Origin of the sequence: Polaromonas glacialis (genome assembly GCF_000709345.1) — a bacterium.
In the GTDB taxonomy this organism is placed as follows: domain Bacteria; phylum Pseudomonadota; class Gammaproteobacteria; order Burkholderiales; family Burkholderiaceae_C; genus Polaromonas; species Polaromonas glacialis.
Genome location: NZ_KL448325.1, coordinates 56,199 through 257,364 on the forward strand (window position 1 = coordinate 56,199; position 201,166 = coordinate 257,364).

The window sequence follows — 201,166 nt, forward strand, 5'->3', positions numbered from 1 at the left end:
CGGCGATGACTTCCGTGGCGACGCCTTTTTCCTTCAGCCGCATCGCCTCTTCGACGGCGATCTCATCAAACGGGTTCATGCTCATCTTGACATTGGCGATCTCCACGCCCGTGCCATCGGATTTGACGCGGACTTTGACGTTGTAATCGACAACACGCTTGATGGGAACGAGAACTTTCATATCAATGATCCCCCTGAGATCAGTAGGAACGGGGAAGTTCAAGCACGTGCTCGGCCACATGGCTCAGGATCATGTTGGTTGAGATGGGCGCGACCTGATATAGGCGTGTCTCGCGGAACTTGCGCTCTATGTCGTATTCGCAGGCAAACCCAAAACCGCCGTGCGTTTGCAGGCAGGCATTCGCGGCCTCCCAGCTCGCCTTGGCCGCCAGGTATTTGGCCATGTTGGCTTCCACGCCGGCGTTCTGTCGCGCATCGATCTTCTCGCAGGCGCGCCAGCGCATCAGATTGGCGGCTTCTAGCTCGATGAAAGATTCAGCCAGCGGAAACTGGATGCCCTGGTTCTGCCCAATCGATCGCCCGAACACTTTGCGCTCATTGGCGTAGTTGCAGGCCTTTTCCAAAAACCAGTAGCCGTCGCCAATGCACTCCGCAGCAATCAACGTACGCTCGGCGTTCAGTCCCTCAAAGATGACCTTCAAACCCTTGCCCTCCTGGCCCAGCAGCGCGTCTTCGGGCAGTTCCAGGTTATCGAAGAACAGCTCGTTGGTCTCGTGGTTAACCATGTTCGGGATGGGCCGCACTGTCAGGCCTTTGCCGATCGCCTTGTCCAACTCGACGATGAAGCACGAGAGACCGTCGCTCTTCTTTTGCACTTGATCCAGGGGAGTGGTGCGCGCCAGCAGGATGAGCAGGTCGCTGTGCTGCACGCGAGATATCCAGACCTTCTGGCCGTTGATGACCCAGCGGCCGTCTTTTTTGACGGCGGTGGTCTTGAGTTTGGTGGTGTCGCTGCCGGTGGTGGGCTCTGTTACACCCATGGACTGCACGCGCAGCTCACCCGACGCGATGCGAGGCAGGTAAAACTCCTTCTGAGCCGGGGTTCCACTAAAGACAATCGTGTTCATCACATACATCTGCCCATGGCAGGCGCCCGAATTGCCGCCCGAACGGTTGATCTCTTCCATGATCACTGAGGCCTCGGCCATGGAAAGGCCCGGTCCGCCGAACTCCTGCGGAATCAATGCGGCCAGCCAGCCCGCCTTGGTGAGGGCGTTGACAAACGCCTCAGGGTATTCGCGCTTTTCATCGATCTGACGGTGATATTCGGCAGGAAACTGGCTGCACAGGCCGCGTACCGCGTCACGAAGTTCCTGGTACTGGTCAGGCGCGGAGAAGATGGATGCGGTCATGTTTGCGTAAAAAGTTAATGAAGTTGTTCGATAGTAATATCTGATCAATTTTTAAAACAATAGAAATTTCTGATCAACCTATCAACTTTCGGTATTGAGAAAAAGATGGATTTCAAACAACTGCGCGCTTTTATCACCGTGGCCGAAACGGGCAATGTCACGCGTGCTTCCAATTTGTTGAACCTGGTGCAACCCGCGGTGTCGCGCCAGTTGCGCATGCTCGAAGAAGACCTCGGCACCGAGCTGTTTGAACGCCGCCATGGCATGCAACTCACGCCCTCGGGCAAAACCATGCTGGAATACGCGCGCCGCATCCTCAACGAAGTGGCGCGCGCCAAGGCCGAAATTCAACCTACCGACAGCCCGGTCTCGGGCATTGTGAGCATCGGGTTGCTGGCAAGCACATCGGACCTGCTTGCGACGAAACTGGCCGCCGAGGTCGTGCAACGCTATCCCCACATTCGCCTGAGGCTGTTGATCGGCTACGCCGGGCATCTGCAGGACTGGCTCGAGAATGGGGAAATCGATGCCGCCCTTCTGTACGGGCGCAAGGAAACGCCCGCACTGCACGTGAAAGAACTGCTTGAGGAGAGCCTCTGGATCGTGGCACCGCCATCGGCCAAGCTATCCCGAAAGCGGCCACTGCAGTTGGCACGCGTGGCACGCGAGCCCTTCATCCTGCCCGCTGCACCGCAAGGCCTGCGGGCGGCCATCGAACATGCGGCATTGGAGGCAGGCGTGACGCTGCAAGTGTTCGCCGAAACCAATTCATTGAGTGTTCAGAAAGCCCTGGTCGCAGAAGGCTACGGCTGGACCATTCTTCCTGTGGTGGGCGTCGCACAGGAAGTCGAACGCGGCCTCCTGAGTGCTGCCCCCCTCGCGGCGCCCGGTCTTCGGCGCACCATCGTGCTGGTCATGCCAAGCAGCCGGCAGGCTACTGCACCGGTGCGATGTGTGGTCAGCATTTTGACGGAGTGCGTCAAGACGACCTTCGACGAGGGCCACTGGCTGGACTCGCGCTGGCTAGGCCAGTAGTGGCATCCCCGAGCCAGCACGCCCCGAGCCAATCACCGCATTCCACTGTACCCCTCATGCATTTCACGCGTGCCGCGATTACGCAGCGCGCCTGGTATTACGGCGAGATGCTGGTTGGCGATCCGCCCCCCGGCGGCGCTGCGGCGTGCGACTCATCTGGGCGATGAGGACTCCTCGATGAATGAAAGAGGTGTCACTGTGATGGCCGACTCAGGCAGCAACAAGAATGTGCCGGATTGACCGCTTAGGTCGCTGCTGGCGGGCTCCACCGCAGCCGATCAGCGTCAAGCGCTGAAGTCATTATCCGCAAGCTCAGGCAGTGCGATCTCTTCCGTTTTGGATCAAGTCCTCGTTCAATAAAGCGTATTCATTTATTGATCGATCTCAAGTATCGTTCGATCGGAATTTGACAGATGCACGACGGTAAGAGTGTCGAGGTGAGCCCAGGCAACGAAATGTCGCTTGTGTCCGATTCAGCCTTTTTCCGCATGTAAAACAAAGAAGCATGAGGCCAAAGCCAGGTGTTTCACACGACAGGAGCAATACCAATGGATATGACTATAAATATGGATATCAAATCGACTGCCATGAATGGAGCCAGAAAAGGCGTGCGCAACGGGGCCGATTACATCGCATCGCTCCAAGACGGCCGCTCCGTCTGGATTGATGGAGAACGCATCAAGGATGTGACGGTTGACCGGCGCTTTCGTGGCGCGATTCAATCCATCGCAGATCTTTATGACATCCAATGCGATCCCGCTTTGTCGGACAAGATGACCTTCACCTCGCCGACCTCCGGCGCGCGCGTGGGCATGTCCTTCATCCAGCCACGCTCTGCCGAAGATCTGCGACGCCGGCGTGACATGATGAAGACCTGGATGGATGCCGTGGGCGGCATGATGGGTCGCACGCCTGATTTCCTCAACGTGATGGTCAGCGCCCACGCCTCGGCACACGAAGTGTTTGCGGTGGGCGGCGAACGGTTTGCCCAGAACATTGTCAATTACCATGAATACATTCGGGAAAACGACCTGGCGCTGACACACTCGCTGGTGTCGCCGGACATCGATAAGCGCAAGCAGATGTTCGAGCAGCCCGGTGAGATGGTGATGCGGGTCGTGCGCGAATCCGATGCCGGCATCTACGTTTCGGGCGCCCGTTCGGTGGCCACCCTCGGCCCACTGGCCAACGAGGTGCTCATCATGCCGGCGGCCGCGAAATTCCCGCTGGTGGCGGACGCCGAAGCCTATGCGGTCGGGTTTGCCGTCAGCATCGACACGCCCGGCATGAAGATGATCTGCCGCCCCTCCTACCCCACGACGGGAAAGTTCGCCAACGACCCCCTTTCGGGGCGCATGGACGAGATGGACGCGGTGCTCTGGTTTGAAGACTGCTTTGTGCCGTGGGAGCGCGTGTTCATGTACCGCAACATCAAGGCCGTGGAAGCCGCGATGAAGTCGCCCTCCGGCCCGCATGGTTCACACCAGTCGGCCACGCGCTCTTTGGCGAAGATGGAATTCCTGCTGGGCATTGCTTATAACCTGGTGGAAGTGAGCCACAGCCACTTCCCCAACGTGATGGTTCAACTGGCGGAATTGGTAGCCTTTGTAGAGACCTTGCGAGCCTTGGTCCGCGTGGCAGAAATTGATTGCATTCCTGGGCCCAATGGCACGGTCGTTCCCTATGAGCAGCCGCTCAATGTGGTGCGCGCTCAGTATCCGGCGATGCATGCCCGCGCGCTGGAGATCCTGCAATTCCTGGGCGCTGGCAACCTGGTCGTGGCGCCCTCCGTTGAGGACCTGCACAGCGAAAGCGGCCCGGCCATCGAACGCTATTGCGCCGGGGCCGACATTCCGGCCGAACGCAGGATGCAGCTGACGCGGCTTGCCTGGGATGCGTCTTGCTCGTCCTTTGCCGGGCGGCAGAATCTGTACGAAAAATTCTTCTCGGGCGATCCCTGGCGCAATGCCGCCATGCGCGGCGAGCGGTATCCGGGCGCCCGCGAGGCACAAGACCGTGTCTGGGCGTTCCTCGATCGCAATGGTGAGTGGGAGCAGCGGATCAACGGCGCCTAGGAGAGCAGCATGGCCCGTATCCCCCTTCCCACGCCAGCCGACGAACCCGAGGCATTTGCGCTTCTCCAGGCCAAGCGCAGTCACGCGCCGAATGCGGAAATCTACCGGACGCTTGCCATTTGCCCGGAAATCCTGGAGGCTTTCCTACCCATGGCCGATGCGGTTCGCAAGGGCTATGGCATCGATCCCAAATTGCGGGAGATGGCCATTGTCATGACGTGCCAGACCATGGGCACAAGTTACGAACACAACCCGCATTGGAATCGGGCCATCAAGGAGGGCGTTTCGAAGGAGAAAATGCTGGCGCTTTGGGATTTCGAACAGAGCGCCCTCTTCTCAGAGCTTGAAAAAGCCGTGCTTCGTCTGGCACGGGATGCGACCCGTGCGCCAGCGCAGGTGAGCCCCGAAGTCTGGAACGCCGTGCACCGCGAACTGGGCAGTCAGCAGAGTCTGGCGCTTTTGTTCAGCATCGGTTGGTACAACATGACTGGTCGCTTGACGGGTCCCCTCGACCTCAGCGACGAGGCCGCGTTCGCTCGCATTTAAATATACAACAGGAGACACACCATGCCACTTCCCAAACCCGTTTTCTATCCACCCTTTAACATCACCCGGGCGAGCCACGCCGTCATCACCTCGCGCGATCTCGAGGCTAGCCGGGACTTTTATGAACAGGTCGTGGGACTTGTCTTGACCGACCGCGACGCTGACACCCTTTACTTCCGTGGATTGGAAGAGGTGTGCCACCACAGCCTGGTCATCAAGCGCAGCGGCAGCAAGGGGCATGAATGTGAAGCCATCGGCATGCGGGTGCTGACGGATGAAGAGCTGGACAAGGCCGAGCATTTCTTCAAGGCCAAGGGTCTGCCGGCGCGTTGGATCGAGGTGCCCCACCAGGGCCGCACGCTCCTGGTGAACGACCCGGCCGGAACGCCGCTGCAGCTGTGCGCCACCATGTCGGTGATGCCCCGTCTATACACGCAATTCCAGGACTTCAAGGGCGGCGCTGCCATGCGCTTCGACCACTACCAAGTGCCCGTGACAGACGTGCAGACTCAGACCGATTTTTATGCCGAAATGGGGTTTCGCATTTCAGAGTACATGGCGCTGGATGACAAACTGATTGTGACCTTCATGTTTCGCAAGCACAGCACCCAGGACATCGTCTTTTTGGAGAACCCGGGCCCGCGCCTGCATCACTTTGCCTACACCGTTTCCGATTCGCACAGCATCCTGCGCGCCTGCGATGTTGCCGGCAATCTGGGCTTTGGCGATTCGGTGGAGCGAGGGCCAGGACGGCATGGCCCGGCGGGTGTGTTTTTCGTTTACTTCAGGGACCCCGATGGCCATCGGGTGGAATTGTTCTGCGATCACTATGCACTGATCGATAGCGAGGTTGAACCCGTGCTGTGGGACATGAGCAAGCCCGGCCTGTCATTGCGCTGGGGCTTGCCACCCCAGGAGTGCTGGTTCACCGAAGCCACCCATTTCAGCGACGTTCCGGTCGTGGAACTCGATGGCAAGCGGGGTCCCATGGCGACGCTTGAGAACTACCTGGCAGACAAAGCGCGCGCCAGGGCCGCTCAATAGTTCTGCACGGGGCCGCTTCGGTGGCCCCCGCCTTGGCGGGACAACATCGACCCAAAAAATCGGAGACATTCAAAATGACGACACAGATGGCCACCACGATTGAAGCGCGTAGCAGCGCTGTCACAACTAGCTTTGACAAACGCAGCTTGCGGGACGCATTTGGCTCGTTCGCCACGGGCGTGACGATTGTCACCACGGCCGGGCCAACCGGGGCCGATATCGGTTTGACAGCGAACAGCTTTTCCTCCGTGTCGCTGGACCCGCCCATGGTGCTCTGGAGCCTGGCCCGCACCTCCGCAAACATCGATGCTTTTCGCAACAGCGGGCATTTCGCCGTGCACATCCTGTCTGCCGATCAGGAAGCGCTGTCGGGGCGGTTTGCAAGCAAGGTCGCAGACCGCTTCGAAGGACTTGCACTCGACCGCGGGCCGGACGGCATTCCGATGTTGCCAGACTGCATGGCCCGCTTTGCCTGCAAGCTTGCTTACCAGTACGAGGGCGGCGACCACGTGATCTTCGTCGGCGAGATTGTCGATTTCGGCCATTCCGCGCGCAAGCCACTGGTCTTTCACGGCGGACGCTATGGTATGTTGCTGCCCAAGCAATCGGCCCCGGCGGCGGATTCGGCGGATGCGCTCAGCAATCTGTCGTCGGATGATTTGCTGTACCAGGTCTCGAACGCCTACTTCCGGACACGGCAGGCCGTGGTTGATGAGCTGGAGCACCATGGCTGGACGGCAGAAGAGTATGCCGTACTCAGCATCATTGGTCGGGAAGATGGGTTGTGCATGCCTGAGATCGTGGCGCGTAGCGAAAAATTCCGGGGCCAGACGATTTCCGCCGAGATCGTTCAAAAGCTCGTCGCACGTGGCCTGCTTCACGAAGGCGATTCCACGGATGGACAGACAAAGGTCAGGTTGACCTCCGAAGGCCGCCTTTCGGTCATGGAACTAATCGCGATACGCAAGTCTAGCGAGGCCGATGTCCAGGGCAGTCTGGACCCGAGCGAAGTGCAACTGCTGAAACACCTTTTGGGTCGGCTTGAACATTCCGCCCACGTGGTGGCATCGACTTAAGCACCCAAACCCGCAACGTTAATTGACCGATGTAAGTCTGATCAGATTGAAGCGGTGAGCGGCACGAAGCTTGTCTGTCCGGAACTCTCCGTCCCTTGAAGGGCCTCTGATTCTGGCCGGGCGAATATGACGCGCACAAAAAAAACCATGAAATTGAGGAGACAAAAATGAAACGACGAACACTTGCCTTTGTGGCCATAGGCCTTGGTTTAGCTTTACCGGTGAGCTGGGCGCAGTCCTTCCCTATGAAGCCGGTGCGCATCATTTCCCCATTTTCCGCAGGTAGTGGGCCCGATGCCCTGACCCGAATCGTTGCGGACAAGCTGTCGGCCATATGGAAAGTGGCCGTGGTGGTCGATCCCCGGCCAGGCGCCAGTGGTTTTCTGGCTGCTGGAGCCGCAAAACAGGCAGCGCCCACGGGCCACGACCTTTTCCTGGCTGATGTCGGTCATCTGGCTATCAACCCATCCCTGTTCAAAAAGCTGCCCTATGATCCGAAGGAGGACTTTGTGCCGGTGGGCGGCATGTTTCGCACCTCGTTTTTTATCATGGTGGGGGCCAATAGCCCGCTTCGCACTGTGAAGGATCTGATTGCCGCAGCCGCCACGCCTGGCAAAGTCACCTATGGTTCCACCGCGATCGGCAGCCCGCCTCACCTGGGCGCGGCGCAGCTCGCAGCGGCCAGCGGAACCAGGATGACGCATGTGCCTTACAAAGAGGTTTCGCAGCTCAACATTGCCGTATCCAACGGCGAGATTGACTGGACCATGAGCACCTTGGCCACCGCCGGACCGCTGCTCAAGGCCGGCAAGGTGCGGTTCATTGCCGTTGCGGATGGGATCCGCTCAGTAAGCTTGCCCAATGTCCCAACGGTGGAAGAGTCGGGTGGCCCCGCTGGCGTACAGGCGCGCAGCTGGGTTGCGTTGATGGCACCCAAGGGCACGCCTGCTGCCGTGGTAAGCACCCTGAACCAGAGCCTGAACGATGTGCTCAGGCAGTCTGAAGTTGCGGAAAGATTCGAAACCGTAGGCTTTGTGGCAGATCCAATGACGCCTGCCGCGCTCGCCAGCCTGATCGACAGCGACACAGTGGCCTATGCGGCCATGGTCAAACGCACCGGCGCCACCGTCGATTAAACCGTGAGGCACGCCATGAAAATAACCGCCGTTGATAAAATTTACAGTGGGCCAGCCGGACTGATGCTGGAAGTTTTAACATTTGTCCTTCAGCGCGACTACATCAGCGATGCAACATCCTGCATCGGCTACTTTTTGGAGGAACCCGACGCATGAAGATCGCTCGCTACCTATCTTCCGCTGGTTCAGAGCGGCTTGGCATCGTCACCTCCTTGTTAGGCTGTGAGTTGTTGGTCGATGTCGCAAAAGCTGCCGCCATCCGTAGTGGCCCGTCTACGCCGTCGTCGGTAATGGGCCTGATCGAGGGCGAGGCACCGGCAATGGACGCCACGCGCGAATTGCTCTTGTGGGCCTCGCATCGTCAGGATCCCGCCTGGATGGATGATCCGGACTGCGTGCAGTGGCTCACCCCGGTGCCGCCCAAATCCATGATCTGCGCCGGCCGCAATTTCGGGCGCCACAAGATGGAGTCGATGAAGGGCAACTTGGTCAGTGGCAGCAAGCTGCACAGCGATTTTCCAACAGGCTTCGTTAAGCTGGGTCGCACATTGGTTCCGCACAAAAGCCAGGTAAAGCGTCCCAAGGACGTTCTTGACTTCGATTACGAAGTCGAGATCGTGCTCGTGCTGGGCAAGGCCATTGATGTGGACAGCGACATCGAGCCGTCCAGCGCCATCTTCGGCTACACCATCTTCAACGACCTGTCGGCACGCGAATGGCAGCTGCGCGAAATGCACAACGGCATGATCATGTTGGGCAAGAACTTCCCCGGCTTCGGGCCCCTTGGGCCCTACATCCTCACCGCGGACGAAGTCCCCGACCCCAACGGCCTGGTCCTGTGGCTGAAGGTTAATGGCGAATTGCGCCAGCACTCCGACTGCCGCGACCTGATCTTCGACTTCGAGCGCATGGTGGCGTTCTGGTCTCGTTTCGGGCTGGTTCCCGGCGACCTGATCAGCACAGGTACGCCCGAAGGCGTGGCCTTGCACCACAAGCCAGACCCGAGCGCGTGGTACCTCAAGCCCGGCGACCGGGTAGAAGCAGGGGTGGACGGCATCGGTGTCCTGGAAACCTTCATCGTTTAGACGAAGTGAACGCAGGTGTTTGCGCGGACTGCGGAGTCAGCCAGTCGATGCAACGCCCTCATACCGACTCTGTCGCAAGTCGCTGCTCCCCATCCCCCATCACATACGGAATGTTGTATGAAACTTTACTTTTTGCCCGGTGCATGCTCGATCGGAATACACGCTTTGCTCGCCGAGATCGGCCAGCCGTTCGAGATCGAAAAGGCGGCTCGTCCGGGAACGCCCGAGTTCGAGGCCTACAAGCAGGTCAATCCCAAGGGAAAAGTCCCAGCCCTGATTCGTCATGACGGATCGCTTCTCACCGAGTTTCCAGTAGTAGCGCTTTATCTCGCCCGCATGAATCCTGAAAAAGAATTGATCCCGACGGATATGGAAGGCGAGATTCGCGTGCTGGAAATGACCGAATATCTTGTGTCTACCGTGCACATGCAAGGCTATACGCGTGTTCGCCGGCCCGAAAAATTTGCGCCAAGCGAATCGGACCACGCGACAGTCAAGTCGTTCGGCCTCGGGGTATTCCAAGCCGGACTCGATCGAGCAGAACGGCAGATCAACGGCAAGGACTGGCTGTTCGAGAAAATGAGCATTGCGGATTTTGCGCTGTTCTATCTCGAGCACTGGTGTGTGGTCAATGGAATTGGGTCTTTAGGTGATAATTGTCGGTCGCACCACGACCGCCTGTGGACGAACATCGAAATTCGTCGCGCTATTGAGTCTGAAACCATAACTTCATCTTGACCGCTTCTTCCTATGGATATGTTACTCAAGCTAAAGGCTTTCATCGCGACAGCCGACGCTGGTAACTTCTCCGCAGCCGCGCGCAACTCGTATGCCTCACCATCGGTCATGATGAAGAGGGTCGACGCGCTCGAGTGGGATTTCAAAACGACGCTATTCGACCGATCAACCCGGCGATTGACGTTGACAAACACGGGGCAAAGCTATCTTATCCATGCACGCCAACTGATCCGGTCCTACAACGACATGGTCAGCGGTGCGATTCTGAGCCCCGGCAGCATCGAAGGACCGATCAGGATCAAGGCTCCAGCCGTTTTGATCCGGCAGGGGCTTAGTGACCTATTTGCCGTCTACCGCGCCCAAAATCCGCTCGTCCATTTTGAGATCATTGCCTCTGACCGGGGTGGCAATCCAGCGACGGAGGGATTCGATATTGCGGTCGGGATGGATCAAATGGCCTACCCGGACGTCATCGAGCAGGTCATCCGGCCCTTTCCCCGGCTTCTTTGCGCGGCCCCTGCCTATCTCGCCCAGTGCGATGCGCCACTGCATCCCCGCGACCTGATTCATCACCCTTGCCTCGCATTTTCCCTAGCTGGACCGATTTGGGGGTTCAACTCGCCGGATGGGCGCATAGAAGTGGACGTGCGACCTGTTCTCAAAACAAATGATGCCGGATATTTGTGCGCCGCCGCCTGCGATGGCCAGGGGATTGTCCAGCTTGCACTACCGATTGTTGCGGATGCGCTGCTGGCCGGGCAACTCGTTCCTGTATTGGAGCAATTCCCGTTGGTAGAACGCTGGGTGAAAATCATGGTGCCGACTGCTCGACTGGAGCTGATGCGGGTCAAACTCCTGTTCGACAGGATGGTGCAGCATCTGGCATCCGCCAGTGGTGCGAGGATGGATTGCTATTAACCGGATCGCCGCGGGTTGAGCTACCTGTCCCTGCCGGAGAAACGGTTCAACCAGGTTGGTTTGTTTTTGATGGATTTGACCAACTCCTCGCGGCACGAGACCGCTCCATCAACTGCTTGCGTCCACCACCTTTTTTCAAACCCGGCCTTGCGCGGGAGCGCCTTGCAGTGCCAACTTCCGTGAGCCCGCGGCGAACCGTCTTGGCATCCACGCCCAACAGGCTTGAGATAGTGCCGCTGCCGAACTTGGCCGCCTTTATGGCCGCATATCGCTGCCGGTCATTTTACGACAGCGTCGCGAACGGCCGCTTCATCTTGACCTCAACGTCTTGTCCGTAACCCGTCTGTGTGGTCATTCATGGATTTTACGTAGCGGCTTCGCCTCGGCAAGTCACCCGTTGGGTAGCACCTGAATTTTGATCAGATAGAGAGTAGTTATTTCTGGCCACATCCTTAAGATTCGGGCTGTCCTGCATCGCCTGGGCCACCAAGCGATTGAACGTTTCGCCGCCAAAGTCGAGCCATCATTCGGCGATGACCGGCACTGGCACAGTGACTGCGCTCAAGCTCAGTGACGTTACATCGCGCAGGCTGCCCTGAGATTGAATGCCGGTCATGTCAGCGCAGCCAGTGATACCGGTGGCGATTAGTGCGAAAGCCACCAGCGCCATGCGCAGCGAGGCACGTGAAGCCGGCATGTCCAGCTGCCCATTCGCCTGCTTGGGATCACTTCAGAAAAGGGAAAAAATCGTACTGTAAGGTGTGACGATGCTTGAAAAATAGCGTCAGGATTGAGTTGTTTTTATCTTTTCCTGACGAATTTTAATTGGCGTCTAAGATTTCAAGCTGACGAGCCAATCCTTGCCATACGATTTTTTCTGAATTTTGCGAGGACCCTGCTTCAATACAATTAAAATCTGTGCTGTGTCTTCGCGAAATGGTGCGTTGGTTTTATTTGTCATTTTTTTCCACCTGTGCCTGCAGGGTTTGCGCCGTATCGAGCATGCGGCGCACATAGATCTTGAGGGTTTGCCATTCTTCGGCCGAGAAACCGGTTAGCAGCGCGTTTTGCATGCTGCAAAGAATGCCCGGAATCTCCTTGGCAGCCGCGCGGCCAGCATCGGTTAGTTCTAGGTTGACCACGCGCCGGTCATCCGACGAGCGCACCCGGTTGCACAGCTGCTTGGCCTGCAGCCGGTCCAGCAGCCGCGTCATCGAGCCAGCGTCGAGTTCGCACTGGCGCGCCAGTTCGGTCGCCGTCGAAGCGCAGCCCATGTAGAGCTTGAGCATGGGCACCCACTGCGCATTGGTCAGACCCGAGGGTTCGAGTTCGCGCTCGACGCCTTGCGCAACCAACGAAATGATGCGGCGCATCATGTAGCCGACGCTGTCATCGGGCGAATAACTTTCTGCCCGGTAAAAATCGGCCGAAGGGTTTGACGGTGCGTCACTGCAGGAAGTAGAGTTTTGCTTTGAATCCATGGCTCAAATAATACTTGCCTAAGCAATTATTGGCAAGCCTGCGTTTGCAATGACAATCTGAATACCAAGAAACTTCCCACTTACTGGTAACGCAATTGTTGTCGCAGATCAATGGGATGGACGCCCCTACCCAAGCTGACCCGCAATGTGACGAAGTTGAGGCGTCTATCAACCCACTTGAACAAGCAGGAGCGTACGCCATGACCGGCTCTAGTGTCGCGTCATCAGAAAACTGTCGGTACGCCTTACTCTGAAGAGAGCAGGCTTTATACGCTTGACGCGACACTAGTCCTACAGTGTCATAAATGCCGATCCCAATTCTGGATGAACTAATTTAGAGGTGCGGGAGTGGATGAATTTCACTCTCGTGCGCTTCATGCGAGCCTACCTGCTGTAGTTGGCGCATGTTCAGTCATTGCTGTTGCGGATCTTTCATAGATCCTCGGAGACGACTTGCGGCCTGAGCATCATGGCCGTCAGCGGTTTATCACTGGCCAGTGTCGGAAAAACGTTTTCGGTACGGTCGATCAAAACATCGACAAACACCAGGTTGTCTGAATCATGGACGGCATCGGCAAGCACCTGCGGCAAATCAAGGCTGCTTTTTACGCGTAGGCCACGATGGCCATAGGCTTCAGCCATCCCGACAAAGTCAGGAATCGATTCCATGTAAGACTGCGAGCGCCGGTTTTCATGGAATAGCTCTTGCTGCTGGCGCACCATGCCCAGAAAATTGTTGTTGAGGCAGATGACCTTGATCGGAAGACGGTATTGCAGGCAGGTGGACAACTCTTTGGTGGACATCTGGATACTGCCGTCGCCGGTGATGCAGATCACCGTCGCGCCCGGATTGGCCATGGCCGCGCCGATGGCAGCTGGCAGGCCGAAGCCCATGGTGCCCAGTCCGCCCGAGTTGATCCACTTGCGCGGCTTCCTGAACTTGAAATACTGCGCCGTCCACATCTGGTGCTGGCCGACATCGGAGGTCACGATGAAGTCCTCGGCACCCGGCATTTGGGAAAGCAGTTCGATCACATGCTGCGGCTTGATCCGGTCAGATTTCTGATAGTCCAGGCAGCGCAGCGCGCGCCACGCCTCAATTTGCGCCAGCCAAGGGGCAAAGCGGCCAGCGTCTAGCGGATGGGGTTCGAGGTGCTCCAGAAGAAGATCGATGGCCTGGGCGCATTCGCCCACAATCGGGATATGCACCGCGACGCGCTTGGAGATTGAGGTCGGATCCACGTCGATGTGAATGATCTTGCGCTGGGGCCGCATGAAGTCCTTGGGGTCGCCAATGACGCGGTCATCGAACCGGGCGCCGATGGCGATCAACACGTCGCAATGCTGCATCGCCAGGTTCGCTTCATACAGGCCGTGCATGCCCAGCATCCCCAGGTACATCGGGTCAGTGGCAGAAAACGCACCCAAGCCCATCAAGGTACTGGTCACCGGCGCCCCAGTGGCGCGCGCGAGCTTTTGCAGACTCAGCGAAGCGTTGCCCAGCACGACGCCTCCGCCGTAATAGATCAGCGGCCGTTTAGCCTCGGCGATGGCCAGTGCAGCCGCTGCCAGCTGCCGCTGGGGAATGCTGCCGCCATGCCTGTACGCGCGGATGTTGACCTCGGCGGGGTAGTCGAACGAGCGTTTCATGGGCGCCGAGCTGATGTCGCGCGGCAGGTCGATCAGGACCGGGCCGGGCCGACCGGTGCGGGCTAGAAAGAAGGCTTTCTTGACCGTTTGCTCGATCTTCTCGGGATCCGTCAGCAGGAAGCTGTGCTTGACGCAGGAACGGGTGATGCCCATCGTGTCCACTTCCTGGAAAGCATCCTGCCCCAGCATCTGGCTGGGTGCCTGTCCGGTCAACACCACCATCGGGATCGAGTCCATGAAGGCCGTCGCAATGCCGGTTAGCGCGTTGGTGACGCCCGGCCCCGAGGAGACCAGGCACACGCCAACGCGGCCGCTGGAACGCGCATAACCGTCGGCCGCATGGGCCGCGCTTTGTTCATGGCGAACCAGAACATGCTCAATCGCGCCGCTGCGGTCAAGCGCATCATAGATGGGCAGCGCGGCTCCGCCCGGGTAGCCGAAGACATGGGTGACGCCTTCGGCTTGCAGTGCCTGGATCAGATGGTCGGCAGCAGTGGTGATAGTCGGTGGGTTTTTCATTGTGATAGGTCAAGAAGGTGGTTGCGCTCAACGTTTTGCCGGCGGCAAGTCCGTGCAACTGCCATGCGCCACTTCGGCCGCCATGGCGATGCTTTCTCCCAGCGTCGGATGCGGGTGAATCGTCTTGCCGATGTCCACCGCGTCGGCGCCCATTTCAATCGCCAATGCAATCTCGCCAATCATGTCGCCGGCATGCGTGCCGACCATGCCGCCGCCCAGAATCTTGCCGTGGCCGTGTGCCTCCGGTGAATCGTCGAACAGCAGCTTGGTGAAACCCTCGTCGCGGCCGTTGGCAATCGCGCGGCCTGAAGCCGTCCACGGGAACAGTCCCTTTTTCACCTTGATGCCCTGCGCCTTGGCCTGGTCTTCGGTCAGGCCAACCCAGGCCACCTCGGGGTCGGTGTAGGCGACGCTTGGAATCACCCGGGCGTTGAAGGCCGCTGCCGCCAGTTCCTTGTTGCCCTGCAGTTCGCCGGCGATCACTTCGGCGGCGACATGCGCTTCGTGCACCGCCTTGTGCGCCAGCATCGACTGGCCGACGATGTCGCCGATGGCGAAGATGTGCTTGACGTTGGTGCGCATCTGGATATCCACCGGGATAAAGCCCCGGTCGGTCACGCTGACGCCGGCCTTGTCGGCGGCGATCTTCTTGCCGTTGGGGCTGCGGCCGACGGCCTGGAGCACCAGGTCGTAGGTTTGCAGCGCGGGCGCGGTGCCGCCCGGCTCGGCGCTTTCGAACGTCACCTCGATCCCTTCGGGCGTGGCCCTGGCGCCCACCGTTTTGGTCTTGAGCATGATGTTGTCAAAACGCGGCGCGTTCATCTTCTGCCAGACCTTGACCAGGTCGCGGTCGGCGCCCTGCATCAGGCCGTCCATCATTTCCACCACGTCCAGGCGGGCGCCCAGCGTGCTGTACACCGTGCCCATTTCCAGGCCGATGATGCCGCCGCCCAGAATCAGCATGCGCTTGGGCACTTGCTTCAGTCCCAGTGCGCCGGTGGAATCGACCACGCGCGGATCGTCAGGCATGAACGGCAGGCGCATGGCTTGTGAGCCGGCGGCGATGATGCAGGTCTTGAAGCCGATGGTCTGCTTCTTGCCGGTCTTTTCCTGCGACGTGCCGCTGGTTTCCTCGACTTCGAGGTGGTTGGCGCCGGCAAAAGCGCCGTAGCCGCGCACCACGGTGACCTTGCGCATCTTGGCCATGGCGGCCAGCCCGCCGGTCAGCTTGCTCACCACCTTGTCCTTGTGGCCGCGCAGCATGTCGATGTTGAGGGTGGGCGCGCCGAAGTCAACGCCGAGCGCGGCCATGTGGCTGACCTCGTCCATCACGGCGGCCACATGCAGCAGCGCCTTGGAGGGAATGCAGCCTACGTTCAGGCAAACGCCGCCCAGCGCGGCGTAGCGCTCGACCAGCACCACCTTGAGGCCCAAATCAGCCGCGCGGAAGGCGGCCGAGTAGCCGCCGGGGCCGGCCCCCAGCACCAGAAGGTCGCAGTCCAGGTCGGCCGTACCGCCAAAGCTGGCGGCGGCCGGAGCCGGCGTTGTCGATGGCGCTGCAGCAGCGGGCGCTACTTTTCCAGCCGCTGCTGGTGCAGGCGCGGCCTGCGCAGGCGCCGGTTTTGGGGATTCAGCCGGAGCAGCGGCCGCGTTTCCAGCGCCAGCGACTTCCAGCGTCAGCACGACCGAGCCCTGCTTGACCATGTCGCCGAGCTTGACCAGGATGTCCTTGACCACGCCGCCGTGCGACGATGGGATTTCCATCGACGCCTTGTCGCTTTCCACGGTGATCAGGCTTTGTTCGGCCTTGATAGTGTCGCCGGGCTTGACCAGCACTTCAATGACGGACACTTCGTCAAAGTCGCCAATGTCGGGCACTTGAATATTGATGAATGCCATTTTCTCTTTCGTACAGGCAGTTGAGGCCACCGCCGGGCCTCGGAACAGGCAGCGGTCAACCTTGGAGCGTTTTGGTTTTTAAAGCAGGATGCGGCGAAAATCCGCCAGCACCTGGCCAAAGTACGCATTGAAACGCGCCGCCGCCGCGCCATCAATCACACGGTGATCCCAGCTCAGGCTCATCGGCTGCATCAGGCGCGGCTGGAAAGCCTTGCCGTCCCAGACGGGTTCGATGCGGCTCTTGCACACGCCCATGATCGCCACCTCGGGTGCATTGATGATGGGCGTGAAGTAGCGCCCGCCAATGCCGCCCAGCGACGAGATCGTGAAGCACGCCCCCTGCATGTCCGCCGGACCGAGCTTACCGTCGCGCGCTTTCTTGGCCAGCTCGCCCATTTCCTGCGAAATCTGGATGATGCCTTTCTTGTCGGCGTCCTTGATCACTGGAACCACCAAGCCGTTGGGCGTGTCGGCGGCAAAGGCAATATTGAAATACTGCTTGAGCACCAGCTGGTCGCCGTCGAGCGAAGCATTGAACTGCGGGAACTTCTTGAGCGCAGCCACCGAGGCCTTGATCAGGAAGGCCAGCATCGTGATCTTCACGCCGGATTTCTCGTTTTCCTTGTTCATCTGCACGCGGAAGGCTTCGAGCTCGGTGATGTCAGCGTCGTCGTGGTTGCAGACGTGCGGAATCATCACCCAGTTGCGGTGCAGGTTGGCGCCGCTGATCTTCTTGATGCGCGACAAGGGCTGGCGCTCGACCGGGCCGAATTTGGTGAAATCGACCTTGGGCCACGGCAGCAGGTCCAGCCCTGCGCCCGTGCCGCCGCTGGCTGCAGCGGCAGGCGTCGGGGCTTTGGCCACCTGCGCCTGGGTGCGGGTGTCGCCGGCCATCACGGCTTTGGTGAAACCCTGGACATCGTCCTGCGTGATGCGGCCCTTGGGGCCGGAGCCCTTGAGTTCGGCCAGCGGCACGCCCAGTTCACGGGCAAACTTGCGCACCGACGGCGAGGCATGCGGCAAGCCGCCCTGCGGCGCGGCCGTGGGTTCGTGTGCGGGCTGGGCCTGGGGCGCTGCGGCTGGCGCAGGCGCTGCAGCCGCCGGTGTGGTTGCGGCTGGAGCAGCCGGGGCTGCGGCCGGTGCCGGTGCAGGCGCACTTGCCGCCGCAGCGGCCGAGCCTTCCAGAATCGCCAGCAGGTCGCCGATATTGACGGTGTCGCCCAGCTTGACCTTGAGCTCCTTGATCACGCCGGCGGTGGAAGACGGAATCTCCATCGAGGCCTTGTCGGACTCGACCGTGATCAGCGATTGCTCGACCTTGACGGTGTCGCCCGTCTTGACCAGCACCTCGATCACGACCACATCCTTGAAGTCGCCAATGTCGGGAACGCGCACTTCGACCGGGCCTGCGGCCGCTGCCTGGGCAGGAGCCGAAGCAGGCGCTACCGGCGCAGCAGCTGGCGCTTCTGTTTTGATAGCTGCCGGCGCATTCTCAGCTTGCGCAGGAGCCTGTTTTGGCTCGGATTGTGCGGCGCCCGCCACTTCCAGTGTCAGCACGACCGAACCCTGCTTGACCTTGTCGTCGAGCTTGACCTTGATGTCCTTGACCACGCCGGCGTGGCTGGAGGGAATCTCCATCGAGGCCTTGTCGGACTCGACCGTGATGAGCGACTGCTCGGCCGTCACGGTATCGCCCGGCTTGACCAGCAGTTCGATGACCGTCACTTCGTCAAAGTCCCCGATGTCAGGGACTTGAATATCAATAAGAGACATGCGTTTCCTTGTTCTTGTTGTTCAGGTGCAGAGCAGATGGGCCGGGTCAGTCCTGGGCCAGCAGCGTGAGGGCGGCCTGGACGATGCTGGCGGCATCGACGCCAAAGAAGGCGCGCAGTGCCGCGCGCGTGTCACTCCGGCCAAAACCGTCCGTGCCCAGGGTAAGGTAGTCACGCCCGTCGGGCACGAAGGCGCGCACGCTTTCCGGCACGGCACGGACATAGTCGGTCGCGGCAATGATGGGGCCACGGCTTTTGCGCAGCATGCCGGCAATGAACGGAACCGACTCGCTCTTCTTGCCCGCTGGCGTGTGCTGGGTGCTGGCTTGGCCTTCGCGTGCGAGTTCGCTCCAGCTGGTCACGCTGAACACGGTCACCGAGATGCCCTGCCCGGCCAGCTGCTGCGCAGCCTTGATCACCTCCAGAAGGATGGCACCGGACCCCATCAAGGTCACTTCTTTGGGCGCTTCATCGCCCTGCGCTTGACCATCGCCGCCCAAGTAGCTATTGAATTTATAGCACCCTCGAATCACGTCGGCCGCCGCGCCGTCGGGCAGGCTGGGCTGGGCGTAGTTCTCGTTCATCATGGTGATGTAGTAGAAAACGTCCTTTTGCTCCACCATCATCTCGCGCATGCCGTGGTCGATGATGACGGCCAACTCGCCGGCAAATGCCGGGTCGTAGGCCTTGCAATTGGGAATGGTCGCCGCAACGAGGTGACTGGTGCCGTCCTGGTGTTGCAGCCCTTCGCCGCCCAGCGTGGTGCGGCCCGACGTGGCGCCGAGCAAAAAGCCGCGCGCCCGCTGATCGGCTGCGGCCCAGATCTGGTCGCCCACGCGCTGAAAGCCGAACATGGAGTAATAGATGTAGAACGGCAGCATGGCCAGGCCATGCACGCTGTAGCTGGTGGACGCCGCGGTCCAGCTGGCCAGTGCGCCCGCCTCGGAAATGCCTTCTTCCAGGATCTGGCCGTCCATGGCTTCGCGGTAGCTCAGCACCGAGCCGATGTCTTCCGGCGCGTAGCGCTGGCCCACGCTGGAATAGATGCCGACCTGCTTGAACAGGTTTGCCATGCCGAAGGTCCGGGCCTCGTCGGCCACGATCGGCACGATGCGTTGGCCCAAGGCCGGGTCCTTGAGCAAGCCGCCCAGCATGCGCACAAACGCCATGGTGGTGCTCATCTCCTTGCCGTCGGCCTTGAGGGCGAACTGGGCGTAGCTGGCAATCTCGGGCACGGCGACCTGCTCGCACGCGGTGTAGCGCTTGGGCAGGTAGCCGCCCAGTTTCTGGCGCTGCGCATGCAAATATTGCATCTCGGGGCTGTCCGCCGGAGGCTGGTAAAAGTTCAGGGACGTGACCTGCTCGTCCGTCAAGGGCAGCTGGAAGCGATTGCGAAACGCAATCAGGTCGGTCTCGTCAAACTTCTTCTGGCTGTGCGTGGTCATCTTGCCTTGGCCCGCGCTGCCCATGCCGTAGCCTTTCTTGGTATGCGCCAGGATCACCGTGGGCTGGCCCTGGTGCTGCGCGGCAGCCGCATAAGCGGCGTAGATCTTCACCATGTCGTGGCCGCCGCGCTTGAGCCGGTCAATCTGTTCGTCGGTCATGCCTTGAGCCAGCGCGGCCAGGGCCTCGTTCTGGTCAAAGAAGTGTTCCCGGTTGTAGCGCCCGTCCTTGGCGGCAAACGTCTGCATTTGGCCGTCCACCGTGTTCGCAAAGACCTTGGCGAGCGCACCGGTCACATCGCGTGCAAAGAGGCCGTCCCAGTCGCTGCCCCACACCAGCTTGATGACGTTCCAGCCGGCACCTAGAAACAGCTGCTCGAGCTCGTCGATGATGCGGCCATTGCCGCGCACCGGGCCGTCGAGCCGCTGCAAGTTGCAGTTGACCACCCAGACCAGGTTGTCCAGCTTTTCACGTGCGGCCAGCGTGAGCGCACTCATCGATTCGGGCTCATCCATCTCGCCGTCGCCAAACACGCCCCAGACCTTTCTGGCCGAGCAGTCGAGCAGCTGGCGATGCGTGAGGTAGCGCATGAAGCGCGCGTGGTAGATCGAGCTGATCGGGCCGATGCCCATCGAGCCAGTGGGGAACTGCCAGAAATCGGGCATGAGGTAGGGATGAGGATAGCTGCACAAGCCGCGCGGTCCTGTTCCGGTCACGGCTGCGGGCGCCGTCAATTCCTGGCGGTAGTAGCTCAAATCCTCGACGTTCAGCCGCCCTTCTAGATAGGCCCGGGCATACACCCCTGGCGAGCTGTGCGGCTGGAAGAACACCAGGTCGCCCAGGTGCTGACGCCCGGGTTCGTCGCAGCGCGCTTGGAAGAAATGGTTGTAGCCGGTCTCGAACAGATCGGCCGCACTTGCATAGCTGGCGATGTGGCCGCCGAGTTCGCCATAGGCCTGGTTGGCCCGCACCACCATGGCCAGCGCATTCCAGCGCACGAGCGAGGCCAAACGTTCTTCCATGGCCAGGTCGCCCGGAAAGACGGGCTGGTTGTCCACGTGGATCGTATTCACATAAGGCGTTCCGCGTGCCGGCTGCCAGGCGATCTTCGGATCTCGGCTCATCGCATCGAGCATGTCCAGAATTTGCCGCGTGCGCTCCGGACCGGACGCGTCAAGCAGGGACAGCAGCGCAGCGCGCCATTCGGCGCTTTCCCTAGGATCAGGATCGATGGACTCAACAGAAGAAAAGGAAACAGGGAGGTGTTGCATGGAAAGTCTCATTTAATAAGGTCTGAACAGTTGCTCTACTGTAAAAAGAGAACAGCAAAATTTGTAGCTTAAATAGCTAAACTATGAGGCATTCACCGGCAGATCGTGCCGTAAATCCAAGGTTTTAAAGCATTATGGAAATTGACAGCACTGATCTGAAGATACTCAACGAATTGCAGGCCGATGCCAGCCTGTCGAATGTGGAGCTTGCCCGGCGTGTTTACCTCTCCCCCTCGCCCTGCTTGACGCGCGTTCGCGCGCTGGAGGCGCAGGGCTTGATCCGGCAATACGTGGCCTTGCTGGACGCCAAACAACTGGGCCTGCACCTCAATGTGTTCATCTCCATCAGCCTCAAACAGCAAAGTCGCAAGGCGCTGCAGGCGTTTGAAGAACGCATTTGCGTGCGCGACGAGGTCATGGAGTGCTACCTGATGACTGGGGACGCGGACTACCTGCTGCGCGTGGCCATTGCCGACATGCCGGCGCTGGAGAGGTTCATTCTGGAGCAGTTGGCGCCGATCGCACAGGTCGAAAAGATCCGCTCCAGCTTCGCGCTCAAGCAGGTCCGCTACAAGACAGCCTTGCCATTGAGTCTTTAATTTCACAAAGTCGTGACGCTACTGTGTCAAGGAGGGGGAAAAGCGTCATGAACGAGATGCCTCACGGTAGTACGCAGCCGGGGGCCAGGTTCACTGCGCTGGATGAAAGGGCGTGCCTGCTGCCCGCTGCAAAAGAAGAGAAAAATGTTCCGCAGCCGGGGTCAGGGGAAACCGGACAGGATGCATTTGCACAATCTCCGGGGCTGCCAGTTGTTCCTCAATGGCAATGCTGACAAGAATTCCGGCAAACAGCGGGCTCGACGACCAGACCCTCGGCAAAATAGCCAGCGCGTCAGTGGTGCCGAGCAGCGCGACAAGGACCAGCATCGATTCAGCCCGCGTCCGCACGGCCGGGCTTGGCAAGCCGTATTGGGAAAAAACTTCCTCAAACTCCTCTTCGACGCGATCACGCAATCCGGCAATCAGCCACTCGGCATCGACCAGCGCTGCCAGGCTTTTTGAACCCGCCAGCGGATGCCCTTTGCGCGCCATGATCACGCGCTCGTTATCGGCGATGCGCTCGATGCAGTAGCCTATACCCCTCTCTTTTTCAGGACGTGGCCCGATATAAAAATCGAGTTCTCCGTCGCGAAGTCTGTGTTCGATCAGGGGGAACTGCCCCTCCACGAATCGAACACTGATGGCGGGCCAAACTTTGCGGAACTGGGGATAGGCATGGGGCAAGAGCCCCAGAACGGCCGCGCTGGACAGGGAAACGGACACCGTGCCGCGCAGGTCACCCTGGAACTGGCGCGCCTCCTCAAAACCGCGTCGTATGGATTGCGTGGCAATCTGCGCGCGAATGAGGAATTTTTCACCCGCCGGCGTGAGGACAACCCCCCGCGCATGCCGCTCGAAAAGCGGCACGCCCAGTTCTTCCTCCAGCTCCTGCAAACTGCGTGAAATCGCCGGTTGCGTCAGACCCAAAGACACTGCAGCACTTCGCAGGCTGCGAGAGTTGGCGATGGCCATGAAATCACGCAGATGGCGGCTTTTGAGCATAAGCATGGCAGTCTAAGTCTTGCCCAACCAACAGCGTGTCAAAAAATCGAGGCGCTTTGCGCAACCACCCGGTTTTCGATCATGCCGATGCGGTCGATCTCGACGCGAACGACGTCGCCAGCCTGCAGCCACCGGGCGGGTTTGAAGCCGATGCCGACACCGCCCGGGGTTCCTGTGAGGATGAGGTCACCGGGTTCGAGCGTCATGGCCTGGCTCAGATGGGCCACTTGCTCGAAGCAGTTGTAGATGAGCTCCTTGGTGTTTGAGCTCTGCCGGATCTCACCGTTGACGAAACAGCGAATATCGAGTGCATGCGGATCGCCAAGCTCATCAGACGTGACGATCCAGGGCCCGTAAGGGCAATGCGTGTCGAACGACTTGCCCAGCACGAACTGGGAAGTCTTGAGTTGCCAGTCCCGAACGCTGACATCATTGGCCGCGCAGTAGCCGAAGATCACTTCGTGCGCTCGCTCGACAGGCACATTCCTGCACCGCGTGCCGATGACAAAGGCCAGTTCGGCCTCGTAGTCCAGTTGTGTCGATGCGAGCGGCAGTTCGATCGATGCGAACGGCGCATTGGTCGAGGTGACGGCCTTGGCAAACCAGACCTGATCGGCAGGCCGGCCCATTCCCGATTCCGCGATGTGGTCGGCGTAGTTCAGACCTATGCCGAATATCTTTCCCGGGCGCGGGACCGGCGCCAGCAGCGTGACGTCGGCCAGCACAAGTTCGTCTGCCCCGCCCGCCTTGCCCGCCAGCGCTTCGAAACGCGGCCGCTGCGCCGTCCACTGATTTATCAGGCCGATCATGTCGCTTGGCACATCGGCCAAGTGGGCGGCCACGTCGATGATTCTGTCATTGACGACGATGCCGATGCGGGCTTCCTGCGCGCCCTGCGCGTATTTCGAGAATGAAACCAGTTTCATGCGGTGTCCTTGACTTTTGGAAGGTTAAAGGGAAATTGAAGCGCTTGACGTCTCAAGGCTGGAAGACGACAGTCGTTCTGCGGTGCTTGAACTTCCAGCCGGCAGCCGTCAACACATAGTCGTCGGCGTACTCGGCCACCAGCGGCGATGAAACCGGAAGCGGCGCATTTTTTGCGGCCGTTGCTTGATACATCAAGGCCAGGCAGGTTCCCGTTGCCGTCCCGGGCCCAGTCATGTCGATGCGCACATTGGTGCAAAAATGCCGCGTGACCCGGTCCGCCGGACGTGCATCGAGGAATTTTCGGATCGCTTCATGGCCGCGGCTTTGCAGCCCGGCGCGTTCGAATACGCCATCGTCGGCAAACAGCGCGACGAAGCCGTCGTAGTCGAGCGTGTCGACGCTCCAGGCGAAGTCGTAGCACAGGCGGGTACAGTCGTGCTCGCAGCGGAGCTGGTCTTCAGTATTCATGATGAGAAGGCGCCTAGGGCTAGCGAAGCGCCGTCAGCGTATCCAGGCCGCGAGCGCCGCCGTCCGGGCGCTGCTTGATCGAGGCTTCATCCTCGCCGGAATGAAATCGCCGCGCCAGTTCTTCGGGCTCAAAGTCCACGCCGATCGGATTTTTTGCGAAAGCCGGGCTGTAGAAGAATTCACCGGCTTTTTCGACCGTGTCGTAGTTGTCCACCTGCAGCTCGACCTGGTTGCCGTCCGGGTCGGCGTAGTACATCGACGTCGTCGGACCATGGTTGATGCAGGTCACCGGTCGGATGCCGACCTTATCCAGTCGTTCATAGGTCGCCACCAGGTCGCTCAGCGCGGCATAGGTAAACGCCATGTGATGCACGCCCGCCACGCCCGGCACCTGCGGTTGCAGGCCGGGAATGTTGAGAACGGCGATGCGGTGGTGCTCTTCGTCGTAGGACAAGAAAGCCAGGTGGCCGTCGGAAAAAGCGGTCTTCGCGCCCAGCACGGTTTTGTACCAGTCGACCAGCGCATCGAACTGCGAACTGCGCAGCACGACATGCGCAAGCCGCGCCGGTGAAATGGCGGCCGGCACGGCACTTTGCGGGCGGGATTCAAGCGTTTGATTCATGAAGGGTCTCCTTGTCTTGATTAGCGTGAGAAACAGTCGCGGGTTGTTGCCCGGTCGCCATCGAAAGCACATCGAAATTCTCGCGGTCCGGCCATGCGTCGCCCGTCCATGCGATGTGCTGGTCCGGCCGGATCAAGGTCAGGCGGCGCGCATAGAGAGCCGCCAGCGCAGGGTTGTCTGGCTGCAATATCGTCAGGGGAACGCCTAGCCGGGCCGCATCGCACGCTGCAGCTTGAACAGCGGCGGCGCTTGAGGTGCTGGCCGAGCTATCCGGCAGGGCCAGCAGCGTGAAGCCCGCACCAAAGTGGTCAAAGAGCGAGCTGCCATCGTGCAGCCAGGCATGCGGAGCGCGCCCGCCCGGCAGTGAGCTTGGAACGTAGTTCAGGAAATCGCGCGGCACGGCAGGCGCTGCGGTCAGCTGCTGGACGATGGGCGAATCGGTGTAGCGGTCGCCCAGGATCGTGCCCAGTGTGTAGAACTCGGAGAGTTTTTCAGCGTTGATGCGCTTGCCGACGCGCTCGCGCGCCGCCTGACCGGCCGGTGTGTCATCTTCCAGTCCCTCTTCGCAAAGGGCATTGCTGATCTTCGAGTGGTTTGCGCTGGATTCCTGCAGCACATGCATGTGCACCGGGCGGCGCTCAAGCTCGTAGCTTTCCAGCAGGGCCTGGCCACCCCAGCCCTGAAGCGTTGCCGCAAGCTTCCAGCCCAGGTCGACCGAATCGCTCACGCCCATGTTCATGCCGAATCCTCCATAGGGCGGATGCAGGTGGCACGCATCGCCGACCAGAAAAACCCGCCGGTCGCGGTAGTGGTCGGCAATAGCCCGGTGCGCCTTCCACTCATCGATGCTGAGTACCTCGAACGGCAAATCGATCCCGGTGGCGCGGCGAATCAAATCGGCGGCCGTCTCCAGTGTGACCTGCACGTCGGGCGCAAGCCCGGTCGGCATGAAGAACCAGAGGTCCCCCGAGTCCATCGGACCGATCATGCTGGGCACTTCGCCGTTGATCTGCCAGTACATGATGGCACGGCCATGCGGATGGGCTTGTGCCAAGCCCGGCGCACGAAAGACGATGTTGTAGTTCCTCGACAGGCCAAACGTGCCTTGCAGGCGTGCCCCGATCGCGTCACGCACAAAACTGTTCCCGCCATCACAACCTGCGAGAAATCGGGCCTGGACCTGGCTCTGCTCACCGCTGACCACATCACGCAGCGTCGCGACAACAGACTCGCCATCCTGCTCAAAGCCCATCAGCTCGCAGTTGAGCCTGACCTGAACGCTGGGGAGCGTGTCGAGGTGGCGGCGCATCACGCGCTCCACCGTGTACTGGGGAATCCATTGCGCGTTCTCGGAATACAGCGGGTTGCGCCCCGGCGCGCAGTACAGGGCATTGTCAAAGCGCGTCAGCAAGTGGCCCGACATCCGCGTGGTGAATGCGATGTTGGACGGATAGTCCACACCCAGGGGCGAGGCATCGCGCAGGGCGTCAGCAATGCCCCAGCGCCGGAAATGCTCGCGCGTCCTGACGTTGGTGTTCTTGGCACGCGGCGCCACGCCGATGCGCGGGTTCTTTTCGATGACCAGGCAGTTAATGCCGCGCTGGCCCAGTTCGATGGCTAGCCCTTGGCCCGCCGGCCCGGCGCCGACGATGAGGACTTGTGTTTTAGTGTTCATTGCGCTGAATCCTTTGTCTGGGTTTGCCGATTTCATACCTGGGCGATGGCGCTAGTCGACACTTGCGCCCGTGCGCTTGACCATGTCGGCGTAAAACACGGTCTCGCTGTCGATCAGGCTTGACACGGCGCTTGGCGCCAACGGATAGGGAACAAAGCCAAAAGTAGAGAATTTTTCAGCGATTTCGGGCTGTTTGAGAACATCGTTGAGGCTGTTGTTCAGGGTGGCGACAAGGGCTGGTGGTGTTTCCTTTGGGGCCATCAAGGCTACCCAGCTGCGAACGATCACGCCCTTGGGTCCGCCGGACTCTTCAAATGTCGGCACATTGGGCATCGCGGTGGAGCGGGCAGTGTCGGCAACGGCAATCAGCCGGACCTTGCCGGCCCGCAGCAGCGGCCCTGCGCTTGCCAGGCTGCCCATGGCCCAATCGATTTCTCCGGTGGACACCGCCAGGTAAAGCTGGGAGATTTCCTTGTAGGGAACATGCACCATCTTGGTTCCCGAGACGGCCTCCACCTGCGCGGCGCCCAGGTGCAGCGGCCCGCCGATCGAGTTGGAACCATAAGTGACTTTGTCAGGACTTTTTGCTGCCGCTGCGATCAAGTCTTTTACAGAATGAAACGGGCTGTTGGCGCCAACAACAACAAAAAAAGAGGTTCGGTAAATTCCGCCAACCGGAACAAAATCTGTTTTGGGTGTGTAGGGAAGCTTTTTGAACAACGAAGGGCTGATCGCCAGATGGCCCACATCAGCAAGTAGCAGGTCGTAACCGGTGGGAGCCGCCTGCTTGACCGCACTGGCTGCCAAAAATCCACTGGCACCGGGGCGACTATCGATCACCACAGGCTGCTTCCAGCTTGCCCCAAGGCGTTCTCCAACAATGCGCGCAATGACGTCGGGCCCGCTGCCTGCGGGAAATGGGGAAATAAAGCGCACTGTCTGATTAGGAAACGACTGCGCCCAGCCGTTTCCACCAAGCAGTCCAAAACCCAGGGCTGCGGCTAGAAATAGAGTGTTTCGCTTTTTCATTTTGTCTCCAGTTTTTATGTGTGTCGAACATGATGATTGTTAGAGACTGCTGAAAAAACAACCAGCCTACCAATTAGAAGTTACGATGCCTTTTTGGCATCGCTCAGACTAAGGGTGAAAATCATGCGGCCGATTAACCGCCGCGGAGATTGATCAGGAATGGCCCTTTGCGCAACAAAGCCGTGCACGACAGCGAAGCGTTGGCACTGGCATTACGTTTTAAAACCGCGCATAGACCGCGCAACTTGCCGGGCTGGTCGATGTCAAGTGTCCTGACTGCCGCTTCGGTCATCGTGCTGGATAACCTGAACTCGCACAAGGTGGCCGGCGTCAAGGTAGCTATTGAGGGCGCGGGCGCTGCGCTGCGGTACTTGCCGTCGTACAGCCCAGATTTCAACCCGATCGAGCAAAGCTTGGCCAAGCTCAAGGGCTTGCTGCGCAAAACCCGGGCCCGCACGCTCGAGGCGCTCTGTAGCGCCATTGGTTCATTGATGGACCAGTTCAGCAACAGCGAATGCGAGCACTACATTCGCCATTGCGGCTATTGCCAGTTAGGGTAATTCCGCTCTAGCCGCTGCAGGGCCGACTGCGTTCAGTCCTTGTGGGCGGGGTCGAGTGCAGACTCCAGCGTCTTGACCGACTGTTTTTCATACTCGGCGGCCACATCCTTCTTCTGCTTTTCCAGCGCATCCTTCGAAAAATATTTGCCCTTCAGGAACACGCCGGCGATCTTGCCGAGGTTGGCCACATCGACGACCGGGTTGGCATCGAGCAGCACCAGGTCGGCATTTTTTCCCTCGTCAACGGTTCCCATCGTTGCTTCACGCTTGAGGAACTGCGCGCCGTTCAGCGTGGTCATCTGCAACACCTCGAGCGGCGACAAGCCGGAGGCGGCCAGTTCACGGAACTCCTGGTGAAGACCAAAGCCCGGGATTACCCAGATGCCGCCCAGGTCGGAGCCGGCGAGCATTTTCACGCCATTTTGCTTCATCAGCTTCGTGACTTGTTTCTCCAGTCCATAAAATTGCTGCAGCGTGGCGACCGCAGCGGGCGGCAGCGTCGTCACAAAATCCTGCCCCAGCTTTTCCCACAGCGCCCGGGTGGTCTTGTCAACATAGACAAGGTTCGGATCGGTGCGGTACAGCGGATCGCCGCCGAAGCTCTGCGTGCGCAGGCGAATCAAGGTGGGCACCTGCCAGGTTTCGTTTTTCACGAAGGCTTGCGACAGGCTCTGACACTTGGCATCGCTGTACGTGTCAAAGATGCGCTGGTATAGCGGGGCGTTCTGCGCGCCGTCATAAATCCGTGGATTGAGTACGAAGGTGGCCGGAAAGGGCGGCCTGGCGGCTTGGCCGCTCAACACGGCCTGTCGAATGCTTGTCTCGTCATTGGCGCAATCGAGCATCAGCCCCCAGCCGGAGCCCAGGTGTTCGATGGCGCGCCAGCCTGCGTTGCTTGACTCCAGCGCACTGAGGCTAGGCACCAGGTGGCCCGCGACAGTCAGTCCCTGATTTTTGGCTTCCCCCAGAATCGCCAGGACGGGGTCGCGTGCGCCGGCGGAAATTTTGATGAAGTCCGCGCCATTGGCCTTTTGCTGCTGGACAAACTGAACCGCAAGGGGCGCCGTAGGGGCTTGACCGCCGAATATGTCGCCCGGGATCATCAAAATTTCGGGGGCGTCAACGCGGCCTGCCGCCCTGTCGGCATTGAGCTGGCGGGCGCGCTGGATCAAGGCGGCCGAGCCCGACATCTCGCGGATGCCGGTGATGCCGTTGGCGATGAGCAGCGGCCAATAAGTGGGCTGCTGGTCGGCGGCGCTCATGGCGTGGGTGTGCATGTCCAGGTAGCCCGGCACCAGGTACTTGCCCGAGGCATCGATGGCCTGCGCGCTCCCGCTGAGGCGAATGGCTGTGCCGGCCATGATTTTCTGAATTTTTCCCTCGTCAATGATCACCGACATTCCGGAAGCGAGCGAGCCGTCCCGGGTATTGACCACTGTTGCATTCTGAATGACCGTGCCTTTCGTGACTTCGAACGCGTCACCACCGCCGCATGCAGAAAGGATCGCGCCGATAGTGACGGTGGCGACGCCTGCGATAAAAAGTTTTTTCATAGTCCCGGTTTCTTATAAATGTAGGAAAAATTCGGATGCGGATCATTCCGGCGCCGGAACCTGCTGCATCCAAAAGGGCTGCTTCAAATTATCGAGTGAGGCGGAAAACCGGCAGGCTTTGCTTTGAGATATTTGAGCGACCTGTTAGGGGTTGGCGGCAGCTTCTCTAACTTTCATTTCGCTCTCCATCATGCCCGCCACCAGTCGGCGGGCATGAACCAGTCCGGCGTCCGATGCAATCATGACGAGCGGAGCCCCCTCCAGCCTGTCGATTGATTCTTGCTGCGCCTCGACCACCACCTTGTCCTCGGCAAACGTGATCGGCAGGCTGGTCAGCAGCTTGGCGCGCATATCGGATTGGCCTTCTTCGTAGTTATGCGCACCCGACCAGAAGTAGTGGGTCGTCTTTTCGGTTTCTGGGGTCTGCAGGTTCAGGCCCATAAACGCCAGGCCGCCCTCGCGGTGTCCTTCCCGCGCGCCGGTGCCTGCATCTGTGGCGCCGGTGTGGATACGCACGACGACAGGCGCAAAGAAATCAATCTCCATCCAGCGGTCCACCGTCGGCGTGTTGAACTTGTGCGCGGCAAGGTAGGAAGGCGGCGGCACCGAGTTCATCATCCAGCGCGTTACCTTGACGCCGGTTTCAGAGCGCGTGGTCTGGGTGTCGGCATCCGAATGCGCCTGCGGCGTGCCGCCGATGGTGCGCTGGTGGACATACCCGACATGTGTCAGGTCCATAAGGTTGTCGGTCACCAACTGGTAGTTGGCCTTGATGGAATACCTGTCCTTGATCCACACCCAGGCCGGGTCGTCATGCCATGGGTGGCGCACGATCAGCGCCGGATTCGCCAGTGCAGGCTCGCCCATCCATATCCAGAGCATCTGGTCCTGCTCCACCACCGGGTAGCTCCTGACCCGAGCCTGCACAGGAATGCGTTCTTGGCCCGGCACCTTGACGCAAAGGCCGTTGCGGTCATAGACTAGCCCGTGGTAACCGCACTGAAGCTGATCGCCGACAACACAGCCGTGCGACAGCGGCAACGCACGATGGCAGCACCTGTCTTCCAGCGCGAGCGCCATTCCATTTTCCGTGCGGTAAAAAACCACCGGCAGGTTGAGCAGGACACGGCCCAACAAGCCCTTTGGCTTCACTTCATCGGCCCAAGCGGCCATGTACCAGGCGTTGTATACGAACATGCTGTGTTTCCTTCCCGTTCGGGGTTGCGGTTATTGCAGTTATTACGGCTTGGCCCCCACGTCGCGCAGCGCTTTTTCCCAGCGGTTGCGCTCGTTGGCGAGGTAGTCGGTGAATTCCGGCACGGTCATGTTGCGCGGGAAGATAGCCATGCCAGCCATCTTTTCAACGACGTCCGGCATGGAGGTGACTTTTGCAACATCTGCGTTGACCTTTTGCACCACCTTCGGATTGAGGCCTGTCATGGCCAGCACACCGAACCAGCCGTTGACCACCAGGCCCGGAAAAGTCTCCGATACCGCCACCCAGTCCGGATGCGCGGGCATCCTTTTTGCGGAGAAAGTGGCCAGCGCCTTGAGCCGTCCACCCTGGATCAGCCCGTCGAGTGCAGGCAGCCCATCGATGACCACCTGTACGTCTTCGCCCACCACGGCCGAGGCGCCCTGGCTGCTGCCGGGATACGGCACGGACCGCAGGGATGCCCCCGCAGCTTTTGACAGCAACTCGTTCGTCAAATGCGGCAATGAAAATTGCAGCGGTACTGCCGTCACCAGCGTGTCGGGTTGCCTGCGCATGGCCGCCAGCAGCTCTGCAAAGCTTGAAATAGGGGAACCTGCCTTGACCGCCAGGATCATCGGGCTCTCGCCAATAAAGGCCACCGGCGTGAGGTCGCGTGCAATATCGACCTGCGTGCTTTTGTACATGTAAGGCGACAGCGCGACGCTACTGGCGGGCGCGAAGGTAAAGACGTGGTCGTCTTTTTCAGTCATTTTCATGTTGGAAAATGCCACCATGCCACCGGCGCCGGGACGGTTATCGACAATCACCGGCTGGCCCCACATGCGCGACAGCTTGTCGCCAATGAGGCGTGCCATGATGTCAGGCGCCGTACCCGCTGGAGACGGCACCACCAACCGTACGGGCTTGCTTGGCCAAGCTGGAGACTGAGAATTTGCAGGGCCTGCCGCAGCTGTTGCAAGCAGCACACCTGCCAGCATTAATTGGCGCCGAAATTTATTCATTGGATGTTTCATTTTCTTTTGTACTGCGTTTGTCAAAAATAGCGACCAGGCCACGCCAGCGGTTTGCGCTGGACGGTGCCAGAAGTAATACGATTTGTTAATTAGGAAAGACAAATTACAAAAAGACTAAAGTTAAAATGCATGACGTATACCTAGCGCCACTCCGGTTTGGCCTTGACCAGGCGATGACATCACCGTCGCAAATGCCACCCCAAAGTTGCTGTTCTTGCCATTCAGCACGCGCGCGGCAGAGGTATAAACAAGCGTTCGTTTGGAAAGACTGTAGGTTCCAAGAACACCGGCGAGTCTTGTTTTATCGCCAAGATCAAAATTATATTGTCCCGCATGCGCTACCACACGCAATGCTGGAGAAAATTTATACCCGATACTTCCTATATAAACATCTCCGGCAGGTGAAATGTTCAAGTTGCCACTCACTTTTACATAATCAGCAAACAACTCGAACGGACCTGTGTCATACCGTGCGGCGACGCTTAAACGTTTATCCGACAAAGAAGACAGATTGGTCGCCGCCACTGTTCCATTAGAAGTTTCATAAGTGACACGCGTGCGGAACTTGTTGTTAACATACTCCAGACCGGCACCCTTGTACCGACCGGCGCTGCTATTGCCAGGCAACTCTTGGCCAAACGAATACATGACCGTTCCTGAGATGCCAGCGAAGCTTGGCGATACATACTTGATTGCGTTATTTAATTTATAAAGCTGGATAGGCACTGCATTTAGGGAACCAATCCCGTATGTCGTTCCATAAGTCGGGTCATATGTGCCAAGCACCGTATAGTCATACTGCACGCCCCCCAAACGACCAGCCGAAACAGTGCCCCAATTGTTACTCAGGCCAACGTAAGCAAAGCGGTTAAAAAATGCTACCGGAGTTGCCTGAGCGCCCGTGTCAACGTTGAAGCTATTTTCAAGTTTAAAAAATGCTTTGGCGCCGTCACTCAAGTCCTCGGCACCTGTAATTCCCCAGTTTGAAGGTAAAAAACTTCCGGAATTAAGTGCTGTCAAAGAAGTACCAGCAGCATTTTTATTGGTTGTGTAATTCAAGCTGGCATCCACGGATCCATAAAGTGTCACAACACTTTGGGCGAACGATGAGGTTTGTGCAAGAAGGCCTGCAAATGCTAGGGCGGTAAAATGAGTTTTATTGTTCATACTTTTGTCTCCAGTTTAATTTTTAAAATTTGTACGTCTTCATAAGACGTACGGTCACATAGCACAATTATTCCGGCGCAACGATTGCCGGTTTATTAATTGCAAGTTAATTCCATTAACCTGACGAAAAATCCACTCCAGAAACTGGACGATATTTATTTGGCGCCAACCAATACCCCGGCCTTAACTTGGTGATCGCTGGTCGTCAATGCCGCAGGCATGTTCAACCCCTCCCTTCCCTTCAAGCCCAGCATCGCGCGCGCCTCGGAAGGCGTGGCAATTTCCATCCCCAGGGCTTCGAGCACCCCGCGAATCAGCTGCACCTGCTGGGCATTGCTGGTCGCCATTTCATTGGGTTTGAGGTAGAGCGAATCCTCCAGCCCGACGCGCACATTGCCGCCCATTAACGCCGCCTGCGTGACCAGTCCCATCTGCCGGCGGCCAGCGCCCAGCACTGACCAGTCGTAGTCGGCGCCGAACAGTTTGTCGGCGATGTGCTTCATGTGCGTGAGGTTCTCTGGATCGGCGCCGATACCGCCCAGCACGCCCAGTACGAACTGGATGAATGGCCGCTTGACAAAGCCGCGCTGCACGAAATGGTGCAGCGTGTACAGGTGGCCCACGTCGTAGCACTCGAATTCAAACCGGGTGCCGTGCGGCTTGGCCAGACGCTCGAACAACTGCTCGATGTCGCCGAAGGTGTTGCGGAAAATCCCGTTGCGCGAACCCTCCAGGAACTCCGGCTCCCACGCATGCTGCCACGTCTTGATTTTTTCCAGTATCGGGAAAAAGCCAAAATTCATTGAGCCCATATTGCAAGAAGCCATCTCCGGCAAGACGTCGAGCGCGCCGGCCAAACGCTGGTCCAAGGTCATGGTATGGGAGCCGCCCGTGGTGATGTTGAGCACCGCGTCGGTCTGCGCATGGATAGGTTCGAGGAACTGGCGGTAGATGGCCGGGTCGAAGGCGGGCCGGCCGTCGAGCGGGTTGCGCGCATGCAGATGCAGCACCGCCGCGCCGGCCTGGGCGGCGGCAATGGCCTGCTCGGCAATTTGCGCCGGCGTGATGGGCAGGTGCGGCGACATGCTCGGCGTGTGGATGGAGCCGGTGATGGCGCAGGTAATGATGACTTTGCGTGCCATGGTGTAGTTTCCTTTCAGATGTTTTCGGGCTCAGCCACGACACGGTTCTCGATCTGGCCGATACCGTCAATTTCCGCACGCATCACGTCACCCACTTTCAGAAAACGCGCAGGCTGCATGGCAATGCCGACGCCTGACGGCGTTCCTGTGGCAATCAGGTCGCCAGGCTCCAGCGTGAAGGCAGCCGACAGGTGCTCGATCTGCTGATAGATGTTGTAGACCATGCCTGCCGTGCTTTCCTGCTGACGCAACTCGTCGTTGATATACATGCGCATGTTCAGCGCGTGCGGATCAAGCACCTCGTCATCGGTCACGATCCACGGTCCGGTTGGCCCTGAGGTGTCGAACGATTTGCCTATCGTCATGGTGGGCGAGCGCAATTGCCAGTCGCGCACCGTGACGTCGTTGCAGACCATGTAGCCGGCGATGACCTGGCGCGCGTTGGCTGCGCTCACATGGCGGCAGCGCTGGCCAATCACCACGCACAGCTCCACCTCATAGTCGAGCTGGTCCGACACGCGCGGCATGTGCACGTCGCCTGTCGGGCCGTTGACGCAGGTGACTTGTTTGTTGAACCAGATCTGTACCTCAGGCACTTTCATGCCAGCGCGAAGGGCTTCTTCAACATGCTTGCGGTAGTTCATGCCAATGGCCAAAAACTTGCGCGGGTTGGGCACCGGTGCCAAAAGCCGCACCTCAGCGAGCGGGTAAGCAATGCCCTGCCCGGGGGAAATGGCCTGAGCGCGTTTCAATGCTTCGCTGCCTGCGGCGAGCAGCTCCATCATGGTGGACGGCAAACCAGCGTCGGATGCGGGCAGGTCCAGGACCTGGTCGCCCACTACTTTTCCAATAGAGGTGCGCTCGCCACGGCGGTAGGTTACAAGTTTCATGGTGTCTCCAAAAAGGTATCGTTATTCGAAAAATTCAGGGGTCAGCGGCGGTGCCCATTGCGACAGGCCTTCGAGTTGGAGAGGGCCGTGGCTGGGCTGGTGCTGGTCGTTCACCAAATCGCCATCGGTCCAGTGCTCCACCTTGTGGCCAAACGGGTCGCGCCAGTAGTCAAACAGCTGGCTGCCCAGCACATGACGCCCGACACCCCAGCTGTGGCGCCAGCCACCCGCCTTGAGGTGGGCATGGCCCGCCTGCAGGTCTTCCAGGTCCAGCACCTCGTAAGCCACGTGATCGAAGCGGGCGCTTTCAATCCCGCCCGGCGGCGTGCCCAGGGCAAGCGTGTGGTGGTCGGTGTAGCGCGCGCCCAGACCGCAGTGCAAAAACGCGAAGGTGGTCTTTTCCGGATCCTGCATATGCAATGAGTCGGAAATCCTAAGGCCCAGCACCTGGTGATAGAAGTCGAACACCGGCTCGAAATCCGGGACAAATAAAACCGCATGGCCCAGACGCATCACCTGCGAAGGCCCGCCGGCCGTGCGAACTGCCCCTTGGGGGCGCCGGCGGACATCGGCCGCATTGAGTTGATGCGACGGCCGCACCGCCAGCGGCTCGGCAAGGGTTTGTCCGCACAGCACCTCGACGCGAAAACCGGCCGGATCGGTGCAGCGCACCACCTGTCCGCCTGCCGGCTCAGGGCTGTCTTCGACCCCGGTGCCCAGGTGGTCTGCCAGGCGCTGCAGGTCCGCGCTGCTTTGCGCGCGCAACCCCAAGCCGATTCCCCTGGCCGTTGGCCCCTGGTGGGTGATATGCACATAGGGAGCGGAGCCCTTGCCACGCATGTACAGCGTGTCGGCAGTGCGGGCCGCCCGCACCAGACCGAAGTCGATGAGAAAACGCTCCATCAGCTCAAGATCAGGCGCTTCAAAGCGCACATAGGCAATGTCTTCAACGGCAATAACAGGCATGGCTTAACTCCTAGGAAAAAGACCGGTGACAAGGCGCAGCACAGGCAAGGGGCCCGAGCTGGCCGGGCCGCGCCACGCGATGTGGTGGTCAGGACGGATCAGCACCAGTTCGGCGCCATACAAATCACGCACAGCCGCATCGGTGCGTATCACCTTCTCAAGCGGAACGCCCAATGCGGCCGCAGCACTCGACCAATCAGTCTGTGCTGCAGGTGCCAGCTCCACCGTGCTCAACAGGGTAAAGCCAGTGCCGAACAGGTCCAGCAACGAGCTGCCTTGCGGCATATCCGCTTGTTGATCAGGCAAGTGGGGAGCGCGCGCGCCGGGGTAGCCACTGGCTACGTAGGTATTCGGGCTGTCAAGGGGCGGTTCGCCAGCTTCATGGGCGACGATGGCACTTGCATACCGCACACCCAGCTGAAGGCCCGGAATGTTGAATTCATCTGCCACATGCTTAAGCAGTGTTTGCCCCAGCGTCTTGCGCGCCTGCTCGCCTTCGGGCGTGCCGGCTTCGAGCTCGGGCGGCATGACCAGCTGGCCGATGCTGTCAGCCATGCGGTGCGCAAACCGGGTATTGCGCTCGGCCATCGGGTGGCGTTCGGCGTGGTAGCTGTCGAGCAATGCGTCCGGCGCCCAGCCCTGGGTGACGGCGGCCAGTTTCCAGCCCAGGTTCACCGCGTCATCGACACTGGTGTTGTAGCCCATGCCGCCGGTGGGGGTGAACAAGTGGGCCGCATCCCCCGCAATGAAGAGGCGGCCACGCCGAAAGGCCTCGGCCACCAGCATGTAGCCGGCGGTCCAGGTTCCGCTGTGAAGCATCTCGTATTGAAAAACCGGCCCCCCGGACAGCGTGCGAAACACCTCGTCCGGATTGATGCTGTCGGCCGACTGGCCTGGCTTGAGTTGAATGCCAATGGCGAACTCGTCCACGCCATTGATGGTCACCAAAATGCCGCGCATCTCGCAGTTGACGATCCAGGACTGCCAGGCCGGGCGCTGCAAAGGTCCCTGTGCCAGGCGTTGGTACAGGTCTGCCGACCGGAAGTGAAACGTCATCATCTGGCCGCCGAAGAATTCGCGCTGCGCCTGGCTGGCGCCTTGGTAGCCGACCTGCATGGCCTCGCGCACCAGACTGCGGGGCCCGTCGCATCCCACAGCATAGTCAGCATTTATTGTTAATGTGCTTTTGCCCGCCACTTCACAAGCGGTGACAACCGTACCCTCTGCCGTATCAGCCACTGACATGACCTGCCAGCCATAGCGCGTTACCACGCTGGGGTAGCGAGACACCTCTTCGCGCAGGATGCGCTCGATGTACATCTGCTGGGCGCGGTGCGGCAACTCTGGCGTAGGCCAGGCGGCTTCTCCGTAATCGCCAAAGTCGCTGCGCTCGGTAGCCTGCGCACGCGAAGGAATCCGGAAACGCGCGATTTCATGACCCGTCAGCCGGGTGCAGTACAGCACGTCCTGAGGATGGTCTTTCGTCATACCCACCTGACGCACACGGCCTGCAAAACCCCTGCGGCGGTAATGCTCCATGGTGCGCGAGGAAGTTGCGTTGGCTTTCGGTACTGAAGGCGCTTCGCTCTGTGCCTCAATCAGCACGCAGGGCACGCCCCGGCAACCCAGTTCGATGGCGAGCATCAGCCCGCTAGGGCCGCCCCCCACGATGGCAACAGCTTGTCTCAATAAGGTTTGATTTGTCACGATGCGCCTATCTCCTGCGTTTTATAGAACCAGCGATGCCGCATCTTAAAAATCATTCAATGAAAACAAAAGATAGCAAAAAAATTCCAGAGCTATATTTTTGTTATCACCTTATCATTGAGAAATTACCGTATGACAGCTAACCTTAAACTTCATCACCTGCGTCATTTCGTTGCCATTGCCCAGCATCAAAGCGTGCGGTCTGCCGCGCGCGCACTAGGGCTCGCCCAGCCGGCTGTGACGCGCAGCCTGCGCGAGCTGGAGAAGGAGCTCAACGCCTCTTTGGTTGAAAGGCACGCGCGCGGCGTGGTGCTGACCGAAGTCGGCAAACGCTTTCTGGTGCGTGCGCAAAGCGCCGTGTCCGAGGTGCAGCGCGCCTCTGAGGAAGTGGGGCAACTCGGTGGATCCGGCGAGGGCACGGTCGTGGCGGCACTCTCAGCTGCAGCCATGCTGGCCCTTGCGGCACCGGCAATCAGTGCGTTTCGCCTTGGTTATCCCAGGGTGCATTTGCGGCTGATTGAAGCGGTATTTCCCACCGTGGAATCACGACTGCTCGACGGCCAGTTGGACTTTTATGTTGGCGCCAAGCCGGTGCACATGCCGCGTGAACTGCGCTCGGAGTTTTTCTTTCACAACGAACGTGTGGTGGTCGCGCGCCAGGGCCACCCGCTGAGCAGTGCGCGCAGCCTGAAGCAACTCATCCAGGCCGATTGGATCATGACCGGTTTGCGCGAAAAAGAAGAGGCGGAGTTCGAAGAGCTTTTCTCGGCGTTTGACCTGGCTGCCCCGCACTCGCGCACCCGGATCGAATCCATGGTCGGTCTTTTGATGGTGATGAGCAGTACCGATGCGCTGGTACTGCTGCCGAGGCAGTGGACAAATCTACCCCTGTTCAAGGGGGTGCTGGCGCCAATACTTATTGAAGAAAAATTGCGTGCGCCTGACATTGTCTTGATTGCCAGAAGCTCTGTGCCGCTGACGCCCGTTGCAGAGCGCTTTGCGGTGCTGTTGCAACGCGCAGCGGGAAAGCCTTTTGTGTAAAACTACCAATTGGTCCACCGCCGATCAAGTCACCGAGGCAAACCGTTCGAACCCAAGGTAACGGTTGCTGCGCGAAGTTTCCAACTTCTGAGGATTGCAAGCTGTTATTGCTGACACGATGCCAGCGCATTGCTTACCAAAGCTTAGACGATAAAGTGATGCATCCATAAATTCATGTCCTCTTTTGGGACATGAAGAAAGATAAAGCATGGAGCCAGATCTCGCTGGCTTTTTCTCGCCTCTTCAACTAACGATAAAAACCGTTTTTGGCGCAAGAAGTGATGCTGGTCGCTTGGCACCAATGCCTAGCCAGCAGCTCAACTCTCACAAGTTCTGAGCCATAGCACTGACCAATTGATGACCTTCATACGGCTTCCCGGAGGCCCGTTCAAACAAGGTCGCCAGCTTTTCGGCCAGTGGTGTCAAGGGCAGGGCGTTGCGCCGGATCAGCACAATGTCGGGACCGGCCAGCGCTTCGGCCACCGGGATTTCCTGCAGGGAGGTTTTGAAGATGGCGCTGCTCACCCACTGCTGCGGCAAGAATGCCAGTGCGTCGGTCGATGTCAGCAAGGCCACTACCGGCAGCGTGGTCAGTGTTTGCGTGACCGACCGGGGCGCTGGCAGACCATGCAACGCGAACTGCTCTTCGAATTCGATCTCCACCGGCTGGCGCAGGCCCGTCATGATCCACTCGGCATCGATCAGCCCGCGCAAGCTGCGCACACCGGCCAGCGGATGGCCACGGCGGCCCACCACCACCCGCTTGTTGCGAAACAGCAGCTGCACGGCATAGGAATGGTCCAGCTCGCCCAGGGGCTGCGGCCCAATGTAAAAGTCGAGGCTGCCATTTCTGAGCTGGGGCTCCAGCGCCGGGAAAAGCCCTTCCGTCAGGCTCACCTGCGCATCCGGAAAATTCTTGCGAAAAGCCGGATACACCTGCGGCACCAGCGACAAAAACACTGCGCTCGACAGCCCGGCGCTGACCTTGCCGGCGACACCGCCCTTGAGCTGCTCGATTTCCTGCCGCCCGCGCTCGACATCGTTCAGGATGGAGCGGGCGCGCATGACGAAGGCCTGGCCATAGACGCTGAGCGACACGCCCTTGCCGTGCCGCTCCAGCAGGGGAACGCCGAGTTCTTTTTCCAGATCGCGCAGGCCCCGCGTGATGGCCGGCTGCGCCAAGCCTTGCGCGCGCGCCGCAGCCCGGATGCTGCTGGCGTCGGCCACGGCGACCAGATTGCGCAGTTGGTGTAATTTCATAAGTGATGCCTATCAGGTATCAAAAGTACCATTTTGCATGCTTATTGTTTTGTTGATCGACATCAATAATCGCCACATTGCTAAGTGGTAGTCAATTACTGGAGACAAAATGAAACGTCGATCATTCACTTTTCTGGCCGCCGGCATGGGCCTGAGCCTGCTGGCCAACCCGGGCTGGGCGCAGTCCTTTCCCGCCCAGCCGGTGCGCATCATTTCCCCGTTTCCGGCGGGCAGCGGCCCCGATGTGGTGGCTCGCATCGTCGGGGAAAAGCTGACCGCCGGCTGGAAGCAGGGCGTCGTGGTCGATGCCCGGCCGGGCGCCAACGGTTTTCTGGCCATCGGCGCGGTCAAACAGGCGGCGCCCACCGGCCACGACCTGCTGATCGCCGACGTGGGCCATCTGTCCATCAGCCCCTCGCTGTTCAAGAAACTCCCCTATGACCCGAAGGCCGATTTCGTTCCGGTGGGTGGGGTGTACCGCACCTCGTTCTTCGTCGTGGTGGCAGCCAACAGTCCGATCCGCACGGTCAAGGACCTGATTGCTGCCGCCGCCACCCCGGGCAAGGTCACCTACGGTTCGAACTCGATCGGCGGTCCGCTGCACCTGGGCGCCGCGCAGTTAGAGGCTGCCAGCGGCACCAAGATGACGCATGTGCCCTACAAGGAAATCTCGCAGCTCTACATTGCCGTGTCCACCGGCGAGATCGACTGGGCCATGGGCAGCATGGCCAGCGCCGGCCCGCTGCTCAAGGCGGGCAAGGTGCGCTTCATCGCCGTGGCCGACGACGCCCGTTCCCCCAGCCTGCCCAACGTGCCGACGCTGGAAGAGTCGGGCGGCCCGAAGGGTGTCAAGGCGCGCACCTGGGTGGCCTTGATGGCACCCAAGGGAACGCCTGCAGCCGTTATCACCACACTGAACCAGAGCCTAAACGATGCGCTCAGGCAGCCTGACGTGGCTGAAAAATTCGCGAACTTCGGCTTCGTGCCGGACCCGACCACGCCCGCAGCGCTCGCCAGCCTGATCGACAGCGATGCCATGGTCTATGCGGCCATGGTCAAGCGCACCGCCGCCAGCGTTGACTGACAACAGGAGCCAGGCCATGAAACAAACAACTGATGTCGCCATCATCGGCGGCGGGCCAGCCGGCCTGATGCTGGCCATTGAACTGGGTTGCCGGGGCGTGGACTGCGTGCTGCTCGAGGAAGACATTGCCGCGCCGGATTTCCCCAAGGCCAATGCCACCTCGTCACGCACCATGGAGCATTACCGCCGCCGCGGCTTTGCCCAGCAGATTCGCTCGCTGGGCCTGGCCGCTGACCACCCCCAGGACGTGGTGTACTGCACCACACTGGCGGGCAGGGAACTGACGCGATTTTCAATTCCTTCGCGCACTGAGGCCCTGAACCGGACATCCTTTGGCGACTACGGCGAGGAATCCTGGCCCACGCCTGAGCTGCCGCACCGGGGCCAGCAGATGTTCATCGAGCCCGTGCTGCGCGCGCAGGCTGGGCAATATGACAGCGTCAAGCTGATGCTCGGCTGGCAGGCCGAGTCGATGGCAATGGATGACCAACAGGTCAGCATTGTGTCCCGGCATGCCGAAAGCGGCGAAGCGCTGACCTTGAGCGCGCGCTACGTCGTGGGCTGCGACGGCCCGCGCAGCTTGGTGCGCAAGACCTGCGGCATTCGCTACAGCGGCCAGAGCGACGAAGCGCGCGAGTTTTTCGGCGGGCAGATGCTGTCGGTGTATTTCACCTCCAGCACGCTCTACCAGGTGCTGGGCAAGGAGAAAGCCTGGCAATACTGGGCCGTCAACGCGGTGCAGCGCGGCCTGCTGATCGCCATTGACGGCGTGGACCAGTTTTTGTTCTGCCTGCAGCTCAGCGCCGGGCAAACGCCCGAATCGGTGGACTTCCGGGCCGCGATGTTCGCGGCCATCGGCCGTGAATTCGCGTTCGAGCTGATCGCCGTCGGCCCCTGGCATGCCGGGTTCACGCTGGTGGCGGACCAGTTCTCCAAAGGCCGCGCCTTCATCGCCGGTGATGCCGCGCACCTGTTCACGCCCACCGGCGGCATGGGTTACAACACCAGCGTGGACGATGCGGTCAACCTGGGCTGGAAGCTGGCGGCCGTGGTCAAGGGCTGGGCCGGCGAGGAACTGCTCGACTCGTACGAGGCCGAGCGCAAGCCCATCGCGCAGCGCAACACCACGTTCGCCCGCGCCATGGCCGACAGCATCGGCGGCATCAAGGTGCCGCCCAATGTCGATGCCGAGGGCCTTGATGCCGAACGCGTGCGCCAGCAGCTCGGTGATGCCCTGCACCGGCATGTGCGCAACGAATTCAACATTCCTGGCCTGCAGCTGGGCCTGCGCTACGAGGGCAGCCCCATTGTGGCGAGCGAAGCGGGCGCGCCAACGCTTGATGAGCCCAATCACTACCTTCCTTCGGCGCGCCCTGGCGCGCGCGCACCGCATATCTGGCTGGACGGCGCCTCCATCTTCGACCTGTTTGGGCGCGATTACACCCTGCTGTGTTTTACCGCCAGTGACCACAATGCCCCGCCCGCCGATGCCCTTGCCTGGCAGGCTGCTGCCGCCGCCATGAATGTGCCGCTGGCACTGGTGTACTGCGCCAGCCTGGACGCTAGAGACCTGTACGGCGCCGACCGGGTGCTGGTCCGGCCCGACCACCATGTGGCGTGGCGCGGAGATGCCAGCGCCGATGCCCATGCCTTGCTGGCGATGGCCTGCGCCCGGGAAAGCCTTCCGGCCCTGCAGCCCATCGCCGCGTAAATCTTTTTAACGACCCAACACTGAAAGCATCGACATGCGTTTTTTAAATTTCAAACAGGGTAGCCAGCCAGGCATGGCCGTGGCCGACGGCGCGCAATTCAGGGGCCTTTTCAGCTCCGACGCGGGCTTTCCGGGCGACCTGCAGTCCTTGCTGGCCCAGGGGCCGCAAGCGCTTCAAGAGGCCGCCGAGGCGCTGCGCCAGGGGCCGGTGATTGACCTGGACACAATCACCTACTTGCCGCCACTGGAAAACCCGGGCCGCATTTTCTGCATCGGCCTGAACTATGTGGACCATTCGGTCGAAAGCGGGTTTGCCGTGCCGACCTACCCGGCGATTTTTTCGCGCTTTGCCGCCAGCATGACCGGCCACGGCGAGCCTATCGTGCGCCCCAAAGTCTCGACGCAGCTGGACTACGAAGGTGAACTCGTCGCCGTCATCGGCAAGGCCGGGCGCTACATCACCAAGGAGCAGGCGCTCGACCACGTGGCGGGTTATTCGATCTGCAATGACGCATCGATCCGCGACTACCAGTTCAAGTCCGCGCAGTGGACGATCGGCAAGAACTTTGACGACACTGGCCCGTTTGGCCCGCACTTTGTCACCAGCGACGAGCTGCCGCCCGGCGCGGCGGGTCTGAAGATCCAGACCCGGCTCAACGGCGTCGTCGTGCAGGACGCCTCGACGTCGTCATTGATCTTTGACGTGGCCACGCTGGTCAGCCTGCTCAGCGAAGCGGTCTGCCTGCAGCCTGGCGACGTGATCGTCACCGGCACCCCGTCGGGCGTCGGCCTGGCGCGCAAGCCGCCGCTGTTCATGAAGCACGGCGATGTCTGTGAAGTCGAAATCGAAGGCCTCGGCATCCTGCGCAACCCGGTGGTGGACGAGCAATAAATCAGGCGCGTTGCCGCCATCCGGCCACCGTTCGCTGATTCCCCGATAGAAAAATAACGAGAGACAAACAATGAAACCAGTGGCAAAAAAATGGGCACCCGCAGCAGCCCTGGCACTAAGCATTCTAGGCATGGCCGGCTGCGGAGGCGGGTCAGACCCGGTCGACGCGGCCCAGTCGCTCACCAGCACGGTAGGGGTGGCCAATGGCACCCTGGTCGGCAATGAGCGCGATGCGGCAGGCATCCTGAATTTCAAGGGTATTCCGTATGCGGCAGCGCCTGTCGGCGACCTTCGGTGGCGCGCGCCCCAGCCGGCGCCAAACTGGACAGGAACGCGAGACGCTCGTCAATACGGCAGCAAGTGCTGGGCCAACGGCACGCCTGCGCCTGTGGTCGCCGATCCCACAGTCAGCGAAGACTGCCTTTTCCTGAACGTGTGGAGCGGTGCCCGGACATCGGGCGAGCGGCGTCCAGTCATGGTCTGGCTGCATGGTGGCGGGTTTCAGTTCGGCACCTCGGGCGATCCCCGCTGGGAAGGCCATAATTTGGCCAAAAAAGGCGTGGTCGTGGTCTCGCTCAATTACCGGCTGGGTGTTTTCGGTCACTTGGCACGCCCTGACCTGGCCGCTGAATCGGGCGGTAAATCTTCGGGCATGTATGGCCTGCAGGACCACCTGGCCGCGCTGCAATGGGTCAAGAGCAACATTGCGTCTTTCGGCGGCGATCCAGCCAACATCACGCTGTTCGGCGAATCCGCGGGCGCCCACGCGGTCGGCATGCTGTCGGCATCGCCGCTGGCGGCAGGCACGTTTCACAAAGCAATCGGCCAGAGCGGCGCGTTTTGGGAAAGCGAGTTCGGGCCGCTGCCGTCACGCGTCACCGCGGAACAAAAAGGCCTGGCGCTGGGCACGACCCTGGGCGCTGCCAGCCTGGCCGCGCTTCGCGCCGTGCCAGCGCTGCAGCTGGCCAGCGCGACCAATGCTGCAGCGCCGCCGTTCGCGCCGCCTTTCGGCCCCAGCCTGGATGGTTACGTGCTGCCTGAAGAACCCGCAGCCCGATTTTTTGCCGGCCGGCAAAACGATGTGCCGCTGCTGGTCGGGCAAAACGTCGCTGAGGGCAACATTTTCGCTGTTCCCGGCCGCGCCCTGCCCAATACCCCAACCGGGTTTACCGCCGCCGTGACCAAGGTGTTTGGCGCGTCCAACGTCAGCAGCCTGCTCGGGTTTTACCCAGCGGGAACCGACGCGCAGGCAGCGCAGTCATCGGTGCAGCTGCTGGGCGACCTGATCATCGGACTGCAGACCTGGACCTGGGGCGTCGTCCAGAAGGCCACCGGAAAGTCGCCGGTGTACAGCTACTACTTCAAGCAGGCCTCGCCCTACACCCCGCTGGCCGTCCACGTCTCGGAAGTCCCCTACGTGTTCCAAAATCTGGTACCCAAGGGAACGGCAGCAGCACCGGTGCTGCCCGGCGCGCAGGACCAGGCGCTGGCCGACACGATGTCCTCCTACTGGACCAGCTTTGCCAAAAGCGGCAATCCCAACCAGCCGGGTCTGCCGGTCTGGCCCGAGTATTCAGGCGCCGGCGGCAATGTCATGGGCCTGGGTGCCACCGTCGCGCTAGAGCCCGAACCTTTCACGGCGCGCTACCAATTTTTGAACAAATTCAGAGACAGCACTGGCAGCCTGACGGTAAAGTTCTGACTGACGTCAAAGTTGAAATAGAAGGTGGCCTGTACCAGCTTGCCGCCTGAACCCTTTGGAGAATGAAAATGCAAGTGCGTCAAGACCGGTTGCCTGTCGCCCGTCGCGCCGGCACCTTCGCCGTCCATTCCGTCGAGCGAGTCGTGTTCACTGTGCCCGACATCGCACCAGCCGAGGCGTTCTACACGGCTTTCGGGCTGGATGTGAAGCGTGCCGGCCCGCGAATCGATCTGTATACCCACGGGCACAGCCACTGCTGGATGACGGTGGTCGCCAACGGCCAGCCCAAGGCCCTGCAGTACGTCAGTATGGGGATTTTTGCCGAAGACAGGCCTGCCTTCGAGGCAAAGATCCAGGCGCTGGGCATCGGCTGCGGGCCGCATCCGATGGCCATGGATGACTCCGGCCTATGGCTGCGCAGCCCTGACGGCATGCCGATGCAACTGCTGGTCTGCGACAAGGTGTCTCCCAGTTGCAAGACCCCGGCCCATCCTGTGCGCATACCAGCGCGGCAGACGGCTGCTGCACACGCGCGCAGCCAGTGCGCCCGGGTTTTTCCGCGCTGGCTGTCGCACGTCCTGCTGTTCACGCCCGATGTCGCGCGCATGCTGGGGTTTTGCGACGAGGTGCTGGGCCTGCGGCTGTCGGATCGCTCGGGTGACCTGGTGGCCTTCATGCACTCGCCGCATGGCAGCGACCACCATTTGCTGGCCTTCGTCAAGTCCGGCGGTCCGGGCCTGCACCACACCAGTTGGGACGTCGGCAGCCTGGACGAAGTGGGCGAGGGCAGCGAGCAAATGCGAACCGCCGGTTTCACCGAGGGCTGGGGTGTGGGGCGCCATGTGCTGGGATCGAACTATTTTTACTACGCGCGCGATCCGTGGGGCAGCTTTGCTGAATATTCCTTTGACATTGACTTTGTCTCGCCAGCCAGCGACTGGACTGCCGGCGACTACGCGCCGGAAGACTCTTTTTACCTCTGGGGCCCTGCCGTGCCCGAATGGTTCGTGGCCAATGCGGAGTTACCGGCACCATCCGCCTTTGAGGCCAGCCAAGCAGGATAAAAAGTGCATCAGGCGTTTACACCGCAATGATTTGCAATCATTGATTTCAGAAATTGATGGTCAATTGATCGCATGGATCACGAATGTTTTGCGCTGGGCGTGCTGGCTTTCAGCCTTGAAAAAATAGGCCCTTCCACCGCTCCCGGCATTTCAAGCGGCATGAAGGCGATGGCTTCGGCTTCCGTGGGCGTTAACCCCAGACCGATGAGCACGCTGCGCACCAGTTGCTCGGCGTGGTTGCTCCGGGTCGGCTCCGTCAACATCGTTTCGATGCCATAAAAAATGGCGCCCAGCACAAGGTCGCGGCCTACGCGAACGCTGTCCACCGACAGCCGCCCGCTCTTGTGCGCAAGCTCCAGGTCGCGCGTCAGGAAGAGATCGATCAATTGACCCCGCGTTGCGATGCGTGTGCCCACTTGCGTAATAAAGCTGCCCCACAGGGGATACCGCAAGGCCATCTGCATATAAAGGCGCGATCCTGCCGCAAAGCGCTGAATCGGATCGTCGTAGTGCAGCACCAAGGGGTCAACGATCTGCAGCACCTCGTCACTCATGGCCGTGGCAAGGGCAAACAAGAGCTCGCTGGTGGTCTTGAAGTGGTTGTAGAACGTGCCGCGCGACACACCGGCAGCAGCAATGAAGTCATCGATCACAGCAACGTCCGGTCCCTTTTCGTTGAAGACGGTCAGTGCGGTCTCCAGAAGGCGAAGCCGTGTCTTTTCCCGACGTTGCGCCCCTACCCGCACGCGATGGTCTGCAACGGGTTCTTCGCTGTCTTCATTTGCGATTGTTGTAGAGCGTGCCAGTGCACCCTGCGGAGCAGGCAACTTCCGGGTACTAAGGGAAACCCCTACCATTTTATACCTTTTGTCATGTTGACGAAATCGTCATATCGGTTAAAAATTCATTTTATACAAACAGTTTAATTCAACCAAAGGAGTCTATTAAATGAAGCTGCTACGTCACGGTCCCGTAGGCCAGGAAAAACCCGGCGCACTCGACGCCAATGGACAGATTCGCGACCTGTCACTCTTGATTTCTGACTTCACGCCCGAGTGGATGTCGCCAGCCAAGCTGCAGGCCTTGGGAGCGATCGACTTGTCGCGCATGCCGCAGGTAGCGCAAGGCACGCGCCTGGGCGCGCCGGTGGCCGGCACGCGCCAGTTCGTCGCCATTGGCCTGAACTACCGCAAGCATGCCGAAGAATCTGGCTTGGAAATTCCCAAGGAACCCGTTGTCTTCACGAAGGCGATTACCTGCATCGCAGGCCCTAACGACGATGTCGAGCTGCCCGAAGGCTCAGTAGCCGGCGACTGGGAAATCGAACTGGGTTTTGTCATCGGTACGCTGGCCCGCAAAGTGTCTGTCGCGCAAGCTCTCTCGCATGTGGCCGGCTACTGCCTGGCCAATGACGTGTCCGAGCGTGATTGGCAGATCAAGCGCAATGGCCAGTGGGGCAAGGGAAAGAGTTTTGACGGTTTTGGACCCATCGGCCCTTGGTTGGTGACCAGCGACGAATTGCCCGATCCGCAGAGCATCCCGCTGGAGCTCGCCGTCAACGGCGAGACGCGGCAGCAGAGCAACACGGCCGACATGATCTTCCCGGTGGCCGAGATCGTCTCGTATCTCAGCCAGTTCATGACGCTGCTGCCCGGCGATCTCGTCATCACCGGTACACCACAAGGTGTGGGCCTGGGTATGAAGCCAAGCCCGGTGTTCCTGCGTCGTGGTGATGTGATGACGCTGAGCGCCGGCCCGCTGGGCACGCAGCGTCAGCAGGTCATCTAACCCGCAAGCCAACCTGAAACAGCAACCAAAAAACGCCGCGATTGTCGCGGTGCGGGCGGAGCCTTGCCCGGATCACCAGGAGACAACGATGACTCAAGCTACCGGCCAGCACGCGCCCCCCGACTTTCTTGCGGTGCATTCTGTCGACGAATTTGTCTTTAGCGTGCCAGATTTGGAGCAAGCCCGGCACTTCTACACCAGCTTTGGCCTGGATGTGCGCGACGAAAACGGTGCGCTGGCTTTGTACACCCATGGCCATGCACATCGATGGGCACGCATTTTCCCAGGCGTCACCAAACGCCTTTTGTGGCTCAGCCTGGGCATTCATGGGGCTGATGAAGCGCGATTTGTGCAACGCCTTGCCCAGCAGGGAATCGCTCGGGCGGTACCACCGTCACAGGCCGACCAAGCCGGCCTATGGATCGAAGGGCCGGACGGGCTGGCCCTGCAGTTACGTGTCGCAGAAAAATCATCGCCTTCGGAGCCGGCACCGCGGGAGCTCCCGCTGCAAAGCCGCAACCAGGGCCGCTCGCCCAGCCGCAGCAAGGCCCAGGCGGTGCGACCACTGTACCTCTCGCACATCCTGCTGTTCAGCGCCGATGTCGATCAGGCGGTGCGGTTTTACGAGGACATCCTGGGCTTGCGGCTTTCTGACAAGTCCGGCTCGGTAATTGCCTTTTTGCACAGCCCGCACGGCAGTGACCATCACCTGATCGCGTTTGCCAAGTCCGGTGGCCTGGGGCTGCACCACAGCAGCTGGTGCGTTCCTTCCATCGACGCTGTCGGGATCGGTACGCAGCAGATGGTGCAGGCTGGCTACGAGCAGGGCTGGGGCGTTGGCCGGCACGTGCTGGGCTCGAACTATTTCCGCTACGTACGCGATCCGTGGGGCAGTTATGCCGAGTATTCCTACGACATCGACTTCGTCCACGCTGGCGACCAGTGGCCCTCGGCAGACCACCCCGGCGAAGACTCTCTCTACGTCTGGGGCCCCGCGCTGCCTAACGACTTCATCATCAACCACGAACTGCCAGCCTCGGCAACGGGCGGCCAAGGACAACCATCATGAGCCAAGACAACATTCCTTTTTACGATGTCGTGCAGATCGGGTATGGCCCGGTCAGCGAAATCATGGCCCTTGCACTGGCGCGCCAGGGTCGCAGCGTGGCCGTTTTCGAGCGCTGGCGCGTGCGGTTTGCCCTGCCGCGTGCGGTGTGCATCGACCACGAGCTTTACCGCGTGCTGTCAGCGCTGGGCATGGGCAAGGAGCTTCCCGCAGTCAGCCATTCCGGACCCATGTACCGCTGGTTCAACGCTGACTGGAAAGAGTTGCTGGCCATTGACTGGGAGTCCGAATCGATTTCAGGCGGGCCGGAGGTCAACTTCGTGCACCAGCCGACGTTGGAAAAGCTGTTCGAAGACGTCGTCGAGGCTTGTCCCAATGTTGAGCTCAACCTGGGTTGGGAAGCCGTGGAGGCAACCCAGACGGCTGACTACGCGCAGCTGGTGGTTCGCGACTTCGAGACGGGTGAAACCCGAACGGTACGGTGCAAATACCTCATTGGCGCTGACGGGGCGAACAGCTTGGTGCGTCGCGCCATCGGCTCGACTCAGGAAGACAAGGGCTTTGAGGCCGACTGGCTGGTGATCGACGTGTTGCCTCACGAAGGCGTCACGCTCGACGTCCCACCGGCCGCGCAATACTGCAACCCACTGCGGCCCACCACGATCGTGCCCGCCGGTGTCAAGGACGGCCGGTACTTTCGTCGCTGGGAGTTCATGCGCCTGCCGCACGAGACCGCCGCAGAGATCGAGAACGAAGACTTTGCGTGGGAACTTCTTGCGCCGTGGGTGACGCGCGACCAAGCGACCATCGTGCGCCACAAGGTCTACACGTTCCGCTCCCTGCTGGCCAACACCTGGCGCAAGGGCCGGATGCTGATCGCCGGCGACGCCGCGCATGTGATGCCGCCGTTCATGGGCCAGGGCATGTGCGCCGGTCTGCGGGACGATTGGAACCTGGCGTGGAAGCTCAACCTCGTGCTGGACGGCCAGGCGAGTGACGACTTGCTCGACACCTACCAGCCCGAACGCCGGCCCCATGTCAGCGACGTGATTGACTTGTCAATGTATCTTGGCAAAGTGATTTGCATCGCCGATCCCGCAAAAGCGGCGCAGCGCGACGAAGCCTTTTTCAGCGGCAAGGCGCCACCGCCGCCCGCCTTCCCCAGCTTGAGCGACGGTATTTTGCGCCGCGGGCCTGATGGCGCGGTGCAGGCACCGGCCGGATTGCTCAGCCCGCACGGGACCGTTCGCTCAGGCGATCGGCAAGGGCGCTTCGATGAGGTCGTCGGCCTGGGCTTCGTGCTGGTATCGAGGAGCGCTGCGGTCGAGGCCGAGCTTGGCGAGAAGCAGCGCGCTTTCCTCGATGCGCTGGATGCTAAACGCATTGTCATTGGCGCAGCGGGCACCGAAGCGGGTCCGGGCGCCTGGGAGGACCTGGACGGCAAGTTCATACCGTACATGGCGCAGCACGGCATCGAAGCCATGCTGGTGCGGCCGGACTTCTACCTGTATGGCGCGGCGTCGAAAGCGAGCGACATCAATCAACTGGTGGATGACCTGGCCAAGGATTTGAGACGCCATGGCGTCACCCTCGGCACTCAGCCTGAGCAGGAAGCCGCAAGCGCTTAAGGCAAGCGTAGACAAGAAACCCAAATGAAGGCGCCCGCCGGAGGACATGGGTCACCGGTCAGTGCGGCGCGAGCCTGCTCGGATCCAAAAGAGTCAAGCGTCACGACAGTGCATTTTTTCAATTTTTTCAACTCTGGGGAGACATTCATGACCACTAAATTACTTACCTGCGTGCCTGCGCTTCTGGCTGGACTGCTGGCCACTTTGAGCATGACAGGCCATGCGACGGAGGGAGGCGGCAGCTTGTATCCCAACGGGGCAGACAATTTCAGCGCAGGCGCCATGCCGCCTCCGGGGTTTTATGGAATGCTGTTCGCGAACCACTACAGCGCGGACCGCGTGAACGATGCCAACGGCAACAATTTGAACGTTCCCGGGTTCAAGGTCACGGCCAACGCGGTGGTGCCCCGCTTCATCTGGGTGACGGGCGCCAAATTTCTGGGCGGCGACCTCTCGCTCCACGCCCTGCTTCCGGTGGTTGATCTGAAGGTTTCAGCCGCAGGCAACTCACAAAGGAAGTCCGGCATTGGAGACCTCACCACTGGCCCGGGACTGGGCTACCACCACAGTCCCAACCTGCACAGCCTGCTCGGCCTCGACTTCTACCTGCCCACGGGCGGCTACAACAAAGGTGATCTGGCCAATATCGGACGCAATTACTACGCTGTCGAGCCTTTGTACATCCTGAGCTACATCGATCCCCAGGGGTTCAATGGCGACATCAAGATGGGCTACCTCTTCAACCAGCGCAACAAGGACACCGATTACCGGTCAGGGCAGGAATTTCACTTTGATTATGCCGCCGGCTGGGGATTGGGCAATGGCTTGACCGCCGGTGTCGGCGGCTACTACTACCAGCAAACCACCACCGACAGGCAAGCCGGCGTCGATCTGGCCAACAGCAAGGCAAAGGCGTTTGCCATCGGGCCCTCCTTGAAATACGACAGCGGCAAGGGCTGGTTTGCGACCGTCAAGTGGCAAAAGGAAATGAAGTCGGAAAACCGCGTGCAGGGCAACGCGCTGTGGGTCAAGGCGGTGTTTCCTCTTTGACACCCACGCTGGGCGCGATCGGACTTGCATTTCACGCTCACGCAGCAGCACGCCTATTGGATGAAAGCCTCGCGCTGTCCTCTAAAAGAGGGCTGCGTTTTCCAACAAACCACCTGAACAACTAATCACCATGAACACGCATGTCAACATCAATCCGAGCATCGGCACGACGTCCCGCTGGGACGTGAGCTACGAATGGAAAGCCGTCACCCTCCTGTGCCTGGCCTTTGGCTTGGTCGGCATGGACCGGTTCATGCTGCTGCCGCTTTTTCCTGTGATTGCGCCTGATCTCAAGCTCAATTACCAGGATTTGGGCCACATCACCGGCATTTTGGCAGTCGCCTGGGGCGTCTCTGCATTGTTCATGGGCAACCTGTCGGACCGGCTCGGGCATCGCAAGGTCATCATCCCGGCCATCATCGTCTTCTCGTTACTGGCCGGCTTCAGCGGCCTGGCAACCAGTGTCGTCAGCCTGATGGCCATTCGCGCGCTGATCGGCTTTGCCGAAGGCGCCTACACGCCCCCCAGCATTGTTGCAACGCTCGATGCGTCCAAGCCGTCGCGGCAAGGCTTAAATATCGGGATTCAACAGGCGGCGCTGCCGTTGTTCGGCCTGGGCATTGCGCCCATCCTCGTCACGCAGTTGCTCAAGGTGGTCGAGTGGCACTGGATTTTCGCGATGGTCTCGATTCCAGGCCTGATCGTGGCGTACCTGCTGTACCGCGTGCTACGCAACACGACGCCAACGGTCGCGGCACTGCACACGTCGACCCATGATGCGTCTGAGCACAAGTGGAGCGATGTGTTCAAGTACCGCAACATTCCGTTGAACATGCTGGGGATGCTGTGCTGGCTCACCTGCCTGGTGGTGCTCAGCGCCTTGCTGCCGAACTACCTGATCGACTACCTGCACCTGTCGCTCGAACAGATGGGCCTAGTGCTCTCGGCGATTGGTTTTGGCGGCACGATGGGCACCTTGGTCATGCCAGCACTGTCCGATCGCCTTGGACGCAAGCCGGTCATGATTATTTCTGTCATCGGCGCAGCGATCGGTCTGTATTTCCTCATGCATACCGGGGCCGAGCCGTATCGCTTGTTTGCCAGCCTGTTCGTCACGCTCTTTTTTGTTTTCAGCATGATCTGCCTGACGGTGGGGCCGATCAGTGCCGAGTCGGTGCCTGCCAAGCTGATGTCAACGGCCTCGGGCATCGTGGTCGGCACCGGCGAGATTTTCGGCGGCGGCATCGCACCCGTCATTGCCGGGTATGTCGCGCAAAACTACGGCATTCAATACATCATGTACCTGGCCGCGGTCGCACTGGCAGTTGGGTTCGTGGTGACGCTTTGCTTGAGAGAAACCGCGCCGTCCAAGCAGCGCTGAACATCTCCTATAGACAGGCCAAGAAATCACAGGCCAGCACTCAGAAAAATCGCAACAGTCAATACTTTTTACCCATGGAGCCTGAAGCATGAAAAACAATGACCTCACCACCCTTTTTTCCCACATCAAACCTTCGGATACACCCTTCGTTTCCGGTGGCCTGCGCGATTTTTTCACCTATCGTGATTTGGGTATTGAACAAGCTACCAACGGACGGGTTGTGGCACAACTCGTGAGAGCGAACCAGGCGCCCGAGCGCGGCACCGGGTGGCATGTGCATGAGGCTCAGTTTCACATTGTGTACATGCTCAAGGGCTGGGCACGCTTCATGTACGAGGATCGGGAGACACTGGTCGAAGCTGGTGACTGCGTGCATCAGGCGCCGGGAATTCGCCATTATTTGTTCGATTACTCGCCGGACATGGAATACCTGGAGGTCGTTGGTCCGGCCGCCTTCACCAGTATCGAAGCAAAAGGCCCGTGCGCGGTGCCCGAACCAATGCCCTGGGCATGAGCGCTCGACAGTAACGCGGTTCAAGAGTCATTCCAGCAATTCCTAATCGGCCCTTGCCAAATTTGCAGCCATGGCTTTGACGGCCGCCGTTTTCAAACTTCTCGACCATTGATTAAACCGATTTAGTAGCATAGACGAGCAGGTGGCTTACCAGCCAATGCGAAGCAATCCTCTCACGTCTGCCGCGCGGACACATAATGGACGCTGGCACGTCGGAACATGTCGCACAAATAATCTGCTGCCGGCGTCAGCGGGAATCCGGTGCGCCGGATCACGACGATATCCGGAGCCGGCAGTGGCTCCTCTATGTCGATCACCTGCAATGCACTGCGGGTCAGTTCGAACTCATCGTATTGCCGCAGTGTCACTGCTAACGCATCCGATGACATCAGCGTGATCAACGCGCTGAGCATGGATTCGGCTCTGATGACCAGGCGCGGCGGTGGCAACTTGTGGTGTACAAACAGTGCTCGGAACTCTGCCTCAGCGTCGCTGGTCGTGCCCGTCGTGATCCAACTGGCCCCAACCAAGTCTCGCAATGAACGCGCCTGTGCCAGTGGGTGACCGCGACGGGCAAAAACCCGCCGTGTATTGTTGAACAATTTCTCGACCGAATATTCGCGTGAGGGTGCGGGTTTTGGCGCTGGGCCCAGGTAAAAATCCATGCTGCCATCGCGCAGCCGGGTCTCCACGGCCGGGAACGAGCCTTCGACGATCTGCAAATGCACGTTGGCGAACCGCTGCTGAAACAAGGGCAAGGCCACAGGCAGCAAGGTGAAATGGGTCACGATGGACAGGCAGACCGCCACGTGGCCTTTGTCGCCCCCGAGGTACTGCTGCACATCTTCTAGCACATGGCGCGATTCGTTGGTAATGGTGCGAGCCCGCCTTAAAACCAGTTCGCCCACCGGCGTTGTTGTCATGCCGCGTGAACGTCGTTCAAACAGGGGCGCACCGAGCTCCCGCTCAAGTTCGCCGATGTTGTGGGTAAGCGCGGGTTGCGACATGCCCAACGCACGCGCTGCGCCACGAAGGCTGCCCTGCTCTGCCACCGCCAAGGCCGCACGTAATTGATGCAATTTCATGATTGATAAATAAAAACTGTCGCTGGAACACTTTTGACATCTTACGTTGTTCTCTGTTCGTTCCTAGACTAGCTACCAGAGCCGAAAAGGCCACGGCCTGGCTGGTCAAAAAATTCAAACCACTGGAGACATATCCGATGCGTATTCGCAATGCACTTCTTTCCGCCATCATCCTGGCGACACCTTTTTTATCGGTGACAGCACAGACAGCACCGGTGTTTCCAAGCCGGATGTTGACCATCGTCGTTCCCGTCGGGCCTGGAGGCAGTTACGACTACCTTGGGCGGTTGTTGGGCGACGGATTGTCAAAGGAACTGGGGCAGCCGGTACTAGTGGACAACAAGCCCGGCGCGGGGACTGTCGTCGGAACGACTTTCGCAGTCAAAAGTCCACCCGATGGCTACACCATGGTGGTGGGGGGGGTCGGCAGCATTGCTCAGGCACCGGCGCTGACACGTAATTTGCCTTATAACCCCACCAAAGACCTGCAGCCGTTGCAGCTGGTTTCGACCAATGGCTACACGCTGATTGCGCGTCCCGACCTGCCGCAAAAGACATTGCCTGAATTGATTGCTTATGCGCGGGCCAACCCCGGCAAACTCACGATCGGCACGCCCGGTCAGGGGAGTGGACAAGCGGTCGGGGCTGCACTTTTAAAAAGCCTGGCGGGCATCGACATCCTGGAAGTTCAGTTCAAGGGCACTTCACCCGTCTACACCGAACTCATAGCTGGTCGCATCGACCTTTTCTTTGACGGTACCGGGACTGCGCAGCCCTTCGTCAAAAGCGGCAAGGTGCAGGCCCTCGTAACTTCTGGCGAAACCCGCGAGCTGCCTGATATCCCAACAGCGCGGGAAAGCGGCTTACCCGATTTGGTGCTGTCCAGTTGGACGGGGCTTTTCGTGCCTGCTGCCACACCCCGGCCCATCGTACTTCGCTTACGTCAGGCTATCGAGAAGGTGGTGTCAACGCCGGCTTTCAAGGAACACCTGAATTCGCGCAGCTTCAGCCCATTTACGACGCCGGATGTCGAAACTTTCGTGCGTGCTGAGAACCAGCGCTGGCCCGCCTTGCTGGCAAAGGCCGGCATTCAACCTCAGTGACGACCCACTATCGACCCAAGGAAATGACATGACAAGTACAAAAGAAAGTGCAAACGCAATAGCGTCCGGAATCCGGTCTCATCAACAGCTGATTGACGGGGAATGGGTAGCGGCTGCAAGCGGCCAAACCTTCGATGACATCAATCCGTACACCGGGGAGGTCTTCGCCCGGATACCCGCCTCCGGCGCTGCCGATGCGAAACGCGCCATCGATGCAGCGGAAAAAGCTTTTCCGGCCTGGGCCAAACTGGGAGCCCGCGCCCGTCAAGCACTGTTTCTCAAGGCGGCGGACATTGTGGAGCGCCGCGCCGATGAGTTGGTCAGCATCATGGCTCTGGAGACGGGTGCGTCGAACGCTTACTCCCGCTTTCAGATCCAGTGGTCTGCGGGGCTCCTGCGGCAGGCAGCCGGTTACCCCTATCTGTCAGGCGGAGAGATAGTTCCATCGGATACCCCTGGCGTCTTTGCCATGGCAATCCGCAAGCCGCTGGGCGTGGTGGCGGGCATATCACCGTGGAACGGGGCCCTGGCACTGGGGCTGCGCACGGTGGTAAGTCCACTGGCATGCGGAAACACGGTGGTGCTTAAACCCTCGGAGGAAGCGCCGATCTGTGCTGGCCTGGTCATCGGGGAGATTCTTCACGAGGCGGGATTCCCAGCAGGCGTGATCAACGTCATCACGCATGCACCTTCACAAATCGGACCTATTGCCGACGAGCTGTTCGAAAGCCGCGCTGTACGCGCCTACAACTTCACAGGCTCGTCAGCAACGGGCTCCATGCTGGCCGCACGCGCTGGCAAACACCTCAAACGCATTGCGCTGGAACTCGGTGGCTACAACCCGATGCTGGTGCTGCACGATGCCGACCTGGCGTACTCCGTCGATACCGCCATCTTCGCGTCGTTCTTTCACCAAGGACAGATCTGCATGAACACGCGCAAGATACTGGTCGCCAGGCCGCTGTTTGACGACTTCCTGGAGCGGTTTGTTGAGCGTGCCAAGGCCCTCAAGCCCGGCGACCCGACAAATCCGGCAACCAAAATAGGGCCGCTGATCAACGACCAGGCCGTTGCAAAGGTGCGTGACGGAATTGCCAGTGCCGTGGCGCTGGGCGCTCGCGTCGTCGCTGGCGGAAACCACAACGGCCGATGCTTCGAGCCAACCGTCCTTGTCAACGTGCCAACGAACGCCCCCATCTATTGCGAAGAAGTGTTCGGCCCTGTCGTATTGATTGAACCGTTCGACGACGAACAAGAGGCTGTGCAAAAAGCAAATGGCAGCGACTACGGATTGTCCGCCTCGATCATGTCGCGCGATGCGTGGCGCGCCATCACACTGGCCGGGCAGATCGAGGCCGGCATGGTCAATGTGAACGGACCAACCATGGGCGGCGAACCGCAGATTCCATTTGGCGGTGTCAAAGACAGTGGATGGGCCCGATTTGGCCGCTGGGCAATCGACATCTTCTCCGACCTGCATTTGGTGACCGTGAGTGAGCAGAAACGGCACTACCCTTTTTGAACGCCCCAATTGCAAGGACCATTATGAAAAAGCTCGACATCTACAACCATGTACTGCCGCCGGCGTACTTTGAACTGGTCAAGGCACATTCCAGGGATGCAGGCCTCCTCAAACGCATGGCGAGCATACGCATGCTATGGGACGTGGAGGCCCGCGCAGAGATGCTGGTCCAGAAGTTTCCCGACCTAGCGCAGGTGCTCACGTTGAGCGCGCCATCGCCCGAGATGCTGGGTGGGCCGCTTGAATCTCCCGAGTTCGCCCGCGTGGCCAACGACGGCATGGCCGAAATTTGCAGGCGATGGCCAGACCAGTTTCCGGTCTTTGTCGCGTCGCTGCCCATGAACAACCTGTCCGAGGCGCTCAAGGAGATGGACCGTGCCATCAATACGCTGGGTGCGCGCGGCGTGCAGTTGCTCACCAGCGTCAATGGCCGCCCGCTTGACGACCCGGAGTTTTTTACGATCTTCGAGCGCATGGCCAACCATCACAAGCTGCCAGTCTGGATGCATCCGTTTCGGCCCGGCACCCGATCCGACTATCCGGAAGAAGAACGCTCACGCTATGAGATCTGGCAAGTGCTGGGCTGGCCGTTCGAGACGTCGGTGGCCATGTCACGGATGGTGTTCTCGGGCCTGCTGGAAAAACTGCCCGATCTGCGCATCATCACGCACCACTGCGGCGGGATGTTGCCTTACTTCGCCGGGCGCGCCGAATCCTTGTGGGCACAACTGGGCAGCCGTAGCGCAGACGGCAGCGAGGCAGACGTGCTCAAGCGCCTGTCCAAGCCGCCTATCGAATACTTCAAGATGTTCTACGGCGACACGGTGCTGGGCGGCTCCCGTGCGGCGCTGCGCTGCGGACTCGACTTTTTTGGTGTCGATAACGTGGTCTTTGCATCCGACTGTCCGTTCGATCCCGAAGGCGGGCCGATGTTCATCCGCGAGGGCATACGCTCCATCGAGGAGCTGGGACTGAGCGACGAGGACCAGGACAAACTCTATCTTGGCAATGCGCTGCGCCTGATGCGTATGACCAAAGGGAGCAAGCCATGAACCCAGGCAACCAACCGCCTTCCACACTGAACTTGCCGCGCGTCTTGTTCGCGGCTGGGGCATTGTCCGCGCTTGCCAGCGAACTAGACGCACTCGGCATCCATCGGCCGCTGCTGGTGACGGATCAGGGGCTGGTTGCGGCTGGACTGGCCACGAAGGCGATTGCCGCTTGTGGGAAGGCCGCACCGGCAGTTTTCGACTGCGTAACGGAGAACCCGCTGTTCATCGATGTCGACAGCGGCGCCGCATGGTATGCCCAGCAGGGCTGCGATGGTGTGCTTGCATTGGGTGGTGGATCGGTGATCGATACCGCAAAAATGATTGCACTGCTGGCTACCAACCCCGGCTCAGTCGCCAACTATGCCGGTGTACGAAATGCGGTCCATGGACCCAGCGCTCCGCTGATCGTCATTCCGACGACTGCTGGCACAGGCAGCGAAGCCTCGCCGTCCGCAGGCATCCACCCTGACGCAGTCACCGCCTCAGTCGGCATGAACTCTCGCCACCTTGTTCCGAAGCTTGCCATCCTTGACCCGGATCTGACGCGCAGCCTGCCGGCGCGCCTGACGGCAGCCACCGGCGTGGATGCGTTGTCTCATTGCATCGAAGGCTTCTTGTCAAAAAAAGACATTCCGCTTGGCAAATCGATCGCGCTGGACGGAATCGCCCGCGTAGCCCGTTACCTGCGTCGTGCCGTTACGAACCGCGATGACGTTCAAGCCCGTGGGGAAATGATGCTCGCGGCTTTCGCGGGCGGGGCGGCAATCGGCATGGGTCTCGGACCCGCGCACGCCATCGCCATCGTCTGCAGTGATCAAGGCTTTCACCACGGACTGTTGAGCGGAATCGGACTGGTCGCCACGCTGGATGCGACCAGTGCGCACGTGCCAGAGCTGGCTGCTGAAGTTGCGTTGGCCCTTGGTCTGGGGCGTACGGAATCGTTGGGGCAAGCGGTTGCTCGCCTCATGCGTGAATTGGGTCTGCCGGCGACTTTGGCAGAGCTGAACTACGTGCCGCGTGATCTGCAGACACTTGCCGATGCCGCGCACCAGAGCCATTTCAACCTGTTCGCGCCGTTTCATCCAACGGCATCGGACTACGCAGTCATGTTTGCCAGTTCACTGAGGAAAAATTCATGAGTACAACACGATGGCAACTCCGTCGCGTTGTACACGCTGCTCGACCGCGCTGCCATCACACAGGTAGTGTAGGACAGGGGCCTGAGGCGGACGCTCACTTTTCCAGGTTGTAGCGGCTCGCGGGGCGGCGCATCATGTCGCAGAGATATTCAGCTGCCGGCGTTGGAGGAATCGCATTGCGTTGTATCAAGACAATCGCCGGTGCCGCAATCAGTTCCTGCACTTTAATCTGAGAAATCACACCTTTGATGAGCGGAGAATCCAGCCATTGCACGGGTGACATGGTCAGCATGTCAGTGGATGCCACAGCAGTGATCCAGGTCAGCGCAGATTCGGCCTGGATGGACAGCCGCGGTGCGGGCAAGCCGAAACTGGCGAACACGCTGCTGAACTCAGCCTCGGCATGATCGGTAATTGACGTGGTGACCCAGCTGGCATCTATCAGCTCAGCCAGGGAGCGAGCCTTCGATAGAGGATGTCCGATCCGGCACAAAACAACCCGGGTATTGTCAAAAAGTTTAACCATTTGAAGGTCGGGTGCAGGCCCACCTTGGGGCGCCGCTCCGATATAGAAGTCAACTGATCCGCTCTTGAGCTTTGCTTCAACCACCGGATAAACGCCTTCGATAATGCGCAATTTGACATTGGGATAGGCGTGATAAAACGGTGACAGGGCTTCCGACAGCAATGCAATGTGCGCGACGCTCGACACGCAAGCAACGACGGTACCATGCACAGATCCCTGAAGTTGCTGGACTTCTTCGCGCGCGCGCCTGAGTTCATTGACGGCAGACGTTGCACGGCGTGCGAACAGGATGCCCATGGGCGTCAGCACGGTGCCTGTTGGCTGGCGCTCCAGCAAGGGAACGCCGATTTCGCGCTCCAGTTCGCGCACGCTCCTGCTGAGCGCTGGTTGCGCCATGCCAAGGTGCTTCGCCGCTGAATTGATGCTTCCCTTTTCCGCAATCGCTAGCAAATCACGCAGGTGATGCAGCTTCATATTTTTGCCTCCTGGGCGTGTACCTAAGCCGTAAATGGATTCCTGCATGGATTCCTGCGCCAAGGCCTATGCGTAACAAGTATAGGGTGGACTAATTTGTAGTCTGGCGTTGCCGCTGCCCCAGGATGAAACTAGCGCTACTTTATTTACTTTAGTTCTGGATCGAACATCAATGCAAAACAAAGAACTCGACGGTTTGGTGGAGCGAGCAAAGATTTCAGCGTTATTGACGGGCTGGGGTTACTGGCGTGACACCTGCAATTGGGCGCGTCTGGCAGATTGCTACACAGCCGATGCGCATATGTTGACCACGTGGTTTGACGGGACAGCTTGCGCTTTCTTGGAAGCATCGCAGCGCATGGCAGCGAAGGGCTCCAACCTGCAGCATTACATCGGAACACCCATCATCGACATCCATCAGGATCGCGCAACTGCCGCAACACGCATCCAGTTGCTGGTGCGGGGGGAGATTGAAGGCGTAGCGGTCGATGCGACCTGTTATGGCCGTTTTCATGATCGGCTTGTCAAGCAAAACGGCACCTGGCGTATTCAAAGGCGGGTACCGGTTTATGAAAAAGACACTCTTTGCGTCGTACATCCCGAGGACGAGTTGACGCTCGATGTCGAACGGCTGCAGACGTTTCCGGCTCATTACCGGTTTCTCGCCTATTTGCAGTCCCTGGGGGGGGCCACCATTTCCCCGGATCTGCCGGCGCCCAACAGCCCTGCTGAGCACCAGTTGTTCAAGGAAGACGACGCATGGCTGTCGTCCTCTCAATCCCCCACTAAGGCTGACAAATCATGAAACTCAAACCCCTCATCGCCCTGGCGGCCGTGTGCGCCACCCTCCTTTCTCCATCAGCCCGCGCCGCCGACGCCTACCCCGGCAAGCCGGTCGTCATCGTCGCCCCGTCAGGCGCGGGCGGCGGCTTTGACTTTGTCGGGCGCATGATGGGGCAGACCTTGACCGAGCAGCTCAAGGGCAGCTTCATCGTGGACAACCGCACCGGCTCGGGCACCGTCGTGGGCACCAAAAGCGTGGCCATCGCGCCACCCGACGGCTACACGCTGCTGGTCGGCGGGCTGAGCAACATGGTCTTCAACGCGGCGCTGTACGACAAGCAGGCCTACAGCCCGCAAAACGACTTCATCCCTGTCAAGCTGGTCGCCCGCTACCCCTACGTGCTGGCGGCCCGCGCCGACCTCAAGCTCGACACAGCCAGCCAGATCATGGCCGCGGCCAAACTGCAGCCCGAGACCTTCACCATTGCCACCGCCGGCGCGGGCAGCGGCCAGCAGGTGCTGGCCGCCGCGTTTGAAAAGAGCGCCAAGGCTAAGTTCCTCATCGTTCCGTACAAGAGCGCGCAGGCCGCCTACCAGGACCTGATCGCCGGGCGGGTGGACCTGTTTTTCGATACCTTGCCCTCGGTGCGGCCGCACCTGCAGTCCAAGCGCGTCAAGGCCATCTTCATCACCAGCCCGGTGCGCAACCCGGCCGTTCCCGCGTTGCCGACGGCCAGGGAAATCGGCCTGCCAGAGCTGGAAATGGGCTCGTGGTTCGGCCTGTTCGCGCCGCGCAAGACGCCGCCGAACGTGGTCACAGAGCTGCGCCGGGCGCTGGACGCGGGCATGAAAGAGCCCGCCATGCTGACGCGGCTCGACGCCGCCGGCATCGAGCCCCTGGCGCTCACCCCGGAGCAGACCGACGCTTTCATCAAGGCTGAGTACACCAAATGGACAGGCGTCATCAAGCAGGCCGGCATCACGGCTGACTGAGCTGTTCATGGATTGATTGATGGCTTGAGGCTGCGCAACCCCTTTTACTTTTTTTTGCATCCACCATGACCGACTCCAACGACTTCCTCGACACCGTTTTTAACCATGCGCGAACGGCCAATGCCTTTACCGACACGCTGGTGGCGCCCGAGCTTTTGCGCCAGGCCTATGACATCGCGAAAATGGGCCCCACATCCATGAACACGCAGCCGGCGCGTTATGTGTTCTTGACCACAAAGGACGCCAGGGCGCGTCTGATTCCAGCATTGAGTCCGGGCAACGTGGACAAAGCCATGCAGGCACCCGTCATCGCCATCGTGGCGACCGACACCCGTTTCTACGAGTTCATGCCCCTGGTGTTTCCCCATAACGCGAACGCCACCGCCCTGTTCGAAGGCAACGCAGCGCTGGCCAGCGGGACGGCCGCGCGCAACGGCACGCTGGGCAGCGCCTACTTCATCGTGGCAGCGCGCGCGCTCGGCCTGGATTGCGGGCCGATGAGTGGCTTTGACATGGCCAAGGTCAACGCGGAATTTTTCCCCGATGGCCGCTGGCAGGCGAATTACCTGATCAACCTGGGCTACGCAGACAAATCGAAATTGTTCGGTCGAAGCCCTCGTTTGACGTTCGAACAAGCGGCAGTAGTGCTCTGACAAGCCAAGGCCGAAATTTAACAATTACCCGCAAGGGAGTTGCTCCGAGGGCTTGGTAGCCGCTGAAGCGAAATGCGCAAGCGGTGGCTCAACCGTTGCCCATGTTTTACATAAAGAGAGACGCAATATGAAAAAAAATCTTATCGTTTTAGCTGCCATCGGCACCTTCGCCGGCATGGCGCAAGCGCAGTCCACCGTGACGATTTACGGTTTGCTCGACGCAAATATCGGCATCTTCAAAACCAACGTAGTCGTCGGAAACACTGTTCAGAATCTGAGCCAGCGTGCAGTTCAAACGGATGGCCTGAGTGGAAGCCGGTGGGGCTTTCGAGTAAGCGAAGATCTAGGCAATGGCCTTGCGGCTGTCGCCAACCTCGAAAGCGGTATGGCCATGGATACTGGAGCTTCTGCGCAGGGTGGTGTGTTGTTCGGTCGTCGTGCCAACGTGGGCCTGGCCGGAGGATTTGGGACGGTGACCATCGGGCGCAATACCAGCTCGTACGAAGACGTGTCTTCTGAGGGTTCTGCCATGGGTCACTCTGTGATTTTTGACCCGTCCCAGACCAATAACGGTCCATCCACAGCCGTAGCTGGTTCAGCTTTGACTGCTGGCAGTGCGGCAACTCTGTTGTCCCACGGCAGCAAGACCTGGATCGGGTACCAGACGCGTTTCAATAACAGCATCAAGTACATCAGTCCAAATATCGCCGGCTTCACTGGCTCGCTGACGTATGCCGTCGGAGAAGACAAATCAAACCCGGTTGTCTCCGCCAATGCCAGCAAAAGCATCTCGGTTTTCCTAAAGTATGTCAACGGGCCACTGCTGGTATCCGGTGGTCACCAATCGGAAGCGCCAGGTGGTACGCTGGCAGTCGCTGGTGCCGGCGTGACGAATGCAGCGAACGGCAGTGCGCGGCCGGCACTGCAAAACACGCTCATCAACGTCGCCTATGACTTCGGTATGTTGAAAATCGCCGGTGGCCTGAATCGCGCCAAATTCAAGGACGTGTCCGCACCGGCGCAACTCAATGGGGGCAGTGTCGGGGGCGCTTTTGCTGCACAAAAAGAAGTCACCCTGAGTGTTGCCGTGCCGGTGGGCGCTGCAATGCTGAGCGCAGGCTATGCACAGTCAAAAGGTGACACGCTCGGCAAGAGCGCTGGCGTTGGCGTGCAGGCCCTGTACGCATTGAGCAAGCGAACGACCTTGTATGCGGGCGGTCTTAATGTCAAAGCGTATGACAAGCTGGCTGCTGCGGTTGTTGTGGGATTGCCCGGCAGCAGCATTGGCCGCACCACCACGTACGCCGCTGGCATTCGCCACACTTTCTGATTCAAAACGGACCTTAACCCGATTTTCAGGGAATCGGCAGGTCGTTCACGAATATCCGTAGCGGCCTGCATTTCTGAAAACCTGTTCAGACAAATCATTTAACTCACTGATAAAGAAACCGATATATGAAACTGCTGCGTCACGGTCCCGTAGGCCAGGAAAAACCCGGCGCACTCGACGCCAATGGACAGATTCGCGACCTGTCGCTCTTGATTTCTGACTTCACGCCCGAGTGGATGTCTCCAGCCAAGCTGCAGGCCTTGGGAGCGATCGATTTGTCGCGCATGCCACTGGTGCCTGAAGGCACGCGCCTGGGCGCGCCGGTTGCCGGCACGCGCCAGTTCGTCGCCATTGGCCTGAACTACCGCCAGCATGCCGAAGAATCCGGCTTGGAAATTCCCAAGGAGCCCGTTGTCTTCACGAAGGCGATTACCTGCATCGCCGGCCCCAACGACGATGTCGAGCTGCCCGAAGGCTCAGTGGCCGGCGACTGGGAAATCGAACTGGGTTTTGTGATCGGTACGCTGGCCCGAAAGGTGTCTGTCGCGCAAGCTCTCTCTCATGTGGCCGGTTACTGCCTGGCCAATGACGTGTCCGAGCGCGACTGGCAGATCAAGCGCAATGGCCAGTGGGGCAAAGGCAAGAGCTTCGACGGTTTTGGACCCATCGGCCCTTGGTTGGTGACCAGCGACGAATTGCCCGATCCGCAGAGCATCCCGCTGGAGCTCGCCGTCAACGGCGAGACGCGTCAGCAGAGCAACACGGCCGACATGATCTTCCCGGTGGCTCAGATCGTCTCGTATCTCAGCCAGTTCATGACGCTGCTGCCCGGTGACCTTGTCATCACCGGTACGCCACAAGGTGTGGGCCTGGGCATGAAGCCAAGCCCGGTGTTCCTGCGCCGAGGTGATGTGATGACGCTGAGCGCCGGCCCGCTGGGCACGCAGCGTCAGCAGGTCATCTGACCCCACAAGCCCACCTGAAATAGCCACCAAAAAACGCCGCGATTGTCGCGGTGCGGGCGGAGCCTAGCCCGGATCCACAGGAGACAAAAATGAAAGCAGTAAAGGCCATCATCCTTGCCGTGGCTGCGACTTGCAGCTTCTGGGCAGCTGCGCAATCATCAACGCGCGCAGTCAGCATCATCGTGCCGCAGCCGCCCGGCAATCCGACCGACGGCGTGGCGCGCAAGCTCCAAACGCTGCTGCAGACCGAACTGAAGCAGACAGTGATTGTCGAGAATGCGGCGGGCGCCGGCGGTTCGATCGGCACGGCCAAGGTTCTCGCATCCAAGGCCGACGGCAATACGATCCTCATCGCATCGCAGACCGAGCCAATCCTCACGCCCTTCACGCTTTCTCACGTCAAATACAAGGCTGAAGACCTTCGGATGGTCGCGCTGGTCTGCCGCACATCCTACGTTTTGGTGGGTCGGCCCGATCTGCCGGCCAAAACTTTGGCGGAGTTGACCGATCAGGCCAAAAAACCAGGGGCTAAGCCGCTTAACTTCGGACACATCGGCCCGGGATCGATGATTCATTTGCTGGGTGAGCAATGGTCCAAACAGAGCGGCGTTCCCGTGATGCATGTGCCTTACAAGGGCGTGCCTCCGCTGTCGCAGGATGTGATGGCCAGCCAGATCGACATCAGCTTTTTGCCCTTGGGCGGAACCTTGCCGTCATTGATTGAAAGCGGCAAAGTGCAGCCGTTCAGCACAACTGCGGCCACGGTGCACCCCCGTTTCATCAAGGTGCCGACGATGACTTCACAAAGCCCTGCACTCAAAGACTTCATCTATGGGACGTGGGTCGCGTTGCTGGTGCCCAGGAGCACGCCCGCAGACGTGGTGGGCCGGCTGCACCAGGCGCTCGCAGTGGCGATGAAAGACAGCGAATTGCAAGCCTACGTGGACTCGACGGGCATGGAGATGGCGCAGCCGATGTCACAGGCCGATCTCGACAAGTTTTATCGGCAAGAGACAGGGACCTATCAAACGCTTGCACGCAATGTCGGTGTTGACAGCAAATAACTGGGAGGAAATGAAAATGACGTCTACCAACACGATAGCCGAACCCGTGCGCCCAGGACCGGACGCAACACTTCTGGCCGTGCACTCTGTCGACGAATTCGTCTTCAGCGTGCCTAACCTTGAGGAGGCCAGGCATTTCTACACCAGCTTCGGGCTGGACGTGCGCAACGAGGATGGCGCACTGGCCCTTTACACATTTGGGCACCCGCATCGCTGGGCAAGAATCCTTCCGGGCGCCACCAAGCGATTGCTCTGGCTGAGCCTGGGCATCCATGCCACCGATGAACAGCGCTTTGAGCAGCACCTTGAGGAGCAGGGAATTTCCCGCATCGCGCCGCCACATGGCGCAGGCACCGGCGGCCTCTGGATTGAAGGACCGGACGGTCTGCCCATTGAACTGCGCGTTGCGGACAAATCGTCTCCCTCTCAGCCTGCGCCGCGCGAGTACCCGCCGCAACACGGCAACTTCGGCCGCTCACCGAGCCGGAGCAAGGCGCAAGCCACGCGTCCGCTGTACCTCTCGCACATCTTGCTGTTCAGCGCCGATGTCGATCAGGCGGTCCGTTTCTACGAGGACATCCTGGGCTTGCGGCTTTCTGACAAGTCCGGCTCAGTGATTGCCTTCTTGCACAGCCCGCACGGCAGCGACCATCACCTGATCGCGTTTGCCAAGTCGGCCGGCCTGGGACTGCACCACAGCAGCTGGTGCGTGCCTTCCATCGACGCCGTTGGCATTGGCACGCAGCAGATGGCGCAGGCGGGCTACGGGCAAGGCTGGGGCGTTGGCCGGCACGTGCTGGGCTCCAACTACTTTCGTTACGTGCGCGATCCGTGGGGCAGTTATGCCGAGTATTCCTACGACATCGACTTCGTCAACGCTGGCGATCAGTGGCCCTCGGCAGACCACCCCGGCGAAGACTCTCTTTACGTCTGGGGGCCCGCGCTTCCTGACGACTTCATCACCAACCATGAACTGCCGGTCCGAACATGAGCCTACTGGCGACTGCGCTTTTGGTGAAGGAAACCGCGCCAGCCTAGCTGGCCCACCTCAACGCCGAGAGGCTTTTGAAACTCTAAACACGCCCACTGGAGACAACATCATGAAAAAATCGATGCTCAAGCTGGCTGCAGCCACACTCGCGGGCGCCCTGTTGTCCGCCACCGCTGCGGCCCAAAGCCCTGCCGCGTTTCCGTCTAGGACCGTAACGCTGGTCGTGCCCTTCACCCCGAGCAGCGGCAGTGACATCATCGCCCGCATCATTGCGCCTAAGCTGGCAGCACGCTGGGGCCAAGCCGTGATTGTTGACAACAAGCCCGGTGCCAGCGGCAACCTGGGCACCCAGGCGGTGGCCAAGGCAACGCCAGACGGGCACACTCTGCTGATGGCGATCAATACGTTCACCATGGCGCCGGCGATCTACAAGAACGTCAACTACGACCCCGTGGCAGATTTCGCCCCGGTTACCCAGCTGGCCGAGACCGGCTTTGCGTTTGTGGTGAACCCCTCCGTGCCCGCCAAGGACATGAAATCGCTCATGGAGCTGGTGAAGAAAAGCGGTGGGAAAATCAACTACGCCTCGCCCGGCAACGGCACGCCGCACCACCTGGCCATGGAGCTATTCAAGTCGCGCCGCCAGCTCGCTATGTTGCACGTGCCCTACAAGGGCATACAAGGCGCTCTGACCGACCTCATGGGCGGCCAGGTACAGATGATGTTCGCCACTGTGCACTCGACGCGCCCGCTTGAGCAGGCTGGTAAGTTGCGCTTCATTGCCGTGACAGGTGAGGGCCGCAACCCTATCGCGCCAGAAGTGCCGACCTTCAAGGAGCAAGGCATCAACGAACTGGAAGGGATCGATGCTTGGTACGCCGTGCTGGCGCCTGGCCGCACGCCGCCCAACACCATCGCCCGCCTCAACCGCGACATCGCCAAGGTGATGAACAGCGCCGACATCAAAGCTGACCTCGCAGCCAAAGGGCTGGTCGTGAAGACCTCCACACCGGCCCAACTCGCCAGCGTCATCAGGGGCGACCTGGTGCGCTGGGAAAAGGTCGTCGTTGACGCCCACATCACCGCCGATTGAGCGACCGCCAGAATAGACTTTAGCCCTTGCTTGAAAGCATTCGGCGCATGCACATGTCAAACTGTATAACCCGTCGGCCAAAAACGACGCCAATCAGGGCTTAGGTCATCATGAAGCTTCATCAACTGCGGAATTTCTTTGCCATCGTCGAAAAGGTAAGCATCAGCGCAGCGGCCAAATACCTCGACATCGCGCAGCCATCGCTGAGCCGCAGCATTCGTAAACTCGAAAAAGAGCTGGGCATTCCCTTGTCTAAACGGCATGTGCGAGGCCCGGTACTAACACCCTTGGGCACCAAGTTTTCCAAAAGCGCCCGACTTTCCATGATAGAGCTTGAAAAGGGGTCACTTCAAGAAACGGATCACAGCGTACTACAAGGGCGTTTTCCGAAGTCAAGCAACACTTTCCCCTGACGACCTGCATGCATGGGTCGCCACATTTCCGGGAACCAGCGGATGGAAGCTGCACCTCTTTTGGACGACAGTGATGAGGAAGAAACACAAGGCGCGGACTGGCTGAACTACAAACGGACATGATTGCTGCGGCTGTTGGCAGCGGTCCCTGATGAAAGACGCACGCGGGGGCCTCGTTCGTTAATCGAGGTGGCCAAAGGCCACATCCGTACGTTTTCCAGGCATTCCCCGTGCAGGTCCAACCTTGCTTCATCACTGAAAGCCGTCAAGCGGCGGTAGTCATCAATTCTTTCGTGTCTCGGGATTAGACTGGGAGGGTCGCGCTATGTGAGATCTGCCTGGTGCAATGTCTTCTCGGCCAGCCGGATCACAGGCAGATCGACCATGCGACCATCCAGACTGAATGCTTCACCCGAATGCACTTGAGCGGCTTGGATCACCCGGCGGGCCCATTCGATCTCGTTCAGGGTCGGCGCAAACGTCTCGTTGACCGGGGCTACCTGTGCCGGATGGATGCACAACTTGCCACCGAAGCCGAACGCCCGTGCGCGCCGCACGTCCGCGAGGAGCCGCTCGCGGTTGCCCGTGTCTGTCGTGACCCCGTCGATCGGCGGCGGCAATTGCGCACGCCGTGAGGCGGCTACCAGAGCAAAGCGTGCGCAGGTAAGTTCAGCCTCTTCTGCTGCGCAACGCATGCCGAGATCGAGCTGAAAATCCAGGTGACCGAAGGCCAGACGAACGACCTGCTCCATTGATGCCAATTCGTCCACCGCATCCAGACCGGCAAGCGACTCGACCAGCGCCACAATTGCGGCTTTCGGTCCCAGCGCCGCAGCCGCAGCGCGCAAAACTTCCGTGGTTTCTGCCTTGGGAACCACCACACCGGCGATGCCTTTGGCAGTCCAGTCCCTGAGTAAACGCAGATCATCGTCATGCCAAGGCGTGCCGGCAGCGTTGATGCGGACGACTATGCGTGCCAGTTGCGCAGGGCTCATGTCCACCAGCCGCTCAGAGAGTTGATCGCGCGCGCTCTTTTTGTGGTCTGGCGCCACCGCGTCTTCAAGGTCAAGAATCACGCAACCCGCACCGGACTCCAGTGCCTTTGGGAAACGGTCAGGCCGTGAAGCCGGAACAAACAGTAGGCTGCGCGCCCGTGCCACTAAAAATGTCATGTCAGATAACTCCATTGGTGCGCGGCGCGACGACTGTGACGCCGTTTAAGGGCAAGTTGTTATTCACCTGGTCAAATCCTCAGCAAAGACAGTCACGCCAACTGGGCCGTGGCCATCATGGCCAACTGGCCCTGCGAACCCCGCGCCCAAAGCGTAGCAATTCGACCCTCAACCTTTCCAGCCACCGTGAACGGGGCGGTATCAAAGAGCGGGCTCACCGCCTTGAATTCAAACAATTCAACCTCCGCATTGGGAAGCGACTGCTTCAGATGGTCGAGCAACAGCGTGGCGATGAACGGTCCATGAACGACCAGCCCAGGATACCCCTCCTGCTCGATCGCATAGGGCCGGTCGTAGTGGATGCGGTGCCCATTGAACGTCAGCGCCGAGTAGCGCATGAGCATCACCGGATCGGGCACCACCTGGCGCGAGAACTGTTCGTCCGTCGGTGCCTGCTTAACCGGCGCGGCGGGTGCATTGGCAGCCGGCTCACCGCGGTACACAATATCCTGCTCTTCTCGAATGGCCACGCCTTGTCCATCCGAGATGTCGTGTTGAACCTTGACGAACACAAGACGACCGCTTCGGCCGTCCTTGCTCTGGATCCCCGTGATGCGGGAGAGGCGTCGGACTTCACTGCCCATGTGCAACGGCCTGAGAAACTGCAGCCGCCCACCGGCCCACATGCGTCGTGGCAGTGTCACCGGTGGTAAAAATCCACCCCGCAGCGGATGGCCATCCAAACCGATGTTCGATTGTCGTTCGCCCGGCAGGAAATACAGCCAATGCCACAAGGCAGGTAGTACCCTAACGGCTGCTGCATCCGCAGCACGGTCCAGCGTTGCCAACATGAGCCGCACGGGCGTCTCGGTCAGGACATCGCCGCTCTCGGCCGACGTTCCCACCCAATCATTCCACTCAACTTGAACCATGGGTGCTCCTTAAAGCGCTTGAGTCAGTTCCGGCACCGCCGTGAATAGGTCGGCTTCCAGCCCGTAGTCGGCCACGCCAAAGATCGGCGCCTCGGCGTCCTTGTTGATGGCGACGATGACCTTGGAGTCCTTCATGCCGGCCAGGTGCTGGATCGCGCCCGAGATGCCGATGGCCACGTACAGCTGGGGCGCGACAATCTTGCCGGTCTGCCCGACCTGCCAGTCGTTCGGGGCGTAACCGGCATCGACCGCCGCGCGGCTCGCACCCAGCGCCGCGCCGAGCTTGTCGGCCAGCGGCTCGAGCACTTGATGGAACTTCTCGCTCGAACCGAGCGCACGGCCACCGGAGACGATGATCTTGGCCGCCGTCAGCTCAGGGCGGTCGCTCCTGGCGATTTCGCTGCCCAGGAAAGACGACTTGCCGCTGTCGGCCACGCCGCCCGGCGTTTCAATGCTTGCCGCGCCGCCGGTGCTCGCGGCCGCATCAAAGCCGGTGGTGCGCACCGTGATGACTTTCACCGCGTCCAGGCTCTGCACGATGGCAATGGCGTTGCCCGCGTAGATCGGGCGCTCGAAGGTATCAAGCGCATCGACCTTCGTGATGTCCGAGATCTGCCCCACATCGAGCAAGGCGGCCACGCGCGGGGCAATGTTCTTGCCCGAAGCCGTGGCCGGGAACAGGATATGGCTGTAGCTGCTGGCTAGCGCCACGACCTGCGCGGCCATGTTCTCTGCCAGGCCGTGGGCGAAATGCGCGCCTTCGACGTGGATGACTTTGGCGACGCCAGCGATTTGCGAGGCGGCTTGAGCCGCTGAGGCGGCATTCAGCCCGGCGACCAGCACATGCACGTCGCCGCCGCACTGACTGGCTGCGGTCACGGTGTTCAGGGTGGCCGGGCGGATGCTGGCGTTGTCGTGTTCTGCAATGACTAAGGAGGTCATGGTGGGGTACTTCCGTGTTTTCTCAGGGTTGTTCTTAGATGACTTTGGCTTCGTTGCGCAGCTTGTCCACCAGCGCGGCCACGTCCGCGACCTTGATGCCGGCGCTGCGCTTGGGCGGCTCGCTCACTTTGAGCGTCTTGATGCGCGGGGCGACATCGACGCCCAGATCGGCTGGCAAGACGCGCTCCAGCGGCTTTTTCTTGGCCTTCATGATGTTGGGCAGCGTCACGTAGCGCGGCTCGTTCAGGCGCAAATCCGTCGTGATGATCGCCGGCAGCGCCAGCGAGAGCGTTTCGAGCCCGCCATCGACCTCGCGCGTGACCTTGGCCACGCCGCCCTCCACTTCGACCTTGGAGGCAAACGTCGCTTGGCCCCAGCCCAGCAGGGCAGCTAACATCTGGCCGGTCTGGTTGCAGTCGTCGTCGATGGCTTGCTTGCCCAGAATGACGAGCTGGGGGGCTTCTTTGTCGACCAGGGCTTTCAAAAGCTTGGCGACGGCCAGCGGCTGCAGCTCTTCGCTGGTCTCGACCAGGATGGCGCGGTCCGCACCGATGGCCATGGCCGTGCGCAGCGTTTCCTGGCACTGCAGCGGGCCGCACGAGACGGCGATGACTTCCGTCGCCACGCCCTTTTCCTTCAGGCGCACGGCTTCCTCGATGGCGATCTCGTCAAACGGATTCATGCTCATCTTGACGTTGGCGATATCGACACCGCTGCCGTCGGACTTGACACGGACTTTGACGTTGTAATCGACGACGCGCTTGACGGGGACTAGGATCTTCATAAAGAGTCTTTCAATTTTGGTTGCTTAATTGCGATGCAGTTGTCCAGAATCACTGACTCCAGAGCAACGTGTGTGTTCCAGGGTGAAGCGTCAAACCACGCCGTTCGCCTTTAACTGCAAAAGCTTTTCTTCGGTCAGGCCGAGGAGTGACTGAAGCACCTCCCGGGTCCCTTCGCCCAATTGGGGAGGCGCGCTGCGCACCGGCAGGCGCTCACCATCGAAGCGGTAGGGCGGCGCCAGCACGTTCACGCTGCCAACCACCGGGTGTGGCTGCGTCGTCACCAGACCCGCATCAGTCGCACGCTTCGAGGTCAGCGCCTCGTGCAGGCCAAGCACTTCGCCGCACGGAATGCCGGAACGCGCCAATTGCTCGAGCAGATCCTTGCGCTTGCGGCGGCCGAGCTCCCGGTTGATCTCGGGCATCAGGGCGTTGCGATTCGCCGAGCGAAGGATGTTGGTCTGGAAGCGCTCGTCGGTCGACAGGTCGGGGCGTTCGATCACCTCGGTGCAAAAGCGCGCGAACTGGCTGTTGTTGCCGACCGTGATCACCAGCGACCCGTCCTCTGCATCGAAGACGCCATAGGGCACGATGGACGGGTGCGCGTTGCCATACCGCGGTGGGTCTTCGCCTATCAGCAGCGCTTCAAGGCCGCAGTAGGCCGTGATCATCAGGCCGCAGTCGAACAATGCCATCTCGATATGGCGGCCTGTGCCGGTTTTTTCGCGTTCGAACAGGGCGGCCAGGATGGCCTGCGCCGAGTACATGCCGGTGAACAGGTCGACCGCAGCCACGCCGAACTTCAGCGGCGGCTGATGGGCTTCGCCGTTGAGCGCCATCAGGCCGGTTTCGCCCTGCACCACGAGATCGTAGCCGGGTCGCGCCGCTTCCGGTCCGGTGCGGTCGTAGCCGGAAATCGAGCAGTAGATCAGCCCCGGCTGCCCTTCGCGCAGCCGGGCGTGGCCAAGACCGAGTTTTTCCACGCCGCCAAACTTGAAGTTCTGGATCACGACGTCACTCTTTTTGACCAGCTCGCGTGCGATTTCCTGGCCCTCAGCGGTCTGCAGGTCGAGCGTGACCGAGCGTTTGTTGCGGTTGACGCTGTTGAAGTAAGCGGTCTCGGTGGCACCTACGCGCAAGCCCCAGTCGCGGGTGTCATCGCCGCGGCCCGGGTGTTCGACCTTGATCACCTCGGCGCCCAGGTCGGCCAGCACCATGCCGCACCAGGGACCGGCGAGGATACGGGACAGGTCAAGGACGCGCACACCGGCCAGCGGCAGGGCAGAGTTCAATGCTGACATGGCTGCTCCAGGCGTACGGAAGTCTGTTTCGGGCCTGCAGCCGTCTGCCTACCGAGCGCGATGAAACGCTGCATGTGATGGTCTTCGTCGCCCAGCTGGTGGTCGATCATCACCAGGCGCTTGGCGTAGTGGGCCAGCGGCAGCTCCCAGCTCATGCCGATGCCGCCGTGCATCTGGATGCTTTCCTCGGCCACCAGGGTGCCGATGCGCCCGATGCTGACCTTGGCGGCCGACAGCGCGCGCTCGCGCGTCAGCCGGTCGGCACCCAACGCGGCAGCGGCATTGATGACGGCCGAGCGGGCCTGTTCGATCTCCAGCAGCAGGTCCGCCATGCGGTGCTGCAGCGCCTGGAAGCTGCCGATGAGCAGGCCGAACTGCTTGCGCGTTCGCAGATAGTCGAGCGTGGCGGCCTTGGCCGCCTCCATCGCGCCCAGGCTTTCGGCGCACAGCGCCAGCACGCCGCGGCCAATGGCCCGTTCCAGCGTGGCGTAACCCTGGTCTTCGGCGCCCAGCAGCGCATCGGCGCCCAGCACCACGCCATTGAGCGTCAGCTCGGCGGCGCGGCCCCCGTCGATCAGGGGATAGCCGCGCACGCTCAAGCCGGGCGCGCTCGCGGGCACCAGGAACAGCGAAATGCCGGACTCGTCGTCCACGGCACCTGCGCTGCGTGCGGAAACCACGAACAGATCGGCTTGCTCGCCCTGCAGCACGACGGCCTTGGCGCCGTCCAGCACCCAGCCGTCGCCGCTGCGCTGAGCGCGGGTTTGAACGTGCGTGAGTTCGTAGTGCGTCTCGGGCTCGTCATGGGCGAAGGCGGCGATGGTGCTGCCGCTGATGATCGCAGCCAGCACGGCTTTCTGCCCGTCGTTGCCATCTGCAGCAATCGCTTCGCCGGCCATCACGGCGCCTAGCAGCGGCTCGACCACCAGGCCGTGACCCAGCGCCTCGAAGACCACGGCCACGTCAAAGCCCACGCCGCCAAAGCCGCCGTCGGCTTCGCTGAACAGCGCGCCGATCACGCCCAATTCGGCGAACTGCTGCCAGATCTTGGGGCTGAAGCCGTGCGCCGACTTGGCGATGCGGTCGCGCGTCTCGAACGCGTACTGCTCGGCGATGAAACGGTTCAGGCTGTCGGCGAGCATGCGCCGGTCATCGGTGTGTTCGAAGTTCATGAGGTGCTCTCTCCTTACAGGCCGAGGATCATCTTGGAAATGATGTTCTTCTGGATTTCATTGGAACCGCCGAAGATCGACAGCTTGCGGTTGTTGAAGTATTTGGCTGCCGCAGACGCGGCCCAGGCCGGGCCGACCGGCGCGCCGGCGTAGCCTTCTTGCAGCGCCTCGGCAACGAAGGGCCGCGCGTAGGGACCCATCGCGCGCCGCGCCAGCGACGAAATCTCTTGGCGGATCTCGGTGTCGCGGATCTTGAGCATCGAGCTTTCAGCGCCCGGTACGCCGCCGCCGGCCACGGCCGCGATCACGCGCAGATTGGTGGTCTTCATGTTTTCCAAGTCGATCTCGACGCGGGCCATGCGCGCGGCGAAGGCCGGGTCTTCGGCCAGCGGCCGGCCGTTCTTCGTCTGCTTTGCGGCGATGGCCTTGAGCTGCTCCAGCGCGGCCACCGAGAAGCCGACACCGGCGATGTTGGTGCGCTCGTAGGTCAGCAGGTACTTGGCGCAGGTCCAGCCCTTGTTCTCTTCGCCCACCAGGTTCTCGGCCGGCACGCGCACGTCGGAGAAGAACACTTCGTTGACTTCATGCTCACCGTCCAGAGTGATGATCGGTCGCACCTCGACGCCGGGCGCCTTCATGTCGACCAGCAAGAAACTAATGCCTTCCTGCTTCTTGGCCTCGCGGTTGGTCCGTACCAGGCAAAAGATCATGTCGGCGTGCTGGCCGAGCGTGGTCCAGGTCTTCTGGCCGTTGACGATGAAGTGCTCGCCTCCGGCGTCCATGGCGCGCACGGCCGATGTCTTGACCGAGGCCAGGTCGGAACCCGCGCCAGGCTCCGAATACCCCCTGGCACCACCAGTCCGAGCCGTCGAGGATGCGCGGCAGCCAGTGGCGCTTTTGCGCTTCACTGCCGTACTTAATTAAGACGGGTCCCAGCATGTTGACGCCGAAGGGCACAATGCGCGGCGCATGGGCCAGCGCGCATTCATTCTCGAAGATGAACTTCTCGATCGCGCTCCAGCCGGGGCCGCCGTACGCTTCGGGCCAGTGGTTGGCGAGCCAGCCGCGCTCATTGAGGAGGGCGTGCCATTCCTGCATGTCGGCCTTGCCGAGGTGCATGCCGCTGGCGACCTTGCCGGACAGGCGGGCCGGCAGCCGGGTGGCCAGAAAGTCGCGCACTTCATTGCGCAAGGCTTCTTCTTGGAGGGTGAAGTTCAGGTCCATGTCGTGTCTTCAGTGGGTTGAGGACAGAGCGAAAAATGCCGTGCAATTTCGCGGTCTGCCCCGCTAAAGTTTCAGTAAATCTCGAATAGGCCCGATCGCCACAAGTCCCTGGTGGCGCGAACGTTCATTGACTTGATTGAGGAAAAGCCTGGCATGACCCGCGCGAGCAGTGCACTCGCTCGATGAAGGAGCGCACGATTTACGGCTTGACTGGCCAGCAACGTAGACAAGACGCACTGCCCATGTGCTGATTGAGTCATTCACACCACCAAAAATTAAGTCATTCGGTTTATGTCATTCGGTACCAGACGACGCCATCGGCATCGACGTCCTTTGCCACTTTGTTGCGGTGAAGCAGGTAGTTCAAGTGGGCCACGCTCTCGCCCGTGGCCATGCTCAGCAAGTTGGGCTCGGAGCCTATCGGTTGACTGAACAACTCGCCAAATACATCGACCGCTCGCCTGGGTTCGGCAAGTGCCAAACACAATCGATCCAGTGCCTGGTGTTGACTGCGCGCCAGGTAGTCAAGCCGCGCGTGCAGTCCGTGAAACGGTTCGTTGTGGGAGGGCAGAACAAGGACATCGTCCGGCACCTCCCGCCGCAGCTTGTCCAGCGAAGCCAGCCAGTCACTCATGGGGTCGGCATCGGGCTCGGTCGGAAATACAGAAACATTCGATGAAATCCGGGGCAATACCTGGTCGCCGGAAATCAGCAGCTTGAGCGCTGCGCTGTAAAAACAGGCATGCTCCGGCGAATGCCCATTGCCCACAATGACTTGCCATTCATGGTCACCTATTTTCAGCAACTCGCCATCATGCAGGCGACGATAGCTGTCGGGCAGCGTATGCACAAATTTGCCAAAGCTTCCAAAACGGGCACGGTAGTTCTCAAGCTTCTTATCGTCCCAACCAGCCCGTCTATAGAAGTTGATCCCATCGCGCGGTGCTTCCCGTCCCGTGTCGGCCGCCAGCACCCGGCACGTCAAGTATTCGAGCCGCGTCATCCACAGGCGGCAGTCAAACCTGCGCGTCAGCCAACCCGCCATACCTACGTGGTCGGGATGCATGTGCGTGACCAGCAAACGCGTCAAGCCACCGTTTTCCATCGCGCCATCATGTCCAAAGAGGGTATGCCAGGCTGCGGCAGTTTCATCCGTCTGCAGGCCACTGTCGAAAGCGGCCCAGCCGTCGCCATCACGCACTGCCCAAAGATTGATGTGATTGAGCGCTAACGGCAGCGGCATGCGCAGCCACAGGACGCCTGGTGCAACCTCGCGCGCCAATCCCACTCGCGGCGCCTTGCCGCACGGGTAGTCGAGAACGGGCTTGACGCTGGAGTGATTAATGAAAGTTTCTTCGATCATTTGCAGGTGCTGTCTGTTAGACAGCATTTATTTGGTCCTAGGCTAGGCAGGATTTTCAAGGAGCACGTCGAATGCTTTCTGCCGGTGCGATAAGCCAGTGGTGCAGTCGCTGGCGCAGATTGGATCGATCAATATCTTGGCTTAAAGAAACGGCACCTTCAAAGGCTTGTAAAGATCTCCACACCTACGTGTCACTTTGCAATGCCAACCGGCGTTGCTATATGAACCAGCGCTTCGTAGACTTCGTCCGCCACCTCAATACGGTCTTCCAGTCGACGCTTTTCCCGATCTGCCGCAGAACGTTCGAAAGGCACGCGGACAGGCCGGGCCGGGTCGAGTGGCCTCGTGGTGCGCATGCTATCGGCAAATTCCTTCACCCTTTTCTTATAGTCTTCTGCCGACGACAGTAACTCCGGGTTGATGACCAGCATGAAAAAACCGCAGTCGTGTGTCTTGCGAGGCGCGCCAGAAGCGCCGCCCATCATCCCAAGCAGTTGCACCACCATGGCCAAGCCCGATCCTTTATGACCGCCCCAAACGCCAAAGGCACCTTCAAGTGCTGCAGATGGGTCGCGCGTCGGGTTGCCCTGGGGGTCGAATGCAACGCCTTCCGGGAGGAGTTGACCGAGTCGCTGAGCAAGCACGACTTCTCCAAGCATCACTGCCGATGTTCCAATGTCCCAAATTACGGGGGTTGAAGTCGATGGAAATCCAAAAGCGATTGGATTTGTGGAGAAACGGCCTTCAGTACCCCCGTGCGGCGCAACACGGCGTCCGCCGCTGCCCGCAATCATGCCGGCGAAACCGGCTTTCGTGATCTCTTCCAAATAGTAGGAAAACATGCCTGTGTACCAGGTCTGATTAGCGCTCACTACCGCTAGACCCGTCTTGCGGGCTTTGTCTATCGCCATGTCGGTGGCCATGCGCCCGATCAGGTAGCCGACCTGGTCGCCTCCATCAAGGGCGACCGAGACAGGCGTTTCCTTGATCACTTGGATAGCATGGCGCGGCGTTGTCGTGGCCTGGATCCGTTCAATCACCGACAACGCACGTGGTAAGCCACCAAATGACAAGCCCCGCAGTTCGCAATCGATCAAGTGATCTCCAATGATCTCAGCCTCCTTCTGGGTGTGCCCAACGGCCACCATGGATGCTTCGACCAGTTCGCGAGCTTGTACGATAGTAAGAATCATGAATGTCTCCTATTGAAAAATTAGTGGACTAACAAAATCGGGCATACAAACCCTGCTTGTGAAAACTTCGCACACACACCACGTATGGTGTAGCAGCTCATTCAGGTTTGATATTTGCAGCTTTGATAACTCCGGACCACTTCAGCGTTTCCGACTTGATGAGCGCACCGAACTTGTCACGGCCGCCCGTGCCTGGCACTAATCCGCGTTGCTCAAACTGGGCCTTGGTTTGAGGATCTTTAAGGTAGTCCGTCAATTCCGCACTCAGCTTGTCAAGAATGGGCTTTGGCGTGCCGGCAGGTGCCACTACGCCATACCAGTCGCCAAACTCAACGCCAGTAATTCCGGCTTCGGCCAATGTTGGCACATCAGGAAACTGAACATTGCGATGGGTTTCAGTGACGGCCAAAGCTAGCAGCTTTCCGGCTTTGACTAACGGCAGTGCCAGGGCGGGCGAGGTGAAGGTGAAGGAGACTTCACCCGCAAGAACTGCAGCTAACGCGGGTGCAGCGCCCTTATAAGGAATATGCGTTATTTTTACATGGGATGCGGCGTTGATCATCTCCGACGTGATGTGCGCTGAAGTGCCTGCGCCTGAAGTGCTGTAATTAATTTGCCCAGGCATTGCCTTTGCCCGGGAAATCAATTTGGACATTGAACTTATACCGGTGCTTGGCGCAGTTACTGCAACCAAAGGTGCGGAAAAAACAAGTCCCACCGGGTCAAAGTTTTTTTGTATGTCGTAGGGTACTTTTTCATACAGTGACGAATTCATGGCGAGCGTACCCACATGCCCAATCAAGAGGGTGTACCCATCGGGTGCGGACTTGGCTGCAAAATCAGACCCGATGATTCCCGAAGCCCCGGGCTTGTTCTCTACCACTACTGGTTGGCCAAGACGCTGACTCAGACCATTTGCAATAAAGCGACCCGCAATATCGGAGCCGCCACCTGGTGAAAACGGAACGATTAACCGTATCGGTTTGTTGGGCCAGTTCTGTGTTTGGCTGAATGCGACACCTTGAACAGTGAGCGTCAGCAACAGCGCTATGCAAGCAGTCCGGCGAGAAGCGACAGCAAAGATCGCATTGTTCTGGTTTTTCATGAAGTCTCCATTTTTGAATCGTTGCGCGACATCAGTATCGATTCACGCGTTCAGAGAAATGGTAGTCGCAGTCCCGGCTTTTACAAGACAGAAGTGAGGCATACTTCCTATAACAAAAGCGTTTGAAATCCCACTCAAACAAAGACTTCAAGTTGACTCTAATTGTGCCAAGAGTGCTTGGCAGCTCGGCTTTTTTGTGTTGTGCTCGCAAGCCAAGGCAAACGCATTAAATTACCAACGAACGTAACCCAAGCACCGTTGCAAGGGCAATGTTCATGAAGTCCTGCATACTTGCGTTTCATTGGTTGATTTTGCCGCAACAGGTTCATGGTGATTTTTATAACCATATTGAATTTTTTGGCCGCGTGACCGGTGCGTGATCGAATGGCGTCTTCCTTGTACATGACACCAAAACCCCAGTGCAGTTTGTTCTCGGTGCCCCAATGGGCACGTATCGCATCGCCAGTCACAGCATTTCGTCACAGAATCATCGACTGCAATTGGCAAGGCCCGACACGCAACCACAACTGAAAGTAACGGACCATAAGTCCCTGGCTGGAATAGGCGAATTCTCGGTACCCCGCCATCTGCAGGCTGTGCGAGCGCTCAAGTTAGCGGCTTCAGCGCTTGAACTTACACTGATCAAAACGACTCTTTTTTGATCAATTGTCTCGACCTTTCGGCGTCATCGCATGAGTATGCGCAAGAATGCCACTATGGTCTTTCTTCACTTCGAGTAATTAACTTCTTGAAGAATTACAGTCTCACAGCGTGAACAAGGCACTACTTAAATCATCACAGATCAGTCGTTGCCATTGCCCGCTGAAGCAACGCAAATAGCTCGGAAGTGTCAGGCTGATCCCATAAAGTAGAAACCAGCACTACTAGCCTGTTTAAATCTAGGCTACTCAGAGAAGGAGCCACTTCAGTTTCAAATCGAAGGCGGACGTCTTTGGGATTGAGCCAGGGTACATCGTGAAGTTCATATACGAGGTCTTCTCCCATTGACATAACCAATTCGACACGGGCTGGCTGGGCAGGAAATTCCCTAAGCTCGAACTTCTCATCAATACGGATCTCGGTAGCACCGATGAGACGAAGTAACTCACTATCGAGCGGAGCGGAATAACTTTCGCCATCTAGTCGGCCATATCGAAGCGCAGTGCAAATTGCAAATTGAAAGCTCATCTTTCGTTGTTCGAGATAGTCGAAAGGACCAATGTTGTCACAACCCGGATACGCGCGAGCGGCGGAAAAGGTCGATACCACGATTCTTCGAATATTCCCGGTGCCGGAAACACCAAGGCTTTTGCGCAATTGCAGGGCAGCGGCTGCGGCCGTTTGGACATAATTACATCCGGCCACGGGCTTATGTGTCACTTCCATCAAACAGTTAGGTGCGGAAAGCTTGGCTCGAAATATGGTTGAGGCTTCTGAATCGCTGCCTATTGCCATGAACAGCCCGTCTTTGCCTTCTAGAATGTCAGGCGATGCTCGTAAACCAGCACGACCAAGATCTAGGGCGACTAACGCATTGCGCGCGGCCATTCCAGCCTGCACGTAAATTTCTTGACCGCCCGACCAGGGCCACTGGTTAAGTCCGCTTATAAAGTTTGCTGCAAAAGCCAGCGCATTGACAGCGGTTTCTTCATCGGCACCGGTTGCAGCCAAAGCTCCCGCAGTTGCGCCGAAAGGACCAGAAATTCCTAAAGGCCGGAAATGTCGATTGGTAAGGCCTGAACGGACTGCAATTCCTAGCGCACCCATTACATGGTATCCAGCCGCGATGCCACGCACCAACGCCTTGCCAGACAATTTTTCACGCCGTGCCAGCGCCAGCATTGCTGGCAGAATGACAACGCCGGGATGTGTACCGCTAGGCACATGCATATCTTCGCGAATCAGGGCATGACCCAACATGCCACTGACCAATGCTTCCGTTTCCGCCCCCGAGCTCTGGTGAAAGGCATAATCCCCCTGCTTGAGCCCAGGCTCAGCGAGTGCAATACGTTTATAGGCGAGCATCTTGCGTCCCGCTTCGCTTCGTGACGCCTCCATGCAACAGCCAAGGAAATCAAGCAGCACAAGTGATACTTTCTCGCGAATCGACTGCTCAATGTCTTCATGACCCAGGGCGAGTGCGATTTGAGCAGTCTCTCGAGTAAGACTCGGTGCGTATTCTGTTGTCGATCGATACATATTTTTCACTCATTTGTTGGCGTATCAACTACCTTTGGCACTTTATGTCTGTGACGTCATGACCTGCGTCTAGGCAGTTCAATCGAATCGAGGAAGCTTCGACTTACGTTTAAATTGCATGAACAGTGGATAGAGGCCTTGTTCTCATTCACCGAATTGAAACTAGGCACGCGTCACTTTGCCATACCGGGAACAGTAGCAAGAAGCTTCTTCCAGTCAGCAGTGTCTTTTGTAATCAAGGCGGAGAATTCCGCTGGCTTATTAACCATGACTGTATAGTGTTGCTCGCGAAACCGCTTCAACACGTCCGGTGAGTTCATAGCCTTGGCAAAGGCTGTATAAAGGCGATCCACGACTGCAGGAGGTGTTCCTGCCGGAGCCAATACACCCATCCAGGACGAATATCGAATGTCCTTGTAACCTAGCTCTTCCATCGTCGGCACATCAGGAAATTCCGAATTGCGCTGGTCAGATAAAACGGCCAGCGGCCGGACTTTTCCATCCTTGATAAAGGCTACACTGTTGTAAGGATCAAGCGTCATGTCGATTTCTCCGCCAAGAAGCGCAGAAAGGACTGGACCTTTGTAAGAAACAATGACTACGTCTCCAATTCCTGTGGCGCGCTTGAGTCTCTCTGATGTCAGATATATTCCGCTAGTGCTGGACCCAATACTGCTCTTGCTGGAATTGCTTTTTGCATAAGCGACATATTCCTGAAATGTCTTTGCTGGAAAATCACTTCTTACTATTACTATATAACCCAATTTCCCGACCGTTGCAATCGGCTCAAAAGCGCGTACTGGATCAGGCGCGCTCTTGTTAAGAAGCGGCGTTAGCGTGTGAGCGCTACTAACTGTGATGAGCAGTGTCAGTCCATCAGGTTTTGCTGAAGCTACTGCCTGCCCTCCAATGGAGCCATCACCGCCGGGCCGGTTGTCGATGAAGACGCTGACTCCCAGTTCGGAGGCCAGCTTATCAGAAAGTAAGCGCGCCACTATATCCACAGCTCCACCGGGCGCATAGGGTACAACTAGTCGGATTGGCTTGTTGGGATAGTTTGTAGCTTGGGCAAATGCGGTAATTGGCAAAACAGCTGTCAGCAGCATTGCGGCACAGGCAGACCTGCGGGAAGCAATTGAAGCAATTGAAGCTATTGAAGCAATCGCATTTATCTGGTTATTCATGAAGTCTCCATTTTTCAAGTTGTTGCGTAAGACATGTACAGTGGCTCTCGCGGAATATTAATCAGACCTGATGCGGTTTCAGAGTGCCAAGGAAATGGTAACGACCACCCCGAGATTTTCAAGACACACACAGGGCATACTTCCTATAACAAAAGTGTTTGAAAGTCGTACTCGTAAAAGGACATCAAATCCACTTTACTTGCGCCAGGAATATGCAGCTGTACGGCTTTGGCGTGTAGTGCCTGTAAGCACTTCAGCAAGTTCATTACGCTTGCAAGGCACGCTGTTAGCCAGCCGCGCTTACACATAGCGCAAACCGTTGGATAGAGGGGCGGCATCGACCACATCAAAATCGAATTCGTCCCTCAACCCGGCGACAACTGCCTTCACGACTTCGTCAGCGCAAGCCATGAGTAGCGCTCGGCGACCCACACTTACAGCCAGACGGCTATTCTTTTCCAGATCGTTAACCATGATGGCGTAAAAGCCGTCATGATTTTTTAGTTCTAGAGATGGGCAACCACCAGTTCACTGGTAGTCGCCTTTGTGCTGTCTAGTTTAGAAATAGGGCCGTCGCAATTCGGGCAATAGATGTTCGCATTGACAACCATCTTTTGCACAGAGGCTTGCACCAGCAGCGAGTGGTACTTGCTAAAAAGTACGGCGATAAACACGACACCACTGGATCTCGCCGCATCCTTGCGTGAAGCCGGATTTGAATTTAATGGCAGCAACTGCATTGCCAAAAGAGTCTGGTCTCGTGAGTTGCTGACCATCACTTCGTGGCTGTTCCTGACGCCGTGAAGGACGATCAGGCAACCAATTAAACCCAAGCCGATTACTCCGATTTAAATTTTCCCTGCTAAAAAATGATTTAGTCTTCAAGCCATAGGTTAGGCGGCAACATCTCGGCGATCCCAGTGCCCTGCCTGCAGCGCGGTATCGACGATGCGGAATTTTTCTACCTTGCCTGAAAGCGTCTTGGGCAGGATTGCACGAAACTCGATGTACCGCGGAAGCATGAACTTGGGCAACATGCTGTCAATGCGCGCTGCAAGTGCGGCTTCATCGAGTGTCGAATTCTCTTTCATGACGGCTACCAGCCGCACGTCGTCTTCGCCATCTCCGGCGGGATAGGCGACCACGGCACACTCGACCACATCGGGCTGCTGCATGACGATGGCTTCCACTTCATAGGCGGAAATATTCTCGCCACGGGAACGGATGCGCTCCTTTTTTCTGCCATCAAAATAGTAGAAACCATCGGAATCGGCGCGCAAATAATCGCCCGTGTGAAACCAGAGGTTTTTCAACGAAACAGCGGTTTCCGCAGGCTTGTTGAGGTAGCCCTTCATCATGATGGAGGGCTGTTTTGGCCTGACGACCAGTTCTCCCACCTCGCCCACCGGCAGCGGCCTGTCCATCTCGTCAACAACCTGTGCTTCCCAGTCCTGCCCGATGCGCCCTGACGAGCCTTCCCGGCGTTCAGGCCACTTGCTGTGCAGTACGATGCCGGTTTCGGTCATGGCGAAAGCTTCAACCAGTTGCACGCCGAATCTTTCCTCGAACACCGGATCATGGTGTCCATTGAACATGACCCGGAGCTTGTGCGCACGGTCAAGCGCCGAAGGAGGCCGCGCCTTGAGTGTGGGCGGAATCGTGAAAATCGTCACGCCCACTGTCGCTTTCACGTCGGTCACGTCCTGCCAGAAGCTTGTTCCGCTGAACCGAGGAACAAGGTGGACATGCGCGCCAAGAATAAGGGCGGGCAAAGCCCCCATGCTGCGCGACATGCCATGGAACAGCGGCAGCGGCGCATAAATAATATCGTCGCTGCGCATGCCTACGGATTCAATGCACGTCAGCGATGTCTGGAAGGTCTGGGCGTAGGGAACCAGCACACCCTTGGACGGCCCGGTTGTTCCGGAGGTGTAGGGAATCAGGTGAATATCATCAAATTTCGCCGGCGCACAGATCGTTTCACCGACTGAACCCATGTGGCTGACTTCCTCATACGACAGGCACTTTTTAACGGGAAGCGGCTGCTTCGTATTTTTGTTTTCCCCGACGACCACCAGGACATCAATGGATGCCAGCAATTCCTTCTGGACCATTGCAAGATTGCCCAGCAATGCGGCGTCGGCAAAAACAGCGCGCGCGCCCACGTCCTGAAGGACGTAGGCAAGAGTATCTCCCTTGAGCGAGGTGTTGACGGGTACCACAATCGCATTAAGGAAAGAAAGCGCCCAATACGCGATCATGAACTCGGGGCTGTTGTGCATCAGCACAATCACTGGCTGCTGGCTGCCAACTCCCAGCGCATTCAAGCCCCTTGCGAGGTTCTGCGAGTCCCTGAAAAACTCCGAAAACGTCCATTTCTGATCCGCAAAGCTCAAATAATTCCGGTCGGCATGTTTGGCAACCTGGTTGATGATGAACTGGCCAAATACGCGTTCCTCAAGCGGGACGGTGGGGGCGAACATGTCTTGCTTTCTCATGGGCTTCCTGTGCGGTTTTTGTGTGATCGGTGCTGGCTGGGTACGAGACGCTGGCAAACAGCCATCAGTCCAGCTTGAGGTTGATACGCTTGGCGACCTGGCCCCATTTTTGTTGTTCGTTCTTGATGAATTTCCCGAACTCCTCGGAGGTGCCTTGAACGGGTAGAAAACCTTGTCCGCGCATTTGCTGAACCACATCAGGCAGCGCCAGCACGGCAGAGATTTCACGCTGCAACTTGAGCACCGTCGCCGCAGGTGTACCGGCGGGGGCTAACAGGCCAGCCCAGTCGTAGTAATCAAATCCCTTGAGCGTCTCGCCCACCGTAGGCAAGTCGGGATATTCAGGCAGCCGGGCATCCCCGCTGATGGCAAGGACACGCAGCTTTTTGCTTTTCACAAGGGGCCAGGCCGCCGATTGGTTGATGAAATTCAGGGTCGAATCGCCGCTCACAACCGAGACCATGGCGTCGGACGAAGTCTTGAAGGGAATGTGCAGAAAGGATGCACCACTCAACACGCCAAGATACTCGCCAGACAGATGCGCGCCGGTGCCATTCCCCCCGGAAGAAAACGTGAGTTTTCCGGGGCTTGCCTTCGCGGCTGCGATCAGGTCTGGGAGTGTTTTGTAGGGAGAGCTTTCGGATACGACCAAAAGCAGCGGCGATTTGTAAATCTGCGCGATAGGCACGAAGTCCTTGGCAACGTCATATGGCAGCTTGGTGTAAACATTCGGGTTGATGGCCAGTCCTGCAACATGCCCCACGATGATGGCGTAGCCATCAGGCTCAGCCTTGGCGCCGACCCCCATACCAATGGAGCCGCCTGCGCCAATCTTGGTATCGATCACAAACGGCTGCCCCAAACGCTCGGCCAAGTGCCGTGTGACGAGGCGTGTCATCACGTCGGGATTGGAGCCCGGGCTGTAGGGAACGATGACGCGAACCGCTTTGTTTGGGTAGTTCTGCGCATAAGAAGGCATCCCGGTCATGCAGGCACCCGCAAGCGCGCAAATGAATGCAAAATATTTTCCAAAGTATCTGTAGATATTCACAACTGTCTCCGTCTGTATATGCAAGCGGGCATAAGTGCAACCTTCTTGGCGGCACCATCCTGGACCCGACTCTTTGTTTGAATTTCATTGTTTTTTTGCGTGGCGCCGTGATCGCCTTCAGGTGATTTCAATGATACGAACAGGCCCTGTCCACAGCAATACGCATGCGGGTCATAGTCGATATAACAAAATTTATTTCGAGGCGTGGGGGTGAGGCGCGAAGCTGCGGTCCCGGGCGCGCACCTCTGCAGCACAACGCCTTTTGAAGCAGGCTACAGGCAGCGTCTATTCAGGTATGTCGCTCGACAGCAACTTGCCTTGCCAAGTGCGTCCACGCACCCCGCTGACAATGGCCGAAGAAATTTCTTCAGCCATCGCGCGCATGGGCAGCGTTTCGGGCTTGAGGCGATGGGTTGCGAGAAACAGCCTCCATTGCATTGACGGTTCGACAATGGGCAGGAAGCGCACGCCGTCTTCAAGCTGCACTTCGGAATGGACCGCGTTGTAGGCCAGGATAGTGAATCCCAGGCCGGCATTGACAAGTGCCTTGGCCAGCGAAATCCCATCGACCTCTATGACGATGTTGGGAGTCATGTTGATGGTGGAAAACGCGTCATCGACCATCCTGCGCAGATCTTGTCCCTTACCAGCGGTGATCAAGGGAAGTTTGGACACAGTCTCCAGCGTCACCGAGTTACTTTTTACGAGTTGATCTGCTTCCTTTGACAGTTTGGCGGGCGGGAGTACAAGCCCCATCTCCAGGTCCATCAGTCCTTTGAGCTCCAGCTCGGCCATGCGCGGGTTGCCATAAAGAAGCGCCATGTCCAGCGAACCACCGATGAGCAGGTTGGTCAGGGCGGACGGATAACTTTGCACGATGTGCACAGCGACGTCCGGGTACTTGGACCGGTAACTGCGCATGACGCTCGGCATCAGGTATTGCGAGATTGCAGTGGATACGCCAATGGTGAGGCGGCCTCTTGGCAACCGCGCCGCAGCTCCGAGTGTTTCGTAAAGGGAATCGACCTCGCCGACAATTTTCTGGGCTTTTTCGTGAAGCGCAATCCCGGTTTCCGTCAACGCAAATCCCTTGCTCACTTTGCGGAGCAGCCTTGTCTTGAGCGTGCGCTCCAGCAAAAGAACTTGGCGGCTGACGGCCGGCTGCGAAATCCTCAAATGCAGGGCAGCTTGCGAGTAGCTGCCAAACTGGGCCACGGCGCAAAAATAGCGAAGCGCACGAACGTCAATATCAGTCATGGTCAGGTATACGGTTGTCAATCACCACCAGGCGGGTATCGGCCTCATGGTAACGCGGCTCGTCCAAGCTACATCGCCATGACACTCACAGCCTTGGTCACAAGATAGGACTCCAGCGCTTCGGGGCCGCCTTCCGAGCCGTAACCCGAATCCTTCACGCCGCCAAACGGCATCTCGGGCGAAGGCGTTGCGGGCTGGTTGACCCACAGCATGCCAAGTTCCAGCCGATACGACAGCGCATGCAGCGTGCTGATCGACCGCGTGAACGCATAACCGGCCAGTCCATAAGGCAGGCGGTTGGCCTCCAGGATGGCCTCGTCCAGCGTATCGAAGCCACGGATCGCGGCCACCGGGCCAAAAGGCTCGTTGTTAAAAACATCGGCGTCGAGCGGCACGTCGTTGAGGACCGTCGGCATGTAGAAGTTGCCCACGCTGCCAAAGCACTCGCCGCCGGTTTCGACTTTTGCGCCCCTGGCGAGCGCATCTTCGGTGACCTTCGCCATCGCGCTCAGGCGGCGCGGGTTTGCAAGCGGACCGAGCGTCGTGCCCGTTGCCATGCCATCGCCAATCGTCAAGCCTTGTGCATGGGCAACCAAGGCTTTAGCAAACGCGCTGCGGATGCTGTTGTGCACCAGAAAACGTGTTGGAGCGATGCAGACCTGCCCAGCGTTGCGAAATTTGGCCGAAGCAGAAGCCTTGACCGCCACATCGATGTCCGCATCTTCACAAACGATCACGGGCGCATGGCCGCCAAGCTCCATGGTGACGCGTTTCATGTGCAGGCCAGCCAGGGCAGCCAGTTGTTTGCCTACCTGTGTTGAGCCGGTAAACGTTACCTTGCGAATAATGGGGTGCGGTATCAGGTAGGCGGATATTTCCGCCGGGTCGCCATACACTAGGTTGACAGTGCCTGCGGGCACGCCAGCGTCAACAAATGCCTGCAGCAGCGCAGCCGGTGAAGCGGGCGTTTCCTCGGGTGCCTTGACGAGGATGGAGCAACCCGTGGCCAGTGCCGCCGCTATTTTGCGAACGGCCTGGTTGATGGGGAAGTTCCAGGGTGTGAAGGCGGCGACAGGGCCGACCGGCTCCTTAAGCACCAGTTGCTGCGCCCCGAGGTTGCGCGACGGTACGATGCGGCCATAAATGCGGCGGCCTTCATCGGCAAACCATTCGATGATGTCGGCGGCGGCCAATACTTCCACCCGGGCTTCGGCCAATGGTTTGCCTTGCTCCTGTGTCAGGAGCGATGCAATGTCAGGGGCGCGTTCGCGCATCAGCGCTGCCGCCTTGCGCATGATCCCGGCCCGCTCGTTGGCGGGCACCAGGCGCCAGGCCTCAAAGCCGCGCTGCGCGGACGCCAGCGCACGGTCAAGATCGGCAATGCCGGCATGCGCCACTTTTCCGATGACTTTGCCGGTGGCGGGATTGGCGACATCGATGGTTTTGCCGCTGGCGGCATCAGCCCATTGGCCGTTAATCAGCAGCCGGGTGTCGGTGTACGTTGTCATGAAAAATCTTTCTTTGAATAACCATTATTTTTTGCTGCGGTTTAGCTTGAATGCGCCTCTCGTTCAAGCATCTCCCGCTGCGACGGATGCGCGAGGTCCAGCATGCGGCGCTTCCTTTGTGCAATCGAAAGTCCCCGCAGGTCAGCCACGCCATGCTCGGTCACGATCACGCCCGCGTCGCAGCGGGGCGTGGTCACCGGCCCCGACAAGCTCGCCACGATGCGCGAACGCTTGCCTGCCAGCGACGGCAACGCGACGATAGGGATGCCGCCACGGCTGAAATGCGCGGCACGCAGGAAGTCGGGCGCACCGCCCACAGCGCCCAGGTATTCGCCATTGGCGACCTCGGAGTTGACCTGTCCCGTCAGGTCAACCTCAATGGCGGAGTTGATGGCGACAAACTGGTTGAGCGAGCGAAGCACCTCGGGTCCGTGCGTGTAGTCGGTGCCCCGCATGCCGAGCGCCGCATTGCGGTCGGCAAAGTCATACAGGCGGCGCGAGCCTATCAACAGCCCCGTGATGCTGATACCGGCATCCCTGCCCTTCCTTGCATTGGTCAGCGCGCCCGACTCCGCCAGCCCGACGATGCCGTCTCCGGCAATCCCGGAATGAACACCGAGATCCTTGCGGTCATGCAGCAGTGAAAGCGTCGCATCGGCAACGCCCCCCAGACCAAACTGCAAGGTGGCCCCATCCTCGATCAGGCCAGCCACCTGCCTGGCAATGAGGGCATCTACCGGTGAAACCACCCCCGACAAAGTTTCTATCGGCGGGAACAGCGCGGGAACCACCATGTTGATGTCTGCGGCTGCCAGCGTGCGTGCGCCAAAAGTTCGCGGCACCAGGGGATTGACTTCCGCAATCACCACCCTTGCGTTCTGGATGGCTGCGATCAACAGATCGTTTGCAAGGCCCAGGCTGAAATTGCCGTGCGCATCCGCAGGGGAAACCTGTACCAGCACAACGTCAACAAAGGGGCGGCGCCGGCTCAAGACTTCAGGGAAAGTTGAATAGGCACAGGGAAAAATATCGAGCACGCCGGCACGCGCCAAATCACGGTTGCTGCCCGCGCCGCAGTAGCTCATGAAATGAAAACTGTCTGCATACGCTGCGCTCAGGGTAGTGCTCAGCCCAATACCCAGGAACAGTTTCAGTCGCCCGAACAGCTGCCTTTGGGCGATCAGTGCGCGCGTGAGGGTCAGTGGTTCTGCTGCGGCCTGACCCCACATCACCGTGTCGCCATCGCGAATGTAAGGCGTCAGATCGGGAAGATTCGATTCGTCCGTCAAGATTCCAGCGCCGACCCCATCCTGGGCCGGATTATGTTGAGGGTTTTTCAACATCAGGCCTTAACCGTCGTCTTCTGCGTGGAAGGAGCGCCAATGAGTCCTTTGTCAAACAAGCGGCCCAGTTCGGCGGTGCTCAAACCGAGTAAACATGTCAGCACTTCTTCGGTGTGCTCGCCCAGTTGCGGTGCTGCCCTGGCAGGCGCCCGAGGAATCCCTGAAAAATTAAGGGGTAGGCCGGGAACCAGCCAGTTGCCGACACCGGACTGTTCAACGTCGGTAAACAGGGGGTTGGATGTCGAACAGGCTGGATCGGAGCCCACGAGCTGCTGAACGGTCTGGTATTTGCTCCAGCAAACGCCGCTTTTTTCAAACACCTCGGCTATTTGTACAAGGCTTCGCGAACTAACCCAGGGCTTGAGCAGTGCAGCGATGTCTTCCCGGGCCTTGAAGCGGTTGCCTTCCTCATTAAGGTTCAGGTTCAGTTGCACTTCAAGCTCGGCGATGGATGCGCTTAATTCTGTCGCCTTGCACAGAGCTTTCCACTGCTTCAGGGTTAACCCGACAATCATTATCCGCTCGCCGTCTCCGGTCAGGAAATCACGGCCGAAGGCGCCGAACAAATCGTTGTTGACTCGCTCACGGCGCGTTCCCAACTGTGCTTCGGCAATCAAACCGAGGTGGCCCATGACGGCCAACGCAGCATCTTCGAGGGCCAGCTTGATGTGCTGCCCTTCGCCTGTTTGCCTGCGGATACGCTCTGCTGCAAGAATTCCAATTACAGCCATGTTGCCTGTCACCAGATCCCAGGCTGGAAGCACATGGTTCCACACTTCCTGTGCATCGCCGCCACCGGTCAGAAAAGGTATTCCCAGACGCGGGTTGATGGTGTAGTCAACGGCAGAGCCGCCATGCCTGTCGCCGGAGATCGTCAGCTGGATCAGGTCGGGCCGGCGTTTTTTGAGGGTTTCATGATCAAGGAATCCGCGCGGCGGGAAATTAGTCAAAAGAATCCCGGCGTCCGGGCCTGGCGCGGTGATCAGGGCTGTCGCCAGTTCGCGGCCTTCGGGCGATGCCAGGTCGATGGCCACCGACTTTTTGGATTTGTTCAATCCACACCAGAACAGGCTGGTGTTGTTTTCACTGACCGGCCAGCGTTTGTAGTCAAGCCCGCCTGCCAAGGGGTCGATCCGGATGACCTCCGCGCCCAGTTGTGCAAGCGTCATGCCGCCCAGCGGCGCGGCAACAAAAGCGGAGGCCTCAACAACGCGCAAGCCTTTAAGGATGGAATCAGTCAACATGGGCAGGCTCTTTGACGGCTGAGTTTGATCGGGCAAGTGCGGCCTCGAAAAGGCTTTTGGCAATGATTTTTAGGGCCAGCGTTTCTTCTGCGCCCTCAAAGATCGAAAGCACACGTGCATCCACGAAATACCGGCTCACCGGGCACTCCTCGGCATAGCCCATGCCGCCGTGTATCTGCAGCGCCTCCCGCGTCACCAATTCCGCCGATCTGCAGGTCAGCAGTTTGGCCAGGCTGGCTTCCATCTGAGACCCGCCCTCCTCCAGCCGCTGCCCGATGGCGTAGGTGAGTTTCCTGCAGGAGGAATAGCGCGCCGCCATTTTGGCAATCTTCACCTGGGTGAGCGGCATGTTCATCAATGCCGAGCCAAACACCCGCCGGTCCTGCGCATAACGGATCGCCGCATACAGCGCAGCGCGCATGACGCCCGACGCGCGTGCCGCAGTCTGCATGCGTCCGCCGGTCATGCCGGCCATGGTGTAGTAAAAACCCTTGCCCAAGCCACCTTCGCCCCCGAGCAACCGGTCGTCAGGGACAAAGAAATTTTCGAAGTGAAGATCGAAAGAATGCATGCCCCGGTAACCGATGGTCGGAATGGCGCGACCTGTCAGCAGGCCGCCGCCCTCCTGCGCGTACGCAAACACATGGCCGTCATGGGACGGTTTTTCAACCAGCATGATGCTCAGGCCACGGTGCCCGGCAGACCTGTCGGTATCCGTCCTCGTCACCACCATCAGCAAGTTGGCCTTGCCCGCGAAAGTGCACCAGGTTTTGGCGCCGTTCAGAATCCAGCCGCCTTCCGTGCGGTCACCCTTGAGTGCCAGGCTTGCCACGTCGGAACCGAAATCCGGCTCCGTGATGGCGATTCCGCACAACAGCTCGCCGGCGGCAATTTTGGGCAGCAAGTCCTGCTTTTGCTGATCGGTGCCGCCCGCCAGCAGCGCGCGTGAAAGAATCTCCGGCCGCGTGATCAGGCTGCCCGCTGCGGCGAGCGATGCTTCCGAGAGGGTTTCAGTCACGGCGATCATCATCAGCACATCCTGGCTGGTGTTGCTGGCACTGCCGCCATATTCTTCTGGGATGGACAGGCCAAACGCACCCATCTCCCGCATGCCCTGCAACAGCGCTTGCGGAATGATCAGGTTTTCGCGGTGGATGTCTTCCGCCAGCGGTTTGACGACTTCCTGGGCAAAGCGATGGAAGGCATCCCGGGCCATGGCCACAGACTCGGACAGATTGACCGCCCCCACATCATCCGCCGTCGCCACTTGGGCGCCGATGCTGGCCAGGACGCCGGCATGGCCGGTTTGCGTGCGAAATTTCACCATGTCAGCGCTATGTGCCAGCGCATGCAACTGTTGCATGCCCATGCCCGCGCCCATATAAACCGTCTCCAGCCGCTGCGTGACGCTGACCAGCGCCTCGCCTGCAGCCACCAAGGCAAGGTCGGCATCGAGTTTGGAAATTTCGGCATCCGGCAAACAACCAATTTCTGCCGAGAGCAAATCCGCACTCGCCAGCGCCAGCTCGTAGCTGACGAACTGGTGCTGATCGAGCAGCGCGGCGTTGAGCTTGCCTTTGCTGGAACACTGGCGGGCTATTTCCACAACCGCGTCATCGAACAGCGCGCGCAACTGCACCAAAATGGAGCCTGCAAGTGGATAAATGCCGGGCAAGGATGAGAGTGAGGTTTGGGTCATCGCACGGGGTGCTTTCAATGTGTTTAGGTATTCACGAGTTGACATGGCCGGCGAGCGCAATCTATGCAACGCGCCATTCAGGCCCTGTATCTGTATTCACGCAAGCCAGGCGTGCCGACCCTAGCGCTCAGCACCGCTCCGGCAAGCGGCTCCTTGGCCAGCTCTTCGGCGCTCATGCCATCGGCACGGGTGGTGATAAAAAGCGTCTTGTTGTCGGCGCCGCCAAAACTGACGGATGTTGGCCGGCGCGTCGGCACCTTGACAACCTGGTCCAGCTTGCCATCCGGTGTGTAGCGGGCCACCTGGCTTCGATGGACTTCGGCAATCCAAATACAGCCATCGGCGTCTGTCGCACATCCATCGGGTTTGACGCCCGTGCCTTCATAGTCAACAACCAGGCGGCGGTTATCGATGCGCGCGGCGTCCAGGTCGAAGTCATAGACCCACAGTTGTCCAGGGCGCGAATCGGCAAAGTACATCAGCTTTTCATCGGGACTCCAGCGCAAGCCGTTCGCCAGCCGCACGCCTGTGGCGGCCTGCGAGGTCTTGCCCGCGTCAACGCAATAGATGCCGCCGATTGGCGAAGCCAGCTGCGCGTCATAGGTGCCGGTCCAGAACCGGCCGAGTGAATCGCATGCGCCGTCATTAAACCGCTCACCATCGGCAATGACGGGCGTGTCGGACAGGGGCTGGTAGCTGTCACCCCCATAAGTCCCGAACGCCAGACCGCGCGTGAACGAAAACAGCATGCGGTCGTCATCGCACAGCGTCACCCGCGCGCAACGGTAAGGCAAGTCCTTTTCAGTGACTTTTCCTGAAGATGCGTCTCCCCTGAAGAGTTTTTTCCCTATCAGGTCAATCCAGTAAAGCGCGTTCTCATCCGGGTGCCAGAGGGGGCCTTCGCCCAACTGGTTACGGCACTGGAAAGCCAGCTCTGCGGTGATTTCCAAAAGCTTGTTGGGCATGGTTGAATTTCTGAAGTTCTCTCTTGTTGTCTTGGTGAAAGCGGCACTACGCCCTGGCTTACCGGCCCAGAATGAGCGCGCTTTTGTGACCGCCGCCGCCGCCGCTGGTGACCAGGCAGGTCTTCGCGTCGGCCACCTGGTTGACGGACTCGCCCCGCATTTGCCTGGTGCCTTCAATGACCAGGTTGAGGCCGTGCAGGTAGGCCTCCGACAACAGGCCACCCGATGTATTGATCGGCAATTGGCCGCCAGCCCTGAGCGCGCCCGATTCGATGAAACCGACAGTCTCACCGCGCTTGCAAAATCCGTAGTCTTCAAGGGCCATGGGGATCAGACCGGTGAAGGCGTCATAGATCTGCGCCACATCAATGTCAGCAGGCCCCAAGCCCGCCTGTTCATACACAGCGGCAGCAACTTGCCTGGAGTTGATGGTCGCGTAGTCCTCAATCGGCATGTTGTGCGAACCCATCGGGCCCGACGTCCAGCGTTCACCGCTGGCCTGCGCTGCGCCCAGGATGGGAACGGCTTTGCGATTCAGCCGCCCAGCCAGCTCGGCAGACGTCACGATCACGGCGCAAGCGCCGTCTGTTTCAAGGCAGCAGTCATACAAGCGGAAGGGGTCAGCGACCATGCGCGCTGCAAAATAATCTTCCCGCGTCAGGGGTTTGCCATACATCACTGCACGGGGATTTTTCTGGGCATTGGCGCGAACAGTGAGGGCAATCTCGGCCAGATGGTCCGCGGAGGTTCCTGACTCCTCCATGAAGCGCCTGTAAACGAGTGCCATCATCATGCCTGGCGACATCAAGCCAAAGGGTGCGATATAGGAGCCGCCAACGGGCCGCGCGCGAAACTCGCCGTACCGTTCGTACTGACCCTGGCAGATGGAGCGGTAAGCCACCGCATACTGGCACTGACCTGTGGCCACCGCCATGGCGGCCTGCATGACAGAGGAAACGCAGCCACCGCCCCCGGCGCCCCACACCATCGATGCATACCTCAGAAGTGGCGCGGCCAATGCGGCCTGGACCATCACGGGCTCGTGCCTTTCAAAGCCAAACGACGTGTAGCCGTCAATCTTGCCAGGCGATATGCCCGCATCGGCGGCGGCGTTCCGGATCGCTTCCAGGCACAACTCAAACTCTGATTTTTCGGTATGCCCACCGCGTCTTGTGTACACGCTCTCGCCTACGCCAATAACGCAAGGCTGCAGGTTCTTTGGCAAATCTTTCGGGAAATTCATGCTGCATCCTTTGCGCCGCTGCCTTGCACAAGGCGCTTTTTAAACCGGGGAAGATTCACGCCTTCGCTGATTTCGTCCCAGAAGACCGTGACGGGCATGCCAATCTTCATGTCTTGCGGCGCTACATCGACCACATTGCTCACCAAACGCACATCGTCGGCACCGTCCAGCAGAACGACTGCCACGTTGTAGGGCGGATGTCCTTTAAGTGCGGAATGCGTGGCGTGGTAGCCCACGGTATAGGTAAAGACAGTGCCGGTGCCGCTCACCTCCTGCCATCCAACGTCGGTCGATGCGCAACGCGGGCATGCAGGCATGGGGGGATGAAAGAACCGATGGCACGCATTGCAATGCCGGATCACCAGTCTTTGCTCGTTGCAGGCAGTCCAGAACGGTGCGTCCTCTCGTGTCGCTTGGGGAGCGGGCATTCCCGCTGGCAGATAGGCCATTTGAAAAACTCCTTCTTGTCAAACATCGCAGGTGTTGCGAGCGGCGCAGGTCTGAAGATGGCGCAAGCGCTGTGTCAACCTGAAGCCTGGATGGGTGTTGTCTTATTCATCATAAGTTGAACTTTCAGAGTTCACCTCATACTTTTTGACATAGGTTGTATGCCGCGCATAAGCATTGAACATCGGAATGTTCCATTTATGATTTTGACGTTCCATGCAAACCTGCCTGCCATGAATACATAAGCAGCTGTACTGAAAATGCACACCGTTTTTCCCATGCCGCTTGCGTCAGGTCATGAATATATTGAGTTAGATGCGTATTTCGAAGCAAGCGGTGGTTATGGCCACTTTCGGCAAAATCGAGTGGCCTCGAAGTTATCCTTTCCAGTTTTTTACGTATACAGCAAGAAGATAATGTCCAGTTTTTGCACCTGCGCGTAATGCGCCTATAACCTGAGGAGACAATTATGAAAAAAATCGGAATTGCACTTGCAACTATATTTCCCTTAGTGCTTGCGCACGCACAAAGCAGCGTCACGTTATATGGCGTGGTTGACGCTGCGGTCTCGTTTGTTGATAACGGCGTCGTGCGTAATACGCGCATCGATTCGGCAATCGGTCCGGGAAGTCGCTTTGGCTTGCGGGGCACGGAAGAGCTGGGGGGTGGCTTGCGTGCAATTTACACACTGGAAGGGGGCTTTGACACAAGTACGGGCACCTCACAGCAAGGTGGTTTACTTTTTGGACGGCAGGCGTTCACCGGCATCACTTCGAGTAATGGCTGGAGTGTTACGCTGGGCAGACATTATTCGCCAACACAACAGGCCCTGGCGGCAACTGACGCAATGGGTCAAAACTATTGGGGCAGCAGCACCGGCTTCGGCAATGGCTCGCAAAGCCCCGGCTCGACCACCATGGGTGCAGGCTGCCAGGGCGCCAGCCTGAGGGTCAACAATTCCGTACTGGGCGCATGGACCGCTGGTGGAATTACCGGGCGATTGCTGATGGGAGCCGGAGACGAGAACGGCCGAGGTTCCGGACGAACCTACAACCCGAGCCTTACCTTTTCCAACGACGCACTCACCGTGACGGCTGCATACACCCGTATTCGTCAGTGTGCTCCTGATATACCGGCACTGGCCCAAGCTGCCTGGCAAACCGAAACCGTCGTAGGAGGTTCTTATAATTTTGGGCCTGCCTCGGTATATGCCGGGTATTACAACTTTAATCCGTCAGAAAATAATAAAGTTATCAGTCCGACAACATTTTTGAATAATAAAGTAGTGTGGTTGGGTACCCGTGTACCTGTAGGCTCAGCAGGTACTGTGCTGGCGCAAGTAGCGCGGCTGAAACAGGACCTCAGCGGGGGTGATGCAAAAGGAACATCTGTCGGTTTGACATATGTTCATCGTCTTTCGAAGCGAACAAGCGTATATGCATCGAGCGGATGGCTGAAAAACAGTGACAGAGGACAATTCACATTATCTGCCACGACTGCAACCCTTCCGGCTGGAGCTATTGGCGCGGATCCAAAAGCATTATCGTTTGGCCTTACACACGCGTTTTGATTTGATGTGGTCTTGATTGTCATTGAATAATCAAGATCTCCTTACATAATGCATATAGGCCTAGCAGACTGCTAAATACTAGTTCTTGACTCAAAAATTGAGCAGATCAAGGGTCACTTACCCCTTGTTTACCTCGAAAAGTCTCTTGTAGCCTGTTTTATGAGGTCGAAAGCTCTTCGTCGTGAGATGTCTGGAGGTATTACAGCAGCCTGCTAGGAGTACCTAAAAGACAATATATATTGCCGATTTATCCGACTGCATTGTTTCACACAACGATAAGTGATCATTTCTCAATTTACTTGGGTTAAGGAAAGTGTGCATATTTTATTGAATGGAGGCAAAACCGGCACCACTGTTGTCGGCGTCTCCAAGACTTGGTGCACAGGAATCATTTCTTACTACTTTGAGCGGATCACAAAAGCCGGTTTTGCCTGAATAACTGACCTTACGCACTCTTCAATGAAGAAAAAATTTTGCCAAATCTGCTTTCATTGGAGAACAGCGCTCTCAGTGCGTAAGGTCAGTGAATAATTGTTTGCAGCGGCGAGCAAAAGGTCGCGCTGCATGGTGGCACCGAGGGCCGGTTCAGCACCAACCTGTTCGCGTTTGGGTTTAGGTTTCCATCGAAAACAACGCTGATCATTTGGAGATTGGTACGTCCAGCATGCTCCTGAATAAAGTAATTATGAAAAATCAACTCGGTAATCTGCTGTCCAAAGGATGCACTTTGTCCCAGACGAATAGCCCACGCAAGACCCGGGAGATCGAGGGAAAAGGTTTCAGCAACGCGTGGCTGGCTACGCCGACAGCGTATAGACACCCGGCAGGTTAAACCGGGATGAGCCGGTCCGTGTTCCATTTGATCGATCTGTCGCTGAATGGGCGAACGCGATCGAAGTTCCCGATCTGGTCTATGAGGCGCTGCGCCGGGTGGCCAATTTAGGCATTGGGCTGACTATTATTATTGTTGTAAATCAATGGAGTGAAGAAATGAAAATCGGAGTTATTGGCGCAGGCTTTATCGGCCGCGCATTGGCAACCCTGGCGGTCAAGAGCGGACACGAAGTGATGATCAGCAACTCGCGTCATCCCAGAACGTTAGGTAGCACTGCCGTGGCAATTGGCTGCAGGATTGGCACCGCGCAAGATGCGGCCGAATTCGGTGACGTCGTCTTCGTTGCGATCCCACTGCTGGCCTACAAAGAGATACCAGAAGTGCCGCTGGCAGGCAAGATTGTCGTCGATGCCAACAACTACTATCCCCAACGCGATGGCGCCATTGAAGAATTGGAAAGCCATGCAACGACCACGAGCGAGCTCCTGGCAGAGCACCTTGCTGGCGCTAAAGTAGTCAAGGCGTTCAATGCCATTTTGCAGGGTGACTTGGAAAAAGACGGTCGCCCCGCTGGCGCGCCAGACCGGCGTGCGCTGCCGATTGCCGGCGACGATGCTCAGGCCAAGCAGGTTGTCACCGGCCTGATCGACGCCTTCGGTTTTGACGCAGTGGACGCCGGCCCCTTAAGCGAAAGCTGGCGCTTTGAGCGCGCCAAGCCTGCTTATTGCATTCCGCTGGATGTGGCCGGGTTGACGCAGGCGCTGGCTGCGGCTGAGCGAGATGTGGAAGTCGCGCACGGCTCATGGAGGCGGCGATGAGTGCGCTGCGCGACTATCTGAAAGAAAAAGCGGCCATTCTTCAGGATCGCAAGACAAAAATTGTCGGTGGAGAGTTGGGCACGAAGCAGTTGAACGCGCAAGTCAGCGTAGAGGGACGCAGCGGCATCCGCCGTGTTCGAATTCGTGATTTTCAGATCGTGACTGACGCACCAAAGGATTTTGCGGGCTACAACTTGGGACCAAGCGCGCCGGAGCTGCTGCTCGGAAGCTTAGGCAGTTGTCTTGTGCATACCTTGATGATTCAGGCCGCCTGGCTCGATATTGCGATTGATGCGGCCGAAGTTATTGTGACAGGGGACTTCAGCGGTCGCACTGGCCATCCAGCGTTCCCTGAGTTTTCAGCAGGCATACCGAACATCAGATATCGACTGCAGGTTGATTCGACCGGAACCGACGATCAGCTGACGAAGTTACATAAGGCTGTTGAGCAGTTTTGCCCGATTCTGAACGTCCTGCATCAACCACAGCCGATTCAAGGAAATGTTGAGCGCGTGTCTGCAACATGACCTGCTCCACAGCGCCTGTGTCAACTCGAAGAGGTGCTCGGGTTGGTAGTTGCCGACCATCGCCGCTTTCACCGTCGCAGTGCTCGCTTTGCAACGAACGTCCCGCATTGCCGCGAGCACGTCTGGATTGCGCTAACCATTGACAATCGCGCGGATGATCGTCATGCCTGTCACGCCGCTGACCACATGGTGCAGTTGCAGGTTCATCAAGGTCAGTGCCTTCTGTGTTGGCGCTGCTGGAGTTCGGCACCGATTGGTGCGGCTTTTGCCTTGCCAGCGCGCCCATCGTCACCAAGGCCCTGGCCGCCCACCCCGCGCTCAAGCACCTCAAGGTGGAGGACGGCAGCGGCCGGGCGCTGGGCCGATCGTTCAAGGTCAAGCTGTGTGTCGGTTCACCTTCAATCTGTCACTTTTGAACTTTCATTTGGCACCAACCCCTTCAATGTGTCACCAAATCAGTCGATGGCGTCCTATTTCGAGCGCACTACGCTTACTCCCCATCCTTAAAAGTCTTGCATTTCTGAGTCTGAGTCCAATCGGGCCAGTTTGTAGATGCCATTGGCCGCCGCCTGATCAATCAGTTCAGCGCTGATGAATTCGGTTTTCTGGCGGATCGCCAGCTCTGCGGCCTGCGTCAGCAAGGTCGTGACCTTGCCAGTCAACCCGCCGCTCTTACCCATGAGTTTTTGGATGATGGCCTTGTCGGCCAGTGGCGACGGTTTTTCCAGCGGCAGCAGCCGGCCAAAGCTCACCACGAATTCCCGGAACTCCGGGCTTTCACGCCACTTCGGCAAGGAAAAGGGTTCGAACCGGGAGGCAATCTGCGGATCGGTCTGCATGGCATACAGCGCCTCACTGGTGCCCAGTGCCACGATCGGCATGCGCAATTCATTGCTGATGAATTTGAGCTGGTTCAGCAGTTGACGCTGTTCGCGGACCGAACCGGCCAACAAGTGATGGACCTCGTCGATGATCATCAATTTTGGCGGCTGGCGGTGCAGCAGACGCAGTCCGAGCAACTCCATATCGGTACCACGGCGATTGACCGGCGGCTGAACACCCAGGCCTTCGATGATCTGGGCGTACAGCTTGTTGTCGCAAGGGTTGGCAGGCATCTGAAGGTGAACCGTTTTACGGATTTCCACTTCATTGAACTCGTTGCATATGTTGGGGTTGTCGCGAACAAACTTTTCGACAATCATGGTTTTGCCAATGTTGCTGTCGCCGTGCAGCAGCATGCAGGGTATGCGCCCGCTGGGTGGGTGATTCAACAAGTGCGCCATTCTGACCAGCGCCTCATTGCCTCGGGAGTACGCCACCCACTTGGGCGCATACAGTCTGGACACCCGTTCATCGATCGGGCCTTCCAGGTAGGACCAGACCCCGACATGCAGATGATCAAGGCCGTTTGCCATGGCTCAGTGGTCCCAGATTTCAGCGTCCGAGGGCTTTACCGGCTGCGAATAATCCACCCCACCTGCGGGAGTAGCTGTTGTGCCCATCGTTGCGGACTGGGCATCTTTGCGTCGCTGCGAATGTCGCCTTGCCGCCTTTGTTTTGGCCGTGGCACGCTCGATCAAGGCACGCTGGGCAGTCACGGCCTTGAATATGGCGTCCTGAGTGGGGGCGTTGTGCCCTTGTTCGCGCAACGCAGACAAGGCGGCGCGTTGCTCCCACAGCGTGATGGGTGGCAACGCCAGATCAGCGTACGGTATCGGGCAGTAGCGCCGGTCGGGACCGCACAGAAACACCCTGGACAGATTTCGCGGATCGTAGCGCACCAATACAGGGGAGCCAAGTTGCACGATGGAAGGCAGCACGTTGTCCCAGTAGCGGATGTTGAACAGGTGCAATCCATCCCGGCGCAATTTGCGCTGCATCGAGGGCAGAAAGCTGATCATGAATTGATCGGGTTGCTCAGGCAGCGACCGGGCGTGCGCAGTCGGGCCACTTGTCGCGGCCTGCCACGCCGCCAGCGGGCTCCGGCGAATTCCCTTGTGGACGCGGCGATGGTATTGCTCGCAGATCTCAAGGGTCAGCCACTGCTCCAGCTCTGCCATCGTCAGCCGCGCATTGGACTCGGACGGATAGTCCCCCCTGTCCTGCGTGTTCGAACCGGTGGTTCCCGGCAGCAAATGCACGCGGCCCATCAGTGTGCCAATCAGGCGCTCAATATGCCCGCCGTAGTGCGGTGTGGCGATGGGACGAAGAATCAGCCCAATGCCATGCTCGTCACACCCTCGGTGCAGCGCGGCTGCTGTGAAGTCCGCACCGTTGTCCGTATGCACGGCCGCAGGCAGTCCCCAAACGGGCCAGGTGCATGCCAGTCCCCTGGACTTGAGCCAGCTCTCTTTGGGCAGGATCGCCTGCGACAGGCACAGGGCCACGGAAGTTGAAGATGGCGCCTCCATCGAGAGATAAAACCCGACCACCACGCGCGTGGCCACATCGACTGCCAGCGTGAGCCACGGCCGGCCTATGGGAAGGCGACTGGCCTCATCCACGACGATGGCGTCCACCGGGGTGTGGTCGATCTGCACGACTTCCAGGGCATGCTGGACCTGGTAGTTTCCAGGAACAAAGGCCGTTTGGGTTGCTGCCTCTCCTGGCTGCAGCCTAGCTTTCGCGGCTTGACCAGGGTCGAGTTCTTTGAGCCGGGCAAGTATGGGCTTGCGCGAAGGAGGCCTCAAGCCCAGAGCCGCACAACGCAAACCCACCATCCGCACGACCTCCTCTTTTTTGGCGCGCACTTTGGTCAAGTACACCTCCTGGATGACCTCGGCAATCAATTTATCCAGCCGATCATCGATGCGGTGGGCGCCAACGGGCGTTCCGCGGGCACGAGGCAGGAGCGTGGAAGTTTGAGGGGCCTGGCGGGGTACAGTGCAAGCCAGCGAAAGACGGTGCGCCGGGATACTTCGAAATCAGCCGCAATTTGCGCGACTTGCCGGGCCGCATTTGGTGCCTCATCGATTCCAGAGATAGCTTCCTTGCGGCGTTGGGCCAACGCCCATTGAGAATCCGTGGCAGCGGAAATGACGGACTCGCTGGAGGCCTTCAGGCGAACTGCCGCAGGGGGCGCACTCAGGTCCGCAGCGCAAACTGCATGAATTCGTCCATTGACCAGAATCACGGACCATGACCGATCCGGCAGGCTCGACGCTGATGATGGCCACAAGCCGGTCGCCGGCAACTGCCAGGGCATTGGATACCACCTGAAAACATCCCATCGTCATGTCCTTGCAGGCCAAGGCGTGCATAACGACACATTGAAAGCAAGCAGATGCAAGGTTGTGCCAATTGAAAGGACTATATTTTGAAAAAATCTTGGCTGGACAGATTTGCCTGGATAACGCATTTTTACCAAGCGTCTCCAGTGAAAATCCCCTATCTGCGTGGTCTATTTGGTGCCAATTGAAAGTTCAAAAGTGACAGATTGAAGGTGAACCGACAGTGCCGTTGAAGTCATACATGAGCTTCACATCCGCATTAATGCCAGTTGGCTGAACATAGGTCACTGCAAATACGGGCTCGATGTTCCAATAGTTCCGGCTGAGGTTGGCCAGCTTGTTGCTGTCATAGCTACCCGTTGGTGCCGTGACGTCCACAGCCCACACATAGCGGTGGATGTCAAGCTAGTTGTCGCAAAAAGTTTGATGCTCAGGCGATTTGTTGGGTGAGTTGGTTCTGGTTTTGTTGGGTTTCCGGATTGAGGTGGACTTGTGCGATTCGGTCCCAATTGCGGGTCGGACCGGACCAGCGGTTTGGGTTGGCATCGCGCGCTGCGGCATACACTTTGACGCGGTCATCCAGAAGGGCTTGATCGATTTGCATGTGACGTTGAGCAGGCGTGACAAAGCCAATCGCGCTGTGCCGATGCTCGTGGTTGTACCAGTGCACCAACTCTGTCACCCAGCGCCGCGCCTGTAGCAAGCCATTGAACGGTTTGACGGGCAGTTGAGGCCGGTACTTCAGTGTCCTGAACAGAGCCTCCGAGTAGGGGTTGGAGCGAGCAGTCAACTGCGCCGCATGGCGACGTTGAGCGACGACCTTTTCGCGTAACCCATCCGCACCATCCGCTGTTCGGTCAGGAGTTCGATCTGGTCGAGCGTGGGAGGAACTGGCGCGAAGACAGGGTTTTTTTCCACGACACAGTTGGAGTCTCGCACTCGATGCCGGCGGTCTGGACCGACCTGGTCGCCGAGGACCCTTTCAATGCTGTGGCGCGGGGACGTGCCGCGTTCCGGGCTCAGGAACTCCTCGAGTTGGTGAAACTGATCGAGGCAATGAAGTCATGAACCGGCCCCCCCAGTGTAAAGAGGATATTGTGCAAAGTGTAAAGGCGATTACGTCTTGGTTTGCATCTGTTCGATACTACCGGCATGGCAGCTCATCCAGCGCGCTGGAAATGAAACCTCCTGTCGCTTGCAGTGATCACCTTGACAGTGTGATCATGCCGAACATAATCCTATTTACATACATTGACTGGCCTGAGCCGAGGAGGTTCCATGCCCATAGATCGAGACAAGCACGACAAACAAGCGGTCCTGCGCCAACACGCTACGCTCAACCCGCGTCCGCACGGCGTCACTCACGCACTGTTCGCCAGCAACGCGTTCTTCGACCCCGACGATGTACTGCAGGTCAAGTACGAGATGCTGCGACTGGTCAACATCGACAAGCGCTCGATCAGCGAGGCTGCCAAGGCCTGCGGCTTTTCGCGTCCCTCGTTCTACCAAGCCATGACGGCCTTCGAGAACGGCGGCTTGGCGGGTTTACTTGCCCACAAGAGTGGTCCGCACGGTGGCCACAAACTCACGCCAACGGTGCTGCAGTTCGTCTGCGAGGCGCGTACTACCGATCCGAACGTTCGTGCCGAGCGCCTGGCCGAGTTGGTGCAGCAACATTTCGGGGTGCAAGTTCACCCTCGCAGCATCGAGCGGCAGTTGCTGCGCAAAAAAAAACAGCGCTGATACTTGTGTCGCCAGCGCCGCTGCTGCGCGACGACAGTTTGGTTGCACGCTACGAGGATCTGCGCCAACAGGTGCTTGGCCAATCGACCGTTCAACCCCAGGGCCTGGCTTTGTTCACCCGTCGCGGAATGTGCGCCTGGATGCAGGCGTGGAGTCAGTGCGTGGCGCCGACGCCGACGCCCGCGCCGCCACAGGGTGACCAGCAGATCTGTCCAGCGCAGTTGCACAGGGACGTTGCAATGCTGCTGGCCAGTATGGTTTTGTTCAATCGGCAGGAGGCCCTCGTATGTTGAATGATCACCATCAGAAGGTGCAGGCCAGTCACCTCAAGCGCAACGCCTACCTCTATGTCCGCCAGTCGACGCTGCGCCAGGTGTTCGAGAACACCGAGAGCACCAAGCGCCAGTACGGCTTGCGCCAACGCGCCGTGGCCCTTGGCTGGGCAGACGAACGCGTCATCGTCATCGATACCGATCTTGGCCAGTCCGGCGCCGCCACGGATCGCGAAGGCTTCCAGCGCTTGGTCGCCGAAGTCGGCATGGGCCACGCGGGCATCGTGCTGGGTCTGGAGGTCTCGCGCCTGGCACGCAACTCCATGGACTGGCATCGGTTGCTGGAGATCTGCGCGCTCACCTCGACGCTGATCTGCGACGAGGATGGCGTTTATGACCCGGCACACTTCAACGACCGGTTGCTGCTGGGCCTGAAGGGCACCATGAGCGAGGCGGAACTGCATGTGCTGCGCGCGCGCCTGCAGGGCGGAATCCTGAACAAGGCGCGCCGCGGCGAGTTGGAGATGCGCCCGCCCGTGGGGTTGATCTACACCAGCGAGGGCACGCTCGTGCTCGATCCTGATCAGCAAGTCCAGCATTGCCTGAGGTGGCTGTTCGCAGCGTTCGCCCGCACCGGCTCGGCCTGCGCCACGGTCAAGGCCGCGCGCGATGAGAAGCTGGCATTCCCGCGGCGCTGCGCCAAGGGTCCCCACAAGGGCGAACTGCTGTGGGGCAGCCTGACGCACGACCAGGTGCTTCGGGTGCTGCACAGTCCCCGATACGCTGGAGCGTTTGTTTATGGACGTTGCCATACGATCAAAACCATCGATGGCCGCACCCGGCTGCGTCGACGGCCGCGCGATGAATGGGTCACGTTGATCCCTGGCAGCCATGCCGGATATATCTCCTGGGACGAGTTCGAGCTCAACCAGCATCGCCTGCATGCTAACGCGCAGGCGAGGGGCACCGATCGGCGGCGCGGACCACCGCGCGAGGGGCCTGCGCTGCTGCAGGGAATGGTCTTGTGTGGGCGCTGCGGTCAACGCATGACGGTTCGCTATCACGATCGTCATGGGCAATTGTGTCCCGACTACATCTGCCAGCGCGAACGCATCAAGCACGGTCAAGCGGTGTGCCAACACGCGCCCGGAACCGGCATTGACCAAGCGGTCGCAGCGATGCTCATCGAGGCGGTCAATCCGGTTGCGCTCGAGGTGTCGCTGGTCGTTCAACAGGAACTGCAGTCCCGCTTTGAAGAGGCCGACCGCATGCGCCATGCCCACGTTGAACGCGCGCAGTACGAATGCGAACTGGCGCAGCGACGATTCATGCGCGTTGATCCCGACAACCGGTTGGTGGCCGACTCCCTGGAGGCGGACTGGAACGAGAAGCTGCGCGCGCTGGGCGAGGCACGCGAGGAGTACACCCGTCGCCGAGACGAAGACGCACGCCTGTTGACTGACGAGCAGCGCAAAGCGATCGTGCAACTGGCCACCGACTTCCCTCGCCTGTGGAACGATCCGGGTACGCTCGATCGCGATCGCAAACGCATGGTCAGATTGCTGGTGGAGGACGTCACCTTGAATCGTGACGACAAGATCACCATACATATTCGCTTCAAGGGTGGTGCGCGCAAGTCGCTGCATCTACCCCTGCCCAAGTGCTCCTGGCAGCAGCGTGTGACGCCGACTTCCGTGGTCCAGGAGATAGACCGCTTGCTTGACGAACACACCACTGCGCAGATCGCCGACGTTCTCAATGCCCGTGGATTCGCGCCGGGCGCGGGATCGGCATTCAATACACGGATGGTCGCGCGTCTGGCGCGCGACTACCATCTCAAACCACGATACGACCGATTGCGCGAGCGCGGCATGTTGACACTGCAAGAGATGGCCGACGCATTGCAAGTCACCGCCCACACTGTCAAGATCTGGCTGCGGCGCGGCCTGTTGCGAGGTCATGCCTACAGCGACAAGAACGAGTCCTTGTATGAACCACCAGGCGACCTGGCTCTCCGCAAGAAGCCCGGCGCCAAGCTCTCGCAGCGGCGTCTCGAGGCAACGGTTCCACCTGAACGTACGGAAGGAGTGCAGTATGCGACGTAGTCCTTGTCGTTACTTACCGCCGGTCGGCTGCGAGACGCAGCCACGCCCAGGCGCTGCATGGTGGCGAGCATCGTTTCCCCCTTCATCGGGGAGCCGTTGTCCGAGTGAACAGTGAGCTGATTGGGCGTGATGCCCTGACGCTCGCAGATGGCCTGGAGCAGCCCGCTGGCCAACTCAGCACTCTCGCAGTCGTACACCTGCCAGCCAACGATCCTGCGGCTGAACAAATCCACAAACAGGTAAAGGTAGAAGTAGATGCCGCGTACCTCGGTGGGCAAGTAGCTGATGTCCCAGCAGTAAATCTGATCGGGCCCGGTGGCCACCAGCGCGCGTGGCTTGGTAACCGGTAACCCTGCGGCGTTGTTGACGCGTAAGCCCGAATGCTCAGGAAGGTCGGAGTCAGGGCGCGGCTTGCTTGCCAGAAGAAGGACGGCGCTGAGGTGTGCCGCCGGGCGCGGTGGCGGCGATGCATTCGACGAGATTGAAGGACGCCAGCAGCAGGTATTTCTCGGCATCGCTGCGAACCGCCAGCAAGTCATGATCGCGCAAGTATCCGTGTACGAACGCCAGCAGATAGCGTTGCGCATGACCGTCGACGCGTTGTTGGGCGGCTTGCCGCATAAGCTCGGGACTCAAACCTTCGTCGAACCGAATGCTGCCATTGAGGCGCTGCAGGCAGCGCTCCTGAACGTCCTCCGTGATGAGGGGCCAGTCCAGCCTAGAGGCCTTGATGGCCTGGTAGGCCACCATCAGGATGTAAATCGGTACTTCCAGCTGTTGCAGGCTCACGCCCATGCGCTCGAGCACCAGCACCGAGGCCAGCAAGTTGGGCTGGCGCAGATAAATTTCGTCGGCCAGCTGCACGCGCTGTGCAGCGCTCATGCGTTCCACAGAAACGACCGCCTGGACGACCTGGGCCTGGGACAGCTCGCTCATGGAGCCAGATCCGAACGCAAGGGACGCTCGGCGAAGTGTTGCTTCCACAGCCGCGGGATGAGCTCATGCACGCGCTGCGCCGGCTGCATGCTGATGCGCTGCAAGACATCGACGAGGTAGGTGTATGGATCGATATCGTGCAGCCGGCATGTCGCGATCAGGCTTTGCACGATGCCGGCATGCTTGGCGCCCACCTCCGTCCAACAAAATAACCAATTCTTCTTGCCCATCGGAATCGGGCGCAGGGCACGTTCGATGTGGTTCGTGTCGATGGCCACGTCAGCGTCTTCGAGGAAGACCGACAACCCCGCACGACGCTCGCGCACATAGGCCAAGGCCTTCGTCAACGGGTTTTTCGGCAACAGGCCCTGCTGTTCAAACTGCTGATCGACCCAGGTGAAGAATGCCTGAACCCGAGGCTTGCTGTGGGTGAGACGATGCACGCGCTTGGCCTCACCCGAGAGCTTGGCCTGGCGGATATCGTCCTCGATCTGGTAGAGCGCGCCGATCTGGCGCAAGGCTTCGGCCGCCCCCTGGGGCTCGGCGCCCTGCGCTTCGAAGAACGCTCGCCTGGAGTGGGCCCAGCATTGAGCGTGGGTGATGCCGCTCTTGCTGGCGTAGCTGGCATAGGCCTCGTAGCCGTCGCTCAGCAGCACGGTGCCCGGTTTGCGTTTGAGGCCCAGGGCCTGCTGCACATGCTCATGGCGACGTGACTCGAAGTGCGGGAAGCACACCTCGTCATGTTCACCGTAAACCGGCCAGAAGTAGCTGGTCTTCATCTTGCCGCCGCCGCCCAGACCGGCCTTGATCGGGGTCTCGTCCATCGTGATGACGCGGCTGGCACGGATCGACTCGAGCTGCGCCGTGTAGATGGGTTCGAGCAACTGTGCCGCTTGCTGCACCAGCTGTGTCAACCACGGCCGACTGGTCTTGAAGCCGGCCTCCTGGAGGCGCTGGTGTTGGCGGTACAGCGGCAGGTGCCAGCGGAACTTGTCCAGCAACACGCCGGCGATGAAGCTGACGTCGGCACGGCTGCCCTCGATGACGCCCAGCGGCGCGCTCGGACAGTGCAGGGTCTGCGTGTCGCGGCGCTTGATCACGGGGCGCACGTACTTGAGCACGACAAAGCTGCCTGGGCGCTGCGCCAGGCGGTGGCTGACCTTCTCGCCGATGACCTCGTACTGCTCGGGCGCCAGACCTTGTGCTTCGGGGTTGGGGACCTCGATGACCTGCACCGGCACCTTGGCCTCGTCGAAGAATGTCGCCGCCGCAGCCCCCTCATCGCTAAAGTCGCTGACGGTCCGGCGGCGCTTGTGGGCGGGAACGATCTGGGTGGTTTCGCTCTGATCGCCAGGCTGTGCAAGATCGCCCAGCAACTGGCCGAGGTGCATCTGCTGCGCATCGACCTGGGGCACAAAGCGCTCGCGCTTGTTGCCGAAGATCTGGCGCTTGAACCACTCGATCTGGCGTTTGAGCTCCTCGATCTGCGCGGCCTGGCTCTGCAGCATCTGCGCTATTTTCGCAGGCCCGAGCGCAGCCACCGCGATGGCATCAGGAACTCGGGGCGTCAGCGTCAAAGACATGGACCTTATGTTACCGAGGGCGCCTGCGGTACGGCACAGGATTGTCCCCAATTGCGCGGGCTGCGATAGCGCTTGTACTGCCGTTTGGGCTCGATGCCCTCGAGCATGAGTTTCAACGCCGTCCAGTCCATCTCGCGGTGAACCACCGCACTCCAGTCACGCAAGAATGTCCCGGCCTCCAGTCGTTTGGCCCACACGCACCAGCCGCTGCGGTCAAAGTACAGCACCTTCATCTGCGTGGCGCGGCGGTTGACGAAGACAAACAGATGCCCGCTCAGCGGGTCCTGATGCAGCCCGTGCCGCGCCAGTGCGTACAGGCCATCGAAGGACAGCCTCATGCTCACCGGTTGACCAAAAAGGAAGACGCGAATCTGGCCTTCGGGGAAGAACATCAGCGCCGAACCAGGGTGAGGGTCAGACCCGCGCCGAGGTCCAGGCGCAACTCCAGCGCCGGGCAGGGCGCGGGCGCACCCGAGCCCATCACACCCAAATCGACGAAAGCCATCGGTGCCTGGCTTTGGGCGTCCTGCTTGAGCTGGCGAGGCACGCCAGCCCCACCAAGCAAGCGCGAACGCCAGCGGGCAAAGCTACTGCGGCACAGACCCTCACGGCGGCAGAACGCCTCTACCGTCAATCCGGCGCCTTCAAAGCGTTTGAACGCTTCGAGCCAGGCTTGCTCGTTCAAACGGTGACGGCGCTTTACGCCCTCGTTGACCATGGCTTGCATCGCTGTTGCTCCTCATCGTAAATCGATGAAGGCATTGTTCCCGGCGACACCTTTGCAAGGAAGGACGCCGTTCAGTTACCGGTTACTGGCTTGCTGCGTTTTTGCGCCACCCGTTCCAGGCGGCGGTGCGTCAACTGGCCGGCTTCACGCAGCAGTCGGTACAGGGTCGACTCGCTGGCCACATACAGGCCCTGGTCAGCCAGGCGCGGCACGATCTGGCTTGGTGGCAGATCCTTGAACTCATCGCTGTTGACCACCTCCAGCGCAGCTTGTCGCTCCGCCTCACTGAACTTGTTGGGCGGCACGGTGATGCGGCGTTTGTCGCCGACCCTGAGGTCTCCCTCCTGGTTCTCCGGGCGTCTCCAGCGCTGAACAGTACGCGCATCCAACCCAATCAGGGCGCAGGCCTTTTGCAGACGTGCGCCACTGTCGCAGCACTGTCGGATCAGCGGCAGCAGGATCTGCCGCTGTTTGCAAGTGGTCATTTCTCCTCGTCCTCCCACAGGGCCTGGAACTTTTTTCGGCAAGCACCAGCAAAGCTGCGGCTTCCGCCAGCGCCTTCTCTTTTCGGTGCAGTTCACGCTGCAGCCCATCGTGTTTGACTTGCAGTTCACGCAACGCTGTCTTGGCTTCGCGCGATTCAGGCGCTGTGGCGCTGCAGAATGCTTCACCCCAGGCCTTCAGTTGGTGCTCAAACAACCCCTTCTCTCGGCACCATGCATGCAGCTGTGTCTGCGACATGGCATGCGTCTGGTTCAGCGCAAGCAAGCGCTGGGCAGGGCTCCACGATTGGGCCGGTAAGTCGTCAGGCAGTTGCGCTGCGGGGCCACCGACTTCATGCTTTTGGTTGGATTTGCTGATCCATTTTCTCAAGGTGCCCACCGCCATATTCAATTCATTGGCAACGTCCTGGACGCTGCGTGTGCCTCGTTGCCTGGCTTTGCTCAGGGCCTGTTCTTGGAATTCAGTTGAATGTCGATTTGTTGTCATGAATAGCGCTCCAATGCGGATCATCCGCAATCACGGGGGAGCGGCAACTAGTCTGACACAGGGGGGTATGTTCACCGTATCTCTCCTTGATCTAACCCGTGAGAGACGGTGGAATATGCGCTTATCAGGCTGCCCTTGAGGCGTCTGCGTGTCGTCTCACAAATGTCAGAACCGCTGGCCCCTTCGCCTTCGCGTCTCACTTTTTCCGGGGACGCGACAGGCTCGGCTGCACCGCCTGGAGCCGGCCAGAACGCAACTCGACCACCGCCTGGGCCACCGCGCGCGCCACATTGCGTGCTTCTTCTTGCACCGCCGCATCCCGGTCCAGCGTTTCGTGACTGGTCGCATACGGCTCGTAGTAGCCGACGTAGCGACCTAATCTCGCCTGTGCGCCGGCATCGATGAAACCCATCCAGTCGAGCCAGTCTGATAGCGCGCGGCGCGCGTCATCGACACCGGCCACGTCGCCATGAACTACCAGCCCGTAGGTGCGCCCGGCCAGATGCTGGGGGTAATCCCAGCCGGCCATCTCGAGTTCTTTGGCCTTGCCCGCTTTTTTGCCGCAGGTCGAGGTGGGGTCGGCATTGCCACCATCAGCGCACACCAGGCGATCAATCATCAGTTTTAATGGACTCGGGCTCTGGTACCAGTACACAGGCGAGACGATGATCACGCCATGGGCGGCAGCCCACCGTTCGTAAATCTCGGCCATCCAGTCATTGGTCTGGTTGAGCGCGTGGTTCGGGTAGCAGCTGCATGGCCAGTGGCACAAGGGCATCGCGGTCGATACACAACCCTTGCAGGGGTGGATATGGCGGCTGTAGTCGGAAGTGAGCAAGCTCAGGTCCAGTACATCGACCTGGGTGTCGGCCTGTTCCAGCGTCTCGCGAGCGATTTGCAGCAAACGGAAGGTCTTGGACATCTCGCCCGGGCAGGTGCCGTCATTGCGCGCCGAGCCGCAGATCAGCAACACCCGGGACGGGCTCTCGGGGTCGGCCCAGCGTTGTTGCGCGTCAACGATGCGCTGCTTCGTGGCAACCCACTCGGTTGACAAGTCGTAGTCCGGATCGGCATAACCCGGGCCTGCCTTCTGCGTGAAGGGGGCCTTGCGGCCTTCGGTGTAGGCGGCCCAGGCAATCTCTTCAAGCCGCGCAAGTGACTGATCTTCGGCACGGAACGCCGGATCGATGAAGCCGGCACGAAACCGGACGCCGAACTCCGCACGCACGAGCGGGGCCGGTGCCTGGCCCTTGCGAATCTCAATCATGGCCGCCTCCGCAGGTCAATCGGGCAGGTGTGTATAGCAGCAAAGGCTTTCATGGGTGATTCCTTTTAGTTTGACAAGCGCTGAAGTGCGCTGGCGCGAGACGAAATTGCATCGGTCCGATGCTGACATTTCACGCTCCCGGCCCGCGCATGAGCGCAATCAGCGGTGGGACGCAGAACCAGAGCATGAAGGTGAGTGCCAGCACGATGGCGCCGTCGATGCGCTCGGGCATCTCGCGGGCCGTTAACCGGCGCAGGCGCAGCCATAGCCACGCGCCATGGACGGCGCCGCCGGCGGCGCTCCAGCCAAGCAGCGATGCCATATCCGGTCGCGCCAGCGACAGCAGCGCCGCGAGGGCCGGTGCGGCGACGGTCGCCGCCATCGCCAGACGCGCGGTGCTGCGTTTGCCGAGGATCACCACGAGCGTGCGCTTGGCCGCAGCCTGGTCGGCCGCGCGGTCGGGGCAGCCGGCCAGCAGGATCGAAGGCAAAATCGACACGCCCAGTGGCAGCGCCAGCAGCCACGGCATGTCGTCGCTCCAGCCGCCGCCCTGCACCACGTAGCCGGCCATGATGGCGCCGGCGCTGTGGGTAAGCGCCACATCGAGTTCACCGAATCCGCGGTGCGAAAGCTTTAGCGGCGGGACGGTGTAGCTGAGCGCGAGCGCGGCGAACACGGTATACAGCACGACGATCGCCATGGCCGAGGCTGCTGGAGCGGCCGCGAGCAAGGCGATCAGCGCCGCCCCTGCGGCCAGGAGCGACAGGCCGATGCCCTTGCGCATCGCCGAGCGTTCGAGCCGGCCATCCACCAGCACGCGCGAGCCGCCGGTAAACGGGCCGGCATTGCGGTTGCGCCGGTCGCTGTCGAAATCGAACCAGTCGTTAAGAAAGACGGTGGCCGCTTCGAGTAGAAACAGGGTGAGATAGCCGAGCAGGTAGGGTGTCATGGACATCGGTTTGCCCGCGCCGGCGGCGAGTGCGCCAACGGTATAGACGATCCACGTCATCGGGTAGAACTGCAGGCGAAGCGCTGCGAGCCATGCGAAGAGCCTTTGCGCGCGGCGCTTCGCTGGAGAGAGGGCGCCGTGCACCAGGCGCGAACCGCTGGTCCGCGCACGGTCCAGCCAGCGGCGGCGTTGCTCTGGACTGGAGGTGACGACCGGACCGAAGGTCTCGATACGCGCAGTGCGCAGGCCGCAATAGCCGAGCGTGGCACGCGCCAGCGCCTGGCATCCCGGCGCTCGATAGACGAGCCAGTAGACAAGGGGCGGCGTATCCATTGTCGTGATCAGGTCAGCCGTGCGGCCAGCGAGCAACTTGTCCCATTTGTCGGGTGCGACATGACGAAAGGCGAAGCCCGGCGTCATGACGCGGTCGAGAAAGCCCTTGAGCCGGGCTGGGAAGGTGCCCCACCAAGTTGGGTAGATGAACACCAGGTGCTCCGCCCAAGCGATGTCGTGCTGGGCGCGCACGAGGTCCGGCTCCAGCGGCTGCAGTTCGGGCGAGACCGTGTGGACATCCGGATCGAACCTCATCTCACTCAGGATCAACTCACGGCACTGCGCGCCTGCTTGCCGCGCGCCCTCGGCGTAAGCATCGAAGAGTGCACCGCACAGGCTGTCGCGGCGAGGATGGGCGAGGATCAAGAGGCAGCGCATAGGTTATTAGCGTCGAAGTCGGTGCCGCTGACGATACGCGCAATCCACCGCTTCGCAGAGTGTGAATACCCGTTACAGCCGCCCCATCAACAGCATCACGACAATGACGATGACCACCAGCCCAAGCACGCCGCTGGGTCCGTAGCCCCAGCTACTGCTATGCGGCCAGGTAGGAAAGGCACCGATCAGCAGCAGGATCAGCACGATCAACAGTATGGTTCCCAGACTCATGGCTCTTCCTTCGCGTTGTGATTACCTGGATTAAGTTCGCCGCCGCTGAAGCACGGGATATCACGGTGACGCCATCGCCAGATTTGCCGGTTGCGCCTTGGCAGCCCTCGTTGCCTTGAGCGCTCGCGCCCTGCGAACTTGCGGGTCCCGGCACAGCGACTGACGTGCGCGCCAGTCGCTGTGCCATCCATTCATTTCTCCTTGTACTTACTTCTTGTCTTTACCGACCTCGCTGCCAATGATCCCGCCGACCGCTGCGCCGCCCACAGTTCCGACGCCGCTTCCGCCCGACAGCACGGAACCCGTAACGGCGCCGACCCCAGCACCGATCGCGGTGTCCTTCTGACGCGTCGTCATGCCGCTACAAGCCATCAAGCCGAGCAGCAGTGTTGCAGACACCACACCTAAAGCAAATTTTTTCAGCGTTTTCATGACAATACCTCTTTCCATAAAGTCAGTAAAAAACTCACGCCTGACAAGCCAGTGATGGTCAAGGGCGCATGCTTCGGGCTATGCTGATTTGCCCGGCTTGAGCACCACCTTGGTCCAGCCCGTTTTTCGTTTGTCAAAATTCTCATACGCCTCGGGCGCCTGCTCGAGCGGCAGTTCATGCGAAACAATCCACGAGGGCTTGACCTTGTCCTTTTCGATCAACCGGCTCAGCAGACGGTTGTAGGCTTTGACGTTAGCTTGCCCCGTCCCCATCCTCTGGCCCTTGATCCAAAACTGCCCGAAGTCAAAAGCCATCTGTCCACGCTTTTGGAGCTTCTCCTTGGACCCGGGATCCTCTGGCACGAAGACACCGACCACGCCGATGCCCCCCGTCGCCTTGACCGTGGCCACCAGGTTGTTCATGGTGAGGTTGGGGACTTCCTCACTGTGCATGTTGCAGCACTGGTAACCCACGCATTCGCAGCCGCAGTCAGCGCCTTTTCCTCCCGTCAGCTCCATGATGCGCTCCACCCCGTCGCCCTCGGTGTCGTCAATCGCAATGGCGCCCAGCTTTTCAGCAAGCTTCAAGCGGTCCTTATGCATGTCTACCACCATGACCATGCTCGCGCCCTTGAGCGTTGCAGAACTGGCTGCCATCAAGCCGACGGGCCCCGCGCCATAGATCACGACACTATCCCCAGGTTTCACGCCAGCCAGCTCGGTCGCATGGTAGCCCGTAGGAAAGATGTCCGAGAGCATCACATAGTCGTTTTCCTTTTCCTCCGAGCCACGCGGCAGCACCAGGCAATTGAAGTCGCCGTAAGGCACCCGCAAATACTCGGCCTGTCCACCGCTGTAGGGTCCCATGCCGGCAAAGCCGTAGGCCGCGCCAGCAGTACCGGGATTGGCGGTGAGGCAGAAACCGGTCAAGCCCTTCTCGCAGTTTTCACAAAAGCCGCAGCCGATGTTAAATGGCAGGCAGACGCGATCGCCGACCTTGACCCGATCGACGGCAGATCCCACCTCAATGACTTCCCCCATGTTTTCATGGCCCAGGATGCGGCCGGGCTCCATGCTGGTTCGCCCTTCGTACATATGCAGGTCAGATCCGCAGATATTGGCACTCGATATCTTCACCAGCACGTCAGTGGTGCGCTCGATCTTTGCATCCGGCACTTCCCTGACCTGCACGTCTCGCGGGCCGTTGTAGACAAGTGCTTTCATGCCGCTTCCCTCTTCTTCCTTGGTGAAGCAGCCGGCTTTGCCTCAGCTTGTAGTTGCTTTTTTCGAGCGAATAGTTCCGGAACCATACCTCGCAGGTCCAGCGGGGCGTTTCGCGCCTGCAGGAATATCTGCTCGCGCTCATTGAGAACATGGTGATCGATGAGGGTTCCAAGTGCCTTCACCATAGCGTCATACCCTTCGTCGCTGGCATCCATGGCCTGGATTTTCGCGATCATTTGCTTGGCTTCGTTGTGCTCTTCAAGTGCGTCGTCCATCAACGCGTCATCGCCGATCGCCTCGCGCACCTGGGGATAGAAAATCTCCTCCTCAATCTGCGCGTGGACCGTCAACTCCTGGCAGATGCGTTGGGCGATGGGCTGCTTTTGATCGGCCGGCGCATTGTCTTCGCACAACGCGTTGAAGTTGATGAAAAGTTTTTTGACGGCTTTGTGGTCTGCGTCGAGCAGATCCACCGCGTCTTCATAAGCCACGGTTTCGGTCATAAGGTAGGTTCCAAAAGGTGAATACCGACCCGAAGCGGATCGGAGTCCTTCGCACTTTGGCCCAAAAACTCGTGCGGGCCTGTGGAAAAGGCTGCCGCGGGAGTGTAGGAATTCGCCACGTCAAGGCAGTGCCTCTCGCACTGAAGTACGAGAAGAATGGAGCCATCTTTTGTGACTATTCAGCCGTCAGCGAAAGACTGCCTGATCACAATATGCAATCTATTGATTTTTTGACAGTTGGCACTGAAGCGTGTTTTGATCGCTTTACTAAAGGGAACCTCAAATCATGACATCTGCTCTTAGCTATGCCAGCGATCCGCCATCACGCGAGGCGATCGATGCCTTGCCTGGGGTTGCACTGCTGGAGTTCGGCACCGATTGGTGCGGCTTTTGCCTTGCCAGCGCGCCCATCATCGCAAAGGCCCTGGCCGCCCATCCCGCAGTCAGGCACCTCAAGGTGGAGGACGGCCGCGGCCGGGCGCTGGGCCGATCATTCGGGGTCAAGCTGTGGCCGACCCTGATCTTCCTGGACGATGGAAAAGAAGTGGCCCGACTGGTCCGGCCAACGGATGGACAAGCTGTGACGCACGCGCTCGCGGCCATCGATCCTGGCGCGCGAGGCTTAGCGAAGCCGGGTACTGTTGGCTAACAACGTTCACACAACTAAATTTGGCCCTTAAATTAGGGTCAATAAGGCGCAAAAAACACCCATAGCGACAATTTCAGCCGACCAAATTGCAAGCAATTCTGGCCCTTGCTGGCAGTTTCAAGTAAATTTGACCCTTGATGGCGTTCTGAACTGGAGCGTGCAATGGCAAAACGGCAGCGAATTGGTGGCCGGTCCACGGGCAGGGATTTCCCCTTGTTGCAGCCTTTTGATCCAGCGCAGTGGCTCCATGTCGACGCGGCGGCCTTGCCAAAAGACCGGCGTGAACAGTTCCTCAAACGCAAGCGCGCTATCGAGCTGTATGCCGATGGTGCAACCGATGCCATGCTGCGTGAGGAAACCGGGCTCAAACGGCGCAACGTTTACCGGCTCATTGCCGACAGGTGCATGCAGCAGGCCGACGATGGGACGGTGCTGGGCTGGCGCGGCGCGCTGCCATTCTTTCGAATCAAGGCCTACACGCGATACGTTGCGCCGAAGGTCGACCCGTGGGGAGACGGCGCGGTTGGCGCGCTTCAGTGGCTATTTTCTTCTCCCGATGGGCACCAGCTCGAAGCAAAGTTTCGACAGCAAATTCTCGGCAAAACACGCGCCCTGGCAGCGCCACGGCAGCCCAGACAGAGCTTGTTTCACTGGTTCATCGAAGAGCTGCGCCGTCTGGGCTACGAGCAACGCGGCGAGTGGCCATTCAACGTCGAGCGCATGGGATACGTCACGATCTGCGGTTTTATTGACAAAGTCCTGTCCGAGAACCCCCAGCGCCAACGCGAAATCCTCGGTGGCATCGATGCCGTGCGCAAGGCCAGGGCGGGCGATGGCGCCGAGCGCCCGCGCCTGCAGGCGTTCGAGCGGGTCGAATGCGATGCGCACAAGCTCGACAGCCGCATGGTCGTGATGGTGCCCTCGCCGCACGGCGGCCAAGAGGCCCGCAAAATTCACCGGCTCTGGGTCGTGGTGCTCATTGAAGTGGCCTCGCGCGCGGTGCTGGGCTACCACCTGAGCCTGGGCCGGGAATGCTCGGCCGAAGATGTGCTGCGCGCCGTCAAGCGCGCGCTCACGCCATGGTGCCCGCGCGAGCTCCAGTTCAGCGCCAACGCCTACGTCCCGGGCGCCGGCCTGCCGTCCGGGCGCTCGCCGCGCTACCTGGGCGCGTGCTGGAATGAGTTCAGCGTCGATGGGGCGCTGGCCAACATCTGCGCCCGCGTCGAGCGGCCCTTGACGGATGTGGTCGGCGCGCGCATCCTCAAACCGCAAGATCCCCACAGTTACTCCAGCCGACGCAGCCTGGACGACAGGCCCTTTATCGAGTCGCTCTTCCGGCACCTGGCCGAGGGCGGCTTTCACCGGCTCTCGACGAGCACGGGCAGCGCACCGAAAGACAAGCAGGGCCGCGACCCGGATGCCGCTGCCCAGGCAAGCGGCTTTCAGCTCGAATATGCCGAGGAACTGCTCGACACGCTCGTGGCCAACTACAACGCGATCCCGCACAGCGGCCTGGGCTACCGCAGCCCGCTTGAGCAGCTCGACTTTCTGACATCCAGCGCCTCCACCACGATCCGCACGGCAGACCCGGGCGAAGTGCAGCGGATGGTGGGCATTCGCAAGCTGTGCACGCTGCTGGGCGGCGCCCACACGGGGCGGCGGCCGCACTTCAATTTTGCCAACGCCCGGTACTCGGCCGAGTGGCTGTGCCTGCGCACCGACCTGATCGGCAAAAGCCTGTGGCTCCATATCGAAAATGAGGACGACGCCCGCTATGCGAGCGTATCGACGACGCAGGGCTTCTATCTCGGCGCGGTGCGCGCCGCGCCGCCCTGGCACCAGACGCCGCACACCCTGTACATGCGCCAGGCAATTCGTGCCCTGCAAAAGCGGCGCCTGCTGCACCTGTCGGGCAGCTGCGATGCCGTCGAGGAGCTGGTGCGCTACGCCGAGTCTTGCGCGGACAAAAAGCTCCCTCCCCACCCCGCCTACCTGCAAGCCAGGCGCGTGCTGCAAAGCCATGCCGAGTCGCTGGCGGGCCAGTCCATGGTGGCGCTGGCCAAGGTCGCCGCATTCCCTGCGGCGGCAACGCCGGCCCCTGGCAGGATTGAGCCGCCAGCGCCCGCACCCGATCCGCCCGAGCCAGCCGTCGTGCTGCCGCCAATGCGAATGGCCCAGCAATGGTGACGCACGACGCCACGGCGGCGCCCTTGGCACCGCTCCTGATCCCGCCCCACATCGCACGCGACCACCCGATCGTGACGCGCGACTATTCGCTGTTCACGCTGGCCATCCACGAGATGGCCCAAAGCATCGCCGGCTGGCTCGACGACCAGGCGGACGGCGCGACGATCTTTGGCCCCTCGCGCTTTGGCAAGTCGAGCGCCGTTGACCATTGGCTGCAAAAACTGCTGTCCGAGCGCCATGGCGGCTACGTGCCCATGGTGGTCTGGAGCCATATCGACTCGGGCGGCGCGCAGTCGGTCGGCCGGTTCTACGCGAACTTGCTCGATGCCAGCGCGCACCCGCTGGCCAAGGCCGTGCGCAGCCCGCTGGACCGCCAGCACATGCTGGTCGAGCGGTGGATGGCGATGGCGGCGCAAGGCGGCGGGCGCTTTGTGGTGCTGGTCATCGACGAGGCGCAGTCGATGACCCAGCGCGAGTGGATCTGGCTGGTCGAGCTGCACAGCACGCTGCAAAAGCAGCGCATCCGCCTGTGCGTGTTCTCGGTGGCGTCGCTGCAGTTCTTCGACGAGCCCATCGGCATGGCCCTGTCCGGCGGCGCGCATGTCGCGGCGCGTTTCATGCTGGTGGCCAGGGCGTTTCATGGCGTGCGCAGCGTCCAGGAACTGGCCTATGTGATGGCCGGTTATGACAGCGGAACGGCGTGGCCTTCGGGCTCGGGCGTGTCGTTCACCGCCGGCCTGGCAGCCCAGGCGTGGGCCGAGGGTTTCAGGATGGAAAGCCAGGCGCCGGCGCTGATGAAAGCCATGACCGAGGAGCTCCCGCCACGCTACGCCGGACCGACCGACTTTCCGATGAAGACCGTGGTCCAGGCGTGCCGGCACGTGCTGCTGCGGGTGGCCGGCGGCGCCGACTGGCGCGACGCGGCGTCGCCCGAGTCGTGGCAACGCATCGTGGCCGAGAGCGGCCACAAGGCGTTGATGGGCATTGTCTCGGCAGCAGCGCCCAAGCTGTGCCAGGCGCCGGGGTGATGCGCCATGCTCACCTCAACACCGGCGGCGCGGTTGACCTGGCACCCGGGCAGCATCCTGCCCTACGCATCGCTCTGGCACACCGTGCTGCGCGTGACCGCGCTCAATGGCATGCGGTCCGGGGAGCTGCCCGACTGGCCGACCACCTTGAGCGCGACAGGGCAGAGGCCGCGCAGCCTGTACCCGCTGCACAACGCCAGGGCTGCGGTCAATACCGATGCGCTGGCCAGCGCGCTGGGCGAAGCGCCTGCCATGTTCACGGGGTCGCACTTCGGCGCGCTGGCGCCCTGGCTGAGGTTTGCCGTCACGCCGGGCTTTCGGCTGTGCGTCCCCTGCCTGGCCGAGGGCTACCATTCGGCGCTGTTCTCCTTGCGCCTCCTGAGCGTGTGCCCCATTCATGGCACGCCACTGCTGGCGCAGTGCCACTGTGGTCAAGCGTTCAGGGACCGCTTGGCGCCGGCGGACTTCGCGCGTGCAGGCAGCTGCGCGTGTTACCGGCTGGCGCTCTTTACGCGCGAAACGTGCCGCTGCCCGACGCTGCCTGCCAGCTTGACGCGTGCCTTGGTGCCGGTCGTCGACTGGCTCGGCCAGCTGTCCGGGCTCATCAAGCCGGCGCCGTGGCGCGAACTCGCCAGGCGCGGCGACAGCCCGGCATGGCTCGGTTTGCTGTTCGAGTGCAGTGCGTCGCTGGGACTGGCCTGGCCGGCGTGCTTTGAAAAGCCGCTGCAGGCGACGCGTTTAATGCTCACGGTGCAGGCGAGCGCGCCGCGCCTGGGCGCCGTCAAGCGCGCAGCAGCGCCTGCGACGCCAATGCCAGCGCGGTCCTCCTATTGGACGGACTCCTCCGCGACATGGACCTACCGGGCCATGTCGCGGCACCTGCGGCGCCATGTGGTGCGCCGCCAGTGGACTCAAGGAACGCGGCTGCTGGGCGCACGTGCCGATCCGCCGCGCCTTGCGCGCTTGCTGCGCACGGACCCCAGCGCGATGCCCGCTCTGGCTGAAATGCTGTGGGCGCTTCAAATGGAGCCCGAGGCGCACGCGCGGCGCTGGCCTTATCGACACCCGTGGCGCCCGGGTGCCGACCCGTTGCACGGCCGGCTCGCGCCAGCGAGCATGGTGCCCGGCCGCGATGCGCTGCCGGGCGCGCCCTGCCCTTTGAGTGCAGCGGCCTGGCACTGGATCGAATACCACGCGGCCGCACACGTGATGGTGGCGCTGTGGCGCGAGGCACTGGCCCGGGCCAGCGCCATGGCCAGCGCCGGCGCTGCCGACTGGAATCTTGTGGACGACCAAGCAAGCCGGTGCGACTGGTCAGCACAAGTCCAGCAGGGCGGCAGCCTGCGCTTCTGGGGCCTGAGCGCGGACACGGTCGGATGGACTGCGCGACCATCTCCTGACAAATCGGCCCGGCGCAATGCACGGCACCAAGCACAGCAAGACCGCTGGCAGCGCGTGCTGGCCGTGTGCAGCGGCCCCTGCCTGAGCTGGACGCCGTGCGACGGCTGGTATGTAGCGGCTGCGGCGCAGCCCGCAGCGCAGGCGTGGCGACGCCACCGCCTGCTGGGCGTGCCGGGTGAGCGGCCGCAGTTCTGGCTGTTCGAGGATGGAGCCCGATTCACGGCCCGTCTTTGCACGAGCCCCCTGCAGGCGTTCGGTGCGACGCCGGGCCGCGCCATTGATGCGCTCAGAAAGTGCACGGCGCAGTACCTTCATCTTTACGGCAGCAGCGCGCTGGCTTATCCTTCTGGCTGGATCGAACCCAGCGATGCACAGCCGAAAGCAGCATGCGCAAAAGTAGGGCCAGATTTAGTTGCAAACTGGGGTCAAATTTAGTTGTGTGAGCGAACCGTTCATTCACATAAAAGTGTTCCAGCAGGGCAAGCACAAGCCGTTGATTTTCTTGAATTTCCAAAAATCCAGTACCAAAATTGAGTGAAGTTCTTTCACACAATAATGTTCTTCGCGTGGAATTTCACATAAAACCATTCCTGAAGTGAACGGAATCAATGAAGGATGAGCGCATCCTTGCAGGTCGGCAGCGCTTGGGTCCACGCAGGTACAGTTTTATGTGAAACCTGGCAACAGTTTTATGTGAATGAACGACAGTTTTATGTGAACTACAGCGGGTTTTTACATAGACTACCCTAAGATAAGTCGCATAAACAAATGGCAAAATATCCAAGTCAAAACTTTCCCCTGCCAGCACGCCATGAAATACTTCAACTACGACAAGGACTTGCCCGCGCCCTGCCCCGCCCAGGCGCCACGCACGCGTGCCGGTGGCCCGGATTCGTTTCTCATGCGCCCAGGACTGGCCCGGCGGCTGGCAGAACCGGCCCGCCGCCCGGTACGCCCGATGGCATCCCCGCCAGCGGCTTTCAGAGGTGTCCCCTGCCCACTGCCTTACCAAGCCCGCATTCAGCCCGCCTGGGCTGTTCTGACGGGCCGGATTGGGGCCACGGCGCGCGCGTTCCGACCCGCTGCCTTGCCTTTCCCACAGGTTTGACGACCCATGACCAGCGCGCACGCCTCGTCCTCTTCGCCCTCCTCCGCTATGTCAGCGCCGACGTCCGGCCGCTTCGTGCGCCGCCTGGGCCCGCACCACTTTGCCTACCTGCGCGCTTGTGCCGAAGGGCTGCACCTGGGCGAATGCGCCCGGCGCTACCTGGGCATCGAGCACGGCCACGAAGCGAAGACGGCGCACCAGGAAGCGGTCGACGCCGTGCGCGCCGTGGCCCGCCGGCGGGGCGAGTCCGCCTGGCGCCTGGTGGGCCTAACGATCCGGGTCGCCAGCGGCGCGTCGCGCCCGTCGCTCGACACGTTCGCGGAGCAGCACGATCTGGACGGATTTTCCGAAGGAGAGGTGGTCAAGCTCTACACCGAAGCCTTTCCGGCAGATCGCAAAACCGCACGCGGCCAGCGCTTGCGCGAGCGCCAACTGGCGCTGCTGCGCCGCCTGGAAGTCCTGTCCGCCGAGACGCCGCAGCCCTCGGACTTGGTGGCCGGCTGGTTTGAGGAGGCGCTGGCGGCCAGGCTGGTCACTGCGGGCCTGCTCACGCTCGGAGCGCTCAACGCCCGCATCTCGGCGGGTGGGCGCTGGTTTGCTTCGCTGCCTGCGGTCGGCATTGCCAAGGCCCGGCGCATCGAGCGCCACCTGGCCACGCTCTTGCCGAGGGATGTGCAGCCCACGAAGCCTCTGTTTGCCCTGAACGCGACGCCGGCGCTGTTTGGGGCGCCCTCGCCTTCCCGCGCTTCTGGCGCCCATACGGATGAGGCATCAGGCATCCGTGTTTTGGAGGAGATCACGCAGGTGGCCTTGGCGCGCCCGCTGCTGGACGTGGACTCGGACGGGCAGGCGGTCCAGAGCTGGATCCAGGCCCGGGCCGGTTCGCTTGCCACGGCGACGCTCTACCAGCGCGATGCGCACCGCCTCCTGCTGTGGCTGCAGTATGAACGCCAGGGCGCGACACTCGCGCAGATGTCGGTGGCCGACTGCGGCGCGTTCATGGCTTTTTTGCAGCACATCCCGCCGCGCTGGATCTCACGGGTTCGCGCCGCCCCTGGCACGCCTGGCTGGGCGCCCTTTCGCGGTCAGCTCTCGCACGCGAGCTGCCGCCAGAGCATCATCATCATTGCCTCGATGTTCGCCTGGCTTCAATCCGCGCAGTATTTGAGTGCCAACCCCTGGGTGCTGGTGAACCAGGCCACGGGCGACGACCCGGGCAAAAAGATGCTGGACACCAAGGCGCTCAGCGAAGCGGCGATGCTCGAAGTGCTGCGCTTTGTGGACGGCCAAAAGCCTTCCCCTTCGCGCGCCCGGATCCGTTTTACCCTGCTGTTTGTCGAGGCCGTCGGCCTGCGCTCGGCAGAGCTTCTCTCGGCCACACTGGGCGATCTGCGCATGGAGCCCGAAGGCTGGGTGATGCAGGTGCATGGCAAGGGCTCGAAGAACCGGATTGCGGCCGTGCCGGGCCAGGCTCTGGCTGCGCTGCAGGCGTACCTGGCCGTGCGCGGCCTGGGCTCTATCCAGGAAGCACCGCCTGGCGCGCACCTGCTCGCCAGCACCGTGGATCCCATGGAGCCGATTGGCTACCAGGCGCTCTACGAGCATGTCAGGGGGTGGCTGGCCAAGGCCGTGCGGGCCTCCTGCCTGCCGGCCAATGAGAGAGAAAGACTGGCGGGGGCGACAACGCACTGGCTGCGCCACACCTTCGGCACCCGGGCGATTGCCCGGCAAGTGCCTCTGGACGTGATACAGGCGCAGATGGGGCATGCGAGTATCCAGACCACCACGGCGATTTATGGCCGCGCGCCCATCAAGCGGCGGGTGGATGAGCTGGGCAAGGCATTTCAATGTCTGCAGGGTAATTCCCATCAGGCTGATCAGCCACACACGAATTGAATTTTTCTTTTAGTTTCGAAAAAGTTTCGAAAAAAAAAGGGGGAGTGGAACCGTTCCACCCCCCCTTCCAGTGTCTCTCTACATCAAGTCTAGCTGATCAATTTAATCAACTCGTTAATGATCTCGTCAAACCTTTGGGGATCAATGTTCGTGAAATTGACGGAAATGCTTCTTGCTTTCGAATTACGAATGATCGATCCGGTTTGACCTTTCACCCCGGAGATAGAAACCGCTTTCTTTGAAGGGGGTGGAACGGTTCCACTCCCCTCCACCAGCATCTTCAGAACTTGTGTGGAAGAACGATTTGCAGGCTCAGAATTGATCTTTTTGGCGACTGCGATCACATGATCAGGGTCTTTCTGCAACGCCTGAGTTAATTCGGTTGCCCAACGGTATTGAAGGTCAAGCGGACTGCGAAACGCCGACAAGACATCACCAGGGAGTCGGGCAAGGGCAAGAGCTTTGCCCAGTTGGCTAAGGTCAATGGAGGCGGACTCCGCAAGCTTTCTGGCAGATGGAAACAAACCCTCATCGAGTGCGCGTGCATACGCAAGACCGGCTTCATAGGGTTTGAGCGGAGAACGCTCACGATTTTCCCTGTCCATCTGACAGAACAATTCAGCATCGTCCATGTGCTCTATCAGTGCAAAAACCGGAAGACCAAGCTCGAGACATGCCATGTGGCGTCGATGACCAAAAATCAATTCGTAGATCCCTGGATTATTGGGAAGGGGTCGCACTTTGATGGGCTGAATATTCCCACCGGCCGATTCAATTTCTTTTTTAAGGTTTTGAAACTCAACATTGTTGAACGATTCTTCGTGACGGTTAGCCCACTTGCTTCGCACGATGGTTTTAGGGTCAAGCTGACGCGCTGGACTCGCACCCTGAAATTCGGCCAACTGTTGCTTCAACCGGCTGTTTTCAATAGATACCTTTTCATCGCGAAACAAAGCCTCCGCATGCATGCCTATGGCAGTTTTTGCCGTCTGCACACGCGCAGAAGAGGACCGGTCAATCTTGCTCAAATCAACCAACGCTGCTTTATCTTTAAGTGCCATGCTGATCTCCTACCTGGCGGTTCCACGCAGTTTCTATCTGTTCTTCTACCAACTCTACGACACGTTCGTAAGCATCAAAAGCACGGCGATAGGTGCGTGCATTGATTGACGACGGATCCGTGTCATAAACCGTCCCGAATTCGGCACTCGCACTGGCTGTTAAAGACGTCTTTGGAATTTCAACCGGCAAAACCATGTTGGCATAACCCGCTGTGATCCATTCACGGACAACGCTTGACGAGGAATCATTGGCATCCACACGCGCAAGCAGCACATCAACAAAATCAAAGCTCTTGGTTTTTCCACGGTTGGTAATCAGATTCGTCGTAAGGTCGTTGAATAGATTCCAGAATTGACCACTTGACGTGAAGTCGAGCGTGCTGGGCGGCAACGGCATGATCAACCCATCGGCAGCAAGCAGCGAATTGATCGTTAAATATGACAGCGATGGAGATGTATCAATGATGATCACGTCGTACTGTGTGCGCGCAATATCAATGCCATGCGTCAGGACATTCCAGAACTCAAAGCTACTTTCTTCCTTTTGTCGAGAAGGCAGCGCGAATTCAGCCGAATAAAGGGCGAGATTCGCGGGAACGATGTCAATTCCTGACCAGTAGGTCGATTGGATTGCATAGTCGATGGAAATTTCAGAGCCGAAGCACAGCGGAAGGATAGTTTGCTCATCAGATACGTCGACATCAGGCAGCACGCCAAACAAGGTAGTCATGGATCCTTGTGGGTCAGTGTCGATGACAAGGACGTTGTGACCGCGCAGGCTTAAACCCTGAGCCAGAGTGACCGCTGTTGTCGTTTTAGTGACGCCGCCTTTGAAGTTCGCAACAGCAATTGTTATCGCCTCAGCGCTTTCAGGGCGCATGTGCTTGGCGCGGACTGTCTTTGCCCAAATGCGAGTGTCTGACAGAGAGAATCGACGCCTATGGCCAAGTTCCATCTGACCGATCGGTAGATCCCCCTTTTTAATGCGATAGTCCATCTGTGCTTTTTCAAGACCACAAATAGTGGCAACTTGATTCGTCGTAAAGGTTGGTGGCTTTTTTCGCGCATTGGGCGCCAGCATCGTACTTCGAACACTTTCGATTACTGCACCAACGCGGCTTGAAGTGGCAATCAAGTCCTCAAGACTAACTCTTGAATCAGTCAATTTTTTGTTTGTCATGCATTTTTCCTGAAAAGACGCGGAAATTATCTCAAGTGCCAGATTGTGCGTGAAACTTCCCTGTTACAGGTAGTTTTGTTTCCTCTTCTATCTTCAAATGCATCAATCACCTCCTTCTCTTTTAAGAAGTTTTAGAAGCTTCAATACCTTTACTTGAAAAAAATCTATTTAAATCAATGACTTACGAGATTTAGTGGAGCTAAACAGCGGGAGTTGTGAGAACAAAATGATGAGTTGTGAGCCGATTCAGCTGAAGTGTGAGATAAAAATCTACAGGGTTCCACATTTGTCCACAGGGAGAAATTTGACATTTTCGGCTTCTTTTTTTGCCACAAATTAACTTTCAAAGCCAAATATTTCGATACTTCTTTGCAAATGTGAGATGAATCAGAGGCTGTTGGATTGAGCAAGATGACTACATGTGAGCGAAATCTGATGCCCTGTGCTCTTAAAGTTGTAAAGACGTGAGAAAACTAGAGGGCGAACACCAATTGCTTTTGTGAATTTGAAGAACTCACAGATAATGAAATTATGAAAGTCGAACAACACCTCGGATCTGATCGGTTGGAAAAACCTGTGTCAACTCTGGCCTTGATTCCAAAGACAGCCGCCATTACCCGAGTCGGACGCCAAGCCTATACCGTAATGCTGCTGATCGCACGTGACCAAGGCAGAGAAGACACGGATACAGGAATGTTTTCGGCGCCGCTGAACACAGTCATTCGAGGCTTTGAAGGGAACGTTTCTGCCAGTAATGATTTAAAGAAACATCTGCGATCGATGGTGACCCATGTCGTGGAATGGCAGTCGCCTTCGCCATCAGAGGCGACTGAATGGGGTGCCTGTGCGTTGTTGTCTGAAGTCAGGTTGTTCAAAAAAAACGGGGAAAACTGGTTATCGTGGGCTTACCCACCGTCTCTGCGTCAAGAAATGATCAACCCTCAGCGTTATGCACAAATTCGTCGCTCGACGATTGCGCAATTCAGAACCCATGCCGGTTTGGCACTTTATGAGATTTGTGCACGCTACAAAGATAATCCATCCCACATGACCAGTAAGCAGCATTGGCAATGGTGGCTGCCAGTGTTAACAGGTAAACCGATACCTGACAAAATAAAAACGGAATTTCGTTTTTTTAATCGAGACACGATTAAGCCAGCAATCGATGAAGTGAACGAGATCAGTGAGTTAACGGTCACAGTAAAAGAGCACAAAGTTGGGCGTACTGTCGAATATTTGCAGTTTGAAGTTTACAAAAAATCTGAGCCTCAAGATGCATTGGCTAAGCCGGTCAATTTCGCTGAAGTGGTTCATGCTCAACAACTAGGAATCGATATCGAAGTTGCTGAAGATCTTTATCTCCGGTATGGAGCCTTTATGTTTGGAAAGGCAGTGCAGCGTTTAGCGGCGCGTATCGCCATGCCGGGTACGCCTGTATTTTCAAGACATGCTTACCTGAAAGTGCTTTTGTCTGGGCGTGCCATCGATGCAGTTCAGAGTTCTGTTGAAGAAACAAAGACCGTTGAGCCAATTGAAAAACCGCCGCTTCTGCTGGTGCAAAATGACGCGGAACAGCGCTTCAACAAGCTTCGAGAACGCGAGAGTGAACGGGTTAAGAAAGTAAGAGCAGAAATCGAAGAACTTGACCCTCAGGCTTTGGGCTTGCTTTTAAATGAGTTCAAAGCCCATTTAACGACACGTAACATGCCGCCGACGGTAATGCAACGACTGGCGGATGGAAAATGGCAATCTGCATTGGTCATGGGAGAACTGATTCGGTTCTATTGGAAAAAAAGCAGAGGTAGTGAATGGATGGGCGCAGAACTGCTGCCAAACAGCCAAGTCAATTGATGGCAGTTGAGATCAGTTCCCTGTTGCTGCACCAGGCTGGCCTGACCTTACACAGAAGTCAGTAAGTTAGAAGACACAAGATCCATATTTTATAAGAGTAAAACAGGGCATTTTTGTCCGCTAAGTTTCTGACTGCTGAGTAAGGTTTTGACGTGAAAACGCACGCGCTTCCAGCGCGCATGTTCGCAAATTAGGGCGGGCCAGTAATCAAACTGAGGTGCCCATCGAATTTCGTCTTCAGCGTGTCGCACTTATAACGCCAGGGATTGCTAAGGATGTGGCCAAAAATAACTTCCCGAGCTCAGCCATTGGCCGGAACGGCCCGGTAGTTCCAGCGGGGCAGATGCACATCGAAGACGATGCGCATGTTTGCCAAGAAGTCTGCTGCGACTTTTTTGCCTTTGACGTAGACCCCGCCAAGCACCTCGGCCGTCACCTTCAGACCGGTGGTCGTTTGGGCCTTTGCCATGAACTGCCGGGCGATCTCCACCGTGTGGAACGTTACGCCCTGGCAGGCACGCGTCACATGGGCAAACAGGCGGTGCTCGATCGGGTTATGTTATGAGCAGTACGGCGGGTAGTGCGCGATGCGGATCTCCAGCCCAAGGCGATCCGCCAAGTCCTGCAACGCCTGCTTGAACACATGGCGGTTCGACGCGTTGGAGCCGCCCCCGTCGCACAGCAGCAACAGCCCCTTGGCATCGGGGTAGTGTTTGCAGCCGTGCTGGCTCCACCAGTGCGCAATGCAGGCGCAGCACAACTCGCTCGTCTCCGTGCTCGTGTTCAGGTGCATGTGACCCTCGTTGCGCGCCAAGTCATACAGCCCGTGCGGGATCAGCTTGCCTTGTCCTGCGCTTGGGAAATCATGATCAAACGTTTGCACTTGCACTTGCGCCTGCGTGTGGGTCTGGCCCTCGCGGGCGAAATTGCCGATCAGCTCCTTTTTCTTCGTGTCGATGCTGAGCACAGGCTCGCCCTTGGCCAGATACTCCGCTTTAATTTGGCCTATGTTTTCGAACTGCGCGTTGCGATCCGGATGCGCGCCCATCGACTTTTTCTTGCCCGCCTTGCGCGTACCCAGCCCGTGCTTTTTGAGCAGCTTTCGCACCACGTGGCGGCTCGCCGGCGTGCCCATGGAGGCCAAGCGCCGGCTGATCTCGCGTCGGGAAAGGTTCGTCCACAGCACGCCCTGGCGCATCGGATCGCCTGCCGTGAACTCGGCCAGCAGCGCGAGAAAATTCTCCTCAAGCGCAGCGGTACTGGCAATCAGCTGCCTGCGTCCACCGCCTTTTTTCGAACCCGGCCCGGCGCCAGATCAACGGGCAGCGCCAGTTCTGTCAAACCTCTGCGCACCGTCTTGGCGTCCAGGCCAAACAAACCCGCGATGGCGCTGATGCCCCCGTTGCCGAGCTTGGCCGCCTCAACCGCCGCGTAGCGCCGACGATCCTTTTCCGACAGCGTTGCGAACAGCCGCTTCATCTGTACCTCAATGTCTGGCCTGTAACCCGTCTGTGTGCTCATCGCTGGATTTTATGTAGCCTGGCCTGATTCTTCAAAAACCAATCGGGCAACGCCCAATTTTGATCAGGTATGGGAAGTTATTCCTGGCCGCATCCTCAGCAGCATGCTTGCTGATCCAGTTCTCGAAGAATTGAACTGGCGAGCTGTTGTCTAGCGGTAGTTTGTTAAATCCAAAGATAAATTTTGATTCCTTGGCTGGCGTTCAAGGCGCCGAGCAGCGCGGCGAGTTCAACCGGCAGGGGCGCGCTGGCACAGGCTGACTACCCGAGGCACGGACAAATTGTTGAACGGGTCGCGCCGCTGGCCCATGAGCCACTCTACCAGTGACTCCTCGGCCGGCGAGCTCGGCGGCGTGAACGGCAGCTTGTCAATGACGACGTGCTTGCACAAGGAGCCTGGCAGGTCGATGCCTTCGCCAAAGGACTGCAGGCCGAAAATGATTGCGCGCGCAGGCCGTGCTCCCTGAGCAGCTCGGTGCGCGAGCGCACGCCCTGGACCAGCACCTGATTCACAAGTTCTGGGGCAGTGCGCCATGGCATGCCTGCATTTTCTGTATGGAGGTGAACAGCACCAGCTGACCATGCCGATGCCCGCGCAGCAGCGCCGGCAGCATGTCGCACAGCTCATCAGAAAATCCCGGGCTCCTGCGCAAATGCGTCATGCGCGCGATGCGCAGCTCGTCCTGCACGGCGTAGTCAGAGGGCGACACCACGACCAGGCTGCAGCGCCTGGGGAAGCGGTTCATGCCGCTCAGGCGGTCAAAAAAATCAAACCTGCCGCAGGCGGTCAAGGTGGCCGAGGTGCAGACAGCGGCGCTGACCTGATTCCACAGGTGCCTGGACAGCACTTGGGCCGCCGTCATCGGGCTGGCGCACAGCCCAAGTGTCCGGCGCGGTGCCGGCTGCGTTCTCGGCCCACTCGATCCATTGGGCCCACGGCACCCAGTCATGCGTGGCCCAGGCACTGAGCAGTTTGTCTAGGATGTCCAGGCGCTCCAGGTACACGCCGAGCTCGACGCCGGTATGGCTTTGCGCCTCGCCGCTGGGCAGGCGGATTCGCTACCGGGCACCACGCCTTCAATCACGCTTTCCAGGCGGCTTTGGCAGACGTAGCGGGCCCGGCCCTTGAGGATGTTGAACGTCAGTTCGGGAATGATGCCCGCCAGGCGCGGCAGGTCCTTGTGGATGAGTTGCTCTTGCAGCGCCACGGTGGCGGTCGAGACAATCACGGTTTTCTTGAGCACCTCGGCCGCGACAAGGGCCGCCAGGCATTAAGCCATCGTCTTACCCGTCCCGGTACCCGCTTCCAGTTGCGCCAAATGGTTGCCGCTGCGTTCTTCGTCTTCGGGCGTCTTGGCCGACAGGAACGTCAACAGGCACGCCTGCATCATTGCGTACTGGCCTGGCCGGACGATGAAACCCGGCCAGTCAGCGGCAACCTCGCCGTAGAGCAGCTCCAGGCGGATGCGCGCCGCTTCGAGCTGCTCGGCACCGATCCCGTGCTCACACGCGTACGCGGGCACGACAGCAGGAAGCGACCCAAGGCCAGCGGCCGGCCGCGCTGGCGAAGCAGGGGTTGGCATTGCAAGCGAGCGCATGGCCCTGATTGTGGATGACGATGCCCACAGCCCTCATGAAACACCAAAATTGACTCGGCAGGTGTTTGCCGTTCAAGCCGGGTATGAAGTTCATTGCGTTGAAATTGCGGGGGACAGGCAGAGTAGGGCAGCGCACAAGCTGGATTTCGCATTTGCAAGTCTTTGGTGCTGACCCACGTTGACCGCAAGCCAGCAGTCTTGCATGGTGCAAGGCATGCTGGTGGGTTTCACCGTGCAACACAACCCAGTCAGGCTCCTGCACCCTCATGTGCGGTCCTGTTCGCCGAAAGCACGAACGGTGTCAAATGCACCGCTGCCTGCCATGCCAATGAAAAAATCCGCAGCATCCTGGGCGCCGTTCCCGATAAGATGGGCGCCTAGCCTCAGGTGGCTTTTCACTTATGACCAACGACGACCTTTTTCCCTTTTCAGCCCAGCAGGCCCCCCGGCCCGTCATTTCCATCAAGCCTAAAGCCCGCCTGCCCGAAGCGACTCGGGCCAGCCTGCGCGCGGCCATCGCCCAGCCAGGCGAGGCGCTGCGCCTTCGCCTGAGTGACATCGACGAGGACCCGCACCAGCCTCGCACCGTCTTTGATGCGGCCGAGCTGCAAAGCATGGCCGACAGCATCCAGGCCCATGGCGTGGTCCAACCCATCGTGGTCCGCCCGCCTGTGAACGGACGCTATCTGCTGGCCTTTGGCGCGCGCCGCCTGCGCGCGTCCCGGCTTGCCGAGGTGCCGGACATTCCTGCGGTGATTCGTCCGGCGGGCTCGGGCGACTTTGCCGAGCAGCTCGTTGAGAACCAGCAGCGCGCCGACCTCTCCAACTCTGACCTGGCTGCGGCCATCGCGCGGCTGGTGGGCGAAGGCGCGAGCACCAAAGACATCGCCGCGCTGTGCGCGCTCAAGGACTACCAGGTCGCTGCCTTTCGGCAGGCGGGCAACTTCCCGCCCGAGCTCGCGTCTCGCCTGGACACATCCGACATGCGCGCGCTCTATGACCTGTACCGCCAGTGGGGCAAGACGCCAAGAGAGGTCGTGGCCGCCTTGCCGGAGGAGGGCGTGTTCATCAGCGTGACCGAGGCCAGGCGCATCATTGGCGCGATCACCGGCAAGCCCACCGGCTCCATTGTGCTCGAGCGCGTTCGGGCGCAGGCTGCGTTTGAGCAGAGCAGCGAGACGCTTCCAGGCGGTGAGCCCAACACACCACCCCCGGTGCGCGAGCCTTCCCCGGAAAAACCCATCCCACCCATCGAGGAGCCGCCTACGCCAGAAGACTTGCCAGTGCAGGCTAGGTCTAAAGTGGCCCCGGGTACTGTGCAGGCGCCTGGAACCGGTGCGCCCGTGTTCCTCGTCGCTGCGCGCGACGGGCGCAGCGGCCAGCTGGTGGTGGACAGGTGGGCCAAGCGGGCAGGGTGGGCGCTTGTCCTTTACGCCACCGGCGAGGAGGAAGTGGACGCTACGCAGCTGCGGATCGTTCGTATCGAGTAAACCAGGGGACGGCCATATGCCTTGTTAGACTACTGCGCCCTTTCAAGCAATAACCGGCCAGCGCTTTCGACTGGGACTTTCAGAGGTTTATGGAACCGATTGGTAACGAACAGGCATCGCTCGATGCATCTTCAGTCACATCTGACCAGCAGGTGGCCAAAAGTTTTTTGCTACTAGTGCTAATTTGTTAAAATATGAGCACATATAGCATCAGGAGAATTTCATGCAGGTGCAGTTCGCAATCGACATCGACCCCAGTAGGGCGGCTCGCGTCACAGACAGCGACATCAAAGATGTCCAGCGCTTGATGGCCAGCGTGGTGGACATCGCCTTGAGCCTGCGGCCAGCCCGACGCCAGGACAAGCGCGATCAACTGGTGGCCCTGCTGCTTGAGGACGCCCCGCTCAGGCCGCTCGATGTCAAGCGCGCCATGCTTGAGGCAAGGGCATTAAGTGCAGTGCGGGACGGCACGGAGTGGCTCACGGCTACCGAGGTCGCCAAACACGCCAACCTGGGCTTGGCCAACCCCATAGCAACCATCAGTCGTTGGAAGCAGCAGCGCCGGATTTTCGCGCTGCACTCGGGCGGAAAAGACTACTACCCGCGGTATGCGCTGGGTACGGACTTTCATCCGTTGCCGGTGATCAAAGACATTATGGCCGTGCTGCCCAGCCATGACCCCGACCTGCTGGCCGCCTGGTTCGACAGCACTTCGCGCTTTCTTGGCGGCAAACGCCCGCGCGAACTCATGGCTACCGCGCCGGCCAAGGTCCTCGCGTGCGCGCGCAACATGATCGAGGTTCAGGAGAACCACGGTTGAGCTGGTTCGATGAGGCCCTGGCTGACGGTCGCCTGAAGCCGCCGAAGGTCAGCATGCTCGACTTGGACTTGTCCCTGCTGTGGCGCGTTTACCCCGAAAAGTACGGCGTGGGCGGTTTCAATGGGACTGCGCTGGGTAACGCGCGGTTTTCTCCGCTGAGCATCGCCGGCGCGGTCGTGCCGGCCTTGTACGCGGGCGGCACGCTGGACGTCGCGCTCATGGAAACCGTCTGGCACGATGTGCCCACCGCATCAGAGGGATTTCATCTGGTGCTCAACGAGTCGACCGAGACGCGTCGCGTGGGCTCTTTGAAGCCTTCCATGCCACTGAGGCTGGTCGATCTGACAACGGTCGGCTTACGACGCTTGGGACTCGCCCGCTCTGACGTCATCGACAGCGACCCGTCGGAATACCCGCTCACCAGGCAACTGGCGGCTTGGCTGTACGAGAATAAGCCGCAGGCCCAGGGCATCTGCTGGACCTCGCGCCAGTTCGACGAGGGCAAGGCCGTAGTGCTGTTCGAGCCGCGGATGAGCTCGGTCAAACTGGTGCCAGAAACGAAGGATGAGATCTTTACCGACGGACCACATCTGGAGGCAGTGTTGACCCTTGCCGAGCGCCTGGGGGCCGCCGTCATCGTTCGCTGATTCGCGTTTTTGAGTTCACAGCGTGCAGCGCCGGAAAGGGCATGAGTGGCAGTCCAATGTGCAGCACGGCTTCGCCGCAAAAGTATTGCCAGTAGACGCCCACGCTTAACGCTGTGGTGCGCTCGATTGCCCAGCGAGGTGGATTTCTGGGAAGAAAGCACGATGGCAAGCCGGGTGCAAGAACAATTTGGTGGGTATGCAGGAGATTGCCGTCTTCGTCGAGGGTGCTCGTTATCCCGGCAGCTCAACGATGGGTGACTTAATGGAATGGTCGCCCCGCCCCAAAATGGGACCTGAAAGTGCCGAAATGCCAAGAATGAAACTTCCATTAACGCCTTCTGGATTTCGACTAAAATTTTACCGATAGGTCATATTTCATTGTCTAAGTCGCTGTTTCTATTAGAATTTACCGATCGGTTTAATTGAGGACAGTATTCATGGATTCCACAGACCTCAGAGCGGGCGTCACCATCTCGTCAACCGAGGAGCTGGGCCAGCTCTTGAAGCAGCATCGAAAGTCGCAGCAGATCACGCAGGCTACGCTTTCTGGCATGGCGAACTGGGGCGGGCGCTTTATTGGCGACGTCGAAAACGGAAAGCCGACTGTGCGGGCTCAGATGCTCTTTGACCTCATCGGCTGGCTGGGCCTGGAAATCGTAATCCGCAAGAAAGGTCCGAAATGACCAGGGCGCTCGATGTGCTGGTGGACGGCAAGCTCATTGGCCACCTTTATGACAAGGACCCGCTGGCCTTTGTGTATTCGGACGATGTCCTCAATGGCCTGTTGCGCTCGCCTTTTTCCAGCGTCATCGCCTTGGCGCCGGGCGACATCGCCACGCCTGCCGTTCTGGCTTACTTTGAAAACTTGTTGCCAGAGGGAGACCAGCGGCGAACGCTTGAAGAAAAGCACCACGCGACTTCGGTCTTTGGCTTGCTCTGGAGTGCAGGGTGGGACACTGTGGGGGCCATCGTTCTGCAACCCAGCGGATCGGACTCAAACATCCCCGCCTACGTCAAAAGCAGCTGGACTGAAATTGCACAAATCATTGCGGGCCATGGCGTGCCGCGAGAGTCTTCCAAAGCCTCCATTTCCGGGGCGCAATACAAGCTCCTGCTCTGCCTGGACGGGCAAGCTAACCCGCTGCTGCCTGTGGGCTCCACCCCGTCGACGCACATACTCAAGCCTGACATTGAACGCACCGGACAGAAGATCTGGGCCTCCGCCATCAACGAGACCATCATCATGCGCGCAGCCGGCAAATGTGGCCTGCCCATTGCCAACGTGGACTACGTCGCGGCCGTGAAGTCCTGCCTGGTCGAGCGCTATGACCGACTGGCCAGAAACGGCGTGGTGATCCGGGTCCACCAATCCGACCTTTGCCAGCTTCTTAACACAGTATCAGGCGTCAAATACGAGGTCGACGGGGGACCGAGTTTTGCTGCTTGCTACGCGCGCGTCAAATCCCTCAGCGCGAATCCGCTCATCGACTGCGCCAACTTGCTCAAGTGGCTGTTTTTCAATCTCTACGTTGGCAACAACGACAGTCACGCCAAGAACGTCTCGATGCTCTCCACCAGCGATGGCGAGCGGCTCGCGCCGTTCTACGACTTGATGACTACCACTGTCTACCCCGGTTTTTCAACTCACTTTGCCTTCAGCATTGGCGGGACATTCAAGCCCGGTGAGATTGGCCCCGGTGAGTTGAAAGACCTCGCTGATTCGCTCAATGTGTCTGAAAAATACATGCTCAAGCTGGCCAAGGAAATGGCCGACCTGATCAATCCGGCCATCGAGGCGTCGATCCTGGAGCTTCAGGCCCATCTTGGTCACCCCGAAAAGACCATGGCTGAGCGTCTGAGCCATGAGGTAGCCAGCATTTGCAAAAAGCGCAGTGCCAGGTTTCTTGCCCGATCGGCCTCGCCTTTCCCAGATGTCGGCTCCACGGCAAAAGACAAACGCGTGTCGTGAACCGGCTTGCCACGCGCTTGGACGTTTTCAATACAAAAAGGTCTGCCAGGCAGGTGTGATGTCCGTCAGTTAAGTATTCACTGGCGGCGTTTTTGTCGAGCACTCCGGTGAACGTATACGGAACCGGACACGCTGGCGAATCCTGCTGCGCCCCCGTCATTACCACGCCAACGAAAAAACCCACGCTGCAGCTTTATCTCCAGTGTGCCTTGACGGCCTCGCAAACGCACGACTTCGAAAATCCAGTTGACGAAATCGTGGCATTCGCAGGCGAGGGCCTTGCCGCCGTGATGACCGCCAAATTCCCAAAAAGTCCTGGACAAGATCCAGTCGGTGCAGGTGCTGCTGCCTGCCATCATCAGCATGGAATCGTGTCCGCCATCGCGTGGAATACGCAGTCGATGATCTTCGGGGTGAGCCACACGATCGGTCGGCACCAGAGCGCGTGTCTTGACCACAAACTGTGTTGACGACTTCGCCGCAACGCAGGGCCCCGCAAGTAGAAATTCTCGAAGCCGTTGTACTCGTGGACGATGAACTCGCCGTTGCCGTGGTTCAGTCTTAATGCCGACATCGAACGGTTTGGAATCGTGATTCCGCAAACGAAAATACCAACGCTGACGATGCACATCATGACTTTGCGTGACCATGCACCCAGACCATCAAACCGATCCTTGGCACGAGCGTGGAGACACGACAAGCTGCCACTTGAATTATGGGATCCCGTGAGCGAACCAATCGGCATGCTATATCCGCCGTGCTGCCATGTTGGGCACCTGCAAGATCAGCGGACTCGCCAAGCTGGCGTAGAAGATCACTACGCAATTTCCACAGAGACTATGCGCGGCGCCAGAATACCGATGAGCTTCACCTGCAGGTGCTGGCCTGTGCAAAATTCTTTCCACCGTACCCCTGGAACTGGATCTGTCAGATGAACTTCAATACCCTGGCTCTCGGCTTGGGCGACGACCATCTCCAGCTCTGGAATCACCGCAGTCACGACGACATTTGCGCTCCACTCTAGAGCGTCGTGCTTGCGAAGCCGGCGCTCGTCCCTGCAGGTTAGCGAATGAGTCGTCGGGCACATTGGTGGCATTGGGAACACTTTCATGATCCGCTTTTAACCTACCCAGAGCACCACTGTCAACCTTGGATTCCGTCAGATTTTTCTGGCGCGAGAATTTGTGAATGAAGCCGCAGGGGTCAGCAACGCTTGCGCAGTCTACGCCGAGGACCATGGGGCCATGGGGCCATGGAGCCTCGGGCGCATTTGTCAAGGCGCCAAAAGCACGCGGGGCTTGGCGCGTGTAATGGCACGCAGGCAACAAACCGGCTTGACCATCGCACTGACGGACTGGTGCGGGCGATGCACGACCATTGGACGATCCAATTCGAACAGCAAAAAAACTCCCTTATTTCTGGGTAAACCAGTTAAAAAAATTGTTTTGGTCGTCACAGCCTTTACTGGGGCGTGCGGCACTTTTTGTATGGCGTCAATAACCATCACCAACATGGTTTTTTGTGAAAAACAAATTTCATACCACACATTTGTCCGACAAAGCGTGCAAATCCTGGCGCGGCGGCAAAACTAAACAGCGAAATGAAAACGGCCGCAAAAAACTTTCAAAAATCGCCTCTGAAAAACTTTTTCTGGCGGCGTTATCAGCATTTTTTTGTTTTTTTGAGCGCTACAGTCTTTGCAATGAATCGAAAAGCGTGCAGTGCCGAAAAGTTATAGCTTGCCAGCACCACACGTTGACGAAACAGATGCTTTCAAAAAGAAAGCACCAGCCCCTTGGCTGCGAAATGCTGTGGATTGCCCGGAATTTAGGCCCTGGACACCCCGCGCTTGCAGCCTCGGATTTTCCCATCAATGACTTGGAACTTCCTGATGAGACTCTCGACGATACCTGATCTGGCCAGTGGCCGCAACGCCCCTGTGCTGATTGATTGCTTTGGCCGCGAACGCGGCAGTGTGCATGGCCGGTGGCATTTGCACCGATGGGGCCGATCCACGGCGCAGCAGACACTGCACGCAAGCGTCGACCGGCGGCGCCGCAAGCCGCCGCGTCCGAGCGCGCAGCGCTAGAACCCACCCTTTCCGCAGCCCGGGAGTTCGCGCTCCCGCATCGCATTTGAAGCACCATTTTTGTCAGGTGCAGCACTGCTGCGCCCGCAAGGCGCCTGTCCATCCCATATTTGACCTTTCCTGAGCGAGGAGCTTGCATGCACACCGAACCGACTCATCCATCCGTGGATACTCTGCCTCCGACTACGACAAAGCCCAACATCGTCAGCGCCGGCAAGAAGGCCAAGCCTTCCAGAACTGCAACACCCAAAGCCCAGGCCGCAAAGAAAAATGGCATGCACTCCAAAGCTGCAACCGTCGAGGTGCCTTTGCCGGTCCTTTCCATGACTTATTACGGCAAGCCCGTGAAACTTGACCCGGCGTTGGTTCAGCTTTCTCCGCGGGCTAACCGGATGCCGTGTTTCGTTGACACGCCTGACTTCAAAGAGCTGATGAGCTTGATGATTGCTACGGGTGGAAACACCGTTCCCGTCCTTGTGCGCCTACTCCCAGACAGCAGCCATGAATTGGTGTACGGGCACCGGCGCCTCAAGGCCTGTGAGATGGCAGGCCTGAAAGTCAACGCGTTGATAGCCAGGAGCTTGACGAACGAGCAAGCCGTTCGGGCCATGGCGCACGAAAACACCGCCCGGCACGATTTGTCTCCCTTGGAGAAGGGGCGGTGGTATGCCCAGCTGCGCAAGGAACGGGTCTATGAAACCGATGGCGCGCTGTCTCGCGCGCTCGGTGTCGACAAGGGCGACGTGAGCAACGCTCTGGCACTTTCTCGTCTGCGAGCTTTAATTATCAAAGCATTCAGCAGCCCGCATGATCTGCAGTACCGCTTTGCCAAGGGGCTCACCGATGCATCCAAGTACAGGCCGATTTACCAGCGCGCCCTTGCCATCGGCAGCCTGCGCAGTTCAGCTACTCCCAGTCTGGACGGGCGGGCCGTCTACGAGATGCTGCTCGGAAAGCGGCTGGTGCAACCCCCTGCTGCGCACGCCAGGGCCACAAATTCTATAGCCATGCCCAGCGCGGTGAAAGACGTGCTGGACGGGACAAGCGGCTTGCCCGAAAAGGCAGTTCAATGCCTGCCTGCAGCCACTGAGGAAGGCGTTATGGTGAGCGGCGAAACCGATCCACCGGCAGGGGACGTTGTTGGACCGTCCAACACCTGGCATCGCCTGTTCTCGGATCCACAGCCAGAAGTCAGCGCCGTCACCGCGCTGCCCGAGGACGTTGCCCAGTGCCCGCCTGCCGCGATGCCTGAGGACGACATGGCTGTCGATCAAACCGCCTCGCTGGAGGGGCCAAGTGTTGGACCGTCCAACATTGGGTGTCCCATATTGACGCACCAGCCGCATGAAGCCGGCGTCGCCATTGAGACCGGTAGCGCCAGAAATGCGGGCAACTGTCTGCCCGCGCAGGCGCTTGAGGGCTTGACGACCGCTGGTGAAAACCTCGCGCCGAAGGAGTTCGCCGTTGGACCGTCCAGTGTCTGGTGCCCGGTCATTAACGCCGAGGCCGATGAGGTCGGTGCAGTGAGCGTTGGTCAGCAGGGTAAGGTGTTGATTCAACTTCACGTCTGGCTCAGCCCGCAGCAGTGCGATCTGCTGGCAGTCGCTTTGGGGGAACTGCTCAGTCATGAGGCGTACAAATGCCCGGGCCTTGCCCATCCGCTGACCCATGGTCAGAAAGCGTCATGAGCCGCTTGCTTGGCGTGCTCACGCAATCGCTCGGCATCGCGGTTGCCTGGCGCCAGGGTAGCCATGCTTGCAACGCGCCAGTGCACGGACAGGTGCTGTTGACACGTGGCCGGACACCCCAGAGTAGCGCGCTCGGCGCAAATGAAGGAAATGGCCAGCGGCTGTCGGGCTGTCAAAAAGTGCCCCGCAAAGCCAGGGAAATCCCATCACACAGACACCCACCTTTGGTGCGGGTCGAAAGACGGGCCCCGGAGCCGGTTCTCCCTATGAAAGCTGGCAAAAATCGGCAGCTTTGCCTTGTATTTGCCGTGCATTACATGAGGGGGATCTGCGCATGACCGGCCGGGCAACGCCAGGCGCATCAGGTGCCAAATCTTTGACTGAGGCCCTTAATTTGCGCGTGTCGCCCGGCATGATGCAGGCCATCCGGGAGGCTGCAAAAAACGAAGCCGTGCCCGTCGCGGATATCGCTCGGCAGGCGCTGGAACGCGACATGGCGTTTCGCGCGGACGTCAAGCCCGAGCGAGCAGTGACCCTGGCCGAGCTGGACCGACGCGTGCAACTGCTGCTCGACCAGCAGGCGAGCATCCTTGTTTACCAACGTGGCAGCACCAGTGCCGCGCACACCAGCGCCCTGCAGGCCATCAAGATCATGACCGCGCTGTCCCTCGTGCTGCAGGCTCTTGGTCTGGACCCTGTGACTGGCCAGGCCGTCCCATGACGGTAAGCTACAAGAAATCTGGCCCGGGCGGGGGCGGCTACTACACCAGCGCCATGACGGCTGGCGGCAAGGCGGTCGACGACTATTACAGTGCCACGGGTGGCAAGGAACTGCCGGGCGCGTGGTACGCCGGAGCGCGGTCTGGAGGAGGGCGCGGCAATGGCCTGGGCATTGAGGACGGCCAGATGTTCGGCGCCGTGCCGGACGCGGGGGATGCGCGCCGCTTTGGCCGCTTTATCCAAGGCTTTCATCCCGAGACCGGCGCGCCGCTGGTGCAAAACGCAGGGGACAGGGGACGCATTGCGCTGCACGACTTCACGCTGTCCGCGCCCAAATCGGTCTCGGTGGTCTGGTCCATGGCCGACGGCGAGCTCAAGTCAGGCATCGAGGCCGCGCAGCAGCGGGCCGCCCGCGAGATGATGGACCTGCTGGGCGAGCACGCCTACACCCGGCAGGGCAAGGGCGGGGTGGTGCAAACGCCGGCAGCGTTGATCGGCGCGCTGTTTGGCCACGGCAGCAGCCGGGAACATGATCCACACCTGCACACCCACTGCGTCGCGTTCAACCTGTGCGAGCGCCCGGACGGCACCACCGGTGCGCTGCAAACGCTCGAGCTCATGCGCTGGCAAGGCGCGGCGGCCAGTCTGGCCCATGCGCGCCTGGCCTGGGAATTAAGAAATCTGGGCCTGGCGGTCGAGAAAAAAGGCAAGCTCTTCGAGATTGCCGGCGTGCCAGAAAAGGTGTTGAAGCAGTTCTCCAAACGCCGCCGCCAAATCGAGGCCGTTGTCCAGGAAGAGCTGCGCGCAGCAGGTATCGATCCGGCCGGCTTTGGGCAACACGGCCGACTGCACGACCGGGCAACGCTCGCGACTCGCCAGGACAAATCGGACCTGAACCGCCAGGCGCTGCAGCAGCGCTGGCTGGACGAGGGCGCCGCGCTGGGGTTCACTACAGCCGAGGCGCAGGCGCTGGTTACGCGCACGCCGGTGGCCGAGCTCACGCGCGAGGAACTGCTCCAAGAAGCGCGCCTGGCCGTGGCCGAACTCACCGGGACAAAAGCGGTGTTTCGCGCTCCAGAGTTGCTCACGCAGGTGGCGGTCCATCTGCTGGGCCGGGCCTCGCCCGGGCAGATCAGGCAGGCGGTGGAGGATGTCAAGGCGCAGGACCTGCTGTCCACGCCGACGCTCAACAAGGCGGGCCAGGACGAGCTTCTGTTCACGACCCGCGAGATGCTGCTGCTCGAGCGCCGGCTGCTGCGTCTGGCCAGGCGCCCGGATACTAGGCACGTGCTGGGCACACCCGAGGCGCTTGGGCTGCCTGCCCAGCTCACCCCGAATCAGCGCGACGCGGCCGTCAAGGCCGTAACCGATGTCAACGCCATTACGGTGATCGAGCATGAGAAAGACACGCCCGGCGGGGACCCCAAGTTCGCCCCGGGCTTATTGCCCGAGCAGCGCAAAGCCGCCTTGAACGCGCTGAGCGACGGCCATGCGGTGTCGGTGATCGAGGGCACGGCCGGGGCGGGCAAGACATTTACTGTGGCTGCGATCAGCCGCGAATTCGAGCGCCATGGTTATAAAGTCACCGGGCTGGCAAGCAGTTGGACGGCCGCAATCAACCTGCAGGCCTCGGCACAGCTGCAGACCGGCCGGGCCATCACCGGCTGGCTGCAGGCGGTGCGCAAAGGACAATTGACGCTCAACGCCAAAACTCTCATCGTCATGGATGAAGCCGGCATGGTGGGCGCCAGGGACATGGTCGCGGTGCTGGACATCGCCAAGACAGCAGGCGCCAAGGTAATATTGATCGGCGACACGCTGCAGCAAAAGTCGATAGCCGCAGGCGACGCGCTGCGCGTGATCGCCAAGGCAATCGGCAGCACCCGGCTCGATGCCATTTTCCGGCAAAAGGACCCTTCCGAGCGCCAGGCGGTGTACGATTTTTTTGCCGGCCGCGCCAAGGAGGGTCTGGCAACCTATGCGGCGCGGGACCTGGTGCACTTCGCGCCCAGCGCCGAGGCGGCTGAGCAGCAGCTGATCGAGGCCTGGATGCGTAGCCGCCAAGCCCATGGAGATAAACAGCACTTGATCATGGCGTCGGACAACGTCTCGGTTCGGCAGCTCAACAACATGGCGCACGCGGCGCGCCAGGCGGCCGGGAGCATCGGACCGGGCCTGCCGCTCGAGACGATGGACTGCCTAGAGCCCGATGACCGCGTGGAGGTGTCCGTGGGCGACGATGTCGTGTTTCGCGTCAACGCCAAGGAGGACCAGGTCTTCAACCGTAGCCGGGGCGTGGTCGAGCGGATCGAGGCGGGCGTTCTCTTTGTACGTCTGACCGGTAGCAACGCGGTGGTCCGGGTCGATCCCAAGGATGAGAAGTGGCGGTATGTGGAGAGCGGCGGCCTGGCGCTGCAACTGGGGTACTGCATCAGCACCTACAGCGCGCAGGGCCTGACGGCCGATCTCACATTTCTGAAAGACTCCACCGTGCTCGACCGCGCTTCGGCGGGCGTGGGCATGTCGCGCCATCGGGAGGGCTGCCAGGTGTTTGTCGACAAGGCGCTGCGTCATCAGGCGAAGATGCGCCATGCGCTGGCCGATGAGTGGACGCCGCTTTCGGCGTTTACTGACGAGGAGTGCTTGGCGCGGATGGCTGCGGGCTGGTCGGCTCAGAAGGAAAAGACCTCGACCCTGGATTACGCCAAATGGGAGCAGGGCGGGGCACGAGTGGATGCCGAGGCCGAGGAGGACATGCAGCGCCTGCGCAAGGAGCGCCTCGCCGCCGGCCGCGCGCTTGCGCGCCTTCGCTTGTCGCCCGCGCCGCGCTGCAAGGCGATGCCGTTTCAGGAGGCCGACACGTATGTGCTGCCCATCCCCCGGCCGCCGGATCTGGTCATGCAAGAGGGCAGCGACTGGCTCACGCAGCGCCACCACGTGCATCCCGATGTCGCGTGGGAGGCAGTGCAGGCAGGGTTCGTATCGTTTGAAGATTCGCAAACGCCCGTCTTCATCGGGTACCGTCCGGGCAGCACAGGTACACCAGGCCGCGCACCTGGCCAGCCGGTGTGCCTGCTCGGCGGGGATGCGCCGCGCACCGAGGCGCTGCGCCATCAGTTCCCGCCCGTGCTGCCGGGCGATGATGAATCAAAGTCGGTTGACATCGTCTCCAGCGGCCTGGAGGCGCTGCAGCTGCAAACGCTGCAGATACTGCGCGGCGAGCCACGCAGCACCGTGATTGTCAGCAGCGACCAGGCGGGCGCGCTGCTGCTGCCCCACATCCGCGCACTTCTTGAGCGGGCTGCTGAAGTTCACAGGCACGACGTGGCACCGGCGGCCCGAATGGACAACACTGCAATGAATGCTGTAGCAGATCAGGAAGCGGCGAGCCAGGCGCATGCCAACGGCAATTACTGCGAGCGAGCGGACTTCGCTGCACAGGCGCGCAAGGCGATGGAGGCGTTTGACACTGAGCGGAATGCAAAGATGAAAGCACGCCAGCGTCGCCCTGACCGCAAGAAGCGAACTCGTATGCCTACGCCATTGACAGCCTGGCGTGCAGGGAAAATTTTCACCAAGAGGCCAGGGTTGGCGAAGGAAAGGAAAAGAAAAATAAAGACACCGGGAAAGCGGCGTCCGGGTTCGCGACAAGGATAAGGATCGGTGCGCAGAAGGCCCGAAAAACCGGGTTATTTGTGCCGTTATGGACCCATGCCGACGCCCTGGCTGAAACGGACGGCTTGGGGCGTTGTAGCCTCGCCGAGACCATCCCCCCTTCGCCACTTCGGCCTTCTTGGGAATGTGTGGCTCCGTGCCCCGCTCCCGCTTGCCTATACCGATAAATCCGCAATGAAGGAACGCCGCGGTCGGTCACGTCGTTGATGCTGTGCCTCAGGCGACCGTCAATGCCTTTGATTTCCTGGGCCGGCCGCCGAACGTGCCGTTTTGACGGGCAGCGCTGGTTTTCGCCTCGCTGGAGACCGTAGCTTGACGGACCCTCGCCAGACGCTTGAACCTGGACTGGTGGCGACTTTAGCCAATATGAATCAGCGCTAACGCTCAACCTTCAGCAGCGTCAGCTGCTTCGTCCGGCAGGTACTCCACCAGATCGCTCACCTGGCAGCCAAAGAATTTGCAAAGTTTTTCCAGGTTATCCGAAGTCGTATTGAAGTGCTTCGGACCCACCATGCGTGACAGCGTGGTTCGCACGATTCCAGTTGCCTCGCTGATTTCGGTCATGGTCAAGCGTCGCTGCTCCCTGTACTCAAAATCTTCCATCAATCGGCGCAATCGAAACCTGAGCATTATTAGGTACCTCCAAATTGTCAATTGTGCAACAGAGCTACGTTTGAGCACTCAAGCTGCATAAATCGATTGCCATTCCTTTTAATTTCGTGCACCATAAGCACATTAGTAACCAAGGAGTGCATTTAAGTGAAATCAAATACGAATGAAATTAATCTTGCATGGGCTGGAGGCTTCATTGACGGGGAGGGTTGCTTGAGAATTGCCAAGCATACCAACGCAGGTGGAGTAAATCCAATCTATCACTTGCACTTGGCCATTAGCCAGAACCGGTTGGAGACGCTCGAGCATTGCCAGAAGATCCTCGGCGTACAAAGCAGTATCTGCCAGTTCCCGTACCGGAAAAGCTTTCGTAGACCTGTGTATCTGCTGACTTACTTGTGCGCCAACGCCCGTGATGCCTTGATACTCCTGCTGCCGTACCTCGTGCGCAAGCAGGCAGAAGCACGGCTGGCGCTGGAGTTCGCGTTGCGCCTGCAGTTGCGCAGGGGCGGGCGTACGCCGCACTCGGCCGAAGAAATCGCCATCCGTGAGGAGTATTACCGGCGCATGCAAGAGCTGAAGTGAACTCCTTTGGTGCCGCAGCCGAGCTTTTGCCAAGCGGCGGTGGGCCACCCGGGGTGCAAAGGCCTGGCAAGCAGAGAGTGCATCAGTCCAGCGCGATTTCTGGCTTGAGTATCCCACTGAGAGGCGATGGACGAGCGCATTGCCAATGGTCACCGACCCGCCAAAACGCTGCCCGAGCATGACCTGTTGCATGGAAAAAACACCTGATCGCGTAGCGTGTACACGCTGCGCGATCGCCTAAAGAAATGTTGTGCATCGGGCCAGTTGACCCTTTACGAGTCGAAGAATCCTGTTCAACATGAATCCAATGCATGCCCTCTGACATGCCCCAAATGAGAGCAAAACGACATGGAAATACTGATTGATTTTTCCACTTGGCGCTGCGCACCCGATGTCAGCGCGCAACCTAGGATAGAACTCGCGGACTGGCGCGTGCTGATGGATTATGAAGGCGAGCGCTTTCTCATCGGTATCCTGCCCAATCGGGCCACGCTGCGGATCACTACTGCCCTGCAGGCCATCGATCCATCCATGCGGGTATGGGTTACTCAGTCGGGTCGCGTGTATGAAACGCCGGGCCCGCCGACTGGGGACCGACAGCTGCGCGAGCAAATGGGCCGGCTGGCCAGGGTTAGCGGACTCGGTGAGGGCAGCTGTGACGTGACCGATGTGGTCTGGCGAGCGATGCGTCTCGCCGTCCAATAGCTGAGAACTCTGCCTTTCATCAATGAAAACCATTTGTCATGTGCCATCTGCCTGCACCACCTTTCCGGCATCCATCCAGAGCCACCGCATCTTCGAGGCCATCCTCGCCTTGCAGTGGGGTCTGAGGTGAATGCATGAACCCGAACCCCAGCCCAGGCCTGCCACCTTCCATTCACCTGATTGGGCCTGTTTCGCGTGAGCCGGTCGCGGTGATGACGCACTGGCGGCTCTTTCAGCTGCTGGGCCAGACCGGCCGGAGCAGCCGCCATTTGGTGGGGCGCGCCGGCGGGGAGGGGCGCGTGTGCAGCGCCCTGGCCAGCCTTGATCTTTTGACACTTACGGCCATTTCAGGGTCGGGGCGCTTTTACCGGCTCCAAGGACCGCCCGGACAGGACCCGGACGCGCAATACGTCTGGGACGCGTGGAGCCGGTTTGCCGGGGCAACGCACGTGAGGGACATCATGCGCGCGCTACTTCGGCTGCGCCGCATGCGGCGCCTGCAGGGAATCGCGCCAGGAGCGCCTGAAACGAATTTTTCACTACCCAAAGGAGCTGAATCATGACCATGCCATACGAGCGAACATGGGCCCTCAGATGCGCAGGGGAGTTTTTGCGCGAAGTGCGGCGTTCCGATGAGTGTCCCGAAGAATTCCGGCGCCAAGCGCACGTGATTCTGCGCCACTATCCCGAGGACTGGGACATCACGTCCCAGTCGCAGCGGTACGACCCGCAGAGCTCCCCATTTTGTTGGCTAGGCCCCGAGGAAAGCCGGGACGAGCCTGGCTCGTAACTGTGCTGTACTGCGCGGCAACTCAGAGGGACGCTTTGGGCGCATCTTGCGGGCTCGTTGCCGAGCTGCACCCCTCGGCCGCCACCTGCCAGGCAAGCAGGCGGCGGCGCGGTCGCTGAGAAATTGTCTTGCCTGCTTTATCAACCACTGCACTCAAAGGAATCGATATGACGATGCCCCACGAACGCACCCGGGCCTTGCGCTGGGCGGGGGAATTTTTGCAGGAAGTCATGGAGTCGGCCGAATGCCCGCCAGCGCTCAAGCAGCAGGCAAAGGCGATTTTGCGCCACTATCCGCAAGCCCACAGCATTGCTCACGAAGCACGCTACTCGAACGAGGCCCACTACTCGGGCACAGCCAGGGCCGGCACGCCGTGGCTGGGTCCGGAGGACCAGTATGACGCGCCCGGATCATGACCGTGCGCTGCGCTCGCCGGCATCCCGGCCACGCTGGTCATGGTGGTCGCGCACAGGGCGTCGGGCAGTCTCCTGGGGCGTGGGACAAAGGACTGCGCCCGGTATGGTGCTTTCTCGTCCCGACAGCAGCCGAGGCGGGCGTGCCATGACATCAATGCACACTTGCACCCGCGGCCGCGCGCCATGAAGCAAGAAGGCGTCGACGAAGACGACGACCAAGACGAGGTCGAGTTTGAGTGGGCGTTTACGGCGCCGCCGTGCCTGCTTTGCCAAAAGGGCCGAGAGTCCAGCGCGTATCCCGGCACGTGCGATAAGTGCGGCATCGCTTACCCGCTGGGCGATGGCGATGAGGCCAAGGTGCTGCAGTGGCTCCAGCAGCCGGCGCGCCAGATGCGCTGCCCGGACTGCGATGAACTGTCCATCGTCACAATGCCCGGCGGCCAGTACCAGTGCTACCGCTGCGAGCCCAGGAAAACGGGGGAACATCAACGCCCGCGCGGGAAAATGCTGGGCGATTTTTTGACGTGCGAGTCGTGCGGATCCCGGCGCGTTGCATACACAACCCAGCGGGCCGTGTGCCTGTCGTGCGACAGCGCCCTGGGCGGCACACTGGCAAAGATGGCCATGGCCCAGCGCAAGCAGTGGAAATCAACCCGTCGATGCGAACTTGAAGGTCCTCAGGTGAAGGTTTTTGACGTGCAGGAGATGGCGGCAAAGATCGAAACGCTCGATACCGGCGATGATGACTCCAAGGGCCGGATCAAAAGCACGATCCAAAAGCTCGCCGACGCCGGGGAAGCCCGGGCGCTGTCCGTGCCCCAGGCGGGCTGGTCCGAACTGCTGCGCGTTTTTGGGGACATGCACCCGAATTTTTCCGAGGTGCTCGAGACCAACGTGCGCCCCACACTGGCGATCGCCGCGGCCGGCGGCCGCGTCCGCCCGGCGCCGGCGCTGCTGCTCGGGGCGCCGGGCGTCGGCAAGTCCTATTTTGCCGACTGCCTGGCCCGTCACCTGGGTATTTCGTCGCTCAAGGTTGACATGGCGGCGCAGACCCATGGGGCCGCGCTGGCCGGATCTTCTGCTTTCTGGTCCAACAGCTCGCCTGGCGAGCTGTTCAAACTCCTGGCGTTCGGCAGCCCGGGCCAGCGGCCCAGCGCCGACCCCTTGGTTTTTCTCGACGAGATCGACAAAGTCAACAGTGACAGCCTGCGCTACGACCCGATGGCCGGCCTGTATTCGCTCTTGGAGGTCGAAAGCGCCCGGCGGTTCGAAGACCAATCGATGACCGGCATTGGCCTGGACGCCTCGTACGTGCGCTGGCTGCTCGCTGGCAACTCGGCCAGGAACCTGCCTGCACCGATTCTGAGCCGTGTCCATGTTTTTGAAATTCCCGAACTCACCCCGGCGCAAAAACGCCACCTGTTTGCCCGCATCTTCAAAATGCTGGTCGACAGCACGGGCCTGGGCGGGTTTAAGGGACAGCTGCCGGAAACACTCATCAAGCCTGTGCAGGGCCTGGGCATGCGCGAATTCAAGACCCTGGCGGGCGTGGCCATCGGCCGGGCATTGCAGGACGGGCGCCGGGAAGTAAAGCTTGATGACTTCAGGCGCCCTGGCGTTGAAGTAACGAGGTTGCCGATGGGCTTTGGATCATCTGGCGCGCGTTGACGCCCGTGCAAGCCGCGAATGGCTCGCCGTCGGGGTGAAAAAAAGGGTTTCTCTATCGGTTCAAGCATCCCGCTGCGTGTGCCATTGCTTCCAAGTCGGCGCCAATCCTCAAAGATCTTCGATCCGAAAATGGATGGCGGCCAAGGCATGGCCAATAACGATGAAAGGCGAGAAAAATGAGCATTTCCGAACGCATCAAAACCCGCTTGGCCACGGACTGAGTCATGATTCCGATCACGCTGCACCTTCCCGTGGACGTGGTGGAGTCAATGGAGGACATCGTCCGCAAGCGCGGTTTGCCGGTTGCGAAGCGCTTGTCATGGCTTATGTGAGCGAAGGCTTGCGCCGTGATGAAGCAGCGCAGTTTGCTTTGGGCATGCAAGCCGTGCCGCATGAAGCTAGACAATCCGAATGACAGGAAACCCTGGCGATCGGCAGGCTGGTTTTCTCGGATGTATTGGGGAAAGCAAAAAATGACCTTGAGCGAATTCCTGACGTGGGAAGCACGGCAGGCAGAGCGACACGAGTTCTATCGGGGCGAGACTTTCGCCATGGCGGGTGGGTCGGCTCGGCACAATCGCGTGGTCTTGAACCTGGCCAGCCGCATCGCTGACCACCTGGACGGCACGTCCTGCCAAGCGTTCGCCACGAGCATGCAAGTGCTGATTGCTGACGCGGTGCTCTATCCGGATGTGATGGTGACGTGCGCCAAAGCCGAAGCGGGCGATGAACGGGCCACAACAGCCCCCAAGGTGATCATTGAGGTGCTGTCACCGGGGACCAAAGGCTACGACCAGCGGAACAAGTTCATCCTCTACCGCACACTGGCATCGTTGCGCGAGTACGTGCTCATTCATCCGGCCAGGCGCCAAGTCGAGGTGTTCACGCTGGCACAGGATGGGGCCTGGCTGGCGACTGACCAGACCCAGGACAGCGTGCTGTGGCTGTCTAGCATTGATTGCAGGGTGCCGATGGACTCGGTATTCAAGGGGGTGCTATGAATGCCACCGATGAAGCAGGAATTCACCAGTCCGTGCACTTTGACATGGACTTGAAAGCGGCTTGGCGCCCCCGCGTGCACTCGCTGCATTGCTCGATGCAGCACTCCTGTTCATAATCACGCAGATGACGTATGGCCAATTTGTGGCAACCAGCGCGAAGCTTGGGAGAGAAAAATGGCTAAACGACCTGAGAACGCAGTGCACAGAACGCTCCGGATCGGGGCGTTGACGCTCGAGGTCAAGGAGGTCGGCGTTGGATATGCACGCGCTGAGCTGTCAAAACTCATTCGCGATTCAGCAGCGAGCAGGCGGGTGTTTCTCATCCGCAATGCCAGGGACACAACGGCGCCACCCGTCCTCCTGCTGAGTCCTGAGGTGCTGTCGGAACTCCTCATTAAGCCGGATCGACGCAGGACGCTGGGCGAAATTGTCGATTCGCTGCCTTTTCAAGAGACCCGTGTGCCACGCTTGCGCGCAGGTTTGCCAAACAATACACTCAAAAAGCTTAGAGTTCCAAACTGCTCAAAGTCCAGTTAGAAGCTGACCGGCAGCCCCCTCAAATGAGGGATGTTTAAACCACAATGTTTGGCTGAGAATCGCGCTAAATGTGGATTGATTTAGCTATTTCTTACAACTTGCCGGGTTTGTCGCTATTTTTAATGAAGCAAACTATCCAAATCAGACGAGCGTAAATGACAGTTTTTGGTAATTGAGTGTTGGCTCTCCAGCGATACGGTGGCCGGCGCCCAGGCCAGCGCCAACTTGTATTCGTTGCTGCAGACCTGCCCGGCCCACGGCATCGAGGGCTACGCGTATCTGCACCCATTGCTCACAGCGCTGCCCAATGCGCAAACGGCAGATGACTACGAGACGCTGCTTCCCTGGCGCCTCTAGCTGCTCGGCCGCTGAGCACCAGACTGCCAGCAATTTCGGGTCATTTTAATCACATTTCTGTTATTGGCGCAAGAAACGTAGTTAATTGACAGTTTACCAATGTTTCAACAGTTTTGGGGATGGCATCGGCGGCATTAGCGAGTTAAAGTTTCCTTTCATTTATGAAGGGTATTGGATGGGCCAAGGAGTTGATCTCTGGCTGTGTACCGGTGCCGGAATTCGCCGGGCATTGCTGTTGCCGGTTTGCGTTGGCCTGTTGTCCGCGTGCACGGCATTGGAGCCGATCCCCTCTTCTACCGTCGGCCAGTTCTTCGCACCGCCGCCGGCCCTAGCGGCCTCCGATGCCCAGCGCGATCCATGCAACACACTGGGCCCCCTGCCTGACAGCTGCATTCCGAAGTCGGAACCGGCCGACCCGTACTATGAAGGCCTCGGGCGCGAAATATGGCTGACCGACCTGCGCCGGCGCGACCTAGCACTGCTGGGCGCCAAGCGCACCAACGAGGTTTTCACCTTCAATGGGTTGTTATGGCCGGCAGGCGCCGCGGTGGCGGTCAGCGCCGCCAGCAACCCATCGGCGGCGCTGGTACGCAACGCGGCGGCGTTCTCCATCGCGGCCTACGGACTCATGAATTCGGGCATACCCGATCGCGATAAGCTGTACTTGGAGGCGGCGCGCCGCATCGCCTGTGCGATGGCACTGGCCAGCGGCGATCTGTACTTGAAATCCGACATCGAAGATGCCGCCACGGTGCGCCGCTTGGCGAGCAGCCAGGACACGCTGGAACAGACCATGTTGCGTCTGCAGGGCGCGCTGGAGAACTACGACTCGGCCCGCAAGCGCTTGGTGGCAACGCTGGAAACAAGAAAGGCGCCGGTCGTCGCCACGGGCCATCTCATCAGCATCGAGCGCCGCTGGGCGCGCACGGGCGGATCCGGCGGCGGCTCCTCGACGGTGATCACCGATTTCAGCCGCGCGACAAATGCACGCAGCACAAATGCGCACAAACTCTTCGCCGAGCTGAGCAGGGTCCACGGCGAACTGCGCTGGAGCGCATCGTCCCTGGCCACGCGCCGCATGACCATCGAAGCGGACCTGGTCAGGGCGCTGAATGATCGCACACATACGCTGACCCCGCCGGCGGATGTTTACAGCAGCATCGTTGCGGCGCTGAAGGCCGTGCAGACGCCTGCCGGCGCCGCAAGCGGCGCGACTGCAACCGCGCAAGGAGCCGCTGAGCCCTGGGAGGTGAACGAGAAGACGTTGCAGGCATTGACGCCGGCATCGCGTGCACGTCTGATCATCTTCGTCGAAGGACAGGCTGCCGATCTGGAGCGCGCCATCCCCAGCGCGAACGACTGGATTCAGCGCGTCCAGGATCGTCGCAATCGCACCCGCAACCAGGCTGCCGGCACCCATTGCAGCGACGCCCTGTTTGCGGACACCCAGTCGCTCCGCAGCGTGATGCCAGCGCTGCCGGCCAGCGCCGTGTCGGCGCCGGGTACGCCGAATGGGCGTCGTATCGGAACATCACCATGACCGGATTCCCATCCTTCGCGCCGCAGAGCCCACATGCACAGCTGCGGTTCGCCTTCCACATGCTCGGGTCTGCGCTGCGCCTGCGACCTGGCGGCGGAAGCACGGCCGCCCAGGCACCGGATTGGGCCGACCCGTACGCGGTGGATGCGATCGCGATGCGGCTGGCCGGTGCGCGCGAAGACCCGCAGATGCACTGGGAACTGGTGATTGCGCTGCGCGATGGTATCCCCGGGCGTGCCGTTCCTCGGCTTTTGCACCTGGGAACGCGCTATCCCCCTGTCCGGCTGCGCTGCGTACGCGCGGAGCCTGCGCGAGCGCAGGCGGTGCCAAAGGTCGAACGCACCTCGGTACCGCTGGAAAGCGGCACTGCCACCTGCCTGGTGCGGGATCGGCTGAACCCCGACCGCCACTATGTGCTGACCTGCGGGCATGTGCTGGCCTCCACGAGGGGAGCGCGCTGGGACGACCCGGTCACCATCATCGGCGACGCACAGCGTTATGACGGCCGGCTGCGCGAATGGCAGCCCTCCGTAGGTACCGGCGTGCCGCCGTCCACGATCGACGCGGGCCTGGTCGAGTTGGACACCGCCGCCGCGACCGCCTTGCGCGGCGATGCCGCCGGCTGGACGCCGCAGCGCGTGAATGACGAAATCTGGCCGGACCGGCCGGTGCGCCTGTTGCGCCATGACGGCGAGCTGGCGGGTTCGCTGAAAGTGCACTGGTCGGGCAAGGTATGCATGCCCGATGGCGATGACTTTCCCGACTATTTCCTGCAGGACGCGATTGGCTATATGACGCCCGAGGCCACCCGAGCGGGGGACAGCGGCGGACCGGTCTGGACCAGCGAGGACGCGTTGATTGGCATGCATGTGGCCGCCATCGCGCCCGAAGGCGCCTTCGGCGCAAACGCAGTGCTGGGTCGTATCGCACCGGTGCTGGACTGGTTCTGCGTGAAACCCTTCACGCGCGACGACCCTGCGACGCTGGGCGGCCTGCCGCGCCCGGCACCTTCGCCACGGCTGCCGCAAGCACCCAAGGGGCAACTGCTGGACCCCGCACGCAACGAAGTCGTCATGCTGGCCAAGACGCTATGGGCCGAAGCGCGCGGCGAAGGCCGTGCGGGCATGGAAGCCGTGGCCTGCGTGGTCATGAACCGCTGTAACACGCACTACCGGGGCTGCGACAACGTGGCAGAGGTCTGCCTGGACCCTTGGCAGTTCAGTTGCTGGAACCCCGGCGACCCGAACCGGCGCAGCCTAGATCGCATCGACTCACAGCCCGACGCCTCATATCAGGTAGCGTTCCAAGTCGCGCAGCAAGCGATCGCCGGCTCGCTGGCGGACGCGACCCAGGGCGCACGCCACTACCACGCCGTGACCATGCGACCGTTCCCGGGCTGGGCGCGCGGCAGGACGGCAAGGCAGATAGGCAATCACTTGTTCTATGTAGGCGTGGCTTGAACGATGGAAAACTCGATCATTGATGTCGTCCTCGGTCTGGCGTTGATCTATCTGGCGCTGTCGCTGCTGATCAGCTCGGCGCAGGAGATGATCAGCGGTGCGCTGTTCAAGGGCCGGCAAGCCATCTTGCACGACCTGCTCTACGAAGCGACGGGGCAGGACGACGCACTGAAGCAGCGCGTGCTCGCCAACCCGCTGGTGTTCGCGCTGTATCGGGGCGCAGTGGCGCACGAAGGCATCAAAATGTGGCGCCGGGCGAGTGGGCCGGTCGAGATTCCTCCAGACCTCTTCGCCCGAGCGCTGCTGACCGAAGTCAATCAGATTGACCCCGGCAAGCACCCCAGCGACCGCTACGCCTCGCCGCTGAGTTTTCTGGACGCGCTCAAGGAAAAGGGCCTGGACAAGGACGGCACCGGGGAACGCAAGGTGGTGGGTGCATTGCGCGCCCTGGTGGTGGGCCGCGAAACCGATTGGGGCGGTTTTGAGGCGGCCATCGCCGCCTGGTTCGAATACATCGGCGACCGGTCCAAGGGCTGGTTCAAACGCAGCGCGACCATCTGGACCTTCTGGCTGTCGCTATGCCTGGCGCTGACGCTCAACGTGGACAGCTTTCATATCGCTCGCGTGCTGGGCGGCGATGCGGAGCTTCGCGTGGGCCTGGCAGACCTTGCCGAGCGTTTCATCCGCCAGGAGCAGCAAGGCTCCACGGCACCCTTACCCGCGCAAGCGCCGGCACCGGCCAAGCCGGAGGTCGTGGCGACCGCACGCTTGATGGACGCCTACAACCGATTGAGCTCGGTGTTTGAGCGCGACGAGAACGTCGGCCGCTTCGAACGTCGCCTGCAGCCGGTGAAGGAGAGTTGCCAGATCGTCGAGGGCCTGTGGTCCACGGCACAGAAAAGGTCGACGCCCAAGAGCCGGGGCGACAAGGTCAGCGACAAGTTCATCTCGGACTCGCCGTCGTGGCTCGAAGTAATTCCCGCCATGATTCCGTACATAGACATGGCAATCGCGGGTTACGTGCCCGAAAAGCCCGGCGACGCCAGCCAAGCCAAGCTGGTGGCCAAAGCACTTCAGGACGCGCACACCTGCGTAAGCCATATCTCGACCTGGGTCGGCGCCGCATCTACCGCCAGCAATGATGCATCTGTGCAAACCGCGATGCAGGCCGCAGCATTGGCGCTCAAAGACAGCCAGGCAGCACTGGACGCGCTGATGAAGCGCAGCAAGGCACCGCAAAAGCTGCAACGCCTGTTCAAGTCCGACCCACAAGAATTCAGCGAATGCGCCCGCACTGCCTCCAGTCTGGAGTCGGTGAGCATTTGCATGGAAACCGACAACGTGTGGACGCGGCTGCCCTTCGGATACAGCAGTGCCAACCTGAACGACCAGTTCTGCAGCGTGCGCAGCGGGGACACCCTGAAGGAAATCAAAGCCACGTCCGGGCTGCTGTTCTGCCAGGATGAGGACGAGGACGTAGTAAAACCGAGATCTGAGATCGGCCTGCCAGCGATGCGCTTGCATAGCAGGGGTGTCATGGCGTATGTCAGCTGGTTCGCCGGCATCCTCGTCACCACGTTCTTCATCTGCCTGGGCGCACCAGTCTGGTTCGACGTGTTGGGCAAATTCGTCAAGCTGCGCGTGGCCGGCCGTATGGAAGACCGGGACAACAACGCAGCCCGGGCGAATGGTACTTTGCCGCTTCTTCCTCCGAACAAGCTCACCCCTGCTTCGAACACACCGGCGCCAACGCTCTTCCCTTCGCCGACCGCAACGCCCTATGAAGCCGAACTGAGCCGGCGCGAGATCATCGCGTTGCAGCAGCGGCTGGGCGTGACGCCCGAAACCGGTGAACTGGACGAAGCCACACGCCTGAAGCTGCGGGCGGAGCTGGGGGGTAGCGACGTGCTCACATCAACTACTTACACCGAACTCGTGGGTCGCCCGCCCATGGCAAGCAGCATCAACCTGGCATCAGCAGCCAGCCGGCCGCGGGTGCGCCAGCCGCATCCCCAGGTGCCGGTGCTGGCGAACAAGCTGATGCTCGCACTCGACTTTCCCGGGCGCATTCCGTCCGCCGAACGCGCCTTCAGCGACGACCTGCGCGCACTCAGCGTGCTGTACCGCTACAAGGCGGCACCAGCCAAACGCGATGCGCTGATGGCGCTGGCGCGTGACAACCCGTCAACGCTGGATGAACTGGACGAAGCGTTAATGAACGAGATCCTGCAGAACACCATCATCTTCCCACGCTCCGCCGAGCCATGGATGGATTGGGTGCTCGGCGAACTGGGTCAAGTGGAAGTGAACGCCTCTAGCCGCAAAGCCAGCAATCTGCGCATCTGCGCATACCTGGACGCGGTGACCACGAGTTATGGCGACCAGGGCGACATCACACCGTGGTGCGGCGCCTTTGCCGCGTGGGTGGTGACCCGCTATAACGCCGAGGCAACGGCGAGAACGGCCTTACCGCCCTTTAAACGCATGCCAGACCCGCCTACGACACCGACGCTGGCCCAAAGCTGGACAGCATGGGGCACCCGACGCCACGGCAATGCACCCGTGGCGGGCGACATCGTGGTCGTCAAGGTCGCGAAGGACAGCAATGCCTCGGGCGTCAAGAGTGGCTTCCACGTGGGCTGGTGCCTGACAGTGACTACACAGTCTGTTGAGCTTCTTGGCGGAAATCAGAGCCGAGGTGGCCGGGTATGCAAATCCATTTTTCCGATCAGCGATGTCGTTTACGCGGGGTTTTGAACACTGCCGTTCATCACTACAGCGAAGTCTTTACCGACTTACTCGCCGACGGCATTGACGTCGCGGTGCGAATCGGAGTGCTTGCCGGCAGTTACCTGGTCGCCCGCAGGCTCGCCAGCCTCCGCCGCGTGCTGGGTGCTGGGTGCTGGGTGCGGCTCTCGCCTATCTGAACAAGCACGGGCACCCGGAGGCGCCGGGCGACTTGTCCAAGCACAACTGACCCTATTTGGGGTTGCAAGCCGGAATCCTAGAAAATTCCGCCGGAAAACATCACAACCCACGTTTCCGGCCCCTGAACCTATCCGACACGGTTTGTCGTGTATGTTTTGCCCGGTTAAGAGTGCCGTTTTCGACCCATGGTAGACCGCGCCGGAAAAGGGGTCTGAGGTGCAGTGGAACGGAAAACCGAGTTAATCCGTACAGATATAACGAAAAAAATATTGCTTCAATTCGGCATGAAGTGCTTGTTTCTTGGCTGCTGCCAAGAGCAATTCCATGGTTTTTGAGCACCAAGTAGCCGTTTAGCTAGGCGGCCAGGATGGGTACACATCACTTGGCTACCTCACCAAGACGCGGCCAAGAGGCAAAAAGCCAATGTAAATTAGCCTCACCCTATTTGACCATCTATCTTGGCCTCTTAACTGCTTTTACTGTTCCACTGCACCTCAGACCCCGAGATCATTGATGATCGTGCCAACGCACGCGCAACCATCATCACCAGCCAGTTGCCTATCGAGCACTGGCACGAATGGATAGGCAACGCCACGATTGCTGACGCGATGCTCGACAGGCTGATGCAAAACCACCACCGCTTCACGCTCACGGGCGAATCGATGCGCAAAAAGACCGCGGCCAAAGCCAAGACCAGCGCAGCTGCGACTACCTCCGAGGACGCATAGCCTCGCAGCCTTCGCCGGGGTTGTGCATGGGTACATGCACAACCGGGAGGGCCTGCGGCGCCCTGGCAAGGGCCTGAGTCAAACAAATTCAGAGCAACCAAAACTGAATGCCGAGAAAGGTCAAAACCGCTAAAAACCAGCACCCTCTACAATTTAAACCGCGCAACACCATGCCCGGTCACGATCACCGTACATGGACGCCCCCGGTATGCCAAGCTTTAATTCATGACAGCTTGAAGGTAATGATTGGACCCGTACATTCGGAGTTTTGATGTGGCTTTTGGCCACTCTCCCTGATGGGATTCGCTGGTCTGCACCTCCATCGGAATAGCGCACTTTCTGTGCGGGTGAACGTTCGGGTTTTGCCAACCACGGTCTTACCAGTTTTGCCATCACTTCATCATCGCTTGCGCAATCGGTGGTGTGTTTATCCTGCTGCTTGTTATTGACTGACCGGACTGCGGGCTGCCTTCATGCCGCTGCCGGCGTGTAATTGTCCTGGTACTGTCGGTCATGCGCCAGCAGCGCCCAAACGATGCGCGCGTTTTTGTTGGCCAGCGCGACCGCCGCCACATTCTTGTTGCGCCGCTCGGCCAGCGCCTTGACCCAGGTGCACGAATCGGCCTTGTGCTGCGTGTGAAAGATTACGGACCGAGCGCCGTGTATCAGCAGCGTTCGCAGGTAAGTATCGCCGCGCTTGCTGATGCCCAACAGGTTTTGCCTGCCGCCACTGGAGTGCTGCCTGGGCACCAGGCCCAGCCAGGCAGCCACCTGGCGGCCGCTGTCAAAACTCTTCGCATCGGCAATCGAAGCCACCAGCGCACTCGCGGTAATCGGCCCGATACCCGGGATCTGTGCGAGCTTGCAGCTGATGGCGCTGTTGCGGTGCCAAGCTTGAATTTGCGCTTCAAGCTCACCGACCTGTCGATCGAGCTCCTTCAGATGGTCCAGCAGACGCTGCACAAGCAGGCGAAACGAGCCAGGCAGATCGTTGCTGGCATTTTCAATCAGTTCGGGCACGCGCAGGGCAATGTGGCCAATGCCCTGCGGGATGACCAGCCCGAACTCCGAGAGCAGGCCCCGGATCTGGTTGGCCTGCGCCGTGCGTGCCTTGACAAACCCCTGGCGAACCCGATGCATGGCCAGCACGGCCTGTTGCCCGGTATCTTTGACGGGCACGAAACGCATGTTGGGCCGGCTCACCGCTTCGCAGATCGCTTCGGCATCAGCCGCATCGTTCTTGTTGGTCTTGACATAGGGCTTGACGTATTGCGGCGCCATCAGCTTGACCACGTGGCCCATGCCAGTGAGCTTGCGCGCCCAGTGGTGGGCACTGCCGCAAGCTTCCATGCCAATGAGGCACGGAGGCAAATTCACAAAGAACACCGCCATCTGGTCGCGCTTAATCTGCTTTTTAACGATCGCTTTACCGTGCTCGTCAACGCCGTGAATCTGGAACACCGTTTTGGCCAGATCAATGCCTACAGTCGTCACTTTCATGTTGCACGCTCCTGTTCAGTCTGATTGGTTGATACGCCGACGTCACTTTGGCATAAATGATGCCTTTTTAGGAGGGGGCGTCCATCCCATTGGAATCTGCGGTCACGATGCCGGAATCACCGGTCACGAACAACGGAATACGTAGCGCACCCCTGAAGGGACTGGCTCACAACTTGTGAGTTTTGAGCTTTCCAACCCCGCACGCGGGCCACGCGTTCTGCAAGAAACATGATGCTGGCCGACGAGCAGGCAGGCTCAGCCGGGGTAGTCTGCCAAGCAGTCAAAACGCATTCAAGCGACGTTGTAGCCCATCCCATTACACACATGCCCGTAATATAAGCAGCAGAGCAATTAAAGGGGCGAGTGCATGGGCTGGGCGGAACAGGAATTCGAGACGATTGATTTGGGTGACCCGCGTCTGAACCGGCGCGCCGTGCTGTTGGCCGAGCGGCTGGGGCAAAAACCTGGCGCGAGTATTCCGGGGGCGTGCGAGAACTGGGCCGAGACGGCGGCAGCCTACCGGTTTCTACGCAACGAGCAGGTCAGCTGAGTTTTTGGAGCGTACAGAGCGCACGCTGGACAAGTCTGACTACCAAAATCTGCTGTATGTCGGCGCCTGCATCTACAAGCTGCTGCAGCGCCAACCGTAAAAACCCCGCGCAGGGTGAGCGGTGTGAAAACTGACCATAAAACTCACCTGCTTGCCGTTCCACTAAGACGCAGCGCCTCCCGGCCCAGCTCGGTGATGGCCAAGACGTGCGCGACTTGTCGCTTTGCGCCGACGCCAGGCAATTGCACCAGCACATGACCGGCGGCATGCAAGACTCTCAACTTGTCAACGCTTTCAATATCGCTCACTGTCATCGGCAGTGCCTTGCTTGAAATTTGTCGAAGCAGCTCCAGGGGCATGGCAATATCCTTTGTAAAAATATTGTCGAGCTATTTTTTTGGACCGGCCCGGACTGGATACAAAGGGTAGCGACGGTTGCGCTGTAGGAGATGTTTTCCAGGTATGCGTAACTGGCGCGCGCACGCTACAAAACAAAACAGGCTCTATCTGCTGAATTCATGTTTCTTTCTTCTTCACCGGGATTTGCTCGGCAGTGCTTGGAAAAAAAGGCAGCCGCAAAGCGCCAGCTCACAAGAGCCCCTGGCTGACGGCAAAGCTCACCGCCTGCGCCCGCGAGCGCACGTTGAGCTTGCGGTACATGTTCTTGATGTGTGTGTTGACGGTCTGCGCGCTGATGGTCAAACGTGCGCCGATCTCATTGCTGGTGTTGCCCGCTGCGATCAGCTTGAGCACGTCCTTCTCGCGCGCGGACAGCGGCTCCCTGGCTTTGTTTTGCTGCGGGCGACCCGGCTGTACTGCAGAGTCGAATTTACTCAGCAGCCTGCGCGCCAGGTTGGGTGTGATGGAGGCGCCGCCATTGGCCACCTGAAGCACTGCCTGCGGAAAATTGCCGAACCACGAGTTCTTGACCAGGTAGCCTGTGGCGCCCAGTTCGAACGCTCGCAAGGCATGCTGCTCGTCTTCCATGGCCGAAATGACGACGGCCTCGGCCATCGGGCGCACCGCCTTCATATGCTCGATCAGGGTAAAGCCCGTGCCGTCGCCCAGGTTCAGGTCCACCAACAGCACGTCAAAGTCGTGCTGGCTGATCAGGCGGCGCCCTTCCTTCACACTGGCGCCCTGGCCTAGCAGGTCAATTCGCAGATCGGCCAGCAGCTCGTTGGCAATCACGCGGCTCATGTGCGCATCATCATCGACCAGCAGCACACGCACCGGCTTTTCAACCTGGCCCACCAGAAAGCCCGGCCACATGGAAGGCAAATCACCGTGCGGCGACAGATGGGGGTTTGCCTGAAGGGAAGTTCCTTTTGTCAAAAACTGTAACATGCTTGTGGACTCCTTGGACTCAGATGCATTGCAAGAATGAGCACGCATCGTTTTTGACAGGAAACTGCTGCTGCTCCGCCTTGCTACTGAAGCTTGATGCCTTCAAGCCTTGCCGCGATTCGGTTTTGGTGCTAATTGAATTTATTGCTGTTGAGCTCAAGCTTATCTTGTTAGCCCTAATAAAGTAAATTTTTGTGACAAATTCACAAATTATTTTTAGGGAGCTGCATTTGAAAAATGCGTCGAGCCTGCATCCAGCGGATTTTTGGGCCAGGATTAGCTGCAGTTGACCGGGTTGCCCGCGCCCAGCAGACTTTGGTTGAAGCACGGTTTTCTTGCTGACCAAATGACTGGCAGCTACGACAAGTGCTGCCTTGACCCAATACGGTTTTTACGTTGCGCTGCTCCCCAACCCCCAACTTACGTGTTCAGCTTCGCCAAAAGCGCTGCCAGCTGATGCATATAGATCGGCTTAACGCAATAATGATCAAACCCGGCGGCCTTGCCCCTTGCACGGTGGTGCGCCTGCCTATAACCCGTCAGCGCGCCCAGCACGGCGCCCTGTGTGTCGGGGTTGGCGCGAAGCCGGCGGGCCAGCTCAAACCCGTCCATTCCTGGCAGGCCGATGTCCAGAATGAACACCTCGATGCCAGGCAGCGCCGCGTCAGCCAAGGCGCTTTCTGCGCTTTCATGCCTTAACACCTGGTAGCCCTTGGCTTCGAGCAAGGTCGCCAGCAACTGTCTAGCATCACGGTTGTCGTCAACGATCATGAGGCGCGGCAATTCACTGTGCCGCACTGCAAGCCCTGCCGGGCATACCTCTTTAGGATGGTTGGCTGTGTCCGTACCGGGTTGTTTTTTGATCAAGGGCAGCGTGACCGTTAACACGCTGCCCTTGCCCAGTCCTTCGCTTTGAGCTTCAACCTTGCCCCCGTGCAGGGCAATGATGTGTTTGACCAGGCCCAACCCAGTCCACCCTGCACACGATCCGGTGTGCGCTCTGCTTGGGTAAACAGTTCAAAAATGTGGGGCAGGAGGCCGGGCGAGATGCCGTTGCCGTTGTCACTCACGGTTACTCAGAAGTCAGAAACTTAGCGGACAAAAATGCCAGTTTTCACCCTCATGAAATATGGCTATCTTGTCTTCTAACTTACTGACTGCTGTGTAAGTGCACCTGGTCCGCACGTACCTCCAGCGCAAGCACGATTTTTCCGCTGTGCGGCGTGCACTCGGCCGCGTTGTTGAGCAGATTGGACAGAACCTGGACCAAGCACGTTGGGTCACCGTCGACAAACGCTGGCGTCGAGCCCAGTTTCAACGCAAGGCAGACTGGAATGGCGTGTTGGGTTTTGCGCCCGTTACCTTGTCCTCTTGGGGATGGGGTGCGGCTTGTGACGGCTTCTTCCTGCATGAAACGGTCCAGGAATCTTCAACCGCGTCACCACGATGGACTTTGCGTCGCCTAGACGCAGGCGGGCAAGCGTCGTGAGGTTGGACAGGGCATCGCCGCCGCGGTCAACGAGGCCTTGCCCTCAAGGCCAGGAGGCCTGCGTCTGCGGCAAATCGTTGCCGGGATCGTGAACTTGCAAAGCATCAGAAGCAGCGAGCATGTGGGTGAACAGCACGAGGTTGGTTCCGCCTGGCGCCAGGCCGGAAGGAAACAGGATGCCTTTTGCGCCGGCGGCCATGGCCGCATCGGCGGCCATGGCCGCATCGGCGGCGATCCAGCTCGGTGGCTCAATGCGCCGGTTGAACCACAATTCGCGCCAATCGCAGTAAAAGTCTTCCCAGATGGGGTCCCATGCCAGGGCACTGTAGCCCGCAGTGAAATCGACCACGGGCGCGACCGTCAGCTGGTAGCTTGTCAACGTGCCCGGGGGCACCAAGGTGGAGACCTGCTGGTATTCGTGGATGGCCGTTGTGGTCTCCAGCGCCAAGTAAAGCGCGGCCACGCCCGGACGGTTGGCGCGCCCGCCGTGCCTGGCAGCGCCCGCCCCACTGGTCGGCGCCACGGCCCAGCGCGGAACATGCATGCGGTAAGCCGTAAGGCCGGCCAATGCGAGCAGTTTCAACCGGCAGCGCCCGCTTCTAACGACTCGACGTAGCGCAGCACATCGTCCGTGCGGCCCTGCGTCACCAGCTGCTCGGCGGTCTGGTAGCCAAACGGCGGCAGCGGTTCGTTGCGATACCAGAAGATGGCGCGTCCGACATCACCGCACAGGTCGGTGGCCGCACGCAGTACGCGCAGCGCTTCGCGCAAAAACTTCTGCACGCTCTCCGACGCAGGGGCCCGGTGGATGGTGTTGCGGTGGACGTGCGCCTGCGTGGCAAGCGTCTGGAGGTCGATGCTCAGGACATCGCTGAAGCGTTTGGGCGACAGTGTGGAGGCCCCTGCCTGCGGGTCGTGCAGGAAGGCGATAAACCCATCGAAGCCGTGGCTCAAGGCGGGGGATGGCTGAAGGGCTGCAGTCAACATGCCGTTTTCTCCAGTAGGAAAACCGTCAAATTATGCATCATATCTGCACTTATTGTGATTAACTTATGCATTGAGCAGCCTTGTGAAAAAGCGATTGAGTGATTTATAAGAAATCATGAAGGGGACCGGGCCTTCGAGCCGCATGTGCTGGTCGGGTGGCGTGATATGGATGGTGCCGGGCCGGGGCACGTCGCCGCCGGCCGCGTTGACCGCCGCGTTCGGGCCGCGCGCATTCACCAGTTTGCACCGTTCGCTGGCGCGCTGTGTTTTACCAAGCGCTGCGTCCGTCCGGAGCGCTACCTTGTCACTTTTTCAAGAGGCTCGCCCGATACAGCCACCGCAGAAAATTTTCAGCAGTTCCAGTTGCAGTGGACCGATCAAGGTGGCCCGATCAGGGAGTGTTGAACACGCGCACGCCAAGCTTGCTGCATGAGGCGTTGATACCCGAGTAGGCCAAGTCGCCGTGGGATTGTTGGCCAGATCAGGATCACATCGGCGCTTCATCTGTTGGAGGCATGTCAACGGCTGCACGACTGGCGTCCGTGCATCGGTCGCCGGCAAACCGGAGTTCGAGGAGAGTGTCATTCAGGGCCGGCACTTGTACAGCCAGATTTTCCAGCACAGCCTCGTTTTCGAGGGTTAAAAAAATCGTAATATCAAAAACATTGCGATTCAAGTCTAATTCCAAGAGTCGGGCGCCGGTATGCCAGCGTCATCGTCGAAAACTGATCAATTCAGCGCCGCTGTACGCAGCATGCACCACCAACTGGGCGGGCTTACCCATTACCAAAGCAGTTTGACGGGCAGTCTCGGTCAGACCCACCATGCGGCCTGATCAAGGCCAAAAATGAACGCCGATCCATGGCGCCATTACGCCTGGCCTGCTTGGCCTGCCAGGGCCTTGCCAACGGCGCGCGCGAGGGTGTCACGCGTGTAGGGTTTGAGCACCAGTTCAAACCCATACGGTCCCTCCCTGGCCATGACCGCGTTGTACCCGCTGGTGAGCACCACCGGCACGCCAGGATAACGCCGGCGCACCTCCAGACCCAGCTCAATGCCGTTCATGCCGGGCATGACCACGTCGGAAAATACCTTGCCTATCCGGTTGATTGCCAAAGCGATGCCCCGATGCTAAATTTCCGGCATGGACCTTCGCGGTTTCCCGACGACGCTTCCCGAGTTTCAGCGGGTATTCCCTGATGAAGCGGCTTGTGCAAAGTACCTTGAGCACCTGCGATGGCCGAACGGGTTTACCTGCACGAAGTGCGGGAGTAGCGGCGAGCCCTACCGGTTTGCCCAGCGTACATCGGTCGTTTTGAGATGCCGTGCCTGCCAAGCCAACGTGTCGCTCATGGCAGACACCGTCCTGAAGGACAGTCACACGCCGTTGTCTATATGGTTCTGGGGTGCGTACCTCGTGGCAACGCAGACGCCCGGCCAGTCTGCTCTGCAGTTTCAGCGCCAGCTTGGACTGTCGCGCTATGAGACAGCGTTTCAGATGCTCCACAAGCTGCGTGCCGGTATGGTACGGCCGGAGCGCGATGCGATCGGCTCCCAGCATCCAGTCGAAGTCGATGAGACGTTTGTGGGTGGTCGTACAAAAGGCGAGGGGCGTGGCGTCCACCATAAGGCGACGATCGTTGGGGCCATCGAGGTACGCACCAGAATGCCTGTCGAGAAAAGCAAGAAGCACAAGAGAGTTGTCTATGTCGGCAGATTGCGGCTGCGCCTCGTGCCTGGTCGTGGAGCCAAGGAACTCACGCAATTCGTGCAAGAGAATGTCGCCCAGGGCGCTGTTGTGCGCACCGATGGATGGAGGGGCTACGATGATTTGGCGAAATTGGGCTACACGCACGAACCCTTGGTGCTTGACGGTGACCCCGAAAGAGTCGATGCCCACCTGCCGATGATCCACATTGCATTCTCCAACCTGAAGACATGGCTGCTTGGAACGCATCATGGAGTTAGTCAGCAGCATTTACAGGCTTACCTCAACGAATTTGTGTTTCGCTTCAACCGGCGCTTCTATCCAATGACCGCGTTCAACTCTGCACTGGGCCTCGCGGCGCATGCTTCGGCACCCACCTACGAGACACTCTACAGCGGTGAGTGGATTCACCCAACAGCATGATTGGCAATCAACCGGATAGGCAAGGAAAATACCAGGTCGAAGCCGCCGCCGTCCGTGCCCAGCAGCGCCAGCGCCGGCGCAGCACTGGCCGCCCAGACCGCGCGGTAGCCCAGGCTGGCCAAGATCTCGCACGCCATCTCTCCCAGGATGTCGTTGTCCTCCACGACCAGCACCGCGACTTGCGGGGCCGGTCCATTGCCGCCCGTATCAAGCGGCTGGGCCGCATCTGGCACCAAGGGTGCGCCCTGCGCCCATGGCAGGTACAGCGTGAAGACCGCGCCCTGGCCCGGCGCGCTCGTGACTGCGATCTCGCCGCCCGACTGCCGGGCAAAGCCAAACACCTGGCTCAGGCCCAGGCCGGTGCCCTTGCCCACTTCCTTGGTCGTGTAGAACGGCTCGAAGATCGCCTCAAACTGGTCCGATGCCATGCCGCAGCCGGTGTCCCTGACCGAGATGGCCACGAAATCGCCTGGCCGCGGGCTGCTTCCCGGGCCACCCGGGACGCGATCGACCCGCTGCACCTGCACGGTGATCCGGCCTTTGGCGTCCATGGCATCGCGCGCGTTGACGAGCAGGTTGACCAGCGCGGTGTCAAACTGGTTGATGTCGGCTTGGCCGTGGCAGCAGTTGACCCCGCAGGCCTTCAGCTCGATGGCGACCTGCTCGCCCATCAGCGGGCGCACCAGATCGAGCACGCCTTGCACCTGCTCGTTCACGTTGAACACTTCGGGCCTGAGCGACTGCTGGCGGGCAAAAGCGAGCAGCTGGCCGGTGAGCTTGGCCGCGCGCGCGACCGTCTCGAAGATCCGGTCCAGGTACGGGCCCCGCTGGTCCTCGGCAAGGCCCGGACTGCGCAGCAGCTCGGCCGAGGCGCCGATCACCGCCAGCAAGTTGTTGACGTCATGCGCTACGCCGCCGGTGAGCTGGCCCAGCGCGTCGAGCTTTTGCGATTGGCGCAGTGCATTTTCCGTGTGCAGCAGCTCGGTCGTGCGGTGGTCCAGCACTTCGTGGGTCAGGCGCAGGTCGAGCTCGGCCTGCAGCCGCTGCAGGGCCGTCCAGGTCCGCTCGGCCACTTCCTCGACCAGCGCCTGCTCGTCCTGCGTCCAGGCGCGGGGCCGGGGATCGATCACAAAAAAGATCACGGCCAGGCGACCGTCCTTGATCAACGGGGCATCGATGAACGCCCGGGTACCGACCGCCTGGTAAGCGGACGCGTAGGCCGTTCCGGCGGTCAGCGGGTCGGTGGCGCTGTCGGTCACCACGACGGTTCGGCCTGCCCGCAACTGGGCAATCATCAAGGGCCCATATGTGTCAAGCCAGTGGGTTCCCACCACGCTGGGAAAACCCTCAGCCGTCCAATCCTGCTGAACCCGGCTGCATTCGCCCGCCTCATCAACCTCCCCATAGCCGACACAGCTCGCCGCGAGGTACCGGCCCAGTATTTCGGCCGCTACCGCCTTGAGCTCCTCGGGCGTGTGGGCCTCGCGCAGGGCGCCTGCGAGCTCAAACCAAAACGCCTGGCGCGCCTGCGCGCGCACCAGTTCCGTCGTCTCGGTGCAGATGCAGTGCACGCCGGCAACCGCGCCGTGCTCGTCGCGCAAGCAAAGAAAGGAAAACGTCCACCAGGTCGGCTCGGGGTAGCCGTGGCGCGCCAGGGTGAGCGCCATGTTGTCGTAGGAAGACCCCTGGCCGCTTAGGGCCTGGCGCAGCATCGGCTCGAAGTCGGCCCACAGCTCGGGCCACACCCGGGCAAACGGCCGACCCATCGCGCCGTCCCCGTGTTGGCCCAGCATCGGCGCGTAGGCGTCGTTGAAAAAGAAGACAAACTCCGGGCCCCACAGGACATACATCGGCCTGGGGCTGCCCAGCACGGTCGCGAGCACGGTCTTCAGGCCGCTGGGCCAGCCCTCGGGCCCGCCCAGCGGATGTGCGCTCCAGTCTTGCGCCTTGATGAGCGTGCCCATCTGGCCCGCATGCGCCAGAAAGTCCGGCACGGCCGGCGCCAACGCGGCTTCAGTCATGGTTGGTCAGTCATGGGCAATGATGCGCTTTCAGGCTGACGCTAAACGGACGGCGCATGATTTGAGGGCTGTGCAACTTACTATCTGATGTTACGCAGCCCCCACCTGATAGGCTGGACAGATGAAAAAAGCTGACCTGGATTTGTACACTGACTATTTGTTGAGCACCTTTGGTGCTGCGACGGCAACGGGCTTGTCGGCAATGGTCGACGGTGACGTAAGCCACGACCAGATCACGCGGTTTTTATCAGCGCAGGAGTACACCTCCAAGGACCTGTGGCATCAGGTCAAATCGACCGTCAGATCGATTGAGCGCGACGACGGCGTGCTGATCTTTGACGACACGATTCAAGAGAAAGCCTGGACCGACGAGAGCGAGTTGATGTGCTGGCACTTTGACCACTGCAGCGGGCGTACCGTCAGAGGGATCAACCTTCTCAATGCGCTGTATTTCTGCAACGGCACCTCTATCCCGGTGGCGTTTGAGCTGGTGAAAAAGTCCATTCAGTACAGCGACCTTGCGAGCAGGAAACTCAAGCGAAAAAGTGACAAGACCAAGAACGAAATGATGCGCGAGATGGTCCAGACCTGTATCCACAACACCTTGAAGTTTCGCTTCGTGCTGATGGACAGTTGGTTTTCTTCAGAGGAGAACTTCGATTTCATCACCGGCAAGGGCCGGCATTTCATTGCCGCACTCAAGGACAACCGGCTGCTGGCCTTGAGCGAAGAAGACAGGAAGAACAAGCGTTTTACTCGTGTAGATGAACTAATTTTTTCAGAGCAGACTCCCGTGCGCGGCTGGCTCAAGGGCTATGCGAAAGAAGTCCTTGTGGTCCGCCAAGTCTTTAAAAACAAGGACGACAGTACGGGGATCTTGCATCTGGTTTGCAGTGACTTGACTTGCGACTATGACGCCATCACCACGACCTACAAAAAACGGTGGCAAGTGGAGGTGTTTCACAAATCGTTGAAGTCCAATGCGAATCTGGCCAAGTCCCCCACGCGAACGTTGCGGACCCAAAGCAACCATGTTTTCATGGCCATTTACGCCACGTTCAAGCTTGAATGCCTGAGCATTACGAACAAACTCAATCCCTTTGCGCTTTGTCGCAAGCTGCTCATCAACGCATCGCGCACTGCCTATGCACAGCTTCAGCTGTTCAGGGCGGCTGCGTAACATCAGTTACTATTCTTACTGTGTCATAAATTAGGCTAATATTTTTCTTGATTTTGGTCGATGCAGGCGGCTCCAACAGTTGCCGTTCACGAGTGTGGAAGGCGCAATTGCAGGCGCAATTGTGTGACGCATGCGGCCTGGAGGTGACGGTATGCCATTATCCGACTGGCTGTTCTCAGTGGAATCCGATCGAACACCGGTTATTCAGTCACATCAGCATAAACTGGGCAGGCGTTCCTTTACGCACATTTGAAACAATGCTGAGTTACATCGCTGGCACGGTGACAAAGCCTGGATTAAAGGTGCGTGCCGTACTCAAACGCAGTGGAAATGAAATCGGCGAGCGCATTTCCCATGCGCTGATGCGCTCTCTGAACCTTAAAACCGATGCGGTCTGCCCGATGTGGCACTACACGCTGCGCCCGCGTAACGGCAGCAGGCAAAAATGCCATGTTGTTTGTTGCTGAGTGCTATGGGCCGTCCCTAAATGGTCATGGTGGCAAACCCAGCGGCCACCAACACCATGCCCACCATCAACGCGAGCCCCAAACCGATGGACATCCGCAACCGCAGGCGACGCTTCTGGCGGGTCCTGTGATCGCAGTAAGCGCGGTAGTCGCGGTTGTCCCAGTTGACGGGGCGGTTGGGAAAAAGCATGGGCACGTCCTTGTCCATCGGTGTTGAAGAGTTCCCTGCGCAGAGCCGATGTACGCCCAGATTCAAGGCTGCCTGCGTCCCTGCCGGGTCTGCCTCCAGTTTCCTCAAGACCGCACTCGCCGCCAATCACGCCGATGGGGGACTGCACAAGTCGGGTCGCGTTTGTCCTTGCAGCGCTTGGTGCCCTGGCCTCACTCGTGCGCAGGCGGCTTTTTTACGAGTTTCAGGGAATTTAAAAGCGGCAATAAGCTGGAGCAAACAATGGTAAAAAGTGAAACAATAAAAATCAAATGGTATTTTTAGATAAATTTGTTACCACCTTGGTGTTGACAAGCTTTTCTCCCTGGAAAAATACCCTTTCCGATCCAAAGTCCACCTGACGGCAGATGAACGGTAACCAAGAAAATTCTGCTGGACATCCACCTCACGGGAGCCGTATGCAAATTTGTAGTGAAACTGAGGGTGCTTTAGATTTTTTGAGCAAGCGCAGCTTGCCCTCGGTCAGCCATGATTTGGCCCCCCATGGCGCCGTGCCGCCCGTGTGGCCTGGATTTCTCACCGGCCAGGCCGATCAGCCCGTGCGCGTGCTCTTGATCGATGACGATGCGCCCATGCGCCGCGAGATCGCGCACGAACTGCTGGCCGATCGGCGCGTCCGCCTGGTGGGGCAAGGCAGTAGCGTGCGCGAAGGGCGCCAGCTGATCAGCCAGAGCGACTTTGACGTCCTGCTGGTGGACCTGAACCTGGGCGATGGCACCGGCTTTGCCCTGATCGAGCACCTCAAAGCCGTGCTCCCCCTGGCCGAGGCGGTCGTCATTTCGGCCATGGAAGACGAGCAGCACGCCTTGCGTGCGTTCGAGCTTGGCGCCACGGGCTACCTGGTGAAGAACTCCTGGTTCGGCAGCTTTCCCCAGGCGGTGCTCCAGGTCGTCAATGGCGGCGCCTCCATCACGCCGAATCTGGCGCGCAGGCTTCTCGGCAGGTTCGAGCCTGCAGCAGGCAGCGCGCCTGCCGCGGCGAACCCGCACAAAGCCAGGGGCGTGCTGTCCGAGCGTGAGAAAGCCGTCCTCACGCTCGTCGCCGCGGGCCACACCAGCACGGACATCGGCGCGCGCCTGGGCATCGGCAGCCAGACCGTCAACACGCACATCAAGAACATCTATCGCAAGCTCAATGTGCACAACCGCGCCCATGCGGTGAGTTTTGCTGCCACCCACGGGCTTTTTTAACGCCGCCTGCGTGGCGCGCAACGCCTGCGGTTGGGCTGACCAAGGACAGCTATGCGGCGCAGGACCACCGCAGTGCCGCGATGAATGTTGCCATCGACCGCCAAGAAAATTGGCTGTGTTCAGCCTTCCCAGTGAACAATTGTTTATTCTGTAAGGAAAACACCGACTTGGGCATCGAATAATTACCAGCAAGCAATCGCATCAAAATTAATGTGTGCAAATTGCTCGAAAGCAATACACAAGGCAGTGGAGGAAGACAAATGGGCTCGACGGAACATTGCGCAGCTTGCCGCGCGTTCAATAGGCGGCGCGGCTGCCAACAGGACGCGGGCAACTGGGCAGAGGAACAGCAAGTGTTTTTAATAAAACCGACGATACCAGGAGAAGGCAAATGAGCAACAAAGTAGCGTATGTCACCGGTGGCATGGGTGGTATCGGAACGGCCATCTGCCAGCGGCTGGCCAAGGATGGCTTCACCGTCATTGCCGGCTGCGGTCCCACGCGTGACTTCGCCAAATGGCTCGACGAGCAAAAAGCACTAGGTTATTCCTTCCATGCCTCGGTTGGCAATGTGGGCGACTGGGATTCCACTGTGGCTGCCTTCGAAAAGGTCAAGGCAGAGCATGGTCCGGTCAGCGTGCTGGTGAACAACGCAGGCATCACCCGTGACGGTCAGTTCCGAAAGATGAGCAAGGCTGACTGGGACGCCGTGATCTCCACCAATCTCGACAGCATGTTCAATGTGACCAAGCAGGTGATTGATGACATGGTGACAGCGGGTTTTGGCCGCGTCATCAACATCTCGTCGGTCAATGGTCAGAAAGGCCAGTTTGGCCAGGTGAACTATTCCACCGCCAAGGCTGGTCTGCATGGTTTTACCATGGCGCTGGCGCAGGAAGTGGCCGGTAAGGGCGTGACGGTGAACACAGTCAGCCCAGGATACATCGGGACTGACATGGTCAATGCGATACGGCCTGAAGTGCTGGAAAAAATCGTGGCCGGCGTGCCCGCCAAGCGTCTGGGAAAACCGCAAGAGATTGCCTCCATCATTGCCTGGATCGCGTCCGAAGAAGGCGGTTATGCCACGGGCGCCGACTTCTCGCTCAATGGCGGCCTGCACATGGGCTGAAGGTTTGAACGGATTGCCAGCGCTTTTCCGCGTCCGCCTGAAGTGCATTGACACCTGCTTGAAATTAGCCGAGGACATCATGGCTTCTCAACATGCTCCCGGCAACGCTGCGATTGATGCCACGCAGTTATTGCGAAATATCCGTTTCGCTTCCTTCTTGAAGCGCACGGAGGGGTTGAGTCGCGACATTTTGCCTTTCCACACGCAATCCGACAATTTGACGGAACAAATATGCCAGAGGTTCGCCTTGTGCCTGGAAAACGAGGCTACGCTGGAGAATCTGGCTGCACAAGTGTCGGTCGTGAGTGAGGCCATCTTTCAACTCCGATGCACGGGCGTCAATCGTGCAATTATTGGCATGCGTCCAGCGGATGAAGCGCTGATGTGATGCTGGTCTGGCCATTTGCGCAGATCGGGCATACGCTAGACGCAAGTTGACGTTGATGACACCGGTTGATTCTGGAGATTGCTTGGCTGTCTTGCGCGACCGGGTAACGCCGTGAGAAAACCTAGCTTGCGGCTCAGCCCCGACAAGCCAGCTCTGATCTCAGTTATGGGAGACGCAATCCAAGGGCAAGGTCAAATCAATAAGGACCTTCAATTGATAAGCAAGGACAGATCCATTTCTGGCGCATCAGCGGCTTTCCGATGTTTGATGCATGCGCAAGGGCGCTTCACGGGTTTCTGCGGCATTGACCATGACACCATACAAACAGCAACTTCTCAAATCGAGTCGATTCATCTGAAAGATGTGGCCCGAGAGCAGAAAAACCTCCTATTTTTGACGCCCTTCCATCACGACCCAGTCTGATCAGACAAAACAAAAAAATGACCTTGCCGCAAAAAACTTGTGCGACCTGTTGCGCTTTTGACCCGAAACTTGGGTGCTGGGCTTCGGACAACATTATTAAATCATCTGGTGCGTCAAAAGCATGGTTTCGACCCCCAAAGCCGGAGGACTGTTGCAGCAGTCACCAGACCACGGCGCAAAGCAATGCGGAGGACGCAGCGATTGATACCTTCTGGCAGCGGCTGGGTATCGAGCCACGGTTGAGTAAACGCCAGGACTGAGCTTGGTTTTGCCCATTTGAGACATTGCCCAGACGGGCTTGCAGTTCGATCGGGGCAAGCCGTAGGGAAAGCGTATTGCGTCGTTATGTCCGTTTCGGCTGAATTCGAGCGCGACCTCATGCGCGAACGGTGCGCTCAGGAATTGCCGCAGCGCAAGCGCGCGGCGTGCGCTTTGGGCGCCCGTCCGGCCTCCTCGTAAAAGCCAATCGCCGGCATCCGCTGGTTTGCAGCGAAAACACAAATTGTTCGCGATGCCGTCCGCGCCTATATCGCTCTGCCCCAGTACCACCTGATTCGAACTACGTAACTCCTATCAATAACTCAAACCCAGGCGTGCTGCCGCAGCATTTTGAGATGCAGCGTGTACTTCTGAATTCCCTGATAATGTACTTTTACGGAGCCAAAATGGCACTTGGCCACGCGAAACAGGTGCACGACTTGGGCGCGAATTCTGGCCTTGAGCTTTTCCACTTTGTCGACGAGCACATCGATCGGATTGTTTGTCTTGTCCAGTTTCCTGCGCTTGCCAGGGCGCATTGCCTCTTGCCAAGGCTGGGGTTGGCGTCAAGCGGTTTATAGGTGCCCTGGTACTCCGCATCGGCAAAGACAACGGTTTCTTGCCGATGCAGCAGCGCATTGCCTTCGGCCGCATCGCACACATGGCCGCCCGTGCCGCATACGGTATGCACCAGGCTAGAGGCGACATCCACGCCAATATGCGCTTTCATTCCGAAATGCCACTGGTTGCCCTTTTTGCTCTAATTCCATTTCCCAATGAAATTAACGATAATATTTGCTCTAAATTGAGGAGCAGTCATGGCCCGACCGTTCACAGGACAAGGCAGTCTCGAAGCAGCGCGCAAGGCACGCGACGAGGCCCGCACGGCCGATGAGTTGCGCATTGCGCTGGCCGTTTTGTTGCCCCTGGAGGCTGGATTGAACCTGACGCAAACCGCCCTGGTGCTGGGCCGCTCCAGGCACACCACTTGCGCCCTGCGCACCGATTTTTGTGCTCGCGCCAGCGGGCTACGTGCCACGCGTCGCAAAAAAACAGAGCTGCGCAATCGTGCCCAAAGCACGCTGCAGGCCGAAGCGGCGGCGCTGGACGCGGCGCTGGCCGGCGCTGCCCAAGGCGCGGTGTTGGTCATCCCGGAACTGAAAGAGAAAATCGAGGCCCACCTGGGCCACAGCGTTTCCCTGTCCGGGGTGTACCGCATGCTGGCGCGCCACGGCTGGCGCAAGGTGGCGCCCGACACCGAGCACCCGCAAGGCAACGCACAGGCACGCGAAGCGTGGAAAAAAAACTCTCGTCCGATCTGGCGCAAGTGCGCGCCCGATTCCCCAGACAACAACCCATCCGGGTGATGTTTCAGGACGAGGCGCGTTTTGGCCGCATAAGCGACTCACGCCGCTGCTGGTGCAAAAAGCCCTTGCGTCCCCTGGTCAAGGCGATGCTCACGCACGAGTACGTGTACGCCTACGCAGCGGTCAGCCCTCTCGATGGGCGCCTAGACTCCTTGGTGCTGCCCCACGTCAACGCCCTGTGCATGCAACTGTTCATCGACGAGGTCGCAAGTCGTTACCCCGTGCAGAACATCATCATGGTCGTCGATGGCGCGGGCTGGCATAAAGCCGGAGCGCTGCAACTGCCCGACAACCTTCGGTTGCATTTCCTGCCTCCGTACTCGCCCGAACTCAACCCACAGGAGCACATCTGGGATGAGCTGCGCGAGAAGCACTTTCACAACCGTGTTTTTGGCAGTCTCGATGCACTGGAAGACCAACTCATCCAAGCCCTCAAAATATTCGAGGAAGACCCCCAGCGCATGCACAGCATTGCCGGCTGGGACTGGATTATTAATTCAGTTTCTAATGAGAAATAGAATAATGCATCTCGGGGTCGCGCTTGCGCGTTTTCTTACGCTCAAATTGAGGTCCAAGGCGGCTTGTTTCATGCCCTGTATTTTCTCAGGCTAGACTTGCACCATCCGTACAAACCTTGCCTATCCGGTTGATTGCCAAAGCGATGCCCCGATGCTAAATTTCCGGCATGGACCTTCGCGGTTTCCCGACGACGCTTCCCGAGTTTCAGCGGGTATTCCCTGATGAAGCGGCTTGTGCAAAGTACCTTGAGCACCTGCGATGGCCGAACGGGTTTACCTGCACGAAGTGCGGGAGTAGCGGCGAGCCCTACCGGTTTGCCCAGCGTACATCGGTCGTTTTGAGATGCCGTGCCTGCCAAGCCAACGTGTCGCTCATGGCAGACACCGTCCTGAAGGACAGTCACACGCCGTTGTCTATATGGTTCTGGGGTGCGTACCTCGTGGCAACGCAGACGCCCGGCCAGTCTGCTCTGCAGTTTCAGCGCCAGCTTGGACTGTCGCGCTATGAGACAGCGTTTCAGATGCTCCACAAGCTGCGTGCCGGTATGGTACGGCCGGAGCGCGATGCGATCGGCTCCCAGCATCCAGTCGAAGTCGATGAGACGTTTGTGGGTGGTCGTACAAAAGGCGAGGGGCGTGGCGTCCACCATAAGGCGACGATCGTTGGGGCCATCGAGGTACGCACCAGAATGCCTGTCGAGAAAAGCAAGAAGCACAAGAGAGTTGTCTATGCCGGCAGATTGCGGCTACGCCTCGTGCCTGGTCGTGGAGCCAAGGAACTCACGCAATTCGTGCAAGAGAATGTCGCCCAGGGCGCTGTTGTGCGCACCGATGGATGGAGGGGCTACGATGATTTGGCGAAATTGGGCTACACGCACGAACCCTTGGTGCTTGACGGTGACCCCGAAAGAGTCGATGCCCACCTGCCGATGATCCACATTGCATTCTCCAACCTGAAGACATGGCTGCTTGGAACGCATCATGGAGTTAGTCAGCAGCATTTACAGGCTTACCTCAACGAATTTGTGTTTCGCTTCAACCGGCGCTTCTATCCAATGACCGCGTTCAACTCTGCACTGGGCCTCGCGGCGCATGCTTCGGCACCCACCTACGAGACACTCTACAGCGGTGAGTGGATTCACCCAACAGCATGATTGGCAATCAACCGGATAGGCAAGGTACAAACGAGTGAGTTCTACAGAATTTTCTGGCGTAAGGGTTGCATCAAATTTGCAGAAAACGTTGTTTGGCGCAGGGGAGGCGTTGTCTGCCAACCAGTTCGATTGCACGCTGTTGCGAATGCCTGCCATGCTTGCGGGGTTGGGAAGCTCAAAACTTGTAAGTTGTGAACCAGTTTTAAAAGACTTATGAATCCACGATTAAAAGATACCACAACTCATATTGAGCCTGGCTCATAGCCGGCGAACTATCTTTTGAGCGTCCTATTCATGAGTAACATTGCCTTTGCCGGGTCTTGATCTCAGATCAGAAAACCAGATGTTCGACGCTGCATTCGTTAAAAAGCTCAAGGCCTGGCCCCGCCTCCTGGAGGGCCTGTTCACCGTGCCGTTTGATAACCAGGCTTTGGCCGCCTGACTGGGCGATGTCGCTTTCCAGGGGTTGTTCACGGCCAAGGACGGAAACGAAAAGTACGCACATCAGATCCGCTGGTAGGCACGGTTCGCGCTGCAGGCGACAGTGCATGGCATTCGCAATGCTTTTTTTGAGCAAGCCGGTCAAAGTGCCAACGTTCCGGCTGCAGTTCGCCGCCGCCCTCGGCTTGATCAGGGGATGCGCTTCGGTCAAAGGGTAACGCTGCCAACATCACCGCGCCGGCCATCCCACGCCGTGCTAGTCTGAGAACATTTGGATCCGAAGCGGAGGAATTTTAATGACGTGGCTGCTGTGGCTCGGGCTGGTGTTATGCGTGCTGACAGCTGCGGAGCTTGGCTTGGCGGTTGTTGGCGCCAAGCGCTGGGCCAACACCACCCGGGCGCTGGCGCTCAGGCTCGAAGCATCCCGAACTGACAGCAAGGCTCAGTTGCCGCCTGCCACGCGCTACAACGCACATGAACTCGAAGGCCTGCCTGAGCCTGTGCAACGCTACTTCCGCGCGGTGCTCAAGGATGGCCAGCCCATCATCGCTGCCGTCACGATCGAGCTCGCCGGCAGCTTCAACCTGGCCGCTGGTGGCGAGCAGTGGAAGCCGTTCACATCGCGGCAAAGGGTCGCAGTGCACCGACCGGGCTTTCTGTGGAACGCCAAGGTGTCGATGCTGCCCGGAGTAACGGTGCGCGTAATTGACAGCTATATCGCTGGCAAGGGCTTGCTGCGCGCTGCCGTACTGGGATTGTTCACGGTCGCTAGCGTCCGGGGCGGCGGCGAGATTGCGCGTGGCGAATTCATGCGCTTTCTTGCCGAAGCGCCGTGGTATCCGACCGCGCTGCTGCCCAGCCAGGGCGTGCGCTGGGAGGCAGTCGATGAACACTCAGCGAACGCCACGCTCACGGACGGTCCGCTCACGCTGACCCTGCTGTTCGGCTTCAACGACGCCGACATGATCGATTCGGTGTGTGCCAAGGCTCGTGGCGCCATGGTTGGCAAGGAGGTCGTCATGCTGCCGTGGGAATCCGCCATGTCCAACTACCAGGTGCGTAGTAGCATGACCGTACCGATCAACGGCCAAGCCGCGTGGGTGCGGCCAGAAGGGCGCAAGCCCTATTTTCTCGGCACCATCACGTCGCTCGCCTATGAGTTCGCAGAGTGAGGCCTCGGGTGGCAGGGGCTTTGGCTTGAAACAGGCGCCTCAATGCTGGTATGGCGTACGCGAGCCGTTTTCGCTTTGCCCTTGCGTTTTTTGTGAGACAAGGGCTCCATGACCGAGCTCTTTATGGCTCAGTTGGCGCTGCCCCTGGCCTTGATTGGCTGGGTAGCGCTTGTGCCTCCCCGCAATTTGACAGGCTTTTGCATTCAGGTCATCGCGTCTGCAGCGGCGCTGGGGGCCATGGCCCTGCTAGGCATCTGGCTGCTGCCGCCCTGGTGGGCACCCTTGGCATTCGGGGTGGCGCTCGCAGCAGCAGCCTGGGCGGGGCTGCGCCGGCGCTGGCCCTTTGCTGCTGCGCTGCCGGCGACTGCGGGCGCTTGGCGCATGGCCGGGCTTTTCGCTGTTGTTGGCGCCGCGTCGCTCTACGGCATCGGCATCGCTCTGGGCAGCCGGATCGCGCCGCCCGTCGAGGCGGTGTCATTGGCGTTCCCGCTGGAGCGCGGCGTTTATCTTGTCGTCAACGGCGGCAGCAGCCTTCACACCAACGCGCACCTTTTGACCCTTGATGCCAGCAGCCCCCGGTTTGGCCAGTGGCGCGGACAGTCGTATGGCGTTGACATCGTCAAGCTCGACGGGCTCGGACTGCGGGCGCGCGGTGTGCAGCCGCCAGAGCCGAAGGCCTACCGCATCTACGGTGCGCGCGTGCTGGCGCCCTGCGCTGGCCGGGTGGTGCTGGCCGTGGATGGCTTGCGCGACATGCCGGTGCCCCAGGTGGACCGCGACCACCTGGCGGGCAATCATGTGATGCTGCGCTGCGTTGATGCCAACACGAATGCCGATGTCCTGCTCGCTCACCTGCGGCCCGGCAGCGTACAGGTGCAGCAGGGGGCCGCCGTCGCGGTCGGTGACTGGCTGGGTTTGGCGGGCAATTCGGGCAACACCAGTGAGCCGCACCTGCACGTGCACGCCCAGCGCCCGGATCCTGTCGGCGCTCCTCTGGGCGGTGAGCCGCTGCCCATCAAGTTTGGCGGGCGCTTTGCGGTGCGCGGCGACCGCATCGAGTCGCCATGAGTCGCTCCACACGTCGCGGAACGCTTGCCCTGCTGGCCCTGGTACTGGCGCTGGTGGGCGCCGCGCTTGTAATTGCATGGCGTTTTGACCGCGATATGAAGCAGGCCCTCACCCGCGCCGCAGAGGGCAGCGTGCTGCTGCAAACGCGCTGCGGCCCCATTGAGTACCAAGAGGCCGGGCGGGGTGTGCCGCTGCTGGCCGTGCATGGCAGCGGCGGCGGCCACGACCAGGGCATGGCGTTCGCAGGCAACCTCGCTCAGCACGGCATCCGGGTGATCGCGATGTCGCGGTTCGGTTACCTGCGCACGCCGATGCCCGCCAATGCATCGGCTGCCGCGCAGGCCGATGCCCATGTGTGCCTGCTCGACGCGCTGGGGATCGACCGGGCCACCGTCATGGGCGGCTCGGCCGGCGCGCCTTCGGCGCTGCAGATGGCCATCCGTCACCCAGACCGGGTCAGCGCGCTGGTGTTGCTGGTGCCGCTGGCTTACAAGCCCGCGACGCTGGCCAGTTCCGCACCGCCATTGCCGCCGTGGGTTGAAAGCGCGATGATGCGGCTGATCGGATCGGATTTCCTGTTCTGGGCTGCCTCGCATGCCTTACGCGATCAGGTGATCAAGATCGTGCTGGCAACGCCGCCCGAGTTGCTGACGACCGCCAGTGCGCAGGAGCGGGCACGGGTCCAGGCAATGCTGGACGGCATCTTGCCAGTGTCCGCTCGGGCCGAGGGCTTGCGCAGCGACACGGCTGCAGGCAAACACCTGGCGCCAGCGCCGCTGGCCTCCATCAAGACACCGACGCTGGTCATCAGCGCGCGTGACGACCGGTACGGCACCTATGCGAGCGCGCAGTACACCGCCGGCCAGATTGCCGGCGCAAAGTTCATCTCGTTCGAGCAGGGCGGGCACACCTGGGTCGGGCACGACGACGAAGTGCGTGCGCAGATCGTCAAGCTGATCGTCCCGCCAGACAGGCCATGACGCTCATCTCATCTCAGTGCTGCGCCGGGCTACCCAGCGTGCGGCTGCTGCGCTCCGATGTATGGAAATTGGCGCGTTCCTGGCGGACGATCACCATCGCCCTATGCTGGTCGACGGCCGCCTGGCGGTCCGCGTGGTGAAGCTGCGCACAGTTCGCCTGTGACGCCTACACAAAGCGAAGTGCTGCCGACAGGCACTCAATTTGCACCTGGTGCCGCCACGCTCGGCTGCGAATTAGCGTTTGAACAGTCCGCTTCCTTGCGCCTACGCTTGCACTGGCCTCTCGGTCTGCGCCCTGAGGGTTTCATACAGCCTTGCATGGTTGAGCAAAATATCCTTCAGCCCACCTTGCACCGTGGCTGAATTGAGCGCCTGCGTGCTCATCAAGGTGTGCGCGTCCAGCGCGCCCATGATGGCGTTCAAGAGCTCGGTCTTGAGGTCCGGCGAGTTGGCGAACTGCTCCTTGGTGTTGTTCGTCGCCTGCTGCTTGAGCTTGGCCGACTCCAGCAGCTTGCCCTTGATGACGTTGTTCACATAGACCAGCTTGTTCTGGTCGGTCAGCGCGCCCTCGAACAGGTCGTTGACCTTTTCGATGATCTCGTTCAGCCAGGCTTTTTCTTTTTCCTGCACCGTGCCGCTGCCCGCCTCGGTGAATGGCGCCAGCTTGATCGACTCGCCCTCAGCCAACACCATGGCGGCCTTGCCCAGGCTTTTGAGGTGGTGGTGCGTGAGCACCACCTTGGACAGGTCGATGCCCTCGCGCTCCCGGCCGAACTCCAGCAGCGGCAGCAGGCGCTTGTAAAACATGGCGCGCTTTTCGATGTCGGTGTTGCCGTAGTCGAAGATCTGCGACAGGAAGGTGTAGAGGCGCAGGTAGGCGCCCATGTCGCCCTTGAACAGGACCAGGGCGTCGAGCTCGTCCTGCACGCCCTTGGCCGCCTTGGGGTCGTCCTTGCCCAGGGCCACCTTCAACGCCCCCTGCGCGGCTTGGTAGCGCTTCATGAGCCGGTCCTGCACCGGCGCCAGGGCCGCGACCAGCTCGCTCTGCCTGGCGTCCGGATCGAGTTCGACAGCCACCACACGCTCAACTTCAAAATCGTCGTAGTGCCCGGCCGCATCGAGCTTGGCGCGCAGGTTGAACACCAGGTTCGGGTCGGTCGTGGCCGAGAGTTCGGCCGTGGTGTGGTACGCCTTGAAGGACACCAGCACCTCCTCGGTGTCGTTGACGAAGTCCAGCACGTAGGTCGTGTCCTTGCCGGAGTAGGCGCGATTCAGCCGGCTCAAGGTCTGCACCGCCTGGATGCCGGCCAGGCGTTTGTCCACGTACATGCCGCACAGCAGCGGCTGGTCGAACCCGGTCTGGAACTTGTTGGCAACCAGGAGGATTTGGTACTCCTCGCCCTTGAAGGCTTCACGGATGTCGCGGCCCTTGAGCCTGGGGTTGAGCAGCGCCGTGTTCTCGGTGAAACCATCCGGGCCGGAATCTGGGTCGCTGACTTCGCCCGAGAACGCCACCAGCGTGCTGATGGGGTAGCCGTGCGCCTGGATGTACTTCTCGATGGCGATCTGCCAGCGCACCGCTTCCAGGCGGCTGCCGACCACCACCATCGCCTTGGCCTTGCCCGCAAGCAGCGGCGAGACGAACTCCCGGAAGTGCTCGACCACGATCTCGACCTTCTGAGCGATGTTGTACGGGTGCAGCCGGACCCAGCCCATGATGCCCTTCATCGCCGCGCTGCGCTCGACCTCCCGGTCGTCAAGCTCCTGGCCGTTGTGCGCGAGCTTGAACGCCAGGCTGTACGGCGTGTAGTTCTGCAGTACGTCCAGGATGAACTTCTCCTCGATGGCTTGGCGCATGGAGTACACGTGAAACGGCGCCGGCACGTTATCCGGGGCCGGCTTGCGCATTCGGTCCGGGCAGGTGCCAAACAGTTCCAGCGTCTTGTTCTTGGGCGTGGCCGTGAACGCCACGAAGGTAATGCCACTGTCGTCGGCGCGCGTGGCCATCTGCGCGGCCAGGAGGTCCTCGGTGCTGATTTCGCCGCCGTCGCCCAGCTCCTTCAATTCTTCGGGACTGAGCACTGCCTTGAGCTTGGCTGCAGCCTCGCCGGTCTGCGAGCTGTGCGCCTCGTCGGCGATCACGGCAAAGCGCTTGCCCTGCGTAGCCGCCAGCTTGCGCACGGCTTCCAGCGCGAACGGAAAGGTCTGGATGGTGCAGACCACGATCTTCTTGCTGCCGTCGAGCGCCTCGGCCAGCGCCGCGCTCTTGGAGCCGTCGGTGTTCTTGATGGTGGCCACCACGCCTGTGGTGCGCTGAAAGTCAAAGAGGGCTTCCTGCAACTGCGCGTCGATGACGTTGCGGTCGGAGACCACCAGCACGGTGTCGAACACCTTGCAGTGCTCGGCGTCGTGCAGCTCGGCCAGGAAATGCGCCGTCCAGGCAATCGAGTTCGTTTTGCCCGAGCCGGCCGAATGCTGGATCAGGTACTTGCCGCCCGGGCCGTCCTTCAGCACCGCCACTTGGAGCTTGCGCGTCACGTCCAGCTGGTGGTAGCGCGGAAAGACGATGCGCGCGATCTGCTTTTTCTTGTCGCGCTGGGCAATGAGGTAGCGGCCCAGGATTTCGAGCCAGCTGTCAACCGCCCAGACCTGCTCCCACAGGTAAGCGGTGCGGTGCCCGCCCAGCGGATTGACCGGGTTGCCGGCCGCGCCGTCGTTGCCCAGGTTGAACGGCAGGAACACGGTGGACGCACCGTCCAGCCGCGTCACCATCGCCACTTCGCTATTGCTGACGGCAAAGTGAACCAGCGCGCCGCCAGGAAACGACAGCAGCGGCTCGGCCGCCTGGCCCTTCGGTTTCGGATGGCGGTCAAAGCGGTACTGGTCGATGGCGTCCTGTACGCTCTGGGTGAAGTCTGTCTTGAGTTCAACCGTCGCCACGGGCAGGCCGTTGAGGAACAGCACCAGGTCGATGTTGTTCTCGTTATGCAAGGAGTAGCGCACCTGGCGCACCACGCGCAGCCGGTTGGCACTGTAGCGGGCCAGGATGTCGGCGTTGATGGCGAGCGCCGGCTTGAACTCGGCGAGCTTGAGCGGGCTTTTCAGGCCCAGTATCTCGATCCCGTTGCGCAGCACGTCCAGGGTGCCGCGCTGGTCCAACTGGTCGCGCAGGCGGCTCAAGAGCGTGTCGCCCGCCTTGGCGCCGTGGTTCTTAACCAGCACCTCCCACGCCTTGGGCTGCGTGGCCTGCACCCAGGCCAGAACGTCGGCGGGAAACAGCGCCCGGGCGCGGTCGTAGCCTTGTGCGTCCCCTGCGGCGTAAAGCCAGCCGTGGGCGGCCAGGTGCTGGCAAATCTCGTTCTCGAAGCTGATTTCCTTGTGCAGGCTCATGCGGCGCTTTCTTTGTTACTCGTTCTTGCCTTAACAGCCGCTGGGCATACCAACGGCGGGCCGACGGGCTACCGTGGCCGCAAAATCATCTGATTCTTCTGCAGCACCACATCGAACTTCGACAGGAAGCTCTGCCCGAGCAGCGCGGCGTCCTCGTCCTGGCCTTCCAGCCCGACGCCCAACCGGACGCGGCTCACCGCCATCGGGCCGACCGACACCGCCACCCCGGACACGATGCTGCCACTGAGGTCACCATTGGCCGTTTTGAAGACGGTAGGCTCGCCTCTGGGAAGCGACGCCTTGCGGGCGAACTGGTGGCTGACCGTAACCAGCGAGGCGCCGGTGTCCACCAGGAAGTTGACCGGCTGGCCGTTGACCTGGCCCTGGGCGTAAAAGTGACCGTCCCTTGCCCGGGGGATGACCAGATCGCCATTGCTCGATACCACCGCCTGCTTGGGCTTGAGGTAATGGTTCATGGCGAAGTAGAGGCTCCCCATGACCACCGCCCAGAACACGATGATCCCGAAGGGCGCCATCTTCAGGCCCCGGCTCAGTCCTGACGGCTTGCCCGTGGCCCGGAATGGCTGGGCATTTTGTTTTCTGGCGCGCTCCTTCTGGAGGTCACGGTACCAGTCGCGGTCTTGCATGCCCATGGGTGGTCCTGTGCGCGTTGGTTATCTGCGGGTTGAGGGGGCAGTCATGCCGATGCCACCGCGCTGCGCACGTCGATCTGGCCGGTGACGGCGGCGGAGATCAGTGCGGTGCGGCGCTCTTGTAGCAGGTCGATGGCTCTCTGGGCTTCGGCGGTGAGGTCGTCAAATTTTCTCGCTTGGTCTGCCACATATTCCAAAATTTGTAGCTGCTCAGTGTCTGGAGGGATTGGCACAGGAACCCTGCCAAGGGTCTGCATGTTCAGTCCGTCCATTGTTGTTCCTCGTGACTCCAACGCGAGATGTTCTTGATGTTGCCGCGACATCAAGACGCGCTGAAGGTATCTGGGTTGGATAAGTGGACCGCATCGATATCTGACAAGTCGCGGGTTGATTATTCCTGGCGCGATGCTCGTTGGCACAACTGCCACTTGACCAATGGTTCCCATCACGCTGACCAAGAGGTCGTCTGGAAAAACCTTATACCGGTGCATCTCTTTATATTTTTCTGCCGAAATAAAGTAGTCACCGATACTGAAATCATCCGGGATTACTTGCTGTTGCCCATAAACGCGATAGCCGGACGCGGAATACATTCCCTTGGTCAAGGATGCCCCATAAGGGCCAGCCACGCCTTCAACAACGAGCTGCTTTAGTCGAATCACCTCCCAATGCGCCGGCACCTCCCCTAGCCACTCGATGCCAGACTGCTTCATGGGGGCGTCGGGGTTCAGCCCCCGGGTGACGGCGTGAGAGATGACGGCCTGGCGCTTTTCCTTCAGCAGCGCCATCAGCCGCCGCTGCTCGGCCACCAGCCCATCAATCTTCGCTGTTTCGCAGTCTAGGAAGGCGGCGATTTGAGTTTGTTCGGCAATATCAGGTAACGGCATCACCGTTTCGGCAAGGTAGGTGTGTTCGATGCTTTCGACCGTGGCACCTTGCTTTGCCCAGGCGAGCAAGAGTTGGTCGTTGTGGCCTTGGACCCAGCGGAGAAAGAAACGACCTACACATTTTCTGGCGTCGAAGTTCAGCGCCTTCATATCTTGGTTCAATACGACCTCAACCTCATTGATCGCCACTGGAATTGTGTGCTTGAGGATGCCGGAACGAACGACCATCAACACGCGACCAAGCGGAAGCAAATTGGACGCACTGCTTTTTAGACCTTCATTCGTGATCGACTCTTCCGCGCCGACGATGCGCTCGACTTTCATGTCTTTTGGAGAGACCCAAGGAATGTCGCCATTCCAATAAGCCAGATTCTCGCGGCTTGGTGTCCCGCCACCGGAGAACGAAGCAATACTCTTGAGTTTTGGAAGTGACCAATGCTCCGGCACTTGCCCCAGCCATTCCACGCCGCTGTCTTTGTAAGTCGGGTAACGCGCAAAACTCATGGCCGAGCCTCCTGCCAGATGACCCGAGTGTCCCAGCCCGCAGGAAATCCCATCGCGACGGTGTTGATGGTGTGGTGATGAATCAACTGCTTGAGCCTTTGCCGCCAGTGATGGCCTGGCGCGATGATGTCCATGAAATGGAGCAGCATGACCAGTGTGTTGTAGAGCTTGCGCGAACCGCTCACAAACTCACTCGCCAGGTGGGCAGGCTTGCTGCGCGGCAGTTCAGCGGTGATGGTGAAATCCCGATTCCACAAGCGGCTGTGGTGGGCGCAGGTGTTGCGGATGAAAGTCAGGTGGTGCAGCCAGGATTCGAGCACGCGCTCATCCAGGCCATACACACCGGCCACGGCTCGGCGGGTCGCGCCAGGCTTGAGGTTGCCGTACCAGCGCGACAGCAGGCCCAGCGACATAACCTCGCAGACCGCCCAGATCGGGGGCAGTGCCTCGGCGTAGGTTTGCATCAGGTGCGAAATGAATGCCTCGTCTGAGCGCCGCACTTCAGTCGCCAACTTGTCCAGGTTAGTCTGCCAGTGGCCCGGTTTGCGGGCCAGGCTGGCGTCGAGGTGGCTGTGGGGGCCGTGGGCGTGGGCCATCTGATGCGCCCATTGGGCGCGAGCGGAAACCTCGAAACGCTCAATCGCGTCGAGCACCAAGAGGCGCAGCTCCCGGTCAAAAATGTACAGGTCCAGCGCATCCTCAAAGCGCGCGCCGCTGCGAAACCGGTGCGTCGCGTGATCGGCTTCCAGCGGCAGCCAGTAGGCGCCGAGCCGGTAGTAGTTGATGTGCTGGAGGTAATGCGCTGCCGCCACAGGGTCGGCAATGACCAATCCACGCGCCTGAAGCTGGGCAATTTGCTCTGCGTAGGTGGTGGCAGGCTTGTTGAAAGGGCGCTTCATGTTGAGCACCCCACAAAGAAGTAACCCGCCAGTTTGAGGATACGCTTGCGCGCATAGCCTTGGCGGGTTTTGTTGCCCGCGATTCTAGCACTTTGCTTGATTTTTCGTAAATGCGCCGATGTATTTTTCGTCATGCCGTCAGCCCGCCAATCATGGACAGGATGCGGTCGGTCACGCCCTTGAGCTCGGCGTCGATCTCGGCCAGCGGGCGCGGCGGCTTGAAGACGTAGAAGTGGCGGTTGAAAGGAATTTCGTATCCCACCTTGGTTTTCTCGGCATCAATCCAGGCATCGGGTGCATGGGGCAGCACCTCGCGCTTGAAGTAGGCGGCGATGTCTTCGCTCAGCGGCACGTTCTCGGTGTCGCGCAGGCTGGAATCCGCCATCGGCTTGCCCTTGGCTTTGCCTTTGCTGCCGAGCACGACCTGGCCGGCAGCATCGCGCTCCGGGCGCTCGACGGTGATGGTGCGGTAGCCGAAGTCCTTGTTGTTGAAGATGCGGCTGATTGGAACACCGTCCCGGTTCAGCTCTTCAAAGCTGCCGAACAGGCGCGTGATGTCCTCGATGTGCGCCGGGCTGAGCTCTTTGCGCTTGGAGCCCAGGGACTTGCGCATCTTTTGCCAGAAGCTGCTCGCATCGATCAGCTGGACCTTGCCCTTGCGCGCTACCGGTTTTCGGTTGCTGACGATCCAGACGTAGGTCGAGATGCCGGTGTTGTAGAACATGTCGGTCGGCAGCGCGATGATCGCCTCCACCAGGTCGTTTTCCAGCACATAGCGGCGAATCTCGCTCTCGCCCGAACCGGCGCCGCCCGTGAACAGCGGCGAGCCGTTGAGTACGATGCCAAACCGGCTGCCGCCATCGACCGCCGGGCGCATCTTGGCAATCAGGTGCAGCAAGAACAATAAAGAGCCGTCGCTCACGCGCGGCAAGCCCGGGCCGAAACGCCCGTTGAAGCCATGCTGCTCGGCTTCCTTGCGGATGTCCTTCTCGATCTTCTTCCACTCCACGCCAAACGGCGGGTTGGACAAGCTGTAGTCGAACACCTTGCCGCCCAGGCCGTCGTTGGACAGGGTGTTGCCCAAAATGATGTTGGCAATGTCCTGGCCCTTGATCAGCATGTCGGCCTTGCAGATCGCATAGGACTCGGGGTTGAGCTCCTGGCCGTACATTACCAGGCGCGCGTCGGGGTTCAGGCCCGCCAAGTGCTCACCAGCAACACTGAGCATGCCGCCGGTGCCCGCCGTGGGGTCGTACAGCGACCGCACCACGCCGGGCTTGGTCAGCGCCTGGTCGTCCTCGATGAACAGCAGGTTGACCATCAGGCGGATCACCTCACGCGGGGTGAAATGCTCGCCAGCGGTCTCGTTCGACAGTTCGGCGAACTTGCGGATCAGCTCCTCGAACACGGCGCCCATGTCGGCGTTGCTGACGGCGTCCGGGTGCAGGTCGATGGTGGCGAACTTCTCGGTGACCATGTAGAGCAGGCCGGCTTTGCTCAGCTTGTCGATCTGGGTGTGGAATTCAAAACTCTCGAAGATGTCGCGCACGGCCGGGCTGAACGCCTGCAGGTAGGCGCGCAGGTTCTCGCCAATGTGGTCCTGGTCGCCCATGAGCTTTTTCAGGTCGAGCGGTGAGGTGTTGTAGAAGAACTGGCCGGACTTGCGCAGCAGGAAGGGCTCGGGGTTCAGGCCGGCCGCTTCCCGGGTGGCTTTCTCGGCCAGCATGGCGGCCTTGGTTGATTCGAGCACGCAGTCCAGTCGGCGCAGCACGGTGAACGGGAGGATGACCTTGCCGTAGTCGGATGGCCGGTAGTCGCCGCGCAGCAGGTCGGCGACGGACCAGATGAAGGAAGAGAGATTGGGATTCGGGGTGGCCATGCAACGAGTGTATCGGCCGTGATACATGACGAGGCAATGAGTGGTCGACCACGCATGCTGCGGCTTTTCTGGGTTTGTGGACGTGGCCAATAGCTGGGCCGTGCCCCGTCTCCTGCAAAATCGCCCGATGGCCAATACCTTCCTGACCGTTCCCTTCAAGGACAAAGACGCCGCCAAGGGCCTGGGCGCCCGGTGGGACGCTGCGCAGCGCCAATGGTTTGTGCCCGATGGCCGGGAACTGGCGCCTTTTGCCGTGTGGCTGCCGGCCGGTCCGGTTCCGGTGTCGACCTCACGAGATGTTCTCTCCATAGTGAACGAGCCTGCGGCGCTTGCGGCACCCAGCCAGAAGGGCGTTTCCCTGTCCAGCCTGCTGGGCGATGTATCCCGGGCCGTGGCGCAGGCCTGTAAAGCCGGGGTCTGGACCCTTGTCGAGGTCGTGGAACTTCGGGCCAACGGGGGCCATGTCTACCTCGAAGTGTCCGAGCGCGACGCCCACGGGGCGGTGCTGGCCAAGGCCCGTGCCGTCATCTGGCAGTCCACGGCCAGCGCCATCCTGCCTGCGTTTGAACGGGCGACCGGCGCCCAGTTGGCCCCGGGTATCAAGCTCCTGGTGCGGGTCCGGCCGGTTTTCAAGGCCCAGTACGGGTTCAGCCTGGACATCGATGCGATTGACCCGGCCTACACCCTGGGCGAGCTCGAGGCGCGCAAGCGAGAAATTCGGGCGCGGCTTCAGGCCGAGGGGGTGTTTGCCGCCAACAAGCAGTTGCCGCCTCCCTGGGACTTCCATGCCGTCCTGGTGGTCGCGCCCACGGGCGGGGCCGGGCTGGGAGACTTCCAGGCTGAGGCCGACCGGCTGCAATCGCATGGCATTTGCTGCTTCACGTATGCCTTGAGCCGTTTTCAGGGGGAGGGTGCCCCGGCGGAAATACGCCATGCCTTGCAGGCCGCCTTGGGACAGGGAACTGGAATTGGCGCAACCCCGTTCGATGCGGTGGCTATCATCCGCGGCGGCGGCGCTGTCAATGATTTGGCTTGGCTCAATGACTATGGCCTGGCGCGCCTCATCTGCGACCTGCCCATTCCCGTGATGACCGGCATCGGCCACGAGCGCGACAGCACGTTGCTCGACGAAGTGGCCCATACCCGGTACGACACCCCCAGCAAGGTGATTGCCGGCATCGAGCAGCGCATCCATCAGCGGGTGGGCGAAGTCAAGGCAAACTTCGCGCAGGTATCAAATCTCGCGGCCCGGGCCAGCCAGGCGGCCAAAGACCAGGCCGGCAAGTTTGAGATGACGGTGCGGCTTGAGGCCTTGCGGCATCTGGCCCAGGGCAAGCAGGGCGCTTCCGGGCATCTGGCGGCCATTCGCATGGATGCCATGCAGGGCGTGCGCAAAGCAGCCGAGCAATCGCGGGATGCCTTGCAGGCCGTCAAAATGGCAGTCGCGTCGCAGCTGGCTGACGCCAGGGGTGACGTCCCGGCACTGTGGAGCCAGATAGCCATGGGCAGCGCGCACGCCCTTCGAACGGCTGCTAAAGAAAACGCTGCGCTGAAGGACACTGTTTTGGAGCGCGCCCGGCAGGAGGCGTCGCGCGCCAGGCAATCCAGTGGTGACGCGCTGGACACCATCTCGGATTCGGCCCGGCGGCTGGTTTGCAGCGCTGCGGCCGACTTCCAGGCCTTGCTGCGGGAAATCACCGGGCAGGGCCCGGAAAAGACACTGCAGCGCGGCTTTGCCATCGTGCGAAGTCAAAGCGGCAAGCCGCTGACCCGGGTGTCGCAGGCCATGGACGGCGCAGCCATTGAAATTGAGTTCCAGGATGGCCGGGTTGCGGCCACCACAAAAAAAACATCTTTGAGGAAAAAGCCCCATGGCGAGCGAAACATTCAAACAAGCCTACGGCGTGCTGCAGCAGCATGCCCAGACACTGCGCGATCAGCGCGAGCCCAACATTGACGACCTGCTGACCATCGTAACGGAATCAGTGCAGGCGTACAAGGTGTGCCAGGAGCGAATCGAAGCGGTCGAAAAAGCGCTGGAAAAGGCCTTGGGCGACACGCAGGCGGTACCCAGTAACAACCCGCCTGCGGTCAAGATCCCGGCACCTGCCGCCGCGCTAGACGACCCGGACGATATTCCGTTTTGAGGAAACCAAAACGCTGAACTGAGATCCAGGTGCCTTCCAGTACAAGGCCAGCACAAGGCCAGCAGCGTCTGTCAAAAGTCCAGTGGCGCGCCATCGTCGAGGTCATCGTGTCGGCTGGCCGGGTCGGCGTGCCGCAGTTGGTTCTGGTCGTGCCGAATAGGCTCGGCCGCCTTGCGCTTGCGGGCCACATGGTAGGCGGTCAGCACCTGGCTGGCCACCAGGTCCAGTGCCGGCCGGACAACGCCCTCGCGGTCGGTCCACGCCTTGGGGGTCAAGCTGCCGGCGAGCGACACGGCGTCGCCGCTCTCCAATCCCAGGAGGGCCGCGCAGGCCGATTCGCTGAAGGCAATGACGTTCACGAATACATCGGCGTCGCCCGCATGCACGCGCACCTTGGCCGTCACGAACGGCTTGCCGGTCTTGGCCATCTTTTCAGAAGGCGAGCCCAGCAGCTTGCCGGAGATCAAGGCCTCAATCATGGGGAGCTCCAGAGGTGAAGATGCCGCAGGGGCGAATGCTTTGTTCAGTGTATTGCCAGCGGTGCCCGCTTGTCGTTATTGCGCGGTGTGACCCCGAATGTCATTCCACCCTGACGGTTACTTTTTCTTCCCTGGCCTGGCTTGTTTTGCTTGCCGGGCTGCTTGTGCCGCCTGCAACGCGAGAAGCGCCCAATGCGCCATCTCGCGGGCCGACTCCATGGCCTCAACAGGCGCGCTGTAGAAGCCCAAGCTTCGGGCCTTGCCTTTGGCCTGGTAGGTGAAACGTTCACATCCTGCGGCTTCAAACAAGGCGCGGGTATCCGGGCCGGCCTTGAGCCACAGCGTCGGGCCCCGGCCGAGGTCGGCCACCAATGCCAGCGTGAGCCCGCCGGTGCTGATGCCGTGGCCACCAAACATGCGCCGCGCCGTGCATGGACCGGCTGCGGACAGCAGTTCACAGCAGTATTGGGCAAACTCGTCAGGGTGTGCGATCACAGCAAAAGTTTAGCCGTTCAACGGCGGGCGCTTCTTATTTAGCCTGCCGACAGTCTCCTTCAACTGATTGTGTTGAAAAACTCCTCAGCAGAGTTCTTGCGCACTTTTGTTGGGGTACTTTGATCCTTGCTCGCAATGCGATCGGCGATCCTGGGGCGAATTGAAAAGGTCAGTTCGCCACTTTTGAGAGCTATGGCCAGAAATCCGAGTTTTTAACACAATCGACTGAAAGCGGACACCCCCTACCGAACGTCGATGCAGGGTTCATCGAAACGATAGCGCCAATAACAAAGTGGTGTGTTAAGTAGCAACGTCTTTTCGCCCTGCATCTGGGCTAGTCGAGCTGGTGATGAAGACTCGTTGCATCAATCTCATCGCCGCACCTGTAAGAGGATGTTGCTATTATCTCCGGGAGGCAACATGAAAACATCAACGGGCAGAGTCACCTTTCCAAGAAAACGCAAGACCGAGGTCCCGGGCCAGGCACTGGGCATTGGACTTCAGTACACCCGGCTATTGCAGATCTTGTTACAGGCTGATCCTGGCATTGCCTGCAGCATGGAGTACCTGGACGACGTCGCAGAGGAAAGCGCCCTAGGCATCAAGCTCGGTCAAAGCAAGAGCGCGCTCACGGCCAATCCAGTGGCGAATCGGGCCAAGTCTCTGTGGAAGACCTTATCGAACTGGGTTACTTTGGCAACGGAGGGCGGATGCGATCCGGATCGCACTGTCTTTGAGATGTATGTGTCGCGCCCTGTTTCAGGGTTGCTGGTCGATGCCTTTTCTGTCTCCATCACGCTGGACGCTGCGCAGCTCGCCCTCCAGTTGGCCCGCAGCACACTGTGGGGCGAGGAACCAGAGCATGCCAAGCGCAACGAGGTAGCAGCCGAAATCGCGCCCTATGTCGACAGAGTCTTCACAGCCGACCCAGCTCTGGTGGTGCGGGTCATCAAAAACTTCAGGCTCACTTGCGGCTCGGGTAACCCTCAGGCCGACGTCGAAGCCATCCTTAAGACGCATCCGATCGCGCAAAGCAAGGTTCGCGACATCGCCGACCACATGAGCGGCGTCGTCAAGCGTCGCGTCGACGAGTTCTTGGAAGCGGGCAAGCCTGCCATTATCAAGAGTGACGAGTTCCATACTTGGTACACCGCTTACGTGCAAAAGGTCGACCGAGACATGGTACTTCGAAGTCATGCCAAGCGACCCAGCGACGAGGAGGCCGAAGGCCATCTGCCCAGAGTATTTGTGCAGCAACTCGACCTGATCGGTTTGCCGTTCGAAGACAAGCTCGAGGCGGTGGGCGACTACCTGATGGCGGCTGCTGACCGCACAGAGTGGGCCGCCAGCGGGGATGTGGACGCAACCTCGTTCGATGAACTCAACATCAGACTCAAGCGCACTTGGAAAAACAAACGGCTTGCTTGCAAAGTGGCGTATGGCGGAAAAGCCTTTGATGAGCAGGGTCTAGCCTTGTACGCCGACTGCATGGCCGTGAACGTCGCCGTGCAGCAAAAGGAGACGCCTGACCACTTCATCCCGGGCTGCTTGCACCGGTTGGCTGATGATCTGTCGATTGGTTGGCATCCCGAGTTTGCAGGGCAGCTAAAGCCCAAAAAGGCGGCCTGAAGATGCTGGCAAGGGAGGCCCAGAACGTACAGAACCCCGCGCTGGGCGCAGCCATCCTTTGGCGCTTCTGCTGCTCCTATACGACAAATCATCCGATGAACGATGCGCCTGCGTTGCCCATGTTGTTCGTAATTCTGCCAATCGTGCTGCATCAAGCCACCGCCGAGCTGTTGCGCCGCACTCGGCCTGGTTCGGGGCTGCGGGCCTTCGCGGCCAAGTTTGGCGACGTCGCGGTCGCCAAGCAGGACCTGCTGCTGCAGATACATGACCGGTCGCTGCGCTGGCGTACGCTGACGATGCAGTCGATCGAATTAGCTGCAGCCGGAAGTCTGATCCATCTGACCGAGTCCGGTAAGGTGATGCCCCTGTCCAAAACTAAGGCGCGCGGCTTGCCCGATGAAGTGAAGCAATTAATGAGCGATGCAGAAAAGCTCGGCGCCTGGTGTGGCCAGCTGACCTTGCACGAAATAACAACAACACTGAAGGTGAGGCTCTGATGTTCTTCCAGATCCGCGCGATCCTGCTCTGGCCTCGGAATCCTGCGTTCAAACCTCGACGATTGCGTTTTGAGCTGGGCAAGGTCAACGTAATCAGTGGCGCCTCGCGCACCGGCAAGTCAGCGGTTATCCCCATCATTGATTACTGCCTGGGCGCCAGCACTTGCTCGATCCCCGTCAACACCATCCGCAAGCATTGCGAGTGGTTCGGTGTGATCGTCGCGACTGATCAAGGGGACAAGCTGCTGGCCCGGCGCGAGCCCGGCGCACAGCGCAACACCGACGACATGTTCTTGATGGAAGCCGACACCATCGTCGACATTCCCCAGCGCATCGTTAAGAATACTAATGCCGACGCGGTGAAGCGGCTGCTCGACGACCTCGCTGCACTGTCCAAGCTGGATTTCACAGGGGGCGAGGAATCGACGGGCTTCGACGGCCGACCCAGTTTCCGAGATTTGGCGGCCTTCACGTTCCAGCCGCAGAACATCGTTGCCAACCCCGACGTATTGTTCTTCAAGACAAACACCTATGAACACCGGGAGAAGCTGCGCAAGATCTTCCCATATGTGCTGGGTGCCGTGACGCCGGGTCTCATGGCCAAGCAGTTCGAGCTGCAGCGCACAAAATCGGAACTGCGACGGAAGGAGCGAGAACTTAAGGAAGCCCAGGAAGTATCGGGACGCTGGCTAGCGGACCTTACCGCCAAGTTCAGCCAGGCGCAGGAGTTGGGCTTGACACCCAAGCCCGAGCAACCACCCAAACGGTGGCAAATGATTGAGTTACTGGAAGATGTTGTCGCACGGACGGACCTAACAATCACGGTCAGCACGGCGACCATCTCGCAAGCGTTGAGCGAGCTCACTGACCTGGAGCGCGAGGAGCGCGAGGTGTCACGCGAGTTGACCACGTTGCGGCACCGGCTAGAAGAAATGAACCGCATGCGCGTGGGCGGCGATCAATACGATGCGGCCATAAGCCTGCAGCGCGGCCGCCTCCAGCTATCCAGCTGGCTGGTCCGCCATACCGACGGCGACGCCGACTGCCCCATGTGCGGCAGCCATACGGCATCGGCACGCAGCAAACTTGAAGTGCTGTCCGCCCGGTTGCTGGAAGTCGAAGCCGAAGCGGGTGTGGATAAGGAGGTGCCGGCAGCGTTTGATCGCGAACTTCAGCGCGTTATGACTGAGGTCGGGGTGACAACGGAGCGCCTTCGCTCAGTCCAGATCCGTAAGCGGGCGCTATCGGGCCGCTCGAAGGAAGCCAGTGAGCGGCAGTTTGGGGCCAAGAAGGCGGAGCGCTTCGTCGGGAATCTTGAAGCTGCGCTGGACCTGCACCGTCGTCTAGGCAGCGACAGCGGATTAGTTGATGAGGTGGGTAAGCTGCGCGAGAGGGTGCAAGGGCTCGAGGCTGAATTGCGGACACAGGATGTAGATTCTCGCAAACGTCGCGCGTTAGATGCCGTTAACAGCTACGCCGGAAGGCTGTTGCCCTTACTGGATGTGGAGAACCCAGACGATCCCATTTCGCTGGAGATTAGCGACCTTACGATCAAAGTCCGCGGCGCTGACCGCGACGACTACCTGTCAGAGATCGGCAGCGGGTCTAACTGGCTTTCTTACCACTTGGCCATGCTGTTAGCACTGCATCAGTTCTATCTATCCCAGCCGAACAGCCCCGTGCCTGGCTTTTTAGTGGTGGATCAGCCCAGCCAAGTCTACTTTCCCAAGAACGCCGTGCGACGTCCGGACGAGGAAGAGCAGGAATTGCGTTTGCGTGACGAGGACATTGATGCTGTGCAAAAGGCGTTCGAGGTCCTAGGCAAGGTGGTGCTACAAGCCAAAGGCAAGCTTCAGGTTATCGTACTGGATCACGCGTCGCGCGACCTTTGGGGCAACATACCCGGAGTCGTCGGCCTGAAAGAATGGCGCGATGGCATCAAACTCGTACCAATGAAGTGGTTACAAGGTGATGGTGACGAGATAATTGCATAGTGGCGGACCAGGCGTCGGCTGAATTCGCGGCAATTTTGACTGCGGCTCCACAGCACCTTTCGCTTCCGCTGCATAGGAGTCATTTACGTACAGAGACAAAGCTTTTCAATCCCAGCGCCTTGGGCTTTTACAAAAAAGAGTTTTGTTTTTTGCGGAGGGCGCTGGAACGCCAAGGCAGACATAAATTGGTAACAAACTTAACATAATCCGTATCGTGGAATATGTTCGCTACATGTACCGGTGCTTTTATGATTTATGTTAAGTAATTTGTCCCCTCCTGGTTGTATTTTGACCGATTGATTTTCCATTCGGCCCGTGCAATCTCTGCCGCATTGAATTCGCCGCCTGTATTTTTTTACTTTCGTGGCTGCGCTGCTTGCGCTGGCGCTTCACCATAACAATTAAGACATCATGAAATGGCTGCACTAAACCATTAGCGCGGCGCGTGGTGTTTGAGGCATACACAGTCATTGTTTTTTTGTTGACGATTTACGACCCATGTACAAACACCTTTTTGTGACCGTTGACGGCTTCGAGCTTTCCTACTTTGCGAGAGATGGCCGCATGAGACGCAAATAAAGTGTTGGCAACGCCCAAGCACTTACGCTGGAGAACAAGGTGGCAACGTGCAAATCCACAGTCGCTGCTTGGCAGGCGCAAAAGCTGCCCGGCACGGCATGACCACTTGGCAGTGATATAGCTGTCACATTGCGATGCGCTACCTTCAAGAAAAAACCCGGCGCATGGGCCGGGTCAAACATTTCAATTTTCTACCAATCGGAGTTGGCGAAAACCGCTCGGGGCCCTGTCAACCTCAACGGAGCAGTCAGGCTGATAGCCAGGGAGGTTCCTGCTTACGCGGCGCGCAGTTTCTTGACAGCAGCCGCGCCATCATTGACCGCAGTTTCCATGGAACTTTCCATTTTGGAAGCCGCTTCCTTAAAGCCGTTGGCAATGCCGGCAAAGGCTTCAGAAGCCGGAAAACTGTTTTCCAGCGAAGCCACGGTGCCTTTGAATTGCGCCACGCTCAGGGCGACCGCGTCCATGATGTTCTTTGAAAACATTGCTGTGAGGCTTTCAGCAAAAGCGCCCATGGCATTGAACGCTGCCTGGGGCTCCTTGATGTCTTTGAGCACTTCAAACGTTTGGGCCAGAGCCGCCTGCGATGCCTGCGCTTGTTCCTGAACCAGGTCGCCCCAGGCCTTCAAATTGTCCATGATCGGTTGGAAAGCTTCTTGGGCGGCGGCCGGGGTGAATTTTTCGGCGCTCGACTTCAGGGCTTTTTCAGCGGATTCGTACGATTTATGGGTCGGCATGAGATGTCCTTGAAAATGTTGCAGTGCAGCAATTATGGAGCATAAGCTGTCCGGTGTGTGGATTAATTGCGAATTGAGCGATAGGGATGGGCATGCCCTCAAATGGGGGACGGGTGTGCGCAGGGAAACTGGGTGCGAACAACATTGATGGCAATTGCGCTGCCCTGCCCGGCCCGGGAATATGAAGGCTGTCAGGCGGATCGCTTTCGTGGCTTGGTGGTTTCATTTCATCGCAAAGCGCGTAAGATTTCGCAGCACAGGCCGATCCACTCTGGGAGCAAATGCGATGAGCCAACATGTCTACAAGCAGCTCGAACTGACCGGCTCGTCCAGCGTCAGCATTGAAGAGGCCGTGCGCGTGGCCATCGCCAAGGCGCATGAAACCGTGCGAGGCATCCAGTGGTTCAGCATCACCGAAACCCGGGGCCATGTGGAGGACGGCCGGGTGGCGCACTGGCAGGTGTCGCTCAAGATCGGATTCACACTGGAGTAGCCGCCCTTCGTTAAAACTTTGCAAGTTGTCAAGGGCAGCGCCATGTACAAACGAATCTTGCTGGCCTACGACGGTTCGGCTTCCGGGCAGCAGGCCTTGCTCGACTGCCATGAAATTGCGCAGTGGAGCCACGCCGAACTCATGCTGATTGCTGTAATGCCGCTTCCCCTGGCCTCCGTCGGGACGGAAGGCCTCGTCTATATCGGAGCAGTGCAGGAAAGCGAGAAAGCGCGCTACCAAACCATCCTCGAGACAGGGGTGCGAAAGCTGGCCGATGCCGGCCTGCGCGTGCGCGGCGAGGTGGTGGTCGGGGATGCGGTGTATGAAATTGCCGACTGTGCCCGCAGGATCGAGGTCGATCTGATTATGGTGGGTCACCAGCATTTGACCAGCTGGACCGCTCGGTGGTGGCGCAGCTCGGTCTCTAAGGCCTTGATCGAGCAGGCCCCTTGCAGCGTGCTGGTGGTAATTACGCACTTAAAGGGCCCGGCACGGCCCATGGCGTCGAGGGTGTCAAGCCGCTTGCCTCCAAAACGTCAAGGCGATCCGCACTCATCCTGAGCGCGCGGCCTTGACATGCCGGCTAGGTCAAGTGCCTGATTCGAGGTGCACAAGCCCGCTTGCCTGCGCCAGCCAAGCGGGCCGGCTGTCTTCCTAAACGCGTGGCAATCAGCAATAGCTTCACCCGCAGCGCTGCTTAAAATAGAGGCAGCCTTGGGAAAGCCGCGCCCTGTCTGGCTTTGGAGGGCTTTGCAGCACCTCTTCAACAAAGTTATCCACAACAAGCGCGAACAACTTCGACAACTCAAAACCCAAGCTCGTTAGGTTCAATCCGGGGCAGGCTCGCCCTTCCTACGGCCCGCGGCTTGCGTAAAACCCCTGTATCGGGCAAACTAACCGTCAGCAGTAAGGAAAGCCCTATTTTTTCGTCTGGTCCATTATGCAGGCCCCTGGGCTGCAAAGTGCGCGCAACTGCTCGGGCCTATACCTTGTATCCTGCCGCTTTAGAGGCATCGGGTTGTTCTTCTCGATACCATTTCCTGACGATTCGGTGTGCAGTGCCCACGCCCTGGCCTGGCAAGACCCCGCCAGCTAAATGATGGCAAGCACAACCCGTTGGTTGACTTTGAATTCTTTCCATGTTGACTCCCTCTTTTTCTGGCTTCGATCTTTCCTGCCAATCCATTGGCACTCGCTCGATCATCAACCCTTGTTACCTGCCCTTATGTTGACCAACAAACCCAGTGACCCAAGACCCGAGACCGACCTTCCCTTGAAAGGCGTGCGTCCCAACATCGTGCAGGGCATACGCGCTTGGAGCCGGCAGGAGTTGCAAGCAGCAGCAGTAGATCTGGGTCATACTTTTTTGTATGCCGACCTGGGCAACGCCACCTGCAAGCAGGACACCCTGGATCTGCTCGCTGCGCAGTGCGCCCTGCCGGGGCCGTCCGCCAAGAGCCTGGAGGCGCTGGCCAGGGGACTGACCGAGGACATGCCCAAACTGCCGACACCCCTGGGCTTTGTCGTGGTGATCGAACAGCTCCCGGCGCATGCCAAGTTTGACAAGGAAGCGCGCGAGCAGCTCCTGGACATTTTTCGCGATGCCGCCGACTACTGGGCAGAACGCAAGCTTCCCTTCCGGTGTTTCTACACCTTTGCCGTCGCCCGCAAACCGGCCCCTGCTCCACCAGGCCAAAAAAGCCTTCCCAAACCGATCCTTATGGAGGGCGATGAGCCCATGCCGACGGACAAGCTGTGCGACGTCTCGCCGCTGGCGCTGCGCATGAGCAGCCCGTTCAATGCGCATTACTGGCGCTTGGCAGCGTAAACGAGAAAAATAGCTTTTAGATCCCGAGGGCAATATTGCACCAGGACCCATGCTGCTTCACAGGCAGCAGCGTTTCGCTTCGGGGATGGAACGGGTTTCTCCCCAGCGCCGGGTTTGTGCGCCGCGCGTGCTTGGGGTTTAGAGCTCAGTTGCCAGGGCAGCGGCAACTGAGCCCTGGCTCAGCTTCACTGGGCAGGATCAATCGGATCAATCGGATCAATGGGATCAATGGCGGCAAGCGCCTGCGCCACGGCATGCCCGTCTGTTGGCCGCACCAAGCGGGCCACTTCATTTCCATTGGCCAGGAAAATCAGGGTTGGCCACAGCTTGACCTGGAACGACCGGCCCAGCGCCCGGCCGTGGCCATCCTCGACCTTGAGGTGCTGGACCGCAGGGTGGGCAGCCAAGGCTTTGGAAATGATGGGCGCACTGGCCAGGCAGTGGCCGCACCAATCGGTGCCGAACTCCAGCAGCGCCGTCCCGCGCAAAGCATCGATCGCGCCCCGTGAGGGCGCATCGCTGGCATAGCCAAAAGAAGAAGTCATGATGGGAGATCCTTCAGTAAAACAAAGTCAGGCGATCCAAACACGCTACTTGCCTGGTGTCACAAATCAATGGCTCGCACATTTTGCTCTGACCGTTTTTCGCTGAGTGGGCCTCAGTGTTGAATGGATCTTGCCTATCCGGTTGATTGCCAATCATGCTGTTGGGTGAATCCACTCACCGCTGTAGAGTGTCTCGT

191 protein-coding genes and 7 pseudogenes (1 of these 198 running past the window's edge) are annotated in these 201,166 nt (G+C 59.8%); 96 read left to right on the forward strand and 102 right to left on the reverse strand.

Going from position 1 to position 201,166, the window contains the following annotated elements; genetic code table 11:
• A protein-coding gene (locus tag EC86_RS0122290) for an electron transfer flavoprotein subunit beta/FixA family protein (protein ID WP_029528048.1) crosses the window boundary here: on the reverse strand, positions 1–181 show its start. 569 nt of this gene lie to the left of the window's left edge; only the first 181 of its 750 coding nucleotides appear in the window; the start codon lies at positions 179–181; the stop codon falls past the left edge of the window.
• 19 nt (positions 182–200) lie between these two features.
• Complete coding sequence (locus EC86_RS0122295) at positions 201–1,373, reverse strand: acyl-CoA dehydrogenase family protein (protein ID WP_029528049.1); 1,173 nt, start codon at positions 1,371–1,373, stop codon at positions 201–203.
• 105 nt (positions 1,374–1,478) lie between these two features.
• Between EC86_RS0122295 and EC86_RS0122300 the strand changes: the two genes are divergently transcribed.
• The 10 genes from EC86_RS0122300 (at position 1,479) to EC86_RS0122345 (ending at position 11,026) form a co-directional block, all read left to right on the forward strand.
• Positions 1,479–2,408 (forward strand): LysR substrate-binding domain-containing protein, encoded by a 930-nt coding sequence (locus EC86_RS0122300; RefSeq protein ID WP_029528050.1) that lies wholly within the window; start codon positions 1,479–1,481, stop codon positions 2,406–2,408.
• A 587-nt stretch (positions 2,409–2,995) separates the two neighbouring features.
• Positions 2,996–4,483 carry a 4-hydroxyphenylacetate 3-hydroxylase family protein gene (locus tag EC86_RS0122305; protein WP_198026880.1) on the forward strand — a complete coding sequence of 496 codons (1,488 nt, stop codon included), beginning with the start codon at positions 2,996–2,998 and terminating at the stop codon, positions 4,481–4,483.
• A 9-nt stretch (positions 4,484–4,492) separates the two neighbouring features.
• The gene (locus tag EC86_RS0122310; RefSeq protein ID WP_029528052.1) at positions 4,493–5,029 is read left to right on the forward strand and encodes a carboxymuconolactone decarboxylase family protein; all 537 of its coding nucleotides are present in this window, start codon (positions 4,493–4,495) and stop codon (positions 5,027–5,029) included.
• 21 nt (positions 5,030–5,050) lie between these two features.
• Positions 5,051–6,073, forward strand: coding sequence for a VOC family protein (locus EC86_RS0122315; protein WP_029528053.1), 1,023 nt, complete (start codon positions 5,051–5,053; stop codon positions 6,071–6,073).
• Between the two features lie 74 nt (positions 6,074–6,147).
• Entirely contained in the window at positions 6,148–7,149 is a 1,002-nt protein-coding gene (locus tag EC86_RS0122320; protein WP_029528054.1) for a flavin reductase, read from the forward strand.
• 167 nt (positions 7,150–7,316) lie between these two features.
• Complete coding sequence (locus tag EC86_RS0122325) at positions 7,317–8,285, forward strand: Bug family tripartite tricarboxylate transporter substrate binding protein (RefSeq protein ID WP_029528055.1); 969 nt, start codon at positions 7,317–7,319, stop codon at positions 8,283–8,285.
• Between the two features lie 15 nt (positions 8,286–8,300).
• Positions 8,301–8,441 (forward strand): hypothetical protein, encoded by a 141-nt coding sequence (locus tag EC86_RS29105; protein WP_156955449.1) that lies wholly within the window; start codon positions 8,301–8,303, stop codon positions 8,439–8,441.
• Positions 8,438–9,370, forward strand: coding sequence for a fumarylacetoacetate hydrolase family protein (locus tag EC86_RS0122335; RefSeq protein WP_029528056.1), 933 nt, complete (start codon positions 8,438–8,440; stop codon positions 9,368–9,370). Before EC86_RS29105 ends, EC86_RS0122335 begins: the two co-directional genes overlap by 4 nt.
• A 117-nt stretch (positions 9,371–9,487) precedes the next feature.
• A complete protein-coding gene (locus EC86_RS0122340) occupies positions 9,488–10,108 on the forward strand; it encodes a glutathione S-transferase family protein (protein ID WP_029528057.1) in 621 nt (206 codons plus the stop codon).
• Between the two features lie 12 nt (positions 10,109–10,120).
• The gene (locus EC86_RS0122345; protein WP_029528058.1) at positions 10,121–11,026 is read left to right on the forward strand and encodes a LysR family transcriptional regulator; all 906 of its coding nucleotides are present in this window, start codon (positions 10,121–10,123) and stop codon (positions 11,024–11,026) included.
• Between the two features lie 523 nt (positions 11,027–11,549).
• On the opposite strand, the gene EC86_RS29110 is transcribed toward EC86_RS0122345, so the two are convergent.
• From EC86_RS29110 to mdeB, 6 genes are all read right to left on the reverse strand, one after another.
• A complete protein-coding gene (locus EC86_RS29110) occupies positions 11,550–11,723 on the reverse strand; it encodes a hypothetical protein (RefSeq protein ID WP_156955450.1) in 174 nt (57 codons plus the stop codon).
• Positions 11,724–11,976: 253 nt separating this feature from the next.
• Positions 11,977–12,507, reverse strand: a complete 531-nt coding sequence (locus EC86_RS0122355) for a MarR family winged helix-turn-helix transcriptional regulator (protein ID WP_029528059.1) — start codon at positions 12,505–12,507, stop codon at positions 11,977–11,979.
• A gap of 432 nt (positions 12,508–12,939) precedes the next feature.
• Positions 12,940–14,676, reverse strand: a complete 1,737-nt coding sequence (ilvB, locus tag EC86_RS0122360) for a biosynthetic-type acetolactate synthase large subunit (protein WP_029528060.1) — start codon at positions 14,674–14,676, stop codon at positions 12,940–12,942.
• Positions 14,677–14,703: 27 nt separating this feature from the next.
• Complete coding sequence (gene lpdA, locus EC86_RS0122365) at positions 14,704–16,575, reverse strand: dihydrolipoyl dehydrogenase (RefSeq protein WP_029528061.1); 1,872 nt, start codon at positions 16,573–16,575, stop codon at positions 14,704–14,706.
• Between the two features lie 78 nt (positions 16,576–16,653).
• Positions 16,654–18,348 carry a dihydrolipoyllysine-residue acetyltransferase gene (gene aceF, locus EC86_RS0122370; protein ID WP_029528062.1) on the reverse strand — a complete coding sequence of 565 codons (1,695 nt, stop codon included), beginning with the start codon at positions 18,346–18,348 and terminating at the stop codon, positions 16,654–16,656.
• Between the two features lie 46 nt (positions 18,349–18,394).
• The gene (mdeB, locus tag EC86_RS0122375) at positions 18,395–21,061 is read right to left on the reverse strand and encodes an alpha-ketoglutarate dehydrogenase (protein ID WP_232230011.1); all 2,667 of its coding nucleotides are present in this window, start codon (positions 21,059–21,061) and stop codon (positions 18,395–18,397) included.
• Positions 21,062–21,195: 134 nt separating this feature from the next.
• Between mdeB and EC86_RS0122380 the strand changes: the two genes are divergently transcribed.
• Complete coding sequence (locus EC86_RS0122380) at positions 21,196–21,660, forward strand: Lrp/AsnC family transcriptional regulator (protein WP_029528064.1); 465 nt, start codon at positions 21,196–21,198, stop codon at positions 21,658–21,660.
• A 90-nt stretch (positions 21,661–21,750) separates the two neighbouring features.
• On the opposite strand, the gene EC86_RS0122385 is transcribed toward EC86_RS0122380, so the two are convergent.
• The 6 genes from EC86_RS0122385 to EC86_RS0122410 are packed head-to-tail and all read right to left on the reverse strand — an operon-like array spanning position 21,751 to position 27,383.
• Entirely contained in the window at positions 21,751–22,668 is a 918-nt protein-coding gene (locus tag EC86_RS0122385; RefSeq protein ID WP_232230012.1) for a LysR family transcriptional regulator, read from the reverse strand.
• Positions 22,669–22,700: 32 nt separating this feature from the next.
• Entirely contained in the window at positions 22,701–23,588 is an 888-nt protein-coding gene (locus tag EC86_RS0122390; RefSeq protein WP_029528066.1) for a fumarylacetoacetate hydrolase family protein, read from the reverse strand.
• A gap of 52 nt (positions 23,589–23,640) precedes the next feature.
• Positions 23,641–24,057 carry a nuclear transport factor 2 family protein gene (locus tag EC86_RS27280; RefSeq protein ID WP_051676275.1) on the reverse strand — a complete coding sequence of 139 codons (417 nt, stop codon included), beginning with the start codon at positions 24,055–24,057 and terminating at the stop codon, positions 23,641–23,643.
• A gap of 19 nt (positions 24,058–24,076) precedes the next feature.
• On the reverse strand, positions 24,077–24,679 hold the full coding sequence (locus tag EC86_RS0122400) for a VOC family protein (protein WP_051676276.1): 603 nt from the start codon (positions 24,677–24,679) through the stop codon (positions 24,077–24,079).
• Entirely contained in the window at positions 24,663–26,354 is a 1,692-nt protein-coding gene (locus EC86_RS0122405; protein WP_051676277.1) for an FAD-dependent monooxygenase, read from the reverse strand. The genes EC86_RS0122400 and EC86_RS0122405 overlap by 17 nt, the downstream gene beginning before the upstream one ends.
• 51 nt (positions 26,355–26,405) lie before the next feature.
• Positions 26,406–27,383, reverse strand: a complete 978-nt coding sequence (locus EC86_RS0122410) for a Bug family tripartite tricarboxylate transporter substrate binding protein (RefSeq protein WP_051676278.1) — start codon at positions 27,381–27,383, stop codon at positions 26,406–26,408.
• A gap of 167 nt (positions 27,384–27,550) precedes the next feature.
• On the opposite strand from EC86_RS0122410, the gene EC86_RS30625 reads away from it, so the two are divergent.
• The gene (locus tag EC86_RS30625) at positions 27,551–27,943 is read left to right on the forward strand and encodes a transposase (RefSeq protein ID WP_084181683.1); all 393 of its coding nucleotides are present in this window, start codon (positions 27,551–27,553) and stop codon (positions 27,941–27,943) included.
• Positions 27,944–27,975: 32 nt separating this feature from the next.
• Here the strand turns inward: EC86_RS30625 and EC86_RS0122420 are convergent, their stop codons facing one another.
• From EC86_RS0122420 to EC86_RS0122430, 3 genes are all read right to left on the reverse strand, one after another.
• Positions 27,976–29,496: an amidohydrolase family protein gene (locus EC86_RS0122420; RefSeq protein WP_029528072.1), complete on the reverse strand. Its 1,521-nt coding sequence runs from the start codon at positions 29,494–29,496 to the stop codon at positions 27,976–27,978.
• A gap of 144 nt (positions 29,497–29,640) precedes the next feature.
• Positions 29,641–30,693, reverse strand: a complete 1,053-nt coding sequence (locus tag EC86_RS0122425; RefSeq protein WP_029528073.1) for an aromatic ring-hydroxylating dioxygenase subunit alpha — start codon at positions 30,691–30,693, stop codon at positions 29,641–29,643.
• Between the two features lie 42 nt (positions 30,694–30,735).
• Positions 30,736–31,566 (reverse strand): Bug family tripartite tricarboxylate transporter substrate binding protein, encoded by an 831-nt coding sequence (locus tag EC86_RS0122430; protein ID WP_036773939.1) that lies wholly within the window; start codon positions 31,564–31,566, stop codon positions 30,736–30,738.
• Between the two features lie 53 nt (positions 31,567–31,619).
• On the opposite strand from EC86_RS0122430, the gene EC86_RS30105 reads away from it, so the two are divergent.
• On the forward strand, positions 31,620–31,814 hold the full coding sequence (locus tag EC86_RS30105; RefSeq protein WP_232230013.1) for a hypothetical protein: 195 nt from the start codon (positions 31,620–31,622) through the stop codon (positions 31,812–31,814).
• 31 nt (positions 31,815–31,845) lie between these two features.
• On the opposite strand, the gene EC86_RS28050 is transcribed toward EC86_RS30105, so the two are convergent.
• From EC86_RS28050 to EC86_RS0122450, 5 genes are all read right to left on the reverse strand, one after another.
• Entirely contained in the window at positions 31,846–32,892 is a 1,047-nt protein-coding gene (locus tag EC86_RS28050; protein WP_084181685.1) for a porin, read from the reverse strand.
• Positions 32,893–33,047: 155 nt separating this feature from the next.
• On the reverse strand, positions 33,048–34,034 hold the full coding sequence (locus tag EC86_RS0122435) for a 3,5-dioxohexanoate:acetyl-CoA acetone transferase (protein ID WP_084181686.1): 987 nt from the start codon (positions 34,032–34,034) through the stop codon (positions 33,048–33,050).
• Between the two features lie 14 nt (positions 34,035–34,048).
• The gene (locus EC86_RS0122440) at positions 34,049–34,924 is read right to left on the reverse strand and encodes a fumarylacetoacetate hydrolase family protein (RefSeq protein ID WP_029528076.1); all 876 of its coding nucleotides are present in this window, start codon (positions 34,922–34,924) and stop codon (positions 34,049–34,051) included.
• A gap of 21 nt (positions 34,925–34,945) precedes the next feature.
• Positions 34,946–35,890, reverse strand: a complete 945-nt coding sequence (locus tag EC86_RS0122445; protein ID WP_029528077.1) for a VOC family protein — start codon at positions 35,888–35,890, stop codon at positions 34,946–34,948.
• A 3-nt stretch (positions 35,891–35,893) separates the two neighbouring features.
• Positions 35,894–37,597 carry an FAD-dependent monooxygenase gene (locus EC86_RS0122450; protein WP_232230014.1) on the reverse strand — a complete coding sequence of 568 codons (1,704 nt, stop codon included), beginning with the start codon at positions 37,595–37,597 and terminating at the stop codon, positions 35,894–35,896.
• A 117-nt stretch (positions 37,598–37,714) separates the two neighbouring features.
• On the opposite strand from EC86_RS0122450, the gene EC86_RS0122455 reads away from it, so the two are divergent.
• Positions 37,715–38,638, forward strand: coding sequence for a LysR substrate-binding domain-containing protein (locus EC86_RS0122455; RefSeq protein ID WP_232230015.1), 924 nt, complete (start codon positions 37,715–37,717; stop codon positions 38,636–38,638).
• Positions 38,639–38,962: 324 nt separating this feature from the next.
• Here EC86_RS0122455 and EC86_RS0122460 read toward each other — a convergent pair whose 3' ends face one another.
• Entirely contained in the window at positions 38,963–39,898 is a 936-nt protein-coding gene (locus EC86_RS0122460) for a LysR substrate-binding domain-containing protein (RefSeq protein WP_051676279.1), read from the reverse strand.
• Between the two features lie 109 nt (positions 39,899–40,007).
• On the opposite strand from EC86_RS0122460, the gene EC86_RS0122465 reads away from it, so the two are divergent.
• The 5 genes from EC86_RS0122465 to EC86_RS0122485 all read left to right on the forward strand — a co-directional run bounded on the left by EC86_RS0122465 (position 40,008) and on the right by EC86_RS0122485 (position 46,351).
• Positions 40,008–40,982 carry a Bug family tripartite tricarboxylate transporter substrate binding protein gene (locus EC86_RS0122465; RefSeq protein ID WP_029528081.1) on the forward strand — a complete coding sequence of 325 codons (975 nt, stop codon included), beginning with the start codon at positions 40,008–40,010 and terminating at the stop codon, positions 40,980–40,982.
• A 16-nt stretch (positions 40,983–40,998) separates the two neighbouring features.
• Positions 40,999–42,693, forward strand: a complete 1,695-nt coding sequence (locus tag EC86_RS0122470) for an FAD-dependent monooxygenase (protein ID WP_084181687.1) — start codon at positions 40,999–41,001, stop codon at positions 42,691–42,693.
• A gap of 34 nt (positions 42,694–42,727) precedes the next feature.
• A complete protein-coding gene (locus EC86_RS0122475) occupies positions 42,728–43,585 on the forward strand; it encodes a fumarylacetoacetate hydrolase family protein (protein WP_029528083.1) in 858 nt (285 codons plus the stop codon).
• Positions 43,586–43,655: 70 nt separating this feature from the next.
• Complete coding sequence (locus EC86_RS0122480; RefSeq protein WP_198026881.1) at positions 43,656–45,287, forward strand: carboxylesterase/lipase family protein; 1,632 nt, start codon at positions 43,656–43,658, stop codon at positions 45,285–45,287.
• A gap of 68 nt (positions 45,288–45,355) precedes the next feature.
• Positions 45,356–46,351 carry a VOC family protein gene (locus EC86_RS0122485; RefSeq protein WP_029528085.1) on the forward strand — a complete coding sequence of 332 codons (996 nt, stop codon included), beginning with the start codon at positions 45,356–45,358 and terminating at the stop codon, positions 46,349–46,351.
• Positions 46,352–46,428: 77 nt separating this feature from the next.
• Here the strand turns inward: EC86_RS0122485 and EC86_RS0122490 are convergent, their stop codons facing one another.
• Positions 46,429–47,208 (reverse strand): TetR/AcrR family transcriptional regulator, encoded by a 780-nt coding sequence (locus EC86_RS0122490; protein WP_084181690.1) that lies wholly within the window; start codon positions 47,206–47,208, stop codon positions 46,429–46,431.
• Positions 47,209–47,299: 91 nt separating this feature from the next.
• On the opposite strand from EC86_RS0122490, the gene EC86_RS0122495 reads away from it, so the two are divergent.
• The 6 genes from EC86_RS0122495 to EC86_RS0122520 all read left to right on the forward strand — a co-directional run bounded on the left by EC86_RS0122495 (position 47,300) and on the right by EC86_RS0122520 (position 53,778).
• Positions 47,300–48,139 carry a fumarylacetoacetate hydrolase family protein gene (locus EC86_RS0122495; protein ID WP_029528087.1) on the forward strand — a complete coding sequence of 280 codons (840 nt, stop codon included), beginning with the start codon at positions 47,300–47,302 and terminating at the stop codon, positions 48,137–48,139.
• Positions 48,140–48,227: 88 nt separating this feature from the next.
• Positions 48,228–49,208 (forward strand): VOC family protein, encoded by a 981-nt coding sequence (locus EC86_RS0122500; protein WP_029528088.1) that lies wholly within the window; start codon positions 48,228–48,230, stop codon positions 49,206–49,208.
• A complete protein-coding gene (gene mhpA / locus EC86_RS0122505) occupies positions 49,205–50,833 on the forward strand; it encodes a bifunctional 3-(3-hydroxy-phenyl)propionate/3-hydroxycinnamic acid hydroxylase MhpA (RefSeq protein ID WP_029528089.1) in 1,629 nt (542 codons plus the stop codon). The genes EC86_RS0122500 and mhpA overlap by 4 nt, the downstream gene beginning before the upstream one ends.
• A gap of 147 nt (positions 50,834–50,980) precedes the next feature.
• Positions 50,981–51,883, forward strand: a complete 903-nt coding sequence (locus tag EC86_RS0122510; protein WP_029528090.1) for a SphA family protein — start codon at positions 50,981–50,983, stop codon at positions 51,881–51,883.
• 130 nt (positions 51,884–52,013) lie between these two features.
• Positions 52,014–53,264, forward strand: a complete 1,251-nt coding sequence (locus tag EC86_RS0122515) for an MFS transporter (protein ID WP_051676281.1) — start codon at positions 52,014–52,016, stop codon at positions 53,262–53,264.
• A gap of 88 nt (positions 53,265–53,352) precedes the next feature.
• The gene (locus EC86_RS0122520; protein WP_029528092.1) at positions 53,353–53,778 is read left to right on the forward strand and encodes a cupin domain-containing protein; all 426 of its coding nucleotides are present in this window, start codon (positions 53,353–53,355) and stop codon (positions 53,776–53,778) included.
• A 173-nt stretch (positions 53,779–53,951) separates the two neighbouring features.
• Here EC86_RS0122520 and EC86_RS0122525 read toward each other — a convergent pair whose 3' ends face one another.
• Positions 53,952–54,863: a LysR substrate-binding domain-containing protein gene (locus EC86_RS0122525; protein WP_029528093.1), complete on the reverse strand. Its 912-nt coding sequence runs from the start codon at positions 54,861–54,863 to the stop codon at positions 53,952–53,954.
• 137 nt (positions 54,864–55,000) lie between these two features.
• On the opposite strand from EC86_RS0122525, the gene EC86_RS0122530 reads away from it, so the two are divergent.
• From EC86_RS0122530 to EC86_RS0122545, 4 genes are read left to right on the forward strand one after another with little or no spacing between them, the layout of a single operon-like run.
• Complete coding sequence (locus tag EC86_RS0122530) at positions 55,001–55,966, forward strand: Bug family tripartite tricarboxylate transporter substrate binding protein (RefSeq protein ID WP_029528094.1); 966 nt, start codon at positions 55,001–55,003, stop codon at positions 55,964–55,966.
• A gap of 28 nt (positions 55,967–55,994) precedes the next feature.
• Positions 55,995–57,488 (forward strand): aldehyde dehydrogenase family protein, encoded by a 1,494-nt coding sequence (locus EC86_RS0122535; protein WP_029528095.1) that lies wholly within the window; start codon positions 55,995–55,997, stop codon positions 57,486–57,488.
• 23 nt (positions 57,489–57,511) lie between these two features.
• The gene (locus tag EC86_RS0122540; protein WP_029528096.1) at positions 57,512–58,540 is read left to right on the forward strand and encodes an amidohydrolase family protein; all 1,029 of its coding nucleotides are present in this window, start codon (positions 57,512–57,514) and stop codon (positions 58,538–58,540) included.
• Complete coding sequence (locus EC86_RS0122545; RefSeq protein ID WP_029528097.1) at positions 58,537–59,679, forward strand: iron-containing alcohol dehydrogenase; 1,143 nt, start codon at positions 58,537–58,539, stop codon at positions 59,677–59,679. Before EC86_RS0122540 ends, EC86_RS0122545 begins: the two co-directional genes overlap by 4 nt.
• A gap of 94 nt (positions 59,680–59,773) precedes the next feature.
• Here the strand turns inward: EC86_RS0122545 and EC86_RS0122550 are convergent, their stop codons facing one another.
• A complete protein-coding gene (locus tag EC86_RS0122550; protein WP_029528098.1) occupies positions 59,774–60,679 on the reverse strand; it encodes a LysR substrate-binding domain-containing protein in 906 nt (301 codons plus the stop codon).
• Between the two features lie 172 nt (positions 60,680–60,851).
• Between EC86_RS0122550 and EC86_RS0122555 the strand changes: the two genes are divergently transcribed.
• The 9 genes from EC86_RS0122555 to EC86_RS28055 all read left to right on the forward strand — a co-directional run bounded on the left by EC86_RS0122555 (position 60,852) and on the right by EC86_RS28055 (position 68,964).
• Positions 60,852–61,484 (forward strand): nuclear transport factor 2 family protein, encoded by a 633-nt coding sequence (locus EC86_RS0122555; protein WP_029528099.1) that lies wholly within the window; start codon positions 60,852–60,854, stop codon positions 61,482–61,484.
• Entirely contained in the window at positions 61,481–62,455 is a 975-nt protein-coding gene (locus tag EC86_RS0122560; protein WP_029528100.1) for a Bug family tripartite tricarboxylate transporter substrate binding protein, read from the forward strand. Before EC86_RS0122555 ends, EC86_RS0122560 begins: the two co-directional genes overlap by 4 nt.
• A gap of 65 nt (positions 62,456–62,520) precedes the next feature.
• Complete coding sequence (locus EC86_RS0122565) at positions 62,521–63,108, forward strand: malonic semialdehyde reductase (RefSeq protein ID WP_029528101.1); 588 nt, start codon at positions 62,521–62,523, stop codon at positions 63,106–63,108.
• A gap of 127 nt (positions 63,109–63,235) precedes the next feature.
• Positions 63,236–64,438, forward strand: a complete 1,203-nt coding sequence (locus EC86_RS0122570; RefSeq protein ID WP_029528102.1) for a porin — start codon at positions 63,236–63,238, stop codon at positions 64,436–64,438.
• Between the two features lie 125 nt (positions 64,439–64,563).
• Positions 64,564–65,403 (forward strand): fumarylacetoacetate hydrolase family protein, encoded by an 840-nt coding sequence (locus EC86_RS0122575; protein ID WP_029528103.1) that lies wholly within the window; start codon positions 64,564–64,566, stop codon positions 65,401–65,403.
• Positions 65,404–65,492: 89 nt separating this feature from the next.
• A complete protein-coding gene (locus EC86_RS0122580) occupies positions 65,493–66,467 on the forward strand; it encodes a tripartite tricarboxylate transporter substrate binding protein (protein WP_084181691.1) in 975 nt (324 codons plus the stop codon).
• Between the two features lie 16 nt (positions 66,468–66,483).
• Positions 66,484–67,458: a VOC family protein gene (locus EC86_RS0122585; protein ID WP_051676312.1), complete on the forward strand. Its 975-nt coding sequence runs from the start codon at positions 66,484–66,486 to the stop codon at positions 67,456–67,458.
• Positions 67,459–67,567: 109 nt separating this feature from the next.
• Positions 67,568–68,551, forward strand: coding sequence for a tripartite tricarboxylate transporter substrate binding protein (locus tag EC86_RS0122590; RefSeq protein WP_029528106.1), 984 nt, complete (start codon positions 67,568–67,570; stop codon positions 68,549–68,551).
• Between the two features lie 110 nt (positions 68,552–68,661).
• Positions 68,662–68,964: a helix-turn-helix domain-containing protein gene (locus EC86_RS28055; protein ID WP_084181694.1), complete on the forward strand. Its 303-nt coding sequence runs from the start codon at positions 68,662–68,664 to the stop codon at positions 68,962–68,964.
• A gap of 323 nt (positions 68,965–69,287) precedes the next feature.
• On the opposite strand, the gene EC86_RS0122600 is transcribed toward EC86_RS28055, so the two are convergent.
• From EC86_RS0122600 to EC86_RS26555, 24 genes and pseudogenes are all read right to left on the reverse strand, one after another.
• Entirely contained in the window at positions 69,288–70,136 is an 849-nt protein-coding gene (locus tag EC86_RS0122600) for an HpcH/HpaI aldolase/citrate lyase family protein (RefSeq protein WP_029528107.1), read from the reverse strand.
• A 92-nt stretch (positions 70,137–70,228) separates the two neighbouring features.
• Positions 70,229–71,068, reverse strand: a complete 840-nt coding sequence (locus EC86_RS0122605) for an HTD2 family dehydratase (protein ID WP_029528108.1) — start codon at positions 71,066–71,068, stop codon at positions 70,229–70,231.
• A gap of 9 nt (positions 71,069–71,077) precedes the next feature.
• Positions 71,078–72,010, reverse strand: a complete 933-nt coding sequence (locus EC86_RS0122610; protein WP_029528109.1) for an electron transfer flavoprotein subunit alpha/FixB family protein — start codon at positions 72,008–72,010, stop codon at positions 71,078–71,080.
• Between the two features lie 34 nt (positions 72,011–72,044).
• Positions 72,045–72,794 (reverse strand): electron transfer flavoprotein subunit beta/FixA family protein, encoded by a 750-nt coding sequence (locus EC86_RS0122615; protein ID WP_029528110.1) that lies wholly within the window; start codon positions 72,792–72,794, stop codon positions 72,045–72,047.
• A gap of 90 nt (positions 72,795–72,884) precedes the next feature.
• Positions 72,885–74,093 carry a CaiB/BaiF CoA transferase family protein gene (locus tag EC86_RS0122620; RefSeq protein ID WP_029528111.1) on the reverse strand — a complete coding sequence of 403 codons (1,209 nt, stop codon included), beginning with the start codon at positions 74,091–74,093 and terminating at the stop codon, positions 72,885–72,887.
• Positions 74,081–75,265: an acyl-CoA dehydrogenase family protein gene (locus EC86_RS0122625; protein ID WP_051676284.1), complete on the reverse strand. Its 1,185-nt coding sequence runs from the start codon at positions 75,263–75,265 to the stop codon at positions 74,081–74,083. Before EC86_RS0122625 ends, EC86_RS0122620 begins: the two co-directional genes overlap by 13 nt.
• A 14-nt stretch (positions 75,266–75,279) precedes the next feature.
• Positions 75,280–76,489, reverse strand: a pseudogene (locus EC86_RS26545) (acyl-CoA dehydrogenase family protein).
• Between the two features lie 289 nt (positions 76,490–76,778).
• A complete protein-coding gene (locus EC86_RS0122635) occupies positions 76,779–77,852 on the reverse strand; it encodes an MBL fold metallo-hydrolase (RefSeq protein WP_029528113.1) in 1,074 nt (357 codons plus the stop codon).
• 191 nt (positions 77,853–78,043) lie between these two features.
• On the reverse strand, positions 78,044–79,045 hold the full coding sequence (locus EC86_RS0122640) for an Ldh family oxidoreductase (protein WP_029528114.1): 1,002 nt from the start codon (positions 79,043–79,045) through the stop codon (positions 78,044–78,046).
• Between the two features lie 97 nt (positions 79,046–79,142).
• Complete coding sequence (locus EC86_RS28060) at positions 79,143–80,150, reverse strand: Bug family tripartite tricarboxylate transporter substrate binding protein (RefSeq protein WP_084181695.1); 1,008 nt, start codon at positions 80,148–80,150, stop codon at positions 79,143–79,145.
• Positions 80,151–80,308: 158 nt separating this feature from the next.
• Positions 80,309–80,554: a hypothetical protein gene (locus EC86_RS29115; RefSeq protein ID WP_156955452.1), complete on the reverse strand. Its 246-nt coding sequence runs from the start codon at positions 80,552–80,554 to the stop codon at positions 80,309–80,311.
• Between the two features lie 391 nt (positions 80,555–80,945).
• Positions 80,946–82,349 (reverse strand): MmgE/PrpD family protein, encoded by a 1,404-nt coding sequence (locus tag EC86_RS28065; RefSeq protein ID WP_084181696.1) that lies wholly within the window; start codon positions 82,347–82,349, stop codon positions 80,946–80,948.
• Between the two features lie 173 nt (positions 82,350–82,522).
• Positions 82,523–83,533, reverse strand: a complete 1,011-nt coding sequence (locus tag EC86_RS0122660) for a Bug family tripartite tricarboxylate transporter substrate binding protein (RefSeq protein WP_084181697.1) — start codon at positions 83,531–83,533, stop codon at positions 82,523–82,525.
• 506 nt (positions 83,534–84,039) lie between these two features.
• Positions 84,040–84,381, reverse strand: a complete 342-nt coding sequence (locus EC86_RS27290; RefSeq protein WP_084181698.1) for an NAD(P)-binding domain-containing protein — start codon at positions 84,379–84,381, stop codon at positions 84,040–84,042.
• A gap of 45 nt (positions 84,382–84,426) precedes the next feature.
• On the reverse strand, positions 84,427–86,031 hold the full coding sequence (locus EC86_RS0122670) for an AMP-binding protein (protein WP_084181699.1): 1,605 nt from the start codon (positions 86,029–86,031) through the stop codon (positions 84,427–84,429).
• A gap of 64 nt (positions 86,032–86,095) precedes the next feature.
• A complete protein-coding gene (locus tag EC86_RS0122675; RefSeq protein WP_156955454.1) occupies positions 86,096–87,082 on the reverse strand; it encodes a Bug family tripartite tricarboxylate transporter substrate binding protein in 987 nt (328 codons plus the stop codon).
• Between the two features lie 285 nt (positions 87,083–87,367).
• A complete protein-coding gene (locus EC86_RS0122680) occupies positions 87,368–88,339 on the reverse strand; it encodes a LysR family transcriptional regulator (protein ID WP_029528121.1) in 972 nt (323 codons plus the stop codon).
• Between the two features lie 68 nt (positions 88,340–88,407).
• Positions 88,408–89,847, reverse strand: coding sequence for an NAD-dependent succinate-semialdehyde dehydrogenase (locus tag EC86_RS0122685; RefSeq protein WP_029528122.1), 1,440 nt, complete (start codon positions 89,845–89,847; stop codon positions 88,408–88,410).
• A gap of 41 nt (positions 89,848–89,888) precedes the next feature.
• Positions 89,889–91,136, reverse strand: a complete 1,248-nt coding sequence (locus EC86_RS0122690; protein WP_408633934.1) for an acetyl-CoA hydrolase/transferase family protein — start codon at positions 91,134–91,136, stop codon at positions 89,889–89,891.
• Positions 91,137–91,189: 53 nt separating this feature from the next.
• On the reverse strand, positions 91,190–92,434 hold the full coding sequence (locus EC86_RS0122695; protein WP_029528124.1) for a CoA transferase: 1,245 nt from the start codon (positions 92,432–92,434) through the stop codon (positions 91,190–91,192).
• Entirely contained in the window at positions 92,424–94,133 is a 1,710-nt protein-coding gene (locus EC86_RS0122700; RefSeq protein WP_051676289.1) for an acyl-CoA dehydrogenase family protein, read from the reverse strand. The genes EC86_RS0122695 and EC86_RS0122700 overlap by 11 nt, the downstream gene beginning before the upstream one ends.
• A 77-nt stretch (positions 94,134–94,210) precedes the next feature.
• Positions 94,211–95,098, reverse strand: coding sequence for an SMP-30/gluconolactonase/LRE family protein (locus EC86_RS0122705; RefSeq protein ID WP_029528126.1), 888 nt, complete (start codon positions 95,096–95,098; stop codon positions 94,211–94,213).
• A gap of 58 nt (positions 95,099–95,156) precedes the next feature.
• Positions 95,157–96,341, reverse strand: coding sequence for a thiolase C-terminal domain-containing protein (locus tag EC86_RS0122710; RefSeq protein ID WP_156955455.1), 1,185 nt, complete (start codon positions 96,339–96,341; stop codon positions 95,157–95,159).
• Positions 96,338–96,790, reverse strand: a complete 453-nt coding sequence (locus EC86_RS26555; RefSeq protein WP_084181701.1) for a Zn-ribbon domain-containing OB-fold protein — start codon at positions 96,788–96,790, stop codon at positions 96,338–96,340. The genes EC86_RS0122710 and EC86_RS26555 overlap by 4 nt, the downstream gene beginning before the upstream one ends.
• Positions 96,791–97,257: 467 nt before the next feature.
• Here EC86_RS26555 and EC86_RS28070 point away from each other — a divergent pair, with 467 nt between their 5' ends.
• The 4 genes from EC86_RS28070 (at position 97,258) to EC86_RS26560 (ending at position 100,954) form a co-directional block, all read left to right on the forward strand.
• Entirely contained in the window at positions 97,258–98,358 is a 1,101-nt protein-coding gene (locus tag EC86_RS28070; RefSeq protein WP_084181702.1) for a porin, read from the forward strand.
• Positions 98,359–99,288: 930 nt separating this feature from the next.
• Positions 99,289–100,011, forward strand: a complete 723-nt coding sequence (locus EC86_RS0122720; protein WP_232230017.1) for an NADPH-dependent F420 reductase — start codon at positions 99,289–99,291, stop codon at positions 100,009–100,011.
• Entirely contained in the window at positions 100,008–100,538 is a 531-nt protein-coding gene (locus EC86_RS0122725; RefSeq protein ID WP_029528130.1) for an OsmC family protein, read from the forward strand. Before EC86_RS0122720 ends, EC86_RS0122725 begins: the two co-directional genes overlap by 4 nt.
• A gap of 215 nt (positions 100,539–100,753) precedes the next feature.
• On the forward strand, positions 100,754–100,954 hold the full coding sequence (locus EC86_RS26560; protein WP_156955456.1) for a thioredoxin family protein: 201 nt from the start codon (positions 100,754–100,756) through the stop codon (positions 100,952–100,954).
• Between the two features lie 87 nt (positions 100,955–101,041).
• Here the strand turns inward: EC86_RS26560 and EC86_RS0122735 are convergent, their stop codons facing one another.
• The 4 genes from EC86_RS0122735 to EC86_RS28085 all read right to left on the reverse strand — a co-directional run bounded on the left by EC86_RS0122735 (position 101,042) and on the right by EC86_RS28085 (position 104,558).
• The gene (locus tag EC86_RS0122735; protein WP_084181703.1) at positions 101,042–101,953 is read right to left on the reverse strand and encodes a TniB family NTP-binding protein; all 912 of its coding nucleotides are present in this window, start codon (positions 101,951–101,953) and stop codon (positions 101,042–101,044) included.
• A 3-nt stretch (positions 101,954–101,956) separates the two neighbouring features.
• Entirely contained in the window at positions 101,957–103,288 is a 1,332-nt protein-coding gene (locus EC86_RS0122740) for a Mu transposase C-terminal domain-containing protein (protein WP_232230029.1), read from the reverse strand.
• A 672-nt stretch (positions 103,289–103,960) separates the two neighbouring features.
• Positions 103,961–104,155, reverse strand: a complete 195-nt coding sequence (locus tag EC86_RS28080) for a transporter (protein WP_332258703.1) — start codon at positions 104,153–104,155, stop codon at positions 103,961–103,963.
• A 43-nt stretch (positions 104,156–104,198) separates the two neighbouring features.
• Complete coding sequence (locus tag EC86_RS28085) at positions 104,199–104,558, reverse strand: integrase core domain-containing protein (protein WP_198026885.1); 360 nt, start codon at positions 104,556–104,558, stop codon at positions 104,199–104,201.
• A gap of 50 nt (positions 104,559–104,608) precedes the next feature.
• Here EC86_RS28085 and EC86_RS30630 point away from each other — a divergent pair.
• From EC86_RS30630 to EC86_RS0122765, 3 genes and pseudogenes are all read left to right on the forward strand, one after another.
• A pseudogene (locus EC86_RS30630) lies at positions 104,609–104,836 on the forward strand (DUF5372 family protein); the annotation flags it as partial.
• Positions 104,837–105,046: 210 nt separating this feature from the next.
• A complete protein-coding gene (locus EC86_RS0122755; protein ID WP_036773946.1) occupies positions 105,047–105,511 on the forward strand; it encodes a helix-turn-helix domain-containing protein in 465 nt (154 codons plus the stop codon).
• A 286-nt stretch (positions 105,512–105,797) separates the two neighbouring features.
• Complete coding sequence (locus EC86_RS0122765) at positions 105,798–107,888, forward strand: recombinase family protein (protein ID WP_029528138.1); 2,091 nt, start codon at positions 105,798–105,800, stop codon at positions 107,886–107,888.
• Here EC86_RS0122765 and EC86_RS30110 read toward each other — a convergent pair.
• From EC86_RS30110 to EC86_RS0122825, 13 genes and pseudogenes are all read right to left on the reverse strand, one after another.
• Positions 107,885–108,232, reverse strand: a pseudogene (locus EC86_RS30110) (transposase); the annotation flags it as partial. The gene EC86_RS0122765 and the pseudogene EC86_RS30110 overlap by 4 nt on opposite strands.
• A 55-nt stretch (positions 108,233–108,287) precedes the next feature.
• A complete protein-coding gene (locus EC86_RS0122775; protein WP_029523703.1) occupies positions 108,288–108,824 on the reverse strand; it encodes a hypothetical protein in 537 nt (178 codons plus the stop codon).
• Positions 108,821–110,407: an IS66 family transposase gene (tnpC, locus tag EC86_RS0122780; protein WP_051675644.1), complete on the reverse strand. Its 1,587-nt coding sequence runs from the start codon at positions 110,405–110,407 to the stop codon at positions 108,821–108,823. Before tnpC ends, EC86_RS0122775 begins: the two co-directional genes overlap by 4 nt.
• A 5-nt stretch (positions 110,408–110,412) precedes the next feature.
• Positions 110,413–110,799, reverse strand: coding sequence for an IS66 family insertion sequence element accessory protein TnpB (tnpB, locus tag EC86_RS0122785; protein WP_029528140.1), 387 nt, complete (start codon positions 110,797–110,799; stop codon positions 110,413–110,415).
• Positions 110,799–111,134, reverse strand: coding sequence for an IS66 family insertion sequence element accessory protein TnpA (gene tnpA, locus EC86_RS0122790; protein WP_029523700.1), 336 nt, complete (start codon positions 111,132–111,134; stop codon positions 110,799–110,801). The genes tnpB and tnpA overlap by 1 nt, the downstream gene beginning before the upstream one ends.
• A gap of 71 nt (positions 111,135–111,205) precedes the next feature.
• Positions 111,206–111,523 (reverse strand): helix-turn-helix domain-containing protein, encoded by a 318-nt coding sequence (locus EC86_RS0122795; protein WP_232230030.1) that lies wholly within the window; start codon positions 111,521–111,523, stop codon positions 111,206–111,208.
• Positions 111,417–112,124 carry a hypothetical protein gene (locus tag EC86_RS28095; RefSeq protein WP_232230031.1) on the reverse strand — a complete coding sequence of 236 codons (708 nt, stop codon included), beginning with the start codon at positions 112,122–112,124 and terminating at the stop codon, positions 111,417–111,419. Before EC86_RS28095 ends, EC86_RS0122795 begins: the two co-directional genes overlap by 107 nt.
• A 196-nt stretch (positions 112,125–112,320) precedes the next feature.
• Entirely contained in the window at positions 112,321–113,391 is a 1,071-nt protein-coding gene (locus tag EC86_RS0122800) for a flavodoxin family protein (protein WP_029528142.1), read from the reverse strand.
• A 130-nt stretch (positions 113,392–113,521) separates the two neighbouring features.
• The gene (locus EC86_RS0122805) at positions 113,522–115,039 is read right to left on the reverse strand and encodes an NAD(P)H-dependent oxidoreductase (protein WP_232230019.1); all 1,518 of its coding nucleotides are present in this window, start codon (positions 115,037–115,039) and stop codon (positions 113,522–113,524) included.
• Between the two features lie 84 nt (positions 115,040–115,123).
• Positions 115,124–115,282: a DUF3309 family protein gene (locus EC86_RS28100; RefSeq protein ID WP_036773949.1), complete on the reverse strand. Its 159-nt coding sequence runs from the start codon at positions 115,280–115,282 to the stop codon at positions 115,124–115,126.
• A 207-nt stretch (positions 115,283–115,489) separates the two neighbouring features.
• The gene (locus EC86_RS0122815) at positions 115,490–115,714 is read right to left on the reverse strand and encodes a glycine zipper 2TM domain-containing protein (protein ID WP_029528144.1); all 225 of its coding nucleotides are present in this window, start codon (positions 115,712–115,714) and stop codon (positions 115,490–115,492) included.
• A gap of 78 nt (positions 115,715–115,792) precedes the next feature.
• On the reverse strand, positions 115,793–116,938 hold the full coding sequence (locus tag EC86_RS0122820) for a glutathione-independent formaldehyde dehydrogenase (RefSeq protein WP_029528145.1): 1,146 nt from the start codon (positions 116,936–116,938) through the stop codon (positions 115,793–115,795).
• Positions 116,935–117,441: a hemerythrin domain-containing protein gene (locus EC86_RS0122825; protein WP_029528146.1), complete on the reverse strand. Its 507-nt coding sequence runs from the start codon at positions 117,439–117,441 to the stop codon at positions 116,935–116,937. Before EC86_RS0122825 ends, EC86_RS0122820 begins: the two co-directional genes overlap by 4 nt.
• 286 nt (positions 117,442–117,727) lie before the next feature.
• Here EC86_RS0122825 and EC86_RS0122830 point away from each other — a divergent pair, with 286 nt between their 5' ends.
• From EC86_RS0122830 to EC86_RS0122855, 5 genes are all read left to right on the forward strand, one after another.
• Positions 117,728–118,090, forward strand: coding sequence for a thioredoxin family protein (locus EC86_RS0122830; RefSeq protein ID WP_029528147.1), 363 nt, complete (start codon positions 117,728–117,730; stop codon positions 118,088–118,090).
• Positions 118,091–118,303: 213 nt separating this feature from the next.
• Positions 118,304–120,277, forward strand: a complete 1,974-nt coding sequence (locus EC86_RS0122835) for a hypothetical protein (RefSeq protein WP_051676295.1) — start codon at positions 118,304–118,306, stop codon at positions 120,275–120,277.
• Complete coding sequence (locus EC86_RS0122840; RefSeq protein ID WP_029528149.1) at positions 120,271–121,305, forward strand: ATP-binding protein; 1,035 nt, start codon at positions 120,271–120,273, stop codon at positions 121,303–121,305. The genes EC86_RS0122835 and EC86_RS0122840 overlap by 7 nt, the downstream gene beginning before the upstream one ends.
• Before the next feature lie 6 nt (positions 121,306–121,311).
• Positions 121,312–123,141: a hypothetical protein gene (locus EC86_RS0122845; RefSeq protein ID WP_156955458.1), complete on the forward strand. Its 1,830-nt coding sequence runs from the start codon at positions 121,312–121,314 to the stop codon at positions 123,139–123,141.
• A 679-nt stretch (positions 123,142–123,820) separates the two neighbouring features.
• Complete coding sequence (locus EC86_RS0122855) at positions 123,821–125,710, forward strand: tyrosine-type recombinase/integrase (protein ID WP_084181707.1); 1,890 nt, start codon at positions 123,821–123,823, stop codon at positions 125,708–125,710.
• Between the two features lie 89 nt (positions 125,711–125,799).
• On the opposite strand, the gene EC86_RS26570 is transcribed toward EC86_RS0122855, so the two are convergent.
• Together EC86_RS26570 and EC86_RS0122865 are read right to left on the reverse strand one after the other, a co-directional pair.
• Positions 125,800–126,771: a ParB/RepB/Spo0J family partition protein gene (locus EC86_RS26570; protein WP_084181708.1), complete on the reverse strand. Its 972-nt coding sequence runs from the start codon at positions 126,769–126,771 to the stop codon at positions 125,800–125,802.
• A complete protein-coding gene (locus EC86_RS0122865) occupies positions 126,761–127,951 on the reverse strand; it encodes an AAA family ATPase (RefSeq protein WP_036773951.1) in 1,191 nt (396 codons plus the stop codon). The genes EC86_RS26570 and EC86_RS0122865 overlap by 11 nt, the downstream gene beginning before the upstream one ends.
• A gap of 531 nt (positions 127,952–128,482) precedes the next feature.
• Here EC86_RS0122865 and EC86_RS28105 point away from each other — a divergent pair.
• The gene (locus EC86_RS28105) at positions 128,483–129,802 is read left to right on the forward strand and encodes a replication initiation protein (protein ID WP_084181709.1); all 1,320 of its coding nucleotides are present in this window, start codon (positions 128,483–128,485) and stop codon (positions 129,800–129,802) included.
• A gap of 301 nt (positions 129,803–130,103) precedes the next feature.
• On the opposite strand, the pseudogene EC86_RS29630 reads toward EC86_RS28105, so the two are convergent.
• The 6 genes and pseudogenes from EC86_RS29630 to EC86_RS29645 form a co-directional block, all read right to left on the reverse strand.
• Positions 130,104–131,072 (reverse strand): annotated as a pseudogene (locus tag EC86_RS29630) (ISAzo13 family transposase).
• Positions 131,069–131,323: a hypothetical protein gene (locus EC86_RS29635; protein ID WP_029528155.1), complete on the reverse strand. Its 255-nt coding sequence runs from the start codon at positions 131,321–131,323 to the stop codon at positions 131,069–131,071. Before EC86_RS29635 ends, EC86_RS29630 begins: the two are co-directional and overlap by 4 nt.
• Before the next feature lie 228 nt (positions 131,324–131,551).
• Positions 131,552–131,950: a helicase C-terminal domain-containing protein gene (locus tag EC86_RS28110; protein WP_084181710.1), complete on the reverse strand. Its 399-nt coding sequence runs from the start codon at positions 131,948–131,950 to the stop codon at positions 131,552–131,554.
• Entirely contained in the window at positions 131,832–132,185 is a 354-nt protein-coding gene (locus tag EC86_RS29120; protein ID WP_029528156.1) for a hypothetical protein, read from the reverse strand. Before EC86_RS29120 ends, EC86_RS28110 begins: the two co-directional genes overlap by 119 nt.
• A 114-nt stretch (positions 132,186–132,299) precedes the next feature.
• Complete coding sequence (locus EC86_RS29640; RefSeq protein ID WP_029528157.1) at positions 132,300–132,566, reverse strand: hypothetical protein; 267 nt, start codon at positions 132,564–132,566, stop codon at positions 132,300–132,302.
• 27 nt (positions 132,567–132,593) lie between these two features.
• Positions 132,594–132,920, reverse strand: a complete 327-nt coding sequence (locus tag EC86_RS29645; protein ID WP_198026889.1) for a hypothetical protein — start codon at positions 132,918–132,920, stop codon at positions 132,594–132,596.
• Positions 132,921–133,321: 401 nt separating this feature from the next.
• Between EC86_RS29645 and EC86_RS27295 the strand changes: the two genes are divergently transcribed.
• The 6 genes from EC86_RS27295 (at position 133,322) to EC86_RS0122925 (ending at position 137,846) form a co-directional block, all read left to right on the forward strand.
• Positions 133,322–134,410, forward strand: coding sequence for a ParB/RepB/Spo0J family partition protein (locus EC86_RS27295; RefSeq protein WP_051676297.1), 1,089 nt, complete (start codon positions 133,322–133,324; stop codon positions 134,408–134,410).
• A gap of 223 nt (positions 134,411–134,633) precedes the next feature.
• Positions 134,634–135,230: a hypothetical protein gene (locus EC86_RS0122910; RefSeq protein ID WP_029528160.1), complete on the forward strand. Its 597-nt coding sequence runs from the start codon at positions 134,634–134,636 to the stop codon at positions 135,228–135,230.
• Positions 135,227–135,877, forward strand: coding sequence for an RES family NAD+ phosphorylase (locus EC86_RS0122915; RefSeq protein WP_051676298.1), 651 nt, complete (start codon positions 135,227–135,229; stop codon positions 135,875–135,877). The genes EC86_RS0122910 and EC86_RS0122915 overlap by 4 nt, the downstream gene beginning before the upstream one ends.
• 116 nt (positions 135,878–135,993) lie before the next feature.
• Complete coding sequence (locus EC86_RS30115; protein WP_408633935.1) at positions 135,994–136,140, forward strand: IS4 family transposase; 147 nt, start codon at positions 135,994–135,996, stop codon at positions 136,138–136,140.
• Positions 136,141–136,314: 174 nt separating this feature from the next.
• Positions 136,315–136,560: a helix-turn-helix domain-containing protein gene (locus EC86_RS0122920; RefSeq protein ID WP_029528162.1), complete on the forward strand. Its 246-nt coding sequence runs from the start codon at positions 136,315–136,317 to the stop codon at positions 136,558–136,560.
• A complete protein-coding gene (locus tag EC86_RS0122925; protein ID WP_051676299.1) occupies positions 136,557–137,846 on the forward strand; it encodes a type II toxin-antitoxin system HipA family toxin in 1,290 nt (429 codons plus the stop codon). Before EC86_RS0122920 ends, EC86_RS0122925 begins: the two co-directional genes overlap by 4 nt.
• 77 nt (positions 137,847–137,923) lie before the next feature.
• Here EC86_RS0122925 and EC86_RS29130 read toward each other — a convergent pair whose 3' ends face one another.
• Both EC86_RS29130 and EC86_RS29135 read right to left on the reverse strand, forming a co-directional pair.
• Positions 137,924–138,496: a hypothetical protein gene (locus EC86_RS29130; protein ID WP_156955460.1), complete on the reverse strand. Its 573-nt coding sequence runs from the start codon at positions 138,494–138,496 to the stop codon at positions 137,924–137,926.
• A gap of 623 nt (positions 138,497–139,119) precedes the next feature.
• Positions 139,120–139,359 (reverse strand): hypothetical protein, encoded by a 240-nt coding sequence (locus tag EC86_RS29135; protein WP_156955461.1) that lies wholly within the window; start codon positions 139,357–139,359, stop codon positions 139,120–139,122.
• An 8-nt stretch (positions 139,360–139,367) separates the two neighbouring features.
• Between EC86_RS29135 and EC86_RS29140 the strand changes: the two genes are divergently transcribed.
• From EC86_RS29140 to mobF, 4 genes are all read left to right on the forward strand, one after another.
• Entirely contained in the window at positions 139,368–139,760 is a 393-nt protein-coding gene (locus EC86_RS29140) for a hypothetical protein (protein WP_156955462.1), read from the forward strand.
• A gap of 312 nt (positions 139,761–140,072) precedes the next feature.
• The gene (locus EC86_RS0122945) at positions 140,073–141,623 is read left to right on the forward strand and encodes a ParB/RepB/Spo0J family partition protein (RefSeq protein WP_084181711.1); all 1,551 of its coding nucleotides are present in this window, start codon (positions 140,073–140,075) and stop codon (positions 141,621–141,623) included.
• A gap of 376 nt (positions 141,624–141,999) precedes the next feature.
• Positions 142,000–142,344, forward strand: coding sequence for a hypothetical protein (locus tag EC86_RS0122950; protein ID WP_156955463.1), 345 nt, complete (start codon positions 142,000–142,002; stop codon positions 142,342–142,344).
• The gene (gene mobF, locus EC86_RS0122955; RefSeq protein WP_029528168.1) at positions 142,341–146,000 is read left to right on the forward strand and encodes a MobF family relaxase; all 3,660 of its coding nucleotides are present in this window, start codon (positions 142,341–142,343) and stop codon (positions 145,998–146,000) included. Before EC86_RS0122950 ends, mobF begins: the two co-directional genes overlap by 4 nt.
• Positions 146,001–146,402: 402 nt before the next feature.
• On the opposite strand, the gene EC86_RS0122960 is transcribed toward mobF, so the two are convergent.
• Positions 146,403–146,648 (reverse strand): helix-turn-helix domain-containing protein, encoded by a 246-nt coding sequence (locus EC86_RS0122960; protein ID WP_029528169.1) that lies wholly within the window; start codon positions 146,646–146,648, stop codon positions 146,403–146,405.
• Positions 146,649–146,777: 129 nt separating this feature from the next.
• Here EC86_RS0122960 and EC86_RS0122965 point away from each other — a divergent pair, with 129 nt between their 5' ends.
• The 13 genes and pseudogenes from EC86_RS0122965 (at position 146,778) to EC86_RS28135 (ending at position 159,345) form a co-directional block, all read left to right on the forward strand.
• Complete coding sequence (locus EC86_RS0122965; protein ID WP_156955464.1) at positions 146,778–147,215, forward strand: hypothetical protein; 438 nt, start codon at positions 146,778–146,780, stop codon at positions 147,213–147,215.
• Positions 147,216–147,563: 348 nt separating this feature from the next.
• Complete coding sequence (locus EC86_RS0122975; RefSeq protein ID WP_029528171.1) at positions 147,564–147,920, forward strand: hypothetical protein; 357 nt, start codon at positions 147,564–147,566, stop codon at positions 147,918–147,920.
• A 565-nt stretch (positions 147,921–148,485) separates the two neighbouring features.
• A complete protein-coding gene (locus EC86_RS30635; protein ID WP_408633936.1) occupies positions 148,486–148,710 on the forward strand; it encodes a BPSL0761 family protein in 225 nt (74 codons plus the stop codon).
• 167 nt (positions 148,711–148,877) lie between these two features.
• The gene (locus EC86_RS26590) at positions 148,878–149,126 is read left to right on the forward strand and encodes a BPSL0761 family protein (protein ID WP_036773966.1); all 249 of its coding nucleotides are present in this window, start codon (positions 148,878–148,880) and stop codon (positions 149,124–149,126) included.
• A gap of 183 nt (positions 149,127–149,309) precedes the next feature.
• Positions 149,310–150,794, forward strand: coding sequence for an AAA family ATPase (locus tag EC86_RS0122995; protein ID WP_029528173.1), 1,485 nt, complete (start codon positions 149,310–149,312; stop codon positions 150,792–150,794).
• Positions 150,795–150,954: 160 nt separating this feature from the next.
• Positions 150,955–151,209, forward strand: coding sequence for a hypothetical protein (locus EC86_RS29655; RefSeq protein WP_198026891.1), 255 nt, complete (start codon positions 150,955–150,957; stop codon positions 151,207–151,209).
• Positions 151,187–151,795, forward strand: a complete 609-nt coding sequence (locus EC86_RS0123005; protein ID WP_232230021.1) for a Uma2 family endonuclease — start codon at positions 151,187–151,189, stop codon at positions 151,793–151,795. Before EC86_RS29655 ends, EC86_RS0123005 begins: the two co-directional genes overlap by 23 nt.
• A gap of 174 nt (positions 151,796–151,969) precedes the next feature.
• Entirely contained in the window at positions 151,970–152,332 is a 363-nt protein-coding gene (locus EC86_RS30120; protein WP_232230022.1) for a hypothetical protein, read from the forward strand.
• Positions 152,333–152,512: 180 nt separating this feature from the next.
• Positions 152,513–152,689 (forward strand): annotated as a pseudogene (locus EC86_RS28125) (transposase domain-containing protein); the annotation flags it as partial.
• 85 nt (positions 152,690–152,774) lie between these two features.
• Positions 152,775–154,229, forward strand: a complete 1,455-nt coding sequence (locus tag EC86_RS0123015; RefSeq protein WP_156955466.1) for a hypothetical protein — start codon at positions 152,775–152,777, stop codon at positions 154,227–154,229.
• Positions 154,226–155,689 (forward strand): cell wall hydrolase, encoded by a 1,464-nt coding sequence (locus EC86_RS29150; protein WP_156955467.1) that lies wholly within the window; start codon positions 154,226–154,228, stop codon positions 155,687–155,689. The genes EC86_RS0123015 and EC86_RS29150 overlap by 4 nt, the downstream gene beginning before the upstream one ends.
• A 3-nt stretch (positions 155,690–155,692) precedes the next feature.
• Positions 155,693–158,446 (forward strand): C40 family peptidase, encoded by a 2,754-nt coding sequence (locus tag EC86_RS0123025; RefSeq protein WP_029528177.1) that lies wholly within the window; start codon positions 155,693–155,695, stop codon positions 158,444–158,446.
• A 680-nt stretch (positions 158,447–159,126) separates the two neighbouring features.
• Positions 159,127–159,345, forward strand: a complete 219-nt coding sequence (locus EC86_RS28135) for an ATP-binding protein (RefSeq protein WP_269635757.1) — start codon at positions 159,127–159,129, stop codon at positions 159,343–159,345.
• A gap of 471 nt (positions 159,346–159,816) precedes the next feature.
• Here the strand turns inward: EC86_RS28135 and EC86_RS0123040 are convergent, their stop codons facing one another.
• On the reverse strand, positions 159,817–160,845 hold the full coding sequence (locus tag EC86_RS0123040; protein ID WP_029528178.1) for an IS110 family RNA-guided transposase: 1,029 nt from the start codon (positions 160,843–160,845) through the stop codon (positions 159,817–159,819).
• Between the two features lie 367 nt (positions 160,846–161,212).
• Between EC86_RS0123040 and EC86_RS0123045 the strand changes: the two genes are divergently transcribed.
• Positions 161,213–161,395, forward strand: a complete 183-nt coding sequence (locus EC86_RS0123045) for an IS4/Tn5 family transposase DNA-binding protein (RefSeq protein WP_029528179.1) — start codon at positions 161,213–161,215, stop codon at positions 161,393–161,395.
• Between the two features lie 143 nt (positions 161,396–161,538).
• Here the strand turns inward: EC86_RS0123045 and EC86_RS0123055 are convergent, their stop codons facing one another.
• The 10 genes from EC86_RS0123055 to EC86_RS0123100 all read right to left on the reverse strand — a co-directional run bounded on the left by EC86_RS0123055 (position 161,539) and on the right by EC86_RS0123100 (position 166,334).
• Positions 161,539–161,754 (reverse strand): hypothetical protein, encoded by a 216-nt coding sequence (locus EC86_RS0123055; protein WP_036773968.1) that lies wholly within the window; start codon positions 161,752–161,754, stop codon positions 161,539–161,541.
• Positions 161,755–161,983: 229 nt separating this feature from the next.
• A complete protein-coding gene (locus EC86_RS0123060) occupies positions 161,984–162,667 on the reverse strand; it encodes a LuxR C-terminal-related transcriptional regulator (RefSeq protein ID WP_232230023.1) in 684 nt (227 codons plus the stop codon).
• Positions 162,668–163,162: 495 nt separating this feature from the next.
• Positions 163,163–163,708, reverse strand: a complete 546-nt coding sequence (locus EC86_RS29660; RefSeq protein WP_029528182.1) for a response regulator — start codon at positions 163,706–163,708, stop codon at positions 163,163–163,165.
• Positions 163,624–163,812 carry a hypothetical protein gene (locus tag EC86_RS30640; protein ID WP_156955469.1) on the reverse strand — a complete coding sequence of 63 codons (189 nt, stop codon included), beginning with the start codon at positions 163,810–163,812 and terminating at the stop codon, positions 163,624–163,626. The genes EC86_RS29660 and EC86_RS30640 overlap by 85 nt, the downstream gene beginning before the upstream one ends.
• An 80-nt stretch (positions 163,813–163,892) precedes the next feature.
• The gene (locus tag EC86_RS29165) at positions 163,893–164,153 is read right to left on the reverse strand and encodes a hypothetical protein (protein WP_156955470.1); all 261 of its coding nucleotides are present in this window, start codon (positions 164,151–164,153) and stop codon (positions 163,893–163,895) included.
• A gap of 121 nt (positions 164,154–164,274) precedes the next feature.
• Positions 164,275–164,775, reverse strand: coding sequence for an RES family NAD+ phosphorylase (locus EC86_RS0123080; RefSeq protein WP_051676314.1), 501 nt, complete (start codon positions 164,773–164,775; stop codon positions 164,275–164,277).
• A gap of 35 nt (positions 164,776–164,810) precedes the next feature.
• On the reverse strand, positions 164,811–165,218 hold the full coding sequence (locus EC86_RS0123085) for a DUF2384 domain-containing protein (RefSeq protein WP_036773973.1): 408 nt from the start codon (positions 165,216–165,218) through the stop codon (positions 164,811–164,813).
• Positions 165,219–165,281: 63 nt separating this feature from the next.
• Positions 165,282–165,455 carry a hypothetical protein gene (locus EC86_RS29170; protein ID WP_156955471.1) on the reverse strand — a complete coding sequence of 58 codons (174 nt, stop codon included), beginning with the start codon at positions 165,453–165,455 and terminating at the stop codon, positions 165,282–165,284.
• 250 nt (positions 165,456–165,705) lie between these two features.
• Positions 165,706–165,894 (reverse strand): hypothetical protein, encoded by a 189-nt coding sequence (locus EC86_RS0123095; RefSeq protein WP_156955472.1) that lies wholly within the window; start codon positions 165,892–165,894, stop codon positions 165,706–165,708.
• Positions 165,895–166,088: 194 nt separating this feature from the next.
• Positions 166,089–166,334 carry a response regulator gene (locus tag EC86_RS0123100; RefSeq protein ID WP_029528186.1) on the reverse strand — a complete coding sequence of 82 codons (246 nt, stop codon included), beginning with the start codon at positions 166,332–166,334 and terminating at the stop codon, positions 166,089–166,091.
• 28 nt (positions 166,335–166,362) lie between these two features.
• Here EC86_RS0123100 and EC86_RS0123105 point away from each other — a divergent pair, with 28 nt between their 5' ends.
• On the forward strand, positions 166,363–167,349 hold the full coding sequence (locus EC86_RS0123105; RefSeq protein WP_029528002.1) for an IS1595 family transposase: 987 nt from the start codon (positions 166,363–166,365) through the stop codon (positions 167,347–167,349).
• Here the strand turns inward: EC86_RS0123105 and EC86_RS0123110 are convergent.
• Positions 167,334–169,370, reverse strand: coding sequence for an ATP-binding protein (locus tag EC86_RS0123110; protein WP_051676301.1), 2,037 nt, complete (start codon positions 169,368–169,370; stop codon positions 167,334–167,336). The two genes, EC86_RS0123105 and EC86_RS0123110, sit on opposite strands and share 16 nt — an antisense overlap.
• A 121-nt stretch (positions 169,371–169,491) precedes the next feature.
• Between EC86_RS0123110 and EC86_RS0123115 the strand changes: the two genes are divergently transcribed.
• Together EC86_RS0123115 and EC86_RS28145 are read left to right on the forward strand one after the other, a co-directional pair.
• The gene (locus EC86_RS0123115) at positions 169,492–170,550 is read left to right on the forward strand and encodes an IS701 family transposase (protein ID WP_029528188.1); all 1,059 of its coding nucleotides are present in this window, start codon (positions 169,492–169,494) and stop codon (positions 170,548–170,550) included.
• Between the two features lie 47 nt (positions 170,551–170,597).
• Positions 170,598–171,017 carry an ISAzo13-like element transposase-related protein gene (locus EC86_RS28145; RefSeq protein WP_198026892.1) on the forward strand — a complete coding sequence of 140 codons (420 nt, stop codon included), beginning with the start codon at positions 170,598–170,600 and terminating at the stop codon, positions 171,015–171,017.
• Between the two features lie 16 nt (positions 171,018–171,033).
• Here the strand turns inward: EC86_RS28145 and EC86_RS0123120 are convergent, their stop codons facing one another.
• Complete coding sequence (locus EC86_RS0123120) at positions 171,034–171,207, reverse strand: hypothetical protein (RefSeq protein WP_156955474.1); 174 nt, start codon at positions 171,205–171,207, stop codon at positions 171,034–171,036.
• Positions 171,208–171,683: 476 nt separating this feature from the next.
• Between EC86_RS0123120 and EC86_RS0123125 the strand changes: the two genes are divergently transcribed.
• The 3 genes from EC86_RS0123125 (at position 171,684) to EC86_RS0123135 (ending at position 173,953) form a co-directional block, all read left to right on the forward strand.
• The gene (locus EC86_RS0123125) at positions 171,684–172,436 is read left to right on the forward strand and encodes a response regulator transcription factor (RefSeq protein WP_232230024.1); all 753 of its coding nucleotides are present in this window, start codon (positions 171,684–171,686) and stop codon (positions 172,434–172,436) included.
• A gap of 391 nt (positions 172,437–172,827) precedes the next feature.
• Positions 172,828–173,565 carry an acetoacetyl-CoA reductase gene (gene phbB / locus EC86_RS0123130; protein WP_029528191.1) on the forward strand — a complete coding sequence of 246 codons (738 nt, stop codon included), beginning with the start codon at positions 172,828–172,830 and terminating at the stop codon, positions 173,563–173,565.
• Positions 173,566–173,644: 79 nt separating this feature from the next.
• Positions 173,645–173,953: a hypothetical protein gene (locus EC86_RS0123135; protein ID WP_156955475.1), complete on the forward strand. Its 309-nt coding sequence runs from the start codon at positions 173,645–173,647 to the stop codon at positions 173,951–173,953.
• Positions 173,954–174,957: 1,004 nt separating this feature from the next.
• Here the strand turns inward: EC86_RS0123135 and EC86_RS28150 are convergent.
• Positions 174,958–175,394, reverse strand: a pseudogene (locus tag EC86_RS28150) (transposase); the annotation flags it as partial.
• A 58-nt stretch (positions 175,395–175,452) separates the two neighbouring features.
• On the opposite strand from EC86_RS28150, the gene EC86_RS0123155 reads away from it, so the two are divergent.
• The 4 genes from EC86_RS0123155 to EC86_RS30130 all read left to right on the forward strand — a co-directional run bounded on the left by EC86_RS0123155 (position 175,453) and on the right by EC86_RS30130 (position 177,890).
• On the forward strand, positions 175,453–176,001 hold the full coding sequence (locus EC86_RS0123155; protein WP_011798209.1) for a winged helix-turn-helix domain-containing protein: 549 nt from the start codon (positions 175,453–175,455) through the stop codon (positions 175,999–176,001).
• A complete protein-coding gene (locus EC86_RS30125; protein WP_232230025.1) occupies positions 175,929–176,519 on the forward strand; it encodes an IS630 family transposase in 591 nt (196 codons plus the stop codon). Before EC86_RS0123155 ends, EC86_RS30125 begins: the two co-directional genes overlap by 73 nt.
• A 167-nt stretch (positions 176,520–176,686) precedes the next feature.
• Positions 176,687–177,673 (forward strand): IS1595 family transposase, encoded by a 987-nt coding sequence (locus tag EC86_RS0123165; RefSeq protein WP_029528195.1) that lies wholly within the window; start codon positions 176,687–176,689, stop codon positions 177,671–177,673.
• Positions 177,674–177,707: 34 nt separating this feature from the next.
• A complete protein-coding gene (locus EC86_RS30130; protein ID WP_156955476.1) occupies positions 177,708–177,890 on the forward strand; it encodes a hypothetical protein in 183 nt (60 codons plus the stop codon).
• 114 nt (positions 177,891–178,004) lie between these two features.
• Here EC86_RS30130 and EC86_RS29180 read toward each other — a convergent pair whose 3' ends face one another.
• Positions 178,005–178,259: a hypothetical protein gene (locus EC86_RS29180; RefSeq protein ID WP_156955477.1), complete on the reverse strand. Its 255-nt coding sequence runs from the start codon at positions 178,257–178,259 to the stop codon at positions 178,005–178,007.
• Positions 178,260–178,410: 151 nt separating this feature from the next.
• On the opposite strand from EC86_RS29180, the gene EC86_RS0123180 reads away from it, so the two are divergent.
• The 3 genes from EC86_RS0123180 to EC86_RS0123190 all read left to right on the forward strand — a co-directional run bounded on the left by EC86_RS0123180 (position 178,411) and on the right by EC86_RS0123190 (position 181,334).
• Positions 178,411–179,286, forward strand: coding sequence for a DUF6920 family protein (locus tag EC86_RS0123180; protein ID WP_029528196.1), 876 nt, complete (start codon positions 178,411–178,413; stop codon positions 179,284–179,286).
• Between the two features lie 108 nt (positions 179,287–179,394).
• Complete coding sequence (locus EC86_RS0123185) at positions 179,395–180,354, forward strand: M23 family metallopeptidase (RefSeq protein WP_029528197.1); 960 nt, start codon at positions 179,395–179,397, stop codon at positions 180,352–180,354.
• Entirely contained in the window at positions 180,351–181,334 is a 984-nt protein-coding gene (locus tag EC86_RS0123190; RefSeq protein WP_051676303.1) for an alpha/beta fold hydrolase, read from the forward strand. The genes EC86_RS0123185 and EC86_RS0123190 overlap by 4 nt, the downstream gene beginning before the upstream one ends.
• 264 nt (positions 181,335–181,598) lie before the next feature.
• Here the strand turns inward: EC86_RS0123190 and EC86_RS0123200 are convergent, their stop codons facing one another.
• From EC86_RS0123200 to EC86_RS0123220, 5 genes are all read right to left on the reverse strand, one after another.
• A complete protein-coding gene (locus EC86_RS0123200; RefSeq protein WP_029528199.1) occupies positions 181,599–184,724 on the reverse strand; it encodes a type I restriction endonuclease subunit R in 3,126 nt (1,041 codons plus the stop codon).
• Positions 184,725–184,792: 68 nt separating this feature from the next.
• Positions 184,793–185,377, reverse strand: a complete 585-nt coding sequence (locus tag EC86_RS0123205; RefSeq protein WP_051676304.1) for a retropepsin-like aspartic protease family protein — start codon at positions 185,375–185,377, stop codon at positions 184,793–184,795.
• 44 nt (positions 185,378–185,421) lie between these two features.
• Positions 185,422–186,768, reverse strand: a complete 1,347-nt coding sequence (locus EC86_RS0123210) for a restriction endonuclease subunit S (protein ID WP_029528201.1) — start codon at positions 186,766–186,768, stop codon at positions 185,422–185,424.
• Positions 186,765–187,667, reverse strand: coding sequence for an Abi family protein (locus tag EC86_RS0123215; protein ID WP_029528202.1), 903 nt, complete (start codon positions 187,665–187,667; stop codon positions 186,765–186,767). Before EC86_RS0123215 ends, EC86_RS0123210 begins: the two co-directional genes overlap by 4 nt.
• A 130-nt stretch (positions 187,668–187,797) precedes the next feature.
• Complete coding sequence (locus tag EC86_RS0123220; protein WP_029528203.1) at positions 187,798–189,546, reverse strand: type I restriction-modification system subunit M; 1,749 nt, start codon at positions 189,544–189,546, stop codon at positions 187,798–187,800.
• 127 nt (positions 189,547–189,673) lie between these two features.
• Here EC86_RS0123220 and xseA point away from each other — a divergent pair, with 127 nt between their 5' ends.
• Positions 189,674–191,503, forward strand: a complete 1,830-nt coding sequence (xseA, locus tag EC86_RS0123225) for an exodeoxyribonuclease VII large subunit (protein WP_084181718.1) — start codon at positions 189,674–189,676, stop codon at positions 191,501–191,503.
• Positions 191,418–191,693, forward strand: coding sequence for an exodeoxyribonuclease VII small subunit (xseB, locus tag EC86_RS0123230; RefSeq protein WP_029528205.1), 276 nt, complete (start codon positions 191,418–191,420; stop codon positions 191,691–191,693). The genes xseA and xseB overlap by 86 nt, the downstream gene beginning before the upstream one ends.
• A gap of 71 nt (positions 191,694–191,764) precedes the next feature.
• Here xseB and EC86_RS0123235 read toward each other — a convergent pair whose 3' ends face one another.
• On the reverse strand, positions 191,765–192,172 hold the full coding sequence (locus EC86_RS0123235) for a single-stranded DNA-binding protein (RefSeq protein WP_029528206.1): 408 nt from the start codon (positions 192,170–192,172) through the stop codon (positions 191,765–191,767).
• A 117-nt stretch (positions 192,173–192,289) separates the two neighbouring features.
• Positions 192,290–192,667, reverse strand: a complete 378-nt coding sequence (locus tag EC86_RS0123240) for a TfoX/Sxy family protein (RefSeq protein WP_036773980.1) — start codon at positions 192,665–192,667, stop codon at positions 192,290–192,292.
• Between the two features lie 420 nt (positions 192,668–193,087).
• On the opposite strand from EC86_RS0123240, the gene EC86_RS0123245 reads away from it, so the two are divergent.
• From EC86_RS0123245 to EC86_RS0123255, 3 genes are read left to right on the forward strand one after another with little or no spacing between them, the layout of a single operon-like run.
• Complete coding sequence (locus tag EC86_RS0123245; protein WP_029528208.1) at positions 193,088–194,296, forward strand: ABC-three component system protein; 1,209 nt, start codon at positions 193,088–193,090, stop codon at positions 194,294–194,296.
• Positions 194,297–194,298: 2 nt separating this feature from the next.
• Positions 194,299–194,793: a three component ABC system middle component gene (locus tag EC86_RS0123250; RefSeq protein WP_029528209.1), complete on the forward strand. Its 495-nt coding sequence runs from the start codon at positions 194,299–194,301 to the stop codon at positions 194,791–194,793.
• Entirely contained in the window at positions 194,793–196,787 is a 1,995-nt protein-coding gene (locus tag EC86_RS0123255) for a DUF3732 domain-containing protein (RefSeq protein WP_029528210.1), read from the forward strand. The genes EC86_RS0123250 and EC86_RS0123255 overlap by 1 nt, the downstream gene beginning before the upstream one ends.
• 854 nt (positions 196,788–197,641) lie before the next feature.
• Here the strand turns inward: EC86_RS0123255 and EC86_RS0123260 are convergent.
• Positions 197,642–198,205: a hypothetical protein gene (locus EC86_RS0123260; protein WP_232230026.1), complete on the reverse strand. Its 564-nt coding sequence runs from the start codon at positions 198,203–198,205 to the stop codon at positions 197,642–197,644.
• A 184-nt stretch (positions 198,206–198,389) separates the two neighbouring features.
• On the opposite strand from EC86_RS0123260, the gene EC86_RS0123265 reads away from it, so the two are divergent.
• The 3 genes and pseudogenes from EC86_RS0123265 to EC86_RS0123275 form a co-directional block, all read left to right on the forward strand.
• Positions 198,390–198,596: a dodecin gene (locus EC86_RS0123265; RefSeq protein ID WP_029528212.1), complete on the forward strand. Its 207-nt coding sequence runs from the start codon at positions 198,390–198,392 to the stop codon at positions 198,594–198,596.
• A gap of 42 nt (positions 198,597–198,638) precedes the next feature.
• Positions 198,639–199,157 (forward strand): universal stress protein, encoded by a 519-nt coding sequence (locus EC86_RS0123270; protein WP_084181719.1) that lies wholly within the window; start codon positions 198,639–198,641, stop codon positions 199,155–199,157.
• A gap of 664 nt (positions 199,158–199,821) precedes the next feature.
• Positions 199,822–200,253 (forward strand): annotated as a pseudogene (locus EC86_RS0123275) (barstar family protein); the annotation flags it as partial.
• A 356-nt stretch (positions 200,254–200,609) separates the two neighbouring features.
• Here EC86_RS0123275 and EC86_RS0123280 read toward each other — a convergent pair.
• On the reverse strand, positions 200,610–200,969 hold the full coding sequence (locus EC86_RS0123280) for a thioredoxin family protein (protein ID WP_029528215.1): 360 nt from the start codon (positions 200,967–200,969) through the stop codon (positions 200,610–200,612).
• Positions 200,970–201,166 lie beyond the last annotated feature (197 nt).

Excerpts from the sequence above, each read along its gene's own strand:
- EC86_RS0122295 (WP_029528049.1), bottom strand. The coding sequence starts at position 1,373 with ATGACCGCATCCATCTTCTCCGCGCCTGACCAGTACCAGGAACTTCGT.
- EC86_RS0122300 (WP_029528050.1), top strand. The coding sequence starts at position 1,479 with ATGGATTTCAAACAACTGCGCGCTTTTATCACCGTGGCCGAAACGGGC.
- EC86_RS0122305 (WP_198026880.1), top strand. The coding sequence starts at position 2,996 with ATGAATGGAGCCAGAAAAGGCGTGCGCAACGGGGCCGATTACATCGCA.
- EC86_RS0122310 (WP_029528052.1), top strand. The coding sequence starts at position 4,493 with ATGGCCCGTATCCCCCTTCCCACGCCAGCCGACGAACCCGAGGCATTT.
- EC86_RS0122315 (WP_029528053.1), top strand. The coding sequence starts at position 5,051 with ATGCCACTTCCCAAACCCGTTTTCTATCCACCCTTTAACATCACCCGG.
- EC86_RS0122320 (WP_029528054.1), top strand. The coding sequence starts at position 6,148 with ATGACGACACAGATGGCCACCACGATTGAAGCGCGTAGCAGCGCTGTC.
- EC86_RS0122325 (WP_029528055.1), top strand. The coding sequence starts at position 7,317 with ATGAAACGACGAACACTTGCCTTTGTGGCCATAGGCCTTGGTTTAGCT.
- EC86_RS29105 (WP_156955449.1), top strand. The coding sequence starts at position 8,301 with ATGAAAATAACCGCCGTTGATAAAATTTACAGTGGGCCAGCCGGACTG.
- EC86_RS0122335 (WP_029528056.1), top strand. The coding sequence starts at position 8,438 with ATGAAGATCGCTCGCTACCTATCTTCCGCTGGTTCAGAGCGGCTTGGC.
- EC86_RS0122340 (WP_029528057.1), top strand. The coding sequence starts at position 9,488 with ATGAAACTTTACTTTTTGCCCGGTGCATGCTCGATCGGAATACACGCT.
- EC86_RS0122345 (WP_029528058.1), top strand. The coding sequence starts at position 10,121 with ATGGATATGTTACTCAAGCTAAAGGCTTTCATCGCGACAGCCGACGCT.
- EC86_RS29110 (WP_156955450.1), bottom strand. The coding sequence starts at position 11,723 with ATGCCGGCTTCACGTGCCTCGCTGCGCATGGCGCTGGTGGCTTTCGCA.
- EC86_RS0122355 (WP_029528059.1), bottom strand. The coding sequence starts at position 12,507 with ATGGATTCAAAGCAAAACTCTACTTCCTGCAGTGACGCACCGTCAAAC.
- ilvB (WP_029528060.1), bottom strand. The coding sequence starts at position 14,676 with ATGAAAAACCCACCGACTATCACCACTGCTGCCGACCATCTGATCCAG.
- lpdA (WP_029528061.1), bottom strand. The coding sequence starts at position 16,575 with ATGGCATTCATCAATATTCAAGTGCCCGACATTGGCGACTTTGACGAA.
- aceF (WP_029528062.1), bottom strand. The coding sequence starts at position 18,348 with ATGTCTCTTATTGATATTCAAGTCCCTGACATCGGGGACTTTGACGAA.
- mdeB (WP_232230011.1), bottom strand. The coding sequence starts at position 21,061 with ATGCAACACCTCCCTGTTTCCTTTTCTTCTGTTGAGTCCATCGATCCT.
- EC86_RS0122380 (WP_029528064.1), top strand. The coding sequence starts at position 21,196 with ATGGAAATTGACAGCACTGATCTGAAGATACTCAACGAATTGCAGGCC.
- EC86_RS0122385 (WP_232230012.1), bottom strand. The coding sequence starts at position 22,668 with ATGCTTATGCTCAAAAGCCGCCATCTGCGTGATTTCATGGCCATCGCC.
- EC86_RS0122390 (WP_029528066.1), bottom strand. The coding sequence starts at position 23,588 with ATGAAACTGGTTTCATTCTCGAAATACGCGCAGGGCGCGCAGGAAGCC.
- EC86_RS27280 (WP_051676275.1), bottom strand. The coding sequence starts at position 24,057 with ATGAATACTGAAGACCAGCTCCGCTGCGAGCACGACTGTACCCGCCTG.
- EC86_RS0122400 (WP_051676276.1), bottom strand. The coding sequence starts at position 24,679 with ATGAATCAAACGCTTGAATCCCGCCCGCAAAGTGCCGTGCCGGCCGCC.
- EC86_RS0122405 (WP_051676277.1), bottom strand. The coding sequence starts at position 26,354 with ATGAACACTAAAACACAAGTCCTCATCGTCGGCGCCGGGCCGGCGGGC.
- EC86_RS0122410 (WP_051676278.1), bottom strand. The coding sequence starts at position 27,383 with ATGAAAAAGCGAAACACTCTATTTCTAGCCGCAGCCCTGGGTTTTGGA.
- EC86_RS0122420 (WP_029528072.1), bottom strand. The coding sequence starts at position 29,496 with ATGAAAAAACTTTTTATCGCAGGCGTCGCCACCGTCACTATCGGCGCG.
- EC86_RS0122425 (WP_029528073.1), bottom strand. The coding sequence starts at position 30,693 with ATGTTCGTATACAACGCCTGGTACATGGCCGCTTGGGCCGATGAAGTG.
- EC86_RS0122430 (WP_036773939.1), bottom strand. The coding sequence starts at position 31,566 with ATGGCACGCCTCATTGGCGACAAGCTGTCGCGCATGTGGGGCCAGCCG.
- EC86_RS28050 (WP_084181685.1), bottom strand. The coding sequence starts at position 32,892 with ATGAACAATAAAACTCATTTTACCGCCCTAGCATTTGCAGGCCTTCTT.
- EC86_RS0122435 (WP_084181686.1), bottom strand. The coding sequence starts at position 34,034 with ATGGCACGCAAAGTCATCATTACCTGCGCCATCACCGGCTCCATCCAC.
- EC86_RS0122440 (WP_029528076.1), bottom strand. The coding sequence starts at position 34,924 with ATGAAACTTGTAACCTACCGCCGTGGCGAGCGCACCTCTATTGGAAAA.
- EC86_RS0122445 (WP_029528077.1), bottom strand. The coding sequence starts at position 35,890 with ATGCCTGTTATTGCCGTTGAAGACATTGCCTATGTGCGCTTTGAAGCG.
- EC86_RS0122460 (WP_051676279.1), bottom strand. The coding sequence starts at position 39,898 with ATGAAATTACACCAACTGCGCAATCTGGTCGCCGTGGCCGACGCCAGC.
- EC86_RS0122465 (WP_029528081.1), top strand. The coding sequence starts at position 40,008 with ATGAAACGTCGATCATTCACTTTTCTGGCCGCCGGCATGGGCCTGAGC.
- EC86_RS0122470 (WP_084181687.1), top strand. The coding sequence starts at position 40,999 with ATGAAACAAACAACTGATGTCGCCATCATCGGCGGCGGGCCAGCCGGC.
- EC86_RS0122475 (WP_029528083.1), top strand. The coding sequence starts at position 42,728 with ATGCGTTTTTTAAATTTCAAACAGGGTAGCCAGCCAGGCATGGCCGTG.
- EC86_RS0122480 (WP_198026881.1), top strand. The coding sequence starts at position 43,656 with ATGAAACCAGTGGCAAAAAAATGGGCACCCGCAGCAGCCCTGGCACTA.
- EC86_RS0122485 (WP_029528085.1), top strand. The coding sequence starts at position 45,356 with ATGCAAGTGCGTCAAGACCGGTTGCCTGTCGCCCGTCGCGCCGGCACC.
- EC86_RS0122490 (WP_084181690.1), bottom strand. The coding sequence starts at position 47,208 with ATGGTAGGGGTTTCCCTTAGTACCCGGAAGTTGCCTGCTCCGCAGGGT.
- EC86_RS0122495 (WP_029528087.1), top strand. The coding sequence starts at position 47,300 with ATGAAGCTGCTACGTCACGGTCCCGTAGGCCAGGAAAAACCCGGCGCA.
- EC86_RS0122500 (WP_029528088.1), top strand. The coding sequence starts at position 48,228 with ATGACTCAAGCTACCGGCCAGCACGCGCCCCCCGACTTTCTTGCGGTG.
- mhpA (WP_029528089.1), top strand. The coding sequence starts at position 49,205 with ATGAGCCAAGACAACATTCCTTTTTACGATGTCGTGCAGATCGGGTAT.
- EC86_RS0122510 (WP_029528090.1), top strand. The coding sequence starts at position 50,981 with ATGACCACTAAATTACTTACCTGCGTGCCTGCGCTTCTGGCTGGACTG.
- EC86_RS0122515 (WP_051676281.1), top strand. The coding sequence starts at position 52,014 with ATGAACACGCATGTCAACATCAATCCGAGCATCGGCACGACGTCCCGC.
- EC86_RS0122520 (WP_029528092.1), top strand. The coding sequence starts at position 53,353 with ATGAAAAACAATGACCTCACCACCCTTTTTTCCCACATCAAACCTTCG.
- EC86_RS0122525 (WP_029528093.1), bottom strand. The coding sequence starts at position 54,863 with ATGAAATTGCATCAATTACGTGCGGCCTTGGCGGTGGCAGAGCAGGGC.
- EC86_RS0122530 (WP_029528094.1), top strand. The coding sequence starts at position 55,001 with ATGCGTATTCGCAATGCACTTCTTTCCGCCATCATCCTGGCGACACCT.
- EC86_RS0122535 (WP_029528095.1), top strand. The coding sequence starts at position 55,995 with ATGACAAGTACAAAAGAAAGTGCAAACGCAATAGCGTCCGGAATCCGG.
- EC86_RS0122540 (WP_029528096.1), top strand. The coding sequence starts at position 57,512 with ATGAAAAAGCTCGACATCTACAACCATGTACTGCCGCCGGCGTACTTT.
- EC86_RS0122545 (WP_029528097.1), top strand. The coding sequence starts at position 58,537 with ATGAACCCAGGCAACCAACCGCCTTCCACACTGAACTTGCCGCGCGTC.
- EC86_RS0122550 (WP_029528098.1), bottom strand. The coding sequence starts at position 60,679 with ATGAAGCTGCATCACCTGCGTGATTTGCTAGCGATTGCGGAAAAGGGA.
- EC86_RS0122555 (WP_029528099.1), top strand. The coding sequence starts at position 60,852 with ATGCAAAACAAAGAACTCGACGGTTTGGTGGAGCGAGCAAAGATTTCA.
- EC86_RS0122560 (WP_029528100.1), top strand. The coding sequence starts at position 61,481 with ATGAAACTCAAACCCCTCATCGCCCTGGCGGCCGTGTGCGCCACCCTC.
- EC86_RS0122565 (WP_029528101.1), top strand. The coding sequence starts at position 62,521 with ATGACCGACTCCAACGACTTCCTCGACACCGTTTTTAACCATGCGCGA.
- EC86_RS0122570 (WP_029528102.1), top strand. The coding sequence starts at position 63,236 with ATGAAAAAAAATCTTATCGTTTTAGCTGCCATCGGCACCTTCGCCGGC.
- EC86_RS0122575 (WP_029528103.1), top strand. The coding sequence starts at position 64,564 with ATGAAACTGCTGCGTCACGGTCCCGTAGGCCAGGAAAAACCCGGCGCA.
- EC86_RS0122580 (WP_084181691.1), top strand. The coding sequence starts at position 65,493 with ATGAAAGCAGTAAAGGCCATCATCCTTGCCGTGGCTGCGACTTGCAGC.
- EC86_RS0122585 (WP_051676312.1), top strand. The coding sequence starts at position 66,484 with ATGACGTCTACCAACACGATAGCCGAACCCGTGCGCCCAGGACCGGAC.
- EC86_RS0122590 (WP_029528106.1), top strand. The coding sequence starts at position 67,568 with ATGAAAAAATCGATGCTCAAGCTGGCTGCAGCCACACTCGCGGGCGCC.
- EC86_RS28055 (WP_084181694.1), top strand. The coding sequence starts at position 68,662 with ATGAAGCTTCATCAACTGCGGAATTTCTTTGCCATCGTCGAAAAGGTA.
- EC86_RS0122600 (WP_029528107.1), bottom strand. The coding sequence starts at position 70,136 with ATGACATTTTTAGTGGCACGGGCGCGCAGCCTACTGTTTGTTCCGGCT.
- EC86_RS0122605 (WP_029528108.1), bottom strand. The coding sequence starts at position 71,068 with ATGGTTCAAGTTGAGTGGAATGATTGGGTGGGAACGTCGGCCGAGAGC.
- EC86_RS0122610 (WP_029528109.1), bottom strand. The coding sequence starts at position 72,010 with ATGACCTCCTTAGTCATTGCAGAACACGACAACGCCAGCATCCGCCCG.
- EC86_RS0122615 (WP_029528110.1), bottom strand. The coding sequence starts at position 72,794 with ATGAAGATCCTAGTCCCCGTCAAGCGCGTCGTCGATTACAACGTCAAA.
- EC86_RS0122620 (WP_029528111.1), bottom strand. The coding sequence starts at position 74,093 with ATGTCAGCATTGAACTCTGCCCTGCCGCTGGCCGGTGTGCGCGTCCTT.
- EC86_RS0122625 (WP_051676284.1), bottom strand. The coding sequence starts at position 75,265 with ATGAACTTCGAACACACCGATGACCGGCGCATGCTCGCCGACAGCCTG.
- EC86_RS0122635 (WP_029528113.1), bottom strand. The coding sequence starts at position 77,852 with ATGATCGAAGAAACTTTCATTAATCACTCCAGCGTCAAGCCCGTTCTC.
- EC86_RS0122640 (WP_029528114.1), bottom strand. The coding sequence starts at position 79,045 with ATGATTCTTACTATCGTACAAGCTCGCGAACTGGTCGAAGCATCCATG.
- EC86_RS28060 (WP_084181695.1), bottom strand. The coding sequence starts at position 80,150 with ATGAAAAACCAGAACAATGCGATCTTTGCTGTCGCTTCTCGCCGGACT.
- EC86_RS29115 (WP_156955452.1), bottom strand. The coding sequence starts at position 80,554 with ATGTACAAGGAAGACGCCATTCGATCACGCACCGGTCACGCGGCCAAA.
- EC86_RS28065 (WP_084181696.1), bottom strand. The coding sequence starts at position 82,349 with ATGTATCGATCGACAACAGAATACGCACCGAGTCTTACTCGAGAGACT.
- EC86_RS0122660 (WP_084181697.1), bottom strand. The coding sequence starts at position 83,533 with ATGAATAACCAGATAAATGCGATTGCTTCAATAGCTTCAATTGCTTCA.
- EC86_RS0122670 (WP_084181699.1), bottom strand. The coding sequence starts at position 86,031 with ATGAGAAAGCAAGACATGTTCGCCCCCACCGTCCCGCTTGAGGAACGC.
- EC86_RS0122680 (WP_029528121.1), bottom strand. The coding sequence starts at position 88,339 with ATGACTGATATTGACGTTCGTGCGCTTCGCTATTTTTGCGCCGTGGCC.
- EC86_RS0122685 (WP_029528122.1), bottom strand. The coding sequence starts at position 89,847 with ATGACAACGTACACCGACACCCGGCTGCTGATTAACGGCCAATGGGCT.
- EC86_RS0122695 (WP_029528124.1), bottom strand. The coding sequence starts at position 92,434 with ATGTTGACTGATTCCATCCTTAAAGGCTTGCGCGTTGTTGAGGCCTCC.
- EC86_RS0122700 (WP_051676289.1), bottom strand. The coding sequence starts at position 94,133 with ATGACCCAAACCTCACTCTCATCCTTGCCCGGCATTTATCCACTTGCA.
- EC86_RS0122705 (WP_029528126.1), bottom strand. The coding sequence starts at position 95,098 with ATGCCCAACAAGCTTTTGGAAATCACCGCAGAGCTGGCTTTCCAGTGC.
- EC86_RS0122710 (WP_156955455.1), bottom strand. The coding sequence starts at position 96,341 with ATGAATTTCCCGAAAGATTTGCCAAAGAACCTGCAGCCTTGCGTTATT.
- EC86_RS26555 (WP_084181701.1), bottom strand. The coding sequence starts at position 96,790 with ATGGCCTATCTGCCAGCGGGAATGCCCGCTCCCCAAGCGACACGAGAG.
- EC86_RS28070 (WP_084181702.1), top strand. The coding sequence starts at position 97,258 with ATGAAAAAAATCGGAATTGCACTTGCAACTATATTTCCCTTAGTGCTT.
- EC86_RS0122725 (WP_029528130.1), top strand. The coding sequence starts at position 100,008 with ATGAGTGCGCTGCGCGACTATCTGAAAGAAAAAGCGGCCATTCTTCAG.
- EC86_RS0122735 (WP_084181703.1), bottom strand. The coding sequence starts at position 101,953 with ATGGCAAACGGCCTTGATCATCTGCATGTCGGGGTCTGGTCCTACCTG.
- EC86_RS0122755 (WP_036773946.1), top strand. The coding sequence starts at position 105,047 with ATGCCCATAGATCGAGACAAGCACGACAAACAAGCGGTCCTGCGCCAA.
- EC86_RS0122765 (WP_029528138.1), top strand. The coding sequence starts at position 105,798 with ATGTTGAATGATCACCATCAGAAGGTGCAGGCCAGTCACCTCAAGCGC.
- EC86_RS0122775 (WP_029523703.1), bottom strand. The coding sequence starts at position 108,824 with ATGAGCGAGCTGTCCCAGGCCCAGGTCGTCCAGGCGGTCGTTTCTGTG.
- tnpC (WP_051675644.1), bottom strand. The coding sequence starts at position 110,407 with ATGTCTTTGACGCTGACGCCCCGAGTTCCTGATGCCATCGCGGTGGCT.
- tnpB (WP_029528140.1), bottom strand. The coding sequence starts at position 110,799 with ATGTTCTTCCCCGAAGGCCAGATTCGCGTCTTCCTTTTTGGTCAACCG.
- tnpA (WP_029523700.1), bottom strand. The coding sequence starts at position 111,134 with ATGCAAGCCATGGTCAACGAGGGCGTAAAGCGCCGTCACCGTTTGAAC.
- EC86_RS28095 (WP_232230031.1), bottom strand. The coding sequence starts at position 112,124 with ATGACAACAAATCGACATTCAACTGAATTCCAAGAACAGGCCCTGAGC.
- EC86_RS0122800 (WP_029528142.1), bottom strand. The coding sequence starts at position 113,391 with ATGATTGAGATTCGCAAGGGCCAGGCACCGGCCCCGCTCGTGCGTGCG.
- EC86_RS28100 (WP_036773949.1), bottom strand. The coding sequence starts at position 115,282 with ATGAGTCTGGGAACCATACTGTTGATCGTGCTGATCCTGCTGCTGATC.
- EC86_RS0122815 (WP_029528144.1), bottom strand. The coding sequence starts at position 115,714 with ATGAAAACGCTGAAAAAATTTGCTTTAGGTGTGGTGTCTGCAACACTG.
- EC86_RS0122820 (WP_029528145.1), bottom strand. The coding sequence starts at position 116,938 with ATGAAAGCACTTGTCTACAACGGCCCGCGAGACGTGCAGGTCAGGGAA.
- EC86_RS0122825 (WP_029528146.1), bottom strand. The coding sequence starts at position 117,441 with ATGACCGAAACCGTGGCTTATGAAGACGCGGTGGATCTGCTCGACGCA.
- EC86_RS0122830 (WP_029528147.1), top strand. The coding sequence starts at position 117,728 with ATGACATCTGCTCTTAGCTATGCCAGCGATCCGCCATCACGCGAGGCG.
- EC86_RS0122840 (WP_029528149.1), top strand. The coding sequence starts at position 120,271 with ATGGTGACGCACGACGCCACGGCGGCGCCCTTGGCACCGCTCCTGATC.
- EC86_RS0122845 (WP_156955458.1), top strand. The coding sequence starts at position 121,312 with ATGCTCACCTCAACACCGGCGGCGCGGTTGACCTGGCACCCGGGCAGC.
- EC86_RS0122855 (WP_084181707.1), top strand. The coding sequence starts at position 123,821 with ATGACCAGCGCGCACGCCTCGTCCTCTTCGCCCTCCTCCGCTATGTCA.
- EC86_RS26570 (WP_084181708.1), bottom strand. The coding sequence starts at position 126,771 with ATGGCACTTAAAGATAAAGCAGCGTTGGTTGATTTGAGCAAGATTGAC.
- EC86_RS0122865 (WP_036773951.1), bottom strand. The coding sequence starts at position 127,951 with ATGACAAACAAAAAATTGACTGATTCAAGAGTTAGTCTTGAGGACTTG.
- EC86_RS28105 (WP_084181709.1), top strand. The coding sequence starts at position 128,483 with ATGAAAGTCGAACAACACCTCGGATCTGATCGGTTGGAAAAACCTGTG.
- EC86_RS29635 (WP_029528155.1), bottom strand. The coding sequence starts at position 131,323 with ATGAGCACACAGACGGGTTACAGGCCAGACATTGAGGTACAGATGAAG.
- EC86_RS28110 (WP_084181710.1), bottom strand. The coding sequence starts at position 131,950 with ATGAGCTGTGCGACATGCTGCCGGCGCTGCTGCGCGGGCATCGGCATG.
- EC86_RS29120 (WP_029528156.1), bottom strand. The coding sequence starts at position 132,185 with ATGACGGCGGCCCAAGTGCTGTCCAGGCACCTGTGGAATCAGGTCAGC.
- EC86_RS29645 (WP_198026889.1), bottom strand. The coding sequence starts at position 132,920 with ATGCGCTCGCTTGCAATGCCAACCCCTGCTTCGCCAGCGCGGCCGGCC.
- EC86_RS27295 (WP_051676297.1), top strand. The coding sequence starts at position 133,322 with ATGACCAACGACGACCTTTTTCCCTTTTCAGCCCAGCAGGCCCCCCGG.
- EC86_RS0122910 (WP_029528160.1), top strand. The coding sequence starts at position 134,634 with ATGCAGGTGCAGTTCGCAATCGACATCGACCCCAGTAGGGCGGCTCGC.
- EC86_RS0122920 (WP_029528162.1), top strand. The coding sequence starts at position 136,315 with ATGGATTCCACAGACCTCAGAGCGGGCGTCACCATCTCGTCAACCGAG.
- EC86_RS0122925 (WP_051676299.1), top strand. The coding sequence starts at position 136,557 with ATGACCAGGGCGCTCGATGTGCTGGTGGACGGCAAGCTCATTGGCCAC.
- EC86_RS29130 (WP_156955460.1), bottom strand. The coding sequence starts at position 138,496 with ATGGTCACGCAAAGTCATGATGTGCATCGTCAGCGTTGGTATTTTCGT.
- EC86_RS29135 (WP_156955461.1), bottom strand. The coding sequence starts at position 139,359 with ATGTTGGTGATGGTTATTGACGCCATACAAAAAGTGCCGCACGCCCCA.
- EC86_RS0122945 (WP_084181711.1), top strand. The coding sequence starts at position 140,073 with ATGCACACCGAACCGACTCATCCATCCGTGGATACTCTGCCTCCGACT.
- mobF (WP_029528168.1), top strand. The coding sequence starts at position 142,341 with ATGACGGTAAGCTACAAGAAATCTGGCCCGGGCGGGGGCGGCTACTAC.
- EC86_RS0122960 (WP_029528169.1), bottom strand. The coding sequence starts at position 146,648 with ATGCTCAGGTTTCGATTGCGCCGATTGATGGAAGATTTTGAGTACAGG.
- EC86_RS0122975 (WP_029528171.1), top strand. The coding sequence starts at position 147,564 with ATGGAAATACTGATTGATTTTTCCACTTGGCGCTGCGCACCCGATGTC.
- EC86_RS30635 (WP_408633936.1), top strand. The coding sequence starts at position 148,486 with ATGCCATACGAGCGAACATGGGCCCTCAGATGCGCAGGGGAGTTTTTG.
- EC86_RS26590 (WP_036773966.1), top strand. The coding sequence starts at position 148,878 with ATGACGATGCCCCACGAACGCACCCGGGCCTTGCGCTGGGCGGGGGAA.
- EC86_RS0122995 (WP_029528173.1), top strand. The coding sequence starts at position 149,310 with ATGAAGCAAGAAGGCGTCGACGAAGACGACGACCAAGACGAGGTCGAG.
- EC86_RS29655 (WP_198026891.1), top strand. The coding sequence starts at position 150,955 with ATGAAAGGCGAGAAAAATGAGCATTTCCGAACGCATCAAAACCCGCTT.
- EC86_RS0123005 (WP_232230021.1), top strand. The coding sequence starts at position 151,187 with ATGAAGCTAGACAATCCGAATGACAGGAAACCCTGGCGATCGGCAGGC.
- EC86_RS30120 (WP_232230022.1), top strand. The coding sequence starts at position 151,970 with ATGGCTAAACGACCTGAGAACGCAGTGCACAGAACGCTCCGGATCGGG.
- EC86_RS29150 (WP_156955467.1), top strand. The coding sequence starts at position 154,226 with ATGACCGGATTCCCATCCTTCGCGCCGCAGAGCCCACATGCACAGCTG.
- EC86_RS0123025 (WP_029528177.1), top strand. The coding sequence starts at position 155,693 with ATGGAAAACTCGATCATTGATGTCGTCCTCGGTCTGGCGTTGATCTAT.
- EC86_RS0123040 (WP_029528178.1), bottom strand. The coding sequence starts at position 160,845 with ATGAAAGTGACGACTGTAGGCATTGATCTGGCCAAAACGGTGTTCCAG.
- EC86_RS0123045 (WP_029528179.1), top strand. The coding sequence starts at position 161,213 with ATGGGCTGGGCGGAACAGGAATTCGAGACGATTGATTTGGGTGACCCG.
- EC86_RS0123055 (WP_036773968.1), bottom strand. The coding sequence starts at position 161,754 with ATGCCCCTGGAGCTGCTTCGACAAATTTCAAGCAAGGCACTGCCGATG.
- EC86_RS0123060 (WP_232230023.1), bottom strand. The coding sequence starts at position 162,667 with ATGTGGCCGGGCTTTCTGGTGGGCCAGGTTGAAAAGCCGGTGCGTGTG.
- EC86_RS29165 (WP_156955470.1), bottom strand. The coding sequence starts at position 164,153 with ATGCAGGAAGAAGCCGTCACAAGCCGCACCCCATCCCCAAGAGGACAA.
- EC86_RS0123080 (WP_051676314.1), bottom strand. The coding sequence starts at position 164,775 with ATGCATGTTCCGCGCTGGGCCGTGGCGCCGACCAGTGGGGCGGGCGCT.
- EC86_RS0123085 (WP_036773973.1), bottom strand. The coding sequence starts at position 165,218 with ATGTTGACTGCAGCCCTTCAGCCATCCCCCGCCTTGAGCCACGGCTTC.
- EC86_RS0123105 (WP_029528002.1), top strand. The coding sequence starts at position 166,363 with ATGGACCTTCGCGGTTTCCCGACGACGCTTCCCGAGTTTCAGCGGGTA.
- EC86_RS0123110 (WP_051676301.1), bottom strand. The coding sequence starts at position 169,370 with ATGACTGAAGCCGCGTTGGCGCCGGCCGTGCCGGACTTTCTGGCGCAT.
- EC86_RS0123115 (WP_029528188.1), top strand. The coding sequence starts at position 169,492 with ATGAAAAAAGCTGACCTGGATTTGTACACTGACTATTTGTTGAGCACC.
- EC86_RS0123120 (WP_156955474.1), bottom strand. The coding sequence starts at position 171,207 with ATGCTTTTTCCCAACCGCCCCGTCAACTGGGACAACCGCGACTACCGC.
- phbB (WP_029528191.1), top strand. The coding sequence starts at position 172,828 with ATGAGCAACAAAGTAGCGTATGTCACCGGTGGCATGGGTGGTATCGGA.
- EC86_RS0123135 (WP_156955475.1), top strand. The coding sequence starts at position 173,645 with ATGGCTTCTCAACATGCTCCCGGCAACGCTGCGATTGATGCCACGCAG.
- EC86_RS0123155 (WP_011798209.1), top strand. The coding sequence starts at position 175,453 with ATGGCCCGACCGTTCACAGGACAAGGCAGTCTCGAAGCAGCGCGCAAG.
- EC86_RS0123165 (WP_029528195.1), top strand. The coding sequence starts at position 176,687 with ATGGACCTTCGCGGTTTCCCGACGACGCTTCCCGAGTTTCAGCGGGTA.
- EC86_RS0123180 (WP_029528196.1), top strand. The coding sequence starts at position 178,411 with ATGACGTGGCTGCTGTGGCTCGGGCTGGTGTTATGCGTGCTGACAGCT.
- EC86_RS0123185 (WP_029528197.1), top strand. The coding sequence starts at position 179,395 with ATGACCGAGCTCTTTATGGCTCAGTTGGCGCTGCCCCTGGCCTTGATT.
- EC86_RS0123190 (WP_051676303.1), top strand. The coding sequence starts at position 180,351 with ATGAGTCGCTCCACACGTCGCGGAACGCTTGCCCTGCTGGCCCTGGTA.
- EC86_RS0123200 (WP_029528199.1), bottom strand. The coding sequence starts at position 184,724 with ATGAGCCTGCACAAGGAAATCAGCTTCGAGAACGAGATTTGCCAGCAC.
- EC86_RS0123205 (WP_051676304.1), bottom strand. The coding sequence starts at position 185,377 with ATGGGCATGCAAGACCGCGACTGGTACCGTGACCTCCAGAAGGAGCGC.
- EC86_RS0123210 (WP_029528201.1), bottom strand. The coding sequence starts at position 186,768 with ATGAGTTTTGCGCGTTACCCGACTTACAAAGACAGCGGCGTGGAATGG.
- EC86_RS0123215 (WP_029528202.1), bottom strand. The coding sequence starts at position 187,667 with ATGAAGCGCCCTTTCAACAAGCCTGCCACCACCTACGCAGAGCAAATT.
- EC86_RS0123220 (WP_029528203.1), bottom strand. The coding sequence starts at position 189,546 with ATGGCCACCCCGAATCCCAATCTCTCTTCCTTCATCTGGTCCGTCGCC.
- xseA (WP_084181718.1), top strand. The coding sequence starts at position 189,674 with ATGGCCAATACCTTCCTGACCGTTCCCTTCAAGGACAAAGACGCCGCC.
- xseB (WP_029528205.1), top strand. The coding sequence starts at position 191,418 with ATGGCGAGCGAAACATTCAAACAAGCCTACGGCGTGCTGCAGCAGCAT.
- EC86_RS0123235 (WP_029528206.1), bottom strand. The coding sequence starts at position 192,172 with ATGATTGAGGCCTTGATCTCCGGCAAGCTGCTGGGCTCGCCTTCTGAA.
- EC86_RS0123245 (WP_029528208.1), top strand. The coding sequence starts at position 193,088 with ATGAAAACATCAACGGGCAGAGTCACCTTTCCAAGAAAACGCAAGACC.
- EC86_RS0123250 (WP_029528209.1), top strand. The coding sequence starts at position 194,299 with ATGCTGGCAAGGGAGGCCCAGAACGTACAGAACCCCGCGCTGGGCGCA.
- EC86_RS0123255 (WP_029528210.1), top strand. The coding sequence starts at position 194,793 with ATGTTCTTCCAGATCCGCGCGATCCTGCTCTGGCCTCGGAATCCTGCG.
- EC86_RS0123265 (WP_029528212.1), top strand. The coding sequence starts at position 198,390 with ATGAGCCAACATGTCTACAAGCAGCTCGAACTGACCGGCTCGTCCAGC.
- EC86_RS0123270 (WP_084181719.1), top strand. The coding sequence starts at position 198,639 with ATGTACAAACGAATCTTGCTGGCCTACGACGGTTCGGCTTCCGGGCAG.
- EC86_RS0123280 (WP_029528215.1), bottom strand. The coding sequence starts at position 200,969 with ATGACTTCTTCTTTTGGCTATGCCAGCGATGCGCCCTCACGGGGCGCG.